The sequence below is a fragment of the Bifidobacterium miconis genome (assembly GCF_019331735.1).
Lineage (GTDB): Bacteria > Actinomycetota > Actinomycetes > Actinomycetales > Bifidobacteriaceae > Bifidobacterium > Bifidobacterium miconis.
In genome coordinates this window covers 1-193,191 of record NZ_JAHBBH010000002.1, presented here as the reverse complement: position 1 = coordinate 193,191, position 193,191 = coordinate 1, and the positions used below count along the sequence as shown (strand labels likewise).

Below are 193,191 nucleotides of genomic sequence, written 5' to 3'. Positions count from 1 at the left end.
AGCAGCTCCGCGTCGCAAATGTTGCCGTGCACGAACTCCACCCGGTCACCGAGAATCGCCTTGATATTCTCCAGATTGCCCGCATACGTCAACGCATCCAACACCGTGACATGCACATCAGGATGATTGTTGTACACGTAATGCACGAAATTCGAACCGATGAAACCACAACCACCGGTCACAATAATGTTATGAGGAGTAAACACTTCATCAACCATAACCAACAGACTACCGCCATATGCCCCCCTAAACAAACCGGAGCGCGTTCTCTCCGACATAGTGCGTCGTCAATGTTCTTCGGCTCCTGTTCGGCGATTGATGACACCTACCTGACTGGATATTATTGGTCCGCAACAGCTCTCTCGATGCCGTTCCTCGGGTACATACTTCTGAAAGGCGGCTGAAACGAAGAAAACAGCAGATGATTGTACTAAAATACATCAGATGTTGTTTTTTTTGCACAACTAATGCTGTTTTTCTTCATAGCATGCTATAATCTTACATATGACATACGTATCAAGGCCGTTGGCGCAAACGCTCAGGAACACAAGATCGAAGGTATTGATACTCGAAGGTGCTCGGGCAGTCGGAAAGACGATGCTCGTTCAACGCGAGTTGCCAGATTTCCACTATGAATCCCTCGCGGACGAGAGCACATACCAGTACGCCAAGGCGCATTTACATGATTGGCTTGCCTCGCTTCCTGCTGGCACAATTATTGACGAAGCGCAGCGCATCCCTGACTTGCCGCTTGCTATTAAAGGAATCGTGGACGGAACAACGGATACTGCAACACAGTTTATCCTCACTGGTTCCGCTTCAATAACGCGCAATGGGCTAGATGGTCAAGATCCATTGACTCGCCGCTCAAGACGGTTCTTGCTCAATCCGCTTACCCGGCATGAGTATTACGGCAATGCTGCAGTTAGTATCGTAGATAAATTGTGGAGTTATATCCCAAATCAGGGTTACCGTTCCGAAACATCGATATCCGACATTAAACGTTACATGGAGATCGGAGGATTTCCCTCTTACGTTGCAGACAACGTTTTCATTACCTCAGAAGCGCGACGTCTCGCCATTCGAGACGATATTGACAACGTACTTGGGGATACCATATTACCCGGGGAACATCTCGACAGGTCTATCGCGTTGTCCGTCTTGCAAGAGATTTTGGCAACACCAAGGGGCATTCTTAATCTTAAAAGAACTGCCGATTTAGTGCACGTTGATGCGCGAACCGTGGAACGATATGTTAGTATCTTCGCCAGTAGATTTCTTATCCGTACTTTGCCGAATCTAAAAAACACGGCCAATCGTCAGGTGCTGGCTAGGTCGAAAGTGCATCCGTTGGACACCTCGTTCTCTATCGCAACGTTTATGCGTAGTGGAAAAGATATCGACCAAGATCGGGCACTGTTCGGCCAAGTATTTGAGTCTTATGTCATCAACCAAATCGTGCCGGAAACACAATGGTCAAACAACCGTCCGGATGCATTTTATTGGAGGGAAAGCGGGTCCAAGCCCAAGGAAGTTGATCTCGTGCTTGTTCATGACAATGAACTTATCGGGATTGAAGTCAAGTCAAACCGCAAGGTGGATCGTACAGACTTCGCCGGGCTGGCTCAGCTGCGTTCCAAAGATAACCGTTTTCAGCGAGGATATGTCGTGTACTGTGGAACTCGCATTCTGCAATTCGCGGATAATATGTGGGCCATTCCCGTTTCGGCATTATGGGATGGAGATGGATTCATTGCCGCTGAAAATACTCAGGAAATGAGCAATCCGTTCACCAATCTCATGGAACCTGCAATACAATACACAGCAAAGACGGACACGCTGTCCACATCCGAATATGACGCCAATATTTTTTTAAGCTACCGTCATCAGGACAATGAGTATCTAGATAACGCAATCATTGATCTTGCCAGAGGTATAGTTCAGTCATATGAATATCAAACCGGTAAGAAACTCCATCTATTCATGGATACAGAAATCCAATGGGGATCAGACTGGCAGAAGATCCTCGATGACAATATCGCTAAAGCCAACATTCTCTTGGTTGCCGTAACGCCAATGTATCTTAAAAGCGACCCTTGTCGTAAAGAGCTGCTTGAATTTGATACAAGAGCTGGACAAAACAGCGGAAATAAAATACTGTCTATGATATGGCAGAACATCGATGTAATTCCTGACAATGGAACAGATCCCGTTCGAAATATCATCCAGAGTCGCCAATTCATTTCCGTCGAAGATCTTGCTTATGAACCCACCAACACCCGTTCTTATAAACAGCGAGTATCAGAAATTGCGTCAGCGCTTCAAAAGACGGTTGCTGAGCAAAATGAGAAAATAGATCAAACTCTAGATCATGTTACACGTGCCGTTAAGGATGAAAGCAGTTCTAATAATGATGCGGATTATCTTTCCATGCTTGCAAAAGCTGAGGAATCATCCGACAGCATACAAGCCGATATTACCGATTTTACGCAATCGTTAAATAACATAATGAATCGGTTGAACGCCAATCCATTGCCGAAAAACACCCCTGCAACAGGCATGATATCTTGGGGTAACCGAATTTCTTCCGAATCACATGACGATATCGAAAAGCTCGACGCAAGCATACGACGTATCTCTGCCACATGGGATAATTATTATGTAGCATTACAGTTATATATTGATCAAATTGCTTCTATGCCAATGGGGTCGCTGCGCAACCAGCAGATCGACATGATGATGAATAACTTAGACCAGTTATCTAACATGTTTACCGTTCCTGCTGGCGTGCAACAGGCAATCGACATGTTACGTGTGCTCGGCAATCTGATAAGGCCGGTAAGACCTGTAACGGCGAGCATTACCGATGCTCTTACCTTCTTCTCAAGCATCCGTACGCAAGCCAAGTCGCTGAGAAATAGATTGGGGACTCTGCCGCGGTAGATATCAAGAATGTGGTCTGATATTGGCTGCTAAGCAATCAGCATCAGACCACATCAAAAAGTCTTCACCTTATGTGGCGGTGGAGATGGTTCCGGCGTGCGCTACTGGGTTTTCGATATACAGGTGTGAGAGGAGGTATTCTTCTTGTTAGATTTGTTCCCGCCAAGACGCAAAAACAAAGAATGCCGTTAGATAGAACGCGCATTTAGCTCCGACACGCCTTGCGCTGATACCATCGTTCCTGCGGAACAACTTCTGACCACGAAGCCTGAGCGCGAGTTTCGCTCTTATCCAGTCGCCATCATCGGAATACTCCTTTCATTACGCGATCATTGTGCGGCGAATAATATAATCGACCAATCGGTGTTCGACCTCAATAATTTCGGTGCCTGCTCTGCAATAACATCACAGCTTAGAAACCCGAATATTCAGCTACGATCTTTGGTGATATAAGACCAAGTCATGATAGCGTTTCGTTGTGGAATCTCAGATGATTGTAGTGAGACCATTGGTGATATCCGACTGTCTTAACGATGTTTTAGGGTTTATCGCTTTTATCAGTGTATTCAGAAGGTCCGTGAGAACTTCTGTCTTCTTTTCGGCGTGTGTGTTCATTAGAAGCCTGTATAAATTGAGGATCTCTTCATTGTCTCCGAATGTTATCGGAATTTCATTGAGGTATTCAGTCATTTTTGGATTATTCATTCTTGTTCGTATAATGGCATATACGAGAGATCTCTTTTCTTCTGTTAATCGATCTTTTTTGTCAAAATATCTTTGTATGATCCATAAGGCTGTTGAGAGTAGAAAACCTACGACTGCACCAAGTAGGGCTGATAAAACTTCCATAAAATGAAATGATAGTTCATGCATCTTGGTTTGTCTAGTTCCTTTTATTGGTGTTAATTAATTAATTAATGCCGATAGACTTATAGTTGCTTTATTGCGAGGAATGTTTCGATTCTTATTTCTGCGCATCTTTTGAAAACCATTGAAGCACTTTGGCACTTTGTTCGGAGATTCCCTCACGAATTCTGCGAATGAGTTCAAGCTTGTCCTCGGTGTCTTGATTGTCTTCCGCTAGTTGCGATAGCATGTTCAGCGCCTCGAACGATGATTGGATGAATGCGGGAAGCGTTCGCACGGCGAGATCAATGAGGATGTTTGCAAGCATATCCCAATCATCCGGTCCGGCGCACGCTTCGGCGAATCGGTGCCAGTGGCGGAGATCAATGCGTTCCCATGAGTATTCGCCTCCTATACTCATGGCCAGTTTGCGATCCTTGCGTGACGTATCATAAGCGAACATTGATGCCAAGTCATACAGTGGAGCCAGTCGAGGGAGCTGCCCTGCTGGCTCCAGAATTGCATAATTCTTTGCATGGGCGTCGGATCCGGCAATAAGGTAGTTGAATGCCAGTGCTTTAAAAAAGAGTCGAACATCCTCTTCTGGAAAACCGTTATCGCGAAGAAAGCGCACAATACTTACGGCTCCGGGTCCACCATCGGCTTGGTATTTTTGAGCAGTCATCACACTCATGGCCTGACAGAGATCCTCTTGATGGATTCTGTTCACCGTTGAGGGAACTGATCGACTGTCGATATGGCGATCCCAACGTGTACTGACGATTGCGGGCACATGGTTGAACATTCGGTACTCGGACTCCGCGACTGGTAGTGAGAGGCGCTCCGCCGTTTTCATGCAAAGATATTCGTTGAATGCCTGCTCCTTAAGATCACGGATTCCTGGTTTGATGATGTGCGTTGTGGCGGCGGCTCCTTCGGCTTCGTACCACTGCCCATCGGTAAACCTAAGTGCAATTTTTTCTTGCGCACCATTCAGCGACCAGTGTTCGCCGCTGCTTTGCCAAGTCGATTGTCCGCTTCCGGCTATGCTGAGCAGCCGCGCCCCGATTTGCTCCTCGCTAATCGGAACCACACGTTCCTCCGAACGAATTTCGTCATATTGACCGGGGACAACGAACTGGACGCCTCCTCCGCAGTCAAGGCCGACTGCGGTTAGCAGGGAAAATGGATTGCGGGCGTTCGCCCCGTAAGTCCGTGCAATTTGTTGTCTGATTGCCGGGTCGTCGGGCAAAATCCCGTCGATGTACGCCTCAATGGGCGTCCCTTCCCATGGCGTGGTCCGACGGGGCATGGATAGTGATAGTTGAGCGGTGATTGGGGCTGACATATCGTAGGTAAACGTATGTTTTCCTGCCGAGTTTTCTTGCAATACTCCGATGCGGTGTCCTTCAAGCAGTACGTCAAGTGTCTTGATCTTATTCATGATGTGACTGCTCCTTATCGGTCGGGGAGTGTTGTTGCGGTCGATCGGAGGAGCTGATTCTTCCGGCTGCAGCGGTTGCATCCAAATTCTTCAACGCTTGCAGATATGATTCGCCGAACAATGATCGTGTGCCGGACCATTGCTGGAGCTTCTGCGATATATTCACGGCATCGGCGAGGGAAGTCGCCTGTGACATTTTCGTCAGGGCTTCCTGTATTGCGGGGCCGGACAGCGCTTTCTCCAACGATGATGCGGGGAATGCGCTGCTCTGGTCTTCGTGTTTTGCCGATACGGTGTCTGTTGTGTCGACAAGTGGCTCGAGACCGTCATGCGCATCGGTGTCAGTGGGGCTTTGATCAATCTCGGCGTGGGAGGGCGGAGCGGACGCGGGGACCTGCGGTTCTTCCGGAATATCGTATGACACGCCGATCGTGACTCCGAGTATTCGGCATACTGTGAGAACCCTGTCGATGCTTGCGTTTTTCAACTTGCCCTGCTCAAATTGGTTGATCCAGGGTCGGCTGATGCCTGCCATGTCAGCGAGTTCAGCCTGAGTAATCCCTTTGATCACGCGTGCGTCGCGCAAGCTAACGGCCAGCTGTCTCACGGACTGAATGTTGCTCATGCCTTTCATGGCTAACCTTTACTGTAGGGCTTATGTTAAGAATATCTAACATACTATCAAATGTTAAGCAGTTCTAACATTTATAGTGGCTATGTATCTATAGCATGTTAGCTAGTGCTAACATGCTATAGATGTCACAATCGTCGTGGACGATAGAGGCTGGCCTGCAGTTGCAGGCGTGATCCCCGAATGAAAGACGTCAACATGCTTCCCGTGAAGTTCGCTCCGCATACGCGGGGATGATCCGCGCTTGTCGTCGACGGGCAGCGTGTGCCGGTCGTTCGCTCCGCATACGCGGGGATGATCCGCGCTTGTCGTCGACGGGCAGCGTGTGCCGGTCGTTCGCTCCGCATACGCGGGGATGATCCGTCATCCAACTATCAGTTCTCCCCCGCAACAAGGTTCGCTCCGCATACGCGGGGATGATCCCGCGGCATCCTGAAAATCAACGGCAACAGGATCGTTCGCTCCGCATACGCGGGGATGATCCCGGCCAGTACGTGCTCGGCGAAGCCCAGGACCCGTTCGCTCCGCATACGCGGGGATGATCCGGACCCGCAGACGCCCGAAGCCGGCACCGCCGGGTTCGCTCCGCATACGCGGGGATGACTCGGACGGCGGCGACACGACCACCAAGGACACGTGGTTTGCTCTGCACATGTGGATGTGATTGATGGTGGCACCGGATAATCATCGTTCGGCTCGGCAGGCGCAATTTGCGCCATATCTGTATGTAAGTCATGAAGAGAAAGAAGATAATTATGACGCTCAAAGCTCAATTCGATGTCAATTCGATGTCAATTCGATCACCAGCGGCCAGCTTGAGGGATGGTTCGACGACGGTGAGGACATATTCGACTTCCTCGATCTGGACAATCCTGTAATCGAGCATCATTCGCCACTGGGGGAACGGGTTGTATTGACGATGCCCGCGTGGATGGTTGACGCACTGGATAAAGAGGCTGAGAATTTGGCGGTCAGCCGCAATGCGGTTGTCAACACGTGGATTGCTGATCAATTGCGCTCCATGCGCTGATGAGACTGACCCCGCGCGCGGAACCATAGCATTGTTCCAATGTCGTCATACGGGGTCTTTTGATGGATACGATGCGTATGCGGTGAGGCCGCTCTCTGAGGATGAATCCGAGAGCGGCCTCACCGTGTTGCCGGACGTTGTGCCGGAAGGGGGATGTTGTTGCCGGGGACTATCCCCGTGCCACTACTGCTTCACCACGCAATTCGGTGTGACGTCGGCGATGGATTGGCCGCCGGTGACGGCGAGCGTGTCGCCGGTGCCCCAGTAGCCGTTGCCTTTGCCGTTGGTCCAGCCGTTGGCGTCCCAGTCGGATCCGCTGGTGAATGCGGTTTTGACCTTCTTGCCGCCGGCGTCGGGAATGGTGGCGATGTACCAGCCGTCGCAGGCGGCCTTCATGGTCACGTTGTTGGTGGTCTTCGTGCCGATGGTGTACGACATCTTCACCGTCTTCCATGCGGCGGTCGGCTTGTAGTACACGGTCATCGGCGTCTTTTCAGCCACCGCTTCGCACGGGGCGACAGAACCGAGCTGCCCGTCCTTGAGCACGATGGTCGCGCCGGACGCCCGGTAGTTCTTGCCTCCGTTATTGTCCCAGTTGCCGGAGCCGTTGGTCACCACGAACTCGACCTGCTGCTCCTTCACACCCTTGATGGTGTACGAGACCCACCCGTCGCAGGCCGCGGTCATCTTCACGCCCGGAACCGTCGTCCACTCGCCGTCTCCCACACGGTAGTGCAGGTACGTGGAGTCCTTGCCGAAACCGGTGCTCGGGTAGAACACGGTCGTATTCGCGGCCACGGGCTTCTTGCCGGTCACGGTCACCGCAACGGTCGCGGACTTGCCGTCGACGCTCGCCGTGATCGTCGTCGAACCGGCCTTCACGAACGTCACGAGACCGTTTTTGTCCACGGTCGCGACCGACGTGTCGGACGACTTCCACGTGACCTGCTTGTTCGTCGCATTGTCCGGCTTTACGGTCGCGGCCAGCTGCGCGGTCGTCGTGCCGTCGGCCAAGTCGACGTTCAGCTTGCCGTCAGACACGCCGTCGCCGGAGATCGCCACGGACGTCACCTTCACGGTATCGTCCTTACCCTCGCCGGAACCGGAGTCATCCGAACCGCCGATGCGCGCGAAGTTCACGGTGAAGTTGTCCGGATCGGACTTCTCGAAGCTGTTGTTCTCCTGCGAACCGGCCGAATCGTCGAGATCGGCGTTGTCGTTCACCGCGAGATCGTACGGCAGCGCGTCCATGCCGGACTTGCCCATCGTGGCGACGAGCTGCACGCCGAGACCGCTCTTCGCGATCGTCGCCGCGTCGGTGCCCAGCTCGCTCAGCGGAACGGACATCTCGTAGTGGAAGTCCATCGTGGACGAATTGTGGCCCTTCTCGTTGAAGTTGACCCACTTCGCGCTCGAACCGGACTTCATGTCGCCGGGCACGCGGCCGTTGTTGGTGCCGTACGCGCCGTCGATGCCGTTGACCTGCGAGCTCAGGATGCCGGTCCCGTACTTGAACGCGATGCCGGACTTCTTGGTCTCGGTCTTCTTGTTGGCCGCCGGTCCGTACTGCGCGTTCGCGTTGAGGCCGTCGCTGCCTCCGCCGTAGATCCACGGACCGTTCGCGCCGTTCGTGGAGATCGCGAGCACCTTGTTGAGCTTGTTCTGCCACGTGATGCCACTGTCCCACAGCGTGCCGCCGGTGTTCAGCTGCGCGCTCTTGCCGATGCGCGTGGAGCTGTCGCCAGTGTCGAATGCGAAGAAGAACGGGACGTTCATGGTGTTGAACAGCGTGCCCTGCGACAGCGGATAGTTGTCGTTCGGCGCGACCACGTCCTGCACGTTGGTCATCTCCCACATCAGGTACAGGTTGTCGTCGTCGTACGTGCCATACAGCGTGTACAGGTCGATCGGCACCTCGTACATCGAGTTCGGGCGGTACACGCGCGGGTCGTCGTTCGCGGCGCCCTGCGCGATGATCATCGAGCTGTCCCAGTCGTTCATCTTGCCGTCGACCGTGATGGTCTTCTTCGCGGCGTTCGTCTTGGTCTGGTACTGGCTGGCGAGATGCTGCGCCTCGACCTCCGTCTTCGTGTATGTGTACGTGTTCGTGAGCGTTTCGCCGGTCTGCGCGTTGGTGGCGGTGACGGTCACGGTGACTTTCCCGCCGACCTTCAGGGAGCCGCCGACCTCGATGGTGTCGCCGTCCTTGAACGAACCGGACTTGCCCTCGGACGTGGCGTACTTGGCGTTCTTCACGTTCTTCGCGTACAGCGTGACCGTGGCGGTGTCGGTGCTGAACGACGTGGACGCGGTGGCGGAGACGGACGCGACCTTGGCGGTCGAACCGGACGCGTCGTAGTAAACGCTCACGGCGTTGCCCTTGGCGGTTCCGGCCGTGATCTTGCCGCTCGCGACGGTGATGGTGCCGCCGTTGACCTGATCCTGGTACGTGCCGTCGTCCAGCGTGGTGGCCGATCCGACCAGGCTCTGGTCGCCGCCCATGTTCGCGATCACCACGCCGTCGTTCGCATGATTGCCGTCGGACACGTACCGCTCGACCATCAGGCAGGAGTTCTGGCCGTTGCAGTTGCGCAGATACTCGGCCTCGCCGTCCATCGCGTTGCGGAAGTGGTTGACCGCCACGACGGACTTGTCCTTCCACATGTCGTCGCCCGCGTCGCCGAGCTGACTCCGCTCCGCGAACTGCGGGTTCGAGCCGCCGGAGCCGACCGGACGGTTGAAATACAACGGCGCGCCGGCCTGGCGGGAGGCGACGAGCGCCCAGCCCATCTTGAGCTGATAGTCGTTGAGGTACGTGGATTCCTTGTCGCCGTTCGCGTAGTTGTCGTGCGATTCGACCCAGGTGACGAGCTGGTCGTTCTTCGCGCCGCCGGTGCTGAGATTGCTCAGCGTGCCGGCGCTCAGGTTGCCGTTGCGGATGGCCGAGCGGACCGTCTGGCCGTAGCTGGACGCGGTGTTGCCGCCGCCGTCAGCCGAATACTTGGCGAACAGGTCGGCGTAGCCCTTGTAGTTCAGGCTGGAATCGCCCTGCAGCACCTCGCCGTACTGGTACTGCGCGCCGTTCTGCAGAATCGTGTCCCAGTAGACCGAATGCTCGCCCAGCTCGTCCGGCAGCTCGACGTGCTTGGCCGCGTCGAAGCGGAAGCCGTCGACGCCGTCCGCGACGGCCTGTACGAGGAATTCCTTCATCTTGTTCGCGGCGGTCTGGTTTTGCGTATTGATGTCCCACAGGCCGAGCAGGTGGCACTGGGTGACCTGCCAGCGGTTGGAATAGTTGATGTTGTCGCCGTTCGCACCCGAGCAGTTGGAGCGCTTGTGGAACAGGCTGGTGTCCTTCCAGCTGGAGTCGATGGCGTTCCAGTCGGAGGTGAAGTGGTTGGCGACCACGTCGACGATGATGCGCACGCCGTACTTGTGCGCCTCGGCGGTGAGCGCCTTGAGGTCGTCTTCGGTGCCGACCACGAAGTTGCCGATGCTGGTGCTGATGGGCTGGTAGACGTAGTACCAGTTTTCGGTGAACTTCTTGCCGTTGGCCTCGTTGACCTTGATATGGCTCATCGGTTCGGTCTGCACGGACGTGTAGCCGGCCTCGGCGATGGCGGCCATGTTCTTTCTGATGGTGTCGAACGACCACATCCATGCGTGCAGGATGGCGCCGGAATCCATGGATTCGGTCAGGCCGTACTTCTCGCGCGCGGCTTCGAACGAGGCGTTGCCCCGGGTGTTGGCGTAGCTGTCGGTCACTGCCGTGTCCGCGCTGGCCGACATGGTGGCGACGGACATGCCGCCGAACAGCGTGGCGGCCGCGGCCAGCCATGCCACGGCCTTGGTGCTGATCTTGGCGATGGGGGAGCGGCGGTGCGGCTGCGGGCTGCCGTAGCGCTGGCTTGACGGGCTGGCAGGGGCGGCGTTCTGTGGTGAATCCTGTGAATCCGGCGGATATCCGGTGGTCATGGTGCTCCTTTGCGGGTTGATTTGGGTACACTGATGCTATCGTTATCATTACGGTGACAACGAAGTGTGGATGATGAGATTGGATACGTTGGCAGCAGTGCGTTGATGGGTGGGAGCAAAGCGCGGCCTAAGCCTATAACTTTTGGTTTTCGGCTCGTTCCGATGATGCAAGGTCGTGCTTCTCGCAGCGTCTTTGCGGTGCTCTTGGTGTTCTATGGTACGAGTGTATGCGAATGTTGTCAATTCAGAGTGGCGCAATTATGCATGTTGACAGTAACGTGAAAAGTATTCATTTGCAAACGTAATCATCGATGTGGCGTCGCCTTGCGCGCTTTGCAGTGGACCGTGGCCGGAAGCGTCCGCTCAAGGGCCGGAATGGAGGCGATCCCGACCCGTGCAACCATAGGGGGTGGCTAGTATGATGGGCGGGGATTGTAGGGTTTGCGGCGAGGCCGCGGTTTGACATGGGAATGGGTGTTGCGCAGTGTTGGATGATGAATGGCTTGCGCCGGCTGACGAGAACGAGGAGGATCCGGCGAAGGACGTTGATCTGAGCTTCCCGTCGATCGACGGGGACGATGACCAGCCGGTGGCCGGACCGCAATCGGCGGATACCGGCGACGCGGCGGTCGCGTCCGTCGACGATGCGGCGGCGCCCACGGTGGTGGTGCCTCCGGTCAATGCGACGACGGAAAAGACGGAAAAGAAGTCGGACGGGGCCGCCGGCGCATCCGGCGCATCCGAAGTATCGGATGAAGCGTCGGCAGATGGTTCGAACGAACCGCAGGACGACTCGCAGACCACGGTGCTGCCCGACGTGGGCGCCCCGCTGCTGGACGCGTCGACGGTCGACTTCCCGTCGGACATTCCGTCCGTGGAGATTCCCACGGTCACGCTGCCGTCGTCGCTGTTGGAAAACGCCCGCAACAAGCCGGTGCTGCCCGACCTGCCGCCGATTCCGTCGCTCGGTCCGATTGCCGGTGCGCACGGCGGTGCCGACAGCGCGAAGGATGCCGCGGACAAACCGTCGTCGGCGGTTCCGCAGCCCGCCGCGGCGGACTCCGCAACGCGCGTCATGCCGGCGACCGACGAGACGAACGCCGAGCAGGAGACGACGGTCATCCCCGACGCCGGACTGCCGCTGACTCCGGGGCTTGGCATCATGCCGAACGCCGCCGCGGGCGACGCGGCGACGCAGGTCATGCAGCCCGCCGTCCGTCTCGACAACGCCGGCGAGGACTTCGCCAAAGTTGACGATGCGCCGGTGGTCGCCCCCACCGAAAGCGACGTGAAGCCGGACGACTCGCTCACGCGCGAACTGCCGTTCAACCCCAAGATCGTCGTCACCGCGGCGGTGTCCATCGTCGCCGTGGTCGCGCTCGTCGCAGGCGTGATCGTCTGGAATTCCCGCCGCGAAGGCACGTCGGACACGGATCGTCTCGCCGCATGCCAGGCGGCTTACTCCGACTACAGCGACGCGGCGAAAACGCTCGAAACCGCGCTCGCCGACGCGAAAACCGCGCAATCGTACAAGGCCAGCCAAGTGGCCGACGCCTCGACACTGACCACGCTCAAGCAGGCCGTCGCCGACGCGCAGAACATGGACGATGTCAAGCATTGCGACGCCGACCTGAGCGTCGGCGTGCTCGTGCAGCGCGCCACGGCCGCGCGCACGGCGACCGACACGGCCAAGCAGGCCGCGCAGACCGTCACGAACGCCGTCAAGGCCGTGACCGCAAGCTACGACAAGAAGACCGAAGCCGATCGCACCGCAGCCAAGAAGCAGCTGCAGTCCGCGTTCGACGACGCGCAGACGCTGCTGACTGACAGCGAAGGCGCGGTCGCCGACGACGCGACCCGACAGGCGCTGCAGCAGGCGATCGACACGGCGAACGCGCTGCTCAAGCAGGACAAGCCCGACACCGCGGCCATGAAGAAGGCCCTGAAGGGACTGCAGACGGCCAGCGACGACGTGAACGCGTCCATTGACGCGGCGGCCGGCGGCACCGCGACGGGCGACGGTACGACCACCGACGGAACCGGCACGACCGATGGAACCGGCACCGGAACCGGCGACACTACCAACAATGGCACGACGACGGGCGGCGCCGCCGGACAGCAAACGCAGCAGAACACGCAGACGCCGTCGAATGGCGGCACGTCCTCCAACAACGGCGGCACGTCGAGCAACGGCAGCGGCTCCGGAAGCAACGGCGGTTCCAACAGCTCCAACAACGGCGGCTCGAACGGCGGCGGCACCACCGATAATGGCGGCTCCACCGACAACGGAACGGACAACGGCGGCAGCACCGATAACGGGGGCACTGGTACCGACGAGAACGGCGGCTCGACTGACAGTGGTACCGACAGCGGCAGCACCGATGCGCCGGTGTGGAACGAGGATGGTAGCTTGGCGGTGCAGTGAGACGAGGGCGGAATCGCGCTGCGCACGATGTCGTTAATGCTGCGGCACTGTCGTGCCGCATCTCTCCCTCAGTCACGGCTGGAGCCGTGACAGCTCCCTCGTCAGAGGGAGCTCCTGTGGGTTGATTGGCGTTGAATAGCAAAAGAAGGGTGGTGGGCTTCCCTCGCGGGGAAGCTCACCACCCTTCTTTGTGCATACAGAGGCAGAGAAGAGAAGGCCGAGAATCAGGCGGCCTTCTTGCGGCCGCGGCGCTTCATGGTGCCGGGGGTGGCGTCGGCGACGTTGAAGATGACGACCTTGTCGCCCTGATAGGGGGTGCCGGCGACGGACACGTAGGCGATCTCGCCCTCCGGAGCCTCCTCCAGCGTGAAGTACGGAGCGATGGCGGACACGACGGTGGCGTCCTTGATGCTGATTGACGCCGTCTGCTTGCCTTCGGCCTTGCTGAACTTGATGGCGTTGTCGGCCTTGGTGGTGGCCGGGGTGACGGCGATCTGCTTGGTGCGGTCGTTGATGAGCACCTTCACGAACGTGGGGAAGCCAAGCGCCTCGGCGGTGGCCTTATTGAATCGAACCGCCGAATCGGTAATGGTCATCACGGTTTTGCCAAGCGGCTTGACCAGCTTGACCTCTTCAAAACCCTGCAGCAAAGACGCCATAATAACTCCTTGAATAGGCGACGAATATCATGAACAATAACAATATATATTCTAGTCTATTTTCGACCGCATATTCGCCGATGTACAAGAATCATTATGGAAAATATCATTCCCCAATATCGTCACGCCCCACAGCAGCAGCGGAATCGCATAAAACGCGTACGATTCGAATTGCACGTACAAATACGCGACCAAAATCAGCCAGCATATCGTCAGCCTATTCCACGCATGGCAACGCGTGACATGCAGCACAATCAGCAGCAGCAATGCCGCGAAGCACAGCAATCCGAATTCGGTGATGAAACTCGCGTAGGCGCTCATCGTGAACGTGTCGGCCGGAGGATTGGCCAACCCGTCGATTTCCTGATTCGCCATGCCGCCGTGCGCGTCGTACCAGCGACGCGCGCCCGCATATCCGGTGCGCACGGCATCCGCGATATTGCCCGAGCCCCAACCGAACAGCAGATGCCGCAGATCATGCTTCCACGCCCACATCGGAGCCAGCATATGGAAAATACGCGCGCTCATCGAACCGTCTCCGGACAACAATCCCCTCGTGGCAAGCGCGTTCAACCGCGAATCGAACATCAGCGCGCTCGCGCCGCCCGCCGCCATCAGGCTCAGCGCGCCGACGAATCCGGCCGTCACCTTGCGCGAACGGAAATTCACCGTGCCGACGATCCATAGGAACGCGGCGACGATCGAATCCAGCACGATGCGCGTGCCCGAACCCATCGCGATCGCGGCGACCGCGAACGCGGGCACCAGCGCGCCGATCCTGCGGTCGCGTGTCAGCCAATACACCGGCAGCAATACGCCGAACAAATGCATGCCGATATAACTCGGCTCCGCAAACAGGAATTGTGGACGAATCGACGCGTAATAGCGGTAGATGAGATTCCAGAAATACGCGCGCACGCGCTGCCAATTCCAGTGGCTTTCCAACGCCACGTATTGCAGCACGCCGGTGAATAATGCGAGCATGTATGCGGCGAACAGCGTCGTCAGCAGCGTGCGGACCGGCACTTTTTTCAGCCTGATGCCGATGTCCAGCGACGCAAGGCACGACAATCCCAAGAGCAACGACAGCAGCGACTTGGCCAGCGGAATCGCATGCACGCCGATCGTGCGCCATCCGTAGAACGACATCGTGACCAGCAGCAGCGGCAACAGGAAAAACGGCAGGAAGCGACGCATCGTGTCGCGCAGATAGCGCGCGTTGACGATCGCGTACGCGGCGAACAGCCACGGCGCGATCGGCGTCCAGTACGGCAGCGGCACGCCGAGCTTGGTGCCGTCGAACGGCAGCGTTGCGACCGCCGCGAACAGCAGCAGATCCGACGGGGTGACGGTGATGCGCGACACCCGTTCCGTGAGCGCGCCGGACGGCAGGTCCGCGATGTGCCCGGATACGGGCGGCCCGGTGGGCGTGGATGGTGCGGATGATGCGGCGGACGCGATTGGCTGGGATGTGTTGGAGGACATGCTCGGATTTTCCTTCCGGTCGATTTCCGTGAGCCACTGTACCAAGCGAATGTGTGGGTACGGTGTCGGATGCGCCGCGCACGAGGCTGCCGCCAGCACTGGAAGGAATATGGAAACGGTGATCGGGACGAATGGACAGATCAAGTCGAGCGATGCGAAAAATGGGCAGACCGTGTAGGGGGTACACGCATCTTGATACGATTGATTTCGTTTTGTGTGCACATTGATTGAAGAGGGAGAGCCTCGTGGTTTCCGCAGAAAAAAGCGAACCGATGCAGGGCCAGATGCCCGCAGAAGCCATTGAGCAGCGTGACGGCGGCGTCACGCTCATGGACATGCTGCGCATCATCCGCAAGCATCTCATCTCGGCCATCATCACGTTCGTCGTGGTGTTCGCGGCCGTGTGCGCGTACACGCTGCTCGTGCCGCCGAAGTACTCGGCCACGACCCAGCTGTTCGCCACGTACAGCCAGACCTCAGCCAACAGCGATGACATTTCCTCCGTCAACAACGCGAGCTCGTACATCGCCAACCAGATCAAGTCGTACCCGACGCTGACCACCACCGAAGCGGTGCTCCAGCCGGTCATCGACGATCTCGGCCTGAACGTGACCGTCGAGCAGCTCGGCCAGCAGCTGACCGTCTCCAACCCGACCAACACCGCGTTCGTGAACATCACCGTGGAGGATTCGTCGCCGCAGCAGTCGGCCACCATCGCCAACAACGTCGCCAAGTCGCTCAAGAGCGTCGTCGAGAACTCGCTGTACGCCTCCGACCAGAAGTCGCCGGTCACGCTGTCGATCGTGCAGCAGGCCACCGAACCGACCTCGCCGAGCTCGCCGAAGGTGGCGCTCAACATGGCGATCGGTCTGGTCGTCGGCGCGATCCTCGCCGTGTTCGTCGCGCTGATCCGCGACCTGCTGTCCACCAAGGTGCAGGAGGCGCACGACTTGCAGGAGATCATCGACGCGCCGATCATGGGCCGTATTCCGGACGACGAGGCGCTCAAGCAGCCCGTGCCGGTCATCGTGTCCGCGCCGAGCAGCTCCATCGCCGAGGAATACCGCCGCGTGCGCACCAACCTATCGTTCACCGCGCCGGTCGAGGGCACCAACGCGCGCCTGATCGTCATCTCGTCCGTCAGCCCGAACGAGGGCAAGACCACCACGTCCGCGAACATCGCCGCGACGCTCGCCGAAAACGGCGCGAGCGTGCTGCTCATCGACGCCGATCTGCGCCACCCGTCCGTGGCCGACAAGCTCTCGCTCGAAGGCAACGCCGGCCTCGCGCACGTGCTGTCCGGTCAGGCGTCCGTCAAGGACGTCGTGCAGCGCTACTGGAAGCCGAACCTGCACATCATGCCGGCCGGCCCGAAGCCGCCGAACGCGTCCGCGCTGCTCAACTCCGCGACGATGAAGGAGCTGATCCGCCAGGCGCTCACCCAGTACGACTACGTGATCATCGACACCTCGCCGATGATCGTCGCCAACGACGCCGCCGTGTTCGGCGCGATGGGCAGCGGCATCGTGCTCGTCTCCGGCCGTGACGTGACCGACAAGCGCGAGCTGCGCGACATCGCATCCCAGCTCGACAACCTCGGCGTGTCCGTGACCGGCTTCGTCTTCAACTTCGCGAAGGAAGGCAAGAAGACGAGCAGCTACGGCAACTACTACTACGATGACGACGACGCGACGCAGCAGCACCGCAAGAAGCGCCGTTCGTCGGCGAAGAAGTAAGTCCCGACGTTCTTTGTCGGAACATCAAGAAGGCCCCTCTCCGGAATCGGAGAGGGGCCTTCGTCGTATGGAGGGCATGCGCGCAGTGGACGCACCGTGTGCATGCCCACCCGGCCTTGAGGCCTTTGGTGCCCTCAGTCGCTGCCGCGACAGCTCCCCTAACAAGGGGAGCGGCAGAAAGACTACTTGGTGGCGTTGGCGATGATGGACAGCGCCTGGCAGATCTGGTCGTGGGCCTTCTGGAAGACCGGGAATTCCTTGCGGTGCGGATCCTCGATGGTCAGCGGCGCGGGCAGCATCGGACGGATCATCGAGGCGTTGTCGATGACCGACGCGATGTGCTCGGGCTGCGTGGAGCCCTCCAGATAGCCCTGCTGGGCACAGTAGGTGCACATGTTCGCGAAGTCGGTCAGCAGGAACGTGTGGCGGCCGGCGCGCGGCGCGAGCGTGGCGATGTCCTGCCGCTGGTGCGGCTCGAAGCACAGGATGAGGTCGGCGTCGTTCGCGAGCTGCGGCGTGATGCGCTTGGAACGGAACGCGCTCGAGTCGATGCCGTCGGCCGCGAGCAGCTTCGCGCTCGACGGGTCGATCTCATGGTCGACGAGCCCGCGCGTGCCCGCGCTGTCGGCTGTGATGGACGGGTCGTCGAAGTAGCGGGGGAGCAGCAGCTCGCCCATCGGAGAACGGCAGATATTGCCGGTGCAGACAAACAGTACTTTCATGATTTCACCATACTATTCGTGACGATGATCGCCCGGACAACGGCTGGACGATCGCGGAAGATTCACTGGAGGCATACAAAAAGACCCCGAGCAAGCCCGGGGTCTTGAAAAGATCAGCTACGCTGAATGAATTCAGCGAACGGAGGTCTTGCGCACGGCGAAGACGGCGATGCCAGCGGCGGCCAGCAGAGCGACGGCAACGGCGTACGGAGCGATGGCGGCACCGGTCTCAGCGGTGGTCGCGTTGGAATCGGCGCCGGAGGCGACACCACCCTTGCCGGTGGCCGGAGCGGTCACGGAAGCGGTGTAGGTCTTGCCGGAGGTCAGGCCCTTGACGGTGTAGGTCGCGGTGTAGCCGTTGGCCAGAGCAGCGTCGGTGAGGGTCAGCTCGATGGTGGCAGAGCCATCAGCGTGAGCGTTGCCGGTGTAGGTCTTGTCGGCGGCGAAGGTGACGTTGGAGACGTAGGTGTCGTCCACGGTGATGGACAGCTCCTCGTTGGCGGCGAAGGTGCCGGCCGGAGCGGACAGGGTCACGACGCTGCCGGAGACGGAGCCGGTGATGCCGTAATCGTCAGCCATGGCAACGCTGGAAGCGAAGCCGAAACCGAAAACAGTAGCGATGGCGGCCAGCAGGGCCACGATCTTCTTCTTCATAATGAACCTCCACAAATCATTGTTGTGCATCAGCACGAAGTCCTTAAGTTTCCCCAATTCCTTGGTGCTGCCGATTACTATACTCACGGTTTCGACCGGTGCAAGTCCCGGTTTCCCGGCGGAACGGGGGTATGTGACATCGCCGTCACACGAGGTGACAACGGCATCACGCGATGCGACAATGTCCGCACACGTTGATTTTTTGGTAGATTGTGTGCGAATCGTTGGAATTCCAACGATTCTGCGTGAACGTGAGATGAATTTCGACGAAAATGCCCCGCGACACGCCGAAGAGGGGCATGTATGGCCAAATATTGGATGGCTTATCTCGGGATCGGCGGTGATCGAGTGAGGCACTCCTCCAGTCAGCTGCGCTGACGGCCCCCTCAGCCGAGGGGGCCTGCGAGGCGCGCTATAGGCTATAGTCGTCCCTATTTGGCGGGGGAGGGGGAGTCGGTTTCGTCGTCGAAACTGAACAGGTCCTCGACGGTGGTGTCGAAGATCTTGGCGATGTCCATCGCAAGCCTGAGCGACGGACAGTACTGGCCCTGTTCAAGCCGGCCGATCGTCTCGCGGCGAACGTTGACCAGATCGGCGAGATCGGACTGCTTCATCCCACGCTCCATGCGGCGCAGCTTGAGACTAGTCCTCATCATCACCCCCGCGCAGTCCGTCGGTCTCCAGCCACAGGTAGCGCGCGTCCGACAGCGACAGCGCGAGCATCGCCAGCGTGGGCAGCAGCATCGGGCTGACCTGCCACGGCGCGTGCATCGCCAGCGACGAGATCATGCCGGCGAATCCGATGATCGTGAGCGCGCCGACGAGCGTCATGAACGAGAAACGCACCGCCGCGTACTGGTGGCGGTCCGACAGTTCGTCCGTGCGCGGGTTGCTGCGGTTGAACATCGTGATCACCACGATCTCGCCGATGATCCACAGCAGCGCGATCACGCCGGTGACGAGGAACCCGGCCAGATCGTTCTTGACGAACACGAGCACGGCGCAGGAGACCGCGCCGACGACCTCCAGCACCATTCTGAAGGCGATGTACCGGTTGAATGTCATAGGGCCCTCCTTCGAGGCGAACGGATACGGGGGCATTGAACTACTACGGTAGCACTTCGTCGCGGGGTCGCGCGGGCTTCCCCGACGGCGAATGCACGTGCCGCGACAAGGCCTGCACGTGCATGAGCCGCGGCTGGATGCGGGCTGGCTACAGACTGGATGCGGACCGGATACGGCAAGGGCCGCCGGTTTGCACCGACGGCCCCCTCAATGCGCGCCCGCGACGCGAACCGCGGATCAGTACCAGTTGTTGGCGACCCAGAAGTTGTACGCGCCCTGAATCGAGCCGTAGCGGCTGGCGCAGTAGTTCCAGAACCACTTGAGCTGCGTCTGGTAGTTCGTGGCCCAGTCCGCGCCCGCGGAGGCCATCTTGCTGCCCGGCAGCGCCTGCGCGAGGCCGTACGCGCCCGACGAGGCGTTCGTGGCGTTCACGCGCCAGCCGGACTCGTGGCTGATGATGTAGACGGTGGCCGTGAAGTCGGATTCCGAATAGCCGTTCGCGAGCAGGTAGTCGTGCGCCCACTGCTGCATGTCGCCCACAGGCGTGGTGGTGCCGATCACGGAGGCCGTGTCGGAGGCGGCGTTCGATTCGGTTTCGGCCGTCGTGTCGACGCCGGTGCCGACGAGGATCACCTTGTCGACCGGGGCCTTCTTCACGTAGGAGGTGAACACGTTCGACGAGACGACCGTGTCGCCGGAGCGGGTGACCAGGCTCGTGATCTCCATCACGCCCTTCTGGCCCTCGGTCTCGACCTTCTCGGTGCCCTTCGGCAGGTCGTCGGTCTCCTTCTTCACCGTGTTGAACGCGATCGGCTCCTGGCTCGTCTCCACCTGCGTGCCGGCGCGCTCGATGGTGATCACCGTGGATTCGCTGACCTCGCTGGTCAGCGACGGGCTCACCTTGTCGTCCGGCTCGAGCGTGATGTCTCCCGCGTCGAGCACGGACTTGACGTCGGTGAAGTGATAGCCGAGCACCGTGCGGGACTGTCCGTTGACCTTCACCGTCACGTAGGACGCGTTCTTGTCGGCGTGGCGCAGCGCCTCGCGCGACGTGCCACGGGACACCTCGAGGGCGTCGGAATCGGTGGCCGAATACGAGGAGACCTGCGAGGCGGTTGCCGCCCGGTGCTCCGTCACGTAGAAGTTGCGGGAGATGACGCCGGCGCCGGCAAGCATGCCCACTGCGGCGAGAATCGCCGCGAACTTGAGCCACTGACGTTTGCTCAACGATTTCAGCGTGGGCGTCTGCCTGCGGTGATTGGCCATATTGCTCCTTGGACGATCGGATAATGCTTGCCGGTGGTGCCGTACGTACGACTCGCAGTACGACGGCGGACTGGCACACTGCCGTCCAGTGTAGTCCGCTCGCCGGATGAGCGGCAACAACAGCGAAATGCCGGGCCTGATCGGTGATGATCAGGCCCGGCACCGCATGCGTGTCGTTGCGGGTTGTCGCCGAGACGTTCGCCCTGCCCGGGTGAACGTCTCGGCCCGCCTGGCGTTACTCGGCGGCCTGCTCCTCGGCGGCGGCCGGCGCGGCGTTGACATCGAGGCCACGGGCCTGAGCGATCAGATCGTCGAGGTCGGAGGCGCGCAGCGCGCCGGCCTGCTTGAAGACGACCTGGCCCTTCTTGGTGATCATGAGCGTCGGCACGGCCTGAATGCCGGCCGCGGTCGCGAGCTCCTGGTTCTCGTCGATGTCGACCTTGGCGAACACGATGTCCGGATTCGCCTCGCTCGCCTTCTCGAACACCGGGCCGAACGCGCGGCACGGGCCGCACCACGTGGCCCAGAAATCGACGAGCACCAGCTCGTTGTCGGAAATCGTCTGTTCGAAATCCTTGGTGGTGACTGCAACGGTTGCCATGGTTTCTTTCTCCTTTATATTTGCTGTGCTGAGCCTATCCCCTGTAGACATAGCCTAAACACCAGCATGTCAGCACCACTCAACAACTTCCACCCAAAGCCGAAAAATCCGAGTGTCGCGTTTCGCTGTGCGAGGCGGTCGCGCGCCGCGCAACGAAAGCGGGTGATAATGGGAGCCATGCCAGTCATGAATGATGAGGTGCCCGACGAGGGCGACTTCGACGCGGGCCGTCGCCGCGGGGAATTCGACAACATCACGCCCGAGGATTTCATCCACGGGACCGGCCGTGGGAACCCTCCGGGGTGGCTCGGGCCGGCCGACATCGATCGCGCCCGCCGGCAGATGCCGATCGCGTACGTCGAGATCGTGCCGGTGCGCACCGACGATCTCGGCCGTGTCGCGCAGGTCGGCTCGCTGCTGCGCGTCTCCGACGACGGGTCGATCGAACGCACGCTGATCACCGGCCGCGTGCTCTTCCACGAGACGCTGCGCGAGGCGATCGCCCGCAACGTCGCCAAGGACCTCGGCGACATCGCGCTGCCCGTGCTGCCGCAGAGCCTGCAGCCGTTCTGCGTGGCCGAGTTCTTCCCGACCCCGGGGGTCAGCGAATACTACGATCCGCGCCAGCACGCGATCGCGCTGTGCTACGTGGTGCCGATCGCCGGCGACTGCAAGCCGCAGGACGAGACGCTCGACGTGGAATGGGTGGATCCGCACGGCGACATGATGGAAACGTTCATCGGCCAGATGGTCAACGGCCATGGCGACATCGTGCGCCGGGCATTGGCATGGCTAGGCCGTTAAGCGAACAGTCCGGTGGACTGTTCGTAGGCCTAGCCTGAGCGAACCGGTAGGTGAGCGAAGGTCGGATTGAGCCTCGCCGTAGGCGAGTCCGTAATTGCAGGGCCGAAGGCGGGCCGTTACACGGAAAGCAGATATGACATTGCAGACTTTTCAACTGAAGAACAACGTGTACCGCGACGGCGACGGCGCGTCCGCGCCGCTGGTGCTCGTCCACGCGTTCCCGGTGGACCACCGCATGTGGGACGACTGCGCGGCCGAGATCATCCGGCAGGCGGACGCGGCCGGGCTGCCGCGCTTCGCCGTGTGGGCGCCAGACATGCCGGGCGCGGGTGACAGTCCGATTCCGGGCTTGGACGCTGCGGCCGGCGCGCCGGCCGGCGACGATGAGGCCTCGTCCGTGGCGCTCGCCGCCGGGGGAGCGGCCGCGGACGGCGCGTACGAGCATGCGCTCGACCTGCTGGCCGACGCGTACGTCGCGCTGCTGCGCGAGGCCGGATATGAGAAGGCCGTATGGGCGGGCCTGTCCATGGGCGGCTACGTGATCCTCGACATCCAGCGGCGCCACCCGGACGCCGTGGCCGGATTCGCGATGTGCGACACGAAGGGCGACGCCGACGCGCCGGCGCAGCGAGCGAATCGCGTGCGCGTGGCTGAGGCTTGCGACAGCGGCCATACGGTCGATCCGGTGATGCACTTCGCCGACGCTACAGACGCGGATTCGAGCTTCAAGCGCTCCGACACCGGCAAGGCGCTGTTCGCGCGGTGGATCCGCGACCAGCGTCCCGAGGGCATCGCATGGCGTCAGCGCATGGCCGCTGGACGCCCCGACCTCAACGACCAGCTGCCGCTCGTCACTGCTCCGGCCGCGGTGATCGGCGGCGACCGCGACCCGTTCAGCCCGCCGTCCGTCATGCGCGCCGTCGCGGACGCGATGACCGGCACGGACGTCACCTACACCGAAATCGCCGACTGCGGCCATTTCAGCGCGACCGAGCATCCCGCCACCGTCGCGGCCGCGCTCGTCGACCTGATGCGGCGCGTCGGCTGAGCCTCGCGTCGTCGGCGGCGCCGGTCGCATCGGCGCGCGCCGCGCATCGCAACGCAGACGGACCATGATCGTCGGCGACATCGTCGGAAGGAAGTAATCATCATGTTTTCACCGCTGGCGCTCACCCAAGCGCTGCCGTTCCTGCCGCTCGCGCAAGGCGACATCGACTATCAGACCGAACGCCGCGGCGAGCCGGACCTCATCCCCTCGCTGCTGGCCGAACCGGCCACGAAAGTCATCCTCACGCGGTCCGGTCGCATCGCCGTGCCCAAAGGGCAGGGCGCGATCGTCGACTACGAGCACGTGCACATGCGGCTCGCCACGCTGCCGGGCGCGTACCTGACCGCCGAACTCGCGGCCCATCCGCAGGCCGTCGCCATGTTCCTCGGCGGCTACGGCGGCGAACGCGACGAGCACGTCATCGCCGTCGACATCACCCGCGTCGAATCCGCGGCGGCCTCGGCGCGGCCCGACGTGCCGGATTCGGCCGGCAACGGCGCGGACGACGCGTTCGACGAGCGGCCGGACACGGCGCCGGTTTCCGCGGCGCACCAGAGCCTGCTCGAACAGGCCGTCGGACGTTTCGACTGGGTCGACCTGCGCGGATTCGCGCCGCATGCCTCCGCGCGCGAGGCGGGGCAGGCGACCAGCGCGATCACGCTGAGCATCTGGCACAATCGCCAGCGGTTCTGCCCGACCTGCGGCGCGCCGGTCGAACCCGCGATGGGCGGCTGGGCGCAGCGCTGCACAAACGAGGCTGACGGCAGGCGGCTCCTGTTCCCGCGCGTCGAACCGGCCGTGATCACCGCGATCGTCGACGGCGAGGACCGCCTGCTGCTGCAGCACAACAAGGCGTGGAAGGACGCGCGGCTGTACTCGGTGTCCGCGGGATTCGTGGAGGCCGGCGAGAACCTCGAGCACGCGGCCCGCCGCGAGGCGCTCGAGGAGGTCGGGCTGAAGCTCGGCGAGGTGCGCTACCTCGGCTCGCAGCCGTGGCCGTTCCCCGCGTCGCTGATGATGGCGTTCAAGGCGCACGCGCTGACCACCGACGTGCACGTCGACGGCGAGGAAACCGCGATCGCGCGCTGGGTGACCCGCGACGAATACACGAACGAGCTGATTTCCGGGCGCATGGCGGCTCCCGGCAAGGCCACGATCGCACGGTACATGATCGAGGAATGGTACGGGCGCGAGCTGTAGGACGCGGGCGTGCCCCGCGTCCGGCGCGCGTCCCGGCGTTCGTAAGGTAGGGTAGTGACCATGAGCGAAAACAACGAAGAACAGCCGCTGAACCTTGAAGTCCCCGAGCATCTGTCGTATTCCGAGGAGCATGTGTGGGTGGACGAATCCGTCTCGCCCGCGCTCGTCGGCATCACCGAATACGCGGCCAACCAGATGGGCGAACTCGTGTTCGTCGATTTGCCGGAAACCGGCACGCGCGTCGAGGCCGGCGACGAGATCGTCGAGCTCGAGTCGGCCAAGGCCGTCCAGCCGCTGATCTGCCCGGTGTCCGGCACGGTGCGTTACGTGAACCGCGAGGCCGCGGACGATCCGAGCGTGATCACCAACGATCCGTACGGCGAGGGGTGGATCCTCAAGATCGAGCTCGACGACGACGAGCCCGACCTGCTCACCGCCGACGAGTACGCGAAGCTGGCCAAGTAGCGGCCGGTAACCGTTTTAGCGGCGGCGGGCGGTATAGTTCGGGGTATGAGCAGGGAACAGCGCAATCCACGGATCATGCCCGCCGCCGACGCGACGGACGAGGACGAGATGGCGACCGTGCCGATTCCGGCGCGACGGGTCGTCACCACCTTCGACGCGGCGTCGAAGCATGAGCGTATCGAGAACAAGCCGCTGCCCGTGCAGGCCACGCGCCGTATCATCACCAACACGTTCGGTTTGTGGGTGCGCTTCTCCACACGTGCGGTGAGACGCTGGGGCTGGTACCCGAACGTCGAACCGTACGTCGGCTACGGCACCGAGGACTACTCGCGCCTGATCTGCCGCACCGTATACGCGCCCGAACACGCGCAGTCCGGCGCGCTCACGCGCGGCATCCGAGGCATGCTCACCGTGCCGGCGCCGCGCCAGCAGGTGCGCATCGCCATCGACGGCAATCCGCTGACCACCGTGCAGGTCGGCAAGTCCGAAACCTACGACCGCGTCGACCACAGCCGCGATCTCGACAGCGAATACGCGATCTCCGACTCGAGCGGCTATCTTGATCTGGTCGCGGAGCACCGGCTCGAACCGGGCGTGCACCGCGTCTCCTATCAGGTCGCGCGGCGCAAAACCGTGCACGCCAACCTGTTCACCGTGCCGTCCACCGCGCGCGTGGGCATCATCTCCGACGTGGACGACACCATCATGATCACGCAGGCGCCCACATTGTGGAAGGCTGCCTACAACCTGCTGCTGCTCAACCCGAAGAAGAAAGCGTCCGTGCCGGGCATGAGCGTGCTGTTCACCAAGCTCGCCGACCTGTTCCCCGACGCGCCGTTCTTCTACCTGTCCACCTCGCCGTGGAACGTCGAAAGCTCCATCCGGCACTTCGTCGAGGACCACGGCTTCCCGGAAGGCCCGCTGCTGCTGCGCGACCTCGACCCGCGGCCCAAGACCTTCGTACCCACCGGCCCGCAGCACAAGCTCGAATTCGCCGAACAGCTCATGGCCGACTTCCCGGACATGAAGTTCATCCTCATCGGCGACGACGGGCAGAAGGACCCCACCACGTACGCGACGATCACCCGCCGCTATCCGGGCCGAGTGCTCGCCATCGCCATCCGGCAGCTCAGCCCGCGCGAATCGTCGCCGCTGTCGTCCGTGGCCGGCGTCACCGCGACCCAGCCGGTGCCGGTGACCGACGTGCCCGTGTTCATGGGCACCACCGGGTCGAACCTCATGAAGACGATGCTGCCGTATCTGCGCGAGCACTGCTGAACAAACGGCGCGGCCGACGGCGGGAGGCCGGGACGGGCGCGCATTACAATGGGCGGTCATGACTGACGAAGAGAAGACCCCGGCAACCGCCGCATCGGAAGCGACGGTTGCGCAGCACGCGCCGACCGTGCCGCCCGAGGCCAAGCGCGTGCCGCACGAGCGCACGTTCCACGGCGACACGTTCACCGACCCCTACGAGTGGATGCGCGACAAGGAATCCGACGACGTGCGCGGCTACGTGGCCGCGCAGAACCGCTATTGCGAGGCGCGCATGGCCGGACTCGCCGGGCTGCGCTCCACCCTGTTCGACGAGCTCAAGTCGCGCATCCAGCAGACCGACATGTCCGTGCCGACGCGCATGGACGGCTACTGGTACTTCGTACGCACCGTCGAAGGCCAGCAGTACGGCTACCAGTGCCGCATCCCCGTGCGCTCCGACGACGACTGGGATCCGCCGGTGGTCGACCCGGCCTCCGAACCCGGCTCGATGCCCGGCGAGCAGATCATCTTTGACGCGAACCGCGAGGCGGAAGGCCACGACTTCTTCCGGCTCGGCGGCATGGACCTGAGCCGCGACGGCCGATGGATGCTCTACGGCGTGGACACCGCCGGCGACGAACGCTACGACTTCCGCATCCGCGACCTCGAAACCGGCGAGGACCTGCCCGAACGGCTCGACGGCATCGCCGGAGCGTGCTTCACTCCCGACGGCAAGTGGGTGTTCTACACGTTGCTCGACGACGCGTGGCGGCCGTACGCGATCCGGCGGCACCGCGTCGGCACGCCGGTCGACGAGGACGCCGAAGTGTACCGCGAGGCCGACGAGCGCTTCTGGGCCGGCGTGGGCATGAGCTTCGACGAGCGCAGCATCGTGATCGGCACCGGGTCCAAGACCTCGACCGAAGTGTGGATGCTGCCGGTGAGCGATCCCGAAGGCGAGTTCTCGGTGTTCATCCCGCGCGAGCCCGACATCGAGTACGACGTGAGCTTCGCCTGCTTCGAAGGAGCCGGCGAACACGGCGAGGACGTGCCGCTCGCGGTCGTCTACCACAACGCGACGAATCCGAACTTTGAAATCGACGTGATCGACATGCGCTCGCATCAGCCGCCGTACCGGCTCGGCGAGGGCATGCCGGTCGCCGTCGGCTCGCCGTACGGCTGCGAGCATGGCGATGACGTGGAGCCCGGCGCCGGCGCGCGTCCGGTCGGAGCCGGGTACGTCAACCCCTGCAATCCGGTCATTCTGCAGGGCGCGCACGGGCTGGCGATCGAGGGCATCGCCATCCACCGCCACTTCGTCGCGCTCTCGTACCGCACCGACGGGCTGCCGCACGTCGCCGTCATGACCAAGCGGCAGGCGGCCGAGGACTTCCTGTCCGGTCGGCCGTGGTCGTTCCGCGAGCTGACGCCGCCCGCGCTCGACGGCGACTGGGACGTCGACCCGACCGTCGACGAGGCCGAATCGGCGGCGGCGATGACCGGCGACGACTTCGCCGGACCGCACGCACACCACGGCGCGGCCGCGATGGTGACGACGTGGGACGGCGCGGCCGACGACCTGCTGCCCGGCGAGACGCGACGGCTGTACTCGATCGGCACCAGCGGCAACCCGTCGTACGACGCGCCGCGCATGCGCTACGCGTTCTCCAGCTACACACGTCCCGGCGAACTGCACGAACTCGACCCGTCCACCGGCGAGGACCGGCTGCTCAAGCGCGCCACCGTGCTCGGCGACTTCGATCCGCGCGACTACATGGAGCGCCGCGTGTGGATCACCGCGCGCGACGGCGAGCAGATCCCCGTGTCGCTCGCATGGCGGCGCGACATCCCCGTATCCGATTCGGCCTTGTTCGTCACCGGCTACGGCGCGTACGAAATCGGCTCTGATCCGGGTTTTTCGGTCGCCCGTCTGAGCATGCTCGACCGCGGCGTGCTGTACGCCGTGCCGCACATCCGCGGCGGCGGCGAAATGGGCCGCGCATGGTACGAGCAGGGTCGCAGGCTCAACAAGAAGCACACGTTCGAGGACTTCGTGGATGCGGTCGCGGCCCTGCAGGATGCCGGGCTTGCGGATCCGCGGCGCACCGTGGCCAACGGCGGGTCGGCCGGCGGCCTGCTCATGGGCGCGGTGGCGAACATGGCGCCCTCGCGTTTCGCCGGCATCGAGGCGGACGTGCCGTTCGTGGACGCGCTCACGTCGATCCTCGACCCGTCGCTGCCGCTGACCGTGACCGAATGGGACGAATGGGGCGACCCGCTGCACGACGCGGACGTGTACCGGTACATGAAGTCGTACACGCCGTACGAAAACGCGCCCGCCGACCCGGCCGACCCGCGCGTGCGCGACTTCCCGAAGCTGTTCGTGACCACGTCGATGAACGACACGCGCGTGCTGTACGTCGAACCGCTCAAATGGGTGGCGCGACTGCAGGCGGCCGGCGTGGACGCGGTCGTCAAGGTCGAGGTCGAGGCCGGGCACGGCGGCACGTCTGGGCGCTACAAGCAGTGGGAGGAGGTCTCCTACGAGAACGCGTGGTGCCTGAGCGTGATGAACATCCTGCACTGAGCGCGCGTCTCGTCGGACCAATCGCGTGTCCACAGGCTGAGAGGCCGGCGGCCGGCCTGTGGGCGCGCGTGTAGTCTCGCGTGCTATGAGCAAGACATACACAATCGCCGTGATTCCCGGCGACGGCATCGGCAAGGAAGTCACCCCGTGGGCGCAGAAGGCCCTCGAAAAGGCCGCCGAAGGTGTGGCCGATTTCACCTACGAGCCCTTTGACCTCGGCGCGGAGCGCTATCTGCGCGACGGCGCCATCCTGCCCGACGAGGAGCTGGAACGCATCAAGAAGACCGACGCGATCCTCCTCGGTGCGGTCGGCGACCCGCGCATCAAGGCCGGCATCCTCGAACGAGGCCTGCTTCTGAAGCTCCGCTTCGCGCTTGATCAGTACGTGAACCTGCGCCCGTCCAAGCTGTACAAGGGCGTCACCTCGCCGCTCGCCAACCCGGGCGACATCGACTTCGTGGTCGTGCGCGAAGGCACCGAAGGCCTCTACTGCGGCGCCGGCGGCGCGGTCCGCCGCGGCACCCCGCAGGAAGTCGCCACCGAGGTGTCCATCAACACCGCATACGGCGTCGAGCGCGTCGTGCGCTACGCCTTCGAGCTGGCCATGAAGCGCCGCAAGCACATCACGCTCGTGCACAAGAAGAACGTGCTCGTCAACGCGGGCGACATGTGGCAGCGCATCGTCGACAAGGTCGGCGAGGAGTACCCCGAGGTCACCCACGACTACTCGCACATCGACGCGGCCACCATCTTCCTCGTCTCCAACCCGAGCAAGTTCGACGTGATCCTCACCGACAACCTCTTCGGCGATATCCTCACCGACGAGGCGGGCGCGGTCGTCGGCGGCGTCGGATACTCGGCGTCCGGCTGCATCAACGCGTCCAACGAATACCCGTCCATGTTCGAGCCGATCCACGGCTCCGCCCCGGACATCGCCGGCAAGGGCATCGCCAACCCGACCGCCGCGATCCTGTCCGCCGCGATGCTGCTCGAGCACCTCGGCTTCGACGACGCCGCGAAGAAGATCCACAAGGCCGTCGAAGCGGACATTGAGGAGCTCGGCTCCACCGAACGCTCTACCGCGCAGGTCGGCGAGGACATTCTCGCCCGCATCTGACGGATTCGCGCGAACGGATATGTTGCAAGGCCCTGCCGGTGACGGCGGGGCCTTATCATTGCCGCATGAGGATATTGCGGGGCGAATGCAAGACGCCGGGCGGCAAGCTGGTCGGCGTGAATGTGACGGCCGATCCGGCGGACGGGCGGGCGCTCGCATGCCGGCTGGACGGCGACTTCTTCGTCGAAGGCGACGATGCCGAGGCGCAGGCGCTGATCGACGACGTGGAACGGACGCTGGTTGTGGGAGCGTCGGTTATGTCCGCCATTGCGAGGCATGACGGCGCGCGTCTCGTCGGCACGGACGCGGCTGCGATCGAAACGGCGTATGCGCGGGCGATGGGCATCCGCCCGACGATGAACGGTCGTCCGGCCCCGGACGGGGAAGAAGGCTCGGACCGGCTTCGCCTCGCGCGCAATGACCAGGAAAGCGGGATTGCGGCGGCCCGAAACGATGCGGACGGCACCAGCGCATTGGCCCGCAATGACGATACGGACGGCGATACGGACGGCGAGGCGGATCGGTGGCATGCGCGGTGGGCGGCGCTGCGGCCGCTTGTCGTGCATGACGCGCCGCGCGATCCGGCCGAACAGATGGCGGTCGACGAACAATGGGCGCGCGACGTCGCCGCCGGGCTGAGACCCGCGACCGTGCGATTCTGGGAATGGGCCGGACCGGCCGTCGTCGTCGGACGGTTCCAGTCGATCCCGGACGAAGTCCACGAGGACGAGGCCGCGCATGAGGGCATCGCCGTCGTGCGCCGGTGCACGGGCGGCGGGGCCATGTTCATCGAACCCGGCAACACGATCACCTACTCGCTGTACGCGCCGCTGCCGTTCGTCGACGGCATCGACGTCGAAACGTCGTACCGGCTGTGCGACCAGTGGCTCATCGACGCGCTGTGCGCCATCGGCGTGGATGCACGGTTCGCAGGACTCAACGACATCGCGTCGTCCCACGGCAAAATCGGGGGAGCGGCGCAACGCCGGTTCCCCGCGGCGAACGGAGGCCCCGGCGCGGTGCTCCACCACGTGACCATGGCGTACGACATCGATGCGGGGAAGATGGCGCGCGTGCTCAACACGTCATCCGAAAAAATGTCGGACAAGGCCGTGAAGTCGGCGCGCAAGAGGGTCGATCCGCTGCGCTCGCAGACCGGACTTGCACGGGAGGCGATCATCGAACGGTTCATCGCGCATCTGATCGGCCGTGGCGCGCGGCCGCTGTCCGGTGCCGGGGTGGCCGATCGCCTATCGGCATGACCTCCCACGGCGCATACGTCTGAAACCGGTCGTCGGCAACGAATACCGCCGGCGCGAGCGCCACGCCATGCGCGCGGTTCGTGGAAAAAGACGGAACGCCGCGAACGGCGACGGGGCGATTACAATAATATGGTCAGTCATGCGGAACCGCCTCGACCATGCGATCGGACGGCGACGACACAGGCAGCGATGACAGCAAGGAAGGTGCGATGAGCGTAAGCAAGCCGAACGAAGTGCCAGAGGAAAGTAACACGCTGCTGCACACGGCGCTGTTCGCCCAGGTCGCGCCCGATCAGGCCGAGGAGCTCCTGCCGTACCTCATGGAAACCACGCTCGACAAAGGCGACTTCATCTTCCGCGAAGGCGACACCGACTGCCGCCTGTACGTGCTCGAATCGGGCAAGGTCAAGCTCACCCGCACCTCGACCGACAACCGCGTGCAGCTGCTGTCCATCCACGCGCGCGGCGAGGTGCTCGGCGAAATCCCCGTGTTCGATCCGACCGGCGGCCCCCGCACCGCGTCCGCCGTGGCGATGACCGACGACACGCGCGTCGTCTGGCTCGAACGCGACGCCCTGTTCGGCTGGCTCGACAAGCATCCGCGCGTCGCCATCAACATGCTGCAGGTCATGGCCGCGCGCATGCGCTCCAACAACGAGCACATCAGCGACCTCGTGTTCATGGACGTGCCCGCGCGTCTCGCCAAGACGCTGCTCAACCTCGGCAGCCGGTTCGGCGAGCCGATGGAGGACGGCCTGCTCGTGCCGCACGATCTTACGCAGGAGGAAATGGCCCAGCTGGTCGGCTCCTCGCGCGAAACCGTGAACAAGGCGCTCACCGACTTCTCCAACCGTGGCTGGATCGCGCGCAAGGGGCGTTCCATCATCATCTACCAGCCGGGCATGCTCATCCGGCGGTCGCGGCGGTAGCGCCGGGAGCGTCCGGAGCGCCGCTCCAAGGCAATATCCAGCCGTTATTAGGCTGTTGCGGGTTTTGTGACGAAATGCGCGCAAGGGCGGAACGGAAACCGGCAAGGTAGACCCGGCCCCTTAGAATGAGCTGTATGCCCAAGAAGAAATCCCCTACCGTCGCACGCGTGCTCTCGCTCATCATGGCCTACGTGACGCTGTGCGTGGCGGGCGGCGTGGCGGCGAGCGTGCTGCTCATGCCGGCCGTGTTCGCCGCCAACAAGGCCACGCAGGCGCTGGTTCCCTCCCTTCAGGTGGAGGGCATCGACTTCGACGTGACGAGCCTGCCGCAGAAATCCATCATGTACGCCTCCGACGGCACCACGAAAATGGGCGAATTCTATGAGGACAACCGCATCGTCGTGCCCATCAAGAACGTGTCCAAGTACATGCGCTGGGCTGTGGTGGCCCGCGAGGACAAGCGCTTCTTCGACCATGCCGGCGTCGACGTGCAGGGCGTGATGCGCGCGTTCGTCAAAACGTACGTGCTCAAGCAGGACGAGCAGGGCGGCTCCTCGCTCACCCAGCAGTACGTCAAGAACGTGCTGATCACCAAGGCCGAAAGCGACAACGACCCGATCGCCCGCTACCATGCCTCCGAAGGCACCGTCGCGCGCAAGATCCGCGAGATGCTCATCGCCGTGCAGATGGAGCAGAAGTACTCCAAGCTCGAAATCCTGCAGGGTTACCTCAACATCGCGCAGTTCGGCCGCAACCGACTCTACGGCGTGGAGACCGCGGCCCGCCGCTACTTCAACGTGAGCGCCAAGGACCTCAACATCGTGCAGTCGGCCACCATCGCCGCCATCACGAAGAACCCGGAGAAGTTCGATCCGTCGGTCGAGGCCAACCTGCCCACGGCGCAGAAGCAGCGCAACACGGTGCTCCAGCTGATGCTCGAGCAGGGCTACATTTCCAAGGCCGAATACACCGAGGCCGTGAACACGCCGATCAAGGACACGCTCAACATCCAGCCGCTGACCACCGGCTGCCAGAACGCCGGCGACTACGCGTTCTTCTGCGCGTACGTGACCCAGCGCATCCTCAACTCCTCCGAATTCGGCAAGACCAAGGAGGCCCGCCTCCAGCTGCTCAAGGAGGGCGGCCTGAGCATCGTCACCACGCTCGACGTGGACGCCAACCAGCTGCTCATGAAGGCGGCGCGCGACACGGTCCCGCCCACCGATCCCAGCGGCTTCGAAATCATGATGGCCTCGGTCAAGCCCGGCACGGGCGAAGTGCTCGGCTTCGGCATCAACCGAACGTACACGGGCGGCGACGCCACCGACCAGACGCAGACGTCGATGAACTACATGGTCGACGCGGCTGACGGCGGCGGCGCGGGCTTCCCGGTCGGCTCGTCGATCAAGCCGTTCAATCTGGTCGCGTGGATGGAGGCGGGCCGCTCGATCAACGAGAACCTGCAGACCACCACCAGCTATGCGACCAGCGAGTTCGCGTGCGAGAACTACAACGGCAAGATGCAGAACTATTCGGGCACCACCGAACTGTGGCCGGTCACGAACGCCATCACCAACGACACGGTCAACCCCGAAAGCCCGTTCCTCGGCCTCGTCCGCTCGCACAACACCACGCAGGCGTCGATGGGCGCGATCATCGGCCTGTGCCGCGTGGCCGACGCCTACACGCAGGCCGGCTACCACGACGCGTCCACGCTCAAGACCATCGATCAGGTGCCGGCCACGTACAACCCGGCCATGATGATCGGCTCGGTGAACGTCTCCCCGCTGACCATGGCCAACATGTACGCGACCCTCGCGGCCGACGGCGTCGAATGCACGCCGATCGCCATGAAGAAGGTCACCCGCATGAACGGCGAGGAGATCAGCGTGCCGAAGGCCAACTGTCATCAGGCCATCGACAAGGAGATCGTGCAGACCGTCGCCTACACGATGAACCAGGGCACGCTGCGCTCCGACGGCGCCGGCGTGTTCGCCAAGCTGAGCAGCGGCCGCAAGACCTTCGCGAAGACCGGTACGAACGAGACCATGTACATGGCCACCGGCGGCTTCATCCCCAAGCAGATCGCCACGTTCGTGCTCGTCGGCGACGCGCAGGCCCCGATGCAGAACCCCGTGGCCAACATCGCGATCAACGGCACCTACCGCGGCTACTGGGACGGCGGCACCATCGCGGCCCCGGCGTGGAAGGAGTTCATGGACGCGTACGCGGACAAGAAGGGCATGTCGAAGGACGTGGGCAACGACTACGGCACGCCGTCGTCCAAGTACACGGCCACCAGCAATTCGGTCACCACGATTCAGGGCCGCACGCTGGGCACGTACACCAACACGAACAATTCGACCGGCGGCACCACGAACTCGAACGGCACGACCGGCAACAACTCGTCCAATTCGAACTCGACCGGCGGCAATTCGACCCAGTCGAACTCGAATCAGTCGAACCAGTCGAATTCGAGCCAGTCCAACAGCGGCACGTCGAACCAGCAGGGAACCAGCAACCAGCAGAGTTCGAACAGCCAGCAGTCGGGCACGACCAGCAGCGGCCGGTGACGGCCACGCAAGCCCGACGGCATGAGAGCGCCCGCCCGTTACGGCGGACGCTCGTCGTATATGCCGTTTGACCGTTCGTCGTACAATGGCGGAAGCGCACCCTTATCGGGGGAAGCACGCGGATCCGGCGGGATCCGCGTTCGGGTTCGCATTCGGAAAGGAAGCACGATGGGCGATACCGACGGCAAAGACGGCAAAAGCGGCAAGAAGATGAAGAAGGGCAAGGGCTCGGCCACGCTGTTCACGCCCATGACGCTGCGCGGCGTGACCGTGCGCAACCGCATCTGGATGCCGCCGATGGACACCTATTCGGCCGTGGCACGCGACGGCAAGCCGACGCCGTTTCACTACCAGCATTACGTGTCGCGCGCGATGGGCGGGTTCGGCATGATCATCTGCGAGGCGACCGCCGTGGCTCCTGAAGGCCGCATTTCGCCGTGTGACACGGGCCTGTGGAACGACGATCAGGTCGAGGCGTGGCGATGGATCGTCGACGGCATCAAGCAGGCCGGCGCAGTGCCCGCCGTGCAGCTCAACCATGCCGGCCGCAAGGGCTCGACCGGCTGCTTTGGCGTGGGATTCGCCGGCGGCAGCGTGCCGTTCGAAGAGGGCGGCTGGCAGACCGTGGCGCCCAGCCCGATCGCCTACGGCCATTACGCGATGCCGCGCGCACTGAGCGTGGAGGAGATCCACGGCATCGTCGGCGAGTTCCGCGACGCGGCGGCCCGCGCCGTGCGCGCCGGATTCCAGGCGATCGAAATCCACGCCGCGCACGGCTATCTGATTTCGCAGTTCCTTGACCCGCTCAGCAACGAGCGCACGGACGAATACGGCGGCGATCTGGCCGGCCGCATGCGTTTCCTGGTGGAGATCGTCGACGCGGTGCGTGCGGCGATCCCCGAGGACATGCCGCTGCTCGTGCGCATTTCCGCGACCGACTGGGCCGCCGGCGGCTGGGATCTCGACCAGACCGTCGACGTGGCGAAGGTCGTGCGCGAGCACGGCGTCGATCTGGTCGACGTGTCGACCGGCGGCATCGTGCCGAACGTGACGATTCCGGTCAAGCCCGGCTACCAGGTGCCGTTCTCGACGCAGGTGCGCGACCGTGCGGACGTGCCCGTGACGGCGGTGGGACTGATCACCAAGCCGAAGCAGGCGGCGAAGATCGTCGCCCGCGGCGAGGCCGACGCCGTCGAGATCGGCCGCGCCGCGCTGCGCGAACCGTACTGGCCGCTGCGCGCGGCGTACAAGCTTGGGCTGGCCACGGCCGACGCGCCGTATCAGCCGCAGTATGTGCGCGGCGCGTACTGAACGAGGCATGGCGCCTGTCGCCAGTGACATCGCCAATGACAGGAATGACAGGTGAGGGGTAGCCGGGAGATCGCGCATCGTATGGATGCGAACGAATCTTCCGACTGCCCCTCAGTCAGCTTCGCTTCCGGTTTTCCCACTGACGGGGAAGGGGCCGGGGGAGGCGAGCGTCACGCGTCCGCGCCGACGGCCTGGGCGACGTTGTCGTAGCCGTCGCGGCGCAGCAGTTCGGCGAGGCCGCGCTTCAACACGGTGATCTGCTGGGGGCCACGGTACATGAGCGCGGAAATGAACATCACGAGGCTCGCGCCGCAGCGGATTTTCTCATACGCCTGCTCGGGCGTGAACACGCCGCCGATGCCGGCGATCGCGAACCGGTCGCCGTACTCGCGGTACACCTGGCGCACCAGCGCGTTGCTCGCGCGGTACGTCGGGCCGCCCGAGAGTCCCCCCTCCCAGTCGCGCGGAATCTCCATGCCGGTGCGGTCCTTCTGCAGGTTCGCGAAGCTCACGCCCTGCACGTTGTGCTCGGCGAGCACGTCGAGCAGCTCGCGGAACTCGTCCCAGCTCTTGTTGAGCGGCATCTTGACGAGCGTCGGCTGCGGGCGCTCGATCCTGTCGAGCGCGGCGAACAGTCGGTCGAGCGCCTCCGGCGTCTCGGTGAACGGCTCGCCGGCGTGCGTGTTCGGGCAGGACACGTTCACTTCGACCATCGCGGTGCGGCCGGCGGCGCGGCGCATCGACGTGCAGTAGTCCTCGATGCCCTCGTCCAGATCGCCGCACCGGTCGTCGTTCGTGCGTGCGATCGAGACGGAAACCTGCATGCTCTTCGCCTTCGTCCACGCCTTCTCCGCGCGCTCGATCACCTTGGCGGAACCGTCGTTCGCCAGTCCCACGTGCACCATCATTGAATCGTATTCGGGCAGGCGGTGGAACCACGGGCGCGGATTGCCCTTGCACGGGCGGGCGGTGGTCGAGCCGACCGTCTCGAAGCCGAAACCGGCGTTGTCGAGCAGCACGGGCATGTCGCAGTTCTTGTCGAGTCCGGCGGACAGGCCGAACGGGTTGGCGAAGTCCACGCCCATCACGTTCGTTTCGAGGATCGGGTCGGTGTAGTCGAGCATTTCGCGCAGCAGCCACATCAGCGGCGGGATGTTCTTGGTGACGCGGCAGAATTCGATCATCTGGTCGTGCGCCACGTCGGGCGTGTGGTTGAACACGAAGCAGGGCTTGACGATGTTCTTGTAGCCGAAGGTGAAGAGGTCGGTGGTGGCTTTGTTCACGGCGTCGTGCCAGAAGCTTTCAGATACGTAGGTCATGCGTCCCATTGTGGCACTGGACGACGAAAAACGGAACGATTGCCGCCTGCGCCGGTCGGCGTTGCCGTGCGGGTTGTGGCCGGAATGCGGATGATCCGCGGCGGATCCGTGACCGGTTCGCGTCGGGCGCGGATGATGATGCGTGCGTTTTTGTGCGGTTCGCTGGCATGATTTGTGTGTTTGTCGGCGTGTTGCGGCGCGAAACGCTCATTTCGGTTTGTTTTGTGCGCGCATGTGTGCGATAATGTTCGAATGATCTCCTCACAACGTCAACATCTGATACTGAGCAGGCTGCGCACCCGCGGTGCGGTGCGCATCACCGCGCTGAGCAAGGAACTCGGCGTTTCCGCAATGACCATCCGCCGCGACATCGCCGAACTGTCCGACAAGGGACTCTTGAAGCGCGTCCACGGCGGCGCGGTCACCACCAGCACGCTGCTCAGCGAGCCGTTGTTCTCCGTAAAGTCGCAGATGGACATCGGCCTCAAGGACGCCATCGCGCAGGAGGCCGTCAAATACGTGGCCCCCGGCGACGTGATCGCCATCGGCGGCGGCACCACGGCGTATGTCTTCGCGCAGCACCTGCTCGAATCGCAGCAGTCCAGCGGCATCACGATCCTCACCAACTCGATCCCCGTCGCCGAACTCGTGCAGGCGCTCGAATCGAAGGACGTCGAAGTCATCGTGACCGGCGGCGTGATCACGCGGTCCAACTCGCTCGTCGGGCCGATCGCGGACAAGGTCGTCGCATCCCTGCGCGTCAACACCGTCTTCCTCGGCACGCACTCCGTGTCGCTGCCGCGCGGCTTCCTCATGCCCAACTCGCTCGAGGCCGCGACCGACATGGCGATGATGGACATCGCCGACAAAACCATCATTCTTACCGATCACACCAAGTGGAGCTGCACCTCGTTGTCGCTGTTCGCACGCTTCGATCAGGTGGATACGGTGATCACCGACGACGGGCTCGACCCCGACTCGGCGAACAAGACCAAGGAATTGGTGAAGGAGCTCGTGCTGGCCCACCAGAGCGAGCATACAGAGGAAAGTGAGTGATTCACATGGCAGAATTCGCCAACTACACGCCGGGTGAATACGCGAAGGAGCACATTCGCATCACGCCGACCACGCTGGCCGACGGCCGCGACTTCTTCTATCTCGACGACGATCCGGAGTACGTCTCCGGCAAGAAGACCCGCGAGCTGCACGATCCGCGCCCGCTGGCCTACCGTTTCGCCAACCAGCTGAACGCGGCCGGCGAAGAGGTGCCGTACGCGGCCCCCGAAATGCGCCGCGACCCGCTCACCGGCGACTGGATCCCGATGGCGACCGCGCGCATGAACCGCCCGATCACCGCCGGCCCGGGCGCCACCGCCAAGGGCAACCCGCTCGCCGCGCGCAAGCCCGGCGACCCGTACCAGGACGGCGAGGTGCCGGACACCGACTACAACGTCGTCGTGTTCGAAAACCGCTTCCCGTCGATGGTGCGCGTGCCCGGCCGCTCCGAGGACGTGACCTACGTGGACGGCAACCCGCTGTGGGAGAAGAAGATGGCCGCCGGCCGCTGCGAGGTCATCTGCTTCGACCCGGACGAGAACGGTCTGCCGGCCGACCTGCCGGTGTCCCGCCTGCGCACCGTCGTCGAGGCATGGGCGTTCCGCACCGCCGAAATCTCCAAGATGGACGGCATCGAGCAGATCTTCCCGTTCGAGAATCACGGCGCCGAAATCGGCGTCTCGCTCGCCCACCCGCACGGCCAGGTCTACTGCTACCCGTTCATCGCGCCGAAGATGGAACAGGAACTCAAGCACACCGAGGCCTACCACGAGAAGACCGGCGGCAACCTGCTCAAGGACCTCATGAACGCCGAGATCGAAGCCGGCGAACGCATCGTCATGCGCAACCACAGCTGGGTCGCCTACGTGCCGGCCGCCGCCCGCTGGCCCCTCGAGGTGCATGTCGCGCCTGTCCGCGACGTGCTCACCATCGACCAGCTCAACGATCAGGAGCGCTGGGACCTCGCCTCGATGTACTCGCACCTGCTCAAGCGCGGCAACGCGTTCTTCGACAAGGGCGACGGCAAGGGCATGGACCTGCCGTACATCGCCGCATGGCACCAGGCCCCGATCCACGACCCGCGCCGCGAGAACTACCGCCTGAATCTGCAGTTCTTCTCGTTCCGCCGCGCCGCCAACAAGATCAAGTACCTCGCCGGCTCCGAGTCCGGCATGGCCGCCTGGATCTCCGACACCACGCCGGAACTCATCGCCAAGCGCTTCCATGAGCTCGGTGACGTGGACATCGCCGACTGATTTTCGCCAATTATTATTCCCGTTGCCATTTCGGGCGGGACGCAGTCGAGCCGGGAAATCCTGGCGACTCCCGTACGGGATTTCTCCGCTCGCTGCGCTCGGTCGAAATGACAGAGAAAACACAGAAAGAACACCAATGACTGCTGTTGAATTCATCGAACCGATCTCCCACGAGGACGGCGTGGCCCAGGCCAAGGCGCTGTTCGCCAAGACCTACGGCTCCGAGCCGGAAGGCGTGTGGGCCGCTCCGGGCCGCGTCAACCTGATCGGCGAGCACACCGACTATAACGCGGGCCTGTGCCTGCCGATCGCGCTGCCGCACCGCACGTTCATCGCGCTCTCCCCACGCGAGGACACCAAGGTGCGTGTCGTGTCCGACGTGGCTCCCGACAAGGTCGCCGAAGCCGATCTCGACGGTCTCGCCGCGCGCGGCGTGGACGGCTGGTCCGCGTATCCGACCGGCGTGGCGTGGGCGCTGCGCGAAGCCGGCTTCGACGCCGTCAAGGGCTTCGACGCCGCGTTCGTCTCCTGCGTGCCGCTCGGTTCGGGCCTGAGCTCGTCCGCCGCGATGACCTGCTCGACCGCGCTCGCGCTCGACGACGTGTACGGCCTCGGCTACGGCTCCACCGACGCCGGCCGCGTCACGCTCATCGACGCCGCCATCAAGTCCGAAAACGAGATGGCCGGCGCCTCCACCGGCGGACTCGACCAGAACGCGTCCATGCGCTGCACCGCCGGCCACGCGATCCGCCTCGACTGCCGTCCGGGCCTGACGCCGCTCGAAAGCGTCTCCCAGCAGGAGTTCGACCTCGACAAGTACGGTCTCGAGCTGCTCGTGGTCGACACGCAGGCCCCGCACCAGCTCAACGACGGCCAGTACGCCCAGCGCCGCGCCACCTGCGAGAAGGCCGCCGAACTGCTCGGCGTCGCCAACCTGCGCGAGATCAGCGAACAGGTGGAAGCCGCTGACGATCCGGCCGCCGCGCTCGCCGACGTGCTCGCGAAGGTCGCCGAACTCGGCGACGAGACGATGGTCAAGCGCGTGCGCCACGTCGTCACCGAAATCGGCCGCGTCGACCAGTTCGTCCACGCGTTCGCCGCGGGCGACATCAAGACCGCCGGCGATCTGTTCAACGCGTCGCACGATTCGCTGCGCGACGACTACGAGGTGACCGTGCCCGAGCTCGACGTGGCCGTGGACACCGCCCGCGCCAACGGCGCGTACGGCGCCCGCATGACCGGCGGCGGCTTCGGCGGCTCCATCATCGCGCTCGTCGACAAGGGCCGCGGCCATGAGGTCGCCCAGCTCATCGCCGACGAGTTCGCAAAGCGCGGCTTCCATGCGCCGAGAGCCCTTGCCGCGGTCGCCGCTCCGTCGGCGAGCCGCGAGGCGTAGGCGTAGGTATTGCGCTGCGCGCAATACTGGCTTGTTGACGACACTGACGTGTCGTGACGCTCCCTCAGTCAGCCTGCGGCTGACAGCTCCCTCAACCGAGGGAGCCGAGGCTGCCGCCAGCATGATGATGCGTTGACGGATGATACGGGGAGGCTGATGCGGCACGGCATCACACTTAGTGCGATTCCTCGCGACACGCCCGGGCGTACTTACGAAAAATCGAAAAGCGTATTACGATCGCGTCTCGTCTTGATAATCGCATGCCATATGGTGTTTTGTTCGCCGTATGGCATGCGATTTTTTGTTGCCGATCGTGACCCGGACGTTAGGGGTTGTCGGCGCTCGCCAATGAAGCCGCACACCGCATTCCGCGGTGCGCGGCCGCATGTCCGGCGGGCGCCGCGCGACGGCAGCGACGTCGATTGAAGAAGAGGATTCCGTTGTCCGCCAACCAGACAACCATTCGTAAAGACCAACTGTCCGACGACGCGTTCGTGCCGGACGCGCACCAGCATTTCGATCATCCGCACAAGGTCATGCTCGGCCTGTACATCAGCGTGTTCCTGGGCATGCTGTCGGAAACGTCCATGAACATCACCCTGCCCGACCTGATGTCCGATTTCGGCATCTCGTCCGGCACCGCGCAGTGGATGGTCGTCGGCTACATGCTCGCCATCGGCGTGGTGCTGCCGTGCGTGGGCTTCATACTCAAGTGGGTCAAGGCCAAGACGCTCGTGCTGTTCGCTCTGGTCTGCTTCCTGATCGGTGCGATCGTATGCACCGTCGCGCCCTCGTTCCCGATCCTGCTGGCCGGCCGCATCATGCAGGGCGTGAGCACCGGCATCGTGCTGCCCACCATGTACGCGGCGATCATGCGCGTGTTCCCGCCGCACAAGATCGGCGCGGCGAACGGCGTGGCGGGCCTCGTCATCATGTTCGCGCCCGTCATCGGCCCGACCATCGCCGGCGCGCTCATCGGCGCGTTCTCGTGGCGCGCCATCTTCGCACTGTTCGCCGTCGTCGCGATCATCGCGATCGCATGCACGGCGCTGTTCTTCGTGACTCCGATCGAACGCACCCGCCCGAAGGTCGACATGGTCTCCATCCTCGCCTCGGCGATCGGCTTCGGCTGCCTCGTCGCCGGCGTGAGCCTCATCAGCGACATGGGCTTCTCCGCGGCCGTCATCGCGCTGCTCGTCGTCGGCGTGATCGTGCTCGCCTTCTACGCCCGCCGCCAGCTCACCATCGCCGACCCGCTGCTCGACCTGCGCGCGCTCGGCATCGCGGCGTTCCGCACGCCGGCCATCATGATCAGCTGCTCGTTCTCCTGCACGCTTGCATTCATGTACCTCGTGCCGCAGGAACTGCAGCGCGGCATGGGCCTGAGCTCCACCGTCGCCGGCCTGCTCATGCTGCCCGGTGGCGTGATCAACGCGCTGTGCACGCTCGCCGCCGGCCGCATGTTCGACCGCCACGGCGCCAAGCGACTCGTCTGGCTCGGCTCGGCACTGACCATCGTCGGCGGCGCGCTGTTCTTCATGATTGGCGTGTCCACGCCGGTGGCGCTGTTCCTTGCCGCGCACATCATCGTCATGGTCGGCATCCCGTTCATCCAGCAGTCCGCGCAGTCCGCGGCGCTCAAGTCGCTGCCCGGGCGCATGGCGGCCGACGGCAGCACGATCATGAACACCATGCAGCAGGTGTGCGGCGCGATCGCCACCGCCGTGGCCACCTGCCTGCTCGGACTCGGCCAGACGAACTACACGGCCGGCGGCGGCGCGAACCCCGCGCAGGGCTTCGTGGACGGATCCCGCTACGGCTACCTGTTCGGCATGGCGCTCGTGGTGATCGTGCTGGCGTGCTCCTTCCTGCTCAAGGAGCATCACGTGGAGCCGAAGCTCGTGCCGGTGCACGTGGACGCCGAGACGCTGGCCGTCTGACATCGCCACATGACGCATGTCCGTCCGGCGTGAGACGGGAAACATGAGATGCGGGTGTCTTCCATATACTGGAAGGCACCCGCTTTTTTCGTCTCGATCAGGGAGCTTCATGAACAAGGCAATCATCACCGTCGTCGGCAAGGACACCGTCGGCATCATCGCACGCGTCTGCACCTACCTGTCCCAGCACAACGTCAACGTGCTCGACATTTCCCAAACCATCATCGACGGCTTCTTCAACATGATGATGATCGTCGACTACGCGAACTCCGACAAGGAATTCAGCGCCATGGTCGGCAACCTCGAGGACCTCGGCGACGACATCGGCGTGCGCATCCGCTGCCAGCGCGAGGAGATCTTCACCAAGATGCACCGCATATAGTCTCGCCGGACCGAACCGAAAGGAACGCAACCATGCTGAATATCATGGAGGTCCACGAGACCAACCAGATGATCGAGCAGGAAAAACTCGACGTGCGCACCATCACCATGGGCATCTCGCTGCTCGACTGCGCGGCAGACACCGTCGACAAGACCTGCGACAACATCTACCGCAAGATCACCACGTACGCCAAGGACCTCGTCGCCACCGGCCAGGCCATCGAACAGGACTACGGCATCCCGATCGTCAACAAGCGCATCACCGTCACCCCGATCTCACTCGTCGGCGCGAGCTCCTGCAAGACCTCCGCGGACTTCGTGCAAATCGCGCACGCGCTCGACCGCGCGGCCAAGGAGGTCGGCGTCGACCTCATCGGCGGCTACTCGGCGCTCGTGAGCAAGGCCATGACCCCGGCCGAGCGCCTGCTCATCGAATCGCTACCTCAGGCTTTGACCGAAACCGACATCGTCTGCTCGTCCGTCAACGTCGGCTCCACGAAGACCGGCATCGACATGAACGCCGTCGAACTGCTCGGCCGCGTCATCAAGGACATCGCGTACAACACGCGCGACAACGACTCGTACGGCTGCGTCAAATTCGTCGCGTTCTGCAACGTGCCCGACGACAACCCGTTCATGGCCGGCGGCTTCCACGGCGTGACCGAGGGCGACGCGGTCATCAACGTGGGCGTGTCCGGGCCGGGCGTCGTCTCGCGCGCGCTCGACGCGGCCAAGGGACGCGATTTCGAGTTCCTGTGCGAGACGATCAAGCGCACCGCGTTCAAGATCACGCGCGTCGGCCAGCTCGTCGCGCAGGAGGCTTCGCGGCGGCTCGGCGTGCCGTTCGGCATCATCGACCTGTCGCTTGCGCCCACCCCGGCCGTGGGCGACTCGGTCGGCGAAGTGCTCGAGAAGATCGGCCTCGAACAGGTCGGCGCTCCCGGCACCACCGCGGCGCTCGCGATGCTCAACGACCAGGTCAAGAAGGGCGGCATCATGGCGAGCTCGTATGTCGGCGGCCTGTCCGGCGCGTTCATCCCGGTCTCCGAAGACAAGAACATGATCGACGCGGCGGCCTCCGGATGCCTCACGCTCGAAAAGCTCGAAGCGATGACCTGCGTGTGCTCAGTCGGCCTCGACATGATCGCCATCCCCGGCGACACGTCGGCGGCCACGATCTCCGGCCTGATCGCCGACGAGGCGGCCATCGGCATGGTCAACCAGAAGACCACCGCCGTGCGCGTCATCCCCGTCTACGGCAAGGGCGTGGGCGAGGTGGCCAACTTCGGCGGCCTCATGGGCTACGCGCCGATCATGCCGGTCAACACCGCCTCCTGCGAGGCGTTCGTGACCCGCGGCGGCCGCATCCCCGCGCCGATCCACTCGTTCAAGAACTGATGCGTCATGATCATATGCCCCGAGGCCGGTTCCTCGGGGCTTTGTCGTAGGGCATGCAGTCGACACGGACGGGAATCGTTTTCGATCGTAAGGATCAGACAGGGAGTTTGACGATCGAGAGGCTGATTTCAGGTCTTGTGCAGGTCAGTTCGACGATCGAGAGGCCCTCCTCCTCGTTGCCTATGCCGATAAATACGGTTTTGGGACCATTGCGGGCATGGTTTTCCGACGATCTCGTCCGCCGACAGCCTCTCAATCGTCAAACTGACCTCGACAGAAGTCCATATCAGCCTCTCAATCGTCGAACTGGCGGCCAAAAGGCTTGGTTCAGGGGCTGTTTTATGCTCGAATGTCGGATTGCGCAAGCGTGCACGGAACATAAGAGGTGAGGAATATGGCGGAACAGGCGGAAAACCAGCAGAATCCGGAAGCCAAGGTCGAGAAGATGTTCGAATACGGCTACCGCAAGTCGAACTACGGTCCGGACGAACTCGTGACCGACGCGCACGGCAACCCGATCTCCGTGGTCGACGCGATGCTGTCCGCCGAGGACGCCGCCAAGGCCGAAACCGCCACTCCGCACCTGTGCTACTACAGCCCGCGCATCCCCGGCAACACCGGCTCCGCGATCCGCCTGTGCGCAGTGACCGGCACGATCCTGCACCTCGTCGAGCCGCTCGGCTTCAACCTGCGCGACACGAAGCTACGCCGCGCCGGCCTCGACTATCACGACATGGCGCACGTCGTGCTCCACCCGAACTTCGACAACCTCGTCGAATCGATGCCGAACTCGCGTATCATCGCGTTCACGGCCCACGCCACGAAGCTGTACACCGAAGTCGAATACAAGCCGACCGACATTCTCCTGTTCGGCCCCGAACCGGGCGATATCCCCGACCCGATGGACATCATGGCCGGCCCGCACGTCGCCGAACAGGTGAGGCTTCCCATGCGCCCCAGCCTGCGCTCGCTGAACCTGACCAACTGCGCGTCCATCGCCATCTACGAGGCATGGAGGCAGCTGGGCTTTGCCGGCGGAGCGTGAGGAGGAAGCCCAGTGCTGAGCCGTGAAGCGGAAAGTCCAGTGGACTTTCCGCAGGCGAAGTGAGGCCTTTGGCCGAAGAAGTATTCCGTAGGAATACTTATCCGAGTAGCGACGCCGAGACGAGCTCGATAGAGCGAGGTGAGGTATGAAATTGTCTCGTGCAGCGAGTCCGAAATTGCGGCCGGACGCTGATCTGGGCACAACGGAAACGGTTCGTATGAGCGACATCGAACGCAACGAATCCGTCCGCCGCAAGCTCGCCGCATGGTGGGAGGCGAACGCGCGCGACCTGCCGTGGCGGTTCGGGCGCGCGACCCCGTGGGGCGTGCTCGTCTCCGAGGTCATGAGCCAGCAGACGCAGATGAGCCGCGTCGTGCCGTACTGGGAGACGTGGATGCGCGCGTGGCCGGACGCGGCGGCGCTCGCTGATGCGCCCACGGCCGAAGTGATCACCGCGTGGGGACGGCTCGGCTATCCGCGGCGCGCCTTGCGGTTGCAGGAATGCGCGCGCGTGGTGCGCGACCGGTACGCCGACGCGTTGCCGCGCACGTACGACGAGCTGACCGGATTGCCCGGCATCGGTGACTACACGGCGTCGGCGGTGCTGAGCTTCGCGTTCGGGCAGCGGATCGCGGTGATCGACACGAACATCCGGCGCGTATTGTCGCGCGTGTTCCGCGGTGCGGAATCGTTGGGCGGATCGGCGACGCCGGCCGAACGGGATCTCGCGAACCGCGTGCTGCCGGCCGACGCCTCGCGGTCGGTGACGTGGAACCAGTCGGTGATGGAACTCGGCGCGACCGTATGCACCGCGAAGAACCCCCTGTGCGACGATTGCCCGGTGCGCGAGGACTGCGCGTTTCTTGCCGCTGGCCGTCCAGGCTTGGGGAAGCGGCGGACCCGGCCGCGCCAGCGGTTCGCCGGTACCGACCGGCAGGTGCGCGGTTTGGTGCTGCATGCGTTGCGTAATCTGCCGGCAGACGAAACCGTGCTGACGCATGCGCAGATCGAATCGCTGTGGGCCGACCATATCCAGCTCGACAAATGCGTCGCTTCGCTGGACGAGGACGGGCTGATCGAGATGCTGCCGGGCGGGGGAGTGCGTTTGCCCCGCTGACCGCCGTGACGTTGGCGTTCGTATGTTGCGCGTGACCGCGCGCGGGATGCGTGGTGTGCGTCGGTTGTGCGGGCGCGTGCGGACCGGCCGCTGCCCGCCGCTGACCCGTGCCGCTGGTAGGTTGGAGCTGGCTGGTGTTGAGCTGGTGTTGAGAGAGGGCACGGTGATGCAGATGGCGGATGGGTTCACGTTCAACGATGACGTCAGTTCGGATTCGACCGGCAAGTGGCGGGATCTCGGCGACCCGCTGCCGTCGGTGGACCCGCTGGCCCCGGTGGAGCTTCCCGTGGACGATGACGACGATGCGGATGGTGCTGGCGGCGCCGACAGCGACCTGCCGCCGGTCGACTGGAGCGATCCCGTGCAGGCCTGCTCGGAAACCGGCGAGTTCGCGCTGGACGACATCCCCTCGATCAACGAGTTCATGGCCGACGTGAGCGGACTCGGCGACAAGGCCGGCCTGCCGATCGTCCGCCTTGCCGTCATGCAGGGCACGTATCTAGCGTCGGTGATGACGACGCGCATCCGCGGCGGGTTCCTGCTGGCATTGGGACGCCGACAGAAGGACGCGCAGGAACGAGCGCGGTTCGAGAGGACGGCGCTCGCGCTGTTCAACGCGCGCAGCTGGCGGGACATGCAGGATCTGTTTCCCGACGTCGTGGCGTTCGACGAGCTGATCGACCGCTTGGAACGCACCGGACGGCCGCAGACCGCCGCCATCGACCACGATTTTCCGTATTTGGTGCGGGTGTTCCGCGATCAGGACGGGCGCATCGACATCGCGTTCGACGAACGGCCGTGACCGGCGCGCGACCGCGGTGCGTCTTGACCGAACGTCTGTATTGAAGGCGCGTCCCGAGTGGGGCCGGAGGCGCATCGGAAGGCGTGGTATACACTGAATGACTATGGTACAGCGGAAGTCGGGGCGGCCAGTCGGATCCAAAGCGTTCAGGCAACGCGATCGCAAGCTCAGCAAACGGCAGCGGGCGATCTATCGCCGTCGTCGCATCGTCGTCGGCATCGTGCTTGTCGTGACGCTGGCGCTCGTCTCGTTCTGCATCTACAGTCTCGGCCGCGGTCTCGGCGCGCTCGGCGACGCGCTGGGGCACGGCGAACGGGTCGCGCTCAGCCGCAGCGTCGTCCCCGATCCGATCAAAACCAACGACATCACCGACTGTTCGTCGTCGAACGTGGAACTGTCGCTCACGCCGGCCTCGCAAAGCGTCGCAGTGGGCGGCTCGCTCGACTTCACGGCGACGATCACGTACACGGGTTCCAGCAAGGCCGGCTGTCTGATCGACGGTTCCGATTCGAGCCGAGTGCTCACGATCTCGTCCGGCAAGCAGACGATCTGGCGATCCGACGTGTGCGAGTCGGACTCGCGCATGCTGCTCATGGCCAAGGGCGACTCCGACAAGTATACGATCACGTGGAACGCCGACTCGACCGGCACGCAGTGCGTCGCGGACTCGGAGCTGCCGCGCGTGAACGCCGGCACGTACACCGCGCAGCTGAGCCTCAAGGACTTCCCCAAGACGGTGAGCGATCCGGTGACGATCACCGTGCAGTGACGGGGCAACACGCGGCATTGCGTAACGTTCGCAATCGTGCTATCGTTTGATATTTGCGTATATGCATGTCATATGGCGGGCATGCTGACAAAGACGAAGCGCCCGCAATCCTAGGCATATGGCGGCCTGCAAGGCGCTTGTCGTGGAACAAGAGTATCGAACGAACAAGCGAGCGATAAGGAACGTCCATTGGCTACTGAAGCTACGACGAACACCACCACCATGATCGCACGCGCCGACCAGCACGACATTGATCTGCACAAGGCGTCGGACCGTGTGAACTTCGGCTCCATCCGCGAGCCCATCGATGTGCCCTACCTGCTGGGCGTGCAGACCGACAGCTTCGACTGGCTGATCGGCTCCGACCGCTGGAAGAAGCGCGTCGAGGAGGACGAGAAGAACGGCACCACCACCGTGCCGCATATGTCCGGCCTCGACGAGGTCTTCAACGAGATCTCCCCGATCGAGAACTTCGCCCAGACCATGTCCCTGACCTTCTCGGACCCGTACTTCGAGGAGCCTCGCCACACCGTGCAGGAGTGCAAGGAGAAGGACTACACCTACTCCGCGCCGCTGTACGTGAACGCCGAATTCGAAAACGGCGACACCGGCGAGATCAAGTCCCAGACCGTGTTCATGGGCGACTTCCCGCTGCAGACCCCGCACGGCACCTTCATCATCGGCGGCACCGAGCGAGTCATCGTCTCCCAGCTCGTGCGCTCCCCGGGCGTCTACTTCGACCGCTCCACCGACCGCACCTCCGGCAAGGAAGTCTTCGGCGCGAAGATCATCCCGTCGCGCGGCGCGTGGCTCGAGTTCGAAATCGACAAGCGCGACGTGCTCGGCGTGCGCGTCGATCGCAAGCGCAAGCAGTCCGCGATCGTCTTCCTCATGGCCATCGGCATGACCAAGCCGGAGATCCGCGACGCGTTCGAAGGCTACCCGCTGGTCCTCGACGCGCTCGAGAAGGAAACCGTCGACACGCAGGACGAGGCCCTCACCGACCTCTACCGCAAGATCCGCCCGTCCGACACCGCCACCCCGGAAGCCGGCCGCAACCTGCTCGACTCCTTCTACTTCAACACCAAGCGCTACGATCTGGCGCGCGTCGGCCGCTACAAGATCGACCGCAAGCTCGGCCTCGAGCACGACATCAACGACCGCTCGCTCAAGCGCGAGGACATCATCGCCACCATCAAGTACCTGGTGACGCTGCACGCCGGCGAGGCGACGTTCCCGGGCAAGCGCAAGGGCCAGGACGTCGACCTGCGCGTCGAGACCGACGACATCGACCACTTCGGCAACCGTCGCATCCGCCAGGTCGGCGAGCTGATCCAGAACCAGCTGCGCACCGGCCTGTCCCGCATGGAGCGCGTCGTGCGCGAGCGCATGACCACCCAGGACTCCGAGGCGATCACCCCGCAGTCGCTGATCAACATCCGCCCGGTGAACGCCACCATCAAGGAGTTCTTCGGCACCTCGCAGCTCTCGCAGTTCATGGACCAGAACAACCCGCTGGCCGGCGTGACCAACAAGCGCCGTCTGTCGGCCCTGGGCCCCGGCGGCCTGTCCCGCGACCGCGCCTCCATGGAGGTGCGCGACGTGCACCCGTCCCACTTCGGCCGCATGTGCCCGATCGAGTCCCCTGAAGGCCCGAACATCGGTCTGATCGGCTCGCTGGCGACCTTCGGCCGCGTCAACCCGTTCGGCTTCATCGAGACCCCGTACCGCAAGGTGATCGACGGTCAGGTGACCAACGAGGTCGAGTACATGACCGCCGATCAGGAAAACGACCACGTGATCGCCCAGGTGAACCAGAAGCTCGACAAGAGCGGCAAGTTCGTCTCCGACGTCGCGCTCGCCCGAGCCGACGAGGAAGAGGCGGTCGACGTCCCGGTCAGCTCCGTCGACTACATGGACGTCTCCCCGCGCCAGATGGTCTCGATCGGCGCCTCGCTGATCCCGTTCCTCGAGCACGACGAGGGCCACCGAGCGCTGATGGGCACCAACATGCAGCGTCAGGCCGTCCCGCTGGTCGAATCCGAGCGCCCGCTCGTGGGCACCGGCTCCGAATGGCGCGTCGCGTACGACTCCGGCGACGTGATCATCGCCGACAAGCCGGGCGTCGTGATCTACGTGTCCGCCGACTTGATCCGCGTGATGAACGACGACGGCACGCAGTCCAGCTACAAGCTGTCCAAGTTCCAGCGCTCCAACCAGACCACCTGCTACAACCAGCGCCCGATCATCAAGAGCGGCGAGCGCGTCGAGGCCGGCACCGTGCTGGCCGACGGCCCGGCCATCCAGAAGGGCGAGATCGCGCTCGGCAAGAACCTGCTGGTCGCGTTCATGCCGTGGAACGGCTACAACTACGAGGACGCCGTGATCATCTCGCAGCGCCTCGTGCAGGACGACACGCTCTCCTCCATCCACATCGAGGAGTACGAGATCGACGCCCGTGAAACCAAGCTGGGCGCCGAGGAGATCACCCGCGACCTGCCGAACGTGGGCGAGGACGCGGTGGCCAACCTCGACGAGCGCGGCATCATCCGCATCGGCGCCGAGGTCGAGGCCGGCGACATCCTCGTCGGCAAGGTCACGCCGAAGGGCGAGACCGAGCTGACCCCGGAGGAGCGCCTGCTGCGCGCCATCTTCGGCGAGAAGTCCCGCGAGGTGCGCGACACCTCGCTGCGCGTGCCCCACGGCGAGACCGGCACCGTCATCGCGGTCAAGGAGATCACCCGCGAGGACGCCGAGGAGGACGGCGACGAGCTGCCCAACGGCGTCAACCAGATGATCCGCGTGTACATCGCGCAGCACCGCAAGATCACCGTCGGCGACAAGCTGTCCGGCCGCCACGGCAACAAGGGCTGCATCTCGCGCATCCTGCCGGAAGAGGACATGCCGTTCCTCGCGGACGGCACCCCGGTCGACATCATGCTCAACCCGCTGGGCGTGCCGTCGCGAATGAACCTCGGCCAGGTGCTCGAGCTGCACCTCGGCTGGATCGCGCACTCCGGCTGGGACATCTCCCTCGACCCGGATCTCGAGGCCGAGTGGAAGAAGTACATTCCGGAAGGCGCCGAGAAGGGCGAGCCGGGCACCCCGGTCGCGACCCCGGTGTTCGACGGCGTCAAGCCCGAGGTCATCAAGGGCCTGATGAAGTCCACACTGCCGAACCGCGACGGCGACCAGATGGTCGGCGAGGACGGCAAGGCCTGGCTGTTCGACGGCCGCACCGGCGAGCGTTTCGGCAAGCCGATCTCCGTGGGCTACATGTACATGCTGAAGCTCCACCACCTGGTCGACGACAAGATCCACGCGCGTTCCACCGGTCCGTACTCGATGATCACGCAGCAGCCGCTGGGCGGCAAGGCCCAGTTCGGCGGCCAGCGCTTCGGCGAGATGGAGGTGTGGGCCCTCGAGGCCTACGGCGCCGCCTACACGCTGCACGAGATGATGACCACCAAGTCCGACGACGTGGACGGTCGCGTGCGCGCCTACGGTGCGATCGTCAAGGGCGATAACCTGCCGCCGGCGGGCATCCCCGAGTCGTTTAAGGTGCTGCTCAAGGAAATGCAGTCCCTGTCGCTGAACGTCGAGGTGCTCAACGAGGAAGGCGTGGCCATCGACATGAAGGACGAGGACGACGATCCGGTCTCCGCCGGAGACGATCTGGGCTTCAACATCGGCGCCCGCCCCGACGCGGCCGCCAAGGAGGACCAGAAGGCTCCGGAGCCCGAGTACCAGTGATTCCGCTAGCCGCTCGGTCTGGTTCCCGGTTTCCGGCTTCCGCGTGACATTGCCCGCGGGAGCCGGCCGGACCGGGCCGGGGCGGCCGTGCGTGCGGCCGTGAGTGCCGCACCCGCCGCGCGCGTGATTGGGCGCGCGGCCCCGTGCATACCGACATCACAGATAGTTTCACAGACAGTTTTACAGACAGGACAATAGAGTGCTGGACGTCAACGCATTTGACAAGCTTCGTATCGGCCTGGCCACCGCCGACGACATCCGCGGCTGGAGCCACGGCGAGGTCAAGAAGCCTGAAACGATTAACTACCGTACCCTCAAGCCGGAGAAGGACGGTCTGTTCGGCGAGCAGATCTTCGGCCCGACCCGCGACTGGGAGTGCGCCTGCGGCAAGTACAAGCGCGTGCGCTTCAAGGGCATCGTGTGCGAGCGATGCGGCGTGGAGGTCACCAAGTCCCGCGTGCGCCGCGAGCGCATGGGCCACATCGAGCTGGCCGCCCCGGTGACGCACATCTGGTTCTTCAAGGGCGTGCCGTCCCGACTGGGCTACCTGCTCGACATCGCGCCGAAGGACCTCGAGAAGGTCATCTACTTCGCCGCGTACATGGTCACCAAGGTCGACGAGGAGCAGCGTCATCAGGATCTGCCCGACCTGCAGGACGAGTTCGACACAGAGATCAGCCACCTCGCCAAGCGCCGCGACAACGAGATCGAGGACCGCGCGCGCAAGGTCGAGGCCGACCTGCACGAGCTCGAGGCCGCCGGCGAGGCGACCGGAGCCAACAAGGCCAAGCTGCGCAACGGCGCCGAGCGCGAGATGGCGGCTATCCGCCAGCGCTACGACGACCAGATCCAGCGCCTGAACGCCGTGTTCGACCGCTTCAAGAACCTGAAGGCCGGCGACATGGAAGGCGACGTCGACCTGTGGCGCGAGATGGAGGACCGCTACGGCGACTACTTCGAAGGCTGCATGGGCGCCGAGGCGATCAAGAAGCGCCTGCAGGACTTCGACCTCGAGGCCGCTTCCAAGCAGCTGCGCGAGGAGATCGACACCGGCTCCGGCCAGCGCAAGGCCCGCGCGCTCAAGCGCCTCAAGGTCGTCAACGCGTTCCTGACCACCGGCAACAAGCCGGAGGCCATGGTGCTCGACGTGATTCCGGTCATCCCGCCGGATCTGCGCCCGATGGTCCAGCTGGACGGCGGCCGCTTCGCGACCTCCGACCTCAACGACCTGTACCGTCGCGTGATCAACCGCAACAACCGACTCAAGCGACTCATCGAGCTCGGCGCCCCGGAGATCATGCTCAACAACGAGAAGCGCATGCTGCAGGAGGCCGTCGACTCCCTGTTCGACAACGGCCGCCGCGGCCGCCCGGTCACCGGTGCGTCCAACCGCCCGCTCAAGTCCCTCTCGGACATGCTCAAGGGCAAGCAGGGCCGCTTCCGCCAGAACCTGCTCGGCAAGCGCGTCGACTACTCCGGCCGTTCCGTGATCGTCATCGGCCCGTCGCTGCGCATGCACCAGTGCGGCCTGCCGAAGCCGATGGCCCTCGAGCTGTTCAAGCCGTTCGTCATCAAGCGCCTCGTCGACCTCAACTACGCGCAGAACATGAAGAGCGCCAAGCGCATGGTCGACCGCGGCGACACCGAGGTGTGGGGCGTGCTCGAAGAGGTCATCGCCGAGCATCCCGTGCTGCTCAACCGCGCGCCTACGCTGCACCGTCTGGGCATTCAGGCGTTCGAGCCGATCCTCGTCGAAGGCAAGGCCATCCACCTGCCGCCGCTCGCCTGCGCCGCGTTCAACGCCGACTTCGACGGCGACCAGATGGCCGTGCACCTTCCGCTGAGCGCGGAGGCGCAGGCCGAGGCCCGTTCGCTCATGCTCGCGTCCGACAACATCCTCAAGCCGGCCGACGGCCACACCGTGACCATGCCGTCCCAGGACATGATCCTCGGCCTGTACTGGCTGTCCACCGTGACCGAGGGCGCCAAGGGCCAGGGCCGCGTGTTCTCCTCGCTGGCCGAGATGCAGATGGCGCTCGACCTGCATGAGATCGACATGCAGGCCAAGGTGCTCGTACGTCTGCCGAAGGACTTCGTGCTGCCGACCGGCTGGGAGCCGGGCGACGTGACCGTCGTGGATCCGGAGCCGGGCAGCCCCGACGTCGTCCACGAGGAGCGCTTCTCCGACGGCACCGTGCTGTTCGCCACCTCGATGGGCCGCCTCCTGTTCAACGAGACGCTGCCGACCGACTACCCGTTCGTCAACGAGCAGGCCCCGAAGAAGGTCCTCTCGCGCATCGTCGACGACATCGCGACCCGCTACTCGACCGCCCAGGTGGCCGCCACGCTGGACGCGCTCAAGGATCTCGGCTTCACCCGCGCCCCGTGGTCGGGCGTGACCTTCGCCTTCTCCGACGTCACCGAGCCGCCGGAGCGCGAGGCGCTCGTCGCCGAGTCCGAGGCGCAGGTCAACAAGATCAACCAGCAGTACGACCTCGGCTTCTTCACGGAAGAGGAGCGTCGTCAGGCGATCATCGACGAGTGGACCAAGTGCACCGAAAAGGTGTCGGACGCGGTCGTCAAGCACTTCGACCCGAAGAACAACCTGGCCATCATCGTCCAGTCCGGCGCACGAGGCAACATGACCCAGATCAACCAGATCGCGGGCATCCGAGGCCTCGTGAACAACCCGAAGGGCGAGGTCATTCCGCGACCGGTCGAGTCCAACTACCGTCAGGGCCTGTCCGTCCTGGAGTACTTCATCTCCGAGCACGGCGCCCGCAAGGGTCTGGCCGATACCGCACTGCGTACCGCCGAGTCGGGTTATTTGACCCGTCGTCTGGTCGACGTCTCGCAGGACGTGATCGTGCGCGAGGAGGACTGTGGCACCAAGCGCGGTCTGCCGATGCGCGTTGCCGACCGTCAGGCCGACGGCACGCTCACGCTGGTCAAGGCCGCCGACGGCGGTCCGTACTCGCGTCTGCTCGCCTCCGACGTGATCGACCCGGCCGACGGCACCACCGTGCTGTACAAGCGCGGCGACGCGCTGAGCATGGACGTGCTCAAGGATCTCGTGGCGCACGGCGTCGAAGAGGTCAAGGCCCGCTCCGTGCTCACCTGCGAGTCCAAGCGCGGCGTGTGCGCCAAGTGCTACGGCTGGTCGCTGGCCACCAACAAGCTGGTGGACGTCGGCGAGGCCGTCGGCATCGTCGCGGCCCAGTCCATCGGCGAGCCCGGTACTCAGCTGACGCTGCGTTCCTTCCACTCCGGCGGCGTCGCGGCGGCCTCCGACATCACCCAGGGTCTTCCCCGTGTCACCGAGCTTTTCGAAGCCCGCACCCCGAAGGGCGAGGCGCCCATCGCCGAGTTCCCGGGCGTGATCAAGACCGACGCGGAAGCCGACCACGTCTACCAGATGACGTTGACCCCGGACGACCAGACCGTCGAGCCGATCGTCTACACGGTGACCCGTCGCGCCCCGCTCCTCGTCAAGGACGGCCAGCACGTCGAGGCCGGCCAGCAGCTGACCGAGGGTTCCGTGGATCCGAAGAAGATCCTGCGCATCCTCGGCCCGCGCGCCGCGCAGGTCAACATCGTGGAGGAAGTGCACACCGTGTACCGCTCCCAGGGCGTCGACATCCACGACAAGCACATCGAGGTCATCGTCCGCCAGATGCTGCGCCGCATCACCGTCATCGACTCCGGCGACACCAACCTGCTGCCGGGCGAACTGGTCGATCAGGCGCGCTTCAAGGAAGCGAACATGGAAGCCGTGAAGAACGGCGGCAAGCCGGCCGCGGGACGCCCGGAGCTCATGGGCATCACCAAGGCGTCGCTCGCCACCGACTCGTGGCTGTCCGCCGCCTCCTTCCAGGAGACGACCCGCGTGCTCACCGAGGCCGCCCTGAGCCAGAAGGTCGACGACCTCAAGGGCCTCAAGGAGAACGTCATCATCGGTAAGCTCATCCCGGCCGGCACGGGCCTCGCCCGCTACCGCAACGCCGTGGTCGAGCCCGACAAGGCGATCCGCGACACCATCTACCCGAACTTCGGTCTGGGCGGCGGCACCGACGCGGACACCGACTTCTCCGACGCCGACCTGTCCGACGTGGACTTCGCAAACCTCGACTTCGGCGACCTGAAGCTCGGCGACGACTTCAACCCGGACGACTTTCTGGACGACCAGGGCGGTCAGGACGACGTCGAGTGACCTGCGGAACCATACGGCCGGGTGCGTTGAAGGCTTTGGCGCTCTTCTGACGCTCGGCCGTCGGGTTCGTCAGTCGCTTCCGGCGCCTTTGCCCGGATGAACGGCATGAACGCCCGATGAAATGATGGCCCCGATCCCGACATGGGATCGGGGCCATCATTCGTTTTGAGGACGGTTCGTCACTGGCTTGTCATGGGTTCGCCGTTGCGGGCTCGCCATAGTCTGAGCCATTCCGTCCGGGCCATTTTCGCGAAGGAACGACGGGGACGACGGGACGATGATGCGGAACGACGACGTGCCAGGGACAGTCGCGCACGCATCCGTTGCGGCCACGGCAGCGACATGAGCATCGCCCGACGGGCCGCCAGCACGGCGAGCCAATAGGATTCGGCCCGTTCGTCCGACACCGCGTCTCCGGAATACTCCGCATAATCCGCCTCGTCGCACAGCGAGCGCAGCGACGCCTCGTCGATGCCGAACCGGCAGGCGGCAAGGCGGGCCTGCTCCGTTCTCGTGCTATCCTGCAGGCCGACGCCGCCATGCCGCGCCAAGTCCAGCAACGACGCCCAGCCGGCCACAATGCGCCTGTTCGGCGATCCCCGGCATCGCAGCAGCCGCAGCGCCATCATCTTGAACGCCATGACGGCATAGCACCATGCCAGAGCCAGCCACACCGGACTGCCATACAGCGCCGTGAGCCGGAGCACGCGGACCATGGCAGCGCTCGGCCATACTTGCTCCGACGGTTCGTCCGCATCCTGTCCCGACAGATCCGCCGTGCCCCGGTGCTGTAGTTCATCCCGCAGCAGGTCGGTGAGCGGGGGAGGGGGCTGGCGAACCAAGGTGAGCGGGTCCGGGGGCACCGAATGCGCCGAATCATCCGGAATCCTGGTTTCCGGCGGAGTCGGGTGCAGGGCCACCCAGCCAAGATCCTCGAATCTGATCTCCACCCATGCGGTCACATCCGCACCGGTGAACTGCGTGATCGTGGAGCCATCCTCCTGACGAACCGCGCGACCGTCGCTGATGCCGCCGGTCTCATCCTTTGGCGCCAAGCCGAGCACCACCCGCGACCGCATGCCGAGCGCGCGTGCGGCCAACGCCATCGCGGACGCATACTGTTCGCCGTTGCCGACCATCATCTCGCCGGCAAACATCGTCGACAGCCGGTAATGGCCATGCCCCGCGGCTGACGGATAATCGCCCGCCAACCCGTTGGAGAACCATCCCTCGTCTCGCAATGCCTCCGTCAGCGCGACCGCGACGGCCCCGTCGGCGTCCAGACCGTCGGCGACCGAGACTGCCCACGTGGCCAGCGTATCTGGAATGTCGGCGGCGATGGCCTCCTCCGCGTCGGCGGCGATGGCCCGAGCGAGCCGTTCGGCTGGAATGTCCGGATCGGTGACGCCGGTTTCCGTGTACGACATGCCTTCCGGCAGTGCATGGGATGACCATGCCGAACGCGTGTCGGAGTTGTAGTACACGTTCGTCGGGGGTTGCCCGGTCTGTTCGGCGGGGTCCGCTGCCGACGATGCGTGGCGCACGCTGATGGCGGACGCAGTGCCGGCAAGCGGCAGCCAATGATCGTCCAATCCTGAGCCGACGGTGAACGTGGCCGAGAAACGGACCCGGCCGGTTGCCCCGTCACTGTGTTCGGGCGCGGCCGCTTCGCCGGCGGCGTTACCGGTGCCCGCATCCTGCCCGATCGCATCGGATCGCCCGATATCGGCGGAAACCAGACGATACCGCGATGAAGCGCCATATTCCGAGGAGTCGGACAATCCCCACACGTTGCCGTCAAAAGCGTCCATCACGGCCAAGCGAACCGGAACCCCTGAAGGCAGATCCGTGACGGAAAGCAGCACGTCGTCATGGTGATACTTGAGGAAATCGCGCATGCCGCTGAGCGGGCTGGTGCGGCCATACGCCTCCGGCGGCGGCTCGTAGCGGTCCCTCAGCACCAGCCGCGAGGACGATGCCAGCATGCACCCGCCGGCGGCCAGCAATCCGGCCGCGACCAGCATGGCTATCGCGGCGGCCGTACGCCGCGGCTCCCACAGTTTCCAACGGAGCGAGCCCCATGCCGACAACAGCATGGCCGATGCCAAGCCACTGCCCGTACGATGCACGCCGACTGACGTGCCCAGCAGCGCGCACAGCGCGAACAATGCCGATATCGTCACCAATCCGGCAACCAAGGCCTTGCGCGAGCCCCGAACGCCGGAACGCATGCACATCGCCGTCAGGAACGATCCCCACAGACAGATCGTCCATGCCGCGGACAGACATCCGTATGCCGCGCCTAGGGGAGGATCCACGGCAATGATCAATGTGAACGCGGCAATCGCATCCACCCATCCGGACAACGGCGCTTCGGCCCATGCCATGTGCATGGGCAGATACGACTGCCGTGCCGATGCTCCCGGCATCAGCGAAAGCAGCGGGCCTGACGCGCACTGCGCCGACACGATCAGCGCGATCCTGAACCAGACGCCCCGGACCGTTGCGGTCTCCAGTCCGGCGGCCAGCAAGCCGATAGCGGTCGCGGGCAGAGCGGCGAACGCCCATAGCGTCAGGGAACCATACACGTCGATCAGATTCGAAGCCGCCAACAGCATGACGATGCCGGTCACGATGAGCGCGTCCCATGCCGGTGCGCCGTCGCGTCCGTTCCGGGTAACGGGGACGGCTTGACACGGTCGATGCGGTTGCAGCTCGTGCAGCGGCTGCGGCTCGTGCGATGCGGGCCGATGCGCTGGCCTGGACCGGGATCCGGCTTGGCGCGGCAAAGACGCCGAAGCCGGATAAGCCGTTCGACGGGATCGGAATGCGCGGCGAATGCCGTTCGACAACATGGCGGAGATGATCATGACCAACCCTCCATGATCGAGGGCAACGCGTCGAGCGTGCCGATGCGTGCCGTGACCGGGCCCTGCGTGGTGATCGGTGCGGGGCGCTCGCCGTCGCTCCGCCCATGGGCGTCGTCGCCATGCGGTTGCGCCGTCCGCAGCACGATGTGGGGAGTGTTCGTCGAGACGGCAGGAAAGGCATTGCCGTTTCGGGCCGTGTGCCGCGACCCGATGACCGAGCATCGCAGAACGTGGTTGTTTCGCGCGTCCGTGGCCGCATGGCCGTTGCCCGACGGTGCGGCATGGGATGGTTCGACGGTGCGCCGCGGGACGATCGCGCTGCAGAAATCAAGGAATTCCATGGCGTTCCTTGGACGGATGCGCTCGCCGCCGACACAGGCCGACAACGGTCGGCATGCGAGCAGGCACTGGGCTCCGATGGAGGCGAACACGCTGACGGCCAGTTCGAACTCGTCATGGTCCGCATAGTCGGACTCCACGGCGTCAAGATCCAATCCCACGTCGATCCGATGGGACGCCTCGTACTGGCGAACCATCAGCCGGCCTGTTCTTGCGGTGCTCAGCCAATGCACGCCGCGCAGATCGTCTCCCGGACGGTATTCACGCAGCCCATGAAAGTTCAGATCGTCGTCGACGACGCGCATGCTCGGCGCCCCGTCCAGATCATGCGTGATGCCGAAATCGGGCATGGAAAAGCCGACAATGCGCGGATGCACCGTCACGGCGCGTGGCTCGGCCACACGCCGTTCGCGCCGCATCAGTCCCAACGGATCGCCGGTATGGACGACCACCGGACCGACGTTCATCACGCCGCGAGACCGTGCGTCGATTGCCATACGCACGTGATCCTCCCCGCCGACGTCGACCCGGGGCAGGACGATGCGGCGAAGCTCCGCCCCGACGGGCACGAGCGCCCGGCAGCCCGGCACGGTCGCGGCACCGGTGTTGGTGACGGTTACGTTCACGTCGACCGCATCGCCCACGGACACCCGGCAAGCGGACACGTCGAGCGATACCGTTCCGCAAGCAACGTCCCGCGAAGCGACGACGGCCAAGGCCAGCAGAGACGACAGCATGACCCCGGCGGCGAGTGCCTCCTGCCATCCGGTGAACGGAACCGCCAGCAGGCACACGATCCCGAACGCCGCGGTGCATTGTCCAAGCGGCGACATCGCGCGCAATGCCGCCGCGAACCTCGTCATTGCGTTCGATACATGGCGATGCATGGCAAACCTCCTGATCCTCGGGATTCCGACAAGGGCGTCGGCGCGACGCGTGACGGCATGACGCGCGATCGACGTGCGGAACGAGTGCGTCACCGCTCGTTATCGCGCCGTACGGGACAGCCGATCACGATCTTCAGCAGTGGCGGACAACGATCGACGACGATTACAGGCCGGCCGTCAGCCCGGACGTCGGCACCGGCACGCCGCCGAGCGCCGTTTCGACGACATGGCGGTCGGACACTCCTTCGAACACGGCTTTGGACGACAGCACGAGACGATGGGCCAACACCGGAACCGACAGCTCCCGAATGTCGTCGGGAAGCGCATAGGCCCGCCCCTGAGCCGCGGCCCGGACGCGCGCGCACCGGGCCAGCGCGATCGCGCCGCGCATCGACGGGCCGGCCGCAACATGCTCGCACCGGCGGATCTCCTCGACCAGACGCATGACGTATTCGAGCAGATGGTCCTCCACATGCACCCGTCGGACGGCGGCGCGCATGTCGGCCACGTCCGCGGCCGTCCACACGGGACGGACTTCGGCGGCGCGATCCTCGACATCAAGGCAACGAAGGATGTCGAGACCGGCTCGGCGTTCCGGATGCCCGATCGACGTCCGTATCAGGAACCGGTCCATTTGCGCTTCCGGCAATCCATAGGTGCCCAGCTGATCAACCGGATTCTGCGTAGCTATGACCAGAAACGGGCTCGGCACGGCATGAGAGACCCCGTCAACGGTGACCTGCCGCTCCTCCATGACTTCCAGCAATGCCGACTGCGTTTTCGGAGAGGCGCGGTTGATCTCGTCCGCAAGCACCACCGAAGCGAAGACCGGCCCCTCCCGGAACAGGAAACGATCCTGCTTGGCGTCGTACACCATGGCTCCGGTGATGTCGGACGGCAGCAGATCCGGCGTGAACTGAACGCGTTTGAACGGGACCCGTATCGAATTCGCCAAGCCCCTTGCCAACTGGGTTTTCCCGGTGCCCGGCTCATCCTCGATCAGCACGTGGCCGCCGGCCAGCAGCGCGGTGACGCACAGCCGTATCGGTTCGGACTTGCCCACGACCACGCCGGAGACATTGTCGACGAGCAGGCGGAACGATTCCGCGAACCGAGCCATGCCGCCGTGCGCGTGGGCGGCACCGGAACCGTGTTCCACGTTCCGGTTCGACTCCTTGACGGATCGCTCCCGCACCCGGGGCGATATCGTGGCCTGCCGCCGGACCGACGGTTGGCCGATGATCGTGTCGTCGGACGGGAACTCAGCCATTCCCGGAGACGCATTCGCGGACCGAACCGTCTCCCGCGCGGGTTGCGGTCGGGACAGCCGTGTCTGGTCGGACAGGCACGTCATGTCGTCGAAGGGAAGTTGGTCGTTCATCGCCGCTCCTTGCTGTCTTCTGGTTGCCGTTCGTCGACCGCACCGGGCCGGTGCCGTGCCGTGAGCGTTTCGTGGCGTCTCGCGATCACGGAGACCGGCGGCATCCGGGCCTGCGGGCGATCATGGGTGAGACGGATCATGACGGACTCGCTGAACGTCGGCGTCCGGAACGGAGATGCTTGCGAAGCGTTGGGGAAGGACGTATTCGCCGCATCGCCGGCATGCCGGTCGGATTCGGAACCGGAACCTTCTCCCTCGATCCCAGTTTCGGGCTCCGTCTCCGTTGCCCCGGAACCGTCCGAACCTTCCGTCCCGCCTTCGCTTCCTTCGCCGCTTCCCTCCTCGCCGCTGCCGTCCTTGTCCTCGGTGCCGTCCTCGCCGTCCTTATCCTCGCCGTCTTCGCCTTCACCCTTGCCTTCGCTCTCGCCCTCATCCTTGCCGTCAGGATCCTCACGGTCCGAACCGGCCGCTCTGAAGCCTTGGACAACACCGCCGCGCACCGCATGGTCGATGTCCGTTTCGCCGACGTTCGACACCACGCGGACGGACCACGTGGTGTCGCCGGCCGCACTCATATGGCACTGCGACACGTCCAGCTTCTGGCTTCCCCCGTTCCACGACATCGCGCAGGATGGTCCGCCCGGCGGCATGATGTCGATGTACGCGGACACGTTCCGCCCCCATGCCTCGACGCTTCCGCCATTGACGTCGATGACGTGCGCGGCGTCGGGACTCCACGACACATTGTCCGGCAACTCGATGGTCGCTTTCACCCGTCGCACATACGGTTGGCCCCCGCTGGTCGCGGCAGGTCCCGAAACGCCGTTGAGTATCTGACGGACCTGAAAGCCCGCAAACGTCTGCCACGGCAACAGTTCGAAAGTCGCGGATGCGTCGCGCACGATCCGTTCGGCGAATCCCGATGCGGACACGGAGAAGGAGTCATACGCGCCGGTCGCGGCCCACGACGCCGTGCACCGCGATTCCTCGCAGGCGAACGACAGCGAGGACGGCGCCTCGACGTCATACCCGACGACCACGTCCCCGCTGGCCGCGGACACCGCGACGGCGCCGGTTTTGGCGGGATTCAGCGTTGCCCGGACACGCATCGGCCTGCCGAACATCGACCGGTCCGCGGTGAACGACACCATCGGCGAGCCGCAATCCAGCGTCGCCTGCACGTCGCCATCCACCGTGATGCCCGAACATCCCGCGTTGCGCAGCTCGCCGGCCAGCACCGTGACCCGCATGCCACCCTTGCGATCCACGGATTCGAGGGACACGGCGATCGGCCCGGGATCTCCCCATGGTTGCGCCGTGCCGGCGGATACTCCCGGACGGCCCTCGCCCGCGCGATTACGGCCGACGACCGTGGCCCGGAACGATGATCCATTGGCGATCGCCTCGTCGGGCACGACGAATGAGGCCTCCAGTCCGGTCACGGTCTGCGTGGACTCGTAACCGCCCTGAACATTGGCCAAGGACACCGAATAGCGATCGGGGACGCCGCCCTTGTCGGGCGCCCGCCAATGAACGTCGACGCGATGATATCCGCCGGTCACGGTGATGGCGGTCGGCTCCGACGGAATCCCATCAGGTGTGGCACGTACCACGGATGACGGTGCGGACCAGCCGACCGCATTCCGCGCGCGGATGGAAAATGCGTAGTCCCTGCCATTGGTCAAACCCGTGATGCGGCATACGGTGGCCAATCCACAGGATTGCCTCCCTCCATCCCACGACACCTGGTATTCGGCGATCGGGCTGCCGTTTGCCGCCCCGGGCGTCCACGACAGGCTCACCGCCCCGTCTTCCGGATCGCCGGACACGGGAGACGGCATCGGAGCGGAGGGCACATCGGCCACCGACACGGTGACCGTGCCATTCACCCTGCGATTCGGATCATGCGTGGCATCCTCGACCGTGACATGCACGACGAATGAGGCGCCAGCAGCCTCCGGCATTCTGACCGACACCGAGCCGTCGCGACCGCAATCCGCGACCGTAAGCAAGGAACCGTGTTCCGTCTCGCACGAGACGATTTCCAACGGAACGTCGGGAAACGGGTTGTACGCGTCGGCCAGCGCGTCAACCTGAATGAGCGAGCCGGACCGGGCATCCGCCGCGATGTCCCTGAGGCGGGCCAGGGGACGCGTCGAAGCGATCACCCGCACCATCATCGCGGCATCCACCGTGCCGGACGCATGGCCGATGGACACGGGTATCTCCACGGCGGTCCCCGGTGTCGCGTCGACGGCGGCCTCGATGGACATGACGCCGGCATCGGTGACCGTCGCCGACACCGCCGACCGGGATATGCCGCCGGAATACGCATATGACGGTCCGGATCGGTCCGCCGCATGACCGGGCGGAGCCGCGGTCAACGCGCGCAGGTCGACGGTCTGGCGTTCCCCGGCCTCCAATTCGATGGTTGCCGGCACGAATGTCGGTGCGGACTCCTGATTGCCGATGACCGTGATCGGCAGCGTGAGCACCGCCGAATTGACGATCCTCGTATCGTCCCCGGGCTCGGCGTCCGCGGCGACGAACGTGATCGAGGCCGGTCCCGCATAATCCGTCGCGGCGGCGAACCGCAGCGTCGTATCGTCGACGACCGGGTTTCCTCCGTCCGATTTGGTGGCGCTCGCCGATTCGGGCGAACTCACGCGCGCCGTTTTGCCTGCGCCCACGCGCACATGATCGGCGATGTCGATGATCAGCGTATCGCCCGCATGCACCGACAGCCGCGGGGCTTTCGGGCGCAGCGTCGGAGGGAACACGCCATAGGCCGGGACGTGGATGAATGCGGTCGCCGTGACGTTGTGCGTCGTGTTCGTCACCGTATAGGCAACGGCATGCGCCTCGTCGGTCAGATCGATGCTGACCGTGAACGGGTCGTCGTCCAGCATGCGCGCGTGGTCGGTCTCCGGTCGGGCGACGTCGACCTTCAGCTCTCCGATCGAACCCGACGGGTTGGCGATCCACGGCGAGACGTCCACCTCCACGGTTTTGCGGTCGATCGTCGCCGCGGACGGCACACGGTAGTCGTAGGCGACTGGCGGCTCGATGACGGCCTTCTCGTCGACGATCACGGCCAGCGTCGCCGTGTCGCGCAGCCCGGCTGGATCCCGAACGGTGTACGTCACGTACCCCGTGCCGGAATCCTGCGGCGCGGTGAGTTCGATCATCGCACCGTTGACGTGGACGTCGTCGACGTTGCGTACGTCGGGATTCCCGTCGATCGCCAGCTGCGAGCCATGCGTGGCGATGTCGTTGGCCGTGACCGGCACCGACGCGGACGTGCCGGGACGCAATCGGATCTCGTCGTCCCGGGCCATCACGCCGGCTTGCGCGTTCCCGAGGAAGATTCCCACGCGGACGGTCGCCTGCGCGCGTTGCCCCGTCCAATCCTCCACTGCGTAGGAGAACGTGTCGGTGCCCACCGAATCCGGATACGCCTCGTACGCCAGATAATCCGCGCCGACTTCGGTGATGCGTCCCAGCGAGGGCGTGGCGTTGCCCAAACCGAGCAGCACGACGTCGTCGCCGTCCGCATCGATGCCGGACAGGGGAATCGTGATTCGCGTGGCATGACCGGCCGCCACATGCGCGTCGACATGCTGAGGCGTCGGTGCTGGTTTGCGGTCCGCGTCGGCCTCGTGCACGGTTACCGTGATCGTTCCCGAAGCCGCATTGCCCTCATCGTCACGGACCGTATACGTCAGCGAATATACGCCGGGCCGCGAATCCGCCTGATAACGGACGCTTCCGTTGGAAACGAACGCCAGCCCGCGGAACGTGTCCGGATCGTAGCGCAGATCATCGAGCAGTTCGATGTCGACTCCGTCCGCGTGCAGGACACGCCCGAGCACATCGACCGACGCGATGCCGCCGGTCCGCACCTGCACGTCAAGATCCGGGGCCGTCGGCGCGACCCCCGATGCGGCGGACGCCGGCGGGTGCAGCACGATCGTTCCCGTCGACGATCCCGCGGCGTTCGCCACCGTGTAGGAGACGGTCACCGGCTTCGTCGGCATGCGGCGTGCGGTCAGATACACGCGATGATGATCCACCAGCCCAGCCGCAATGCCCGACGCCGCATCGGCCCGGACCGACGTGACGCTCAACACGCCGCCCATGGGATCAACGTCGTTGGACAGCGGCTCCACGATGGCCGTGGCGTCCGAGCCAAGCAGCGCCACGTCGTTCGCGGCCACGGGCATCGCCTCGTCTCCCGAGACGTGCGCCACGTCGACGCGCACCAAGCCGGTCGTCGGCACATCCGTCTGCATGACGACATAGGGCACATGGTAAACACCCTCCTGCATGGCTTCGAAGGACAGCGACAGGTCCGGGCCCAACGTCACCTGAGCGCCGGACGGAGCCTCGGCGGACGCCAGCGTCACGGGCTGCGCCGAGGTGGCGTGAACGCTCGGCCCGAGATCGACGGTGATGCTGCGCCCCGGCTCCGTCTGCACGCTGACCGCGTCCACGGTGGCGGGCAGCGTGCCTGCAGGATGGACGGAGAAGTACACCATGCCGTATCCGATGTCCTGCCCGTCGGACACCATCACCTCCACGCCGATCCGTCCCGATTCCATCGTGCCCGGATCGAACGTCAGCTGTCCATCGGCGCGTGCGGACACGGACACCCGATTGCCGGACGCGTGGGGAGCGGCCGCGGCCAACGACAGCGGATCGCCGTCCGGGTCGCGGAACCCGGAAAGCGCGTTCGCCGTGTAGACGGCGCCCTGCTCGACGTCGTATTCGCAGGGCGCGTCGAACTGGATGGGGGAGCGGTTACCGTCCGCTCCGGTCAGTTCCAGACGCACCGTCGCCGTGGAAGCGTGGCCGCGACCGTCGTCGACCGTATACGGGAAAGCGACGGTTCCGGGCTTGGCCCGACTTGCATCCAGCTGCAGATATCGACCGCCGTGAATCGGACGGACCGCCATCTGCGCGTCGGCGGGAACCTCCGCCGAGACGATGCGCAGCACCGAACAGTCGGTCTGTTCATCGTTGCGCAGCACGTCAAGGATCTGCATGCCGCCTGCCCTGACCCCGATCTCGTCGTCCACGGCGCGCATCGGAGCCGAGTCGGGTGCGCACGTGGCGGCGAACTCGCGTTGGCCGTTCACGGAGGAGTCGTTGCCCTCGCTGGCTTCGACGTCATCGGCCTGCACTGCGCTCCATTGCACGCCGACCGTCTGCGTCGAACGGTCAGGATGCCATACCATGCCGTCGGACACGTCATTGAGCAGTACGTACCGATGATTGACCCGAAACACCAAATCGGAAGTCGCGCTCACCGTCTCCAACGTGGAGAACGGTTCTTGTCCCACGGATTCAATGCCGTCATGGCCGCAGACGCGAAGATAGTTGTCCTCGGCGCGGCTCCACGCCGCGTGGATGCAGCCGGCCGCGGACACCGGTCGCGCCGGCTCCGCAGGCTGCGCGTCGGACCATGAGGCGGCCAGAGGATCCGCGGCGTTCGGATCGACCAGATGCAGGCCGTAGCGGTCCGCGACCGCCACCGTGCAGACCGATTCCTCGTCGGCGCCGGGCGACTGCAGCAACAGCCGGTCGGCACCGGTGTCGACCCTGCCCGACGGCCAATGGACGATGCCGTTCCGGCTGACGATCGGCACGCCGCATACTACCGTGAAATCGTCTGCGGCCAGAGGATCGCCATCGTTCACCATGGCAATGCGTTCCGAGGAGGCGCCGGGCTTCGCGACGCGCAGCACGGAACCGTCAGCCGGACGGTATCCGTAGAACATGCCGTCGCTGGTAACCGCGGCCTTGCCGCCCTCTCCCAATTCCAGATGCGGGTGCGTGGGGTCGACCGACCCAAGATCATCCGCGGCGACGAGCCAGACGGATCCCGAAGCGTCATCGACCAGCGCGGCGGTGCCTCCGCCGAGCAGCAGCGTCGTGTCGGCGTCGATGACGGCGGATCCGTCCTCGGACAATGACGAAGCCAGTAGCCGAGTGGCCGTCGCTCCGTCCGAGAGCATCATGTCGTCGCCGTGCTGCACGACGTCGAAGCGGGCGGCGGACGCTGCGACCGCGGCGGTCGTCTCGCCTATGCGCACGTTGAAACGGGCCGCTTTGCGATCCTTGAGCGAGGTCACCCATACCGTGCCGTCATCCAGCGTCACGTGTCGGCTGGTCGCCGAGGACACCCATAACGCGCCGAACGCAATGGCCGATATGCATATGCCCGCGAACCAGAAGTTCGCGACGCGCCGTCGTTCGCGCTTGCGGTGCTGGTGACGGTGATGCGATCCGGCGTGCGGACGGCATGACGACGGCATGGACTGCCGGCGACGCGCCGCGGGCTCGACCGCGGAAACCGACGCATGCCGGTCGGACGTTTCCCGACGCGGCGTCATGGAACGGAAAGGGGACATGGCAGTGCTCCCGTCTTCAGGCCGTGAGGCTGGGGAATCATTGGATCATCGGATCATTGGTCGTCGGTGTCGAGGGCATCGTCGTTGGCGTCGCCTGTCCGGCGCTGCACGCATGACGTTGCGGGACGGGCCGACGTTCGACGATCGGCTCGCATGATGCTGATATGGACGCATGGTTCGGCATCGTCGCCGCGCAGCGTAAGCGTCGTGCCGCTGACGGATCGCATTCCCGACTGCCGCATGCGTTCCGCAGCGATGTCTTCGGCGTCGCCGCTGTTCGCGACGGCGGGTGACCACAGATAGGAGTCCCCCTCCCGCGGATCCGGATTGGACCACGTGAACGTGACCGTGTCTCCCTGCGCCACGCCGGTCAGCTGTTCGGGAGCCGGCACGATGTCGTCGAACCGCAGCATCGACGCCGCCGAATCGGAGTCTGAGATGGTGAGCGGGGACGCCGCGCCGGCAGGGAACGGTCTTTGCCGCAAGGGCAGCGAGTCCATGCCGGCATAGGCGGCGGCCAGCGAGCCCGTGATCGCGGCCGTGACCAATGCCGCGGCGGTGAATGACGGTTTTCGGTGCCCGACGGCCGTATACCGGTCTCGGCGGTGTGTGTTTCGGCAGGAAGCGGCATGCCGACGAACACGGCACGGCGATGCGCCGTTCCGCCGGCATGCCGCCGTGCCCGAGTATTCCGGAGCGTTCAATGAACCGGGATTCGTCCCGAATGAATCAGAAGCTGAACCAGGACCTGAATCAGGGTCGGTTCCGGAAACCGTTCCGGAAGATCCCGCAACGCCGATGCCGGCCCGGGTTCGTTCCGGATACGGCGGAATCCCGTCGACGACTATCGGCGTCATGACGCGCGACAGCCGGTGCTGGACGCGCTGCAGATCCCGCGCCAATGCCAACGCCGACCCATGCCGTTCCGCGGGCGATGGCGAAAGCGCCTTGCGCAGCACATCCGCCAACGGAGCGGGCATATCCTTGGGCATGTCCGCGGACCGCAGCGCGTGCGCGCCGCCATTCGTGCCGTCGCCCGTGTCGTCGTCCACGCCGTTGCCGGCAATATTGCCGGTAACCCCGCCAGTGATCTCGTCCGCGCCGTCACACAGGCCGCCAGGCGCGTATCCGACCGGCGCGTATCCGACCGGCGCGTGGCCGGCATATGCCGCGAACAACGTGGCCGCCAGCGAATACACGTCGGACGCCTCATCGCCGCCGGTGTCACCGTTCATCACCTCCGGTGCCGCCCACAGCGTCGAATGTCCGGTCCATTCGTCGGAACGGTACACGTCGGCCGCCACGCCGAAATCGGCGAGCATCGGCAGGCCTTCGCCGTCGATCAGCACGTTCGCCGGCTTGACATCCCGGTGGACAATGCCCCGGCGATGCGCTGACGCAAGCGCTCCGGCCAATCGAACTCCCCAGTCCGCGGTCTGCCCGGCACTGAGCGTGCGGCGGGCAAGCAGATCGCCGAGGGATCCGCCCGGTGCATGATCGAGCATCAGCCATCCCCGGCCGTCGTCGGTCACTCCCGCATCATGGATGGCGAGCACATGCGGATGCCCGCCGAGCCCGGACAGGGCACGGACCTCGGCGACCAGACGGCGGCGGGCGCTCCCGTCGAGCGGCGCACGCGACACCTTGACCGCCACCAGACGCGTCCCATCGTCCGTCCGGTACAGATGCACGTCCGCCGTGCTGCCGCGGCCGAGCGTTCGGACGAACGCATGGCCCGGCAAGGCCGGAGGCCGACCGCAGGGGAGTCCGTCCAAGGTCGCGGCGTGCGAATGCGCCGGCGTCGCGGCGTTGCCGTGTGGCATGGTGACCTCCTTTGGCCGGTCGCCCGCAGGCGTGCGGCGCGTTCCTCACGCCGGCCCGTCGGACGATGGGTGAGGCGAGCATACACGATCGCGCCGCGACGCCGGCCGAATGTCGACCCCTGTGGTCGAAAGGTCCGGAATCCCCGTGATTTCAACAAGCAGCTCTCCGGGCGGGTACGCCGATTGTGGATAAGTAGGGGGTATAAGTGGACTGGTGGCGGACCGAACAGAATCGTGTCAATCATGCCGGTCTTTCCGTAAAGCGCCTTATTCGCGCGAAAAACAAACGCATATGCAAACAGAGCCGGTTTCTCCACTCAAGCAACGAAAAGTCCACCTTGCCGCCCGCGCCCGGCACCGTAGAGTGAACGTGTCATCGCAAACAATCGGTTCGCAACATCAAGGGAGATACCATGACCCAGTACAGCAAACCGCTGCCGCTGAAAAACGTCACCGTCACCGATCCGTTCTGGCACACCGAACAGGAGCTGGTGCGCACGGCCGTGATCCCGTTCCAGTGGAACGCGCTCAACGACAACGTGCCCGGCGCCGCGCCCAGCTACTGCATGCACAACTTCAAGGCCGCCGCCGCGCAGAACGCCCGCAAGGAGGGCGAAGGCAAGAAGTTCGTGCCGCCGGCCTACACCTACCGCGGCTTCGAATCCAAGCCCGACGACCCGGCCCACCCGGACCCGGACAAGTTCTACGGCTTCGTGTTCCAGGACACCGACTTCTCGAAGTGGATCGAGGCGGTCGGCTACAGCCTGACCCAGCATCCCGACGCGGAGCTCGAGAAGACCGCGGACGCGGCGATCGACATCGTGTGCGCCGCCCAGCTCGACAACGGCTATCTCGACACGTACTACATCCTCAACGGCATGGACCGCGCGTTCCACAACCTGCGCTGGCACCACGAGCTGTACTGTCTGGGCCATCTCATCGAAGGCGCCATCGCCTACTACGAGGGCACCGGCAAGGACAAGCTGCTCAAGGCCGCCGAACGCTTCGCCGACTACGTGGGCGAGGTCTTCGGCCCGAACCCGGACCAGCTCAAGGGCTATCCGGGCCACGAGATCGCCGAAATGGCGCTCGCCCGCCTTTCCAGCCTGACCGGCGAAAAGAAGTACCTCGACCTCGCCAAGTTCTTCGTCGACGAGCGCGGCACCGAGCCCAACTACTTCCGCTACGAGGGCGAACGCGACAAGAGGGACGGCTATTCCGATACCGACTGGACGTTCGACTACCCGTACGCGCAAGCGCACAAGCCGGTGCGCGAGCAGGATGAGGCGGTCGGCCACGCGGTGCGTGCGGGCTACCTGTACTCGGGCATGGCCGCCGTGGCGAAGCTGTCCGACGATCCGACGCTGGTCAAGGCGTGCGAGACGCTGTGGCGCAACATCGTCGACAAGAAGCTGTACATCACCGGCGGCATCGGCGGCACGGTGCATGGCGAGGCGTTCTCGTACAACTACGATCTGCCGAACGATTCCGCGTATTCGGAATCGTGCGCGGCGATCTCGCTCGCGTTCTTCGCCCGCCGCATGCTCGAACTCGCCCCGAAGGCCGAATACGCGGACGTGATGGAGCTGGCCCTGTACAACACGACGCTCGCCGGCATGGCGCTCGACGGCAAGAGCTTCTTCTACGTCAACCCGCTCGAGGTGTATCCGGAGGCATGTCACAAGGACAACCGCGTCTGGCACGTCAAGCCGGTGCGTCAGAAGTGGTTCGGCTGCGCGTGCTGCCCGCCGAACATCGCCCGCATCGTCGAATCGGTGCAGGAGTATGCGTACACGGTGGCGGATGATGCGTCCACGCTGTACACGCACCTGTACATGGGCGGCGTGGCGAAGGCGACGCTGAACGGCGCGGAGGTGACGCTGGACGTGGCCGCGAACCTGCCGTGGAAGGGCGACGGCACGGTCGCGGTGCGCTTGGACGCCCCGGCCGAGTTCACGCTCGCGTTCCGCCTGCCGGGCTGGGCCGGCGATGATCCGGCGGTCGCGCTCAAGGCCTCCGGCGAGCAGGACGGCCGCGTGACGCGCGAGGTGCGTGACGGCTACCTGTATCTGACCGGCGAATGGCGCGACGGTGACGAGATCGCGTTCGATTTCCCGATGCCGGTGCGCATGCTGGCCGCGAACCCGATGGTGCGCGAGGACGTGGGCAAGGTCGCGTTCGTGCGCGGCCCGATCACATTCTGCGCCGAAGAGAAGGACAACGGCGACAATCTGCACTTGCTGCATGCCGACGTCGACGCCATCCTGAACGATCCGGCATCCGTCAAGGCTGTGCCGTTCGAGTTCCATGCGGGAGCCAAGGGCATCGACGAACAGGGCCAGGGCGAGGTCGAGAACGTGACCCGCGACATGGTCAAGCTCGAAGTGCCGGCGTGGCGCGAACCGGTTCCGGCCGGCGCGACCGCCGAATCCCCGGCGTTCGCCCCGCTGTACGCACCGTATGCGCCCGTGAAGCGCGAGCCGGTCACCGCCACGCTCATACCGTACTTCGCGTGGGCCAACCGCGGCGAAAACGAGATGACCGTCTTCCTCAACGACTGAACCGTGCCGTCGACACGCGGCTGACTCGAGCCGTCCCGCCCTGATCCGATTGAACGATCGGTCGCGGCGATCGAGCCGGCCGTACTGATCGGCACCATGCAACGGCCGCCGGCATACGCGCAATGCGTATGCCGGCGGCCGTTTTGCCGTTTTCCACGCGGTTCGTCGACGATCGGCTGCGTTGCGACACGCCGATACTCGTTTTGTCCGGTTACAGAAAACAGCGGGCGGCGGCACGAATCGACGCCCACGGACACAAGCGGAAGGAAAGCGCCATGACGGAGGAGAGGCACGGCCAGGCAACGGGCAGACCGGAATCTAGGGTGGAATCCATGAACGGAAATACGACGGCTTCACGATACGAACTCCTCGACCTGCCGATCGACGACGGATCCGATCGCGCCGACGCCGGCCCCGGCGACGCCGCCTTCATCGTCGCGCCGGACGATGCGTTGCACGCCGTCATACACGGCGAGCGCCCGGTGCTGCTGGTCGCCGGCCCTCCGTGCAGCGGCAAAACCACGTTCGCGCTCGACGCTTTGCGCCACGGCATCGACGCATTCGGCGGCAGCAACGTCCAGATGGCCGTGTCCGGCAGGCAAAACGCCGACCGTCTCGCCGACCTGATCATCCGCCGGACCGGACCAATGTCGCAGGCCCGACCGGTCACCACCCTGTCCGCCATCGCCTTCCGGCTGATTGCCGCCGTCCGCTCCCGACTCGGACTGCCACAGCCGAAGCTGCTCAACGGCGCCGAACAGGACGCCCTGCTGCGCGGCGTCGTCGACGCGCATGTCGGCCACGTCCGTGCCGGCGAGCCGTGCGAGACCTGCGCCCTGCTGCGCGAATACTTCGCCGTCGACGATTGGACCGGAGTCATGACCGGCGACGACGGTTCCGAAGACGATGCGCATGATTCGGCGGAACCGGTCGCCGGCTTCGCACGAGGCGTCAATGACGAATTCGTCATGCAGCTGCGAGACATGCTCGCCCGCATGAACGAGCTCGGAGCGTCGGCGTCCAACGAAGCCGCGCTGCTCGGAGCGCTGTCCGCGTGGTCGCCGCGCACGGAGCGGCTGCATGTCCAGTGGCGTCTTGCCTTCGCGCTGCGTCGGGAATATGCGGCCGCGATCGGCGCATCGTATCCGGACGAATTCCGGCTCGATTCCTCCCGCTTGCTGGTCGAAGGCGTCCATGCGGCCCGTGACGCCCAGCCGTCGGAGCTGCCGGCGCTGGTCGTCGTCGACGACTGCCAGGATCTGACGCTTGCCGGATTCGCGTTTCTCGAAGCCCTGCGGTCGAGAGCGACCCGACTGGTGCTGGTAGGCAATCCGGACGAGTCGGTGCAGGCGTTCCGCGGATCCTACCCCGAATACCTGTTCGCCCAACTGCGGCAGCGACTGCACGCGACCATGCTGCGCATCCGGCCGGCATCCATCCGCGGCGCCGTCGACGGCGAGACCGGCACCGTCGACGATCATGATCCAACGGGTGCACAACACGGACGCGCATCCGGCCATGCGGCCGGCCACACGTATCGGGACCTCGTCGCGTCTCGGATCTCGCTGTCCATCAGTTCCCCGCAGAACGAACCGCTGCCGTTGCCGTCGCGCCCGGGCAAGCTGCCGCAACTGCCCGGCAGCCTGCCGATCTTGGCGGTCAAGGACGCGACCCTGATAGCGGACGGCAGCCTCGGCGCCGCGTTGTACCGCAGCGCGACCGACGAAACCGAAGACGTGGTCTGGCAGATCAAAACCGCGCATCTTGCCGATCGCCGCGACTGGAACGACATGGCCGTCATCGCGCACGACAACGCCACCGTGCGCAGGCTCGGCGAACGGCTGAGACGCGACGGCGTGCCCGTACGATACTCGTCGGTCACCCGGCCGCTCAAGGACGAGCCGTTCGTGCAGGGCCTGTTCGCCCTGCTCGAACTGGCGCGTCTGCGCGATACGACGCCGGACAAGCTGGGCATGAGCCTGTCCGCCGCCGCCGTGTACGTGCGCTCCCGCGTGGCGACGATCATGAACTGCCCGCTGATCAGCGTGGGCGGCGGCAACGACCACGAGGGATATCCGGCGAAACTGTCCGTCGCAGAGTCCGCGATGGGCGCGCTCGCCGCGCTGGCCGGCGTGCTGCCGGAGCGGGATGCCCCGCAGCCCGACCGCGACCGCAATGACGACGCCGACGCCGGCAACGCGGAACGATCGCTGGCCGGACTGATCCGTGACTGGCATGATCTGAAGGACACGGTGCGCCAGGCACGGTCCGACAGCCGCATCAATACGGACGACAGTCTCATGGACGCCGATGCCGCGGCCGGCGACGACCTGCAATTCGGCATGGAAGCGCTGTACCTGCTGCTCGTGTTCGCGAACACGGACGCGGTGACCGATGCCGTGCGATCGGTGTGCGGCAAGGATCCCCACGTCTCCGCATTCGCGCGCGTATGGTCGTTGATCGGCACGATATCCTCCGGTCTGCACGACCTTGCATCGCAGGAGCCGCAGTATGCACTGGCGCTGGCATGGGACTCCTGCGGCGTGGCCCGTCGATGGCAGCGCGAAGCGCTCAACAACACCGATGCGGGGCGTGCCGCCAACGACCGTCTCGACGCAGCGATGCGCCTGTTCGACTACGCTTCCGGTTCGGCGGCGGCACGCACGCTTACCGGATTCATCGCGCAGGTGCGCGGCATGCGCATCGAAGCCGACTCGCTCGCGAAGATCGCCCCGGTCGATCAGGCCGTCACGCTCACCACGCCGGCCGGATCCGCCGGACTGCACTGGCCGCTGGTCTGGATTCCCGCATTGCAGCAGGGCGTCTGGCCGAATCTCGCCGCGCGCAACACCATGTTCGGCGGCGAAGACCTCGCCGACGTCATGCTCACCGGAGCGCTTTCCCGCGATTCACGCGACCGGGGAGGCGATCCGCAGCTGGCTGCGGTGCTGGCCGGCGAGCAGAAAAGCCTGCTCGTGGCCCTCACCCGTGCCGTGGAACGCGCCGTGATCAGCGCCGTTGCGAACGACGATCTGAATCCGTCCGATTTCCTGTACGCCTATCTGCCCGAACGATTCGACCGCACGACGCCGCAGTCGCGACTGCCGTACGTGGACGTCGGCCAGGGAGACCTGTACTCCGGACTCGATGCGACCGCGCGCGGTCTCGTCGCCGCGGCCCGCGTGGCGCTCGCCGTCGAACCGGAGGCTTCGCCCGCAAGCGACGATGCGATCGCCGCGCTGCGATTGCTTGCCGACAACGGCGTGCCCGAGGCCGATCCCGGGAACTGGCCGTTCGTGGCGGATCATGTCGCGACGATCCGCGCCCATGCGGAGACGGCCTCTTCCGCGAACACGACCCCGAATCCCTCCCGTGCCTGCGCGGAAACCGCCGCGAACCACGACGATGCCGAGACTGCCGGACATGAGGTCGGAACCGGTGCCATGACCGTCACGCTCTCGCCTTCCGCCGTGGACGGCATATGGGCATGCCCGGTGTGCTGGCTGATGGAGAACCGCTTTGCAGGCCCCCGGGCCGGCAGCACGTCCACATCGTTCGGCTCGCTCGTCCACGAGGTCGCCCGTCAGGCCAGCGCCAACGGGCTTGACCGTCCGGGCAGCTACGCAGACCTTCCGATCGATGCGCGCATCGAACGGGTGCGCGACGGCATGATGGACCTCTACCGTGCACTGCGGGCCGACCCGGCCGTCACCGCGAGGCCGGAGGACCGATACGACGCCGCGCGCAAGGACGCGACCGCCGAAGCCGTATTCGGCAGAATAGCCGACTATTTCGTCGCTTCTAACGAGGCCGCGTATCCCGTCGGCAACGCGAAGAACTTCACCGTCGGCACGCTCGAATCGGCCGAATGCGAACGCTCGTTCACCGCGCTGTTCGATCTCGGGGACATCGCCGCCGCCTATAACGCGCTGGACGGCGTCAGCTCGGTCGAACCGAGCGAACTGGCCGCCATCATGGGCACGCTGGTCGGCGGCTGGCCGGAGGCGATGCGCGACGGGCTCACCGTGCGTCTGACCGGACGCATGGACCGCATGGAACACCGCGCGTTGCCGGACGGCGAGGAACGGATCCGTCTCATCGACTACAAAACGGGCTCGGTGCCCTCCACACAGGCCGTGTTCAACGATCTGCAGCTCGTGTGCTACCAGCTGGGACTGGCGTTCCCCGAAGGCGGCGAACGGGGAACGGCCGCGCTGCACGCCATGCCGCGCATCGCGCAAAGCTGCCTGTTCCACGTTTCCGCCAACAATGCGCCCGCCCAAAGCTACGGGGCGGAAAGCCTGTACCAGCCGGCGCTGTTCGCCGAAGGGCGGCTCAACGAGACGGCATACACGCCGCGCTACTACTACAAGGACATGGCGAAACTCGCGGATCTGCCGGAACTGCCGCCGGATCCTCCGCGCGGCGTGAGCGGGCACGCATGGGAGCAGTTCCTCGCCCTTCGGGGCACGCAGGCCGTCTGGGCGCTGACCATGATCGCCCGCGTCTTCTACGCCGCGGCCGCCAGCCGCAGCGAACGGCTCATCGTCCATCCACAGGCCTCGCACGTGAGATTCTGCCGCATGAAGGCGGCATGTCCGGCGTGCGCCGGCCGCATCGACACCATCTTCGAAACGAGGCAGGCATGAGCGAGACCACCTTCACCGACAGTCCGGAACAGGCCGAAGTCATCGGTGCGCCCGCCGAAGCCGACGTGCTCGTCGTCGCGGGCGCGGGCAGCGGCAAAACCTACACCATGACCCGACGCATCATCAATCTGATCGAACGAGGCGTCTCCCCGGAACGCATTCTGGGACTCACCTTCACGCGCAAAGCCGCCAGCGAACTGCTGAACCGCGTTTCGGCCGCCGTGGCGGGCAACGCCGGCGGCGACGGACGCCGCGCGTTCCTCAAACCGGAAGTATCCACCTACGACGCCTTCTTCCAGTCGATCGTGCGCCAGTACGGCCTGCTCGTCGGCTTCGACCAGAACACGCAGCCGCTGAGCGAAGCCGGCGCGATCCAGCTCGCGTCCACCGTGGTCGGACGGCACACCGACCTGCTGCTCGCCGACGACTACGGGTCGTTCAATGCCGTGGTCGGCAAGGTGCTTGACCTGTCGCATGCGATCGGCAACGCCATGATCGGCGGCGACACCGCGACCGTCGACGAGGCGATCGACCGCATCCGCAAGTGGGACAAGGATTTCATCGGCCAACTCGACAAGGCGATCGGGGACGCGCCGGTGCCGGACGAGGAGCCGAAACCGAAGAAGCCCCGCCGCGCCAAAAAGGACACCGACGCGCAGTACGCGGCCAAGCGCGAGACCTATCGCGCGGAGCTGCACGATCTGTGCGTATGGCGATGCGCCGCCCTGCGAGACACCGCACAACGCCGCGAAGTGCTGCTCACCCTCGTCGAAGAGTACGAACGCGAGAAGCGGCGCCAGAACATGGCGGAATTCAGCGATTTCACCGTCGCCGCATATCAGCTCGTGTCGCGATTCCCCTCGATCGGCGAACGTTACCGGCGCCGGTACACGCATGTGCTGCTCGACGAATACCAGGACACGTCCACCACGCAGGCCATGCTGCTCGCCGCGCTGTTCCACTCCGCAACCGGCGGGCGCTCCGCGGTGAACGCGGTCGGCGACCCGTTCCAGTCGATTTACGCGTGGCGAGGCGCCAGCCCGGGCGCGTTCCGCATGTTCCAGCGCGATTTCGGCATGGGGGAGTCGGCCCGCCCCTACCCGCTGAGCGTGACCAGACGCAATTCGCGCATCGTGCTCGAGGCGGCCAACAATCTGACCGCCCCGTTGCGCGTGCCCCCGCGCCGCGCCGGCAGCTCGCTCATGAGGGAAGTGGACGTCGCCCCGCTCGCCGCCTTCGACAAGGCGGCCGAAGGCACGGTCGGCGTGCTCGGGCTGACCACGTTCGGACAGGAGATCGATGCGGTGGCGCGGTTCGCGAAGGCGGCGATCGCCCGATACGGGAACGGCGCCGAGACGGATGCGACGCCGCACGTGGCGGTGCTGTTCCGTGCCAAAACTCATATGGCCGAGTTCGCGCAGGGGCTCGAACGCGCCGGGCTGACCACGCTGGTGGTCGGCTATTCGGCGCTGCTGGAACGCCCTGACGTGCAAGACCTGCTCGCCCTGCTCCACGCCGCCGCCGACCATACCGACACGAACGCGCTCATGCGCCTGCTGGCCACGCCGCGGTACGGGCTGCACGCCGACGACCTGACCGCGTTGGCCCGGATGGCCGAACGGCTGGACACCCGGGCCCGGTACCGGGCGCTTGTCGCGGCCGGACTGGTTGACACCGATGCTGGAGTGAGCGGCGACACCGACGACGGAGACGACGGCGACGAGCATGCCGGATTGCCCGTTCCTGAGACCGTCGCCGCCGCGGTCCGTGACTACCGCGACCGTGTTCCCCACGCCGTGTTCCTCGCCGACCTGCTCGAACGCAAGGACCTGCAGGGGCTCGTTGCGGGCGAGCCGAGCCTCGGAGCGCAGGCCCGGGCCACGATCGTGCGCGCCGGCGTCGCGCTGCGTGCCGTGCAGGCCGCCGTGAACCATCCGCTTGCGGAAGTGATCGAAACCGCCGTGCGGGCGTTGGGCCTCGACATCGACATGATCGTCGCCCAGGCCGTCGCGCATCCGGACCGGCCCGTGGACCCGTCCGCGGCGCGTGCCGGCGTGGACGCGATCGAATCCCTGGTGGACACCTACCTGTCCGAGATCGTGGAAGGCGGCACGCCCACACTGCGCGGGTTCATGGCATGGACCGATTCCCTGGCCACCGTCGAAGAGGAGGCGACGGCCACACCCGACACGCCGGCCGACGTCGTGCTCATGACCATCCACCAGTCCAAGGGGCTCGAATGGGACGCGGTCGCTGTCGCCGGCATGGCCGCCGGCACGTTCCCCAGCAGCAAGGGACGACTGCACATCGAAGCCGACGAGGATCACGCCGGCGGCATGAACGGCGAATCCTGGACGCCTCCCGAATATCAGGCCACGGTGACGACATGGCTTGACGATCCGGCGGCCGTGCCGGTACCCGTGCGCGTCGACGCCGGCATCCTGCCGCGTTTCCCGCACGATGCCACTCCGGGCGGCGATCCACAGGACGCGCTTGCGATGCTCGACGACGTCGAGGTGATCGACGACGAGATATACGGCGACCTGCGCGGCAAGGACATCGGCGACGACATGGACGAGGTCGACCCGGACGGCTGGTACGTGACCCAATCCGAAGAATACGGGCGCCGCCTGCTCGCCGACGAACGCCGGCTCGCCTATGTGGCGCTCACCCGGGCCCGGCACGACGCGCTGCTCACCTACAGCCGCTATCCGGGCACAGGCCGGGACCCGCGCCCGACGCTGGACCGGCCCGGCCGCAAGCCGAACGAGGCCAAGCCTTCCGTGTTCTGGACCGAAGTGCGCGATTCGCTGTGCCACCACGCCGATCTGGTCGCGACGGACACCTCGCGGTCCGCGGACGGAGCGGGTGAAGAGGTACGGGCCGCAGCCGATACGGTCGAGACCGGCGCCGCCATGCCGTCGCTCGACGGCATCGGCGCCGACCGGCCGGACGGGTTCTTCGTTGGCGAGCACGCCGCGGACTACGAGCGGGACGTAGTCGAAGCGGCTTGGGCCGCACCGCTCGAGCCGCACGACGAGGACGCGACCCTGCCGTGGCCGGCATCCCTGTCCCCAAGCGTGATCGACCGGCTGGTCGGCGCAATCGCGGCGCATGGCACGGCACGAGACGGCGGTGCATCCGACACCACGGACGACCCCGGCAACACGCCGGACCGGGATTCGCTGCTCGGCCGGGCGACGCTCCTCACCGCGGACCCCGACCTCATGCCGCGCGAATTCGACGACGCCGGACAACTCGACGAGTATGTGCGGGAACAAGCATTGCGCATCCTCGACAACAGCCGGCAGTCCGTCACTTCGCTGCAGGCGAGGGCCGGACACCTCGGCGACGGCGAACGGCGCCGGATATGGCGCGGCATCGTCCGCCCGATCCCCCACGTGGCCTCTCCACTGGCCGAGGCGGGAACCTTGTTCCACTCGTGGGCCGAACGCTTCGTCAACGCCTGGGACGACGGCGCGATCGACGATGCGCTCGACGATGCGGCCTACGGCTCGCTCGCCGACACCACCGGCGGCATATCGTTCGGCACGGCTCCCGCACCGGTGTCGCGCGCGACGATGATCGACGAACTCGCCGCGCGGGAGCAGGAGCTGCGACGGCGCGAAGCGAACGGCGACACGGTGTCCGCCAAGGATCGCGAACTCGCCGTCTGGCAGCGCCGGCTCGCCGAATCGCGGTGGGCGAAACGCCGCCCCGCATGGGCCGAACGGCAGATCGTCGCCGCCATTCCCGGCATCGGCGACGCGATCGTCAACGGCAAGCTCGACGCGGTGTTCTACGGAGGACTCGACGATGCGAACGACGGCAAGCGGTACACCATCGTCGACTGGAAAACCGGTCACCGGCCGGTCAGCCCCAAGGACATCGAACGCAAGCTCGTGCAGCTCGACTGGTACCGCCTGCTGCTGTCGGCCATCGAACGCGTGCCACTCGACAGCATCGATGCGACCCTGTACTACCTGCGCGAGCCGGACGAGACGAAACGCGAACTGCGGGCGCTGAGCAAAACCGAAGCGCAGATCCTCGCCGAACTGCGCGACGGCGGCGTGCCTGAACAGTCCGACAACGACTGACCGGAAAAAGGCTGACCGGATCGGGCGTTCTGCGATGCGGACGCGACGCCGCGTTCCGGCCGGCGCCGGCCGACGTGACGATACGATGGGTCAGGAAACGACAGAACCGTCGCCCACGCATCACTGCAGTCGCCAGACCCGTTGTGATGCACAGGCATACGTAAGGAGAACAACATGATCAGAGTTTCCGTGGTGGGCGCCAAGGGACGCATGGGATCACACGTCGTCGACGCGGTGAACGGCGCAGCCGACGCTCAGCTCGCGCTCGCGCTCGACGCCGGCGACGACCTGACCGCGATCACGCCGGACAACACCGACGTGGTCGTCGAATTCACCGTGCCGAGCGTGTCGCTCGACAACGTGCTCGCGCTCGTGAAGCAGGGTGTGAACGTCGTCGTCGGCACCACCGGCTGGACCGACGACAAGCTCGCGCAGGTCAAGGCGGCGCTCGCCGAAGCCCCTCGCGAGGGGCAGACCGTGTTCATCGCGCCGAACTTCGCGATCTCCGCCGTGCTCGCCGATCACTTCGCCAAGGTCGCCGCACCGTACTTCGAATCCGCCGAAGTCATCGAACTGCACCACCCGACCAAGGTGGACGCGCCCTCCGGCACCGCCATCCACACCGCGCAGGCCATCGGCGAGGCTCGCCGCGCCGCCGGGCTCGGCGACATGCCCGACGCCACCGAAACCGACGGAGGCTCGCGCGGACAGGTCGTCGACGGTGTGCACGTGCACGCGGTGCGTCTGCGCGGCCTCAACGCGCACGAGGAGGTGCTCTTCGGCAACGCCGGCGAGCAGCTGACCATCCGCGCCGACAGCTTCGACCGCATCAGCTTCATGCCGGGCGTGCTCCTCGCCGTGCGCAAGGTCGCCTCCGGCGCCTATCCGGGCCTCACGGTCGGCCTCGACCACTTCCTCGACCTGTAAGGGCCGTTCGATTTCCGGCCGGGGCCAAGCGTCCCGGCCGAGAAGTACCGTAAACCGTATGACTGAGACGATGCATCTTCTTGATCCGGCCCCGTTCGGCCGCATCCTGCCCGCCATGATCACCCCGATGCGAGCTGACGGCTCCGTCGACTTCGAGGCGGCGCAGGCCGTCGCCAAGCAGCTGGTCGAAGACGGCGCCGACGGCATCGTCGTCAACGGCACCACCGGCGAATCGCCGACCACGCACATGGACGAGAAGGTCGACCTTGTGCGCGCCGTGCGCGAGGCCGTGAACGTGCCGATCATCTCCGGAGCCGGCTCCAACGACACCGCGCACACCGTGCGCATGGTCGAGCAGACTCAGGAGGCGGGCGCCGACGCGGTGCTCGTCGTCGCGCCCTACTATTCGCGTCCCTCGCAGGAGGGCGTCTACCGCCACTACAAGGCGGTCAACGACTCGGCCGACAAGCCGATCATCATCTACGACGTGCCCGGCCGCACCGGCCTGCACATCCAGCTCGAAACCTACTGCCGCATGGCCGAGCTTGACCATGTCACCGCCGTCAAGGACGCCACCGGCGACATCGCCGGCGCGGTGCGCAAGCGCATGGAAACCGGCCTGACCTGGTATTCCGGCGACGACGGCCTCTTCCTGCCGTTCCTGTCCGTCGGTGCGGTCGGCATCATCTCCGTGATCGCCCACGCGGCCGCCGGCCCCATGCGCGACCTCGCCGACGCGTTCGACCGCGGCGACATCCACGAGGCGCAGCGTCTCGCCGTCCGGCTCGCCCCGCTCGTCGAGGCGATGAACGGCAACGGCTTCCAGGCCGTCATGGCCAAGGCCGCGCTCAAGGTGCGCGGCGTACTCGACGACACCACCATGCGCCTGCCGAACGTGGGCCCCGGCCCCTCCGAACTGTCGCGCGCCGAAAACGGCATGCGCGCTGCCGGCCTGCTGTAACGGTCGGACCGCGGCACGGCGCGCGCATCAGGCCGGATTGCCCGCCGGGCCACGTGCCGTGCAGTCCGCGGCTCCGGCGCAACGGGGCCGCCATCATACGTCGTTCCCAGCACAGGCGGGAACACCAAACAATGGAAATCCAACTAGGAAATGGTTACAGAACAAGAAACATCGCAGAACACCACGCGCAAGCGCTCCACCAAGCGCAGCGCAACCCAGAACCAGACCGAAAGCGAGCAGATCGCGGCGGCCCAGGCGGCCGTCGAACTGCTCGGCGACCTCGACGGACGTGAAGCCGGCGAGGCCTCGCAGTCCGACAAGGCCGACCGCAAGTCCGCCAAGTCCGGCCGCACCCGCCGCTCCGGCAAGTCCGGCGACAAGGCCGAAGGCAAGGCCCCTCGCAAGTCGTCCCGCCCCCGCTCCGAGCGCGGCGAACGCTCCGAAGGCCGCCGCCCGTCCGGCCCGCGCCGCGTCTCCCGCGGTGGCCAGCCCGCCACCGCGCCCCAGCAGGACGCCGTGCTCATCGCGCCCCCGAAGTACCGCAAGGGTTCGCTGCGCATCGTGCCGCTCGGCGGCCTCGGCGAAATCGGCCGCAACATGAACGTCATCGAATACAACGGCCACCTGCTGCTCATCGACTGCGGCGTGCTCTTCCCCGAAGAGGAGCAGCCGGGCGTCGACCTGATCCTGCCGGACTTCGACTACATCAAGGACCGTCTCGACAAGGTCGAGGCGCTCGTGCTCACCCACGGCCACGAGGACCACATCGGTGGCGTCCCGTACCTGCTCAAGCTCCGCCCGGACATTCCGCTCATCGGCTCCAAGCTCACCCTCGCGTTCGTGGAGGCCAAGTGCAAGGAGCACAACCAGCACCCGACCATGGTGCCGGTCACCGGCCGCGACAAGATGAAGGTCGGCCCCTACCAGCTCGAGTTCATCAACGTGACGCACTCGATCCCGGACGCGCTCGCCGTGTACGTGAAGACCCCGGCCGGCACGCTCATCGACACGGGCGACATCAAGCTCGACCAGCTGCCGCTCGACCACCGCATCACCGACCTCGTCGAGTTCGGCAAGATCGGCGAGCAGGGCGTCGACCTGCTCATGATGGACTCCACCAACGCCGAGGTGCCGGGCTTCGTCAAGCCGGAGACCTCGATCGGCCCGGCGCTCGATCAGGCGTTCGCGCAGGCCAGCCGCAAGATCATCGTCGCAAGCTTCTCCAGCCACGTCCACCGCGTGCAGCAGGTCGTCGACACGGCGCACAAGTACGGCCGCAAGGTCGTCTTCGTCGGCCGTTCGATGGTGCGCAACATGTCCATCGCCGCCGACCTCGGCTACCTGCACCTGCCGGAGGACACCGTCATCGACCTCAAGCAGGCGCACGACGTGCAGGACGACAAGATCGTCTACATGTGCACCGGCTCGCAGGGCGAGCCGATGGCGGCGCTCGGCCGCATCGCCGACGGCAACCACCGCGACATCACCATCAACGAGTTCGACACGGTCATCCTCGCCAGCTCCCTGATCCCGGGCAACGAGCACGAGGTGTACAAGGTCATCAACAAGCTCGTCCAGCTGGGCGCTCGCGTCGTCAACCGCGACAACGCGGCCGTGCACGTCTCCGGCCACTGCAACGAGGGCGAGCTGCTGTACATGTACAACATCGTCAAGCCCAAGTGCGCGATGCCGATCCACGGCGAGAACCGCCATCTGGTCGCCAACGGCCTGATCGCCGTCAAGACCGGCGTGAACCCGGACAACGTCGTGCTCGCGGAGGATGGCGACGTCGTCGACCTGTACCACGGCAAGGCCGCGGTCGTCGGCTCCGTGCCGTGCGGCTACGTGTACGTCGACGGCGATTCGATCGGCGAGCTGACCGACGAGGAGCTCGAGAAGCGCCGCATCCTCGGCACCGAGGGCTTCGTGTCCAGCTTCGTCGTGGTCGACACCGACGCGCGCGAGGTCGTCTCCGGCCCGAAGATCTACCTGAACGCCGTGGCCGAGGACGAAAGCGAGTTCGACAAGGTCCGCCACCAGATCGTCGAGCAGCTGAACGACGCGATGATGAGCGGCACGAAGGACACGTACAAGCTGCAGCAGATCATGCGCCGCACGCTCGGCGGCTGGGTCGCGCGCCAGCTGCACCGCAAGCCGATGATCGTCCCGGTCGTGGCGGACATCGCCAACGACCTGATCGAACAGTAGACAGTAAGTTTCCCGCACAAGCGACAAGCAGAGGCGGCGTGAACGGCACAACCGATCACGCCGCCTCACGATTGAAACAAGGAGTGACATGCCAGGAGCAAACCTCACCCGCATCGAAGCCGAAGAGCGCAAGGCCGTCGTCGCGGCGCCCATCCACTACGCGGTCTCGCTCGACCTGACCGTCGGCGCGAAGAACTTCGCGTCCACCGCCGTCATCACGTTCGACGCCAAGCCGGGCGCCTCCACCTTCCTCGACCTGATCGCCGACGAAGTGTCCGCGATCACGCTCAACGGCGCCGCGCTCGACCCGGCCGCGGCCTACGCCGACAGCCGCATCGAACTGACCGACCTCCAGGAGCACAACGAGGTCGTCGTCAAGGCGCTGTGCCGCTACTCCAACACCGGCGAGGGCCTGCACCGCTCCGTCGACCCGTCCGACGGCAACGTGTACCTCTACTCCCAGTTCGAAGTGCCGGACGCGCGCCGCGTCTACGCCGTGTTCGACCAGCCCGACCTCAAGGCCACGTTCGACTTCGACGTGCTCGCCGCCTCCAGCTGGATCGTCACCTCGAACATGCCGGTCAAGTCCGTCGACGCGACCGACCGCAACACCGAGGAGGGTACGCTCGGCGACCATGCGCCGGAAGCCGTCAGGCACTGGACGTTCGAGACCACGCCGGTCATGAGCTCCTACCTGACCGCGATCTGCGCCGGCCCGTACGCCGAATGGCACACCGCCTACCGCAACGAGGACGGCCGCGTCGTGCCGATGGCCCAGTACTGCCGCCAGTCGCTCGCCGACGCGTTCGCCAAGGACGTCGACTACCTGTTCGACATCACCAAGAAGGGCTTTGCGTTCTACGACAAGACGTGGGGCGTGCCCTACCCGTACGCCAAGTTCGACCAGATCTACGTGCCCGAGTACAACGCGGGCGCGATGGAGAACATCGGCATGGTCACCATCCGCGACTCCTACGTGTTCGACTCCAAGGTCACCGACGCGCTCGCCGAGCGCCGCGTCGTGACCGTCCTGCACGAGCTCGCCCACATGTGGTTCGGCGACTACGTGACCATGAAGTGGTGGAACGACCTGTGGCTCAACGAGTCGTTCGCCGAGTTCACGTCCACGCTCGCCACCGCCGAGGCGACCGAATGGCACGACGCGTGGGCCACGTTCTGCTCCGGCGAGAAGAGCTGGGCGCTGCGCCAGGACCAGCTGTCCACCACGCACCCGATCGTCGCCCCGATCAACGACCTGAACGACACGTACGTCAACTTCGACGGCATCACCTACGCCAAGGGCGCCTCCGTCCTGAAGCAGCTCGTGTTCTACGTGGGCCGCGAGAAGTTCTTCAAGGGTATCAACGCCTACCTGAACAAGCACGCGTACTCCAACGCGACGCTCGCCGACCTGCTGAGCGAGCTGGAACTGACCTCCGGCCGCGACCTGAAGGCGTGGAGCGCCCAGTGGCTCGAGCAGTCCGGCATCAACACGATCGCCACCGAGGTCGAGACCGCCGCCGACGGCACGATCGAATCGCTCGTGCTCAAGCAGAGCGCGCCGATCGAGCATCCCGTGCTGCGTGCGCACCGCCTCGCCGTCGGCTTCTACGACGAGGATCCGGCGACCGGCAAGATCATGCGCACCGACCGCTTCGAACTCGACGTCGACGGCGAGGAGACGGTCGTCGCCGCGGCCGCGGGCAAGCAGCGTCCGGCGCTGATTCTCGTGAACGACGACGATCTGACGTACACCAAGCTGCGTTTCGACGACGCGTCGCTCAAGTTCGCGACCGAGAACCTGTACCGCTTCGACGACGCGCTCGCCCGCGCCGTGATCTGGCTCGCGCTGTGGGACATGACCCGCGACGGCGAGCTGGCCGCCGCGCAGTTCGTCGACACGACGCTGCGCCTGCTGTCGACCGAAACCGAGTCGACCACGTTCCGCTACGCGCTCGGCTGCATGAGCACCGCCGCATGGCACTACACCGCGCCGGCCGACCGCGCCGAGGTCATCGAGCACGTGGCTGCCGAACTGTGGAAGCTTGCGTCCGCCGCCCCGGCCGGCTCCGACCAGCAGTTCCAGCTCGCCACCGCCTACCTCGGCTACGGCGAGGAGGGCGACGAGGCGTTCGCCGCCAACGCGAAGGGCCTGCTTGACGGCACCGTGAAGCTGGACGGCCTCGAGATCGACAACAACTTCACGTGGACGCTCGTCAACGCGCTCGCCTCGGTGAACGTGTTCGGCGAGGCCGACATCGACGCTCAGCTCGCCAAGCGCGACACCACCGAGAACCGCGAGTTCGCCTACGGCGCCCGCGCAGTGCGCGGCACGGCCGACGCGAAGGCGTGGGCGTGGGACCAGGCCCTGCACAACGACGAGCTGACCAACTCGCAGCTCGAGGCGGTGGCCCGCGGTTTCGCCGCGACCCCGCGCGCCGATCTGGCCGACCCGTACGCGGAGAAGTACTTCGAGATCGTCGACTGGGTGTGGGCGAACAAGACGTTCCACATGGCCGAGGCGCTGCTCGGTGGCCTCTACCCGATCTACGCGGATCCGGCCACGCTCGTCGAGCTCGGCAACGAGTGGCTCTCCAGCCACGAGACCGCCGACAACGCGCTGCAGCGCATCATCCGCAGCAACGTGGAATCCTCGCAGCGCACCCTCAAGGTCCGCGACTTCAACGCGGCGCTGTAAGGCGGTTCGCCGATTCGGCGTCGTGCGCCGAATGACGACAAGGCTCCCCGTCCCGACTTCGTGCCGGGCGGGGAGCCTTTCCCGTTGCGTTGCCGGGAACGGATCCCGCGCTCGAACACAATGCGGGGAAATTGGGCGGCATTATGCGTGGGGGAGTGACTCGGCCGCCCCGGATGGGTACGATGGTCACGGTAAACGACCACTCATGGGTAGAGGAAGTATCGACATGCCGAAGATGTTTGGAACCGATGGTGTACGAGGATTGGCCAACCGCGACCTGACCGCAAGGCTCGCGCTCGATCTGGGCGACGCTGCCGTGCGCGTGCTCGGCAAGGCCGGCGCCCGCGACGAGAACCAGCCGGAGGGGCGCCGTCGCGCGCTCGTGGGCCGCGACACCCGCGTCTCCGGCGACTTCCTCGCCTCCGCGCTGTCCGCGGGCATGTCCGCCGGCGGCTTCGACGTGATCGACGCGGGCATCATCCCGACCCCGGGCGTCGCCTACCTGACCAGCGTGCTCAACGTCGAAATGGGCGCGGTCATCTCCGCCTCCCACAACCCGATGCCCGACAACGGCATCAAGTTCTTCGCGCGCGGCGGCTTCAAGCTGCCCGATGCCAAGGAGGACGAGATCGAAGCCGTGCTCGGCCAGGACTGGGAGCGCCCCACCGGCGCCGGCGTCGGCCGCGTCAGCCACGACACGGTGACCGCCACCAACCTGTACATCGACCATCTGGTCTCCACCATCGCCCCGCTCAACCCGGACAAGACCCAGCCCAAGCCGCTCAAGGGCCTCAAGATCGTGGCCGACTGCGCCAACGGCGCCACCTCCGTGGTCGCCCCCGAGGCGCTGCGCCGCGCCGGCGCCGAGGTCATGGTCATCAACGCCTCGCCGGACGGTTACAACATCAACAAGCACGCCGGCTCCACGCACCCCGAGCAGCTGCAGGCCATGGTCAAGGCCACCGACGCGGTGATGGGCGTCGCGTTCGACGGCGACGCCGACCGCTGCCTCGCGGTGGACGAGGACGGCAACATGGTCAACGGCGATCAGATCATGGGCATCCTCGCGCGCGCCAAGAAGGAGGCCGGCAAGCTCGCCGACAACACGCTCGTCGTGACCGTCATGAGCAACCTCGGCCTCAAGCTCGCCCTGCGCGACATGGGCATCAAGACCGTGCAGACCGCGGTCGGCGACCGCTACGTGCTCGAGGAGATGCTGCGCGGCGGCTACACGCTCGGCGGCGAACAGTCCGGCCACGTCATCAACCGCGAATTCGCCACCACCGGCGACGGCACGCTCACCGCGCTCACCCTGTGCAACGAGGTCGTCCGCTCCGGCAAGAGCTTGAAGCAGCTCGCCGCCGACTTCCCGCAGTTGCCGCAGACGCTCGTCAACGTGCCGAACGTCGACAAGATGGCCGCCACCACGAATGCCAAGGTGCAGGCCGCCGTCGAACGCGAGGAGAAACTGCTCGGCGACACCGGCCGCGTGCTGCTGCGCCCCTCCGGCACCGAGCCGCTCGTGCGCGTCATGGCCGAGGCCGCCACGCAGGAGCAGGCCGACGAGGTCTGCGCCCGCCTCGCCAAGGTCGTCGCCGACGAGCTCGCCCTGTAACCGGCCTCAGTCGCAACCATCCGCTCCCGCATACGGACCACAAGGAACATCACGAACATGTTTGGAAAGAACGCCAAAGTCGACATCGAATTCAACCGCGCCGTCGAACAGCTCATCAAAACCGGCGGCAAGGAGCGCATCCTGCCGATCGTGCAGGCCGGCGAGCCCGTCCTGCGCCAGGAAACCATGCCGTACGCCGGCCAGCTGAGCCGCAAGACGCTCGACAAGCTCATCGACACCATGCACACCACCATGCTCGAGGCACCCGGCGTCGGCCTCGCGGCCACGCAGATCGGCCTCGGCCTCGCACTCGCCGTCGTCGAGGACCATGTACGCGACGACGAGGACGATCCGCGCGAAATCGCCGAATTCCCGTTCCACGTCATCATCAACCCCAGCTACGAGCCGATCGGTGAGGAAACCCGCAGCTTCTACGAGGGCTGCCTGAGCTTCGACGGCTATCAGGCCGTGCGCAAGCGCTGGCTCGACATCACCGCCCGCTGGCAGGACGAGGACGGCAAGCGCCACGAAGAACACCTGCACGGCTGGCCGGCCCGCATCTTCCAGCACGAAACCGACCACCTGAGCGGCGAACTGTACATCGACAAGGCGGAAATCCGGTCGCTCGCCACCACCGAAAACCTCGAGGACCTGTGGGCCGAGAATCCGGTGCCCACCGAGGCAGCCGAAGAGCTCGGATTCGACCTGTGAGCGTCACCGCGAACGCAGCAGACGCCGCGAACACGCCGGCCGCGACGGAGACGCCTGCGGCCGGCCTTGCCTGGCTTGAATCAGCCAAGGACGACATCGGCATGTGGTCCGCCGCCATGCCGAAGGACGCCGACGGCCATGCGATCGACTGGAACTGGGTGCGCACGCTCGACCTCGCCGGCGGCGTCAGCTGCGCGTCGGACGCCGACCTCGAAGCAGGCGCCGCATCCGATCCGCACGATCTGATCGCACGCGACTACGCCGTACGCGACCGGCTCGAACCGATCATCGCGCAGTGCAGCACCGCGTTCATGACCGACTTCGACCGCATCATCGCGTCCTATCGACTGCCGCGCGCGCTCGCCTACGCGAACCGTCGTCTCAACGACGAGCTCGCGCTGCTCATCGCACGCGGCGTCGCCGAAGGCCGATGGACCGTGACCGAGGAACGCCGTCGCCGCGCCACCGTGCCCGTTCTGCACGCCACGGACGGCAACGACGCGGCGCTCGCCGACATTCAGGATCGCAGCGCCGACGTCGCCAACGCGCGCGCCGACCGTCGCGGCCGGCAGCGCGAACAGGAGCGGGCCGGACGACGCGACATGATGCGCGCCAATCTGGGCAGCGCCACGTCGCAGGCCGGATCGGCGATGCTGTTCGGCGACGACAAGCCGACGCGATCGGCAACGTCGCAGTCGTCGCAGCCGGAGAAATCGGCTCAGGACGTCGCGAACGCGCGCCTGCGCGACTATCGCAGGCCCGACTGGCGCGACGCCTACCTGCCCGGGCGCGACGTCGACGCCGTCATGGGCATCGACATCGAAACCACCGGCATCGACCCGGCCCGCGTGTACGTCATCGACGTCGGCTTCGAATTCATGAACATGAACTCGCCCTCGCCGGCGCAAACGAGCGCCTACCAATACGAGCAGGACTACTACGAGGCCGGCGACGCCTACGGCCAGTCCCGGCTCGCATTCGGCGTGCCCGCCCGCGCCGCCCGCCTCGGCAACGAGTTCATCCGCGAGCTCACCGGCATCGACGTGCGTGAACGCGGCCCCGAAAGCGGCCTGCGGCTGTTCGACGAATGGCCCGCCGCCCAGCAGGGGCTCCTGCGCCGGCTCGAGGCGCAGCCGTACGTGGCCCACAACGCCGCGTTCGAGCACGGCTTCTTCATGCTCAACGTGGCCGGATACGCGGAAAGCTACCGCGCCGGCAACATCACCATCATCGACACCATGCCGATGAGCAAGCGCTGGGATCCCGGCTCCGCGCCCAGCGAGGAGCATCCGTACGGCGACAACAAGCTCGACTCGTACGCCAAACGGCAGGGCGCGCTCGACGCCGAACACCACGAACGCCATCTCGGACTCGAGGACGCGCACGTCATGCTCGTCGCGATGAAGCACCATCTCGGCGTGCTGCGCGCCGAAGGACGAGGGCCATGGGGATCGGACGGCAAAGGCGGCGTCGGCGGCAAACGCTGCGGGCGGCGATGGTGACGTAACGGCCACGGTGCGCGGGCCACGGTGCAGGCCACGGCGCGCGGCAATCGGCGGCAACGTCGACGCGCGCTCCACACGGACATGCCTATAATGACGAACGGCGGTCGACCCGTATGGGCGGCCAGCCGTTTTGTCATATAGAGCGATAATTTCAGAGGAAGAACCATGTCAGACAACAATGGTGCGCACGGACAGTCCGGCGCAACCACGGACAGCAGTCTCGAAGGTCGTGCCAAGACGCAGAAGAACGGCCCCAAGTGGTGGCTGGGAGCCGTCATCGGCGTGATCGTCGCGATCGCGATCATCGTCGGCGTCAACCTCGCCAAGCCGAACGCCGGCGCACAGGGCGGCAACCCGTCCACCGTCGAAACCGGCGGCAACGCGGCCGACATCGTCACCATCGGCCTCAAACTCGCGCCGACCAACCTCGACATCCGCAACACGTCCGGCTCCGCGCTCGACCAGGTGCTCATCGGCAACGTGTACGAAGGACTCGTCGCACGCGACGGAAACAACCAGGTCGTGCCGTCCATCGCGAAAAGCTGGGAGGAAAGCAAGGACGGCCTGACCTACACGTTCCATCTCAACGACAACATGACGTTCTCCAACGGCGACGCGCTCACCGCCGAAGACGTCGCATGGTCCATCAACCAGCTCATCAAGAACCAGTACCACGACGCCGACAGCCTCAGCATGGTCAAGTCCGTCGCCGCCGACGACGACAAGAACACCGTGACCATCACGCTGAAGACCGCTAACTCGAACCTCCTGTGGACGCTCACCGGCCGCCCCGGCCTCGTCTTCGACAAGGACGCCACGTACGACGCGAAAACCGAGGCGATCGGCTCCGGCCCGTACACCGTCGCCAAGTTCGTCGCCAACGATTCGATCACGCTCAAGGCCAATCCGAGGTACTGGGGCTCGCACAAAGCCAAGACCGCAACCGTCGTCGTCAAGTACCTCGCCGACGACAACGCGGCCGTGAACGCGCTCAAATCCGGCGACGTGCAGGTGCTCGCGCCCATCACCGAAAACCTCGCCGAACCGTTCACCTCCGACAGCGAGCACTACACGGTCAAGGCCGGCGACGACACTGACAAATACGTGATGGCGTTCAACTCCAAGGGCAAGAACACGTCCGACAAGCGCGTGCGCCAGGCCATCCGCTACGCCATCAATCACGAGGAGCTCATCGCCTCGCGCGGCGGCGCCGACAAGGCGCTCGGCGGCCCCATCCCGTCCCTCGACCCCGGTTACGAGGACCTGACCGGCCTCTACCCGCACGACGAGGCCAAGGCCAAGGCGCTCATGCAGGAGGCCGGCTACAGCACTGACAAGCCGCTGAAGCTCACCCTCACCTACGCGAACATCTACGGCACCGAACTCGGCGACCAGCTGCGCTCGCAGCTCGCCAAGATCGGCATCGACCTGAAGGTCAACGTGGTCGAATTCTCCACGTGGCTGCAGGACGTGTACACGAACAAGGACTACGACATCTCGCTCGTCGACCACAACGAAAGCCACGACTTCTACCAGTGGGCCGACCCGACCTACTACTACAACTACGACAACAAGGAAGTCCAGCGGCTGTACGCGCAGGCCATCGCCGCCACGTCCGACGACCAGCGCGACGAACTGCTCGCCAAGGCCGCCAAGATCGTCTCCGAAGACGCGCCGGCCGACTGGCTGTTCAACTACCGCGTCACCACCGCATGGGCGAACGGCGTTTCTGGCTTCCCGGTCAACCTCAACCAGACCCTCCTGCCCCTCTACAACGTCACCTACACGAAGTAGCGGGGACATTATCAGTGTGATCTGATGTCCGCATGGGATCGGGATGTCCTATTCCCGACACGCTCCGGGCTGAGCCGTTAAACGGACAGTCCAGTGGACTGTCCGTAGGCGAAGTGAGCAGCTATGCTGCGAAGAACACACGTAGTGTGTTGGGCCAAGTCATACGGTCGGAAACAGGACATCCCGATCCCACGCTCGTTATGCCGTTATGTTGCGTTTGCTGTGAAGGAATGCCATGAGATTCATAGTTCGGCGATTGCTGCTGTTCGTGGCGGCGCTGTTCGGGGTGTCCGTCGTCGTGTTCGCGGCGCTCAGGATCCTGCCGGGCGACGTCGCGTCCGTGATGGCCGGACTCAACTCGCCGGCGTCGCGCGTCGAGGCGCTGCGCGAGCAGTTCGGACTGAACCGGCCGCTCGTCGTCCAGTACGCCGACTGGGCGGAAGGACTGCTGCGCGGCGACTTCGGCACGTCGATCCTGACCGGACGGTCCGTCACGTCGCTCATCGCCGCACGCGCGTCGATCACGTTCCCGTTGATCGTGCTCGGACTGCTCGTCGCGATCATGATCGGCGTGCCGCTCGGCGTCGCGGCGACGCTCGCGCGATCGGACGCCGCGCGCACCGCGTTCCACGTCGCCGGACTGATCGGCGGTGCGATCCCCGCGTTGTGGGGCGGGCTCCTGCTCATCCTGCTGTTCGCGCGCGGCACCGGACTGATCGGCCTGTTTCCTTCGCAGGGCTTCCCGCTTGACGGATGGGCCGCGCCTGGACAGGCCGTCTGGTCGCTCATCCTGCCGGCACTCACCGTCGGCATCATCGTCGGCGCGTCGCTCATGCGCTACACGCGCTCCGCGCTCGGCGACATCGCCGGATCGGGGCGCATCGACATGGCCATGGCATGCGGCATGACGCGCGCGCAGGCCGTGACCGGCGTCGGCCTGCGGCTCGCCATGCCGCAGCTCGTCTCCGTCATCGGCCTCACGTTCGCGGAGATGATCACCGGCGTCATGGTTATCGAAAACCTGTTCGCACTGCCCGGCATCGGCTCCGGACTCGTCACCGACGTCGGCAACCGCGACCTGATCGCCGTGCAAAGCGAACTGTTCATGCTCGCCGCGTTCTTCCTGCTCGTCGGCCTTATCGTCGACCTGCTGCACCGCGCGCTCGACCCGCGGCTGGCCACGGCCGCGGACGCTACGGAGGTGATCGCATGATTGTTCTTCGTTCCATGTGGCGGCGCAGCGAAGGCAAGTTTGCGCTCGTCGTGCTCGGCCTGTGGCTGTTCGTCGCGCTCGTCTCCTTGTTTTGGACGCCGCAGCCGCTGCTCGCCACCGACGGCTACCACGTGTGGGCCAAACCGTCCGCCGCGCACTGGCTCGGCACCGACGGCACCGGCGCGGACGTGCTCAGCTGGCTCATGGCCGGCTCGCGCACCAACCTGCTCATCGTCGTCCTCACCGTCCTGTTCGCCGGCGCGTTCGGACTGCTGCTCGTCGCCGCGATGGTCGCGCGCAAGTCGGCGCTCGCCGGCGCGAGCGTGGTCGTCATCGACGCGCTCATCTCGATCCCGACCGTGCTGCTCGCGCTCATCCTCGCCGTGCCGCTCGGTGCGTCCATCACCGTGATCGTCGTCGCCTGCGGATTCGGATACGGGCTGAATCTGGCGCGCGTCGCCCGCCCGGCCGCACTGCTCGCCGCGCGATCGTCGTACGTCGAATCGGCGCTCGCGGCCGGCGCGTCAGGCTGGTGGACGTTCGTGCGGCATATCGTGCCGAACACGCTGCCCGTGCTGCTCGTGCAGCTGTCGCTGTCCGCGGGCACCGCCGTGCTGGCCGAAAGCGGGCTCACATATCTGGGCATCGGCGTGCCGAGCGGCGTGCCGAGCTGGGGGCATTCGCTCGCCACGTCGGTCAAGTTCATCAACGTGTATCCGCTGACCGTCCTGTGGCCGGGTCTGATCGTCACGATTGTGGTCGTGGCGCTCAACGTGTTCGGCGACGTGCTGCGCGACGCGGCCGACCCACTGTCCAATCCCGAGTTGCGGAGGAGCTGACATGAGCGTTGAGGTGCGGGGACTGCACGTGACGATCGGCGGGAAGGCGATCGTGCGCGGCGTTGATCTGGGCGTCGCCGACGGGGAGCGCGTCGGACTGGTCGGCTCGTCGGGGTCGGGCAAGTCGATGATGTCGCGCGCGATCATGGGACTGTTGCCGGCGAACGCGCGCGTGTCCGGGTCGATCATGGTCGGCGACCGGCAGGTCGTCGGCGCGCCTGACGCTGCGCTGGCCGATCTGCGCGGACGATACATGGGCATGGTGTTCCAGAATCCCGGCTCGTCGCTCAATCCGGTGATGACGGTCGCGCGGCAGGTCGCGTTGCCGTTGCGTCTGCACTACGACCTGACGAAAACGGAACGGCTTGACCGCGTGCGCGCGATGATCGCCAAGGTCGGCCTGCCGGACGACGTGCTCGGCAAGTACCCGCATCAGCTGTCCGGCGGCCAGCAGCAGCGCGTCGGCATCGCGACCGCGCTGATCACGTCGCCGCGGTTCATCATCGCCGACGAACCGACCACCGCGCTCGATTCGATCGTCCAACGTCAGATCGTCGACCTGCTCGTCTCGCTCGTCGACGACGCGGGCGCGTCCATGCTGTTCATCACGCACGATTTCGCCGTGCTCGCCCGCGCCACCACCCGCTGCTACGTGCTCGACGACGGCGCGATCGCCGATTTCGGCGACACCGCCGCGCTACTCAAGCACCCGACCACGCCCGAAGCCGCCAATCTCGTCTCCGCCGCCCGCACCCTCTCCCTGAACGCTTCTACTCTCGTTGCCGGCAACGGCGACAAAGCCGGCGGAGCCTCGGCCCTCTCGGCTGAGGGGGCCGGCTCGCGAGGCGAGACCGGGGGAGCGCACACTCAACCACCTCAGCATCAGTGAGTACCGTCATGCCCGCCACATCCATGTCACATGCCCCGTTGCTCTCCGCCCGCAACGTCAACAAGTCCTTCGGGCGCCGCGCCGACCGCCGTCAGGTGCTCTTCGACGTGTCCGCCGACGTGTTCCCGGGCGAATGCCTCGCCGTCATCGGCGGCTCCGGATCCGGCAAATCCACGCTGACTCGCATCATGCTCGGTCTTGAAACCGCTGATTCGGGCACGGTCGCGTATGCGGGCGACGACATCCGCCGCGAATCCGGACTCGTGTTCCAGGATCCGTTCTCGTCGCTCGACCCGCGCTGGCGCGTGGGACGGTCCGTCGCCGAACCGCTGCGCATCCAGCGGCGCGACCTGTCCCGGGACGAGATCGACGCCCGCGCGGCCGCCGCGTTGCGCACGGTCGGACTCGACCCGGCCGTGTTCCTCGGCCGGTATCCGATCGACCTGTCGGGCGGGCAGGCGCAGCGCGTCGCCATCGCGCGCGCGATCGTCAACGAGCCGCGCGTCATCCTCGCCGACGAGCCGATGAGCGCCATCGACGTGGCCGCGCGCATCCAGATCCTCGACGCCTTCGCCGCCATCCGTGAAACACGACGTGAAACGGCTTTGGTGATGGTGTCGCACGATCTGGGTGTGGTGCGGCACATCGCAGACCGCATCCTCGTCCTCCACGACGGCCGGGTCGAAGAGTGCGGCTCCACCGACGCCGTGCTTGGCAATCCGCAATCCGCCTACACGCGCGAACTCATCGCTGCCGCCTCGCTGTAAGTCAACCGGTCCGGCGGCGAACGCCCCCGTGCGCCGCTCTTGACAGCAGCGGCGTCTTGGTTATATGGTTAGTTACATAAGTAATGAACCAATAAAGTAGCGGGAGACAAGGAGGGGATGCGTGCATTTCGACGATTCCAGCGGGGAACCGCTGTTCCGGCAGGTGGCGAACCAGCTGGGCGAGGCAATCGTCGCGGGAACCTACCGGGAGGGCGACCAGGTGCCCAGCACCACGGAAATCTCCACGGCATACCGCATCAACCCGGCCACCGTGCTCAAGGGCATGAACCTGCTCGTCGAACAGGGGTTGCTCGAAAAGCGCAGGGGACTGGGCATGTTCGTCACCGCGGGCGCGCAGCGACGCGCCAAAGACGCCCGGCGTGAGGCGTTCCTCGCCGAAAGCGTCCCCCGATTCATCGACGAGGCCAAGCGACTCGGCATCGCCGCCGACGAACTCGCCGCCATCATCACGAAAGGCTACCGATCATGAGCCTGACCATCACCAACCTCACCAAAACGTACGGCGCCGGCGTCAACGCGGGCGCGCGCCCCGCGCTCGACCGCGTCAGCCTCGCCCTGCAGCCGGCCATCTACGGCCTGTTCGGCCGCAACGGCGCCGGTAAGTCCACGCTCATGTCGCTCATCGCCAACCGGCTGCTGCCCACCTCTGGCACGGTCATGCTTGACGGCACCAACGTGCGGGACAACGAAGCCGCGCAGGGGCGCATCTATCTCGCCAACGAAACGCGGCCGTTCCTGTGGCCGGTGCGCCTCGGCACGATCTTCCGCCGCGAAGAACGCTACTACGGCGGGTTCGACCACGGATTCGCCGCGCGCATGCTCGCCGCATTCGGCGTCGAACCGGGCAAGGCGTACGGCAACCTGTCGCTCGGTCAGCGTCACATCGTGCAGCTGGTTGCCGCACTGTGCGTGCCGGTCGATGTGCTGCTGCTCGACGAACCGGTGCTCGGACTCGACGCGGCCAACCGCGAACTGTTCTACCGCTTCTTGCTCGAAACGTACGCCAGCCGGCCGCACGTCATTGTCGTCTCCACGCACCTCATCGACGAAATCGCGCACGTGATCGAACGCGCGATCATCCTCGACCACGGCTGCGTCGCGGACGAATTCGCCGCCGAATCGGTCGGTTCTCGCGCCACCGTGCTCGTCGGCGACTCGAACGCGGTCGGCGACTTTGTCGACGAAGCGGGGCTGAGCGTCCTCGCGCGCGAAAGCATGGGAAAGCTGTCCGGCGTCACCGTGCGCGGTGCGATCGCGGCGGACGACCTGCCCGAAGGCATCGTCGCCAGCGGCCTGGGCCTGCAGGACTACGTCATCAGGTCGACCGGCGGCGCGGCGGACGGCGCCGGCGAGACCGAATCAGCATCGTCTTCACGCGGCGCCGCGAACGGAACCGCGAACAAAACCACGAACGCAACCGCGCGCGACGCCGCATGCGACGCCGCAGCCGCGACGGACGAGAAGGAGTAACGATCATGGTCAGACAGCAATCCCATGTCAGCCGGCAGTTCATCGCCATGGCCAAGCGCTGCGCGATCCTGTACGCGGTGATGCTCGCCGCACCGCTGGCGACGCTCGGCATCTCCGCGTATGCCGTGTACGCGCAGCTGTCCACATGGGACGGGGTGAGCGCTGGCCCCGTCTTCGTGGATGTCGAAGCGCGCATGTTCCCGTTCCTGTTTCTGGTCGGCGTGGTCTGGTTCGTTGGATTCTTCGACGTGGAACTGTGCCACGGCGTTTCGCGCCGATCGTTCGTGAACGCGGCCATGATCGCGAACGTGGCGATTTCCGCCGCATCGACGCTTGCATTGATGCCGATGCTGTATGCAGGCGTTTCGTTGGCTCGGCTCCAATTCACGTCGCCAACGCAGTGGGATGCCCTGCTGGAGTCGCCGTTGGGCGTGCTGGCCTACATGCGGGCGCTGCGTTCGGAGCGGTTTCTGTATGCGGGCGCGACATGCCCGTTGAAATGGTCCGGTCTTGCGTGTTCCTCCGACCCGGTTCGGGACGCGCTCGATGTCGACTGGCTGTACATGTCGATGAAAATGTTCTCGCTGATGCTGATCGTCGCCTCGCTGGGCATGCTGGTCGGCGTGCTGGTCGCGTGGGTGTTCAACGGCGGCGTGATGCGCTGGACGGGCGGCTCGATCCTGCTCATCGCGGCGGTCGCGCTGTACACCGTGCTCAATCCGTGGTGGTACAACGGCGACCTGTACGACGGCGCGTTGCCGAAGTCGCTGTACTGGATCCACAATCTGCTGTCCGGCAGCGTGATACGTACTGAGGGGACGCGGCGGATCGTCTTGTATCAGGCGTGGATTCCGTTCGTATGCGCGGTTCTGGTGTTCGCGCTGTGCGCGTTCACGGTGGACCGGATGACGCTGCGGCGCGAGATCCGGCCCGCGCGCCGTGCGTGACCGGACCGGGTCTCGGGTATCGCGTCAGTTGGCAACGTTGAAGTCGCCGCCGGCGAAGAACGAGCGGATCGACTGGACGACCTGACGGGTGAGGCCCACGTACGCCTCGTCGTTGCGCCATGCGACGTGCGGCGTGAGGACGATGCCCGGCACCCGCCGCAGCGGGTCGTCCAGCGGCAGCGGCTCGCGCTCGTACACGTCGAGCGCCGCACGGACGTCGCCGCGCAGCAGCCGCGCGGTCAGCGCGCCCGGTTCGACGATCTCGGCGCGGGCCGTGTTCAGGAACAGCGTTCCCGGACGCATCCGGTCCAGCTCGCGGATCGTGACGATGCCCGCCGTCTCCGCAAGCAGCGGCAGATGCAGGCTCACGATGTCCGAGCGCTCCATGAGGTCTCCCATGTCGTCGATCAGGTCCACGCCGAGTCCGGCCGCGGCCATCGGATCGACATGCGAATTCCAGACGGCCACCTTCATGCCGAATCCGTTCGCGATGCGAGCCACGGCCTGTCCGATGCCGCCGAAGCCGACCAGGCCGATCGTCTTGCCGTGCAGCGCGTAGCCGTCCGCGCCTGTCCAGTCGCCGGCCCGCACCTCGGCGTTCAGACGGCCGACCTCGCGGGCCAGCTCCAGCAGCAGCGCGAATGTGTGCTCCGCCACCGCGTGATCGCCGTAATGCACGATGTTGCACACGCGCACGCCATGCTCGCGCGTGCGGGCCAGATCGATGTAGCTGGCGACGCCCGTGCCGCCGAACGCGAAGCAGCGCACATGGCCCGGCCCGCCGTTGAACCCGCAGAATCGGTCGAGCATCGCGTCGGGAACGTGGAATCCGATCACCATCACCGCGTCCGCGTCGGCCGAGCGCGCGAGGATCGTCTCCTCGTCCATCGTGCAGTCCGTGTACATGCGCACGCGCGCCACGTCGCGCAGCAACGGCAGATTGGCGCGGAACGATTCGATCATCGAGGCGATGACCGACGGCATCACCGCCAGCGGCAGGTCGGTGCGGTCCGGCTGCGTTTCGATGACGGCGGGAACGGCGGAGGATGCGGGGGAGGGTTCGTGTTCGCTCATGCCCCTTACCCTAGACCGGTTTCGTGTCATGCTGGTCCCGCATGTCCGCGTGTTGAGGGGTTACGCTATACTAACAAAGTTGGAATAGCTGTAACGCTCATGTTGATGATTTGGAGAACAACACTATGGCTTTTGGCACCGATCCCCGTCCGCAGGGACTTGCGAATCCGCCGATCGACGATCTGATGGAGCACGCCGATTCCAAGTACGCGCTGGCGATCTTCGCCGCCAAGCGCGCCCGCCAGATCAACTCCTACTTCACGCAGCTCAACGAGGGCTTGCTGCAGAACGTCGGCCCGCTGGTCGAATACCAGAATCAGGAGAAGCCGCTGTCCATCGCGTTCCGCGAAATCAACGAGGGCCTGCTCGAGGAAACCCTCGGCGAGGACGATCTGAGCGAAGGCAACTGATCGCCGGCCGGCCATGTCGTCCGCGGAGTCGGCGGAAGCCGATGGATCGATAGACAGTTGACGGGCAAGAGTCGAAAATTTTACCGTATACGCCCCATTGGTACGTCGTGCGAGAAACAAACTCCCACGAAACAGTGCCGGTGGGGCGTATTATGTTGAGCTAATGGCGGGCGATGCAGTACGCGATGGTCATTTCTGCCGATGAAACCGGTGCAACGAAGGTTGCCGACCACGCGGATGCCGGCCAATGGCAGCAATTCGATTCGTCGTGGCCGCGGGCGGATGCGGATGGGGAACAGTCGCGGCATAAAGAAGGTGCGCGTATGGAGCGTCGTTTGATTTCGGCCGAATCGGTGACCGAAGGCCATCCCGACAAGATCTGCGACCAGATTTCGGATGCGATTCTGGACGACCTGCTGCGGCAGGACATCCATTCGCACGTCGCCGTGGAAACCGTGGCCGGCGTCGGCCAGTTCCTCATCTTCGGCGAGGTGAACAGCGAGGGCTACTGCGAGGTCCAGCACGTCATGCGCGACGTGGTGCGCCGCATCGGCTACACGAGCAGCGAGGTCGGCCTTGACGCCGACTCGTGCGGCGTGCTCGTCTCCATCACCGGCCAGAGCGCGGAGATCAATCAGGGCGTCTCCCGTCTGAGCCACGAGCAGGAGTCCGAAGCGTCTCGCGAGGAGCGCTACGAGGCGCAGGGCGCCGGCGATCAGGGTGTGATGTTCGGCTACGCGACCGACGAGACCGACGTGATGATGCCGCTGCCGATCCATCTTGCGCACCGTCTCGCCTACCGTCTGGCCCAGGTGCGCAAGAGCGGCGAGGTCGCCCACCTGCGCCCGGACGGCAAGACCCAGGTCACCATCGAATACGACGAGAATGACCGTGCCGTGCGTCTCGACACGGTGCTCATCTCCACGCAGCACGATCCCGAAGCCACGCACGACTGGCTCGAGGCGCAGCTGGTCGAGCACGTCATCAAGCCGGTGCTCGACGAGGTGCTCGGCGACAAGGTCGAGCACGACGACTACCGCGTGCTCGTCAACCCGACCGGTTCGTTCGTGCTCGGCGGTCCGGCCGCCGATTCGGGCCTGACCGGCCGCAAGATCATCGTCGACACGTACGGCGGCGCCGCCCACCACGGCGGCGGCGCGTTCAGCGGCAAGGACCCGAGCAAGGTCGACCGTTCCGCCGCGTACGCCGCGCGCTGGGTCGCCAAGAACATCGTGGCCGCGGGACTCGCGCACAAAGTCGAGGTGCAGGTCGCGTACGCGATCGGCGTGGCCGACCCGGTGTCCGTGAACGTCGAGACGTACGGCACCGAAATCGGCGGCGTGACCCGCGAGCAGATCCAGAAGGCCGTGCGCGAGGTGTTCGACCTGCGTCCGGCCGCGATCATCGACGAGCTCGACCTGCTGCGCCCGATCTACTCGAAGACCGCCGCGTACGGCCACTTCGGCCGCGAGGACAAGGACTTCACCTGGGAGCGCACCGACAAGGTCGACGCGCTCAAGGACGCGATCGAAGCTCAGGCCGCGTGACGCACCGTCAGTCGGCGAACCGGAGCCGGATGAACGAGCCGGGCCGGTCCCGCTGGGACACAACCAAACCGACGCGCGAACGCCGGCATATAACCCAATGACAGACTATGGCGCCTGCCGTGAAGATGTTTCGCGGTGGGCGCCTTGTGCAAGCTGTGCAAGTTTTATGCGCAAGCCGCCGCATGATTCCCGCGAATCGGACTCGGCGCGGCGACGCATATCACACATCATCAAGAAAGAGGCGAACCATGAGCTATGGCAAGACGATGACCGTCGCCGAAATGGTCGGCGAATTCATCGAACCCAATCCGCTGCTGCGCGTCGAGGCGTTCGACGGCTCGGCGTTCGGCCCGCAGACGGCCGACCTGACCGTGCGGGTCAAGACCCCGAACGCCGTCTACCAGCTGCTGGAGCATCCGAACGAGATCGGCGCCGTGCGCGCCTACGTGCTCGGCGACTTCGACATCGACGGCATCGACTACGCCGACCCGTACCCCCAACTGCGCCAATTGCTGTCGCTGGCGCCGTACGTCAGGCCGCTGTCGCCGCTCTCGGTCGCCAAGGTCGCCGGCTCGATCCTGAGCCACGGCATCCGCAAGGCGCCCGTGCCGGCCACCGAAGGCCCGTCCAAGTTCGCACGCATCAAGTCCGGCCTGCTGCCGCACACCGAAAAGGCCGACAGCGAAACCGTGAGCTTCCACTACGATCTGTCCAACGACTTCTACCGCAACTTCCTCGGGTCCACCATGACCTACACGTGCGCCGTGTTCCCGAGCGAAGAGACGAGCCTGGAGGACGCGCAGCTCAACAAGATCCGTCTCGTGCTCGACAAGCTGGGCCTCAAGCCCGGCGACCGCCTGCTCGACATCGGCTGCGGCTGGGGCACGCTGGTCATCGAGGCCGCCAAACGCGGCATCAAGGCGCTCGGCGTGTCGCTGTCGAAGGAGCAGATCGAATACGGGCAGGAGTGGATCAGGCACGAAGGGCTCGAGGATCTCGCCGAACTGCGTGTCATGGACTACCGCGACGTGCCCGAGCGCGACTTCGACGGCATCTGCTCGATCGGCATGATGGAGCATGTGGGCGTCAAGAACTACCAGAGCTACTTCACGGAGATGTTCAAGCTCCTCAAGCCCTGCGGACGCCTGCTCAACCACCAGATCACCATCAGTCACGACAAGCCGAACGGCAAGCCCGGCACCGACGAGTTCCTCGACCGCTACATCTTCCCCGACGGCGACCTCGGCGCGCCCGGATTCATCGAAAGCTGCATTCACGACGCCGGCTTCAACGTGGTGCATCAGGAGAACCTGCGCCAGCACTACGCGCTTACCCTGCACCATTGGAACCGCAACCTGTCCGCGCATTGGGACGAGGCCGTCCAGGAGGTCGGATTCGAGCGCGCGAAGGTATGGGGCCTGTACATGGCCGCCTGCGCGCTCAACTTCGAGATCGACGGCATTCAGGTGCACCAGTTCCTCGCCGTCAAGCCCGACCGCGTCGGACACCCGGACGGCAAGTGGTATCCGCTGCGCCCGTGGTGGAAGGCGTGAGCCGGGCGCGTCGGGGTGCGGTTCGGTGATCGCCGCCGGACCTGCATTGCAGGCCTGCGACGGCCGGCGCACGCCGTCTTCGGCTCGCGCCGGCCATGTGGTACAACAGTGACCTATGACCACGCCGCACGCCGAACAGCTGGCGCTTGACGGGCTCGCCCCGCGCAAGCGCCGCCGTCGCGCGCCGGCCGAACGCGAACCGGCCTCCGACAAGCCGATCGCGCAGGTCGTGCTCGACGTGCAGGCCACGCATCTGGGCCGCACGTTCGACTATCTCATCGACGAGAAGCAGTCAGAACAGGCGCAGCCCGGCGCGATGGTGCGCGTGCGCTTCGGCGGTCAGCGCGTCAGCGGCATCATCTGGAACCGCACGGATTCCAGCGACACGCCGGAATCGTCCCTGCGCTATATCGAACGCGTGCTCACCCTCGAACCGCTCGTCTCCGCCGCCATGCGGCGTGACGTCGAGCTCATCGCCGACGCGTACGGCGGCACCCGGGCCAACATCCTGCGCTTCGCCGTGCCCGCACGCGTCGCCCGCGTCGACCAGGAGCAGCGTCTCGCCGAATCCGGCGCATGGCAGGGCCGGCGGCGGTTCGCGGACGCGCAGTCGCGGGCCTGCGACGCCGGATTCGACCGGTTCGCGCAGTCATACGATCATGCGCGGCAGTTGCGCGACGCGCTCGAAGGCTCGGCGTTCGCCTCGTTCGTCGTCGACGCGCTGCCCGGCGCCGCACGATGGGCGCACGATCTGGCGTGGATGATCCTGACCGCGCTGCTCGCCGGCAAGCCGGCCGTCGTCGTGCTGCCGACGAACCGCGAAGTGAACGACCTCGCCGCCGTATTGACGGGCGCGTGCGGACTGCGACCGTTTGCACCGAACCAGTCCGCCAACGGCGGCTACAGCGGCGATTTCGCGATCCTCGAAGGCAGCGCCATGCCGCCTGCCGAACGGTACCGCGCCTACCGGGCCGTCGCCACCGGCCAGGTGCGCTGCGCGATCGGCGCGCGCTCAGCCATGTACGCGCCGGTTGGAGGCCCCGCCCTGTTCGCCATCGTCGACGATCTTGCATATCAGAACATGGACGGCTTCATGCCGTATCCGAACGCGCGCGGCGTGCTGCGGTTGCGCGCCAAGGCGCACGGCGGCGTGTTCGTCAGTCTTGCCAACGTGCGCAGTCCCATCAGCCAATGGGAGACGAACGGCGACGGCGACCCGTCGGCCGTGCGTGAAACCCCCACCACCGGCTTCAGCACGGCCGTGAGGCCATTGCCCGCCGTCGTCAAGGAGCGCAGCCCGTGGATCCGCTGGCTCAACCGCGACGAACTCGCCCGGCTCGCCGACCCGAGCATCGGCGCGCGCGTGCCGCACACCGCCGTGCGCATCCTCACCAAGGCGCTCGAACGCGGGCCCGTCCTGCTGTCCATTCCCGCCGACGGCATCACCGAAGCGTTGAGCTGCGCGCGCTGCCACCGTCAGGCGCGCTGCCCGCGCTGCACCGGCCCGCTCGAGCACGATCCGCGTACGAACGGCGTGCGCTGCCGCTGGTGCGGCGCGGCCGTCGTGAACTGGACATGCCCCGGCTGCGGCGGCGATCGGCTGCGCGTCGTGCGCGTCGGCGCCGCCGGCACCGCGCAGGAACTCGCCGGACTGTTCCGCGGCGTGCCGATCGTCGTCTCGTCGCGCAGCCAGCCGCGCGGACTCGTCGAAGCGATTCCCTGCCTTCCGCAGATCGTCATCGCCACCCCCGGCTGCGAGCCGCGCGTGCTGCCGGCTGACGGCAATGACGGCGTCGCGGGCCGCGAATACCGGGCCGTGGCGATCCTCGACGCGTGGACCAGCCTGTATGCGCCCGGCGTGGACGCGAGGCCGGACGCACTGGCCAACTGGATGCGGTCGATGGCATTGTGCGCGCCACGCTCACGCGGCGGACAGGGACTGCTCATCGGAGAAACCGATCCGGTGATCGCCCAGTCGCTCATGCTCTGGGATTCGCGGCTGCTGGCCGCCAAGGAGATCGAGGAGCGCGCGCAGACAGGTCTGCCGCCCGTGCTCGCGGCCGCCTGCGTGTGGGGGCGGCGCGACGCGGTGATGCAGGCCATACAGCGGCTCGGCGCGCTGCCCGGCGGCGAGTGGGGCACGGTGAGCGTCGGCGGCGAGGACATGCCGGCCATGCTCGGGCCCGTGCCGATCCCGCAGCCGTCCACCGTGAACGCGCGCGAATTCGCCGACACGGCGGACCGTGTCAAGGCCGTGGTGCGCGTCGCCCAGTCGCGCAGGGCCGAACTGGCGATCCGGCTGCGCATGATCGTCGCCCGGCACGTCGCCGCGCGCGAGCCGGGGGAGCTGCGGTTCCGGCTCGACCCGAAGGACCTGATCTGACGGATCCGATCCGGCCGACGTCCATGATTCGCCGTGCCGTCGCGTCGCGTTCATCCGCCGCGGTTGAAACATGCGCGTCCGGTCGGCGCGGCGTGGGACGATAGCCGTGGAACATATTGACGTTCATACCGACGTTCATGGTTGGAATGGAGGACCATATGAAGGGTTGGCCGGGAGAGCCGGACATGGAACACGACGTGCTCATGGCGGACGGCAACGCCGCCGGCGCCGCGGGCAAGCCGATCACCGACGTGATCTTCGACTTCGGCAACGTGCTCATCTACTGGGATCCGGCCGCCGCGCTCATCGCGCGCTACAGCCAGGAGACCATCGACCAGTTCCTCGACAACGACGTGTCCGGCTTCTACGACGGCAACGACCTCATGGACGCCGGCGCCACGCCCGCCGAGGGTGTCGCGTGGATGCGCGAGACCCACGGCGACAAGTGGGCCGACATCCTGCAGTACTACGTCGACAACTTCGAGGATTCGCTCACCGGCATCGTGCCCGGCATGCGCGTGCTCGTCAACGACCTCAAGGCCACCGGCATCGGCGTGTGGGGCCTGTCGAACTGGGAAAAGGAACTGTTCCACTGCGCGGAGGAGAACTGCAAGATCCTCCAGCAGCTCGACGGCAAGCTCGTTTCCGGCTTCGTCAAGCTGCGCAAGCCGCACAAGGAGATCTACGAGGCGGCGCTCAAGGACTTCGGCATCAAGGCCGAAACCAGCATCTTCATCGACGACAAGGCCATGAACATCGTCGGCGCGAACGAGGCCGGCATCCGCGGCATCCGCTTCTCCGACTCGCGCAAGCTGCGCGAAATCCTCATCGCGCAGGGCGTGAACATCCCCTCCGTGCGGTAGCCGGCGGCGGCAGCCGGTACGGTTCGCGGCCTCGCGCGTATGCGCATGCGGTTCCATACGCGGGGGCTGTGTTCGGCGTTCGTTTGCGGTTTCGTTTGCGGGCCATGCGCGGGCCGTACGGGGCGCGGCAGGGAGTAGTATGTCGTCGTTGCACCGCTCGCGGTCGGGCGGATGCGCGAATCGTACTTCGCGGGCGTCCTTCGGGGAGGTCCGCAATGCTTTATGTGACGCTGTGACGCTTGATGCGGCGGGACATTGCCCGTCATCGCGCGGCAATGCGAGACGTCGCATGACAACGTGAGATAGTGAGGAAGGACACCATGCTGAAAATCCTGTTCGCCGGCAGCCCCGACGTGGCCGTGCCGTCGCTGCGCGCGCTGGCCGCCGACACCGAGCACTTCGAGGTCGTGGCCGTGCTCACCCGCCCCGATGCGCCCGTCGGCCGCGGCCGCAAGCTCACCCCGAACCCGGTCAAGCAGGCCGCGCTCGAACTCGACCTGCCGGTCATCGAATCCGACCCGTCCGAGGAATGCTTCGTGCACGAGCTGGCAGCCACCGGCGCGCAGGCCGCCGCCGTGGTCGCCTACGGCAAGATCCTCAGCCAGGAAGTGCTCGACGCGCTGCCGCTTGGCTGGTACAACCTGCACTTCTCCATGCTGCCCCAGTGGCGCGGCGCCGCCCCCGTGCAGCGTTCCATCTGGGCCGGCGACAAGTCCACGGGAGTCACGGTGTTCCGCATCACGCGCGCGATGGACGCCGGCCCGATCGTCTCCCAGTGCGGCACCGACATCGGCCGCCACGAAACCGCCGGCGAACTGCTCGCCCGCCTCGCCGACAGCGGTTCGAGCGTGCTCGTGCGCGCCATGCAGGCCGTCGAGGCCGGGCGCGCCGCGGCCGTCGCCCAGCAGGAGGGCGATTATCCGAAAGCCGACAAGATCACCGTCGAGAACGCGCACATCGTGTTCGACGCGCCCGTCAACGACGTGGACTGCCAGATCCGCGCCTGCACGCCGAACCCGGGCGCATGGTGCGAACTGCACGCCGACGACGAGGACGGTACTGAGCCGACCGTGCTGCACGTGCTGCGCGCGCAGCCGACCGATATGGAGAACCCGAACGCGCCGAAGGACCTCGCCGCGGGCGTGCTGCACGCCGGCAAAAAGAACGTGTGGGTCGGCACCCTGTCCGACCCGCTCGAACTGCTCGAAGTCAAGGCGCAGGGCAAGAAGGCCATGAAGGCCGCCGACTGGGCGCGCGGCGCCCGCCTCGCCGCCACCGCCCACTGCGCGTGACGCCTTTATGACAACACGGTGGCCCCGTTCGTTCTGCAACGACGAACGGGGACCACGATCACTGGAACCCGCCATGCGCCCCTCTGTCAGGGGGCTGGGAGCAGTGTGGTTTCGTGATCGGATATGCTGCGGAAGGAGAGCACATGTATACATCACTTGATCGATTCCATATCAAACCCGGTAAGGAGGAACTGGCCCGCGAATGGTTTCAGTACCTCAACGATCATCTGGAGGAAGGCAATGCGACGATGCCCGCGGAGGGCGCGCACATCGAATCCTGGTTCCTGAACGAGGAACCAGGTGGCCTGTACGGGTATGTGTACGTGATCTATGACGACCGCGAAAAGGCGTTTGAAACGTTCAAGGAAAGTCAAAATCCGCTGGATTTGAAGCACAACGAATACATGCGCGCGTGCATCGACTATGCCGACTACACCGAGATGCGACCTGCAGCGGCGCTTGGCGACTATTCCGTGTTCACGCGCTGACGTGGTCGTTCACGCCATGCGATGTTCGGCGTTTATTGTTACGACGCCGAGCAGATTCTTGCCGGCAATGTCGGCTGTGGGCATAGACGGGACAATACCGGTGTTCCCCGCCGATTCTATCGGCAGAGGGATTTCGATCGTGGGCATAACCTAACCATTTGCGGTCATTGATCGTGGGTATAACCCGACCGTGTACGGGATCGTGGGCATGGGCGGTATACGAACGGGCCCATTTTCGCGCGTTCCTGTACCGCCCATGCCCACGAGCATGTATCGATGTACCGTCTATGCCCACAATGCCCACGACATTGAGCATTGAAAAGACGATCAAGACACCAGCGGAATCATGCCGAGCCGCAGCCGATACAGATATGACGGTGTGAAACCAATCGCCGTGTCATTCGCGGTCCAAGGCAAGGCTTGGATTCACAGACCGGAATCACGGACGTAGGAGATCGAGGACGAGGCGCAGGTCGCGGGTGTCGATCGCGTGTGGTGCGGCGGCGCGCGTTTTCGGTTTGGCGCAGAACGCGACGCCGAGGCCGGCGGCTTGGATCATCGGAATGTCGTTCGCGCCGTCGCCGACGGCCACGGTCTGCGTCATCGGCACGCCGAGTTCGTCGGCCCACGCGCGCAGTGAGCGCAGTTTCACGTCCTTGGTGACGATTTCGCCGAGCACGCGGCCGGTCAGCCGGCCATCCTTCACCTCCAGGCGGTTCGCGATCCAATGGTCGAGCTTCGCGTCCGCGGCGAGCATATCCACCACCTCGTGGAAACCGCCGGACACCACGCCCACCTTCCAGTCGTGCGCGTGCAACGCGTCGATCAGATCAAGCGCGCCGGTCGTGAAATGCAATGCATCGTGCACCTGTGCGAATATCGAATCCGGCAGACCCTCCAGCAGGGCCACACGTGCGCGCAGCGCTTCCGCGAAATCGAGCTCGCCGCGCATCGCGCGCTCCGTCACCGCGGCGATGCGCTCGCCGCAGCCGGCCGCCGCGCCCAGCTCGTCGATGACCTCCTCGTCGATCAGCGTGGAGTCCACGTCCATCACCAGCAGTCCGGGACGGGACAACGTCGGCGCATCCGCGGTGCCGGACTGCGCAACCGCGGCCGGTGCGTCGGAACGGCCGCGACAGTCGCCGTCGCGGGTGTCAAGGTCTTGCAAGGTTTCGCTGCACATGCCACTGATTGTCGAAAAACGTTGGGACAATGACCCCTATGACTTTTTCCGGACTCGTTCTCGCAACCTCCGAAATCCCCGTGTGCACCACCGGCGAAACCGGCCTGATCGGCATGATCACCGACTGGCTCGTCTCCCTCATGGAAACGGTCGGCGGACTCGGCGTGGCGTTCGCCATCGCCCTCGAATCGATCTTCCCGCCCATTCCCAGCGAAGTCATCCTGCCGCTGGCCGGCTTCACCGCCGCGCGCGGCACGCTGAACCTCGTCGAGGCGGTCGTCTGGGCCACCGTCGGCTCGCTGCTCGGCGCGTGGGCGCTCTACGGCGTCTCGCGTTGGGTTGGCCTGCACCGCATTCACCGCGCCGCCGACGTGATTCCGGGCGTGAGCCGCAAGGACGTGAACAAGGCCAACGACTGGTTCACCAGATACGGCACCTGGTCGGTGCTGCTCGGCCGCGTGATCCCCGTCGTCCGCTCGCTCATCTCCATTCCGGCGGGCTTCAACCGCATGAATTTCCTGCAGTTCTCCGGCTGGACGCTGCTCGGCTCGGCCGTGTGGAACACGGTGCTCGTCTCGGCCGGCTACCTGCTCGGCGACCAGTGGTGTTCGATCCTTGGCGCGCTCGGCGTGTTCGAGGACGTGGTCATCGTCGTCTTCATCGTGGTCATCGCCGTGCTCGCCGCGCGCAAGATCCGTAGCATGGTAGCGCAACGCGACCGGAAGGGATGATCATGAGCGAAGAGCGCAGCGCCGAGGAACTGGCGGAACTCAACGACCGCCTGATGGAGAAGAACCATGCGCTCGCACAGGCGCTCACCCGGGCGAGCAAGGAACTCGCCAAGGCGAAGTCGCAGCTGACCCAGCTCGCCCAGCCGCCGCTCACCTTCGCCACCATGGTCAGGGTCGACTCGTCGCGCGTTGACGAGGACGGCGTCCAGCATGCCAGCGCCGAAATCCTCAACGGCACGCGCCGTCTCGTCGTGCCCGTCGCCGCCAACGTGAACGCGGCCCGGCTCACCGCCGGCGCGACCGTCATGCTCAACGAAAACATGGTGCTCGTCGAACAGCGCGGCACCGACACGCTCGGCATGATCCGCACGGTCAAGGAAACGCTCGGCGACGGCCGGCTCGTCGTCGCCGACGCGAGCGGCAACCCGCAGCTCGTCCGCCGCGCCGGCTCGCTCGCATCAGCGTCCGCCGCCGCGATCAACGCGGGCGACCGCGTCACCGTCGACCCGTCCGTGCGATTCGCGCTCGAACTGCTGCCCGAAACCAACGATGCCGACTTGGTGCTCGAGGAAACGCCGGACGTCACGTTCGACGACATCGGCGGCCTCGATGAGCAGATCGGACGCATCCGCGACGCCGTGCAGCTGCCGTTCCTGCACCGCGCGCTGTTCGAACGCTACGACCTGAACCCGCCCAAGGGTGTGCTCCTGTACGGCCCGCCCGGCAACGGCAAGACGCTCATCGCCAAGGCCGTCGCGCACGCGCTCGCGGCCGGATCGGGGGCGGGCGCCGGCGTGTTCCTGTCCGTCAAGGGACCGGAGCTGCTCAACAAGTACGTCGGCGAATCCGAACGGTTGATCCGTCTGATCTTCAAACGCGCGCGCGAGCGCGCCGCCGACGGCCGGCCCGTCATCGTGTTCATCGACGAAATGGACTCGCTGCTGCGCACGCGCGGTTCCGGCGTCTCCTCGGACGTGGAGACGACGATCGTGCCGCAGTTCCTGGCCGAACTGGACGGCGTGGAACGGCTCGACAACGTCATGGTGATCGGCGCGTCCAACCGCATCGACATGATCGACCCGGCAGTGCTGCGGCCCGGACGACTCGACGTGAAGATCCACATCGACCGGCCGGGCGCGGCTCAGGCCGCTTCGATCGTGCGCCACTATCTGACCGACGACCTGCCGATCGAAACCGGCACGGACGCCGACGCGCTCACGCGCGCGCTTGTGGACGACGCGTACGCGCGTGACGAACACCGGCATCTATGTGACGTGATGAACGACCAGGGCGTGTGGTCGGCCGTGTTCCTTGCCGACGTGGCGTCCGGCGCGATGCTCAAGAACATCGTCGACCGGGCCAAGACCAAGGCCGTCAAGGCGTCGATCGTCTCCGGTTCGCCGGTTGCGCTGAACGCCGCGATGATCGGCGCGGCGGTCGGGGACGAGTTCGCGGAGACGCGCGACTCGGTGCTCGACGCCGATCCGGAGCAGTGGAGCCGTATCAACGGCATGGACGCGGGTCGCATCGTGCGCATCCGTCCGGCGGCGGAGACTTCCGAATAGGGCGGAGACTTCCGAATAATCTCGACCGGTCCCGCTCGGCCAAGTCGTCCGGGCGGGCAGGACGAACGGCATGAACCGATCGCACGCCAGCATGCAGTGCGATCGCATGCGACAATCGCGCGGCAACGTCATCGCGCAATATCATCATTACGGCATCACACCAATAACGAGCAGGAAGCAGACACGGCATGAGCGTGAAACGAGTCATGGGCACCGAAACCGAATACGCGGTCTCGCGCGCGGACGGGCAACGGGCCAACCCGGTGCAGCTGTCGTTCGACGTGGTCGGCGCGGCGGCCGACGGCGCACGCGCGCGCATTCGCTGGGACTACCGGCAGGAGGACCCGGTCAACGACGCGCGCGGCACACGCCTCGAACGCGCCGCCGCACGCCCCGACATGCTCACCGACGCGCCCCAGCTCAACATCGTCAACGTGATCGCGCCCAACGGCGGCCGCGTGTACGTCGACCACGCGCACCCCGAATACTCCGCGCCCGAAACCTGCGACCCGTTCGAAGCCGTGCGCTACGACCACGCCGGCGACCTCGTCATGCTCGCCGCCGCGCGCCGCGCGTCCGAGGCGACCGGCGCGCCGATCGTGCTGCACCGCAACAACGTCGACGGCAAGGGCGCCAGCTGGGGCACGCACGAAAACTACATGACCGAGCGCGCCGTGCCGTTCGACGTGATCGCGCGGCTCATGACCGCGCACTTCGTCTCGCGGCAGATCTACGCCGGCTCCGGCCGCGTCGGCATCGGCGAGAAGAGCGAGACGGCCGGCTACCAGCTGTCCCAGCGAGCCGACTACGTCCACATGAAAGTCGGCCTGCAGACCACGTTCGACCGGCCGATCATCAACACGCGCGACGAATCGCACAGCACGTCGCGATTCCGCCGCCTGCACGTCATCGTCGGCGACGCGAACCGCATGGACGTGCCGCAGGCGCTCAAACTCGGCGTCACGTCCATGCTGCTGTGGCTCGCCGAACACGCCGACGAAGCCGGATACGACCTGCCCGAGCTGCTCGACCAGCTCGAACTCGCCGATCCGGTCGCCGCCATGCACGACGTGTCGCACGACCTGACGCTCGCCCAGCCGCTGCCGCTCGCGAACGGCGGGGAAACGACCGCATGGCTGATGCAGGTCGCGCTGCGTTCCGCCGTATACGCCGCGGCCGCGATGATCCACGGCACCGACACGACCGGCGAGCCCGCATGGCCGGACCGTTCGACGCGCTCGATCATGGCGATGTGGGGACAGTCGCTCGCCGACGTGGCCGCCGTGCGCCACGCCGACGACGACGCGCGCCTGACGATGGCCGCCGAGGCCGGGCGTCTCGAATGGCTGTTCAAATGGCAGCTGCTCGAGAAAATGCGCCGCAAAGGTTCGCTGGACTGGTCCGATCCGCGGCTGGCCGCCATCGACCTGAGCTGGGCCGCGCTCGACCCGGCGCATTGCGTGTTCGCCAAGCTCGCCGCGCACACGGAACGGGTCATGACGGACGCCGACGTGCGCGCGGCCGCGGACCACGCGCCGGAGGACACGCGCGCGTGGCTGCGCGCCGCGGTCGTGAACCGGTATCCCGAACAGGTCGTAGCCGCCTCGTGGTCGCACCTGACCGTGCGCCGTCACGCCGACGCGTCCCCGCTCGGCGACGCCGCATTCGACGCGTACGGCAACGCGAGCCGCCCGGCGGAACGCGCCTCCGACCTGCTCACGCTCGACATGTCCGACCCGTTGGGCTTCGGCCGCACGGCATGTGAACGCTTTGTGGACGAATCCGACTCGGCTGCCGGAATCATCACGGCCGTAGACGAAAACATCACATTTCCTCGGTAAAATTCTGCTCAGCACACGACGCCATGACGCGTACCGCGCGACCGGCCGCCGGGTTCCTCGGAACTTCCGGCACTCCGACGCACGAGAACAGACAGACGGACCGCATCATCAGCGCACCGCTGAGAAAACCGAGGAAACCGAGGAACATGACGATGGAACTGAGACAGCTTGCACTCGAAGTGGCGCGCATCGCGCAGGACGCCGGCCGCCACGCGCTGACCGACCAGCTCAACCCGCGCGACCTGAAGGGAATCGACCTGTCGCCCACCAAACAGTCCACGCTCGACGTGGACGACCGTCTCTCCCGGTTCATCGTGAACCGACTGTCCTATGTCGACAACTTCGACGGCCGCTGGGAGGACCGTCCCGAGCAGTGCCAGCCGGGGGAGCGCTACTGGTGCGTCGGCAACATCGACGGCGTCATCAACTACACGCGCAACATGCCCGAATGGGCCATCACCGTCTCCCTGTTCGAATTCAACGAAGAGGGCTCCGCGCAGCCGATCGTCGGCGTCGTGCACGCGCCCGCCCTCGGCGTCACGTATCTGGCCGCGCGCGGGCAGGGCGCGATCCGCATCCGCAAGACGCAGATCGGCGACAAGCGCGAGAAGATCATGCCCTCCACCACCGAGCACCTCAAGGGCTCCGTCGTCAGCTACGGCATGTCCTACGTGCCGGAGGAGTCGAAGCGCGCACTCAACGTGGTGAGCGCGATCGCCGGCCAGCCCGCCGACATCAAACGCGTCGGACCGGCCTCGCTCGACCTGTGCAAGGTCGCCGACGGCACGTACGACGCGTACTTCGAGCCGAACCTGCACCGCTGGGACGTGCCCGCCGTGTCCGCAGGCGCCGTCGTGTGCTGGGAGGCGCAGGCCAAGCTGCGCACGTGGAACGGCGGTCTGGTGCACTGGCGCCGCGAGAACGACATCGTCGCCTCGAACGGCCTGATCATCGACGAACTGCGTCCATACCTGCACTGACGGCGCGACGTGCGCGCGTCGGTGCGGTTAAGATCGTGCAGTGACCGTACGTGCATGCTCCCCGTGATCGTCCGATCGCGGGGAGCATCGTTGTTATCGGGGAGCAGTTATCAGGGAGTATAGGAGGACCGCCATGCCTCAGGAATTCGCACAGGCGCACGCGCAGGAGCACGCCGCCGCGCAGGACGAGCAGAACGCCGCCGTCGCGCAGGCCGCATCCGCGGCCGCGACCGCCGAAACGGCCGGCGACGCGCTCGACTCGGTGCTCGACGACATCGAATCCGTGCTGGAGACCAACGCCGAGGAATACGTGTCGAGCTTCGTGCAGAAGGGCGGCGAGTGATGCCGCAGCTGCGCGACAGCGGCAACAGCGGACCGGGGGCAACCGTCGAACGGTCCCCGGAATTCGAGGGATTCGCGCGTATCTTCGGCGTGGAAACCGAATACGGCGTATCCGTGACCGGCGCGAGCCGGCCCGTGGACGCCGGACAGGTCGCCATGACGATGTTCCGGCCGATCGTTTCCCGTTCCCGTTCCACGAACACGTACCTCGCCAACGGTTCGCGACTGTATCTGGACGTCGGCTCGCATCCCGAATACGCAACGGCCGAGGCGCGCCGCCCGATCGACGCGCTGGCGCAGGATATGGCCGGCGAGCTGGTCATGCGCCGGCTCGCGTCCCAGGCGCAGGACCAACTGCGCGACACCGGATACGGCGAGCATCTGCGCGTGCACGTGTTCAAGAACAACGCCGACTCGGCGGGGCATTCGTTCGGCTGCCACGAAAACTATCTCGTGCGCCGCTATGTCTCCCTCGAGCAGGTCGAGCACGAGCTGCTGCCGTTCCTCATCACGCGCCAGCTCTACACGGGCGCCGGCCGCGTCACCGACGAGGGGTTCGAGATCACGCAGCGCGCCGACTATCTCGACGAGGCCGTCTCCTCGGCGACCACGCGCTCGCGCCCCATGGTGAACACGCGCGACGAACCGCATGCCGATCCGGAGGAGTTCCGCCGGCTGCACGTCATCATCGGCGACTCCAACCGCTCCCAGTGGGCCACGCGCATGAAGCTCGCCGTCACGCATCTGGTGCTGTGCGCGATCGAAGAGTCGGCCCGGCTCGGCAGGCCGTCCGGCTGCGAGGCGTTCGCGCTGGCCGATCCCGGCGAGGCGAACCGAGCCGTCAGCCGCGACCTGACCTGTCGCACGGCGAAGCTTCGGCTGGCCGACGGCCGCGAAATGACGGCGATCGAGATCCAGCGCGGATACCTGAGCATCGTCGAACGGTTCATGGCCGATCACCGCGAGCTGACGGGCGAATCGGACGCCGACGCCGGCGACATGGCGCGCACCGTCGACGCATGGCGACAGGTGCTGGAACTGCTGGAGTCCGGACGGTCCGAGCAGCTTGCGGACCGCGTCGACTGGGCGGCCAAGCTGCGCCTGTTCGAGGCATTGCACGCGCGCCGCGGCGGCATGATCGCCCAGTCCAAGCTCGCGCAGCTCGACATGGATTATCACGACATCGCCTCCGGCACGGTGTACGACGCGTTGCTGCGACGCGGCATGATGATCCGGCTGCTGGATGACGCCGACGCGCAGCGGGCGCTCAGCGCACCGCCGGCTGACACGCGCGCCGCGCTGCGCGGCAGGTTCGTGGCCGCCGCGCTCGACGCCGGCGCCCAGTTCTCCTGCGATTGGACACGGCTGACGCTGACCGGTCCGGAGCACCGCGAGGCGGTGATGCTCGACCCGTTCGACGCCGATCCGTCCGATGACTACGAACGCCTGATGGCCGCGCTGTGACGCGGCGGCGGTTCGCCATGACGGACGTGACGCGGCGGACGCCTGCGGCACGAACAACAAAGCCCCCGACCGTCTGTGGTCGGGGGCTTTCCGTTGTCATGCCGTGAAGGGCAACGTCACTCGGTGACGGCCTTCTTCAGCAGGGAGCCGGCGGAGATGCGCACACCGTAGGTCGCCGGGATCTCGATGGTCTCGCCCGTGCGCGGGTTGCGGCCGGTGCGGGCGGCACGCTTGACGCGCTCGGCGGAGAACAGGCCGGTCAGCTTCAGGCCCTCGCCGGAACGCATGGCGTCAACGAACACTTCCTGGAAAGCGTTGACGGCAGCCTCGGCCTGAGCCTTGGTCAGGTTGGACTTCTGAGCGATCTGCGAGACGAGGTCAGACTTGTTGTATGCCATAAAGCATCCTTCTTGGGTCAGGGGTGGGGTCTACTTAGGTCGGCCTCACCACAGGTTCATACTGAATAATAGCGCACGATAGTGCCAAATACCGCATTTTCCAACGGTTTTCGCATGATTTTATCCCAAAATCGGGGCTGTGTCGGCGCGCGCCGCCGTTCGATCATGTTCGATCGTGTCCGAAACATGTTCATCCCGGACGTGAGCCGGATCCGGGCCGGATTCAGATCAGGTTGCGTCGGTCCAGCCAGCGCATCGCCGCGGCGCCCAGCGGAATGCGCAGCCAGTAGAACACCACGCGGTACAGCAGCGTGGCCGACAGCGCCACGCCCGCGGGCACGCCCACCGCGCCGAACGCGAACGCCAGCGCCGCCTCTACGCCGCCGAGGCCGCCCGGCGTCGGCATGGCCGAACCGACCGCATTGGCCAGCAGGAACATGAACAGCGTTTCGATCGGATTGGTCATATGCCCGAATGCGAGCAGCGCCACCCAGAAGCCGAGTCCGGTGGCCACGTTGAGCACCAGCATGCCGACAATGCTCAGCGTCAGCCGTTTCGGATCGGACAGGACGTCGACCAGCTGCCGCGCATACGTTTTCACCAACGGCAGCAGCTTCTCCGCCGCGAGACGGCGCACCGGCGGGATCATCAGCGCGATGGCGAGCGCCATCAGCGCGACGCCGAGCAGAATGATCAGCGTGTTCGTCGGGATCATGCCGCTGATCGCGTCGCTGCCGGTGAACAGGCCGAGCAGCAGGATGAGCAGCACGGTGCCGGCATAGTAGACGACCAGATTCGCGCCCATGATCGCCGTCGCCGGCGTGGTGCGGTAGCCGCTTTTGCGCAGGAACTGCAGGTTCACGAACGCGGGCCCCACGCCGGCCGGCATGGAGATCATCGCGAAGCTCTGCGCCACCTGCGACATGATGATGCCGGTCACGTCGCGCTTGTCGCGGTCGATGAACGCGCCGAGCTCGAGCGCCGAGCCCAGCCACGCCACGAAGCCGAGCAGCAGGCAGACGACCGCCATTTCCGGATTCGCGTTCTTCACCGCGGCGATGACCTCGTCCGGTTTGAGCTGCGTGAACACCACCGCCATGGCCACCACGAGCAGCGCGATGCCGAGGAACGAGCGCAGGCTGAACCGGGAGAGCTTCACCGGTTCCATCGACTCGGCCGCCTCGTCGGGGGCGAGCGCGCGCAGCCGGGCGCGCAGATCGTCCAGCGTGCGCTTGTCCCACTCGTCGAGCGCGCGCGTGCCGGCCGGGATCGCCGCCTTCTGCACGAACGGCGTGAGCGCGACGAGCGTGTCGTCGCCCCAGACGTGGCTGCCGGCCGCCACCGCCCGGTCTGGGCCGATCAGCGTGCTGAGCAGGGTGAGCAGCTGCACCTGATCGAGCGCCACGTTCGCGGGCGTGCTCGCGTCGTCGCCGTTCTGCCATCCGGCGATGATCGGCGTGCCCGATTCGAGCCGGGCCAGCGTGTCCGGCGTGATGCGCCGGTGCGTGTACCCGCGACGGTTCGCCACGGACAGGAACCGCATGAGCGCGACCGCATCGTCGTCTGACAGCGTGTGCAGATTGCATTCGCTCATCGCGTCCGCGCCCTGGAACACGAGGATCGACGATTCGCCGGTGTCGGCCACGCCGTACACGCGGGGCGTCGGCAGCCCGCTGTTCTTGAGTCCGAGGATCATCGCCATGTGATGCTGCGTCGCCTCGCGCGGCGAACGGTCGCGCCGCATGGACACGCCGGTGAACCGGATCCACTGCCACAGTTGCTTGACATAGCCGGCCGTGCGCACCTGGCTGTCGAGCACGGACACGGCGAAATGCCGCCCGCGGTCGTCGGTCGCGTCGTACAGGCGGGAGCCCTCGACCAGATCGTCGTCCAGCGTCGTCTTCAGCGTGCTGTGCGAGGAGACGCCGCCGTCCAGCCGTCGTTCCAGCGACGTGACGTGCAGGTCGATGCCGGCCAGCGCCTGCACGAGCCCTTCGCCCCACACGCCTTGGTTTTTGGTGCCGACAAGGAACCGCAGCAGCATGCCCACCAGTCGGCCGGCGGCGAACGAGACCAGCACGCCGGCCACGGAGTTCACGGACAGGAGCACCAGCAGCGCGCCCACCGTGTATAGCACGTTCCAGCCCCATTTGACCGTCGAGCGGGTGCGACGTGGCCCCGCGGCCGTCAGCAATGCCGCGGAGCCCGCGTAGAATCCCGGCAGCAGACCGGCTCCGAACCACGCGTTCGCGGAACCGAGCGCGGCGAGCAGCCGTTCGTTGCCGATCGCCGTGACGCCCAGCGAAATGCCCCACGCGGCCGCATACCCGCCGAACATGGCGAGGATCGCGATCACCGACTGCACCCATTCGCGGCTGATCAGCAGCTGGGTGAACACCATGACCACGATCACGACGATCGCCAGCTGCTGCAGCATCGACGTGGGCAGGTCGACCAGCCAGTTCAGCGCCCGGCCGGCCGTGTGCGCGTCCGATTCGACGCCGGTGGTGATGCCGTTGAGATACACGGACGAGAGCATCGCGACGGCGGCGAGCAGCACGGCGAGAATCGCGCGGAACAGGTCGCCGACGTCGTGGATGCGCTTCGGCGGCACGTCGTTGATGTGCGGGTGATTCGGATCGTCGTGCTCGATGTCCGGCGCGATGGGGTGCGTAAAACGCGATTCCGCCGGCGAGACGGTGCGCTCGCCGGCGGAATCGGTCGCATGTTCCTGACTGTTCATCGGAACCCTTTGCGATAGGTGCGTACGGTTGCTGTCGATGACCGTCGTCCGGCCGGCTGCGTGCGAATCGTCGCGTCTGCGGCCGGCCGGCGGTCATGCGATACGGGTCAGCGGTCGAAGTCGACCAGCTTGCTCGCGACGCCCGTGTACGTGGCCGGGGTGAGCGCCTTGAGACGCGCCGCGGTTTCGGGATCGAAGGACTGCTGGTCGATGAACTGCTCGACCTGCTCGCGGTCGATCGTGTGGCCGCGCATGAGCTCCTTGACCTTCTCGTACGGCTTGTCCATGCCGGGCAGGCCGCGCAGCTCGCAGGCGCGCATCGCGGTCTGGATCGGCTCGCCGAGCACCTCCCAGTTCTCGTCCAGTTCGCGCGAGATCACGTGGTCGTTCGGGTGGATGGACTTGAGTCCGCCCATCAGGTTGTACAGGGCCAGCTGCGAATAGCCGAGCGCGGAGCCGATGTTGCGCTGCGTGGTCGAATCGGTCAGATCGCGCTGCCAGCGGGACTCCACGAGCGTGGCCGACAGGGTGTCGAGCAGCGAGCAGGAGATCTCGAAGTTCGCCTCCGCGTTCTCGAAGCGGATCGGATTGACCTTGTGCGGCATGGTGGAGGAGCCGGTGGCGCCCTTGACCGGCACCTGTGCGAACACGCCGCGCGAGATGTACATCCACACGTCCACGCACAGGTTGTGCATGATGCGGTTCGCGTGGGAGACGGTCGAATACAGTTCGGCCTGCCAGTCGTGGGATTCGATCTGCGTGGTCAGCGGGTTCCAGGTCAGCCCCATGCGGTTGGTGACGAACTCGCGCGAGACGGCGATCCAGTCGACGTCCGGGCAGGCGGCCAGATGCGCGCCGAACGTGCCGGTCGCGCCGTTGATCTTGCCCAGGTACTCCTGGTTTTCGATGTGCTTGAGCTGGCGGTTCAGACGGTACACGTAGACGGCGAGCTCCTTGCCGAGCGTGGTCGGCGTGGCCGGCTGGCCGTGGGTGAGGCTCAGCAGCGCCTTGTCGCGGTACTCGTCGGCCTTGGCGGCCAGATGGTCGATGATCTCCTTGAACGCCGGGGTCCAGACGTTTTCCATCGCGTTCTTCACGCAACGGGCGATCGACAGGTTGTTGATGTCCTCGGACGTGCAGGCGAAGTGCACGAGCGTCTTCAACGCGTCGTTGATGTTCGCGAGCTCGGCCGGGGCCTTGTCGATCTGGTCGTCGATGTAGTACTCCACGGCCTTCACGTCGTGGTGGGTGACGGCCTCGTGCGCGGCGTGCTGCTTGATGCCCTCGGCGCCGAAATCCTCGGGGATCGCGCGCAGGAACGCCTTTTCGGCGTCGGTGAACGGCTTGACGCCGTCGACGATCGGCTGGTTGCCGTTGCCGTCGAAGCCGTTCGCCAGAAGGATCATCCATTCGACCTCGACGCGCATGCGCTCGCGGTTGAGGGCCGGCTCGCTCAGGTATTCGACGAGCGGGGCGGTGGCGTTGTGATAGCGGCCGTCGAGCGGGGTCAGTGCGATTGCGGGGGAAATATCAGTGAGCTTCATGGGTTCTAGGGTACTTCCAGCCGTGAACCGGGCGGTGTCGTATGCTGAGTGGTTGTGAACGAAGCGCGAATACTGGTGATTGAGGACGACGCGGACATCAACGAGGTGACCTGCACGCAGCTGGAGCGCGCCGGATTCGCCTGCACGGCCGCATACTCCGGTTCGGAGGCCCGGCTGCTGCTGGACCGCGGAACGTCGGGCCCGGTCGGCGACGGCGCGGATTGCGGGTTCGACTGTATCGTCACCGATCTCATGCTGCCCGGCATGACCGGCGAACGGCTGATCGCCATGCTGCGCGAGCGCGGAGCCGGCGTGCCGATCATCGTGATCTCCGCGCGTGACGCAGTCGCCGACCGCGTCGCCGTGCTGCGTCTCGGCGCCGACGACTATCTCGTCAAACCGTTCGATCTGGGCGAACTCGTCGTGCGCGTCCAAGCCCAGCTGCGCGGCCGCGGCTACGGAAGCGGCGCATGCGCTTCGGCCCCCTCGCCCGGGCAAGCCGACGACCGGAAGCCATCCGAACGCGCGTCGGCGCCGGTCGCCGCGGCCGAACCGGCTTCCCCCGCCATCGTCGCCGGCCGCTGGACGCTGAACCCGGCCGCGCGCGTCTTTGCCATCGACGGCGAACCGGTAAGCCTCACCAACATCGAATTCAATATCGTCGAACTGCTCATGGCCCATCCCAACACGGTGTTCACCAAACAACAGGTCTACGAACTGTGCTGGAACGAGCCGTACATGGTCGACGACAACACCGTCACCGCGCACGTGAGCAAGATCCGCGCCAAGCTAAAGCCCTCCGGCACCGATGCGTACATCAGGACCGTCTGGGGGCTCGGCTTCAAACTCGACGTGTCAGTGTGCGAGGCGGGCGGCGCGTCGCCGATCGTCACACTTTCGCAAGGTTTTCGTGAGACTCTCGCATGAGGTGGGTGGCGATTGCGCAAGATCCGTTCCATACAGTGGGTCTCGACAACGAACCGAGAGAAAGGAACGGCGATGGACGCGATTCGCATACGGTCACTCGCCAAACGGTACGCCGGCAAACGGGCGGTCGACGATCTGGCCATGACCGTGCCGCAGGGCGCGATCTACGGATTCGTCGGCAAGAACGGCACCGGCAAATCCACCGTGATGAAGATGATCGCCGGACTCGCCACGCCGAGCGGCGGCGAGATCACGCTGTTCGGCAATGCGCCCGGCGGCGTGCAACGCGTCGGCGCGCTCATCGAGAACCCCGGCCTCCTGCCGCACATGAGCGCCTTCGACACGATGATGGCGCAGGCGCTCGCGCTCGGCGTGGCCGACCCGAAACCCGTCTGCCGCGACCTGCTCGATCAGGTCGGCCTCGGCGGCACCGGCCGCAAGAAGACCGGCGGTTTTTCGCTCGGTATGAAACAGCGGCTGGGACTCGCGCTCGCCCTCGTCGGCAATCCCGACCTGCTGCTGCTCGACGAGCCGCTCAACGGCCTCGACCCGGACGGCGCGCGCACCATGCGCAACTACCTCGTCCGGCTCAACCAGCGGCGCGGCATCACCATCGTCATCAGCTCGCATGTCCTCGACCAGCTCGAACGCATGTGCACCCACTACGGCGTCATCGCGAACGGCCATATGGTACGCGAAATGACGGCCGAACAAGTCCAATCCGAATGCGGCGACAGCCTCACCGTGCGCACCGCCGACACTGCGACCGCGCTCGCCGTCCTCGAGGAACGATTGCCGGACAATCCGGCCGATCCGGTGCGGTTCGCCGCCGAACCGGACGGCTCGATCACCATCGCCGGCGGCTTCGACGCGGCCGAAGTCTCCCGCATCCTGCACGAGACGAACCAGACCGTCCTCGAACTGGCCGCGAAATCACGGGACATGGAAGACTATTTCGTCGCCCTCATGGACGGCGCCCGCACGGAAGGAAGCCGATGATGATCAACCTGCTGCGCTCCGACCTGTACCGGCTCATCCACGGCCGCAAATTCTGGGTCGTCACAATACTGGTCGTCCTGCTGACCGCCGGTCTGCTCACCACGCTGATGCTGCTCGGCGCCGCCACCGGGGCCGAGCAGACCGACGCCGACGGCGTGTCGGTCACGGCCAATGCCGCCTCCGGACTGGCGGCGTCCGCCCGCATGATGAACTCGCACACCGCGATGCTGTCCAGTTCGGGACTGGGCAACGGCTCGGTGCTGTCCATGATCGTCGCGGTGCTTGCCGTGCTGGCCGTGATGGACGATTGGGACGCCGGATTCGTCAAGAACCTCCTCGCCGGACGCCGTGGCCGCACGGCGTACGTCGCCGGCCGGCTGCTGCTGTCCGCCCTGCTGGCCGCGTGGAATACGGTCGTGACGATCGCCTCGCTGGAGCTGGCGTGCCTTGCGCTCGGCGTCCGGTTCCGGTATGCGGAAAGCATCGGCGTCTATCTGGGATTCTGCGGGCTGAAGATGCTGGGCGTCGTCACGTTCGTGCTCATCGTCGTCACCCTGGCGATGATCGCGCGCAGCAAGGCGTTCGGCGTCGCCGCCGCGGTGCTCGTCGGCGCGGGCATCATGGGATCGCTGCTGAACATCGTCCTGTCGACGATCGCCGTGTACGCGCCGTGGGCGGGGCAACTGGCGCCATGGCTGCCGTCGAACAACACGAAACTGTACTTCGACGGCGCGGGCCTGTTCGCCACGACGGCCGGCGGCATGTCGCTCGGCATGCCGGTCTGGGCGCACGCGCTGATCTGCTTCGCCGGATGGATCGTCCTGTCCGTCGGCGCCACGCTTCTCGTCAACCGCCGTCGCGACGTGTGCTGACAATCGTTGCCATGTGGTTTGTGGGGTTGCTGGTCGGCCTGGTTGCGGGATTCGCGATCGGGGCGGCGATGTACCGGCGCGAGATGCGGCGGATGGCGCGGTTCCTGCGCGACCGCCCGGCGGAGAGCAACGCCCGGCTGGGCGTGGAGGTGCCGGGCGGGGCGAGTCGCGAGTTGGCGCGGGCGATCAACGCGCAGCTGGACGCGATCCAGTCCGAGCGGATCGCCGCGATGGCCAAGACGCAGGAGTTCCAGCGCGACCTGTCGTCGCTCGCGCATGACGTGCGCACGCCGCTGATGGGCGCGCAGGGGCATATCCAGCTGGCGATGGAGGGAACGCAGCCTGCGGACGGCGAGCGCCATCTGACGGCGGCGCTGCAGCGGCTGGACGACATGCGCGGGCTGCTCGACCAGCTGTTCGCCTACGCGCGGGCGAACGATCCCGACCGCACGCTCGATCTGGAACCGGTCGCCGTGCAGCCGCTCGTGGCCGAAGTGCTCGTCGGCCACTATCCCGAATTCGAGGAGCGCGGGTGGGAGCCGACCGTCGCGTTCGACGACGAACGGTTCACGTTGGAGGCCGATCGGACGGCGTTGCGGCGCATCGTCGACAATCTCGTCACGAACGCGCTGCGGCATGGCGCCGGCGCGCCCGCGATCGCGCAGCACGGCGATCGCGTTTCGTTCTCCAACCCGATCAGCCGTAAGGCGGCGGCCGACATCGATCCCGCCAAGCTGTTCGATCGGTTCTATCAGGCCGACGACTCGCGCGGCAAGCGCGGCTCCGGGCTGGGACTCGCCGTCGCGCAGTCCTTGGCCCGGGCCATGCGCCTGCGTCTGACCGCCGAGCTCGACCACGGACGCGATGCGGGCGAGGACCGGCTGGTCATGACCCTCGAGCCGTCGGCATGACGGCAAGGACGGTTGCAGCCAGCCGCGGCCACGCGGTCAGTCGCGTCCGCCGAAGGCGTCCGTGTCGATGCGGTGCGCGGACGACGGGGCGGCTGAGGCGCCGTAGAGGCTCATGCGGCCGCGATAGTAGCGGGTTTCCTCGAGCTCTCCTTCGATGACCTGTTGGAAATGCCGCTCGTGGGTGACCACCGCGGGGGAACCGAGATCGGTGGCGTTCCTGTAGGCCGCCTGATGATATTTGAGCCAGTGCGTGATCTCCTTGGATTCCGGTGCCCCCGTCACTTCGGCTGCGGCGAAGTCCTTGCCCCACGACGACACGCCGTTGCCCGGCGCGCAGGAACCGTCCGCGCCGACGCCCGCCGGGGTGGTCTGCACGGAACGCGTCGCATGGCCCCGTATGGTCAGCCAGTTGCCGGTGCGCGGATTCTCGGCGCCGTCGAGAGCGGCGACCAGTTCGTCGTCCATTTCGATGCTGGTCACCCACGTCTTCGACGGGATCGGATGGTTCGCGACCGGCGAGCCCGCCGTCACCACATGCCGGATGTCGTATTCGTCGGCCAGGTCGGATGCGATCGTCGCCGCGACGATGCCGCCCTGCGAATGCCCGATCAGCGCCACCGGCTCGTCGCCGCCGATGCCGGCCTGCCGCATCGCCTCGGCGACCATGCGCGCGCTGTCCGCCTGCATGCGCTGCCGCGGATCGTCGCTCATGAGCTCGATGTTCTGCATCCAGCCGAACGGCGAGTCCCATTCGCCGTCCGTGCCGGGGATCGTCACCAGCCATGCGGACGATCCGTCTTCGCGGCGGTAGCGTTGCACGGCGATCGTCGCGTAGGACAGTCCGCTGCCCAAATCGATTTTCCCAAGGCGCTCTTCGGCCAAACGCCGCAGGTTCTCCAATGATTCGGCCACCGACGTCGACGAACCGACCACCATGGCGTTCGGCTCGACCTCGACCACGGTCAGGCAATCGCCCTGCATGGTGTCCTTCAACGGTTTGGTGCCCGTCGCCAGCGCGCCCGCGGCGACGTTGACCTCGTTGGTGAGCATCGGCGCCAGTCCCGGATGGATGCCGCCCAGATACGTGGCCGCTCCTGACAGCAGCCCTTCCTGCGCCCATGCGGTCGACGTGAGCCCGTAGATCGGATTGAACCCGCCTTCGGACGCCGATCCGACGGCTATGCCGGAAGCGACCGCCGCCGCGGTACCGAACAGCGAATGCTTCGGCAATGCGGTGGCCGTCATCTGCAATGTCTCCGTGACCAGGCGTCTGGCCCATGATTCACAGTCCTCGTACAGCGAATGCGCGCGGATGAGCAGCGACGACATCTCGTCCAGTTCGCCGCCGATCGCCTCGCATGCGGCGGCATGGTCGGAGCAGCGCTGGATGAGCGTGCCGTAGGGGAGCGAGGAGTGGCTGATGGTCACTCCCTCGTCGGGCACGACCGAGGAGCACCAGGTCAGACTCGCCTGATCCCGGGCCAGTTCCAATGCGGCCGAGCTCCAAGCCGTGGCCGCGGCGCGCCAGTCGGCCGCCACGTCGTCCATCAGGCGGGCCAGCGATGCGTAGTCTTCGCGTTCGGCCGTCGAATACCGGCCGCCGGACACATACGACGTAACCTGCCAGCCCATCATGCACCTGCCCCGGCGATGCGCAGCGTGGCTTCGGCGTCGTCGAGCGCCCGTTGCGCGGCCGACGCGCAATCGGCGAGCCGTTGGCGGAACAGCGACGCCGCATTGCCCTCCCAAGGCATCGTCATGGAACGGGCCTGGGGCGTCGCGGTGTCATCCGCCGCAAGACGCGTCTGGGCGACGCGCGCGTGCACGAGGCTCTGGCTCGCGGCGACGATGCCGTGGCAGGAACACACGTAGTCCGCGCCGAAGGTCGATGGCGCGCCGCCGAATGCGGAAGTCTGGTCAAACATGCTCATGCGCCCATTGAATCGGGCTCGGCCGCGTTCGTCCAGCCGGAACGGGGCATGTGGTCGAATGGTCGGAGTTATCCACACCCCGGCGTGTCGTCCACATTTCATGTGGACAATCCGCCGGGCTTCGCGATCGCCCGTATTGCGATCGCTCACTTCGCCTGCGGGAACCCACTGGGTTCCCGCCGTACGGCTCAGCATGTCGTCCACATTTCATGTGGACAATCCGCCGGGCTTCGCGATCGCCGGTACTGCCGCGCTCGCCGTCACCAGGGCTTGTTCGTGTTGCCCGTGTTGTTGGTGACCGTCGACTCCTTGGACGTGCCCTTGCCCTTGTCGGACGGCGTGGACTGCTCGTTGGCCTTGAGCAGGTCCTCGACCTGCTTGCGCTGCTCGTCGGTCAGCGCGCCAGACGAATCGGACGATTGGCCCTGCTTGTCGGTGCCGGCCGCACCGTTGTCGCCGGCATTGCCGTCGCCGCCCTGCTGCGCGGCAAGATGCTGCTTCACCAGCGCGGTCAGCTGGTCCGATACGGCCGCGTTGGCCGCGATCGACTCGCGGATGCCGGGCAGCAGCACGGCATCCGCGGCCTCGGCCTCGTCGAACTGCGCGTCGGTCTGTTCCTGCACGGCGCTGAGCTTGGACCAGTCCGGCGTGTCCGACCGAGCCGCGGCGATGTGCTCGTGCAGGCTGCTCGTGGCCTGATTGAAGGCCGTCACCGCCCGCAGGTTCACTGCGGCAAGCACGGTCACGGCCAGCGCGAGCGCCGCCAGCGCACCGAGCATGATGCGTACGGGCAGTCCCGCCCGCGCGCGGCGCGCATCCGAGCCGAGCGCCGTGTCGGCGCCGGACGGGTCGGCGAACGCGGTCGTCCCGGCATCGTCCGCGCGGCTCTCGTCCGCGGCGAGCGGACGGTTCGCATCGCGTTCCGCGCGCCGGGCGCGACGTCCATGCGTGGCACTCATAGCAGCCTCCTTGACGTGACGATCCATGCGCCGGCCTCCCAGGTCAGCACCGCCAGCGCGAACGCGGCAAGCGGCCACACCACGGGCGTGGTGCGCGTGCGGCGCTTCACCGTGCTGGTCACCTGCCAGCGGGACGACGCCCGCTTCGACGCGCCCTGCGTCAACGTGGTCGTCTGGTCCGCATGCAGGTAGGTGCCGCTGATCTCGTCGGCGATGTCGGACAGATTCTTCTCGTCGAGCTTGGAAATGCCCGGCTTGCCGGTGTCCGGGTCGGTCACCCACGCCTCGTTCTGCGACTGCGACGATGACGAGGACGACGTGCCATCGCGGATGACCGGTATCTTGCCGCCCTGCGTCGAGCCGACGCCGATCGCGAAGCCGTCGCTGAGGTACTTGCGCAGCGTCGAGAACGAGCGGCGCGGCTTGGTGCCGGTCTGCTCCCCGTCGCTGATCACGTACAGGATAATCGCGTCGTCGGGATGCGCCTCGCGCACCGACTTGAGATCGAGCAGCAGCGTGTCGAGCGGCGCGTCGAGGCTGGAGCCGGACGAGACGGACGTGGCCTCGACGGCCAGCGTGTCCGCCCAGTTGCCGATCGCCCGTTCGTCGGGCGTCAGCGGCACGTCGAGCGAACCGCTCGCCCCGAACCGCACGCCCATGAAGCTGGCGTCCGGATACAGCGACGTGATGTCCTTGACGGCCTGCCTGGCCGTGTCGATCCGGCTGACGGTCTGCGACGAGCCGTACTGCGCGTCCTGCACGGCCATCGAGCCGGTCACGTCGACGGCGATCACCACGTCGGTGGCGTTCACCGCGCGGCTGCTCGTCGTCGACACGACGCTCGGCGTGAGCGTCATCACGGCGAGCGTCACGCACAGCAGCACGCGGCGCACGCATGCCGTAACCGTTTCGTCGCTCGCGCCGCGCCGGCGCACGTGCAGCACGATCTGCGCGACGGCCAGCGCCGCCAGCAGCAGCGCGAGACACGCGCCGGCGGGCCAGCCGAGCGCGGGGGAGAGGGTGAAACCGTGCCAGTTCATCGGCGCAACCTCCATGTAACGGCCAGCCACGCGACCGCGACCACGGCCAGTGCGAGCGTCCACCAGCCGGGGGCGTCCGAGACGGACGCCTTGGACGTGGTCTCGGTGTGCGTGGTGCGCCGCTGATCGATGCTGCGCACGAGATCGTTGACGCTTGCGCCGTTCGACTGGGTGAGGAAGATGCCGTCGTGCGATTCGATCAGCTTCTTCATGTCCGTGGTGGTCGATTCCGATTCGCTGGCCTTGGGGCCGGAAAACAGCCCGTCGACGGTGATGCCGGCGCCGTGGACGAGATCCAGCGCCGCCGACAGCGAATACGTGGGCTTGCCGGACACGACGTTGTCCGTGGCGAGCACGATCGACGCGGCACGCTGGCGTGCGTCGCCGGAACCGCCCGAACCGTACGCGAAGCCGGGCAGCATCGCCGCGCAGCTGACCACGCCGTCGCCGATCAGCGACGTCGCGTTCGTGCGGTTCTGCGTGCCGTCGAGCCAGTCGGAGATTTTCTGGTACTGCCGGTCGCTCATCTTGTCGATGTCGGCCTGCGATTCGACGCCCTTGAGCGTCGAGGCCGCGCTCTTCAGCTCGCGCGCGACCAGCGCGTAGTCGTCGGTGAGCGGGAACACGGTGCGCGACGTGGAATTGAAAATGCTCAGGCCGATGCGCTCGCCCTGGAAGTTGGACACCAGATCCAAGTACGTTTCCAGCACCTCGCGATCGTAGGGGAGCGTGGAGCCGGAAACGTCGAGGCACAGCACGATGTCGCGGCTGCTCGACAACTCCTCGCTGCGGTCGATGACGGACGGGCGCGCCAGCAGCGCGACGCACAGCGCCAGCGATGCGGCCAGCAGCGCCGCGGCCAGACGGCCCAGCGCCCGCCACTGGTGAAACAGCCTCGACGCCTGTTCGGTGTTCAGATCATCGTCCAGCGAAAACACCGTCAGGTCGCCGGAGGCGCCTCCGGCCCGCCCGGCGTCCGCGGCGTTCCCGTTCCGGTTGCTCCGGCCGCGTCGGGGATTGCCCAACGCGGCGACGAGCAGCATGACGGCGAGGACGCACAATGCGCCCGCCGCCGCGGCCCACGGCCACTGCCAGGAAAGCATCAGCGCCACCTTTCCACAAGATTCGACACCCAGCCGGCCGCCTCGCGCACGCTGATCGACGCGGCGTGTCCGTTGAGCGCGGCGTCGGCGAATTCCGGCGGGTACAGGGCGGCGACGGTCTGCCGCAGCAGGTCAAGGCCCTGCCGGTCGCCCGCGTCGCGCGGCATCGATGACAGGTCGCGCAGCGTGCTGGATTTCATGTTCCGTCCCGTCGCGGCCCCCGCGAAGTCGCGCGCCGTCTCGGCCAACGCCGCGAACGCCTGTTCCCGCGTCAGCTCGTCCGATTCGTACCGTGCGACGATGCCGTCGATGCGGGCGCGCCATGCCGTCGCGTCGCCGCCCGTCGCGTGATTGCCGCGGCGCTGCGCCTTCGCGGACGCCCGCCTCGGCCGGGACAGGACGACGGTCAGCACGGCCAGCGCGATCGCCAGCGCCAGACCGCCGACGATCGTCGCCAGCAGCGGGGTCGTCAGCGTCAGCTGCGGCAGGGGATGCAAATCGGCGATGCCGTCCGCGATCGCGTTCATGCCGCACCTCCCATGCGTCGTTCGTTCTGGTCGTTCTGGTCATGCCGGGACGCATGCAGCTGGTTGAAGGCCGCGGACGCCGTTGACAACGACACCAGCCGCACGAACTCGTCGAACATGGCCTCGCTCGACGCGGCGCGGATCATGCGGGAGCCGTACCGCGACAGTTCGCGGCGCAGCGCCTCCGCGTTGAACTCGCGATGCGCGCGCACCTGCTCGGCCGCGACGGCGGACCGCAGAAACGCGGGGACGCGGCGGCGGTCCGCGCCGTCGACGACCGCGGTTCCAGCGGGGGCCGAGAACGGATTCAGCGTCGCCACGTCGATCAGCACCACCGGATGCGTGCGCGCGATCAGGCCGATCGTGCCGACGTGCTCGCGGCGCAGCGCATGCTCGTCGGTGGCGATCACGATCAGCGCGTCCCGGTCTCGGATGCGGCGCGCGTACGCGAGCAACGCGTCGATGTTGCGGTCGTGGCTCCACTCGCGTTCCATCGCCCGGTCGAGCGTGTGCTCGAACTGGCTGAACCCGCCGTTGAACGGCACGCGGGTGATGCTCGCGGCATCGCCGAACACCAGTGAAATGTCGTCGGAACGGCGCAGCGAGAGGGCCGCGAACATGCGCAGCGCGTTCGCCGCCACGTCGCCCGCGGTCTCGCCGCTCGCGCACGAGCCGGTCATCTGCCGGCCGGCGTCCATGAGCATCCACACGCGGCTCGTGACGTGCCGCTCGCGCTGCACGACCATCGGACGGCCTTGGCGGGCGCTCGACTTCCAGTCGATCAGACGCGCCTCGTCGCCCGGTTCGTACACGCGCACGTCCATCACGTCATCGCCGCCGCCGCGGCGTCCGGACGCGTGCTCGCCCTCCAGCAGACCCAGCGCGCGGCGCACCGTGGGCAGGCTCATCGACGTGCCGAGGGACTCGATCCTCCTGCGGATCGGGTCGTCGGAACGGTTGCGTCCGATCATGGGACGGGAACCGCCTTGACGATCGAATCGATCACCTGATCGGCGCTCACGCCGTCGGCCATCGCCTCGAACGTGAGCATGATGCGGTGGCGCATCACTTCGAGCACGAACGACTTGACGTCTTCGGGAATCACGTAGTCGCGGCCCGCCAGCAGCGCGTTCGCCTGGCCGATGCGCACCAGCGCGATCGAAGCGCGCGGGCTTGCGCCCAGACGCACCAGCTGCGCGAGCCCCTTGACCGGATGCGTGCCGGCGCCGCGCGACGTGGCCGCGATATCCACCGCATAGCGCATGATCGCCTCCGACGTGTGCACGCGCCGCGCCGACGAGCGCAGGAACTCGACGTCGCGGATCGAAATCACATCGTCGTTCAGCGTCGTCGGATCAAGCGTGTCCGAACCGCGCGTGGTCAGCAGGGACAGCATGCGCGTCTCCTCGTCGGCGGTCGGATACGTCATCACCGCCTTCATCATGAAACGGTCCATCTGCGCTTCGGGCAGGTTGAACGTTCCCTCCTCCTCGATGGGGTTCTGCGTGGCGATCACCATGAACGGCTTGGGCAGCGCGATGCGCTCGCCGCCGATCGTCGTCGCGCCCTCGGCCATCGCCTCGAGCATCGCCGACTGCGTTTTCGCGTTCGAGCGGTTGATCTCGTCGAGCAGCACGAAGTTCGCGTGGATTGGGCCGATCTGCGTGGTGAACTTCTGCGAGGCGAAGTTGAAGACCTGCGTGCCGACCAGATCCGACGGCATGAGATCCGGCGTGCACTGGACGCGCTTGAACGTGCCCGACACGCTGGTGGCGAGCGTCTGCGCGGCCGTGGTCTTCGCCAGACCCGGCACGGATTCGATGAGGATGTGGCCGCCGGCCACGAGCGTGACGATCAGCGACTCGCGCAGGTTGTCCTGACCGACCAGCGTCTTGGCGAAACGCGCACGGATGCGGTCGGCCAGCTGGCGGGCCAGCGTCGCGTCGTCCGGCGCAAGGCCCTGAGTCGGGGCCGGGGACGGCGCGGCGGGCGCCGGCTGCGGGGAAAGATTCGATTGCATGGGGAACAAAGGCATGCGCCCCACTCTAACCGCACTGGCTGAGATTCCCGCTCGGCGAACGCGGCTTGCGGCCGCCGAGCGGGAATGCGGCGTTCATCGCGTCCAAGCATTCCCGACGGTCCGGCGATGCCGCCCGGCCGCCTAATCCAGCCGCCAGTCCACGGGTTCGGCGCCCATGGCGGTCAGGGCTGCATTGGCCCGCGAGAACGGCTTCGAGCCGAAGAAGCCGCGCGAGGCGGACAGCGGGCTCGGATGCGGCGACTTGATGATATAAGCGTTCGTCAGCAGCGGTTCGAGGCTCTGCGCGTTGCGCCCCCACAGGATCGCCACCAGCGGCTTGGGGTTTCCGGCGGCGTCGGTGCGCGCGTTGAGCGCGCGGATCGCCGCGTCGGTGACCTGCTCCCAGCCCTTGCCCTGATGGCTGTTCGGCCGTCCCACGCCCACGGTCAGGCATCGGTTGAGCAGCATCACGCCTCGTTCGGTCCACGGCGTCAGATCGCCGTTGGACGGCATCGGCACGCCGAGATCGTCCACCAGCTCCTTGTAGATGTTGATCAGGCTCTTCGGCAGCGGGCGCACGTCGGGCGCCACGCAGAAGCTCAGGCCCACCGGGTGTCCCGGCGTCGGATACGGGTCCTGGCCGACGATGAGCACCTTGATCGAATCGAACGGGATCGTGAACGCGCGCAGGATATTGCGGCTCGCCGGCAGGTAATGGCGTCCCGCCGCCAGCTCGGCGCGCAGAAAATCGCCCATACGGTGCACCTGCGGCTCCACCGGGGCTAGCGCCTCGGCCCAGCCGGCCTCGACGAGTTCGGACAGTGGTTTGACATGCGTTGCTTCCATGCCGTTCACTGTAGGCGCACCGCCGGCCGAACACGGGCCGCGGAGCCGCTCCCGGTACGTTTCCGGCGTTTCCGTAAGTGTGCATATCCGGTGCATGAGGGGCGTGCGTGTCGTCCTTGGGGCAAGGTGGCGGTTAGACTCGTGCGTAGTTTCGTGACGGAAGGGCTGGTATGGCGAAGCAAGACAAGGAAACCTATGAATCGTACGCGCGTGATTCATTCGACACTCCTCCGGTCGGCCCGGTGGGCGTGCATCGCGGCGCACGGTCCGTCGGCGCGCGCACGCTGCCGTATCTGATCGTGCTCATCGTCGCCGCGCTCGCCGGCGCGCTCGCATGGGGCGTGATGACCGGCGAGTTCTCCAAGTTCGTGTCCGGCGCGTCCTCGAACTCCTCGACGTCGGTCTCCTCCGGCACCCAGAGCGGTTCCGGGGCGAGCGATTCGTCCAAGAAGGACGCCGCTTCGGACGCGTCCTCCGACGGCATCGACTCGTCGTCCTTCGACCAGAGCGCCCAGTCCAAGGACTCCGCGTCTGCGGACGGCACCGACTCGTCCTCGTCCCAGACGAATTCCTCCGACCAGAATTCGGATTCCTCCGATTCCTCGGACCAGAATTCGGCCGATCAGAACTCCTCGTCCGACCAGAACGCGCAGACCGCCAACAAGGCGACCTCGGTGCGCGTGGTCAACGCGGCCGGCATCAACGGCTATGCCGCCGAAAAGGCCGGCGTGCTCACCGCCGCCGGATACACCAGCGTCGAGGCCTCGAACCCGACCACCGACAATCTGCCCGCGTCCACGGTGGTCTGGTACCAGAACGAGACGGATCTGGCCACGGCCAAGGACGTGGCCGCGCAGCTGGGCATCGCGGACGTGCAGCAGGCCACGGGCATTGACGTGCCGGTCATCGTGGTGCTGCGCAACTGAGCCTCGCCGGGCCCCGTCTTCGGGCTGTGCCGGGGCGGCGCAGGAAGCCGGGACCCGACCGTGGTTTGCTTCGGACACGATGAGGCGACTCCCCCGAATTGACGCGAGTCAATAGAAAAAATCGTTGGAAATCCAACATTTTCGCGGTCGATGGGCAAAGTTAGTCCCGTTAGCCGTTACAATGGGTAGAGTCGCGAGGTAGGGGGAGCGCGAGGTAGTGCTGTGTGTGTTCTTCCATGTATCCGCGATATTCGGATTCCCTAGGAAAGAATGGTTATGGCACACGGAACCGTTAAGTTCTTCAGCGCTGGTAAAGGATATGGTTTCATCAACCCGGATGACGGTGGTGACGACGTATTCGTCCATTATTCTGTGATTCAGGGTGATGGGTTCAAAACGCTGGAAGAAGGGGAGAAGGTCGAATATGAGGCCGAGCACGGGCCCAAGGGCATGCAGGCCACGAAGGTGATCAAGCTGTAGGGATCGCCGGATTCGGATCCAATCCCGTAGCTAGTCCCCGGACGCACAGGCGTCCGGGGACTTTTTTGTTCCCTCGCCGCGCCCCTGCCGTTTGCCATCAGCGCAATCGCCGGACTCCGGTTGGCACTCGGGCACCGAGAGTGCTAATCTCCCAATTAGCACTCGGAAGGCGAGAGTGATAACCGGCAGCTGACGGCCGGCCGCCACGCCGCCCTCCGCAGTGAGAACAAGTACCGTGAAGCCATTTGGAGGACAACAACCATGGCAAAGATCATTTCGTACGACGAGGAAGCTCGTCAGGGAATGCTCGCGGGCCTCGACAAGCTCGCCGACACCGTCAAGGTCACGCTGGGCCCGAAGGGCCGCAACGTCGTGCTCGACAAGACCTACGGCGCCCCGACCATCACCAACGACGGCGTGTCCATCGCCAAGGAAATCGATCTCGAGGATCCGTACGAGCGCATCGGCGCCGAGCTGGTCAAGGAAGTCGCCAAGAAGACCGACGACGTCGCCGGCGACGGCACCACCACCGCGACCGTGCTCGCCCAGGCTCTGGTTCACGAGGGCCTGAAGAACGTGGCCGCCGGCTCCAACCCGATCGCGCTGCGCCGCGGCATCGAGAAGGCTTCCGACGCCATCGTCAAGGAGCTCGTCGCCGCCGCCAAGGACGTCGAGACCAAGGACCAGATCGCCGCGACCGCGACCATCTCCGCCGCGGATCCGGAAGTCGGCGAGAAGATCGCCGAGGCCCTCGACAAGGTCGGCCAGGACGGCGTCGTGACCGTCGAGGACAACAACCGCTTCGGCCTTGACCTCGAGTTCACCGAGGGCATGCGCTTCGACAAGGGCTACATCGCCCCGTACTTCGTCACCAACGCCGAGGACCAGACCGCGGTGCTCGAGGATCCGTACATCCTCCTCACCTCCGGCAAGGTCTCCAGCCAGCAGGACGTGGTCCACATCGCCGAGCTGGTCATGAAGACCGGCAAGCCGCTGCTGATCATCGCCGAGGACGTCGACGGCGAGGCGCTGCCGACCCTGATCCTCAACAACATCCGCGGCACCTTCAAGTCCTGCGCCGTCAAGGCCCCGGGCTTCGGCGACCGCCGCAAGGCCATGCTGCAGGATATGGCCATCCTCACCGGCGCTCAGGTCGTCTCCGACGAGCTGGGCCTCAAGCTCGACTCCGTCGACCTGTCCGTGCTCGGCCACGCCAAGAAGGTCATCGTCTCCAAGGACGAGACCACCATCGTGCAGGGCGCTGGCTCCAAGGAGGACATCGACGCTCGCGTGGCCCAGATCCGCGCCGAGATCGAGAAGTCCGATTCCGACTACGACCGCGAGAAGCTGCAGGAGCGTCTCGCCAAGCTGGCCGGCGGCGTTGCCGTCATCAAGGTCGGCGCCGCCACCGAGGTGGAGGCCAAGGAGCGCAAGCACCGCATCGAAGACGCCGTGCGCAACGCCAAGGCCGCCATCGAGGAAGGCCTGCTGCCGGGTGGCGGCGTGGCCCTCGTTCAGGCTGCCGCCAAGGCCGAGAACGACGTCAAGCTCGACGGCGACGAGGCCACCGGTGCCGCGATCGTGTTCCGCGCCATCGAGGCCCCGATCAAGCAGATCGCCGAGAATGCCGGCCTGTCCGGTGACGTGGTCATCGACAAGGTTCGTTCCCTGCCCGACGGCGAGGGTCTGAACGCCGCGACCAACACCTACGAGGATCTGCTGGCCGCCGGTGTCACCGACCCGGTCAAGGTCACCCGCTCCGCGCTGCAGAACGCCGCTTCCATCGCCGGCCTGTTCCTGACCACCGAAGCCGTGGTCGCCAACAAGCCGGAGCCGAAGCCGGCCGCCCCGGCCGCCGGCGCCGACATGGGCTACTGATCGGCAGCCATGCGCTGAACGAAACAGCTGATTGAACGCTGAGCGAAGGGCTCCCCGCACAACGCGGGGAGCCTTTCGCGTATATCGGGCCCCGTGACGGGCCCCGTCACGAGAACAGGCGCATGGCCTGCGCTTCGGTGTCGGCGTAGAGCGCGGACGCCGAAGCGAGCGCCTGCTGGATCGATTCCAGCGACGCCTCCATCTGCTGCTGGGCCGCGCGCCACTGCTCGGCCACGCTGGCGAACTGGGTGGCGGCGCCGCCCCTCCACACGCTTTGCAGGTTATTGAGATTGGCGTACATGCCGTTCACCGCCTGGCGGATGGAGGCGACGGAGGCGTTGACGGCCGCCGACGAGGACTGGATCTGTTCGGAATCCACTTGGTACTGGGGCATGGCGTTCTCCTTTCCAAGAACGGGTTCTGTGTCGGTTGTGCCAGCGGCGGCTGCTTGGCGCAACCGGCCGCTAAGGTGGACGATATGACAAATCGCGAAAACGGGTACGGAAAAACGACCTATGTGGTCGAAAGGTCGCGGCACGGCGTGTCGCCAATGATCGCAATGCTTTCGGCACTGCTTTCGCTGATCGTGTGCTTGGGATTGTTCGCTCCGGCCATGGCCGATGATGCGGATTCCGGCTCGGGCTCGTCCGATCAGACCGGCGCGTTCACCGACGACATCACGGACACGCAGAATCTGCTCGGTTCCGATCTGGGCAAGGTCACCGACGCGATCGCCGAGACGAAGAAGGAGACCGGCGTGAGCGTCAAGCTCATGTATCTGCGCACCTTCGGCGTCAAAGTGGACGCGGACGCATGGGCCAAGGGGGCGCTCAAGGGCATGAACCCCGCAAAAAACACCGTGATGCTGGCCGTTGCCTCCGACGACGGCAATCTCGTGGTGGCCGTCTCGTCGAATTCGGACGAGTGGCTGCGCCGGCAGTCCACGGTCGACGACCTGTCCAAGGCAGCGGGGGACCAGCTGCTCAAGGACACCCCGGATTGGGCGGGCGCCGCCACGGCGATGATGGACGAGATCATGACCGTCAAGAAAACCTCCACATCCGGTTCCTCCGTGGTGGTCGGCGTGGCGGTGCTGGCCGTCGTGCTGGCCGTGCTGGTCGCCGTCATCGTCGCGACCATCGTGATCCGCCGGCGCATGCGTCGCAAGGTGATGCGCCAGATCGCCAAGAAGCGCAAGGACGCGGAGGAGGCCGGCGAGGAGTTCGACGAAAACCGGCCGCTCACGCGCAAGGAGATCCGCATGCGGCGCAAGGCCGGCATGTGGAAGAAGGAATCGTAGCGAGGAATCGTGGCGGGGACGATGCCGAGATGATGGTCGACGCAGCCGCCGGCCATCGGCAAGCCATCGGATACGCCATTGGACAAGAATCAGCCGACATTCAGGAAACCTCCAGATGGGCGCGACATGCTGGGAGGCATGAACAAGCCCATTGAAGCATCGATTGTTGTTGTGGATGATGAACCCTCCATCCGCGAACTGCTCGTAGCGTCCCTGCATTTCGCCGGTTTCGAAGTCGCCACCGCCGCGTCCGGCTCCGAGGCCATCGAAGTGATAGAGAAAACCCAGCCCGATCTCATCGTGCTCGACGTGATGCTCCCGGACATCGACGGATTCACCGTCACCCGCCGCATCCGTCAGGAAGGCATCGGCGCGCCAGTGCTGTTCCTCACCGCGCGCGACGACACGCAGGACAAGGTCATGGGCCTGACCGTCGGCGGCGACGACTACGTCACCAAGCCGTTCAGCCTCGAAGAGGTCGTCGCCCGCATCCGCGCGATCCTGCGCCGCACGCGCGAGCAGATCGAGGACGACCCGATCATCCGCGTCGGCGATCTCGAAATCAACGAGGACTCCCACGACGTCTCCCGCGCCGGCCAGCCGATCGACCTGAGCCCGACCGAATACAAGCTGCTGCGCTACCTCATGGACAACGAGGGCCGCGTGCTCTCCAAGGCGCAGATCCTCGACCACGTCTGGCAGTACGACTGGGGCGGCGACGCGGCCATCGTCGAATCCTACATCTCGTACCTGCGCAAGAAGGTGGACGGCATCACCTACACCGACGCCAACGGCGAACAGCGCAAGGTGACGCCGCTCATCGAAACCAAGCGCGGCATCGGCTACATGATCCGCGAACCGAAGACGGCCCCGGGCGCATGAGCGGCACGAACACCACGCCGGCGCCGGGAGGTCCGCAGCCGGCTCCCGCGGCGGCTCCGAGCGCCCGTCCGGCGCAGGCCGAGCCGGGCGCGTCGACGGCGCCCGCAGCCCAGGTCCCGCCGAACGCGCAGGCTCCGGGCATGCCGGCCGCCGCAACCGCATCCGAAACCAAGCCCTCCTGGTTCAAGCGGCACATCGGCCGGCACATCGACGCAATCCCGCTGGCCACCAAGCTCGTGGCCTGCATCATCGTGCTGCTCACCATCGGATCGTTCTCGCTCTCGTTCGCCATCCGGCAGCTGGTCAGCAACTACCTGCTGGAAAAAACCGACTCGCAGCTGATCAACCAAAGCCAGCTCGTCGCCCGAAACACCGAACTGCTCAACGAAATGAGCAAGTCGGAAGGCTCGCTGAGCATGACCAGCTACTTCGTGCAGATGCGCGACTACAAGGAGAACACGGTCACCGACGCGGTCGTGCCCAACCTGCGCGGCGGCGTCGTGTCCAAGCCCGACCTGCCGTCCAACGACAACTCCGTCTCGCTCGGCCAGCCGTTCACCACCGCGGCCAAAGTCTCGTTCGACGGGGCGAATCCGGCCAACGAACGCGCGGGCCGCGACACGATCCAGAAGGCCTGGCTGCCGTGGCGCGTCATCGCGCTGCGCTGGATCGATCTCGACGCCAACCAACAGCAGTACACGCGCGGCACTATCTACATCGGCCTGTCGCTGAGCGACCAGTACGACACCGCGGACACGATCACGCGCTACAGCGCGATGGTCGGCATCGCCGTCGTCCTGCTCGGCGGCGTGATCGGCATGCTCGTCGTGCAGGCCACGCTCGCCCCGCTCAAGCGCATCGAGAAGACGGCCGCGAAGATCGCCGCCGGCGACCTGAGCCAGCGCGTGCCCTCGGCCCCGGAGAACACGGAGGTCGGCTCGCTCGCCGCCTCGCTGAACGCCATGCTCTCCCGCATCGAGCAGAGCTTCCACGAGCAGCAGGAGACGACGGACAAGATGAAGCGGTTCGTCTCCGACGCCAGCCACGAGCTGCGCACGCCGCTCGCCGCCATCCACGGCTATGCGGAGCTGTACAAGATGCAGCGCGAGTTCCCGGGCGCGCTCGAACGCGCAGACGAATCCATCGAGCACATCGAGGCGTCCAGCGCCCGCATGACCGTGCTCGTCGAGGATCTGCTGTCGCTCGCCCGGCTCGACGAGGGCCGCGGCATCGACCTGACCCAGCAGGTGCCGCTCACGTCGATCGTTTCCGACGCGACCGACGACCTGCACGCGCTTGACCCCGAGCGCGGCATCCGCGAGGGGCGTCTCGAACTGCGTCGCGACGAGGACGGCAACGGATCGCGCTTCGTGTTCGTCGAAGGCGACATGCCGCAGGTCACGCTCACCGGCGACGGTTCGCGACTGCGCCAGGTCGTCACCAACATCGTCGGCAACATCCACCGCTACACGCCGGCCGACTCGCCGGTCGAAGTGTCGATGAGCGTGCTGCCCGCCTCGATCAGCCCCGAATCGCTCTCGCGCATGCCCGCCACCGAAACGTCGATGCACCATCTCATCGAGGCCATCGAAGTCGGCCAGAACATGCAGGTCGGCATGAACTACGCGATCGTGCGGTTCTCCGACCACGGCCCCGGCGTGCCGGAGGCGTCCCGTTCGCAGATCTTCGAGCGCTTCTACACCGCCGACCCGTCGCGCGCCCGCCTCAAAGGCGGCACTGGTCTCGGCATGGCCATCGCCCAGTCCGTCGTCAAGGCGCACCGCGGCTTCATCTGCGCCACGGGCAGCGACGGAGGCGGCCTGACCCTGACCGTCGTGCTGCCAGTCGCGCCCGTCGAACCGAAGGTCGCGGCCCCGGTCGCGACTGATCCGGCCGGTGCGGGCAAGGGCGTCTGGACGCGTTCGGCCGACCGCAAATCCGCCAAGCCCGACAGGAAAAGCCGGTGAGACTGAGCAGGGTTTGAGGTACACTGAGTCTTTGATCTGAATGTGACGGCGGGCATGGGGCCCGCCGATACCGAGGCAAAGACAGAGGTGCGAGACAAGATGCCCAGTGGACGAGTGCGTTGGTTTGATGCGAACAAGGGATACGGCTTCATCACGAACGAGGAGGGCAAGGACGTGTTCCTGCCCTCCGCGGCGCTGCCGGCCGGCGTCACCACGCTGCGCAAAGGCGCCAAGGTCGAATACTCCGTCGTCGATGGCCGCAAGGGCCCGCAGGCGATGGGCGTGACCTTGGTCGAGGCCCTGCCGTCGCTGGTCAAGGCCACCCGCCCGAAGCCGGACGACATGGCCGCCATCGTCGAGGATCTCATCAAGCTGCTGGATTCCGCCGGCACCACGCTGCGCCGCCACCGTTATCCGTCGCAGCAGGAAAGCAAGAAGCTGGCCACGCTGCTGCGCGCGGTCGCCGACAACTTCGACGTACAGGAATGATGATGCCCGAAACGACAATCGATCCGGTCCAGCTGGCGCGCGACGTCGCCATCGAGGCCGCGGAGGGCGAGGCCGCGCTCGTCGGCCCGTTCGTCGCGTCCTCCGATCTGGGCGACCATGTGACCGACTTCCGCTTCGCCTGCCTGCTCAAGGGCTACGAGGGCTGGCAGTGGACGGTCACGCTGTTCCACGACGAGGAGACGGAACGCTGGACGGTCAACGAGTCCACGCTGGTGCCCACCGAGGACGCCCTGCGCCCGCCGGCGTGGGTGCCGTGGAAGGACCGTCTGGAGCCGACCGACCTGTCCGTCACCGATTCGATCGGCACCGATCCCGACGATCCGCGCATCGAGGAGGGGTTCCGCAGGACGGAACCCGTCGCCGCCGCGGCGTCGCAGGACGCGCCTGCCGACGACGCCGCGCCTGCCGGCGGTTCCGATGCGGCCGATGCCGCTGCGTCGGACGATGGTCCGGCCGCCGCCGACGTGCCCGTCGCCGCTGCGCCGCAGACGACGGAGGAGCGTGCCGCCGATGCGGCCGCGACGTCGGATGGTGCGGATGACGCGAAAGCCGCGGATGACGCCGTCGACGATGCCGTGGCGAACGCGGCCGAGTCCGTTGCGGCCGGCGATGCCGCCACGCACGATGCGTCCGCCGTCGCGCCGGAAGATGCCGGCGAGCCGTCCGTCACGTCCGAGCAGGACGTCGACGACGCCGTGCGCGAATTCAACCTGTCGCGCCGGCACGTGCTCACCCCGCTGGGACGGGCGCAGGCGGCCAAGCGCTGGTACGAGGGACAGCACGGCCCGAAATCGCTGTCGACGAAAACCGCCGACGGCAACGTGTGCGCCAACTGCGGCTTCTTCATCCAGCTCAAGGGCGAACTCAACATGCTGTTCGGCGTGTGCGCGAACAAGTGGAGCCCGGACGACGGGCGCGTGGTCTCCATCGACCACGGGTGCGGCGAACACTCCGAGATCGATCCGCCGGAACCGACCCACCTGTGGGTGCAGTCCAAGCCCGCCTACGACGACTTCCACATCGATGTCGTCGCGCAGGCGCCGCGCGAGGAACGCGGCCAGATCGAGCTGATCGAACGGCTGGCCGATGCCGGAATCGAAGTCGGCAAGGGCGTGATCGTGCTGCGTTCGCAGCTGTGAGCGCAGCGTCGGCCGATGGCGGCCGGTACCGTTCAGGAGAACGCGAACGAGGGGCGACCGGCAATCCGGTCGCCCCTCGTCGTTATGGCATGCTTGTCGATCGTTCGCGCCGATTCGATGATTCAGCGCACGACCGATTCAGTGCACGACCGTGACCGTGCATTCGGCCAGATTGACGATCTGCTTGGACACCGAGCCGAGGAAATGCGCGTCCAGGCCGGACAGGCCTCGCGAGCCAACCACCAGATGGCTCGCATAGCGGGACGCCGCGATCAGGCCCTTCGCCGCGGAGATATGGAACGCGTGCGCCTGCACGGCAAGGCTTTCGTCGAACGACTCGTCGGCCAGCATCCCGTCCAGCAGGTGCTCCGCGCGGCGCTGGCCCTCGGCGACCGGGGCCACGGCGTTCTCGTATCCCGGCACGATGCCCAGATCCTTGAGCTGCCAGCAGAACAGGACATGCAGCGGCAGTCCGTGCACATGCGCCTCATGCGCGGCGAACTCCAGCGCGCGGCGCGACGTGGCGGAACCGTCCACGCCGACCACCACGGGCCTGCCGCCGCCGTCCGCAGGCCGTGCGTAGCCGACCGTCGCCTCGCCGGGCGTCAGCGCGTTCGCGATCGCATCCTGCATCGTCTCGTCCTCGTCGGTGAAGATGCGCACCACTGTCACCGGCACCGTCGCCTCCTCCGCGAGCGACGCGGAGAACGAGCCGGTGAACCAGCGGGCGACGCGTCCCAGCGAACGGCGGCCGACCACCATCTGCTGCGCGTCCTTGCCGATCCGCAGCAGCGCGGACGTGCCGGACGCATGCACCGACGTGAGCGTCACGTCATCCGCGGACACGTCGTCCAAGCCGGAGACCGCCTCATCCACCCACGCGCGCAGCCGTTCGGTGATCTGCGCCCGCAGCTGGGCCCATCCCTCCTCGGTGCTCGCTTCGGAGCCCATGTCCCACGAGCGGGTCCATCCGTACACGGCGTTCACCCGCTGCCCGGTCAGCTGCGCCTCGCGCAGCGCCCAGCGCAGCGCGGCGAAGGATTCGTCCGATCCGTCTACGCCGACCACGATGTCGGCCAGAGTCGTATTCCCGGTCATCATGCCCTCCTTGACATAACCTGACAAAACCAGCATAACGTCTCGCGTTGCGTTCTTAGCGCAATTCGTGGGACAACGGGAAGAAACGTCACCGCAAATCGGTAGAGTGTCAGTGAATAACAAGAGTGGAAGGACAAGCATGTTCGAACGGTTTACCGACCGTGCCCGGCGCGTCATCGTGCTGGCGCAGGAAGAGGCTCGTGCCCTCCAGCACAACTATATCGGCACCGAGCATCTGCTGCTCGGCCTGATTCGAGAAGGCGAGGGCGTCGCAGCCAAGGCGCTCGCCTCGAAGGGCGTGACCCTCGAGGACACCCGCAAGCAGGTCGAAGAGATGATCGGCAAGGGCAACGCGGCCCCCGGTGGGCACATACCCTTCACGCCGCACGCCAAGCAGGTGCTGGAGCTGAGCTTGCGCGAGGCGCTGCAGCTGGGACACAGCTACATCGGCACCGAGCACATCCTGCTCGGTCTGATTCGCGAGGGCGAGGGCGTGGGCACGCAGGTGCTCATCAAGATGGACGTCGATCTGGGCGAGCTGCGCAGTGCGACGATCGACATGATCCGCGGCAACTCCGCGACCGGCGACGGCCAGAACAAGGGCGACCTCGCGAACGCGGGCGGCGTGCAGGACAAGCGCGCGCAGACCGGTTCCGCGATCCTCGACCAGTTCGGCCGCAACCTGACGGCCGAGGCGGCCGAAGGCAAACTCGACCCGGTCATCGGACGATCCAAGGAAATCGAACGCGTGATGGTCGTGCTCTCCCGCCGCACCAAGAACAACCCGGTGCTGATCGGCGAGCCCGGCGTCGGCAAGACCGCCGTCGTCGAGGGCCTCGCGCAGAAGATCAACGCCGGCGACGTACCGGAGACGCTCAAGGGCAAGCAGGTCTACTCGCTTGACCTCGGCTCCATGGTGGCCGGCTCGCGCTACCGCGGCGATTTCGAGGAGCGCCTCAAGAAGGTGCTCAAGGAGATCAAGACCCGCGGCGACATCGTGCTGTTCATCGACGAGATCCACACGATCGTCGGCGCCGGCTCGGCCGACGGCGCGCTCGGCGCGTCCGACATGCTGAAGCCGATGCTCGCGCGCGGCGAACTGCAGACCATCGGCGCGACCACGACCGACGAGTACCGCAAGTACATCGAGAAGGACGCGGCGCTCGAACGCCGCTTCCAGCCGATTCAGGTGCACGAGCCGTCGATCGCGGAGACCATCGAGATTTTGAAGGGCCTGCGCTCGCGCTACGAGAACCACCACAAGGTGACCATCACCGACGGCGCGCTGCAGTCCGCGGCCGAGCTGTCGGCCCGCTACATCCAGGACCGCAACCTGCCGGACAAGGCCATCGACCTGATCGACGAGGCCGGCGCGCGCCTGCGCATCAAGCGCCTGACCGCGCCGCCGGAGCTCAAGGACCTCGACACGCGCATCGCCAAGCTCGCCGCCGACAAGGACGAGGCCATCAAGGCCCAGGACTTCGAGAAGGCCGCCAAGCTGCGCGACAGCCAGGAGAAGCTGGAGGCGGAGCGCAAGGAGAAGGAGACGGCCTGGAAGCAGGGCGAATCCGACGTCAAGATGGTCGTGGACGAGGACGTGATCGCCGAGGTGATCTCGAACACCACGGGCATCCCGGTGTTCAAGCTCACGCAGGCCGAGTCCAAGAAGCTCATGAACATGGAGGCCGAGTTGCACAAGCGCATCATCGGCCAGGACGAGGCCGTTTCGGCCCTGTCCCGCTCGATCCGCCGCGCCCGCGTCGGCCTCAAGGATCCGAAGCGTCCGGCGGGCTCGTTCATCTTCGCCGGCCCGACCGGCGTCGGCAAGACCGAGCTGGCCAAGGCGCTCGCCGAGTTCCTGTTCGACGACGAGGACGCGCTGATCCGCGTCGACATGTCCGAGTTCTCCGAGAAGTACGCCGCGTCGCGCCTGTTCGGCGCGCCCCCGGGATACGTCGGCTACGAGGAGGGCGGCGAGCTCACCGAGAAGGTGCGCCGCAAGCCGTTCTCCGTCGTGCTGTTCGACGAGATCGAGAAGGCGCATCCGGACATCTTCAACACGCTGCTGCAGGTGCTTGACGACGGTCACCTGACCGACGGCCAGGGCCGCAAGGTGGACTTCAAGAACACCATCATCATCCTGACCACGAACCTCGGCACGCGCGACATCGCGAAGATGGCGAACACGGGCTTCAACCTCGGCACGAACACCGAGTCGAGCTACCAGCGCATGAAGGACCAGGTGAGCACGGAGCTCAAGCAGCAGTTCCGCCCCGAGTTCCTCAACCGTCTGGACGACATCATCGTGTTCAAGCAGCTCACCGAGCCGCAGGTGCGTCAGATCGTCGATCTGGACGTCAAGCAGCTCAACGACCGCCTGTTCGACCGCCACATGTCGCTCGAGCTCACCGACGCCGCCAAGGACCTGCTCGCGCAGAAGGGCTTCGACCCGCTGCTCGGCGCCCGTCCGCTGCGCCGTGTCATCCAGCGCGACATCGAGGACGCGATCTCCGAGAAGATCCTCATGGGCGAGCTCAAGGACGGCCAGAAGGTGACCGTGGGCACCGAGGGCGACAACGTGCTCGACGAGGAATTCACCTTCACCGGCGAGGACTTCGAGCCGGCCAAGCCGGAGGCCGAAGCCGGCGCCGACGCCGAGGGCGGCAAGCCGACGGACGGCGGCGACCGGACCGAACTGGTCGACGCGACTGCGTCCGGTGACGCCGGCACGTCGCCGTCGTCGCACGCCGACGCCGAGTGACGTCGCTCGACCAAGCCGACAGCGAGCCAAGAATGAGAGGCCGCGGTTCCATGCGAACCGCGGCCTCTTGCCGTTGCGGCCGGGCGTTGCGGTGACCGGACGTCGCGTTATCCGCCGGCGACCGCGCGCAGTCGGCCCATACCACATCATCGTCGCAAAAACAAGACTGTTGTTCCCGCTCCGTATGCGGTAACGTACGCATGGTTCACGGGAAGACCGGACAGGGGGTGTTACGCCCGGCCGCATCCCGTGTCGTTCCATCCATTCGAAACGACATCGATCAAGAAGAGGAAGTACCATGCCCGTTGCGCACCACGCCAAGACGATTCGTCAGCTGATCGCCGCCGCGCTCGCCGCCGCCACCCTGATCGGAGCCGCCGCGTGCGGCACCGCGCAGAACGCGACCGACTCCACGAACGCGTCGGCATCGTCGGATGCCGGTTCGGACGCCGCATTCCCGGTCACCATCAAGCACGCCCTCGGCGAAACCACCATCGACAGCCAGCCCAAGCGCGTCGCCGCGGTCGGCTGGGGCGCGGACGACGCGCTCATCGCGCTCGGCGTCATCCCCGTCACCATGCAGAAGAATACGTACGGCAAAACCGTCGACGGTTTCCTGTCCTGGACCAAGCAGGCCCTCGACGACAAGGGCGTCTCCAAGGCCGACATGCCGCAGCTGCACGACGAATCCGACGACATCGACGCCGAGGCCATCGCCTCCACCGAACCCGACCTGATCCTCGGCCCCTACTCGGGCATCACCGAGGACCAGTACAAGACCCTGTCCAAGATCGCGCCCACCGTCCCCTACATCAAGACCGCGTGGAGCGAACCGTGGCGCGACGAAATCAAGGTCGTCGCTGAGGCGATCGGCAAGAAGGACGCCGGCGACAAGCTCATCGCCGACCTCGAGCAGACCATCGCCGACGAAAGCGCCAAGTATCCGGCCATCAAGGGCAAGACCGCGGCCGTGCTGTACATGGACGCCTCCAAGCTCTCCTCGTTCAGCATCTACAACACGCTTGACACGCGCGCCCAGTTCCTCAACGACCTCGGCTTCGACACCCCCGATTCGGTCAAGAAGATCAGCGAGAACGCGACCTCCTTCTATCAGGACGTGTCCGCTGAAAACGCCGACCAGTACGCCGACATCGACGTGATCGTCACCTACGGCACCCCGGACCTGCTGGCCGCGCTGCAGAAGGACCCGCTGCTGTCCAAGATCCCGGCGGTCAAGCGCGGCTCCGTCGTCGTGATCAACGACGACACCGTGCTGGCCAACGCGCTCAACCCCACAGCCCTGTCCATCCCCGCCACGACCGCCGACTACATGAAGATGCTCGGCGAAGCGGCGGCCAAGGTCCAGTGATCCGCGTTCCCGCGATGCGAGAGCCGGAAGCTCCGACGAAACCGCGGCGGCAGGCCCGTTCCCGCTTCGGCGCGGGCGCGACGGGCCTGCTGGTCGCGGTCATGGTCGTCGCGCTGGTCGTCGCCTGCGTGCTGTCCGTGTTCTTCGGTTCGCGTTCGGTGACGTTCGGCCAGGTGATCCAGGCGTTCTCCATGCCGTCGGGAGCCGCCGGCGACGCCGGACAGGACGCCGGCATCACCGGCGAAGTGGTGCGGCTGCGCGTGCCGCGAACCGTGCTTGGCATGCTCGTCGGGGCCGCATTGGCCGTCTCCGGCGCGCTCATGCAGGGTGTGATGCGCAACCCGCTCGCCGATCCGTCGATTCTCGGCCTCAACTCCGGCGCCGCGTTCGCCGTGGTGTGCGCGATCGCCACGGTCGGGCTGTCCACGCCCGCCCAGTACATGATCGTCGCGCTGGTCGGCGGTGCGGCGGCCGCGGCGTTGGTCTGGGTGCTGGGATCGCTGGGACGAACCGGCGCCACCCCGCTCAAGTTCACGCTGGCCGGCGCCGTGCTAGGATCCGCGCTCGGCTCGCTCACCTCGGCGATCATGCTGCCCCGGGCCGACGTGATCAGCACCTACCGGTTCTGGCAGGTCGGCGGCATTTCCGGCGCGCGATTCGACCTCATGGCGCCGGTCGTGCCGATGCTGCTCATCGGCTTCGCCATCGCCGCCGTCAGCGCCCGCCAGCTCGACATGCTCGCCCTCGGCGATCAGATGGCCGCCGGACTCGGCGTGAACGTGACGCGCGCCCGAGCTCTGGCATGGGCCGGCGCGGTGTTGCTGAGCGCCGGGTCGACCGCGCTCGCCGGCCCGATCGGATTCGTCGGGCTCGTCGTGCCGCACGCGGCGCGCATCATCGTCGGTTCCGACTATCGCAGGATCATCGCCTTGTGCATGCTCATCGGCCCGCTGCTGCTCGTCTCCTCCGACGTGATCGGCCGCGTCGTCTCCCGGCCGGCCGACGTGGAGGTCGGCATCGTGACCGCGCTGATCGGCGCGCCCGTGTTCGTCGCGCTCGTGCGCGCGGGAAAGACAGCGGAGGTGTGACATGAACGAAGATCAGCGTTGCGATGCGCCGCAGGCGTCGTCCGCGTCCGCGACGTCCCTGACCGCGCTGAACGGACTGCGTGCGGTGCGCCGCCGCGCGAACCGACGGCGGGCCGCGGTGCTCGCCGCATTGGGCGTGCTTGCGATCGCGCTGTGCTACGTCGACCTGTCCTACGGGCGCACGTTCTACGAACCGTCGGCCGTATTCGATGTTCTGGCGGGGCGCGACGTGCCGGGCGTCGGCTTCATCATCGGCGAGCTCAGGCTGCCGCGCGTGATCGTCGGCGCGCTCGCCGGCATCGCATTCGGCATGGCCGGCGCCAGCTTCCAGCTCATGCTGCGCAACACGATGGCCAGTCCCGACATCATCGGCATCACCTCCGGAGCGAATCTGACGGCGGTCGTCGGCATCATCGTGCTGCACTGGTCCGGCACGCGCCTGTCGCTGCTCGCCATGGCCGGCGGTCTCGCCACGGCGGCCGCCGTCTCATGGCTGTCATGGAAGGGCACGCTCGCGCCGACCCGACTGCTGCTCATGGGCATCGGTCTGGCCGCCGCGCTCAACGCGGCGACCTCATGGGTGCTGATCCGCGGCGACCAATGGGACATGCAGGCGGCATCCCGTTGGCTGACCGGTTCGCTGGCATCGTCCGATTGGACCGACGTGCCGCAGCTCGCCGTGATCGTCGTCCTCACGGGCGCTCCGCTGATGCTGCTCGTCCGGCAGATCGACGTGCTGCGGCTCGGGGACGCGGCCGCGCGCGAACTCGGCGTGCGCGTGGACTTGGTACAGGCAACGGTAATTGTGCTCGCCGTGATCCTGCTGTCATCCGCGACGGCGGCCAGCGGACCGATCGCGTTCGTCTCGTTCCTGTCCGGGCCGATCGCGGCATGGCTGTCCGGCCCGAGCCGGCCGGCCCTGGCCACGGCCGGGCTCGTCGGCGCGTCGATCGTGCTGCTGTCCGACATCGTCGCCCAGCATGTCCCTCCCGTGCAGCTGCCGGTCGGCGTCATCACCGGCATCATCGGCGGGCCGGCGCTGATCGCGCTCATGGTCCGCATGTCCAGAAAGCAGGTGTTCGCATGAACGTCAGTCCTTCCGGCAACGCATCCGCCGCCGGTCCGACGTCCGCAGCACGCGCGCATCACACGCTGCGCGCCGACGGCGTACGACTCGCATACGACCGGCGCGAAATCATCCACGGACTCGACTTCGACATTCCCGCCGGCCAAATCGGCGCGATCATCGTCGCGAACGGCTGCGGCAAGTCCACGCTGCTCAAAGCCCTGGCACGGCTGCTCACGCCGTCCGGCGGCGGCGTGCTGCTCGACGGCAAGGCGATCAACACGCTGCCCACCCGTCAGGTCGCCACGATCGTCGGCCTGCTGCCGCAGTCGCCGATCGCGCCGGAAGGCATCACCATCGCCGATCTCGTGTCGCGCGGCCGGCACCCGTATCAGGGGCTCGTCGGCACATGGCGCGACGAGGACGAGCGGGCCGTCGCCCACGCGCTCGCCGTCACCGGACTGGCGGAACTTGCGGACCGGCCGGTCGACGAAGTGTCCGGCGGGCAGCGCCAGCGGGCGTGGATTGCGCTCGCGCTCGCCCAGCAGACCGACATCCTGCTGCTCGACGAGCCGACCACCTATCTCGACATCGCCTACCAGCTGGAAGTGCTCGATCTGCTGTGCGAGCTCAACGCGACCGAGCACACCACCATCGTGATGGTGCTGCACGACCTCAATCAAGCAATCCGCTACACCGACTGGATCCTCGCATTACGTGACGGCAGGCGCGCATATTACGGTGCCCCGGAAGATGTGATCAGCGAACGGATGGTCGCCGACGTGTTCGACACGCAGGCGCGCATTATCACCGATCCCGACACCGGGCTGCCGCTCATGGTGCCCGACGCGCGGCACAGCCTCGCGCGGTTCCGCGCATGACCGCCGGCCCCGCGCCGACGCGCGTGCGATCGCGTGCGGCCGTGTGAGACCGCGTGCGATCGCGAGATGCGGCCGATCAAGGGCTGAACGCCATGGCGAGAGACGATTGGAAATGACCGGATCATAGGAACAGACAAGGAGCAACGATATGGAAGCGACCGAAAGACCGTCGTTCTTTCCGTTCCGCGCCGTGGTGGCCGAGAAGCGCCGACTCGCGCCCCATTTCATGCGCGTCACGTTCGAGGGGGCGGAATTGCGCGACGTGCTCGACGCCGGATACGACCAGCGCATCAAAGTGCTGCTGTCGCTTGCCGACGACCCGCGCTGGGAGCGCTCGCCGCTGCTGACGGACGAATGCCGCGAGCAAGGCCTGTGGTGGGACGTGTGGCGCGGACTGCCGCTCGACCGGCGGCCAGTCATGCGCACGTACACGGTGCGCGCGGCCGGCGACGGACGGGTCGTCGTCGATTTCGTACTGCACGACGACGCCGGTCCTGCGGGAACGTTTGCGGCCAACGCCCGTCCCGGCGACATGGCGGTGCTCGTCGCGCCCGACGCCCGGTCCGCCGAGTACGGCGGCGGCATCGACTTTCACCCGGGCGACGCGGGGGAGGTGCTGCTCGTCGGCGACGAAACGGCCGCGCCGGCGATCGGCGGCATCCTGCGATCGTTGGCGGAATCCGGCTGGAATGGTTCGCTGACGGCGTTGATCGAAGTGCCGTGCGCCGATGACCGGCTCGACCTGCCCGTTCCGGGCGGCACGCTGACCGTCGAGTGGATTCCGCGCGACGGGAATCGGCGCGGCGCGCTGCTGGGGGAGCGGGTGAACGCGTATCTGGAACGCCTCGGTTCGTCGGCGGGCGCGCCGTCCGATGCGTCCACGACCGGCGACGTTTTCGGCCGTGCACAGAAGGGAGAGGCGACCGCGTTCGACGAGCCCGACGTCGACCGCGACCTGCTGTGGGAGACCCCCGACGACGCCCGGCTCACCGGTTTCTACGCGTGGACCGCCGGCGAGGCGGCCATGGTCCGCGACATCCGGCGCATCCTGCTGCGCGACCACGGGCTCGACCGCAGCCGTGCGGCGTTCATGGGCTACTGGCGCGACGGCAAGGCCGAACTGTAACGGCAGCCGTCGGGCGATACGAACAATACGAAAAAATCCCTTCCGCTTCGTTCACGTCTTGCGTGATTGAAGCGGAGGGGATCTTTGCTTATCGGCGGCTCATCGGCGCCTGCCGGCGCCGGGCGGGCCCGCTACTTGATGGCGTTCAGCCACTGCTCCTTGGTGGCCTTCTCGGCCTCAAGCTTGGCCTTCTTCTTCGGATCGGACTCGGCGGCGATCTTCTCGTTCAGCTCGGCGAGCTGCGCGTTGAGCTGCTCCTCGAAGCTGGACTTGCGGGCGTCGGCCTCTGGGTCGGTCTTCTTCCAGGCGGCGTCCTCGACGGCCTTGATCTGCTTGTCGACCGCGTCGAGGCGGCCCTCGATGCGGCGCATGTCGTCGCGCGGCACGTAGCCGATCTGGTCCCACTCCTCCTGAATGGCGGCGAGGGCCTGACGGGCCTTCTTCGCGGCGGCCTCGTCGGCGACCGGGACGAGCGCCTCGGCCTTGGCGAGCAGCTCCTCCTTCTTGGCGAGGTTCTCCTTCTCGGAGGAGGAGATCTGGTCGCGGTCGGCCTGACGCGCGTTGAAGAACGTGTCGGCGGCGGCGCGGAACTGCGCCCACAGGGCGTCGTCCTCGTTGCGGCCGGCGCGGCCGGCCTGCTTCCAACGGTCCATCAGCTCGTTGAACTTGCGGGAGGTCTCGCCCCAGGCGGTCGAATCCTTCAACTCGTTCGCCTCGGCGATGATCGCCTCCTTGGCCTCCTTGGCGGCGTTGCGCTCGTTGTCGCGCTCCTGCGCCCACTTGCGGCGGCCCTGATTGAACTTGGTGCGGGCCGCGGAGAAGCGCTTCCACAGCGCGTCCGCCTCGGTCTTGTCGATGCGCACGCCGCTCGTGCGCTGGTGCTCCTGCCACTGGTCGAACAGGGAGCGGAACTTGTCGGCGGTGGAACGCCAGTTCGTGTTCTCGCCCAGCGAGGCGGCCAGCTCCTCGGCCTTGACGACGATCGCGGTGCGCTCCTCGACGGCCTTGGCCACGGCGGCCTTGCGGGCCTCGGCCAGCTGGGCCTTCTTGGCGGCGCCTTCGGCCTTGAGCGACTCGAACTGCGCCTTGAGGGCGGCGATGTCGCCGACCACGGCCGGCTCGGCGGTCTCCTCGGCGAGCGACTTGAGCGACTCGTCGATCTCGCGCGGCTTGACGTTGGACGCCTTCAGACGGTTCGCCAGCAGGTTCAGCTTCGCCTTGAGGTCCAGGAAGCGGCGGGCGTACAGCGCCAGCGCCTCCTCCTTGGACACGTCCGGGAACTGGCCGACCTCGCGCTCGCCCTCGCCGTCCTTGACGAAGACGGTGCCGTTGTCGTCGACGCGGCCGAACGCCTCGGCGGCCTTGACGTCGGCCTCGGTGTAGGCGTCGTTGGCCGGGGCCGGGGCGGAGGCGTGCGGGTGCGCGGCCTTCTTGGCGAACGCGGCCGGGGACGGCGCGTGCGGCTTCGGCATGCTTGCGGGTGTCGGCTGTGCGGGCTTGGCGCTGGCCTGTGACTCAGGGGCGGGCGTGCTCGCCTGTCCGGTGGTTTCGGTGTTCTTCTCTTCGGTGACGTTCTCGTCGGCCATGGCCAGCTCCTTAAGCTACAAGGTGGTAGAGGGGTTGCAAAACGTGCGTTCCCGGCCGAAAGCCGGCTCCGCGTTTTCCGCAACCTCCCTTATTATAGGGAACCGTGGCTAAAGGCGCATCTATTTCAGGATTTCCAGAGTGGCTCCCCTCTGAACGTGTCGTGGAGCAGCGTGTCATCGACACGCTACGTAGGGTATTCGAGCTCAACGGGTTCATCGGCATCGAGACCCGCGCGGTGGAGCAGGGTTCCAGCCTGCTCAAGAAAGGCGAGACCAGCAAGGAGATTTACCTGCTGAGCCGCCTGCAGGAGGTCGGTCAGGAGAACGACACCCCGGTCGAGGACCGTCTCGGCCTGCACTTCGACCTCACCGTGCCGCTGAGCCGGTACGTGGTCGAGCATTCCGGCGATCTCGCCTTCCCGTTCAAGCGTTGGCAGATCCAGAAGGTCTGGCGCGGCGAGCGTCCGCAGGAGGGCCGTTTCCGCGAGTTCGTGCAGGCCGACATCGACGTGATCGGCCAGGGCGACCTGCCCGACCACTACGAGGTCGAGCTGCCGCTGGTGATGGTCTCCGCGCTGGAGCGCCTGCGCGAGTTCGGCCTGCCGAAGGCGACCGTGCACGCGAACAACCGCAAGCTGTCCGAGGGCTTCTACCGCGGTCTCGGCCTGACCGACATCGAGGGCGTGCTGCGCGAGATCGACAAGCTCGACAAGATCGGTGCGGACGAAGTCGCCAAGCTGCTGGTCGAAGGCTGCGGCGCGAGCGAGGCGCAGGCGCGCGCCTGCCTCGAGCTGGCCGACCTGACCGCCGCCGACGGCGCGGAGCTGTCCGCCAAGTTCGACGCGCTGTGCGAGGCGCACGGCATCGCGTCCGATTCCGACGCGTACGCGCTGGCGAGGCAGGGACTGGACACGCTCGCGATGATCGTCGACGAGGCGGCCCGCATCCGCCCCGGCTCGGTGATCGCCGACCTCAAGATCGCCCGCGGTCTCGACTACTACACCGGTTCCGTCTACGAGACGTTCCTCGACGGAGCGTCGGCGCTCGGCTCGATCTGCTCGGGCGGCCGCTACGACAACCTCGCCTCGCAGGGCAACCGCAAGTATCCGGGCGTCGGCCTGTCAATCGGCCTGTCCCGCCTCGTGTCGTACATGCTGCACACGGCCGGTGCGCACGCCAGCCGCGTCTCGCCGGCGGCCGTGCTCGTGGCCGTCTGGAACGAGGAGGATCGTCCCGCGTCGAACCTGATCGCGAACGCGCTGCGCGAGCGCGGCATCGCCGCCGACGTGGCCCCCACCGCGGCCAAGCTCGGCAAGCAGATCAAGTACGCCGACAAGCTCGGCATCCCGTACGTGTGGTTCCCGGCGGACAAGGCCGATGAGAACGCTCACGACGAAGTCAAGAACATCGTCACCGGCGAGCAGACGCAGGCCGATGCGCAGTCTTGGGAGCCGGATACGCTGGTGGCCCGGCAAACCGTGGAAATCAAAGGAGTAGAGGAAGCATGAGCCAGACGGCTTACAGAACACATCATGCAACCGACGTCACCGAGGCGCTCGTCGGCCAGAAGGTGACCCTCGCCGGTTGGGTCGACCGTCGCCGCGACCACGGCGGCGTGGCCTTCATCGATCTGCGCGACAACACCGGTCTGGTGCAGGTCGTCATCTACGACGAGGAGATGGCCCGCCCGCTGCGCTCCGAGTTCGTCATCCAGGTCGTCGGCGAGGTGCGCCTGCGTCCGGACGGCAACGAGAACACGCATCTGGCCACCGGCAAGATCGAGGTCGTGGCCGAGTCCATCGAGATCCTCGCCAAGTCCGACGCCCTGCCGTTCCAGGTGTCCACCGCGCTCGAGAACGAGTCCGAGAACAAGCTGCCGGGCGAGGACGTGCGCTTGAAGTACCGCTACCTCGACCTGCGCCGCCCGTCCATGCAGCACAACCTCAAGCTGCGCTCCGACATGGCCAAGGCCGCCCGCCACGCGCTCGAGGAGATGAACTTCACCGAGGTCGAGACCCCGACGTTCATCAAGTCCACGCCGGAAGGCGCCCGCGACTTCCTCGTGCCGGCCCGTCTGGTGCCGGGCTCGTGGTATGCGCTGCCGCAGTCCCCGCAGCTGCTCAAGCAGCTGCTCATGGTCTCCGGCGTCGAGCGCTACTACCAGCTTGCCCGCTGCTACCGCGACGAGGACTTCCGCGCCGATCGCCAGCCCGAGTTCACCCAGCTCGACATGGAGATGGGCTTCGTGGACCAGGAGGACGTGATGGCCATGGCCGAGAAGGTCATCGCCGCCATCTGGAAGGTCGCCGGCTACGACGTCCAGCTGCCGCTGCCGCGTATCTCGTGGCAGGAGGCCATGGACAAGTACGGCTCCGACAAGCCGGACCTGCGCTTCGGCAACCCGCTCGTCGAGCTGACCGACTACTTCAGGAACACGCCGTTCCGCGTCTTCCAGGCCCCGTATGTGGGCGCCGTCGTCTTCAAGGGCGGCGCCGCCACCCCGCGCCGCCAGTTCGACGCGTGGCAGGAGTGGGCCAAGCAGCGCGGCGCCAAGGGCCTCGCGTACGTGGTCTTCGCCGAGGACGGCGAGCTCAAGGGCCCCGTCGCCAAGAACCTGTCCGAAGAGGAGCGCAACGGCCTGCGCGAGGCCGTCGGCGCCGAGCCGGGCGATGCCGTGTTCTTCGCCGCAGGCTCCCGCGAGTCCTCGCAGCTGCTGCTCGGCGCCGTGCGCGTGGAGCTGGCCCGCCGCGAAGGCCTGCTTGACCCGAAGAAGTTCGCGTTCACGTGGGTCGTCGACTTCCCGCTGTTCAAGCCGACCGACGATCCGGACGACGACGACGTGGCGGTCGGCCACTCCAAGTGGACCTCCATGCACCACCCGTTCACCATGCCGAGCAAGGACTGGATCGACAAGTTCGATCAGGACCCGGAGCACGCCATGTCCGACTCCTACGACATCGTCTGCAACGGCGAGGAGATGGGCGGCGGTTCGGTGCGTATCCACCGCGACGACATCCAGGACCGCGTCCTCAACGTGCTCGGCATCGGGCCGGACGAGGCCAAGGAGAAGTTCGGCTTCCTGCTCGACGCGTTCAAGTTCGGCGCCCCGCCGCACGCGGGCATCGCGCTCGGCTGGGATCGCACCGTGTCGATTCTGGCCGGCGCGGACACCATCCGCGACGTCATCGCCTTCCCGAAGGCCGGCGGCGGCCGCGATCCGCTGACCGGTGCCCCGGCTCCGATCACGGACGAGCAGCGCGCCGAGACCGGCGTTGACTACGATCCGGAGGACGAGGACTGAGCGTTCCCATGATCGTCGCCGATTGACGGCTGATTGACGAAACGAGGCCCCGTCGGGTCCGCACCACGCGGATTCGACGGGGCCTTTCGTCGTATGTCGTCGTGCGGCGCCGTGTTGCGTCGTGCGACGTGCCCGTCCGACGACGTCGGGCGACGGTCCGGCGGCCAGTCGGTGACGTGGAGATGGCGTGCCGATGGCCTGCCGGTGACGCCGTGGGCGAATGCCCCGATCTGATATGTCGAAACGAGATATACTCATCCGTATGAGCCTGATCGAGATGATGATTCTGGGATTCCTGTCGGAGCGCGCCATGTGCGGCTACGAGCTGCGCAAGAAGATGGAGCAGTTGCAGGGATACGCGCGCAGGTTCAGCGACGGCGCGATCTACCCGGCGACCGGCCGTCTCGTCGCGGCCGGACTGATCGCCGAAGAGTCACAGATCCGCGACGGACGCCAGCGCCGGCTGTTCACGCTGCTCGACGCCGGCCGCGACCGGCTCGTCGACGAACTGAAGAACGCCGGCGGATTCAACGTCACCGACTTCACGCGATGGACGGTCGTGCTCACGTTCCTGTCCGTCGTGCCGGACCGGGCCGACCGCGACGCGGTGCTGCGCCGCCGGTACGACTACCTGTCGCACGGCGACGTGCACTATTTCTACTGCGACGCCGGCAATCCGCTGTCCGCCGAGCAGATCGACGATCCGTACCGCCGCGGCATCATCGCCGTGCACGATGCCGAACTTGCGGCCGAACTCGACTGGCTGCGCGGCCTGCTCAGCATCGACGACCAGCCGACGGCTGACTGACGGCCGATCGGGCGTCGGCCGGCCGCCCGGCGTGCGTCCCGGCCGGCGCGGGCCCGACACCGGGCCGGCGGCGGGGCTCCGTCTGTAGCCCGCCTTGCGTACAGTTGAAACGTACTTATTGTGTTTTTCCGCTTTCGGAGGTTCTTATGGCAGACGGCAAGCCCGAAGTGGCAGTCATCATGGGATCGGCCAGCGACTGGGAGACGATGAAGCACGCGTGCGACATCCTCGACCAGTTCGGCGTGCCCTATCACAAGCAGGTCATCTCCGCCCACCGCACGCCCGAACTCATGGGCGAATTCGCGCACAACGCGCGCGGCAACGGCTTCAAGGTCATCATCGCCGGCGCCGGCGGCGCGGCCCACCTGCCCGGCATGGTCGCGGCGCAGACCACGCTGCCCGTCATCGGCGTGCCGGTGCGCTCCCACGCCCTGTCCGGTTGGGACTCGCTGCTGTCCATCGTGCAGATGCCCGGCGGCATCCCGGTCGCCACCACGGCGGTCGGCAACTCGGGCGCGACCAACGCCGGCCTGCTCGCGGTGCAGATCCTCTCCACCAACGACGAGCGGCTCGCGAACGCGCTGCAGGAATACCGTGACGGACTCAAGGAAAAGGTGGCTGAATCCAATGCCCAGCTTGTCTGAGGAAACCCACGGCGCGGTCAAGATGCTGCAGCCGGGGGCCACGATCGGCATCATCGGCGGCGGCCAGCTCGGCCGCATGATGGCCTTGTCCGCCAAGTACATGGGCTTCCGCATCGGCGTGCTCGACCCGACCCCGGACTGCCCGACCGCGCAGGTGGCCGACTTCCAGATCGTCGGCGAGTACGACGACAAGACCGCCATCCACGATCTGGCCGAAAAGTCCGACGTGCTCACCTACGAGTTCGAGAACGTGGACGCCGAGGCGATCGACGAGGTGCGCCATCTCGTCGCCGCGCCGCAGGGCACCGACCTGCTGCGTGTCACGCAGGACCGCGTGCACGAGAAGACGTTCATCAACGAGCACGGCACCGAGACCGCGCCGTGGCGCGAGGTCAACGACTTCGACGAGCTCGAGGCCGCGATCGACGAACTGCACTATCCGTGCGTGCTCAAGACCCGTTCCGGCGGCTACGACGGCCATGGCCAGCACGTGCTGCGCAACGACGCCGACCTCGAGAAGATCCGCGCGCGCGGCGACCGCGGCGGCGGCTTCCCGCCGTCCATCCTCGAAGGATTCGTCGACTTCGCGTTCGAGGCGTCGATTCTCGTGTCCGGCAACGGCGAGCAGTACGTCACGTTCCCGATCGTGCGCAACGACCATCGCAACAACATCCTGCACATGACGATCGCGCCGGCCGAGGTGAGCCCCGAAATCGCCAAGGCCGCTCACGAACTCGCGCTGCGACTGGCCAAGGGTTTCGAGCTGGCCGGCACGCTCGCCATCGAGCTGTTCGTCACCAAGGACAACCGCGTGATCGTCAACGAGCTCGCGCCGCGCCCGCACAACTCCGGCCACTACACGATCGAGGCGTGCTCGATCGACCAGTTCGACGCGCACATTCGCGGCATCGCCGGCTGGCCGCTCATCCAGCCGAAGCTGCTGAGCCCTGCGGTGATGGTCAACGTGCTCGGCCAGCATGTGCTGCCGACCCGCGCGCAGATCGCCGAACACCCGGAATGGAACGTGCACGACTACGGCAAGGCGCAGCTGCGCCACAACCGCAAGATGGGCCACATCACCGTGCTCACCGACGACACGGCCGCCACGGTCGCCGCGCTTGAGGCGACCGGCTGCTGGGACGATCTGAAGTAGGTCCGGGCATCGCCGTTCAAGGGCGCGGAACCGCTGTCGCATGCGGTTCCGCGCCCTTTGTCGTTAATGGACGGCCGTGGCCGGTTCATCGCGTGTCGCGTCCGCGATCATGGTAAATTACCAAGAGGTAGTTAAAGTCAATGATATTTGGTTTCACCGTTGAAAGCGAAGGTGCCATGACCGAAACCGCAGCCACCATGCCGTACAAGAACCCCGACCTGCCCGCCGCCGAGCGCATCGCCGACCTCATCGGCCGCATGACGCTCGAGGAGAAAGTCGGCCAGATGATGCAGCTCGACGCGCGCAGCGGCGATCTGGAACACATCATCGTCGACAGACACGTCGGCTCCATCCTGCACGCCAGCCCCGAAGACCTGCCCCGGGCCGTCAAGCTGGTCAACGAGAAGACCCGCCTGAACATCCCGCTCGTCATCGGCGACGACTGCATCCACGGTTATTCGTTCTGGCCGGGCGGCACGATCTTCCCCGAACAGCTCGGCATGGCCGTCAGCTGGGATCCAGACAAGATCGAGGCGATGGGCCGCGCCACCGCCGAGGAGGTCTCCTGCACCGGCGTGCACTGGACGTTTTCCCCGGTGCTGTGCATCGGCCGCGACACGCGTTGGGGGCGAGTGGGGGAGACGTTCGGCGAAGACCCGTATCTGATCGGCGAACTCGCCTCCGCGATCGTCAAGGGCTATCAGGGCGGCGCCAAGGCCGGCGAACCGCTGCCGAAGGATGCGATCCTCGCCTGCGCGAAGCATTTCGCGGGCTATTCCGAGACGCAGGGCGGACGCGACGCGTCCGAGGCGGACCTGTCGCACCGCAAGCTCGAATCGTGGTTCCTGCCGCCGTTCGAACGCGTCGCCAGGGAAGGCTGCGGCACGTTCATGCTGGGCTACGAGTCGATCGAAGGCGTGCCGGTCACGTTCAACAAGTGGATGCTGAGCGACAAGCTGCGCGGCGCATGGGGCTACTGCGGCATGCTCATCACCGACTGGGACAACGTCGGCCGCTCCGTGTGGGAGCAGAAGGTCAAGCCCGACTACGTGCATGCGGCCGCCGACGCGGTCAAGGCCGGCAACGACCTGATCATGACCACGCCGCAGTTCTACGACGGCGCGATCGAAGCCGTCAAGACCGGACTGCTCGACGAGTCGCTCATCGACGAAGCCGTGGCGCGCATCCTCGCCGTCAAGTTCCGCCTCGGCCTGTTCGAAGACCCGCGACTGCCCGACGCCGAACGCATCGCGACCGTGATCGGATCGGACGAACACCAGCGGATCAACCTCGAACTGGCTCGCGAGTCGGTCGCATTGCTGCGCAACGACGGTTCGCTGCCGTTCGCGGGCCCGGCCGCGGCCGGCGCGAAGCGCATCGCCGTCGTCGGGCCGCTCGCCGACGACGCGCAGAACCAGCTCGGCGACTGGGCCGGCAGCTCCGGACAGGTCAACTGGATGGCCGACGGCCAGCCGCGCGGCATGATCACCACCGTGCTCGACGGCATGCGCGAACTGGTCGGCACGGACTGCGAAGTCGCGTACTCGCGCGGCGCGAACGTCGTCGACCTCGTGCCCGACCCGGCCGGCGAATACTATCCCGACGGCCAACCGCGGCCGAAGATCGGCGTGCCCGCCGCCGCCGACCAGACGCTCATCGACGAAGCCGTGGCGAACGCACGGCAGTCCGACCTGATCGTCGCCGTCGTCGGCGACGTCGTCCAGCTCATCGGCGAAACCTGCTCCACCGCCACGCTCGACCTGCAGGGCGGCCAGAACGCGCTGCTCGACGCGCTCGCCGCCGTTTCGCGCGAAACCGGCAAGCCGCTCGTCACCGTGCTGATGAGCTCCAAGCCGCAGATCCTGCCCGCGAGCATCGTCGGCGCGAACGGCGTGTTCGCCAAGCGCTGCAACGATCCGGCGGCCGGCACCGGCTCGATCCTGTGGGCGCCGAGCCCGGGCATGCAGGGCGGGCGCGCGATCGCCGAAATCATTCTCGGCCTCGTCAATCCGTCCGGCAGGCTCCCGATCACGTTCCCGCGCCACGCCGGCCAGCTGCCCGTCTACTACAACCAGATCCGCGGCCAGCACGGCGACCGCTACGCCGACCTGACGCAGGATCCGGCGTTCGCGTTCGGCGAGGGCGAGTCGTACACGACGTTCGCCTACGGCGAGCCGGTGATCACCGGCGGCGCCTCGCACGACGACGGCACGTTCGGCGAGCACGACACGGTGCACGCCGCAATCACGCTGACCAACACCGGCGACCGCGCCGGCACGGAAGTCGTGCAGGCGTACATCGGCGACGTGGTGACCTCGTACAGCTGGACCGACCGCGAGCTCAAGGCGTTCCGCCGTGTGACACTCGAGCCGGGCGAAACCAGGACCGTCGCGTTCGACATCCCCGTCGCCGACTGCACCATCGTCGACCCGGACGCCAACCGCATCGTCGAACCCGGCGAATTCGAGCTGCTCATCGGACACTCCTCGCGCCGCGACGATCTCAAGGCGGCGACCTTCATCGTCGCCTGACCTCGTTGCGCAAGGCGGTGTGCGAACCATCGCATGACACGGCGCACGGCATCGTGCGGAAACGGCATCGCGCCCGTTCCCCGCACAGGGCCGTGCGCCGTTCGTGTCCCCGAATCCGCGCGGTCATGGGCCCGCGCGCGGGCCGTTGGCCCCACGGCGTGCTAGGATAAGCGGCGTTGTAAGGCATTGATCCGTTATCAGCGGGGAGTCTTCGGAAGAACGGCGTGTCTCGCACGAAACGCGCTCAGTAGAACCGACGGGATCGGCCCGACACAGCCGAACTCAAGCGGTCGCGTTATGCGCGGGTGTCATGACCCGGGCAAACGGCGACAAGCGAGGTGGTACCGCGGTGACGGGCCGTCGGCCATATGGCCGAAGCCAGCCGGTCATCGTCCTCGTAGGCAGGAATGACACCGATCGTCATGCCCGGCCGCGAGGCCCTGCGCATGGCGATCGTCAATCGCTCCTGTAGGACAGAGCAACACATTGACGAGGAGAACCATGGTGAGCGAAACCACCAATCATGTGTATCCCAAGGCGAACGAGGGCGGCGAAACCGCGTCCGTCGCGCCGAACCCGAGCTTCCCGCACATGGAGGAGACCGTCCTCGACTACTGGGACAAGGACGACACGTTCCAGAAGTCGGTCGAACGCCGCCCCTCCGGCGACCACAGCCAGAACGAGTTCGTGTTCTTCGACGGCCCGCCGTTCGCGAACGGCCTGCCGCACTACGGTCACCTGCTGACCGGCTACGCGAAGGACGTGATCCCGCGCTACCAGACCATGAAGGGCCACAAGGTCAACCGCGTGTTCGGCTGGGACACGCACGGCCTGCCCGCCGAACTCGAGGCGCAGAAGGAGCTCGGCATCGACTCGGTCGCCCAGATCGAAGAGATGGGCATCGACAAGTTCAACGACGCCTGCCGCGCCTCCGTGCTCAAGTACACGCGCGAATGGCAGGACTACGTGCACCGTCAGGCCCGCTGGGTCGACTTCGAGCACGGCTACAAGACGCTCAACATCCCGTACATGGAATCCGTGATGTGGGCGTTCAAGCAGCTCTACGAGAAGGGCCTCGCCTATCAGGGCTACCGCGTGCTGCCGTACTGCCCGAAGGATCAGACGCCGCTTTCGGCGCACGAGCTGCGCATGGACGCCGACGTGTATCAGGACCGTCAGGACACCACCGTCTCCGTCGCCGTCAAGATGCGCGACGAGGACGCGTACGCCGTGTTCTGGACCACCACGCCGTGGACCGTCCCGACCAACTTCGCGATCGTCGTCGGCGCCGACATCGACTATGTCGAGGTCGAGCCGACGGAGGGCAAGTTCGCTGGCAAGAAGTTCTACCTCGGCAAGGCGCTCCTGCCGCACTACACCAAGGAACTCGGCGAGAACTACACGGTCGTGCGCGAGCTCAAGGGCTCCGAGCTGGCCGGACGCCGCTACTGGCCGGTGTTCCCGTACTTCGCGGGCGAGAAGGCCGAGACGGAGGGCAACGTGCCCGGCCCGAACGGCTACACGATCTTCACCGCCGACTACGTCGACACCGTCGAGGGCACCGGCCTCGTGCACCAGGCCCCCTACGGCGAAGACGATATGAACACGCTCAACGCGAAGGGCATCAAGAGCACCGACGTGCTCGACAACGGCTGCAACTTCACGTCGCAGTGCCCGGACTACGAGGGCCTGTTCGTGTTCGACGCGAACCTGCCGATCCTCAGGAACCTGCGCGCCGGCGACGGCCCGCTCGCCCAGATCGACGAGGACAAGCGCGCGATCCTCTTCCAGGAGAAGAGCTACGTGCACTCCTACCCGCACTGCTGGCGCTGCGCCACGCCGCTGATCTACAAGCCGGTCAGCTCCTGGTTCGTGTCCGTCACCAAGATCAAGCCGCGTCTGCTCGAGCTCAACCAGCAGATCAACTGGATCCCGGAGAACGTCAAGGACGGCCAGTTCGGCAAGTGGCTCGCCAACGCGCGCGACTGGTCGATCTCCCGCAACCGCTTCTGGGGCTCCCCGATCCCGGTGTGGGTGTCCGACGACCCGAAGTACCCGCGCGTCGACGTGTACGGCTCGCTCGAGGAGCTTAAAGCAGACTTCGGCGACTACCCGCGCGACAAGGACGGCAACATCAACATGCACCGTCCGTGGATCGACAACCTGACCCGCCCGAACCCGGACGACCCGACCGGCAAGAGCCACATGCACCGCATCACCGACGTGCTCGACTGCTGGTTCGAGTCCGGTTCGATGTCGTTCGCGCAGTTCCACTACCCGTTCGAGAACAAGGAGAAGTTCGAACAGCACTTCCCGGCCGACTACATCGTCGAATACATCGGCCAGACCCGCGGCTGGTTCTACCTGCTGCACGTCATGGCGACCGCCCTGTTCGACCGCCCGGCGTTCAAGAACGTGATCTGCCACGGCATCGTGCTCGGCTCCGACGGTCAGAAGATGTCCAAGCACCTGCGCAACTACCCGGACGTCAACGGCGTGTTCGACAAGTACGGTTCCGACGCGATGCGCTGGTTCCTCATGAGCTCGCCGATCCTGCGCGGCGGCAACCTGATCGTCACCGCCGAGGGCATCCGCGACACGGTCCGCCAGGTCATGCTGCCGGTGTGGAGCTCCTACTACTTCTTCACGCTGTACGCCAACGCGGCCAACAAGGGCGCCGGCTTCGACGCCCGCGCGCTCACCGCCGACGAGGTGGCCGGCCTGCCGGAAATGGACCGCTACCTGCTGGCCCGCACCCGCCGACTGGTCGAAAAGGTCCAGAAGTCGCTCGACGAGTTCGCGATTTCCGACGCCTGCGACGCGGCCGCCGACTTCATCGACGTGCTCACCAACTGGTACATCCGCAACACCCGCGACCGCTTCTGGAACGAGGCCGCGAATGCGTTCAACACGCTGTACACCGTGCTTGAGGTGTTCATGCGCGTGCTCGCGCCGCTCGCCCCGATGGAGGCTGAATCCGTGTGGCGCGGCCTGACCGGCGGTGAATCCGTGCATCTGGCCGACTGGCCGTTCCTTGCCGACGAGAAGACCGGCGAGGCGACCGAACTCGGCCGCGTGCTGGTCGACGATCCGAAGCTCGTCAACGCGATGGAGAAGGTGCGCGAGGTCGTCTCGGGCACGCTCTCGCTGCGCAAGGCGGAGCAGATCCGCGTGCGCCAGCCGCTCGCCAAGCTCACCGTCGTGGTCGAGGACGTGGCCGACGTCGAAGCGTACGCCGAAGTGCTCAAGTCCGAGCTCAACGTGAAGGACATCGAATTCTGCACGATGGAGGACGCCGGCACCAAGGGCCTCAAGATCGTCCACCAGCTCAAGGTGAACGCCCGTGCGGCCGGCCCGCGCCTCGGCAAGCAGGTCCAGTTCGCGATCAAGGCGTCCAAGACCGGCGCATGGCACGTCGACGCCGCCACCGGCGCTCCGGTGGTCGAGACGCCGAACGGCGAGGTTGCGCTGGAGAGCGGCGAGTACGAGCTGATCAACCGCGTGGAGGAGGAGAACGCCGCCGAAGCCGCGACGTCCGTTTCCGCCGCGCTGCCGACCGGCGGATTCGTGATCCTCGACACCGCGCTGAACGATGATCTAATCGCCGAAGGCTACGCTCGCGACGCGATCCGCGTCGTGCAGGACGCCCGCAAGGACGCCGGTTTCGACATCGCCGACCGCATCAGCCTCAAGCTGACCGTGCCGGCCGCCGACGCGCCGAAGGCCGAACAGTTCCGCGACCTCATCGCCCACGAGACGCTCGCCGAAGCCGGCGTCGAGATCGTGGCTGACCCGGACGCCAAGGAACTGGTGGTCGAGGTTGCCAAGGCGTGACGTTGACGCGATGACGTCCGGCATTGCCTGCGCTGGGCGGCGGAATGCCATCGCGCGTGGCTGCGCATGGCGTGGCCGCGCATGATTGACGGATGGGGCGAATCGGAGCGATCCGGTTCGCCCCATCGTCGTATGCGAGGCATGATCGGCGACGCGCGGGAACAACATGGATGTCGAACAGATGTTCGATAATGGAGTGCATGACAGACCGCACGTACCTCGCCATCGACCTCAAGTCGTTCTATGCCTCGGCCGAGTGCGCGGCGCGCGGGCTGGATCCGCTGAAAACCAATCTGGTTGTGGCCGACGTGAGCCGCACGGAGAAAACCATCTGCCTCGCCGTCTCCCCGTCGCTCAAGGCGTACGGCATCCCCGGCCGTGCGCGGCTGTTCGAAGTCGAGGAGAAGCTCGCCCGCGTCAACGAGGAGCGCCGTGCAAGAATCCCCAGTCACCGGTTCGCGGGGGAGTCGTGCGACGCCGACGAACTGGCGCGCTTCCCCCAACTCAAGGTCGCATATCGCGCCGCCAAGCCGCGCATGGCCTACTATCTCAAAACCAGCGGCGACATCTACACCATCTATCTCCAGTACGCCTCCGCCGCGGACATCCACGTCTACTCGATTGACGAGGTGTTCATCGACGTGACGCACTATCTCGCCACCGTGCACCGCATGAGCCCGCACGATCTGGCCCGCACCATCGTGCGCGACATCCTCGAACGCACCGGCATCACCGCCACCGCAGGCATCGGACCGAACATGTACCTCGCCAAAGTCGCCATGGACATCGTCGCCAAGCACATGCCCGCCGACCGCGACGGCGTGCGCGTCGCCGAACTGACCGAAGCGTCGTACCGGCGCCTGTTGTGGAACCACCGTCCGCTCACCGACTTCTGGCGCGTCGGCCGCGGCTACGCGCGTCGGCTCGAATCCGCCGGCCTGCTCACCATGGGCGACGTCGCCCGCTGCTCGCTCGGCCGCGCCAGCGACTACTACAACGAGGACCTGCTCTACCGCATGTTCGGCGTGAACGCGGAACTGCTCATCGACCATGCGTGGGGCCGGGAGCCGTGCACGATCGCCGACATCAAGGCATACAAGCCGGCAGAAAACTCGCTGAGCAACGGACAGGTGCTGCACCGGCCGTATTCGCGCGTGCAGGCGCGGCTCATCGTGCGCGAGATGGCCGACGCGATTTCGCTGGAACTGGTGAAGAAGGGGAAGGAAACCTGCCAGATCGGCCTGTACGTCGGCTACGAGGGCGCGCCAGGATTCGAAGGGTCGATGCCGGTGTCCACGAACCGCTTCGGCAGGACGGTGCCGCGTCCGGCCAACGGCACGGCCGAACTGGGGGAGTACACGTCGTCGACGAAGGTCATCGCCGACGCGATGGTCGCGCTGTACGACCGCATCGTCAGCGCGGACCCGAACGTGAGCGTGCGACGGCTGAACATGGTCGTCGGCCGGTTGCGGCAGTATGCAGGCGACGATGACGGCAATGATGACGGCAACGATGACGCGGTTCCGGCCATTGCGCCGACCGGACGGGCGGAACAGTTGGATCTGTTCACCGACGTCGACGCGGAGGACGAACGTCGCGAAACGCGGCACGCGCAGCAGCGCCGCGAACATGACGTGCAGCAGACGTTGCTGGCCATCAAGCAAAAATACGGCAACAACGCGGTGCTCAAGGCCATGAACCTCGAACAGGACGCCACCGGGCGCGACCGCAACAGCCAGATCGGCGGTCACGCCGCCGGAGCCACGGGAGAAGGACCGACACGTGAGACACCGTCCACGTCGTCCACGCCAGTCGCGGCTCGCAGCGGCGGGCCTGGTGCATTGCCTCCCCATGCCGTGCCGCAGCAATCCGCGGAATCGCAGCTCGCATCGTCGCTGCGCGCCACGCATCGCTACGACGACATCATCGCCATGCCCTGCCATCGTTCCACGCGCCATCCGCGGATGTCCGCAACCAGCCGTGCCGCCCAGTTCATGCCGTTCGCCGCACTCGCTGGCTACGACGACGTGCTTCTCGCCAACCTGCATGCCGTGGAGGAACGCGTCGCCGCCGAGGATGCGGCGGGGGATGATGATTTCGGCGCGTGATGAAGTGCGTGCGGTGGCAAAACATGGCAATATGAGGCACGTCATATCGGTTTTTCCGGTTTTGCGCGCGGAAGAGTGACACACTAAAGGGGTGGAAGAGAAAGTCATCGCATCATTCGTCAACGACACCATCCCCGCCGGCGGTTCGGCGGCGTCGGCCGCGCCCGCAAGCCCGGCCCCGAACCCGGCTCCGGTCGCCGGCGTGGCCGCCGCGCCCGCGCCCCGCATGAACCCGTTGTTCCCGGGCCGCACGTTCATCAGCACCGTGCTTGACGCGCTCGACAGCAAGGAAACCATGACCGGCAAGTTCACCGGCAAATACATGCAGCGCGCCGTCATGGCCGGCTTCTTCGTCGGCATCTTCTTCACCGCGTTCTTCGCGATCAGCGCCACGTTCGCCGCGACCGGCCCGGCGATGGCGCTCGTCGGCAAGGTCATCGCCGCGCTCACGTTCGGCTGGGCGCTCGTGCTCATCTACTACACGAACTCCGAACTGCTCACGTCGAACATGATGATCATCTCGATCGGCGTCTACCACAAGCGCATCGACTGGCTGCACTCGCTGCGCATCCTCGCATTGTGCCTGCTCGGCAATCTCATCGGCGGGCTCATCATCGCTGTGCTCATGCGCTTCTCCAGCATCACCGACGGCGTGATCTTCACGCAGATGGCCAACGCGGCCCTCACGAAAACCGGCTACGTCACGCAGGGCTTCGGCGGCATCGTCGACCTGTTCGTGCGCGCCATCTTCTGCAACTTCTGCATCAACATCGGCATGCTCATGGTGTACAACGGCAAGCTCGTCAACGACTTCACCAAGTGCATCATCATGGTCGTCGCCGTGTTCGTGTTCGCCTACCTCGGCTTCGAGCATTCCGTCGCGGACTCCGTGCTGTTCCTCATCGTCGGCCTGCACGGCGTGATCAACCCATGGCTGGCCATCGCGGCGATCATCGTGATCCTGCTCGGCAACTTCGTGGGCGGCGGCGTGCTCATCGGCCTCAACTTCGCCGTCATGAACGACCGCCCGCATCCCAACCCGTCGCAGCCCGGCGAGTTCGAGGACTCCGCCCTCGAGTATCTCGAGGCGCCGCGTCCGGCCGGGTTGTAGGAAAGCGCAAAAAGGCCAGGCGCGAGCGCGGCCGTGGTTCGATCGGCCGCCGTGCTCACGATCCGTCCCGCCGCGTACGTCGCGCACGCAACCATACGAAAAAGCTCCCGAACAATGCGGGAGCTTTTTCATATGACCCGACCGTTCAGCCGGTCAGGTCAGCGAACTAGGGATCAGGCGGCGAAGTACTCGACGCCCGCCTCGAACAGCGGCTGGTACTTGTTGCCGGGCACGTTCACGTACAGGCCGTTGCCGGAGCGTTCCGAGTGGCCCATCTTGCCGAACACGCGGCCGTCCGGGCTGGTGATGCCCTCGATCGCGAGCAGCGAGCCGTTCGGGTTCACATCCAGATCCATGCCGGGTACGCCGGACTCGTCCACATACTGCGTGGCGATCTGGCCGTTGGTCTTGAGCAGGTCGAGCACCGGCTCGGATGCGACGAAGCGGCCCTCGCCGTGGGAGATCGCGACCGTGTGGATGTCGCCCACGTTCGTGCGAGCCAGCCACGGGGACAGGTTCGACGCGACGCGCGTGCGCACCAGACGGCTCTGGTGGCGGCCGATCGTGTTGAACGTCAGCGTCGGGCATTCCTCGGTCATCGGCACGATGTCGCCGTACGGCACCAGACCCAGCTTGATGAGCGCCTGGAAGCCGTTGCAGATGCCGAGCATCAGACCGTCGCGGTTCTTGAGCAGGTCGCGCACGGCCTCGGTGACTGCCGGGGCACGGAAGAACGCGGTGATGAACTTCGCGGAACCGTCCGGCTCGTCGCCACCCGAGAAACCGCCCGGAATCATCACGATCTGGCTCTTGTTGATCTCCTCGACCAGCGCCTGCGTCGACTCGGCGACGGCGGCCGGCGTGAGGTTGTTCACGATCAGCGTCGACACGTCCGCGCCCGCGCGCTCGAACGCGGCGGCCGAATCGTACTCGCAGTTGTTGCCCGGGAACACCGGGATCACGACGTGGGGCTTCGCGACCGGAGCGCCCACGTACACGGTCTTCTTCGGGGTCTCGAACGTGACCGTCTCGACGGTCTTGCCTGCATCGGAGCCCTTGGAACGGTACGGGAACACGGATTCGATGCCGGATTCCCACGCCTCCTGAATCGCGTCCAGATCAAGCGTCTCGCCAGCGGCGCGGAACTCGTATGCGGCGGTCGTCGTGCCGATCTCGCCGATCTCGACAAGATTCGACGCGGCCGGCAGCTTCGCGTCGTCCGCGAGCTCGACGATGAACGAGCCGTACGCCGGCGTGAACAGGTCATCCGCGGCGATCGAATCGTTGAGCGCGACGCCGATGCGGTTGCCGAGCGTCATCTTGAACAGCGCCTCGGCCGTCGCGCCGTAGCCCGGCGTGGACACGGCCAGCGCGTCGTGGAAGTCGGTCAGCTCCTCGACGATCGAGAACGCCTCGAGCAGCGCGTCCTTGTCCGGCGTCAAGCCGTCCGCGAGATAGCGCGGCGCGATGCGCACGACGCGGTGGTCGGCGCCCTTGAACTCCGGTGACGTGGCGCGCTTCATGTTGCCCACGGCCACGGCGAAGGAGATCAGGGTCGGCGGCACGTCGAGATGCTCGAACGTGCCGGACATCGAATCCTTGCCGCCGATCGCGCCGGCGCCGAGGTCGATCTGCGCCATGAGAGCGCCGAGCACGGCGGCGGTCGGCTTGCCCCAGCGTTCCGGCTCGTCGCGCAGCTTCTCGAAGTACTCCTGGAAGCTCAGATACGCCTTCTCATGCTCGAAGCCGGCGGCCACGAGCTTGGCGAGCGACTCGACCACCGACAGGTAGGCGCCGGTGAACTGGTTCGCGGACATGATGTACGGGTTGAAGCCCCATGCCATCGCCGACGCGGTGGTCGTCTCGCCGAACACCGGGAACTTGGCGACCATCGCCTCGTTCGGGGTGAGCTGACGGCGGCCGCCGAACGGCATGAGCACGGTGCCCGCGCCGATCGTCGAATCGAAGCATTCGGACAAGCCCTTGTTGCTCGCCACGTTCAAGTCGGTCACGACCGCGCGCAGACGGTCCGCGAGCGAGCCTTCGCGCCATGCGGCCGGCGTCTCATACGCCTGCTGCGCCTCGACATGCACGATCTGGTGCTTGGACGCGCCGTTGGAGGCGAGGAACTCACGCGACAGGTTCACGATCTCGTCGCCGTTCCACGTCATCACCATGCGCGGGTCCTCGGTCACGGTCGCGATGACGGTGGCCTCGAGGTTCTCCTCGCGGGCATAGCCGAGGAATTCATCGACATCGGAAGCGGCCACGTCCACGGCCATGCGCTCCTGCGATTCGGAGATCGCCAGCTCGGTGCCGTCAAGGCCCTCATACTTCTTCGGCACGGTGTTGAGGTCGACGTACAGGCCGTCCGCCAGCTCGCCGACCGCCACGGACACGCCGCCCGCGCCGAAGTCGTTGCAGCGCTTGATCAGACGGCACGCGTCGCCGCGGCGGAACAGACGCTGCAGCTTGCGCTCGACCGGCGCGTTGCCCTTCTGCACTTCGGCGCCGTCAAGCTCGAGAGACTCCACGTTGTGCGCCTTGGACGCGCCCGTCGCGCCGCCGATGCCGTCACGGCCGGTGCGGCCGCCGAGCAGGATGATCTTGTCGCCCGGAGCCGGGGTCTCGCGGCGCACATGATCGGCCGGGGTCGCGGCCACGACCGCGCCCACCTCCATGCGCTTGGCCACGTAGCCCGGATGGTAGATCTCGTCGACCTGACCGGTGGCGAGGCCGATCTGGTTGCCGTACGAGCTGTAGCCGGCGGCCGCGGTGGTCACGAGCTTGCGCTGCGGCAGCTTGCCCTCCAGCGTGTCGGCGACCGGCACGGTCGGATCGGCGGCGCCGGTGACGCGCATCGCCTGATACACGTAGGAGCGGCCGGACAGGGGATCGCGGATGCAGCCGCCGATGCAGGTGGCCGCGCCGCCGAACGGTTCGATTTCGGTCGGATGGTTGTGCGTCTCGTTCTTGAACAGGAACAGCCAGTCCTGATCCTCGCCGTTGACGTCCACCTTGACCTTGACGGTGCAGGCGTTGATCTCCTCGGACTCGTCGAGGCCGGTGAGGATGCCGTTCTTCTTGAGCCACTTCGCGCCGATCGTGCCCATGTCCATCAGGCAGACGGGCTTCTCGTCGCGGCCCAGCTCGTGACGCAGCTCGAGATAGCGCTCGAACGCGGCCTTGACGGTCGCGTCGTCGATCTTGACGTCGTCCAGTTCGGTGCCGAACGTCGTGTGACGGCAGTGGTCGGACCAGTACGTGTCGATGACCTTGATCTCGGTGATCGTCGGTTCGCGCTTCTCGGCCGCGAAGTACCGCTGGCAGAACTCGAGATCCGCCAGATCCATCGCCAGTCCGCGCTCGTCGATGAACCGCTGGCCGGCGGCCGCGTCCATCTCGTTGAAGCCGGCGATGACCTCGACCTTGCCCGGGGTCGGCACGGCGGTCTTCAGGGTTTCCTTGGTCGCAAGGCTCGCCTCGCGGGCCTCGACCGGGTTGATCACGTAATGCTTGATCGCCTCGACATCTGTGTCGGTCAGCTCGCCGTCGAGGGCGTACAGCTTGGCGGAGCGGACGGTCGGGCGCTCGCCCTGCGAGATCAGCTGGATGCACTCGCTCGCCGAATCGGCGCGCTGGTCGAACTGGCCGGGCAGGAACTCGGTGGCGAACACCTTCGCGTCGCCGAAGTCGGGCAGGTCGTTGGACACGTTGTCGACCTGCGGTTCGCTGAACACGGTTGGCGTGGCCTGGGCGAACAGCTCCTCGCTGATGCCCTCCACGTCGTAGCGGTTCACGATGCGCACGGACTGGAGTCCGGTCATGCCGAGGATCGTGCGCAGCTCGCCGGCGAGCTGCTGCGCCTCCACGTCAAAGCCGGGCTTCTTTTCCACGTACACGCGAAAAACCATGGAAATCCTTTCCTGAAAACTCTTGAGGATCGCAAATAAACGCGCAAATAAAACGAAAATCGGCTCCCTCTGACATCAGGGGGAGCCTAGAAGCGAAGATCAGGCGACTTCGATGCCCTCGGACTTGGCCAGTTCGGCCAGACGGCCCTCGATCTCCTCGTAGGCCGGGATGATCGAACCAAGACCGCGGCGGAACAGATCCTTGTCGAGATGCTCGACCTTGCCGGAGTGGTCGCGCTGATCCCACAGGCGGCAGGAATCCGGCGTGATCTCGTCGGCCAGCAGCAGCGTGCCGTCCGAGGCGCGTCCCATCTCGATCTTGAAGTCGACGAGCTTGACGTCGATCTTCGCGAAGATGTCGATGAGCGCCTCGTTGATGCGGCGGGCCAGCGGGGCGATCTCGGCGAGATCCTCGCGCGTGCACACGCCGAGCGCCACGAGGTCGTCGTCGTTCACGAACGGGTCATGCAGGTCGTCGTTCTTGAGGAAGTACTCGAGCACCGGCTCCTTGAGCGGCAGGCCCTCCTCGACGCCGAGGCGCGAGCAGAAGTGGCCGGCGGCGGTGTTGCGCAGTACGATCTCGAGCGGGAACATGTCCATCTTGCGCACCAGCTGGGCGGTGTCGTTCACGCGCTTGACGAGGTGGCTGTCGATGCCGCGGGCCTTGAGCAGGTCGAAGATGATGGTGGTGATGAGGTTGTTCAGACGGCCCTTGCCGGTGAAGTCCTCCTTCTTCTCGCCGTCGCCGGCCGTCGCGGTGTTCTTGTACTCGACCCACAGGATCTCCGGGTCGTCGGTTGCGTACAGCTGCTTGGCCTTGCCCTCGTAGAGCTTTTCCAGTTTCTCCATGATTGCCTTTCAAATCAGCGGAATTTCTGGGTGAACTAACGGTAAAAGGGTACCAATAAAGGGCTACAAGCGGCCTGTTTCGGAGTGGCACGACGCCGCCCCGACCGCGCACCTGATTGTTGCCATTGCGGGTGGGCGCAACGATTTGCGGCCAGTCATCGCACGGTCATCGCACGCTCAGCGCATCGTACGTCCGCTGATCGAACGGCCATACGCTTTCCGGCTGCCGCAGCGTGCTCCCGTTGGCAAGGATGATCACCTCGTCGCCGGTACGGTAGCCGTCCGGCATGAACGAGGCGACCGAATTGCACTCGAAATCGAGCTTCACGTCGTCGCCGGCCCGATATGCGCCGGCCTTCACGTCCAGCAGGTGCGCCGTAAACGTGACGGTTTTGCCGTTGATCGACAGCGTCGGTTCGCCGAGCGTCGCCTTGGCGACGAGATCGGGATCGGCGTCGTCGATATACGCCTGCGCGGAATCGTACGACTTTGCATAGCTGATCGCGCAGTTCGCCGCGACGTCGCCGCCGGTCGCGACGGGCCGATCCTGTCCGAGCGCGACGATCACGCATGCCAGCACGGCGACGATCGCAACTCCGATGATCACGATGATGCGTCGTTTCGCGGTCATGATCGGCCTCCTTGCTCAACGGGCCCGCCGTGGCAGGCGTTGTCTGCAATCATTGTCCCGCTTATCAACGAAACGGGGTTGCGCATGTCATGCCTTCCATGACATGCGCAACCCCGTCGCAGCACAACAGTGGAATGCCCGGCGCCCGTATGCCGACGGACATCCATCAGCCGCGCGCCGGCAACGCGCTACCGCACGGTGATGTCGAGCGCATCGGCCACGCGGGCCGCCTTGGCTCGCGCGTCGTCCGCGGACGAGCCGATCGCCAGCGCGACCGCCATGCGGCGGTGACCGTGCACCTCGGGCTTGGCGAAAATGCGCAGATCGGTGTCCGGCTCGGCCAGCGCGGCCGGCACGTTCCCGAATTCCGCCTCGCCGTCGCCCGCCACGACGATCGCATGGCTCGCCGCCACGGCACTGGTCGGCATCGCCAGCGCCACATGGCCCTCCGTCACCGGCAGACCAAGAATCGCGCGCGCATGCAGCGCGAACTCGCTCAGCCGCTGCGCGATCATCGTCACCATGCCGGTGTCGTGCGGGCGCGGCGACACCTCGTTGAACAGCACCGAGCCGTCCGTTAGCACGAACAACTCCACGCCGAACACGCCCCAGCCATGCTCGCCGGTCGCCGCGGCCTTCGCCACCAGTCCCTCGACCGCGCGGCGCGCGATCGACTGCGCTGTCTCCAACACGCCGTCGTCCGTCGCCGCCGGCTGCCACGACTCGCGATAGTCTCCCGACTCCTGGCGCTGGCCGATCGGCGCGCAGGTCACGATGCCGGCCGACGACGACACCGTCAGCACCGTCAGCTCGTAGTCGAGCGGGGCAAGCGCCTCCACGATCACGCGCGACACGTCGCCCTCTCCGGACGCGCGGCGGCCCTCCTGCGCCTCCGTCCACGCGGCGTCGATCGCATCCGCCGAACGCACGACCGACTGGCCGTGACCGGACGAACTCATGATCGGCTTGACCACGCACGGATAACCGACCTCGGCGGCTCCCGCACGCAACTCCTCAAGCGACCCCGCAAAACGATACGGCGTCGTCGGCAGCCCCAATTCCTCGTGCGCGATCACGCGCAGACGCTCGCGATCCATGCAGATCGCCGCGATCTCGGCGCTCGGCACCACCTGAATGCCTCGCGCGGCGGCCGCGGCCAGCTCGCCCGTGGCGATCGCCTCGACTTCGGGCACGATGATGTCCGGCCTGACCTCGTCGAACAGTGCGCGCAGCTGCTCCGCGTTCGCCATGTCGAGCACGCGGCATTCGTGCGCCACCTGCTGCGCGGGAGCACCGGCGTACGAATCGGCCGCGCACACCCACGCGCCGAGACGCATCAGCTCGATCGTGACCTCCTTGCCGAGCTCGCCCGCGCCGAGGAACAGCACGCGTGTCGGATGCTTGCCCAGCGGCGTGCCGAGCGTGCGGCCGGCTGCGTCGGCAGCGGCGGGGGAGGCGGGGGAGGCGGAATCGGAAACCGGGGAAACGTTCATATCACTCATGCCCCTCATTGTGCCATGTGCCGCCGTCTGCCGGGGAGACCGCGGCGTAATGAAGAACGGCATCGGCCGTTGGCGGCGATAGGATGGAGCAATGCTCGAACACCAGGGAGACGGCGCCGCCGCCGAAGAGAAGGAACCGCAGCTCGACCGGCCGCTGACCATCGCGCTCGTCATGGACACGATCGGCAACAAGGGCAACGGCACGTCCAACTCGGCGCTCCAATACGCGCACGAACTCGAACGTCAGGGCCATCACGTGCGGCTCGTCGGCATCGGCGCGCCCGAATATCCGGCGCGCGTCAGCCGCGTGCCGCTCGTCTCGTGGGTGGCAGCCAAACAGCAGATGCAGTTCGCCGAGCCGAGCGAAACCCTGTTCCGCACCGCCTTCCGCGGCGTGGACGTCGTCCATATCTACCTGCCGTTCCGATTCGGCCGCCATGCCGCACGCGCCGCACGCGCGATGGGCATCCCCGTCACCGCCGGATTCCACCTGCAGCCGGAGAACGTCACCTATTCGGCCGGCCCGCTCAAATACGTGCCCGGCATCTCCGGTTTCCTGTACTGGCTGTTCAAAACGTGGCTGTACGGCGGCATCGGCCATATCCACACGCCCACCGAAATGATCGCCGGTCAGCTGCGCGCGCACGGGTACAAGGCCAAACTGCACGTGATCTCCAACGGCTACACGGCCCGGTTCACGCCGAAGATGCAGCGCAAACCCGGCGAGCCGGCGCCCGTGCCGTTCCGCATCGTCGCGTCCGGGCGGCTCACCCACGAGAAGGACCACATCACCCTGATCAAGGCGATCGCCCGCTGCCGCCACGCCAAGGACATCGAACTGACGATCTGCGGCACCGGCCCGCTGCAACGGTATCTGCGCCTGCGCGCGAAGATGCTGCTGAGCCGGCCCGCGTCGATCGGCTTTCACAAGAACGACGACATGCCGGCCCTGTTGCGCTCCTGCGACCTGTTCGTGCACCCCTCGATCGTGGACATCGAATCATTGAGCGTGATCGAAGGCATGGCCTCGGGCCTCGTGCCGGTGATCGCCTCGTCCGAGCTGAGCGCCGCCGGCCAGTTCGCGCTGCTCGACGAATCGCTGTTCCCGGTGCGCGACGCGGCCGCCCTCGCGCAGCGCATCGACTGGTGGATCGACCATCCGGACGAGCTGGCCGAGTGGGGCGTCCGATACGCCGCGCACGCCAAGGAGCACTATTCGGTCGAGGCGTCCGTCGCCAAGTTCGTGGACATGGAGCGCGAAGCTATCGCCGACGCCGGGCGCTGAGCCGTGATCGTGCTTCGCGTTTGACGCGCCCCCGGCGCCGGTGCCTGTTACGGCTACAGCAGTGCAAGCAGTTCGTCGACCTGCTCGTCGGTGGTGGACCAGCTCGTGCAGATGCGCATGACGGTATGCGATTCGTCGGCGCGCTCCATGAAGCCGAGGCGCACGTGCTCCTCGAGGCGCTCGCGCGTCGGCTCGTCGAGCGTGATGAAGATCTGGTTCGTGGGCGCCTCGAACGTGAGCGTGCAGCCCTTGTCCCGCAGCACGTCGCGGATGCGGTCGGCCGCCTCGTTCGCGTGGCGGGCGATGCGCAGGTACAGATTGTCGGTGAACAGCGTGTCGAACTGGAGACCGAGCAGCCAGCCCTTCGCCAGCAGTGCGCCGTGCTGCTTGATGAGCGTGAGGAAATGCCTCGGCGTGTCCGAATAGTCGCCGTGATGCGTGAACACGACCGCCTCACCGAACAGCGCGCCCACCTTGGTGCCGCCGATGTAGAACACGTCGGCGATGCGCGCGAGGTCCTCGAGCGTCACGTCGTTGCCGGTGGCGGTCAGCGCGTAGCCGAGGCGCGCGCCGTCCACGAACAGCGGCATGCGGTAGGCGTGGCAGACTTCGGCGATGGCCTCGAGCTCGGCCTTGGTGTACAGCGTGCCGTATTCGGTGGCCTGCGACACGTACACGCAGCCGGGGAAGACCATGTGCTCGTAGTTCGCGTCGGCGTAGAACGTGGCGCAGTATTCGTTGAGTTCCGTCGCGTCGATCTTGCCGTCGTGGTGGGGGAGCGCCAGCACCTTGTGGCCGCTGGCCTCGATCGCGCCGGCCTCGTGCACGTTGACGTGCCCGGTCGCGGCCGCGACGACGCCCGCATACGGCGGGGTGATCGCGTCGATGACGGTCTGGTTGGTCTGCGTGCCGCCGACCAGGAACCATACGTCGGCGTCCGGCGCGCCGCACGCTTCGCGGATCTTCGCCTTGGCGGACGCGCAGATGTCGTCCGAGCCGTAGCCGGGGAACGTGGTCGCGTTCGTTTCGGCGAGTCGGGTGAGGATTTCGGGGGTCGCCCCGCAGGAATAGTCGTTTTCGAAGGACAGCATGTCGGCTCCTTGGATTGTGCCGCGCCTGTCGCGTGGCGTTCGTTCGGACGGCGGGAGATGCCTGCATGACGGAAGGCATGCTCGCGTGACGAAGGCGAGTCTACCGCGCGATGTTGTCGCCCGTTGCACGTTTGCCGCCGCGATTGTTCGTTGCCGGCCGAGTGCGCAGTGCCGCGGGCCGTGCAGCGGTTGACGGGAGTCGGCTGTTGCCGCGGCTGCGTATTCGGACCAGAGTCTGAAACACCACACAAGTTCCTATAGCCCCGTATTCAAGGGGACGGACGGAACAAACGAGGGCCCGCACGGTTCGTCGTGCGGGCCCTCTGCTGAAAGGAGGTTCTCATGATACGTCTGTCTTGCTCGTACTGTTCGTCGCGCACCGCCCTGTGCGCGTCTGTATGTCTCCTTGTTGCCGCCGGATGAAGTTATATGGAGGCGTTGCGCATGGTTCTCACAACCGCGGCGCTTCGTTGCGGCCTGCCGGCTTCCCGACCGACCTACAACTCCGGCCTCCATGTAATAGTATACCCCGCTAAGTGATCAGACACGGTGGGTATGACGGCGTGTCAGCCCAATGTTTTCAAGTGTTTGCTTAAGGTTCACCAAGTGAACGAAATCGCACATGCAGGCTGTTTTGCATCTGGAAAACGCACATGATCGGACGCGTGGGTACGTAGTGGAACCGTCGCGACACGCCGAAGTGGCATATCTCAAAGGTTCGTGTATAGTATCCATCTGTTGCCTAGCGCACTGCTGGTGCGGGGGACAACGATGGTGGCTATAGCTCAGTTGGTAGAGCAGCTGATTGTGGTTCAGCAGGTCGCGCGTTCGAGCCGCGTTAGCCACCCCGCTAAAGCCCGGGACTTCGGTTCCGGGCTTTTCTGTTTCTTGGTCTGGAACGACTCTCGGCGGTCGTGCTTTGTTGCTCCGGGTCCGTTAGTGCTCGTGCCGCATAGGGTGGCGTAAGCCAATCGGGGTTATGGACCAGACGAGCGACGCATGATAACGGTGTCTGGCGTGTCGCATGTCGAGGGTTTCCGTATTATGGATATTCGTGTGTGCCAACGGCATGCCTTATGTGACAGGCGTGCGGGTTGGGATATCCCGTGAATCGAATGGATCGCGCGCAGTAATGCGGACTGTGAAAGAGGATCGGGCCATCGGGCCGGTGGACTGTGGCTATCTTTGACCGATCTGTCGATCAGTGGGCAAAGTGTGGGCGCAGTGCGGCGGTCCCACGGAAACAAGAGAAACCACTGAATCGGAGAATTCAAGTTGCCTACTATTGAACAGCTCGTCCGCAAGGGACGTTCGCCGAAGCCGAAGAAGTCGAAGACTTTGGCGCTCAAGGGCAGCCCGCTGCGTCGCGGCGTGTGCACCCGTGTCTACACCACCACCCCGAAGAAGCCGAACTCGGCTCTGCGTAAGGTCGCCCGTGTGCGCCTGTCCTCGGGCATCGAAGTCACCGCCTACATCCCGGGCGAGGGCCACAACCTGCAGGAGCACTCCATCGTGCTCGTGCGCGGCGGCCGTGTGAAGGATCTGCCGGGCGTGCGCTACCACATCGTGCGTGGCGCGCTCGATACCCAGGGTGTCAAGGACCGCAAGCAGGGTCGTTCCCTGTACGGAGCAAAGAAGGCGAAGTAAGAGATATGTCACGTAAAGGCCCCGCTAAGAAGCACACGCTGCTGCCCGATCCGATCTACGGCTCGACCGTCGTGGCTCAGCTCATCAACAAGATCCTGCTCGACGGCAAGAAGTCGATCGCCGAGGACATCGTGTACTCCGCGCTCGACATGGTCAAGGAAAAGACCGACCAGGAGCCGGTCGCTGTCCTGAAGCGCGCCCTCGACAACATCCGTCCGTCCCTCGAGGTCCGTTCCCGCCGCGTCGGCGGTGCGACCTACCAGGTCCCGGTCGAGGTCAAGCCGAACCGCGCCAACACGCTGTCCCTGCGCTGGCTGACCGACTTCTCCCGCGCCCGTCGCGAGAAGACCATGGCCGAGCGTCTCGCCAACGAGATCCTCGACGCCTCCAACGGCCTCGGTGCTTCTGTCAAGCGCCGCGAGGATACTCATAAGATGGCAGAGGCCAACAAGGCCTTCGCTCACTACCGCTGGTAATTTCCAAGAACGAGAGCTAAGGAATAGCAAATGGCACTTGACGTGCTTACGGATCTGCACATGATCCGCAACATCGGCATCATGGCCCACATCGATGCCGGTAAGACCACCACCACCGAGCGCATCCTCTTCTACACCGGCAAGAACTACAAGATCGGTGAGACCCACGATGGCGCCTCGACGATGGACTTCATGGCTCAGGAGCAGGAGCGCGGCATCACCATCCAGTCCGCCGCCACCACCTGCTTCTGGAACCGCCAGACGCACGACACCAAGGACAAGTTCCAGATCAACATCATCGATACCCCGGGCCACGTGGACTTCACGGCCGAGGTGGAGCGCTCCCTGCGCGTCCTCGATGGTGCCGTCGCCGTCTTCGACGGCAAGGAAGGCGTGGAGCCGCAGTCCGAGACCGTGTGGCGTCAGGCCGACAAGTACGGCGTTCCGCGTATCTGCTTCATCAACAAGATGGACAAGCTCGGCGCCGACTTCTACTTCTCCGTGCAGACCATCAAGGACAAGCTCGGCGCCAAGCCGCTCGTCGTCCAGCTGCCGATCGGCGCCGAGAACGACTTCGCCGGCGTCGTCGACCTGATCCGCATGAAGGCCTACGTGTGGAACGACGTTTCCACCGATCAGGGTGCCCACTACGACACCACTGACATCCCGGCCGACCTGCAGGACAAGGCCGAGGAGTACCGCGCCCAGCTGCTCGACGACGTGGCCGAGGCCAGCGACGAGCTGACCGAGAAGTACCTCGAGGCCGGCGAGCTGACCGAAGAGGAGATCCGCGCGGGCATCCGCCAGCTCACCATCGAGCGTCGCGCCTACCCGGTGCTCTGCGGTTCCGCGTTCAAGGACAAGGGCGTGCAGCCGATGCTCGACGCCGTTGTGGACTACCTGCCCTCCCCGGAGGACGTGCCGTCCATCAAGGGCTTCAAGCCGGGCGACGAGTCCGTCGAGATCGACCGCAAGCCGCTGGTCTCCGATCCGTTCGCGGCCCTCGTCTTCAAGATCTCCACGCACCCGTTCTACGGCAAGCTCGTGTTCGTGCGCGTCTACTCCGGCTCCGTCAAGCCGGGCGACAACGTGCTCGACTCCACCAAGGGCAAGAAGGAGCGCATCGGCAAGATCTTCCAGATGCACGCCGACAAGGAGAACCCGGTCGACGCCGCCGAAGCCGGCAACATCTACACGTTCGTCGGTCTGAAGAACGTGTCCACCGGTGACACCCTGTGCGCTGAGTCCGCCCCGATCTCCCTCGAGTCCATGACCTTCCCGGACCCGGTCATCCAGGTGGCCGTGGAGCCGAAGACCAAGGCCGACCAGGAGAAGATGGGCATCGCCCTCGCGAAGCTCTCCGACGAGGATCCGACCTTCCAGGTCACCACCGACGAGGAGTCCGGCCAGACCCTGATCGCCGGCATGGGCGAGCTCCAGCTCGACATCATCGTCGACCGTATGCGCCGCGAGTTCAAGGTCGAGTGCAACGTCGGCAAGCCGCAGGTCGCCTACCGCGAGACCATCCGCAAGGCCGTGATGAACGAAGTGTACACCCACAAGAAGCAGACCGGTGGTTCCGGCCAGTTCGCAAAGGTGTTCATGAACTTCGAGCCGCTCGACACCGAGGCCGGCGAGACGTTCGAGTTCGTCAACGAGGTCACCGGCGGCCACATCTCCGCCGAGTTCATCGGACCCATCGAGGCCGGTGTCAAGGAAGCTATGGAATCCGGCGTGCTTGCCGGCTTCCCGGTCGTGGGCGTCAAGGCCACCGTGTACGACGGCCAGATGCACCCGGTCGATTCCTCCGAAATGGCCTTCAAGATCGCCGGTTCCATGGCGTTCAAGGAAGCCGCTCCGAAGGCCAAGCCGGTCATCCTCGAGCCGATCATGGCCGTCGAGGTCCGTACTCCGGAGGAGTACATGGGCGACGTCATCGGCGATCTGAACCAGCGTCGTGGCAACATCCAGTCCATGACCGACGCCACCGGCGTCAAGGTCATCGACGCCAAGGTCCCGCTGTCCGAGATGTTCGGCTACATCGGCGACCTGCGTTCCAAGACCCAGGGCCGCGCCATGTTCACCATGCAGATGGACTCCTACGCCGAGGTCCCGAAGTCGGTCTCCGACGAGATCGTCAAGGCCCAGCGCGGCGAGTGACACGCGCTGCCATTGAGGCTCGCCAGTGTCTCCAGTCAGCGCTAATATCGTGTAGCGCTGACTGGGTTCTGGCTCCAAAGTGGCACATAACCCAGAAACCCAGTAAACTGTAGCGAGTGCCCGGGCCACAAGCCGGGGTTTTTACTACACGAGACGTCCAGGAGGACAAAAGTAATGGCAAAGGAAAAGTACGAGCGTACTAAGCCGCACGTTAACATCGGTACCATCGGCCACGTCGATCACGGCAAGACGACCCTGACCGCGGCCATCTCCAAGGTCCTGCACGAGGAGTACCCGGATCTCAACCCGGAGTACGACTTCAACCAGATCGACGCCGCTCCGGAAGAGCAGCAGCGTGGTATCACCATCAACATCGCCCACATCGAGTACCAGACCGCGAAGCGTCACTACGCTCACGTGGACTGCCCGGGCCACGCCGACTTCGTGAAGAACATGATCACCGGTGCCGCCCAGATGGATGGCGCCATCCTCGTTGTGGCCGCCACCGACGGCCCGATGGCCCAGACCCGCGAGCACGTGCTGCTCGCCCGCCAGGTGGGCGTCCCGAAGATCCTGGTTGCTCTGAACAAGTGCGACATGGTCGAGGACGAGGAGCTCATCGAGCTCGTTGAGGAAGAGGTCCGTGACCTCCTCGACGAGAACGGCTTCGATCGCGACTGCCCGGTCATCCGCGTGTCCGCCTACGGCGCTCTGCACGATGACGCTCCGGATCACGAGAAGTGGGTTGAGCAGATCAAGAAGCTCATGGACGCCGTCGACGAGTACATCCCGACCCCGGTCCACGACCTCGACAAGCCGTTCCTGATGCCGATCGAGGACGTCTTCACCATCTCCGGCCGTGGCACCGTCGTCACCGGTCGTGTTGAGCGTGGCCAGCTGGCCGTCAACACCCCGGTCGAGATCGTCGGCATCCGTCCGACCCAGACCACCACCGTCACCTCCATCGAGACGTTCCACAAGACCATGGACGCCTGCGAGGCTGGCGACAACACCGGTCTGCTGCTCCGCGGCATCAACCGTACCGATGTCGAGCGTGGCCAGGTTGTGGCCAAGCCGGGCTCCGTCACCCCGCACACCAAGTTCGAGGGCGAAGTCTACGTGCTGACCAAGGATGAGGGCGGCCGTCACTCGCCGTTCTTCTCCAACTACCGTCCGCAGTTCTACTTCCGCACCACCGACGTCACCGGCGTCATCGAGCTGCCGGAAGGCGTCGAGATGGTCCAGCCGGGCGATCACGCGACCTTCACCGTCGAGCTGATCCAGCCGATCGCTATGGAGGAGGGCCTGACCTTCGCCGTGCGTGAGGGTGGCCACACCGTCGGCTCGGGCCGTGTCACCAAGATCCTCGCCTGATTCCATCAGCGAGCGTCGTGACGCGCTCGAACTAGCGTTCTGAGAAACCCCCTGAATCCTCATGGATTCAGGGGGTTTCTCATATCGGGAGCGTCCCGAAACAGTCCGGGAAACGCCTGTATAGGCGGTATGACATAATAGCGAAGGCTATTTTTAAGCTTCACGCACATTCAATCAAACGAATAGGTGATCAATCGTGGCACAGACTACCAATGACATCAAGAACGGTTCCGTCCTGAACCTCGACGGCCAGCTGTGGACCGTCACCAAGTTCCAGCACGTCAAGCCGGGCAAGGGCCCCGCCTTCGTGCGCACCACCATCAAGAACGTCCTGTCCGGCAAGATCGTCGACAAGACCTTCAACGCGGGCATGAAGATGGAGTTCGAGACCGTCGACAACCGCAACCTGCAGTACTCCTACGAGGACGGCGAGAACTTCGTCTTCATGGACATGACCACCTACGACCAGATCTACATCCCGAAGTCGCTGGTCGGCGATCAGGCCAAGTACCTGCTCGAGGGCACCGACTGCGTGGTCTCCTTCCACGACGGCACCCCGCTGTCCGTTGAACTGCCGGCCTCCGTGATCCTGACCATCACCCACACCGAGCCGGGCCTGCAGGGCAACCGCTCCAACGCCGGCACCAAGCCGGCCACCGTGGAGACCGGCGCCGAGATCCAGGTCCCGCTGTTCATCAACGAGGGCGAGAAGGTCAAGGTCGACACCCGCGACGGCTCCTACCTCGGCCGCGAAAACAACTGATCCGCGGGCGCTAGATCCGCTGGGACCAAAGGAATAGAGAGCTTCATGGCACGTTCCACCGCCCGCAAGAGGGCTCTGAACACGTTGTACGAAGCGGATGAGAAGGGACAGGATATCCTGTCCCTTCTTGCTGAGCGCATCGCCGAGCCGGGCGCGCAGACCCCGCTTCCCGATTACGCCATCGACATCGTGCGCGGCGTCGCCGAGCACCGTCGTGACATCGACCGCACGCTGAACGACCATTCCACCGGTTGGAAGGTCTGGCGCATGCCGGTCGTCGACCGCAACATTCTGCGCATCGCCGTGTGGGAGATCCTGTTCAACGACGAAGTGCCGAACAAGGTCGCCATCGACGAGGCCCTGAGCCTCGCGAAGACCCTGTGCGACGACGATTCCCCGGCATTCATCCACGGCCTGCTGAGCGCCGTGTGCAACGACATCGAACGTCCCGTCGACGACGGTCCGTCGCAGCCCGCGCAGACCGACGGCTCCGACGACGCCGACCAGTCCGGCGAACAGCCGTCCGAGCAGGACGGGCAGTCCGAACAGACCGGCGAAACGTCCGCCGCAGCGACCGGCGAGTCCGAATAAACAGCACATTTCCAGCGGTTTCGTTCGGGTTCGCCAGTCCCCGCCGGCCGCTATCGTGAGTGACGAATATCCCGAGTAATTAAGGGGGTTTTGGTGAACCAGATTGATTCCGAAGCCGTGAGTTTTTCCCCTGATGAAGCCGTTCTTGTTCTTGAGGACGGGCAAGTGTATGTGGGAGACCCCTACGGCGCCATCGGCAAGACCAGCGGCGAAATCGTGTTCGCAACCGGCATGACCGGCTACCAGGAGACGCTGACTGATCCGAGCTACGATCGGCAGATCGTGGTGCAGACGTTCCCGCACATCGGGGACACCGGAATCAATCAGGAGGATCCCGAATCGTCGCGCATCTGGGTCGCCGGCTACATCGTGCGCGATCCCAGCCCGACCGTGAGCAACTGGCGCGCCACCGGCTCGCTCGACGACGATCTCAAGCGCGAGGGCATCGTCGGCCTGTGCCATATCGACACGCGCAAGCTGGTGCGTCACCTGCGCACCGCCGGCGTGATGCGCGCGGCCATCTTCTCCGGCGACGCCCTGATCGACGAGGGCACCGGCACGCTGCGCTCCGTCGCGTCCATGCTGGCCGAGGTCAAGGCCACGCCGCAGATGAAGGGCCTGAGCCTCTACGACGAGGTCAGCACCAAGGAAACGTACACCATCGAGCCGTGCGGCGAGTTCGAGGGCAAGGAGCCGCTGTTCACCGTCGCCGCCGTCGACCTCGGCATCAAGGCCATGACGCCGCACCGCATGGCCGAGCGAGGCTGCCGCGTGCACGTCGTGCCGTCCACCATCACGTTCGAGGAGATCGAAGACCTCAACCCGGACGGCGTGTTCTTCTCCAACGGCCCGGGCGACCCGGAGCAGGCCGGCCCCGAGGTCGAGCTGCTGCGCAAGGTGCTCGACGCCGGCTACCCGTTCTTCGGCATCTGCTTCGGCAACCAGCTGCTCGGCCGTGCGCTCGGCTTCGGCACCTACAAGCTCAAGTTCGGTCACCGCGGCATCAACCAGCCGGTCAAGGACGTGACCACCGGCAAGGTCGAGGTCACCGCGCACAACCACGGCTTCGCCGTGGACGCGCCGATCGGCGACCCGGTCGACGCCCCGTACGAGCACGGCAAGTACGGCAAGGTGTTCGTCTCGCACATCGATCTCAACGACGACGTGGTCGAGGGACTGCAGTGCGTGGACATCCCCGCGTTCTCCGTCCAGTACCACCCGGAGGCGGCGGCCGGCCCGCATGACGCCGCATATCTGTTCGACCGTTTCGTCGACCTGATGAAGACGACGAAGACTGCCAAGGAGGAGAAGCGCAATGCCTAAGCGTACGGACATCAAGTCGGTCATGGTCATCGGCTCCGGCCCGATCGTGATCGGACAGGCCGCCGAGTTCGACTACTCCGGCACCCAGGCTTGCCGCGTGCTGCGCGAGGAAGGCATTCGCGTCATTCTGGTCAACTCCAACCCGGCCACCATCATGACTGACCCGGAGATGGCGGACGCCACCTACATCGAGCCGATCGCGACCCCGATCCTCGAGCAGATCATCGCCAAGGAACGCCCTGACGCGCTGCTGCCGACCCTGGGCGGCCAGACGGCCTTGAACGCCGCGATGGCGCTCGGCGAGGCAGGCGTGCTCAAGAAGTACAACGTCGAGCTGATCGGCGCCTCGCTCGAGGCCATTGACCGCGGCGAGGACCGCGAGCTGTTCAAGAAGGTCGTCGAGGAGGCCGGCGCCGAGTCGGCCCGCTCGCGCATCGCGCACACGCTCGTCGAATGCGACCGCATCGCCGACGAGCTCGGCTACCCGCTGGTCGTGCGCCCGAGCTTCACCATGGGCGGCCTTGGTTCCGGCATCGCGCACGACGAGGAGGAGCTGCACCGCATCGCCGGCGCCGGCATCCACTACTCGCCGACCGACGAGGTGCTCATCGAAGAGGGCATCGAGGGCTGGAAGGAATTCGAGCTCGAGCTCATGCGCGACCGCAACGACAACGTCGTGGTCGTCTGCCCGATCGAAAACGTCGATCCAGTCGGCGTGCACACCGGCGATTCGATCACCGTTGCCCCGTGCTTCACGCTTACCGACCGCGAGTACCAGAAGCTGCGCGACATCGGCATCGCGATCATCCGCGGCGTCGGCGTCGACACCGGCGGCTGCAACATCCAGTTCGCCATCCACCCGGACACGGGCCGCATCATCGTCATCGAAATGAACCCGCGCGTCTCCCGTTCGTCCGCCCTCGCGTCCAAGGCCACCGGCTTCCCGATCGCCAAGATCGCGACCAAGCTGGCCCTCGGCTACACGCTCGACGAGATCCGCAACGACATCACGCAGTCCACGCCGGCCTCCTTCGAGCCGACCATCGACTACGTCGTGACCAAGGTGCCGCGCTTCGCGTTCGAGAAGTTCCCGGGCGCCGACCCGACCCTGACCACCTCGATGAAGTCCGTCGGCGAGGCCATGGCCCTCGGCGGCAACTTCCAGGAATCGCTCGGCAAGGCCATGCGCTCGATCGACAAGCGCCACATGGGCTTCAGCTGGGATGGCGCCAAGCCGTCCGAGGCCGAGGTCGCCGAACTGCTCGAGGCCATCAAGGTGCCGACCGAGCATCGCTATCTGCAGATCCAGCGCGCCCTGTGGGGCGGCGCGACCGAGAAGCAGATCTTCGACGCGACCAAGATCGACCCGTGGTTCATCCGCCAGTTCGCGCTCATCAACGACACCGCGCTCGAGATCGCGGGCGCCGAGACGCTCACCAAGAAGCTGCTCAAGAAGGCGAAGCAGGCCGGCCTGTCCGATCTGCAGATCGCGCACCTGCGCCGTCTGGGCGACGAGGGCGAGAACACGATCCGCGAACTGCGCTGGACGTACGGTCTCAAGCCGGTCTACAAGACCGTCGACACCTGCGCCGCCGAGTTCGACGCGGTCACGCCGTACTACTACAGCTGCTACGCCGACGAGTCCGAGCTGCGCCCGCGCGAGCGCGAGGCCGTGATCATCCTCGGCTCTGGCCCGAACCGCATCGGCCAGGGTATCGAGTTCGACTACACCTGCGTGCATGCGGTGCAGGAGCTCGGCAAGGACTATGACACGATCATGGTCAACTGCAACCCGGAGACCGTGTCGACCGACTACGACATGTCCGACCGCCTCTACTTCGAGCCGCTCACCTTCGAGGACGTGCTCGAGATCTACGAGGCCGAGAAGAAGATGGGCCCGGTCAAGGGCGTCATCGTGCAGCTCGGCGGCCAGACGCCGCTGTCGCTCGCCGCGCGACTCAAGGCTGCAGGCGTGCCGATCCTCGGCACCACGCCGGAAAGCATCGATCTGGCCGAAAACCGCGAGCTGTTCGGCGAGGTGCTCAAGAAGGCGCACATGAACGCGCCGCGCTACGGCACCGCCCTCAGCCTCGAAGAGGCCCGCGAGGCCGCGCACAACATCGGCTACCCGGTGCTGGTGCGTCCGAGCTACGTGCTCGGCGGCCGCGGCATGGAAATCGTGTACGACGACGCGCAGCTCGTCAAGTACGTCAACCGCGCGCTCGACGAGGCCAAGGCCGACACCGTGGTGTCCGGCCGTCTGCCCTCCCCGCTGCTCATCGACAAGTTCCTGCAGGACGCCATCGAAATCGACGTCGACGCGCTGTTCGACGGCGAGGAGCTGTACATCGGCGGCATCATGGAGCATGTCGAGGAAGCCGGCGTCCACTCCGGCGACGCGGCTTGCACGCTGCCCCCGTCCACGCTGTCCGACGACCAGATCCGCCGTCTGCGCGAGGGCACGTACGCCATCGCTAAGGGCTGCGGCGTCAAGGGCCTGATCAACGTGCAGTACGCGTTCATGGCGAACACCCTGTACGTCATCGAAGCCAACCCGCGCGCCTCCCGCACCGTGCCGTTCGCCTCCAAGGCCACCGGCGTGGCGCTGGCGAAGGCCGCCGCGCGCATCATGGCCGGCGAAACCGTCGCCGACCAGCGCGCCAACGGCCTGCTGCTGCCCAAGGGCGACGGCGGCGTCATCCACCGCGGCCAGCAGGTAGCGGTCAAGGAGTCCGTGCTCCCGTTCAAGCGCTTCCGCACGCCGGTCGGCAAGACCGTCGACGTGCTGCTCGGACCCGAGATGCGTTCGACCGGCGAAGTCATGGGCTTCGACCGCGACTTCCCGCACGCGTTCGCCAAGAGCCAGCTCGCCGCGTACGAAGGCGGACTGCCGACCGGCGGCAACGTGTTCATCTCGGTCAACGACTCCGACAAGCGCCAGCTGCCGATGTTCGCCGTGCGTCTGGTCGAGCTCGGATTCAAGCTGTGGGCCACCGAAGGCACCGCCTCCGTGCTGCGCCGTTACGGCATCGAATCGAAGATCGTCGACAAGATCAGCACACGCATGGACTCCGATCCGGACGCGCCGGTCGTCGTCAAGCACGCGGAAGGCAGCATCGGCAAGAACGTCGTCGAACTCATCGAGGACGGCAACATCGACATGATCCTGAACACGCCGAACTCCCGCGGTTCGCGTTCCGACGGATACTCGATCCGCGCCGCCGCGATCGCGGCCGACATTCCGCAGTTCACGACGATGACCGAGTTTTCAGCTGTGCTCATGGCCATTGAAGCCGTCAAGAAGAACGACTATCAGATCATGAGCATTCAGGAACATTCGCAGCAGTTGTTCGAAATGGAAAGCCGGGATAACTCATGATCAACAGCCTCAGCAGTGAAGAGCAGCAAGCTCAGCGCTCGGACTTCGGTCTGCGCCTGAGCAATTCAATGGCCAAGTACGGCCCGTTGTGCGTAGGAATCGACCCGCATCGCAAGCTCCTCACTGACTGGGGCTACAACGTCGATGCGGAGGGCGCGGAGCTGTATGCCATGCGCATGCTGCAGGCCGCGTCCGGCCGCGCCGCCGCCGTCAAATTCCAGTCCTCGATGTTCGAGCGCTACGGATCCAAGGGATTCGCCGCGCTCGAGCGCGTGCTGTACGCGGCTCGCCAGATGGGCATCATCACCATCGTCGACTGCCTGCACGGCGGCCTGTCCACGACGATCTCCGCGATTTCGGACGCCTACTTCAAGCCGGGCGCCCCGCTGCTCGCCGACGCGATCACATTGCTGCCGTACTACGGCGCGCGTTCGCTCGGCGGCGTGATCAACGACGCGCTCAACAACGGCCGCGGCGTGTTCGTCGCCTCCCTCACCTCGAACGAGGAGGGCGCCAGCCTGCAGACCGCCATTCGCCAGAACGGCGACTACAAGGGCAAAACCGTGGCGTACGGCGTGGCCAGCACCGTGCAGAAGTTCAATGAGGGCATCGATGGCATGGGTTCCGTCGGCCTGATCATCGGCGCGACCATCGGCCAGTGGATCAACGACAGCGGCGTCGACCCCGCGCGGTTCACCGGCCCGATCCTGTCTCCCGGTTACGGCTGGCAGGGCGCCGAGGCCAAGGACCTGCGCACCGTGTTCAAGGGCACGCGCGGCAACGTGCTCGTCACCGTGTCGCGCTTCATCGCCTCGCACGGTCCGGACATCGCCGCCCTGTCGCAGGCCACGGAGGCGATTTCGCTTGACGTGCGTCAGGCGCTGCTCGAGGCGACCAAGGTCGCGGACGAGCGCCCGCACGACACGAACGCGCCGACCGTCGTGGACATGGGCTCTGCAGCCTCTACACAATCTGCCGCCGCGTCGATATCCGATAGCGCAGACGCGTCCGCTGCCGGAACGTTCGCACAGTCGGACCACGGCACGGTCGTTGCCGCCGCCGAACCGACCGACAATACCGCAGGCGATAGCACGACCGCCGATGGCGTGAAGCCCGTCCGCATTGCGACGGACGCGGCAAAGACGGCCGACGCGACCGAAACGTCCGATCATCCGGCCGATGACGGTGTTGCGAACGCCGCCGACGATGCCCGTGACGATGCCTCCGACTCCGTCGCCGCCGCGGCGACGGCTGCTCCCGCGGCAACGACAGTGCGGAAGCAAACCGTCGAAGTGTCCGACGAAAATGTTCAGGACGAACGCGAGGAACAGATGAAACAGGCCATGCACGGCGGCCGCTTGCTCGTGCTCACCGGTCCTGCCGGCGTCGGCAAGGGCACTGTGGAGAACGCGCTGCGCAAGAAGCACCCCGAAGTGTGGGTGTCCGTCTCCGCCACCACGCGCGATCCGCGTCCGGGCGAAGTCAACGGCCTCAACTACTGGTTCATGAGCGAAGACGAGTTCATCGCCAAGGAAGCGGCGGGGGAGTTCCTCGAAACCGCGGTCGTGCACGGCATGGCCCATTACGGCACACCGCTCAAGCCCGTCGAGGAGCATCTGGCCGAAGGCACGCCCACGATCCTCGAAATCGACTTGCAGGGCGCGCGCCGCGTCAAGGAAACCGCCAAGGACCTCGGTCTCGAAGTGCTGTCCGTCTTCATCGCGCCGCCGAGCTTCGACGAACTCGTCCGCCGCCTCGTCGGCCGCGGCACCGAAACCGAAGCCCAGCGCAAGCGCCGCCTCGAAACCGCCAAGGTCGAGCTCGCCGCCGAAAGCGAATTCGACGTGACCATCGTCAACGACAACGTCGACAAGGCGGCGGAGGAGTTGTGGGCGTTGATCGCAAAGGAATACGGCATCAGCGAATGATGGAGCGGGACTGTCCCATTAAGTGTGTAACTGGCGGTTTGGTTATTGGTTCTCGCTGGCGGGCCAGCGATCGGCGAAGGTGATGGCGAACGCGTTCAACGCGGGTTTCCACCGTGCCGTCCATCGTACCTGT

The 193,191-nt window shown here is 65.8% G+C and carries 134 protein-coding genes, 1 tRNA gene, 3 pseudogenes and 1 CRISPR repeat array; of the genes and pseudogenes, 97 read left to right on the top strand and 41 right to left on the bottom strand.

The window, feature by feature from the left end; translation table 11 throughout:
• The coding region (locus tag KIH79_RS01525; protein WP_219057758.1) for a GDP-mannose 4,6-dehydratase at positions 1-218 on the bottom strand (218 nt) is incomplete at its 3' end.
• Positions 219-504: 286 nt separating this feature from the next.
• Here KIH79_RS01525 and KIH79_RS13095 point away from each other — a divergent pair.
• A complete protein-coding gene (locus KIH79_RS13095) occupies positions 505-2,943 on the top strand; it encodes a DUF4143 domain-containing protein (protein WP_219057757.1) in 2,439 nt (812 codons plus the stop codon).
• Positions 2,944-3,429: 486 nt separating this feature from the next.
• Here the strand turns inward: KIH79_RS13095 and KIH79_RS13160 are convergent, their stop codons facing one another.
• From KIH79_RS13160 to KIH79_RS01510, 3 genes are all read right to left on the bottom strand, one after another.
• Entirely contained in the window at positions 3,430-3,792 is a 363-nt protein-coding gene (locus KIH79_RS13160; protein ID WP_420829337.1) for a DUF6680 family protein, read from the bottom strand.
• Positions 3,793-3,907: 115 nt separating this feature from the next.
• Positions 3,908-5,233: a type II toxin-antitoxin system HipA family toxin gene (locus KIH79_RS01515; RefSeq protein WP_219057756.1), complete on the bottom strand. Its 1,326-nt coding sequence runs from the start codon at positions 5,231-5,233 to the stop codon at positions 3,908-3,910.
• A complete protein-coding gene (locus KIH79_RS01510) occupies positions 5,226-5,858 on the bottom strand; it encodes a helix-turn-helix transcriptional regulator (protein ID WP_219057755.1) in 633 nt (210 codons plus the stop codon). Before KIH79_RS01510 ends, KIH79_RS01515 begins: the two co-directional genes overlap by 8 nt.
• A 218-nt stretch (positions 5,859-6,076) precedes the next feature.
• Positions 6,077-6,467: direct repeats of the CRISPR family, unit length 25 nt; unit sequence GTTCGCTCCGCATACGCGGGGATGA.
• Between the two features lie 169 nt (positions 6,468-6,636).
• Here KIH79_RS01510 and brnA point away from each other — a divergent pair.
• The gene (brnA, locus tag KIH79_RS01505; protein WP_219057774.1) at positions 6,637-6,894 is read left to right on the top strand and encodes a type II toxin-antitoxin system BrnA family antitoxin; all 258 of its coding nucleotides are present in this window, start codon (positions 6,637-6,639) and stop codon (positions 6,892-6,894) included.
• A 183-nt stretch (positions 6,895-7,077) separates the two neighbouring features.
• Here the strand turns inward: brnA and KIH79_RS01500 are convergent, their stop codons facing one another.
• Complete coding sequence (locus KIH79_RS01500) at positions 7,078-10,869, bottom strand: alpha-amylase family glycosyl hydrolase (RefSeq protein ID WP_219057754.1); 3,792 nt, start codon at positions 10,867-10,869, stop codon at positions 7,078-7,080.
• 484 nt (positions 10,870-11,353) lie between these two features.
• Between KIH79_RS01500 and KIH79_RS01495 the strand changes: the two genes are divergently transcribed.
• The gene (locus KIH79_RS01495) at positions 11,354-13,294 is read left to right on the top strand and encodes a hypothetical protein (RefSeq protein WP_219057753.1); all 1,941 of its coding nucleotides are present in this window, start codon (positions 11,354-11,356) and stop codon (positions 13,292-13,294) included.
• A 224-nt stretch (positions 13,295-13,518) separates the two neighbouring features.
• On the opposite strand, the gene KIH79_RS01490 is transcribed toward KIH79_RS01495, so the two are convergent.
• On the bottom strand, positions 13,519-13,953 hold the full coding sequence (locus KIH79_RS01490) for a hypothetical protein (protein WP_219057752.1): 435 nt from the start codon (positions 13,951-13,953) through the stop codon (positions 13,519-13,521).
• A 51-nt stretch (positions 13,954-14,004) separates the two neighbouring features.
• Positions 14,005-15,438 (bottom strand): hypothetical protein, encoded by a 1,434-nt coding sequence (locus KIH79_RS01485; RefSeq protein WP_236023512.1) that lies wholly within the window; start codon positions 15,436-15,438, stop codon positions 14,005-14,007.
• 272 nt (positions 15,439-15,710) lie between these two features.
• On the opposite strand from KIH79_RS01485, the gene KIH79_RS01480 reads away from it, so the two are divergent.
• Positions 15,711-17,174, top strand: a complete 1,464-nt coding sequence (locus KIH79_RS01480; protein ID WP_219057773.1) for a tyrosine-protein kinase domain-containing protein — start codon at positions 15,711-15,713, stop codon at positions 17,172-17,174.
• A 182-nt stretch (positions 17,175-17,356) separates the two neighbouring features.
• Here KIH79_RS01480 and KIH79_RS01475 read toward each other — a convergent pair whose 3' ends face one another.
• The 6 genes from KIH79_RS01475 to trxA all read right to left on the bottom strand — a co-directional run bounded on the left by KIH79_RS01475 (position 17,357) and on the right by trxA (position 21,482).
• Positions 17,357-17,896: an arsenate reductase/protein-tyrosine-phosphatase family protein gene (locus KIH79_RS01475; RefSeq protein ID WP_219057751.1), complete on the bottom strand. Its 540-nt coding sequence runs from the start codon at positions 17,894-17,896 to the stop codon at positions 17,357-17,359.
• Positions 17,897-18,028: 132 nt separating this feature from the next.
• Positions 18,029-18,550 carry a hypothetical protein gene (locus KIH79_RS01470; RefSeq protein WP_219057750.1) on the bottom strand — a complete coding sequence of 174 codons (522 nt, stop codon included), beginning with the start codon at positions 18,548-18,550 and terminating at the stop codon, positions 18,029-18,031.
• Positions 18,551-18,981: 431 nt separating this feature from the next.
• On the bottom strand, positions 18,982-19,203 hold the full coding sequence (locus KIH79_RS01465; protein WP_219057772.1) for a helix-turn-helix transcriptional regulator: 222 nt from the start codon (positions 19,201-19,203) through the stop codon (positions 18,982-18,984).
• Positions 19,193-19,615: a hypothetical protein gene (locus KIH79_RS01460; protein ID WP_219057749.1), complete on the bottom strand. Its 423-nt coding sequence runs from the start codon at positions 19,613-19,615 to the stop codon at positions 19,193-19,195. The genes KIH79_RS01465 and KIH79_RS01460 overlap by 11 nt, the downstream gene beginning before the upstream one ends.
• Before the next feature lie 237 nt (positions 19,616-19,852).
• Positions 19,853-20,881 carry an aggregation-promoting factor C-terminal-like domain-containing protein gene (locus KIH79_RS01455; RefSeq protein WP_219057748.1) on the bottom strand — a complete coding sequence of 343 codons (1,029 nt, stop codon included), beginning with the start codon at positions 20,879-20,881 and terminating at the stop codon, positions 19,853-19,855.
• Positions 20,882-21,116: 235 nt separating this feature from the next.
• Positions 21,117-21,482, bottom strand: coding sequence for a thioredoxin (gene trxA / locus KIH79_RS01450; RefSeq protein WP_219057747.1), 366 nt, complete (start codon positions 21,480-21,482; stop codon positions 21,117-21,119).
• A 177-nt stretch (positions 21,483-21,659) separates the two neighbouring features.
• On the opposite strand from trxA, the gene KIH79_RS01445 reads away from it, so the two are divergent.
• The 11 genes from KIH79_RS01445 (at position 21,660) to KIH79_RS01395 (ending at position 36,035) form a co-directional block, all read left to right on the top strand.
• On the top strand, positions 21,660-22,286 hold the full coding sequence (locus tag KIH79_RS01445; protein WP_219057746.1) for an NUDIX hydrolase family protein: 627 nt from the start codon (positions 21,660-21,662) through the stop codon (positions 22,284-22,286).
• Positions 22,287-22,419: 133 nt separating this feature from the next.
• Positions 22,420-23,334: an alpha/beta fold hydrolase gene (locus tag KIH79_RS01440; RefSeq protein WP_219057745.1), complete on the top strand. Its 915-nt coding sequence runs from the start codon at positions 22,420-22,422 to the stop codon at positions 23,332-23,334.
• A 102-nt stretch (positions 23,335-23,436) separates the two neighbouring features.
• On the top strand, positions 23,437-24,534 hold the full coding sequence (gene nudC, locus KIH79_RS01435; RefSeq protein WP_219057744.1) for an NAD(+) diphosphatase: 1,098 nt from the start codon (positions 23,437-23,439) through the stop codon (positions 24,532-24,534).
• Positions 24,535-24,594: 60 nt separating this feature from the next.
• On the top strand, positions 24,595-24,999 hold the full coding sequence (gcvH, locus tag KIH79_RS01430; protein WP_219057743.1) for a glycine cleavage system protein GcvH: 405 nt from the start codon (positions 24,595-24,597) through the stop codon (positions 24,997-24,999).
• A 45-nt stretch (positions 25,000-25,044) separates the two neighbouring features.
• Complete coding sequence (locus KIH79_RS01425) at positions 25,045-26,277, top strand: App1 family protein (protein ID WP_236023510.1); 1,233 nt, start codon at positions 25,045-25,047, stop codon at positions 26,275-26,277.
• Positions 26,278-26,335: 58 nt separating this feature from the next.
• Entirely contained in the window at positions 26,336-28,843 is a 2,508-nt protein-coding gene (locus KIH79_RS01420; RefSeq protein WP_219057742.1) for a S9 family peptidase, read from the top strand.
• Positions 28,844-28,928: 85 nt separating this feature from the next.
• Complete coding sequence (locus KIH79_RS01415) at positions 28,929-29,960, top strand: 3-isopropylmalate dehydrogenase (protein ID WP_033495820.1); 1,032 nt, start codon at positions 28,929-28,931, stop codon at positions 29,958-29,960.
• 65 nt (positions 29,961-30,025) lie between these two features.
• Positions 30,026-31,222 (top strand): lipoate--protein ligase family protein, encoded by a 1,197-nt coding sequence (locus KIH79_RS01410; RefSeq protein ID WP_219057741.1) that lies wholly within the window; start codon positions 30,026-30,028, stop codon positions 31,220-31,222.
• A 209-nt stretch (positions 31,223-31,431) separates the two neighbouring features.
• Positions 31,432-32,151, top strand: coding sequence for a Crp/Fnr family transcriptional regulator (locus KIH79_RS01405; RefSeq protein WP_219057740.1), 720 nt, complete (start codon positions 31,432-31,434; stop codon positions 32,149-32,151).
• Positions 32,152-32,276: 125 nt separating this feature from the next.
• Positions 32,277-34,724: a transglycosylase domain-containing protein gene (locus KIH79_RS01400; protein ID WP_219057739.1), complete on the top strand. Its 2,448-nt coding sequence runs from the start codon at positions 32,277-32,279 to the stop codon at positions 34,722-34,724.
• Positions 34,725-34,934: 210 nt separating this feature from the next.
• Positions 34,935-36,035, top strand: coding sequence for an NADH:flavin oxidoreductase/NADH oxidase (locus KIH79_RS01395; RefSeq protein WP_236023522.1), 1,101 nt, complete (start codon positions 34,935-34,937; stop codon positions 36,033-36,035).
• A 170-nt stretch (positions 36,036-36,205) separates the two neighbouring features.
• Here the strand turns inward: KIH79_RS01395 and KIH79_RS01390 are convergent, their stop codons facing one another.
• Positions 36,206-37,354, bottom strand: coding sequence for a quinone-dependent dihydroorotate dehydrogenase (locus tag KIH79_RS01390; RefSeq protein WP_219057737.1), 1,149 nt, complete (start codon positions 37,352-37,354; stop codon positions 36,206-36,208).
• A gap of 252 nt (positions 37,355-37,606) precedes the next feature.
• On the opposite strand from KIH79_RS01390, the gene KIH79_RS01385 reads away from it, so the two are divergent.
• The 12 genes from KIH79_RS01385 to KIH79_RS01330 all read left to right on the top strand — a co-directional run bounded on the left by KIH79_RS01385 (position 37,607) and on the right by KIH79_RS01330 (position 56,477).
• On the top strand, positions 37,607-38,410 hold the full coding sequence (locus KIH79_RS01385) for a DeoR/GlpR family DNA-binding transcription regulator (RefSeq protein ID WP_033495812.1): 804 nt from the start codon (positions 37,607-37,609) through the stop codon (positions 38,408-38,410).
• A gap of 5 nt (positions 38,411-38,415) precedes the next feature.
• Positions 38,416-39,666 (top strand): galactose-1-phosphate uridylyltransferase, encoded by a 1,251-nt coding sequence (gene galT, locus KIH79_RS01380; RefSeq protein WP_219057736.1) that lies wholly within the window; start codon positions 38,416-38,418, stop codon positions 39,664-39,666.
• Positions 39,667-39,802: 136 nt separating this feature from the next.
• The gene (galK, locus tag KIH79_RS01375) at positions 39,803-41,062 is read left to right on the top strand and encodes a galactokinase (RefSeq protein WP_219057735.1); all 1,260 of its coding nucleotides are present in this window, start codon (positions 39,803-39,805) and stop codon (positions 41,060-41,062) included.
• A 440-nt stretch (positions 41,063-41,502) separates the two neighbouring features.
• Entirely contained in the window at positions 41,503-43,002 is a 1,500-nt protein-coding gene (locus KIH79_RS01370) for a DHA2 family efflux MFS transporter permease subunit (RefSeq protein WP_236023509.1), read from the top strand.
• A 109-nt stretch (positions 43,003-43,111) separates the two neighbouring features.
• Positions 43,112-43,384, top strand: a complete 273-nt coding sequence (locus KIH79_RS01365; RefSeq protein WP_214373704.1) for an ACT domain-containing protein — start codon at positions 43,112-43,114, stop codon at positions 43,382-43,384.
• Between the two features lie 32 nt (positions 43,385-43,416).
• A complete protein-coding gene (locus tag KIH79_RS01360; RefSeq protein ID WP_219057734.1) occupies positions 43,417-44,781 on the top strand; it encodes a PFL family protein in 1,365 nt (454 codons plus the stop codon).
• A gap of 394 nt (positions 44,782-45,175) precedes the next feature.
• On the top strand, positions 45,176-45,826 hold the full coding sequence (locus tag KIH79_RS01355; protein WP_219057733.1) for a tRNA (cytidine(34)-2'-O)-methyltransferase: 651 nt from the start codon (positions 45,176-45,178) through the stop codon (positions 45,824-45,826).
• 217 nt (positions 45,827-46,043) lie between these two features.
• Positions 46,044-46,943 carry an HhH-GPD family protein gene (locus KIH79_RS01350; RefSeq protein WP_219057732.1) on the top strand — a complete coding sequence of 300 codons (900 nt, stop codon included), beginning with the start codon at positions 46,044-46,046 and terminating at the stop codon, positions 46,941-46,943.
• A gap of 163 nt (positions 46,944-47,106) precedes the next feature.
• Positions 47,107-47,745 carry a hypothetical protein gene (locus KIH79_RS01345; RefSeq protein ID WP_219057731.1) on the top strand — a complete coding sequence of 213 codons (639 nt, stop codon included), beginning with the start codon at positions 47,107-47,109 and terminating at the stop codon, positions 47,743-47,745.
• Between the two features lie 103 nt (positions 47,746-47,848).
• Complete coding sequence (locus KIH79_RS01340; protein WP_219057730.1) at positions 47,849-48,514, top strand: hypothetical protein; 666 nt, start codon at positions 47,849-47,851, stop codon at positions 48,512-48,514.
• Positions 48,515-48,736: 222 nt separating this feature from the next.
• A complete protein-coding gene (rpoB, locus tag KIH79_RS01335; RefSeq protein ID WP_219057769.1) occupies positions 48,737-52,267 on the top strand; it encodes a DNA-directed RNA polymerase subunit beta in 3,531 nt (1,176 codons plus the stop codon).
• Positions 52,268-52,466: 199 nt separating this feature from the next.
• Positions 52,467-56,477 (top strand): DNA-directed RNA polymerase subunit beta', encoded by a 4,011-nt coding sequence (locus KIH79_RS01330; protein ID WP_219057729.1) that lies wholly within the window; start codon positions 52,467-52,469, stop codon positions 56,475-56,477.
• A gap of 179 nt (positions 56,478-56,656) precedes the next feature.
• Here the strand turns inward: KIH79_RS01330 and KIH79_RS13090 are convergent, their stop codons facing one another.
• The 5 genes from KIH79_RS13090 to KIH79_RS01305 form a co-directional block, all read right to left on the bottom strand.
• Positions 56,657-59,110, bottom strand: a complete 2,454-nt coding sequence (locus KIH79_RS13090; RefSeq protein WP_219057728.1) for a transglutaminase domain-containing protein — start codon at positions 59,108-59,110, stop codon at positions 56,657-56,659.
• A 233-nt stretch (positions 59,111-59,343) separates the two neighbouring features.
• Positions 59,344-60,666 (bottom strand): DUF58 domain-containing protein, encoded by a 1,323-nt coding sequence (locus KIH79_RS13085; RefSeq protein ID WP_219057727.1) that lies wholly within the window; start codon positions 60,664-60,666, stop codon positions 59,344-59,346.
• 70 nt (positions 60,667-60,736) lie between these two features.
• Positions 60,737-61,954, bottom strand: coding sequence for an AAA family ATPase (locus KIH79_RS01315; RefSeq protein WP_219057726.1), 1,218 nt, complete (start codon positions 61,952-61,954; stop codon positions 60,737-60,739).
• Entirely contained in the window at positions 61,951-68,367 is a 6,417-nt protein-coding gene (locus KIH79_RS01310) for an Ig-like domain-containing protein (protein WP_219057725.1), read from the bottom strand. Before KIH79_RS01310 ends, KIH79_RS01315 begins: the two co-directional genes overlap by 4 nt.
• Before the next feature lie 53 nt (positions 68,368-68,420).
• Positions 68,421-70,190 (bottom strand): protein kinase domain-containing protein, encoded by a 1,770-nt coding sequence (locus tag KIH79_RS01305; protein ID WP_219057724.1) that lies wholly within the window; start codon positions 70,188-70,190, stop codon positions 68,421-68,423.
• 413 nt (positions 70,191-70,603) lie between these two features.
• Between KIH79_RS01305 and KIH79_RS01300 the strand changes: the two genes are divergently transcribed.
• From KIH79_RS01300 to KIH79_RS01215, 18 genes and pseudogenes are all read left to right on the top strand, one after another.
• Positions 70,604-72,751 (top strand): glycoside hydrolase family 127 protein, encoded by a 2,148-nt coding sequence (locus KIH79_RS01300; protein ID WP_219057723.1) that lies wholly within the window; start codon positions 70,604-70,606, stop codon positions 72,749-72,751.
• A 332-nt stretch (positions 72,752-73,083) separates the two neighbouring features.
• On the top strand, positions 73,084-77,400 hold the full coding sequence (locus KIH79_RS01295; RefSeq protein WP_219057722.1) for a PD-(D/E)XK nuclease family protein: 4,317 nt from the start codon (positions 73,084-73,086) through the stop codon (positions 77,398-77,400).
• Positions 77,397-81,497, top strand: a complete 4,101-nt coding sequence (locus tag KIH79_RS01290) for an ATP-dependent DNA helicase (protein WP_219057721.1) — start codon at positions 77,397-77,399, stop codon at positions 81,495-81,497. The genes KIH79_RS01295 and KIH79_RS01290 overlap by 4 nt, the downstream gene beginning before the upstream one ends.
• Before the next feature lie 174 nt (positions 81,498-81,671).
• The gene (gene dapB, locus KIH79_RS01285) at positions 81,672-82,424 is read left to right on the top strand and encodes a 4-hydroxy-tetrahydrodipicolinate reductase (protein WP_219057720.1); all 753 of its coding nucleotides are present in this window, start codon (positions 81,672-81,674) and stop codon (positions 82,422-82,424) included.
• Between the two features lie 70 nt (positions 82,425-82,494).
• Positions 82,495-83,385, top strand: a complete 891-nt coding sequence (gene dapA, locus KIH79_RS01280) for a 4-hydroxy-tetrahydrodipicolinate synthase (protein ID WP_420829336.1) — start codon at positions 82,495-82,497, stop codon at positions 83,383-83,385.
• Positions 83,386-83,874: 489 nt separating this feature from the next.
• Positions 83,875-85,593, top strand: a pseudogene (locus tag KIH79_RS01275) (ribonuclease J); the annotation flags it as partial.
• 88 nt (positions 85,594-85,681) lie between these two features.
• Complete coding sequence (pepN, locus tag KIH79_RS01270; protein ID WP_219057718.1) at positions 85,682-88,291, top strand: aminopeptidase N; 2,610 nt, start codon at positions 85,682-85,684, stop codon at positions 88,289-88,291.
• Positions 88,292-88,517: 226 nt separating this feature from the next.
• Entirely contained in the window at positions 88,518-89,906 is a 1,389-nt protein-coding gene (gene glmM, locus KIH79_RS01265; RefSeq protein ID WP_033493023.1) for a phosphoglucosamine mutase, read from the top strand.
• 57 nt (positions 89,907-89,963) lie between these two features.
• A complete protein-coding gene (locus KIH79_RS01260; protein WP_219057717.1) occupies positions 89,964-90,617 on the top strand; it encodes a peptide deformylase in 654 nt (217 codons plus the stop codon).
• 101 nt (positions 90,618-90,718) lie between these two features.
• Positions 90,719-92,119 carry a PolC-type DNA polymerase III domain-containing protein gene (locus tag KIH79_RS01255; protein WP_219057767.1) on the top strand — a complete coding sequence of 467 codons (1,401 nt, stop codon included), beginning with the start codon at positions 90,719-90,721 and terminating at the stop codon, positions 92,117-92,119.
• A 168-nt stretch (positions 92,120-92,287) separates the two neighbouring features.
• Positions 92,288-93,916: an ABC transporter substrate-binding protein gene (locus KIH79_RS01250; protein WP_219057716.1), complete on the top strand. Its 1,629-nt coding sequence runs from the start codon at positions 92,288-92,290 to the stop codon at positions 93,914-93,916.
• A gap of 235 nt (positions 93,917-94,151) precedes the next feature.
• Positions 94,152-95,129: an ABC transporter permease gene (locus KIH79_RS01245; protein WP_219057715.1), complete on the top strand. Its 978-nt coding sequence runs from the start codon at positions 94,152-94,154 to the stop codon at positions 95,127-95,129.
• Between the two features lie 14 nt (positions 95,130-95,143).
• Positions 95,144-95,968: an ABC transporter permease gene (locus tag KIH79_RS01240; RefSeq protein ID WP_219057766.1), complete on the top strand. Its 825-nt coding sequence runs from the start codon at positions 95,144-95,146 to the stop codon at positions 95,966-95,968.
• A gap of 1 nt (position 95,969) precedes the next feature.
• Positions 95,970-96,857: an ATP-binding cassette domain-containing protein gene (locus KIH79_RS01235; protein ID WP_219057714.1), complete on the top strand. Its 888-nt coding sequence runs from the start codon at positions 95,970-95,972 to the stop codon at positions 96,855-96,857.
• Positions 96,858-96,865: 8 nt separating this feature from the next.
• Positions 96,866-97,624: an ABC transporter ATP-binding protein gene (locus KIH79_RS01230; RefSeq protein WP_420829335.1), complete on the top strand. Its 759-nt coding sequence runs from the start codon at positions 96,866-96,868 to the stop codon at positions 97,622-97,624.
• Between the two features lie 121 nt (positions 97,625-97,745).
• Positions 97,746-98,114 (top strand): GntR family transcriptional regulator, encoded by a 369-nt coding sequence (locus KIH79_RS01225; protein ID WP_219057713.1) that lies wholly within the window; start codon positions 97,746-97,748, stop codon positions 98,112-98,114.
• Positions 98,111-99,115 carry an ATP-binding cassette domain-containing protein gene (locus tag KIH79_RS01220; RefSeq protein WP_219057712.1) on the top strand — a complete coding sequence of 335 codons (1,005 nt, stop codon included), beginning with the start codon at positions 98,111-98,113 and terminating at the stop codon, positions 99,113-99,115. The genes KIH79_RS01225 and KIH79_RS01220 overlap by 4 nt, the downstream gene beginning before the upstream one ends.
• Before the next feature lie 5 nt (positions 99,116-99,120).
• Positions 99,121-100,062, top strand: coding sequence for a hypothetical protein (locus KIH79_RS01215; RefSeq protein WP_219057711.1), 942 nt, complete (start codon positions 99,121-99,123; stop codon positions 100,060-100,062).
• Between the two features lie 24 nt (positions 100,063-100,086).
• Here KIH79_RS01215 and KIH79_RS01210 read toward each other — a convergent pair whose 3' ends face one another.
• Positions 100,087-101,136: a D-2-hydroxyacid dehydrogenase family protein gene (locus tag KIH79_RS01210; protein WP_219057710.1), complete on the bottom strand. Its 1,050-nt coding sequence runs from the start codon at positions 101,134-101,136 to the stop codon at positions 100,087-100,089.
• Positions 101,137-101,261: 125 nt separating this feature from the next.
• Here KIH79_RS01210 and rpoZ point away from each other — a divergent pair, with 125 nt between their 5' ends.
• The 7 genes from rpoZ to KIH79_RS01175 all read left to right on the top strand — a co-directional run bounded on the left by rpoZ (position 101,262) and on the right by KIH79_RS01175 (position 109,672).
• Positions 101,262-101,546 (top strand): DNA-directed RNA polymerase subunit omega, encoded by a 285-nt coding sequence (rpoZ, locus tag KIH79_RS01205; protein WP_033493015.1) that lies wholly within the window; start codon positions 101,262-101,264, stop codon positions 101,544-101,546.
• A 323-nt stretch (positions 101,547-101,869) separates the two neighbouring features.
• Positions 101,870-103,093 carry a methionine adenosyltransferase gene (gene metK, locus KIH79_RS01200; RefSeq protein ID WP_219057709.1) on the top strand — a complete coding sequence of 408 codons (1,224 nt, stop codon included), beginning with the start codon at positions 101,870-101,872 and terminating at the stop codon, positions 103,091-103,093.
• A 248-nt stretch (positions 103,094-103,341) separates the two neighbouring features.
• A complete protein-coding gene (locus KIH79_RS01195) occupies positions 103,342-104,646 on the top strand; it encodes a class I SAM-dependent methyltransferase (protein ID WP_219057708.1) in 1,305 nt (434 codons plus the stop codon).
• 115 nt (positions 104,647-104,761) lie between these two features.
• Positions 104,762-107,029, top strand: coding sequence for a primosomal protein N' (locus KIH79_RS01190; RefSeq protein ID WP_219057707.1), 2,268 nt, complete (start codon positions 104,762-104,764; stop codon positions 107,027-107,029).
• Between the two features lie 158 nt (positions 107,030-107,187).
• Entirely contained in the window at positions 107,188-107,892 is a 705-nt protein-coding gene (locus KIH79_RS01185; protein ID WP_219057706.1) for an HAD family hydrolase, read from the top strand.
• A 320-nt stretch (positions 107,893-108,212) separates the two neighbouring features.
• The gene (fmt, locus tag KIH79_RS01180) at positions 108,213-109,184 is read left to right on the top strand and encodes a methionyl-tRNA formyltransferase (RefSeq protein WP_219057705.1); all 972 of its coding nucleotides are present in this window, start codon (positions 108,213-108,215) and stop codon (positions 109,182-109,184) included.
• 143 nt (positions 109,185-109,327) lie between these two features.
• On the top strand, positions 109,328-109,672 hold the full coding sequence (locus KIH79_RS01175; RefSeq protein WP_219057704.1) for a DUF6176 family protein: 345 nt from the start codon (positions 109,328-109,330) through the stop codon (positions 109,670-109,672).
• 439 nt (positions 109,673-110,111) lie between these two features.
• Here the strand turns inward: KIH79_RS01175 and serB are convergent, their stop codons facing one another.
• The gene (serB, locus tag KIH79_RS01170; RefSeq protein ID WP_236023517.1) at positions 110,112-110,723 is read right to left on the bottom strand and encodes a phosphoserine phosphatase SerB; all 612 of its coding nucleotides are present in this window, start codon (positions 110,721-110,723) and stop codon (positions 110,112-110,114) included.
• 161 nt (positions 110,724-110,884) lie between these two features.
• Here serB and KIH79_RS01165 point away from each other — a divergent pair, with 161 nt between their 5' ends.
• The 6 genes from KIH79_RS01165 to pafA all read left to right on the top strand — a co-directional run bounded on the left by KIH79_RS01165 (position 110,885) and on the right by pafA (position 117,778).
• Positions 110,885-111,586, top strand: a complete 702-nt coding sequence (locus KIH79_RS01165; protein ID WP_420829334.1) for a DedA family protein — start codon at positions 110,885-110,887, stop codon at positions 111,584-111,586.
• Positions 111,587-111,588: 2 nt separating this feature from the next.
• A complete protein-coding gene (arc, locus tag KIH79_RS01160) occupies positions 111,589-113,151 on the top strand; it encodes a proteasome ATPase (protein ID WP_219057701.1) in 1,563 nt (520 codons plus the stop codon).
• A gap of 188 nt (positions 113,152-113,339) precedes the next feature.
• On the top strand, positions 113,340-114,992 hold the full coding sequence (gene dop / locus KIH79_RS01155; RefSeq protein ID WP_219057700.1) for a depupylase/deamidase Dop: 1,653 nt from the start codon (positions 113,340-113,342) through the stop codon (positions 114,990-114,992).
• 152 nt (positions 114,993-115,144) lie between these two features.
• The gene (locus KIH79_RS01150; protein WP_219057699.1) at positions 115,145-115,972 is read left to right on the top strand and encodes an inositol monophosphatase family protein; all 828 of its coding nucleotides are present in this window, start codon (positions 115,145-115,147) and stop codon (positions 115,970-115,972) included.
• A 133-nt stretch (positions 115,973-116,105) separates the two neighbouring features.
• Complete coding sequence (locus KIH79_RS01145) at positions 116,106-116,315, top strand: ubiquitin-like protein Pup (protein WP_219057698.1); 210 nt, start codon at positions 116,106-116,108, stop codon at positions 116,313-116,315.
• Entirely contained in the window at positions 116,315-117,778 is a 1,464-nt protein-coding gene (gene pafA / locus KIH79_RS01140) for a Pup--protein ligase (protein ID WP_219057697.1), read from the top strand. The genes KIH79_RS01145 and pafA overlap by 1 nt, the downstream gene beginning before the upstream one ends.
• Before the next feature lie 116 nt (positions 117,779-117,894).
• Here pafA and KIH79_RS01135 read toward each other — a convergent pair whose 3' ends face one another.
• The 3 genes from KIH79_RS01135 to purB all read right to left on the bottom strand — a co-directional run bounded on the left by KIH79_RS01135 (position 117,895) and on the right by purB (position 122,463).
• Positions 117,895-118,176, bottom strand: coding sequence for an HU family DNA-binding protein (locus KIH79_RS01135; protein ID WP_033492994.1), 282 nt, complete (start codon positions 118,174-118,176; stop codon positions 117,895-117,897).
• A gap of 223 nt (positions 118,177-118,399) precedes the next feature.
• Complete coding sequence (locus tag KIH79_RS01130) at positions 118,400-120,919, bottom strand: lysylphosphatidylglycerol synthase transmembrane domain-containing protein (protein ID WP_219057696.1); 2,520 nt, start codon at positions 120,917-120,919, stop codon at positions 118,400-118,402.
• 107 nt (positions 120,920-121,026) lie between these two features.
• Positions 121,027-122,463, bottom strand: coding sequence for an adenylosuccinate lyase (purB, locus tag KIH79_RS01125; protein ID WP_219057695.1), 1,437 nt, complete (start codon positions 122,461-122,463; stop codon positions 121,027-121,029).
• Positions 122,464-122,538: 75 nt separating this feature from the next.
• On the opposite strand from purB, the gene KIH79_RS01120 reads away from it, so the two are divergent.
• From KIH79_RS01120 to KIH79_RS01105, 4 genes are all read left to right on the top strand, one after another.
• Complete coding sequence (locus tag KIH79_RS01120) at positions 122,539-123,390, top strand: response regulator transcription factor (protein WP_219057694.1); 852 nt, start codon at positions 122,539-122,541, stop codon at positions 123,388-123,390.
• A gap of 72 nt (positions 123,391-123,462) precedes the next feature.
• Positions 123,463-124,389 carry an ATP-binding cassette domain-containing protein gene (locus KIH79_RS01115; protein WP_219057693.1) on the top strand — a complete coding sequence of 309 codons (927 nt, stop codon included), beginning with the start codon at positions 123,463-123,465 and terminating at the stop codon, positions 124,387-124,389.
• The gene (locus KIH79_RS01110; RefSeq protein WP_219057692.1) at positions 124,386-125,261 is read left to right on the top strand and encodes an ABC transporter permease; all 876 of its coding nucleotides are present in this window, start codon (positions 124,386-124,388) and stop codon (positions 125,259-125,261) included. The genes KIH79_RS01115 and KIH79_RS01110 overlap by 4 nt, the downstream gene beginning before the upstream one ends.
• 20 nt (positions 125,262-125,281) lie before the next feature.
• Positions 125,282-126,172 carry a sensor histidine kinase gene (locus KIH79_RS01105; protein ID WP_219057691.1) on the top strand — a complete coding sequence of 297 codons (891 nt, stop codon included), beginning with the start codon at positions 125,282-125,284 and terminating at the stop codon, positions 126,170-126,172.
• Positions 126,173-126,208: 36 nt separating this feature from the next.
• Here KIH79_RS01105 and KIH79_RS01100 read toward each other — a convergent pair whose 3' ends face one another.
• The 9 genes from KIH79_RS01100 to KIH79_RS01060 all read right to left on the bottom strand — a co-directional run bounded on the left by KIH79_RS01100 (position 126,209) and on the right by KIH79_RS01060 (position 134,598).
• Complete coding sequence (locus KIH79_RS01100; protein WP_219057690.1) at positions 126,209-127,804, bottom strand: esterase/lipase family protein; 1,596 nt, start codon at positions 127,802-127,804, stop codon at positions 126,209-126,211.
• Positions 127,804-128,103: a hypothetical protein gene (locus KIH79_RS01095; RefSeq protein WP_219057689.1), complete on the bottom strand. Its 300-nt coding sequence runs from the start codon at positions 128,101-128,103 to the stop codon at positions 127,804-127,806. Before KIH79_RS01095 ends, KIH79_RS01100 begins: the two co-directional genes overlap by 1 nt.
• Before the next feature lie 260 nt (positions 128,104-128,363).
• The gene (locus KIH79_RS01090; protein WP_219057688.1) at positions 128,364-129,062 is read right to left on the bottom strand and encodes a DUF6466 family protein; all 699 of its coding nucleotides are present in this window, start codon (positions 129,060-129,062) and stop codon (positions 128,364-128,366) included.
• Positions 129,059-130,117, bottom strand: a complete 1,059-nt coding sequence (locus tag KIH79_RS01085; protein ID WP_219057764.1) for a vWA domain-containing protein — start codon at positions 130,115-130,117, stop codon at positions 129,059-129,061. The genes KIH79_RS01090 and KIH79_RS01085 overlap by 4 nt, the downstream gene beginning before the upstream one ends.
• Positions 130,099-131,208: a vWA domain-containing protein gene (locus tag KIH79_RS01080; RefSeq protein ID WP_219057763.1), complete on the bottom strand. Its 1,110-nt coding sequence runs from the start codon at positions 131,206-131,208 to the stop codon at positions 130,099-130,101. Before KIH79_RS01080 ends, KIH79_RS01085 begins: the two co-directional genes overlap by 19 nt.
• A complete protein-coding gene (locus KIH79_RS01075; RefSeq protein ID WP_219057687.1) occupies positions 131,205-131,732 on the bottom strand; it encodes a hypothetical protein in 528 nt (175 codons plus the stop codon). Before KIH79_RS01075 ends, KIH79_RS01080 begins: the two co-directional genes overlap by 4 nt.
• The gene (locus KIH79_RS01070) at positions 131,729-132,703 is read right to left on the bottom strand and encodes a DUF58 domain-containing protein (RefSeq protein ID WP_219057686.1); all 975 of its coding nucleotides are present in this window, start codon (positions 132,701-132,703) and stop codon (positions 131,729-131,731) included. Before KIH79_RS01070 ends, KIH79_RS01075 begins: the two co-directional genes overlap by 4 nt.
• The gene (locus KIH79_RS01065) at positions 132,700-133,767 is read right to left on the bottom strand and encodes an AAA family ATPase (protein WP_219057685.1); all 1,068 of its coding nucleotides are present in this window, start codon (positions 133,765-133,767) and stop codon (positions 132,700-132,702) included. The genes KIH79_RS01070 and KIH79_RS01065 overlap by 4 nt, the downstream gene beginning before the upstream one ends.
• Before the next feature lie 126 nt (positions 133,768-133,893).
• Entirely contained in the window at positions 133,894-134,598 is a 705-nt protein-coding gene (locus KIH79_RS01060) for a uracil-DNA glycosylase (protein ID WP_219057684.1), read from the bottom strand.
• 170 nt (positions 134,599-134,768) lie between these two features.
• Here KIH79_RS01060 and KIH79_RS01055 point away from each other — a divergent pair, with 170 nt between their 5' ends.
• The 3 genes from KIH79_RS01055 to groL all read left to right on the top strand — a co-directional run bounded on the left by KIH79_RS01055 (position 134,769) and on the right by groL (position 137,882).
• Positions 134,769-135,524 carry a LytR C-terminal domain-containing protein gene (locus KIH79_RS01055; protein ID WP_219057683.1) on the top strand — a complete coding sequence of 252 codons (756 nt, stop codon included), beginning with the start codon at positions 134,769-134,771 and terminating at the stop codon, positions 135,522-135,524.
• Positions 135,525-135,800: 276 nt separating this feature from the next.
• Positions 135,801-136,004: a cold-shock protein gene (locus KIH79_RS01050; protein WP_033492971.1), complete on the top strand. Its 204-nt coding sequence runs from the start codon at positions 135,801-135,803 to the stop codon at positions 136,002-136,004.
• 261 nt (positions 136,005-136,265) lie between these two features.
• Positions 136,266-137,882, top strand: a complete 1,617-nt coding sequence (groL, locus tag KIH79_RS01045) for a chaperonin GroEL (RefSeq protein WP_219057682.1) — start codon at positions 136,266-136,268, stop codon at positions 137,880-137,882.
• A 106-nt stretch (positions 137,883-137,988) separates the two neighbouring features.
• Here groL and KIH79_RS01040 read toward each other — a convergent pair whose 3' ends face one another.
• Positions 137,989-138,276 (bottom strand): WXG100 family type VII secretion target, encoded by a 288-nt coding sequence (locus KIH79_RS01040; protein ID WP_033492967.1) that lies wholly within the window; start codon positions 138,274-138,276, stop codon positions 137,989-137,991.
• A 165-nt stretch (positions 138,277-138,441) separates the two neighbouring features.
• Here KIH79_RS01040 and KIH79_RS01035 point away from each other — a divergent pair, with 165 nt between their 5' ends.
• The 5 genes from KIH79_RS01035 to KIH79_RS01015 all read left to right on the top strand — a co-directional run bounded on the left by KIH79_RS01035 (position 138,442) and on the right by KIH79_RS01015 (position 143,680).
• A complete protein-coding gene (locus tag KIH79_RS01035; protein ID WP_219057681.1) occupies positions 138,442-139,182 on the top strand; it encodes a TPM domain-containing protein in 741 nt (246 codons plus the stop codon).
• A 138-nt stretch (positions 139,183-139,320) separates the two neighbouring features.
• Positions 139,321-140,064: a response regulator transcription factor gene (locus KIH79_RS01030; protein ID WP_219057680.1), complete on the top strand. Its 744-nt coding sequence runs from the start codon at positions 139,321-139,323 to the stop codon at positions 140,062-140,064.
• 140 nt (positions 140,065-140,204) lie between these two features.
• Positions 140,205-142,031, top strand: a complete 1,827-nt coding sequence (locus KIH79_RS01025) for a sensor histidine kinase (RefSeq protein WP_219057762.1) — start codon at positions 140,205-140,207, stop codon at positions 142,029-142,031.
• Positions 142,032-142,130: 99 nt separating this feature from the next.
• Positions 142,131-142,520 (top strand): cold-shock protein, encoded by a 390-nt coding sequence (locus KIH79_RS01020; protein WP_033492966.1) that lies wholly within the window; start codon positions 142,131-142,133, stop codon positions 142,518-142,520.
• Positions 142,521-142,522: 2 nt separating this feature from the next.
• A complete protein-coding gene (locus KIH79_RS01015; RefSeq protein ID WP_219057679.1) occupies positions 142,523-143,680 on the top strand; it encodes a DUF3027 domain-containing protein in 1,158 nt (385 codons plus the stop codon).
• A gap of 138 nt (positions 143,681-143,818) precedes the next feature.
• Here the strand turns inward: KIH79_RS01015 and KIH79_RS01010 are convergent, their stop codons facing one another.
• The gene (locus KIH79_RS01010; protein WP_219057678.1) at positions 143,819-144,778 is read right to left on the bottom strand and encodes a universal stress protein; all 960 of its coding nucleotides are present in this window, start codon (positions 144,776-144,778) and stop codon (positions 143,819-143,821) included.
• A 139-nt stretch (positions 144,779-144,917) separates the two neighbouring features.
• Here KIH79_RS01010 and KIH79_RS01005 point away from each other — a divergent pair, with 139 nt between their 5' ends.
• The 6 genes from KIH79_RS01005 (at position 144,918) to KIH79_RS00980 (ending at position 153,069) form a co-directional block, all read left to right on the top strand.
• Complete coding sequence (locus tag KIH79_RS01005) at positions 144,918-147,539, top strand: ATP-dependent Clp protease ATP-binding subunit (protein WP_219057677.1); 2,622 nt, start codon at positions 144,918-144,920, stop codon at positions 147,537-147,539.
• A gap of 298 nt (positions 147,540-147,837) precedes the next feature.
• Entirely contained in the window at positions 147,838-148,908 is a 1,071-nt protein-coding gene (locus tag KIH79_RS01000) for an iron-siderophore ABC transporter substrate-binding protein (protein ID WP_219057676.1), read from the top strand.
• Positions 148,905-149,996 carry a FecCD family ABC transporter permease gene (locus KIH79_RS00995; RefSeq protein WP_338023095.1) on the top strand — a complete coding sequence of 364 codons (1,092 nt, stop codon included), beginning with the start codon at positions 148,905-148,907 and terminating at the stop codon, positions 149,994-149,996. The genes KIH79_RS01000 and KIH79_RS00995 overlap by 4 nt, the downstream gene beginning before the upstream one ends.
• Before the next feature lies 1 nt (position 149,997).
• Positions 149,998-151,083, top strand: coding sequence for a FecCD family ABC transporter permease (locus KIH79_RS00990; protein ID WP_219057675.1), 1,086 nt, complete (start codon positions 149,998-150,000; stop codon positions 151,081-151,083).
• A complete protein-coding gene (locus KIH79_RS00985; RefSeq protein WP_219057674.1) occupies positions 151,080-151,943 on the top strand; it encodes an ABC transporter ATP-binding protein in 864 nt (287 codons plus the stop codon). The genes KIH79_RS00990 and KIH79_RS00985 overlap by 4 nt, the downstream gene beginning before the upstream one ends.
• A 148-nt stretch (positions 151,944-152,091) precedes the next feature.
• A complete protein-coding gene (locus KIH79_RS00980) occupies positions 152,092-153,069 on the top strand; it encodes a siderophore-interacting protein (RefSeq protein ID WP_219057673.1) in 978 nt (325 codons plus the stop codon).
• A 131-nt stretch (positions 153,070-153,200) separates the two neighbouring features.
• Here KIH79_RS00980 and KIH79_RS00975 read toward each other — a convergent pair whose 3' ends face one another.
• Positions 153,201-154,655 (bottom strand): DUF349 domain-containing protein, encoded by a 1,455-nt coding sequence (locus tag KIH79_RS00975; protein WP_219057672.1) that lies wholly within the window; start codon positions 154,653-154,655, stop codon positions 153,201-153,203.
• A 104-nt stretch (positions 154,656-154,759) separates the two neighbouring features.
• Here KIH79_RS00975 and hisS point away from each other — a divergent pair, with 104 nt between their 5' ends.
• The 9 genes and pseudogenes from hisS to KIH79_RS00930 all read left to right on the top strand — a co-directional run bounded on the left by hisS (position 154,760) and on the right by KIH79_RS00930 (position 170,145).
• Positions 154,760-156,163: a histidine--tRNA ligase gene (gene hisS, locus KIH79_RS00970; protein WP_219057671.1), complete on the top strand. Its 1,404-nt coding sequence runs from the start codon at positions 154,760-154,762 to the stop codon at positions 156,161-156,163.
• A complete protein-coding gene (aspS, locus tag KIH79_RS00965; protein WP_219057670.1) occupies positions 156,160-157,956 on the top strand; it encodes an aspartate--tRNA ligase in 1,797 nt (598 codons plus the stop codon). Before hisS ends, aspS begins: the two co-directional genes overlap by 4 nt.
• 262 nt (positions 157,957-158,218) lie before the next feature.
• Complete coding sequence (locus KIH79_RS00960; protein ID WP_219057669.1) at positions 158,219-158,764, top strand: PadR family transcriptional regulator; 546 nt, start codon at positions 158,219-158,221, stop codon at positions 158,762-158,764.
• A gap of 146 nt (positions 158,765-158,910) precedes the next feature.
• Complete coding sequence (gene purE, locus KIH79_RS00955; protein ID WP_219057668.1) at positions 158,911-159,408, top strand: 5-(carboxyamino)imidazole ribonucleotide mutase; 498 nt, start codon at positions 158,911-158,913, stop codon at positions 159,406-159,408.
• Positions 159,392-160,561: a 5-(carboxyamino)imidazole ribonucleotide synthase gene (gene purK, locus KIH79_RS00950; protein ID WP_219057667.1), complete on the top strand. Its 1,170-nt coding sequence runs from the start codon at positions 159,392-159,394 to the stop codon at positions 160,559-160,561. Before purE ends, purK begins: the two co-directional genes overlap by 17 nt.
• 176 nt (positions 160,562-160,737) lie before the next feature.
• Positions 160,738-163,092 carry a glycoside hydrolase family 3 N-terminal domain-containing protein gene (locus tag KIH79_RS00945; RefSeq protein ID WP_219057666.1) on the top strand — a complete coding sequence of 785 codons (2,355 nt, stop codon included), beginning with the start codon at positions 160,738-160,740 and terminating at the stop codon, positions 163,090-163,092.
• Between the two features lie 504 nt (positions 163,093-163,596).
• Entirely contained in the window at positions 163,597-166,926 is a 3,330-nt protein-coding gene (gene ileS, locus KIH79_RS00940) for a mupirocin-resistant isoleucine--tRNA ligase (protein ID WP_338023099.1), read from the top strand.
• A 200-nt stretch (positions 166,927-167,126) separates the two neighbouring features.
• A pseudogene (locus KIH79_RS00935) lies at positions 167,127-168,683 on the top strand (Y-family DNA polymerase); the annotation flags it as partial.
• Positions 168,684-169,125: 442 nt separating this feature from the next.
• Positions 169,126-170,145, top strand: a complete 1,020-nt coding sequence (locus KIH79_RS00930; protein ID WP_338023094.1) for a formate/nitrite transporter family protein — start codon at positions 169,126-169,128, stop codon at positions 170,143-170,145.
• A 173-nt stretch (positions 170,146-170,318) separates the two neighbouring features.
• Here the strand turns inward: KIH79_RS00930 and KIH79_RS00925 are convergent, their stop codons facing one another.
• The 4 genes from KIH79_RS00925 to purT all read right to left on the bottom strand — a co-directional run bounded on the left by KIH79_RS00925 (position 170,319) and on the right by purT (position 177,041).
• On the bottom strand, positions 170,319-174,059 hold the full coding sequence (locus KIH79_RS00925; RefSeq protein WP_219057664.1) for a phosphoribosylformylglycinamidine synthase: 3,741 nt from the start codon (positions 174,057-174,059) through the stop codon (positions 170,319-170,321).
• A gap of 99 nt (positions 174,060-174,158) precedes the next feature.
• Entirely contained in the window at positions 174,159-174,908 is a 750-nt protein-coding gene (gene purC, locus KIH79_RS00920; RefSeq protein ID WP_033492923.1) for a phosphoribosylaminoimidazolesuccinocarboxamide synthase, read from the bottom strand.
• Between the two features lie 166 nt (positions 174,909-175,074).
• On the bottom strand, positions 175,075-175,539 hold the full coding sequence (locus tag KIH79_RS00915) for a hypothetical protein (RefSeq protein WP_219057775.1): 465 nt from the start codon (positions 175,537-175,539) through the stop codon (positions 175,075-175,077).
• A 188-nt stretch (positions 175,540-175,727) separates the two neighbouring features.
• Entirely contained in the window at positions 175,728-177,041 is a 1,314-nt protein-coding gene (gene purT, locus KIH79_RS00910) for a formate-dependent phosphoribosylglycinamide formyltransferase (RefSeq protein ID WP_219057663.1), read from the bottom strand.
• Between the two features lie 91 nt (positions 177,042-177,132).
• Here purT and KIH79_RS00905 point away from each other — a divergent pair, with 91 nt between their 5' ends.
• A complete protein-coding gene (locus KIH79_RS00905; RefSeq protein WP_219057662.1) occupies positions 177,133-178,326 on the top strand; it encodes a glycosyltransferase in 1,194 nt (397 codons plus the stop codon).
• Positions 178,327-178,379: 53 nt separating this feature from the next.
• Here the strand turns inward: KIH79_RS00905 and KIH79_RS00900 are convergent, their stop codons facing one another.
• On the bottom strand, positions 178,380-179,417 hold the full coding sequence (locus tag KIH79_RS00900; RefSeq protein WP_219057661.1) for a threonine aldolase family protein: 1,038 nt from the start codon (positions 179,415-179,417) through the stop codon (positions 178,380-178,382).
• Positions 179,418-180,191: 774 nt separating this feature from the next.
• On the opposite strand from KIH79_RS00900, the gene KIH79_RS00895 reads away from it, so the two are divergent.
• The 11 genes and pseudogenes from KIH79_RS00895 to gmk all read left to right on the top strand — a co-directional run bounded on the left by KIH79_RS00895 (position 180,192) and on the right by gmk (position 193,058).
• Positions 180,192-180,264: transfer RNA gene (locus KIH79_RS00895), tRNA-His, on the top strand.
• Between the two features lie 428 nt (positions 180,265-180,692).
• Complete coding sequence (gene rpsL / locus KIH79_RS00890; protein WP_003825774.1) at positions 180,693-181,064, top strand: 30S ribosomal protein S12; 372 nt, start codon at positions 180,693-180,695, stop codon at positions 181,062-181,064.
• Between the two features lie 5 nt (positions 181,065-181,069).
• Complete coding sequence (gene rpsG / locus KIH79_RS00885; protein ID WP_033492908.1) at positions 181,070-181,540, top strand: 30S ribosomal protein S7; 471 nt, start codon at positions 181,070-181,072, stop codon at positions 181,538-181,540.
• A gap of 30 nt (positions 181,541-181,570) precedes the next feature.
• Positions 181,571-183,700 carry an elongation factor G gene (fusA, locus tag KIH79_RS00880; protein WP_219057660.1) on the top strand — a complete coding sequence of 710 codons (2,130 nt, stop codon included), beginning with the start codon at positions 181,571-181,573 and terminating at the stop codon, positions 183,698-183,700.
• Between the two features lie 174 nt (positions 183,701-183,874).
• Complete coding sequence (gene tuf / locus KIH79_RS00875) at positions 183,875-185,074, top strand: elongation factor Tu (RefSeq protein ID WP_214375136.1); 1,200 nt, start codon at positions 183,875-183,877, stop codon at positions 185,072-185,074.
• Between the two features lie 196 nt (positions 185,075-185,270).
• Positions 185,271-185,837: an elongation factor P gene (efp, locus tag KIH79_RS00870; protein WP_219057659.1), complete on the top strand. Its 567-nt coding sequence runs from the start codon at positions 185,271-185,273 to the stop codon at positions 185,835-185,837.
• Positions 185,838-185,882: 45 nt separating this feature from the next.
• Positions 185,883-186,428 (top strand): transcription antitermination factor NusB, encoded by a 546-nt coding sequence (gene nusB / locus KIH79_RS00865; RefSeq protein WP_219057658.1) that lies wholly within the window; start codon positions 185,883-185,885, stop codon positions 186,426-186,428.
• Between the two features lie 93 nt (positions 186,429-186,521).
• Complete coding sequence (gene carA, locus KIH79_RS00860) at positions 186,522-187,751, top strand: glutamine-hydrolyzing carbamoyl-phosphate synthase small subunit (protein WP_219057657.1); 1,230 nt, start codon at positions 186,522-186,524, stop codon at positions 187,749-187,751.
• Positions 187,744-191,130 carry a carbamoyl-phosphate synthase large subunit gene (gene carB, locus KIH79_RS00855; RefSeq protein WP_219057656.1) on the top strand — a complete coding sequence of 1,129 codons (3,387 nt, stop codon included), beginning with the start codon at positions 187,744-187,746 and terminating at the stop codon, positions 191,128-191,130. The genes carA and carB overlap by 8 nt, the downstream gene beginning before the upstream one ends.
• Positions 191,127-192,041: pseudogene (pyrF, locus tag KIH79_RS00850) on the top strand (orotidine-5'-phosphate decarboxylase); the annotation flags it as partial. The gene carB and the pseudogene pyrF, both read left to right, overlap by 4 nt.
• A 420-nt stretch (positions 192,042-192,461) precedes the next feature.
• Entirely contained in the window at positions 192,462-193,058 is a 597-nt protein-coding gene (gmk, locus tag KIH79_RS00845; protein WP_219057759.1) for a guanylate kinase, read from the top strand.
• Positions 193,059-193,191: the final 133 nt, after the last annotated feature.

Coding starts and splice junctions, on each gene's coding strand:
- KIH79_RS01355 (WP_219057733.1), top strand. CDS start 45,176: ATGGCGGAACAGGCGGAAAACCAGCAGAATCCGGAAGCCAAGGTCGAG.
- KIH79_RS01425 (WP_236023510.1), top strand. CDS start 25,045: ATGAGCAGGGAACAGCGCAATCCACGGATCATGCCCGCCGCCGACGCG.
- KIH79_RS01390 (WP_219057737.1), bottom strand. CDS start 37,354: ATGACCTACGTATCTGAAAGCTTCTGGCACGACGCCGTGAACAAAGCC.
- KIH79_RS01040 (WP_033492967.1), bottom strand. CDS start 138,276: ATGCCCCAGTACCAAGTGGATTCCGAACAGATCCAGTCCTCGTCGGCG.
- purE (WP_219057668.1), top strand. CDS start 158,911: ATGGCAGACGGCAAGCCCGAAGTGGCAGTCATCATGGGATCGGCCAGC.
- KIH79_RS01110 (WP_219057692.1), top strand. CDS start 124,386: ATGATGATCAACCTGCTGCGCTCCGACCTGTACCGGCTCATCCACGGC.
- groL (WP_219057682.1), top strand. CDS start 136,266: ATGGCAAAGATCATTTCGTACGACGAGGAAGCTCGTCAGGGAATGCTC.
- KIH79_RS01395 (WP_236023522.1), top strand. CDS start 34,935: ATGAAGAAGGGCAAGGGCTCGGCCACGCTGTTCACGCCCATGACGCTG.
- KIH79_RS01500 (WP_219057754.1), bottom strand. CDS start 10,869: ATGACCACCGGATATCCGCCGGATTCACAGGATTCACCACAGAACGCC.
- KIH79_RS00975 (WP_219057672.1), bottom strand. CDS start 154,655: ATGGCCGACGAGAACGTCACCGAAGAGAAGAACACCGAAACCACCGGA.
- galT (WP_219057736.1), top strand. CDS start 38,416: ATGGCAGAATTCGCCAACTACACGCCGGGTGAATACGCGAAGGAGCAC.
- KIH79_RS01305 (WP_219057724.1), bottom strand. CDS start 70,190: ATGCCACACGGCAACGCCGCGACGCCGGCGCATTCGCACGCCGCGACC.
- KIH79_RS01235 (WP_219057714.1), top strand. CDS start 95,970: ATGAGCGTTGAGGTGCGGGGACTGCACGTGACGATCGGCGGGAAGGCG.
- serB (WP_236023517.1), bottom strand. CDS start 110,723: ATGGACGTGGACTCCACGCTGATCGACGAGGAGGTCATCGACGAGCTG.
- dapA (WP_420829336.1), top strand. CDS start 82,495: ATGCATCTTCTTGATCCGGCCCCGTTCGGCCGCATCCTGCCCGCCATG.
- metK (WP_219057709.1), top strand. CDS start 101,870: ATGGAGCGTCGTTTGATTTCGGCCGAATCGGTGACCGAAGGCCATCCC.
- KIH79_RS01015 (WP_219057679.1), top strand. CDS start 142,523: ATGCCCGAAACGACAATCGATCCGGTCCAGCTGGCGCGCGACGTCGCC.
- KIH79_RS01255 (WP_219057767.1), top strand. CDS start 90,719: ATGTGGTCCGCCGCCATGCCGAAGGACGCCGACGGCCATGCGATCGAC.
- KIH79_RS01195 (WP_219057708.1), top strand. CDS start 103,342: ATGAGCTATGGCAAGACGATGACCGTCGCCGAAATGGTCGGCGAATTC.
- KIH79_RS01310 (WP_219057725.1), bottom strand. CDS start 68,367: ATGTCCCCTTTCCGTTCCATGACGCCGCGTCGGGAAACGTCCGACCGG.
- KIH79_RS01020 (WP_033492966.1), top strand. CDS start 142,131: ATGCCCAGTGGACGAGTGCGTTGGTTTGATGCGAACAAGGGATACGGC.
- KIH79_RS01240 (WP_219057766.1), top strand. CDS start 95,144: ATGTGGCGGCGCAGCGAAGGCAAGTTTGCGCTCGTCGTGCTCGGCCTG.
- KIH79_RS13095 (WP_219057757.1), top strand. CDS start 505: ATGACATACGTATCAAGGCCGTTGGCGCAAACGCTCAGGAACACAAGA.
- KIH79_RS01065 (WP_219057685.1), bottom strand. CDS start 133,767: ATGCCTTTGTTCCCCATGCAATCGAATCTTTCCCCGCAGCCGGCGCCC.
- KIH79_RS01465 (WP_219057772.1), bottom strand. CDS start 19,203: ATGAGGACTAGTCTCAAGCTGCGCCGCATGGAGCGTGGGATGAAGCAG.
- rpoB (WP_219057769.1), top strand. CDS start 48,737: ATGATCGCACGCGCCGACCAGCACGACATTGATCTGCACAAGGCGTCG.
- KIH79_RS00925 (WP_219057664.1), bottom strand. CDS start 174,059: ATGGTTTTTCGCGTGTACGTGGAAAAGAAGCCCGGCTTTGACGTGGAG.
- KIH79_RS01070 (WP_219057686.1), bottom strand. CDS start 132,703: ATGATCGGACGCAACCGTTCCGACGACCCGATCCGCAGGAGGATCGAG.
- KIH79_RS01135 (WP_033492994.1), bottom strand. CDS start 118,176: ATGGCATACAACAAGTCTGACCTCGTCTCGCAGATCGCTCAGAAGTCC.
- KIH79_RS00960 (WP_219057669.1), top strand. CDS start 158,219: ATGAGCCTGATCGAGATGATGATTCTGGGATTCCTGTCGGAGCGCGCC.
- KIH79_RS00980 (WP_219057673.1), top strand. CDS start 152,092: ATGGAAGCGACCGAAAGACCGTCGTTCTTTCCGTTCCGCGCCGTGGTG.
- KIH79_RS01035 (WP_219057681.1), top strand. CDS start 138,442: ATGCTTTCGGCACTGCTTTCGCTGATCGTGTGCTTGGGATTGTTCGCT.
- KIH79_RS01220 (WP_219057712.1), top strand. CDS start 98,111: ATGAGCCTGACCATCACCAACCTCACCAAAACGTACGGCGCCGGCGTC.
- KIH79_RS01475 (WP_219057751.1), bottom strand. CDS start 17,896: ATGAAAGTACTGTTTGTCTGCACCGGCAATATCTGCCGTTCTCCGATG.
- KIH79_RS01445 (WP_219057746.1), top strand. CDS start 21,660: ATGCCAGTCATGAATGATGAGGTGCCCGACGAGGGCGACTTCGACGCG.
- glmM (WP_033493023.1), top strand. CDS start 88,518: ATGCCGAAGATGTTTGGAACCGATGGTGTACGAGGATTGGCCAACCGC.
- KIH79_RS01075 (WP_219057687.1), bottom strand. CDS start 131,732: ATGAACGCGATCGCGGACGGCATCGCCGATTTGCATCCCCTGCCGCAG.
- dapB (WP_219057720.1), top strand. CDS start 81,672: ATGATCAGAGTTTCCGTGGTGGGCGCCAAGGGACGCATGGGATCACAC.
- pepN (WP_219057718.1), top strand. CDS start 85,682: ATGCCAGGAGCAAACCTCACCCGCATCGAAGCCGAAGAGCGCAAGGCC.
- KIH79_RS01360 (WP_219057734.1), top strand. CDS start 43,417: ATGCTGAATATCATGGAGGTCCACGAGACCAACCAGATGATCGAGCAG.
- KIH79_RS01060 (WP_219057684.1), bottom strand. CDS start 134,598: ATGGAAGCAACGCATGTCAAACCACTGTCCGAACTCGTCGAGGCCGGC.
- KIH79_RS01000 (WP_219057676.1), top strand. CDS start 147,838: ATGCCCGTTGCGCACCACGCCAAGACGATTCGTCAGCTGATCGCCGCC.
- KIH79_RS01250 (WP_219057716.1), top strand. CDS start 92,288: ATGTCAGACAACAATGGTGCGCACGGACAGTCCGGCGCAACCACGGAC.
- nudC (WP_219057744.1), top strand. CDS start 23,437: ATGTTTTCACCGCTGGCGCTCACCCAAGCGCTGCCGTTCCTGCCGCTC.
- KIH79_RS00990 (WP_219057675.1), top strand. CDS start 149,998: ATGAACGAAGATCAGCGTTGCGATGCGCCGCAGGCGTCGTCCGCGTCC.
- KIH79_RS01415 (WP_033495820.1), top strand. CDS start 28,929: ATGAGCAAGACATACACAATCGCCGTGATTCCCGGCGACGGCATCGGC.
- KIH79_RS01150 (WP_219057699.1), top strand. CDS start 115,145: ATGGAACTGAGACAGCTTGCACTCGAAGTGGCGCGCATCGCGCAGGAC.
- KIH79_RS01405 (WP_219057740.1), top strand. CDS start 31,432: ATGAGCGTAAGCAAGCCGAACGAAGTGCCAGAGGAAAGTAACACGCTG.
- KIH79_RS01340 (WP_219057730.1), top strand. CDS start 47,849: ATGGTACAGCGGAAGTCGGGGCGGCCAGTCGGATCCAAAGCGTTCAGG.
- KIH79_RS01090 (WP_219057688.1), bottom strand. CDS start 129,062: ATGAGTGCCACGCATGGACGTCGCGCCCGGCGCGCGGAACGCGATGCG.
- KIH79_RS01470 (WP_219057750.1), bottom strand. CDS start 18,550: ATGAAGAAGAAGATCGTGGCCCTGCTGGCCGCCATCGCTACTGTTTTC.
- KIH79_RS00915 (WP_219057775.1), bottom strand. CDS start 175,539: ATGACCGCGAAACGACGCATCATCGTGATCATCGGAGTTGCGATCGTC.
- KIH79_RS01455 (WP_219057748.1), bottom strand. CDS start 20,881: ATGGCCAATCACCGCAGGCAGACGCCCACGCTGAAATCGTTGAGCAAA.
- galK (WP_219057735.1), top strand. CDS start 39,803: ATGACTGCTGTTGAATTCATCGAACCGATCTCCCACGAGGACGGCGTG.
- fmt (WP_219057705.1), top strand. CDS start 108,213: ATGCTGAAAATCCTGTTCGCCGGCAGCCCCGACGTGGCCGTGCCGTCG.
- rpoZ (WP_033493015.1), top strand. CDS start 101,262: ATGGCTTTTGGCACCGATCCCCGTCCGCAGGGACTTGCGAATCCGCCG.
- dop (WP_219057700.1), top strand. CDS start 113,340: ATGAGCGTGAAACGAGTCATGGGCACCGAAACCGAATACGCGGTCTCG.
- KIH79_RS00985 (WP_219057674.1), top strand. CDS start 151,080: ATGAACGTCAGTCCTTCCGGCAACGCATCCGCCGCCGGTCCGACGTCC.
- KIH79_RS01290 (WP_219057721.1), top strand. CDS start 77,397: ATGAGCGAGACCACCTTCACCGACAGTCCGGAACAGGCCGAAGTCATC.
- KIH79_RS01400 (WP_219057739.1), top strand. CDS start 32,277: ATGAGCTGTATGCCCAAGAAGAAATCCCCTACCGTCGCACGCGTGCTC.
- KIH79_RS01215 (WP_219057711.1), top strand. CDS start 99,121: ATGGTCAGACAGCAATCCCATGTCAGCCGGCAGTTCATCGCCATGGCC.
- KIH79_RS01385 (WP_033495812.1), top strand. CDS start 37,607: ATGATCTCCTCACAACGTCAACATCTGATACTGAGCAGGCTGCGCACC.
- KIH79_RS01130 (WP_219057696.1), bottom strand. CDS start 120,919: ATGAACAGTCAGGAACATGCGACCGATTCCGCCGGCGAGCGCACCGTC.
- arc (WP_219057701.1), top strand. CDS start 111,589: ATGAGCGAAGAGCGCAGCGCCGAGGAACTGGCGGAACTCAACGACCGC.
- gcvH (WP_219057743.1), top strand. CDS start 24,595: ATGAGCGAAAACAACGAAGAACAGCCGCTGAACCTTGAAGTCCCCGAG.
- KIH79_RS01145 (WP_219057698.1), top strand. CDS start 116,106: ATGCCTCAGGAATTCGCACAGGCGCACGCGCAGGAGCACGCCGCCGCG.
- pafA (WP_219057697.1), top strand. CDS start 116,315: ATGCCGCAGCTGCGCGACAGCGGCAACAGCGGACCGGGGGCAACCGTC.
- purB (WP_219057695.1), bottom strand. CDS start 122,463: ATGAAGCTCACTGATATTTCCCCCGCAATCGCACTGACCCCGCTCGAC.
- KIH79_RS01410 (WP_219057741.1), top strand. CDS start 30,026: ATGAGGATATTGCGGGGCGAATGCAAGACGCCGGGCGGCAAGCTGGTC.
- KIH79_RS01030 (WP_219057680.1), top strand. CDS start 139,321: ATGAACAAGCCCATTGAAGCATCGATTGTTGTTGTGGATGATGAACCC.
- KIH79_RS01210 (WP_219057710.1), bottom strand. CDS start 101,136: ATGAGCGAACACGAACCCTCCCCCGCATCCTCCGCCGTTCCCGCCGTC.
- aspS (WP_219057670.1), top strand. CDS start 156,160: ATGAGCCAGACGGCTTACAGAACACATCATGCAACCGACGTCACCGAG.
- KIH79_RS01365 (WP_214373704.1), top strand. CDS start 43,112: ATGAACAAGGCAATCATCACCGTCGTCGGCAAGGACACCGTCGGCATC.
- gmk (WP_219057759.1), top strand. CDS start 192,462: ATGAAACAGGCCATGCACGGCGGCCGCTTGCTCGTGCTCACCGGTCCT.
- carB (WP_219057656.1), top strand. CDS start 187,744: ATGCCTAAGCGTACGGACATCAAGTCGGTCATGGTCATCGGCTCCGGC.
- trxA (WP_219057747.1), bottom strand. CDS start 21,482: ATGGCAACCGTTGCAGTCACCACCAAGGATTTCGAACAGACGATTTCC.
- nusB (WP_219057658.1), top strand. CDS start 185,883: ATGGCACGTTCCACCGCCCGCAAGAGGGCTCTGAACACGTTGTACGAA.
- KIH79_RS01085 (WP_219057764.1), bottom strand. CDS start 130,117: ATGGAGGTTGCGCCGATGAACTGGCACGGTTTCACCCTCTCCCCCGCG.
- rpsG (WP_033492908.1), top strand. CDS start 181,070: ATGTCACGTAAAGGCCCCGCTAAGAAGCACACGCTGCTGCCCGATCCG.
- KIH79_RS01460 (WP_219057749.1), bottom strand. CDS start 19,615: ATGACATTCAACCGGTACATCGCCTTCAGAATGGTGCTGGAGGTCGTC.
- KIH79_RS01480 (WP_219057773.1), top strand. CDS start 15,711: ATGCAGGGCCAGATGCCCGCAGAAGCCATTGAGCAGCGTGACGGCGGC.
- KIH79_RS00900 (WP_219057661.1), bottom strand. CDS start 179,417: ATGCTGTCCTTCGAAAACGACTATTCCTGCGGGGCGACCCCCGAAATC.
- KIH79_RS00905 (WP_219057662.1), top strand. CDS start 177,133: ATGCTCGAACACCAGGGAGACGGCGCCGCCGCCGAAGAGAAGGAACCG.
- KIH79_RS13160 (WP_420829337.1), bottom strand. CDS start 3,792: ATGGAAGTTTTATCAGCCCTACTTGGTGCAGTCGTAGGTTTTCTACTC.
- KIH79_RS01490 (WP_219057752.1), bottom strand. CDS start 13,953: ATGGCGTCTTTGCTGCAGGGTTTTGAAGAGGTCAAGCTGGTCAAGCCG.
- purT (WP_219057663.1), bottom strand. CDS start 177,041: ATGAGTGATATGAACGTTTCCCCGGTTTCCGATTCCGCCTCCCCCGCC.
- KIH79_RS01165 (WP_420829334.1), top strand. CDS start 110,885: ATGACCCCTATGACTTTTTCCGGACTCGTTCTCGCAACCTCCGAAATC.
- KIH79_RS01055 (WP_219057683.1), top strand. CDS start 134,769: ATGGCGAAGCAAGACAAGGAAACCTATGAATCGTACGCGCGTGATTCA.
- purK (WP_219057667.1), top strand. CDS start 159,392: ATGCCCAGCTTGTCTGAGGAAACCCACGGCGCGGTCAAGATGCTGCAG.
- KIH79_RS01100 (WP_219057690.1), bottom strand. CDS start 127,804: ATGGGCTGGCAGGTTACGTCGTATGTGTCCGGCGGCCGGTATTCGACG.
- KIH79_RS01230 (WP_420829335.1), top strand. CDS start 96,866: ATGCCCGCCACATCCATGTCACATGCCCCGTTGCTCTCCGCCCGCAAC.
- KIH79_RS01190 (WP_219057707.1), top strand. CDS start 104,762: ATGACCACGCCGCACGCCGAACAGCTGGCGCTTGACGGGCTCGCCCCG.
- KIH79_RS01300 (WP_219057723.1), top strand. CDS start 70,604: ATGACCCAGTACAGCAAACCGCTGCCGCTGAAAAACGTCACCGTCACC.
- KIH79_RS01485 (WP_236023512.1), bottom strand. CDS start 15,438: ATGTCCTCCAACACATCCCAGCCAATCGCGTCCGCCGCATCATCCGCA.
- KIH79_RS01510 (WP_219057755.1), bottom strand. CDS start 5,858: ATGAGCAACATTCAGTCCGTGAGACAGCTGGCCGTTAGCTTGCGCGAC.
- KIH79_RS01050 (WP_033492971.1), top strand. CDS start 135,801: ATGGCACACGGAACCGTTAAGTTCTTCAGCGCTGGTAAAGGATATGGT.
- KIH79_RS01005 (WP_219057677.1), top strand. CDS start 144,918: ATGTTCGAACGGTTTACCGACCGTGCCCGGCGCGTCATCGTGCTGGCG.
- KIH79_RS01115 (WP_219057693.1), top strand. CDS start 123,463: ATGGACGCGATTCGCATACGGTCACTCGCCAAACGGTACGCCGGCAAA.
- KIH79_RS01260 (WP_219057717.1), top strand. CDS start 89,964: ATGTTTGGAAAGAACGCCAAAGTCGACATCGAATTCAACCGCGCCGTC.
- KIH79_RS01010 (WP_219057678.1), bottom strand. CDS start 144,778: ATGACCGGGAATACGACTCTGGCCGACATCGTGGTCGGCGTAGACGGA.
- tuf (WP_214375136.1), top strand. CDS start 183,875: ATGGCAAAGGAAAAGTACGAGCGTACTAAGCCGCACGTTAACATCGGT.
- KIH79_RS01440 (WP_219057745.1), top strand. CDS start 22,420: ATGACATTGCAGACTTTTCAACTGAAGAACAACGTGTACCGCGACGGC.
- fusA (WP_219057660.1), top strand. CDS start 181,571: ATGGCACTTGACGTGCTTACGGATCTGCACATGATCCGCAACATCGGC.
- KIH79_RS00945 (WP_219057666.1), top strand. CDS start 160,738: ATGACCGAAACCGCAGCCACCATGCCGTACAAGAACCCCGACCTGCCC.
- KIH79_RS01515 (WP_219057756.1), bottom strand. CDS start 5,233: ATGAATAAGATCAAGACACTTGACGTACTGCTTGAAGGACACCGCATC.
- KIH79_RS01185 (WP_219057706.1), top strand. CDS start 107,188: ATGAAGGGTTGGCCGGGAGAGCCGGACATGGAACACGACGTGCTCATG.
- KIH79_RS01095 (WP_219057689.1), bottom strand. CDS start 128,103: ATGAGCATGTTTGACCAGACTTCCGCATTCGGCGGCGCGCCATCGACC.
- KIH79_RS01420 (WP_219057742.1), top strand. CDS start 26,336: ATGACTGACGAAGAGAAGACCCCGGCAACCGCCGCATCGGAAGCGACG.
- KIH79_RS01025 (WP_219057762.1), top strand. CDS start 140,205: ATGCCGGCCGCCGCAACCGCATCCGAAACCAAGCCCTCCTGGTTCAAG.
- KIH79_RS01350 (WP_219057732.1), top strand. CDS start 46,044: ATGAGCGACATCGAACGCAACGAATCCGTCCGCCGCAAGCTCGCCGCA.
- KIH79_RS01175 (WP_219057704.1), top strand. CDS start 109,328: ATGTATACATCACTTGATCGATTCCATATCAAACCCGGTAAGGAGGAA.
- KIH79_RS01295 (WP_219057722.1), top strand. CDS start 73,084: ATGAACGGAAATACGACGGCTTCACGATACGAACTCCTCGACCTGCCG.
- KIH79_RS01245 (WP_219057715.1), top strand. CDS start 94,152: ATGAGATTCATAGTTCGGCGATTGCTGCTGTTCGTGGCGGCGCTGTTC.
- KIH79_RS01315 (WP_219057726.1), bottom strand. CDS start 61,954: ATGAACGACCAACTTCCCTTCGACGACATGACGTGCCTGTCCGACCAG.
- purC (WP_033492923.1), bottom strand. CDS start 174,908: ATGGAGAAACTGGAAAAGCTCTACGAGGGCAAGGCCAAGCAGCTGTAC.